Annotated in this window: 195 protein-coding genes, 24 pseudogenes and 2 riboswitches; of the genes and pseudogenes, 125 read left to right on the top strand and 94 right to left on the bottom strand. The window is 69.2% G+C overall.

The annotated features are described in order from the left end of the window. Positions 1-73: 73 nt before the first annotated feature. The 3 genes from OHB13_RS01105 to OHB13_RS01095 all read left to right on the top strand — a co-directional run bounded on the left by OHB13_RS01105 (position 74) and on the right by OHB13_RS01095 (position 3,817). The gene (locus OHB13_RS01105) at positions 74-907 is read left to right on the top strand and encodes a VOC family protein (RefSeq protein ID WP_401605640.1); all 834 of its coding nucleotides are present in this window, start codon (positions 74-76) and stop codon (positions 905-907) included. Between the two features lie 583 nt (positions 908-1,490). Next, positions 1,491-2,678: a S53 family peptidase gene (locus tag OHB13_RS01100; RefSeq protein ID WP_266861300.1), complete on the top strand. Its 1,188-nt coding sequence runs from the start codon at positions 1,491-1,493 to the stop codon at positions 2,676-2,678. Positions 2,679-2,983: 305 nt separating this feature from the next. After that, positions 2,984-3,817 carry a PIG-L family deacetylase gene (locus tag OHB13_RS01095; RefSeq protein ID WP_328374864.1) on the top strand — a complete coding sequence of 278 codons (834 nt, stop codon included), beginning with the start codon at positions 2,984-2,986 and terminating at the stop codon, positions 3,815-3,817. A gap of 132 nt (positions 3,818-3,949) precedes the next feature. Here OHB13_RS01095 and OHB13_RS01090 read toward each other — a convergent pair whose 3' ends face one another. Next, positions 3,950-4,546 (bottom strand): TetR/AcrR family transcriptional regulator, encoded by a 597-nt coding sequence (locus OHB13_RS01090; protein WP_266860259.1) that lies wholly within the window; start codon positions 4,544-4,546, stop codon positions 3,950-3,952. Between the two features lie 113 nt (positions 4,547-4,659). On the opposite strand from OHB13_RS01090, the gene OHB13_RS01085 reads away from it, so the two are divergent. After that, entirely contained in the window at positions 4,660-5,850 is a 1,191-nt protein-coding gene (locus tag OHB13_RS01085) for a cytochrome P450 (RefSeq protein WP_328323354.1), read from the top strand. Positions 5,851-5,854: 4 nt separating this feature from the next. After that, positions 5,855-6,070: a ferredoxin gene (locus OHB13_RS01080; protein WP_266860263.1), complete on the top strand. Its 216-nt coding sequence runs from the start codon at positions 5,855-5,857 to the stop codon at positions 6,068-6,070. Positions 6,071-6,195: 125 nt separating this feature from the next. Here OHB13_RS01080 and OHB13_RS01075 read toward each other — a convergent pair whose 3' ends face one another. Genes OHB13_RS01075 through OHB13_RS01065 form a run of 3 tightly spaced genes read right to left on the bottom strand, consistent with a single transcriptional unit; the run spans position 6,196 to position 9,028 of the window. Beyond that, positions 6,196-7,131 (bottom strand): alpha/beta hydrolase, encoded by a 936-nt coding sequence (locus tag OHB13_RS01075; RefSeq protein WP_328374862.1) that lies wholly within the window; start codon positions 7,129-7,131, stop codon positions 6,196-6,198. After that, positions 7,128-7,904: an SDR family NAD(P)-dependent oxidoreductase gene (locus OHB13_RS01070; protein WP_266860267.1), complete on the bottom strand. Its 777-nt coding sequence runs from the start codon at positions 7,902-7,904 to the stop codon at positions 7,128-7,130. Before OHB13_RS01070 ends, OHB13_RS01075 begins: the two co-directional genes overlap by 4 nt. Continuing rightward, positions 7,901-9,028, bottom strand: a complete 1,128-nt coding sequence (locus OHB13_RS01065; RefSeq protein ID WP_266860269.1) for an LLM class flavin-dependent oxidoreductase — start codon at positions 9,026-9,028, stop codon at positions 7,901-7,903. The genes OHB13_RS01070 and OHB13_RS01065 overlap by 4 nt, the downstream gene beginning before the upstream one ends. 246 nt (positions 9,029-9,274) lie before the next feature. On the opposite strand from OHB13_RS01065, the gene OHB13_RS01060 reads away from it, so the two are divergent. Next, complete coding sequence (locus OHB13_RS01060) at positions 9,275-9,805, top strand: PadR family transcriptional regulator (RefSeq protein ID WP_266861302.1); 531 nt, start codon at positions 9,275-9,277, stop codon at positions 9,803-9,805. Here the strand turns inward: OHB13_RS01060 and OHB13_RS01055 are convergent. Beyond that, positions 9,733-10,287: a flavin reductase family protein gene (locus tag OHB13_RS01055; RefSeq protein WP_328374860.1), complete on the bottom strand. Its 555-nt coding sequence runs from the start codon at positions 10,285-10,287 to the stop codon at positions 9,733-9,735. The genes OHB13_RS01060 and OHB13_RS01055 overlap by 73 nt on opposite strands. A 108-nt stretch (positions 10,288-10,395) precedes the next feature. Here OHB13_RS01055 and OHB13_RS01050 point away from each other — a divergent pair, with 108 nt between their 5' ends. The 3 genes from OHB13_RS01050 to OHB13_RS01040 all read left to right on the top strand — a co-directional run bounded on the left by OHB13_RS01050 (position 10,396) and on the right by OHB13_RS01040 (position 14,351). Continuing rightward, positions 10,396-12,012 carry a FadD3 family acyl-CoA ligase gene (locus OHB13_RS01050; RefSeq protein ID WP_328374858.1) on the top strand — a complete coding sequence of 539 codons (1,617 nt, stop codon included), beginning with the start codon at positions 10,396-10,398 and terminating at the stop codon, positions 12,010-12,012. Then, positions 12,009-13,088 carry an acyl-CoA dehydrogenase family protein gene (locus OHB13_RS01045; RefSeq protein WP_328374857.1) on the top strand — a complete coding sequence of 360 codons (1,080 nt, stop codon included), beginning with the start codon at positions 12,009-12,011 and terminating at the stop codon, positions 13,086-13,088. The genes OHB13_RS01050 and OHB13_RS01045 overlap by 4 nt, the downstream gene beginning before the upstream one ends. 96 nt (positions 13,089-13,184) lie before the next feature. Continuing rightward, entirely contained in the window at positions 13,185-14,351 is a 1,167-nt protein-coding gene (locus OHB13_RS01040; RefSeq protein WP_328374856.1) for an acyl-CoA dehydrogenase family protein, read from the top strand. A gap of 42 nt (positions 14,352-14,393) precedes the next feature. Here the strand turns inward: OHB13_RS01040 and OHB13_RS01035 are convergent, their stop codons facing one another. Continuing rightward, entirely contained in the window at positions 14,394-15,353 is a 960-nt protein-coding gene (locus OHB13_RS01035; protein ID WP_328374855.1) for a tyrosine-protein phosphatase, read from the bottom strand. A 747-nt stretch (positions 15,354-16,100) separates the two neighbouring features. Here OHB13_RS01035 and OHB13_RS01030 point away from each other — a divergent pair. The 6 genes from OHB13_RS01030 to OHB13_RS01005 are packed head-to-tail and all read left to right on the top strand — an operon-like array spanning position 16,101 to position 21,275. Then, positions 16,101-16,883, top strand: coding sequence for a 2-keto-4-pentenoate hydratase (locus OHB13_RS01030; protein WP_266860276.1), 783 nt, complete (start codon positions 16,101-16,103; stop codon positions 16,881-16,883). Positions 16,884-16,890: 7 nt separating this feature from the next. Then, positions 16,891-17,802, top strand: a complete 912-nt coding sequence (locus OHB13_RS01025; protein ID WP_266861303.1) for an acetaldehyde dehydrogenase (acetylating) — start codon at positions 16,891-16,893, stop codon at positions 17,800-17,802. Positions 17,803-17,812: 10 nt separating this feature from the next. After that, the gene (gene dmpG, locus OHB13_RS01020) at positions 17,813-18,835 is read left to right on the top strand and encodes a 4-hydroxy-2-oxovalerate aldolase (protein ID WP_328374850.1); all 1,023 of its coding nucleotides are present in this window, start codon (positions 17,813-17,815) and stop codon (positions 18,833-18,835) included. A 56-nt stretch (positions 18,836-18,891) separates the two neighbouring features. After that, positions 18,892-20,028, top strand: coding sequence for a Rieske 2Fe-2S domain-containing protein (locus tag OHB13_RS01015; RefSeq protein ID WP_266860280.1), 1,137 nt, complete (start codon positions 18,892-18,894; stop codon positions 20,026-20,028). Between the two features lie 58 nt (positions 20,029-20,086). After that, complete coding sequence (locus OHB13_RS01010; RefSeq protein ID WP_328374847.1) at positions 20,087-20,230, top strand: hypothetical protein; 144 nt, start codon at positions 20,087-20,089, stop codon at positions 20,228-20,230. After that, positions 20,223-21,275, top strand: coding sequence for a ferredoxin--NADP reductase (locus tag OHB13_RS01005; protein ID WP_328374845.1), 1,053 nt, complete (start codon positions 20,223-20,225; stop codon positions 21,273-21,275). The genes OHB13_RS01010 and OHB13_RS01005 overlap by 8 nt, the downstream gene beginning before the upstream one ends. Positions 21,276-21,369: 94 nt before the next feature. On the opposite strand, the gene OHB13_RS01000 is transcribed toward OHB13_RS01005, so the two are convergent. Beyond that, positions 21,370-22,233, bottom strand: a complete 864-nt coding sequence (locus OHB13_RS01000) for an IclR family transcriptional regulator (RefSeq protein ID WP_266860283.1) — start codon at positions 22,231-22,233, stop codon at positions 21,370-21,372. A 103-nt stretch (positions 22,234-22,336) separates the two neighbouring features. Here OHB13_RS01000 and hsaA point away from each other — a divergent pair, with 103 nt between their 5' ends. The 11 genes from hsaA (at position 22,337) to OHB13_RS00945 (ending at position 37,347) form a co-directional block, all read left to right on the top strand. Continuing rightward, positions 22,337-23,518: a 3-hydroxy-9,10-secoandrosta-1,3,5(10)-triene-9,17-dione monooxygenase oxygenase subunit gene (gene hsaA / locus OHB13_RS00995; RefSeq protein ID WP_328374843.1), complete on the top strand. Its 1,182-nt coding sequence runs from the start codon at positions 22,337-22,339 to the stop codon at positions 23,516-23,518. Then, positions 23,515-24,375, top strand: coding sequence for a 4,5:9,10-diseco-3-hydroxy-5,9,17-trioxoandrosta-1(10),2-diene-4-oate hydrolase (hsaD, locus tag OHB13_RS00990; protein WP_328374841.1), 861 nt, complete (start codon positions 23,515-23,517; stop codon positions 24,373-24,375). The genes hsaA and hsaD overlap by 4 nt, the downstream gene beginning before the upstream one ends. A 14-nt stretch (positions 24,376-24,389) precedes the next feature. Further along, positions 24,390-25,283 (top strand): VOC family protein, encoded by an 894-nt coding sequence (locus tag OHB13_RS00985; protein WP_266860288.1) that lies wholly within the window; start codon positions 24,390-24,392, stop codon positions 25,281-25,283. Beyond that, a complete protein-coding gene (locus OHB13_RS00980; protein WP_266860290.1) occupies positions 25,271-25,771 on the top strand; it encodes a flavin reductase family protein in 501 nt (166 codons plus the stop codon). The genes OHB13_RS00985 and OHB13_RS00980 overlap by 13 nt, the downstream gene beginning before the upstream one ends. Before the next feature lie 124 nt (positions 25,772-25,895). Then, positions 25,896-27,581, top strand: coding sequence for an FAD-dependent oxidoreductase (locus tag OHB13_RS00975; RefSeq protein ID WP_328374839.1), 1,686 nt, complete (start codon positions 25,896-25,898; stop codon positions 27,579-27,581). 259 nt (positions 27,582-27,840) lie between these two features. Continuing rightward, the gene (locus OHB13_RS00970) at positions 27,841-30,717 is read left to right on the top strand and encodes a PDZ domain-containing protein (protein WP_328374837.1); all 2,877 of its coding nucleotides are present in this window, start codon (positions 27,841-27,843) and stop codon (positions 30,715-30,717) included. 296 nt (positions 30,718-31,013) lie between these two features. After that, positions 31,014-33,236 carry a LamG domain-containing protein gene (locus tag OHB13_RS00965; protein ID WP_328374836.1) on the top strand — a complete coding sequence of 741 codons (2,223 nt, stop codon included), beginning with the start codon at positions 31,014-31,016 and terminating at the stop codon, positions 33,234-33,236. A 28-nt stretch (positions 33,237-33,264) separates the two neighbouring features. After that, positions 33,265-33,540: a DUF6332 family protein gene (locus OHB13_RS00960; RefSeq protein WP_328374835.1), complete on the top strand. Its 276-nt coding sequence runs from the start codon at positions 33,265-33,267 to the stop codon at positions 33,538-33,540. A 238-nt stretch (positions 33,541-33,778) separates the two neighbouring features. Beyond that, on the top strand, positions 33,779-35,062 hold the full coding sequence (gene cbiE / locus OHB13_RS00955; RefSeq protein WP_328374833.1) for a precorrin-6y C5,15-methyltransferase (decarboxylating) subunit CbiE: 1,284 nt from the start codon (positions 33,779-33,781) through the stop codon (positions 35,060-35,062). Beyond that, positions 35,059-35,811: a precorrin-4 C(11)-methyltransferase gene (gene cobM / locus OHB13_RS00950; protein WP_266860301.1), complete on the top strand. Its 753-nt coding sequence runs from the start codon at positions 35,059-35,061 to the stop codon at positions 35,809-35,811. Before cbiE ends, cobM begins: the two co-directional genes overlap by 4 nt. Positions 35,812-35,910: 99 nt before the next feature. Beyond that, the gene (locus OHB13_RS00945; RefSeq protein ID WP_328374829.1) at positions 35,911-37,347 is read left to right on the top strand and encodes a lipase maturation factor family protein; all 1,437 of its coding nucleotides are present in this window, start codon (positions 35,911-35,913) and stop codon (positions 37,345-37,347) included. A gap of 17 nt (positions 37,348-37,364) precedes the next feature. On the opposite strand, the gene OHB13_RS00940 is transcribed toward OHB13_RS00945, so the two are convergent. After that, positions 37,365-37,799: a MarR family winged helix-turn-helix transcriptional regulator gene (locus OHB13_RS00940; RefSeq protein ID WP_328374827.1), complete on the bottom strand. Its 435-nt coding sequence runs from the start codon at positions 37,797-37,799 to the stop codon at positions 37,365-37,367. Between the two features lie 118 nt (positions 37,800-37,917). Between OHB13_RS00940 and OHB13_RS00935 the strand changes: the two genes are divergently transcribed. The 3 genes and pseudogenes from OHB13_RS00935 to OHB13_RS00925 all read left to right on the top strand — a co-directional run. Continuing rightward, a complete protein-coding gene (locus OHB13_RS00935; protein WP_328374826.1) occupies positions 37,918-38,475 on the top strand; it encodes a quercetin 2,3-dioxygenase in 558 nt (185 codons plus the stop codon). Continuing rightward, positions 38,472-39,350 (top strand): alpha/beta hydrolase, encoded by an 879-nt coding sequence (locus OHB13_RS00930; RefSeq protein ID WP_328374825.1) that lies wholly within the window; start codon positions 38,472-38,474, stop codon positions 39,348-39,350. The genes OHB13_RS00935 and OHB13_RS00930 overlap by 4 nt, the downstream gene beginning before the upstream one ends. A 52-nt stretch (positions 39,351-39,402) precedes the next feature. Further along, positions 39,403-39,767 (top strand): annotated as a pseudogene (locus OHB13_RS00925) (transposase); the annotation flags it as partial. Positions 39,768-40,108: 341 nt separating this feature from the next. Here the strand turns inward: OHB13_RS00925 and OHB13_RS00920 are convergent. After that, a complete protein-coding gene (locus OHB13_RS00920) occupies positions 40,109-40,687 on the bottom strand; it encodes a TetR/AcrR family transcriptional regulator (protein ID WP_266860311.1) in 579 nt (192 codons plus the stop codon). Between the two features lie 114 nt (positions 40,688-40,801). Here OHB13_RS00920 and OHB13_RS00915 point away from each other — a divergent pair, with 114 nt between their 5' ends. From OHB13_RS00915 to OHB13_RS00900, 4 genes and pseudogenes are all read left to right on the top strand, one after another. Beyond that, on the top strand, positions 40,802-42,388 hold the full coding sequence (locus OHB13_RS00915) for an FAD-dependent monooxygenase (RefSeq protein ID WP_328374822.1): 1,587 nt from the start codon (positions 40,802-40,804) through the stop codon (positions 42,386-42,388). Between the two features lie 60 nt (positions 42,389-42,448). Further along, positions 42,449-42,670 (top strand): annotated as a pseudogene (locus tag OHB13_RS00910) (CatB-related O-acetyltransferase); the annotation flags it as partial. Positions 42,671-42,809: 139 nt separating this feature from the next. Continuing rightward, positions 42,810-44,087 (top strand): erythromycin esterase family protein, encoded by a 1,278-nt coding sequence (locus OHB13_RS00905; protein WP_328374820.1) that lies wholly within the window; start codon positions 42,810-42,812, stop codon positions 44,085-44,087. After that, a complete protein-coding gene (locus tag OHB13_RS00900; RefSeq protein ID WP_266860317.1) occupies positions 44,084-44,545 on the top strand; it encodes a VOC family protein in 462 nt (153 codons plus the stop codon). The genes OHB13_RS00905 and OHB13_RS00900 overlap by 4 nt, the downstream gene beginning before the upstream one ends. A 227-nt stretch (positions 44,546-44,772) precedes the next feature. Here OHB13_RS00900 and OHB13_RS00895 read toward each other — a convergent pair whose 3' ends face one another. Both OHB13_RS00895 and OHB13_RS00890 read right to left on the bottom strand, forming a co-directional pair. Further along, positions 44,773-44,928 (bottom strand): hypothetical protein, encoded by a 156-nt coding sequence (locus tag OHB13_RS00895; protein WP_266860319.1) that lies wholly within the window; start codon positions 44,926-44,928, stop codon positions 44,773-44,775. A 33-nt stretch (positions 44,929-44,961) separates the two neighbouring features. After that, positions 44,962-46,086 carry a cobalt-precorrin-5B (C(1))-methyltransferase gene (locus OHB13_RS00890; protein WP_328374817.1) on the bottom strand — a complete coding sequence of 375 codons (1,125 nt, stop codon included), beginning with the start codon at positions 46,084-46,086 and terminating at the stop codon, positions 44,962-44,964. 11 nt (positions 46,087-46,097) lie between these two features. Between OHB13_RS00890 and OHB13_RS00885 the strand changes: the two genes are divergently transcribed. Further along, a complete protein-coding gene (locus OHB13_RS00885; RefSeq protein ID WP_328374816.1) occupies positions 46,098-46,838 on the top strand; it encodes a cobalt-precorrin-6A reductase in 741 nt (246 codons plus the stop codon). Between the two features lie 27 nt (positions 46,839-46,865). On the opposite strand, the gene OHB13_RS00880 is transcribed toward OHB13_RS00885, so the two are convergent. Genes OHB13_RS00880 through cobG form a run of 3 tightly spaced genes read right to left on the bottom strand, consistent with a single transcriptional unit; the run spans position 46,866 to position 50,339 of the window. Further along, positions 46,866-48,365, bottom strand: coding sequence for a precorrin-2 C(20)-methyltransferase (locus OHB13_RS00880; RefSeq protein ID WP_328374815.1), 1,500 nt, complete (start codon positions 48,363-48,365; stop codon positions 46,866-46,868). A gap of 8 nt (positions 48,366-48,373) precedes the next feature. Beyond that, positions 48,374-49,000 carry a precorrin-8X methylmutase gene (locus OHB13_RS00875; protein ID WP_266861305.1) on the bottom strand — a complete coding sequence of 209 codons (627 nt, stop codon included), beginning with the start codon at positions 48,998-49,000 and terminating at the stop codon, positions 48,374-48,376. Positions 49,001-49,019: 19 nt separating this feature from the next. Beyond that, on the bottom strand, positions 49,020-50,339 hold the full coding sequence (gene cobG, locus OHB13_RS00870) for a precorrin-3B synthase (protein ID WP_328374813.1): 1,320 nt from the start codon (positions 50,337-50,339) through the stop codon (positions 49,020-49,022). A gap of 144 nt (positions 50,340-50,483) precedes the next feature. After that, a riboswitch (cobalamin riboswitch) is annotated at positions 50,484-50,580 on the top strand. Between the two features lie 92 nt (positions 50,581-50,672). On the opposite strand from cobG, the gene cobN reads away from it, so the two are divergent. The 3 genes from cobN (at position 50,673) to OHB13_RS00855 (ending at position 56,827) form a co-directional block, all read left to right on the top strand. After that, the gene (gene cobN / locus OHB13_RS00865) at positions 50,673-54,269 is read left to right on the top strand and encodes a cobaltochelatase subunit CobN (protein WP_328374811.1); all 3,597 of its coding nucleotides are present in this window, start codon (positions 50,673-50,675) and stop codon (positions 54,267-54,269) included. A gap of 159 nt (positions 54,270-54,428) precedes the next feature. After that, positions 54,429-54,630: riboswitch (cobalamin riboswitch) on the top strand. Between the two features lie 28 nt (positions 54,631-54,658). Next, complete coding sequence (locus OHB13_RS00860; RefSeq protein WP_266860328.1) at positions 54,659-55,747, top strand: HoxN/HupN/NixA family nickel/cobalt transporter; 1,089 nt, start codon at positions 54,659-54,661, stop codon at positions 55,745-55,747. 456 nt (positions 55,748-56,203) lie between these two features. Beyond that, positions 56,204-56,827, top strand: a complete 624-nt coding sequence (locus OHB13_RS00855; protein ID WP_266860329.1) for a polysaccharide deacetylase family protein — start codon at positions 56,204-56,206, stop codon at positions 56,825-56,827. Positions 56,828-56,906: 79 nt separating this feature from the next. Here OHB13_RS00855 and OHB13_RS00850 read toward each other — a convergent pair whose 3' ends face one another. Further along, the gene (locus OHB13_RS00850; RefSeq protein WP_328374806.1) at positions 56,907-57,392 is read right to left on the bottom strand and encodes a hypothetical protein; all 486 of its coding nucleotides are present in this window, start codon (positions 57,390-57,392) and stop codon (positions 56,907-56,909) included. A gap of 223 nt (positions 57,393-57,615) precedes the next feature. On the opposite strand from OHB13_RS00850, the gene OHB13_RS00845 reads away from it, so the two are divergent. The 4 genes from OHB13_RS00845 (at position 57,616) to OHB13_RS00830 (ending at position 61,551) form a co-directional block, all read left to right on the top strand. Further along, positions 57,616-58,473, top strand: a complete 858-nt coding sequence (locus OHB13_RS00845; RefSeq protein ID WP_328374804.1) for a helix-turn-helix transcriptional regulator — start codon at positions 57,616-57,618, stop codon at positions 58,471-58,473. A gap of 99 nt (positions 58,474-58,572) precedes the next feature. Continuing rightward, entirely contained in the window at positions 58,573-59,484 is a 912-nt protein-coding gene (locus OHB13_RS00840) for a TIGR03619 family F420-dependent LLM class oxidoreductase (protein ID WP_328374802.1), read from the top strand. 211 nt (positions 59,485-59,695) lie between these two features. Continuing rightward, positions 59,696-60,589 (top strand): hypothetical protein, encoded by an 894-nt coding sequence (locus tag OHB13_RS00835; RefSeq protein ID WP_328374800.1) that lies wholly within the window; start codon positions 59,696-59,698, stop codon positions 60,587-60,589. Between the two features lie 92 nt (positions 60,590-60,681). Then, the gene (locus tag OHB13_RS00830; protein WP_266860338.1) at positions 60,682-61,551 is read left to right on the top strand and encodes an LLM class flavin-dependent oxidoreductase; all 870 of its coding nucleotides are present in this window, start codon (positions 60,682-60,684) and stop codon (positions 61,549-61,551) included. Between the two features lie 37 nt (positions 61,552-61,588). Here OHB13_RS00830 and OHB13_RS00825 read toward each other — a convergent pair whose 3' ends face one another. Both OHB13_RS00825 and OHB13_RS00820 read right to left on the bottom strand, forming a co-directional pair. Continuing rightward, positions 61,589-62,776, bottom strand: a complete 1,188-nt coding sequence (locus tag OHB13_RS00825) for a hypothetical protein (RefSeq protein ID WP_328374799.1) — start codon at positions 62,774-62,776, stop codon at positions 61,589-61,591. 164 nt (positions 62,777-62,940) lie between these two features. Beyond that, positions 62,941-63,651 (bottom strand): esterase/lipase family protein, encoded by a 711-nt coding sequence (locus OHB13_RS00820; protein ID WP_328374798.1) that lies wholly within the window; start codon positions 63,649-63,651, stop codon positions 62,941-62,943. A 342-nt stretch (positions 63,652-63,993) separates the two neighbouring features. On the opposite strand from OHB13_RS00820, the gene OHB13_RS00815 reads away from it, so the two are divergent. After that, the gene (locus tag OHB13_RS00815; protein WP_328374796.1) at positions 63,994-66,033 is read left to right on the top strand and encodes a phosphocholine-specific phospholipase C; all 2,040 of its coding nucleotides are present in this window, start codon (positions 63,994-63,996) and stop codon (positions 66,031-66,033) included. 158 nt (positions 66,034-66,191) lie between these two features. On the opposite strand, the gene OHB13_RS00810 is transcribed toward OHB13_RS00815, so the two are convergent. Beyond that, positions 66,192-66,761: a TetR/AcrR family transcriptional regulator gene (locus OHB13_RS00810; RefSeq protein ID WP_266860345.1), complete on the bottom strand. Its 570-nt coding sequence runs from the start codon at positions 66,759-66,761 to the stop codon at positions 66,192-66,194. 76 nt (positions 66,762-66,837) lie between these two features. Between OHB13_RS00810 and OHB13_RS00805 the strand changes: the two genes are divergently transcribed. From OHB13_RS00805 to OHB13_RS00795, 3 genes are all read left to right on the top strand, one after another. After that, entirely contained in the window at positions 66,838-67,335 is a 498-nt protein-coding gene (locus tag OHB13_RS00805; protein WP_328374794.1) for an FBP domain-containing protein, read from the top strand. 51 nt (positions 67,336-67,386) lie between these two features. Further along, positions 67,387-67,926 carry a mycothiol transferase gene (locus OHB13_RS00800; protein ID WP_328374792.1) on the top strand — a complete coding sequence of 180 codons (540 nt, stop codon included), beginning with the start codon at positions 67,387-67,389 and terminating at the stop codon, positions 67,924-67,926. A 992-nt stretch (positions 67,927-68,918) separates the two neighbouring features. After that, positions 68,919-70,208, top strand: coding sequence for an amidohydrolase family protein (locus OHB13_RS00795; RefSeq protein ID WP_328380189.1), 1,290 nt, complete (start codon positions 68,919-68,921; stop codon positions 70,206-70,208). Positions 70,209-70,305: 97 nt separating this feature from the next. Here the strand turns inward: OHB13_RS00795 and OHB13_RS00790 are convergent, their stop codons facing one another. Further along, positions 70,306-71,226: a TetR/AcrR family transcriptional regulator gene (locus OHB13_RS00790; protein ID WP_328374790.1), complete on the bottom strand. Its 921-nt coding sequence runs from the start codon at positions 71,224-71,226 to the stop codon at positions 70,306-70,308. A 55-nt stretch (positions 71,227-71,281) separates the two neighbouring features. Continuing rightward, positions 71,282-72,835 carry a flavin monoamine oxidase family protein gene (locus OHB13_RS00785; protein ID WP_328374788.1) on the bottom strand — a complete coding sequence of 518 codons (1,554 nt, stop codon included), beginning with the start codon at positions 72,833-72,835 and terminating at the stop codon, positions 71,282-71,284. 260 nt (positions 72,836-73,095) lie between these two features. Between OHB13_RS00785 and OHB13_RS00780 the strand changes: the two genes are divergently transcribed. The 4 genes from OHB13_RS00780 (at position 73,096) to OHB13_RS00765 (ending at position 78,957) form a co-directional block, all read left to right on the top strand. After that, positions 73,096-74,682, top strand: coding sequence for an APC family permease (locus OHB13_RS00780; protein WP_328374786.1), 1,587 nt, complete (start codon positions 73,096-73,098; stop codon positions 74,680-74,682). Positions 74,683-74,774: 92 nt separating this feature from the next. Continuing rightward, positions 74,775-75,980, top strand: coding sequence for an acyl-CoA dehydrogenase family protein (locus tag OHB13_RS00775; protein ID WP_328374784.1), 1,206 nt, complete (start codon positions 74,775-74,777; stop codon positions 75,978-75,980). After that, positions 75,977-78,118, top strand: coding sequence for an acetate--CoA ligase family protein (locus OHB13_RS00770; protein WP_328374782.1), 2,142 nt, complete (start codon positions 75,977-75,979; stop codon positions 78,116-78,118). The genes OHB13_RS00775 and OHB13_RS00770 overlap by 4 nt, the downstream gene beginning before the upstream one ends. Positions 78,119-78,144: 26 nt before the next feature. Next, a complete protein-coding gene (locus tag OHB13_RS00765) occupies positions 78,145-78,957 on the top strand; it encodes an SDR family oxidoreductase (RefSeq protein WP_328374780.1) in 813 nt (270 codons plus the stop codon). 58 nt (positions 78,958-79,015) lie between these two features. Here OHB13_RS00765 and OHB13_RS00760 read toward each other — a convergent pair whose 3' ends face one another. The 3 genes from OHB13_RS00760 to OHB13_RS00750 all read right to left on the bottom strand — a co-directional run bounded on the left by OHB13_RS00760 (position 79,016) and on the right by OHB13_RS00750 (position 81,310). Next, positions 79,016-79,588 carry a TetR/AcrR family transcriptional regulator gene (locus tag OHB13_RS00760; RefSeq protein WP_328374778.1) on the bottom strand — a complete coding sequence of 191 codons (573 nt, stop codon included), beginning with the start codon at positions 79,586-79,588 and terminating at the stop codon, positions 79,016-79,018. 128 nt (positions 79,589-79,716) lie between these two features. Then, the gene (locus OHB13_RS00755) at positions 79,717-81,114 is read right to left on the bottom strand and encodes an amidase (protein ID WP_328374777.1); all 1,398 of its coding nucleotides are present in this window, start codon (positions 81,112-81,114) and stop codon (positions 79,717-79,719) included. Continuing rightward, positions 81,101-81,310, bottom strand: a complete 210-nt coding sequence (locus OHB13_RS00750; protein ID WP_328374775.1) for a hypothetical protein — start codon at positions 81,308-81,310, stop codon at positions 81,101-81,103. The genes OHB13_RS00755 and OHB13_RS00750 overlap by 14 nt, the downstream gene beginning before the upstream one ends. A gap of 229 nt (positions 81,311-81,539) precedes the next feature. Between OHB13_RS00750 and OHB13_RS00745 the strand changes: the two genes are divergently transcribed. Beyond that, positions 81,540-82,433, top strand: coding sequence for an MBL fold metallo-hydrolase (locus tag OHB13_RS00745; RefSeq protein ID WP_328374774.1), 894 nt, complete (start codon positions 81,540-81,542; stop codon positions 82,431-82,433). Positions 82,434-82,521: 88 nt separating this feature from the next. Here the strand turns inward: OHB13_RS00745 and OHB13_RS00740 are convergent, their stop codons facing one another. Next, positions 82,522-83,301: an AraC family transcriptional regulator gene (locus OHB13_RS00740; RefSeq protein ID WP_328374773.1), complete on the bottom strand. Its 780-nt coding sequence runs from the start codon at positions 83,299-83,301 to the stop codon at positions 82,522-82,524. A gap of 125 nt (positions 83,302-83,426) precedes the next feature. Here OHB13_RS00740 and OHB13_RS00735 point away from each other — a divergent pair, with 125 nt between their 5' ends. Continuing rightward, on the top strand, positions 83,427-83,933 hold the full coding sequence (locus tag OHB13_RS00735) for a GNAT family N-acetyltransferase (RefSeq protein ID WP_328374771.1): 507 nt from the start codon (positions 83,427-83,429) through the stop codon (positions 83,931-83,933). A 128-nt stretch (positions 83,934-84,061) separates the two neighbouring features. On the opposite strand, the gene OHB13_RS00730 is transcribed toward OHB13_RS00735, so the two are convergent. Further along, positions 84,062-84,613 (bottom strand): YciI family protein, encoded by a 552-nt coding sequence (locus OHB13_RS00730; protein WP_328374769.1) that lies wholly within the window; start codon positions 84,611-84,613, stop codon positions 84,062-84,064. A gap of 153 nt (positions 84,614-84,766) precedes the next feature. On the opposite strand from OHB13_RS00730, the gene OHB13_RS00725 reads away from it, so the two are divergent. Beyond that, positions 84,767-85,462, top strand: a complete 696-nt coding sequence (locus OHB13_RS00725) for an alpha/beta hydrolase (protein WP_328374767.1) — start codon at positions 84,767-84,769, stop codon at positions 85,460-85,462. Positions 85,463-85,489: 27 nt separating this feature from the next. Here OHB13_RS00725 and OHB13_RS00720 read toward each other — a convergent pair whose 3' ends face one another. Then, positions 85,490-86,161: a TetR/AcrR family transcriptional regulator gene (locus OHB13_RS00720; RefSeq protein WP_328374765.1), complete on the bottom strand. Its 672-nt coding sequence runs from the start codon at positions 86,159-86,161 to the stop codon at positions 85,490-85,492. Between the two features lie 88 nt (positions 86,162-86,249). On the opposite strand from OHB13_RS00720, the gene OHB13_RS00715 reads away from it, so the two are divergent. Both OHB13_RS00715 and OHB13_RS00710 read left to right on the top strand, forming a co-directional pair. Then, the gene (locus tag OHB13_RS00715; RefSeq protein WP_328380188.1) at positions 86,250-87,401 is read left to right on the top strand and encodes an FAD-dependent oxidoreductase; all 1,152 of its coding nucleotides are present in this window, start codon (positions 86,250-86,252) and stop codon (positions 87,399-87,401) included. Between the two features lie 83 nt (positions 87,402-87,484). Then, complete coding sequence (locus OHB13_RS00710; protein WP_328374763.1) at positions 87,485-87,928, top strand: GNAT family N-acetyltransferase; 444 nt, start codon at positions 87,485-87,487, stop codon at positions 87,926-87,928. Here OHB13_RS00710 and OHB13_RS00705 read toward each other — a convergent pair. From OHB13_RS00705 to OHB13_RS00695, 3 genes are all read right to left on the bottom strand, one after another. Further along, on the bottom strand, positions 87,898-88,779 hold the full coding sequence (locus OHB13_RS00705) for an alpha/beta fold hydrolase (RefSeq protein WP_328374761.1): 882 nt from the start codon (positions 88,777-88,779) through the stop codon (positions 87,898-87,900). The two genes, OHB13_RS00710 and OHB13_RS00705, sit on opposite strands and share 31 nt — an antisense overlap. Positions 88,780-88,843: 64 nt before the next feature. Further along, the gene (locus OHB13_RS00700; RefSeq protein ID WP_328374759.1) at positions 88,844-89,311 is read right to left on the bottom strand and encodes a nuclear transport factor 2 family protein; all 468 of its coding nucleotides are present in this window, start codon (positions 89,309-89,311) and stop codon (positions 88,844-88,846) included. A 14-nt stretch (positions 89,312-89,325) separates the two neighbouring features. Further along, positions 89,326-90,297, bottom strand: coding sequence for a pyridoxamine 5'-phosphate oxidase family protein (locus OHB13_RS00695; protein WP_328374756.1), 972 nt, complete (start codon positions 90,295-90,297; stop codon positions 89,326-89,328). Positions 90,298-90,439: 142 nt separating this feature from the next. Between OHB13_RS00695 and OHB13_RS00690 the strand changes: the two genes are divergently transcribed. Beyond that, positions 90,440-91,060: a CGNR zinc finger domain-containing protein gene (locus OHB13_RS00690; RefSeq protein WP_328374754.1), complete on the top strand. Its 621-nt coding sequence runs from the start codon at positions 90,440-90,442 to the stop codon at positions 91,058-91,060. An 8-nt stretch (positions 91,061-91,068) separates the two neighbouring features. Further along, positions 91,069-91,230, top strand: a pseudogene (locus OHB13_RS00685) (tautomerase family protein); the annotation flags it as partial. A gap of 69 nt (positions 91,231-91,299) precedes the next feature. Here the strand turns inward: OHB13_RS00685 and OHB13_RS00680 are convergent. The 8 genes from OHB13_RS00680 to OHB13_RS00645 all read right to left on the bottom strand — a co-directional run bounded on the left by OHB13_RS00680 (position 91,300) and on the right by OHB13_RS00645 (position 100,074). Next, positions 91,300-91,929, bottom strand: coding sequence for a hypothetical protein (locus OHB13_RS00680; RefSeq protein WP_405755726.1), 630 nt, complete (start codon positions 91,927-91,929; stop codon positions 91,300-91,302). 188 nt (positions 91,930-92,117) lie between these two features. Further along, a complete protein-coding gene (locus tag OHB13_RS00675; RefSeq protein WP_328374750.1) occupies positions 92,118-93,296 on the bottom strand; it encodes an aminotransferase class V-fold PLP-dependent enzyme in 1,179 nt (392 codons plus the stop codon). Between the two features lie 210 nt (positions 93,297-93,506). Next, on the bottom strand, positions 93,507-94,079 hold the full coding sequence (locus tag OHB13_RS00670; RefSeq protein ID WP_328374748.1) for a SagB/ThcOx family dehydrogenase: 573 nt from the start codon (positions 94,077-94,079) through the stop codon (positions 93,507-93,509). Positions 94,080-94,326: 247 nt separating this feature from the next. Beyond that, complete coding sequence (locus OHB13_RS00665) at positions 94,327-96,081, bottom strand: acetyl/propionyl/methylcrotonyl-CoA carboxylase subunit alpha (RefSeq protein ID WP_328380187.1); 1,755 nt, start codon at positions 96,079-96,081, stop codon at positions 94,327-94,329. Further along, on the bottom strand, positions 96,078-96,551 hold the full coding sequence (locus OHB13_RS00660) for a cobalamin B12-binding domain-containing protein (protein ID WP_266860394.1): 474 nt from the start codon (positions 96,549-96,551) through the stop codon (positions 96,078-96,080). Before OHB13_RS00660 ends, OHB13_RS00665 begins: the two co-directional genes overlap by 4 nt. 94 nt (positions 96,552-96,645) lie before the next feature. After that, positions 96,646-96,849, bottom strand: coding sequence for an acyl-CoA carboxylase epsilon subunit (locus OHB13_RS00655; RefSeq protein WP_328374745.1), 204 nt, complete (start codon positions 96,847-96,849; stop codon positions 96,646-96,648). A 31-nt stretch (positions 96,850-96,880) separates the two neighbouring features. Further along, positions 96,881-98,461 carry an acyl-CoA carboxylase subunit beta gene (locus OHB13_RS00650; RefSeq protein ID WP_328374743.1) on the bottom strand — a complete coding sequence of 527 codons (1,581 nt, stop codon included), beginning with the start codon at positions 98,459-98,461 and terminating at the stop codon, positions 96,881-96,883. Positions 98,462-98,487: 26 nt separating this feature from the next. Next, positions 98,488-100,074: an acyl-CoA mutase large subunit family protein gene (locus OHB13_RS00645; protein WP_328374741.1), complete on the bottom strand. Its 1,587-nt coding sequence runs from the start codon at positions 100,072-100,074 to the stop codon at positions 98,488-98,490. 121 nt (positions 100,075-100,195) lie between these two features. On the opposite strand from OHB13_RS00645, the gene OHB13_RS00640 reads away from it, so the two are divergent. Next, positions 100,196-100,882 carry a TetR/AcrR family transcriptional regulator gene (locus tag OHB13_RS00640; protein ID WP_266860399.1) on the top strand — a complete coding sequence of 229 codons (687 nt, stop codon included), beginning with the start codon at positions 100,196-100,198 and terminating at the stop codon, positions 100,880-100,882. Between the two features lie 351 nt (positions 100,883-101,233). On the opposite strand, the gene OHB13_RS00635 is transcribed toward OHB13_RS00640, so the two are convergent. Next, positions 101,234-101,707: a nuclear transport factor 2 family protein gene (locus OHB13_RS00635; protein WP_266860401.1), complete on the bottom strand. Its 474-nt coding sequence runs from the start codon at positions 101,705-101,707 to the stop codon at positions 101,234-101,236. Between the two features lie 360 nt (positions 101,708-102,067). Here OHB13_RS00635 and OHB13_RS00630 point away from each other — a divergent pair. The 4 genes and pseudogenes from OHB13_RS00630 to OHB13_RS00615 all read left to right on the top strand — a co-directional run bounded on the left by OHB13_RS00630 (position 102,068) and on the right by OHB13_RS00615 (position 104,213). Then, positions 102,068-102,279: pseudogene (locus OHB13_RS00630) on the top strand (hypothetical protein). Between the two features lie 238 nt (positions 102,280-102,517). Further along, entirely contained in the window at positions 102,518-103,075 is a 558-nt protein-coding gene (locus OHB13_RS00625) for a restriction endonuclease (RefSeq protein WP_328374737.1), read from the top strand. Positions 103,076-103,102: 27 nt separating this feature from the next. Next, positions 103,103-103,453 (top strand): hypothetical protein, encoded by a 351-nt coding sequence (locus OHB13_RS00620; RefSeq protein WP_443062917.1) that lies wholly within the window; start codon positions 103,103-103,105, stop codon positions 103,451-103,453. Positions 103,454-103,862: 409 nt separating this feature from the next. Continuing rightward, a complete protein-coding gene (locus tag OHB13_RS00615; protein ID WP_328374735.1) occupies positions 103,863-104,213 on the top strand; it encodes an antibiotic biosynthesis monooxygenase family protein in 351 nt (116 codons plus the stop codon). Between the two features lie 279 nt (positions 104,214-104,492). Here OHB13_RS00615 and OHB13_RS00610 read toward each other — a convergent pair whose 3' ends face one another. Beyond that, entirely contained in the window at positions 104,493-104,696 is a 204-nt protein-coding gene (locus OHB13_RS00610) for a helix-turn-helix domain-containing protein (protein WP_328380186.1), read from the bottom strand. Positions 104,697-104,906: 210 nt separating this feature from the next. Continuing rightward, entirely contained in the window at positions 104,907-105,263 is a 357-nt protein-coding gene (locus OHB13_RS00605) for a MerR family transcriptional regulator (RefSeq protein ID WP_328374733.1), read from the bottom strand. 428 nt (positions 105,264-105,691) lie between these two features. Here OHB13_RS00605 and OHB13_RS00600 point away from each other — a divergent pair, with 428 nt between their 5' ends. Continuing rightward, positions 105,692-106,597, top strand: coding sequence for an NADP-dependent oxidoreductase (locus tag OHB13_RS00600; protein WP_328374732.1), 906 nt, complete (start codon positions 105,692-105,694; stop codon positions 106,595-106,597). Between the two features lie 379 nt (positions 106,598-106,976). Here OHB13_RS00600 and OHB13_RS00595 read toward each other — a convergent pair whose 3' ends face one another. Genes OHB13_RS00595 through OHB13_RS00585 form a run of 3 tightly spaced genes read right to left on the bottom strand, consistent with a single transcriptional unit; the run spans position 106,977 to position 109,906 of the window. Beyond that, a complete protein-coding gene (locus OHB13_RS00595) occupies positions 106,977-107,828 on the bottom strand; it encodes an aldo/keto reductase (RefSeq protein WP_328374730.1) in 852 nt (283 codons plus the stop codon). A 27-nt stretch (positions 107,829-107,855) separates the two neighbouring features. Beyond that, positions 107,856-108,884 carry a zinc-binding dehydrogenase gene (locus OHB13_RS00590; RefSeq protein WP_328374728.1) on the bottom strand — a complete coding sequence of 343 codons (1,029 nt, stop codon included), beginning with the start codon at positions 108,882-108,884 and terminating at the stop codon, positions 107,856-107,858. Positions 108,885-108,928: 44 nt separating this feature from the next. After that, complete coding sequence (locus OHB13_RS00585) at positions 108,929-109,906, bottom strand: aldo/keto reductase (protein ID WP_328374726.1); 978 nt, start codon at positions 109,904-109,906, stop codon at positions 108,929-108,931. A gap of 215 nt (positions 109,907-110,121) precedes the next feature. Here OHB13_RS00585 and OHB13_RS00580 point away from each other — a divergent pair, with 215 nt between their 5' ends. Continuing rightward, entirely contained in the window at positions 110,122-111,039 is a 918-nt protein-coding gene (locus OHB13_RS00580; RefSeq protein WP_328374724.1) for a helix-turn-helix transcriptional regulator, read from the top strand. Between the two features lie 13 nt (positions 111,040-111,052). On the opposite strand, the gene OHB13_RS00575 is transcribed toward OHB13_RS00580, so the two are convergent. Continuing rightward, the gene (locus OHB13_RS00575; protein WP_328374722.1) at positions 111,053-111,922 is read right to left on the bottom strand and encodes a helix-turn-helix domain-containing protein; all 870 of its coding nucleotides are present in this window, start codon (positions 111,920-111,922) and stop codon (positions 111,053-111,055) included. 155 nt (positions 111,923-112,077) lie between these two features. On the opposite strand from OHB13_RS00575, the gene OHB13_RS00570 reads away from it, so the two are divergent. The 5 genes from OHB13_RS00570 (at position 112,078) to OHB13_RS00550 (ending at position 115,907) form a co-directional block, all read left to right on the top strand. Then, positions 112,078-112,413 (top strand): carboxymuconolactone decarboxylase family protein, encoded by a 336-nt coding sequence (locus OHB13_RS00570; protein WP_266860424.1) that lies wholly within the window; start codon positions 112,078-112,080, stop codon positions 112,411-112,413. 31 nt (positions 112,414-112,444) lie between these two features. Then, on the top strand, positions 112,445-113,287 hold the full coding sequence (locus tag OHB13_RS00565) for an SDR family oxidoreductase (RefSeq protein WP_328374720.1): 843 nt from the start codon (positions 112,445-112,447) through the stop codon (positions 113,285-113,287). 101 nt (positions 113,288-113,388) lie between these two features. Next, positions 113,389-113,808, top strand: a complete 420-nt coding sequence (locus OHB13_RS00560) for a (R)-mandelonitrile lyase (protein WP_328374719.1) — start codon at positions 113,389-113,391, stop codon at positions 113,806-113,808. 32 nt (positions 113,809-113,840) lie between these two features. Next, positions 113,841-114,830 (top strand): quinone oxidoreductase family protein, encoded by a 990-nt coding sequence (locus tag OHB13_RS00555; protein ID WP_328374718.1) that lies wholly within the window; start codon positions 113,841-113,843, stop codon positions 114,828-114,830. Between the two features lie 366 nt (positions 114,831-115,196). Further along, positions 115,197-115,907 carry a DUF4328 domain-containing protein gene (locus OHB13_RS00550; RefSeq protein ID WP_328374717.1) on the top strand — a complete coding sequence of 237 codons (711 nt, stop codon included), beginning with the start codon at positions 115,197-115,199 and terminating at the stop codon, positions 115,905-115,907. A gap of 232 nt (positions 115,908-116,139) precedes the next feature. Here OHB13_RS00550 and OHB13_RS00545 read toward each other — a convergent pair whose 3' ends face one another. Beyond that, on the bottom strand, positions 116,140-117,381 hold the full coding sequence (locus OHB13_RS00545) for an MFS transporter (RefSeq protein ID WP_328374715.1): 1,242 nt from the start codon (positions 117,379-117,381) through the stop codon (positions 116,140-116,142). A 100-nt stretch (positions 117,382-117,481) separates the two neighbouring features. On the opposite strand from OHB13_RS00545, the gene OHB13_RS00540 reads away from it, so the two are divergent. The 3 genes from OHB13_RS00540 to OHB13_RS00530 all read left to right on the top strand — a co-directional run bounded on the left by OHB13_RS00540 (position 117,482) and on the right by OHB13_RS00530 (position 122,989). Then, entirely contained in the window at positions 117,482-118,567 is a 1,086-nt protein-coding gene (locus OHB13_RS00540) for a helix-turn-helix domain-containing protein (protein ID WP_266860434.1), read from the top strand. Between the two features lie 563 nt (positions 118,568-119,130). Then, on the top strand, positions 119,131-120,057 hold the full coding sequence (locus tag OHB13_RS00535; RefSeq protein ID WP_328374713.1) for an NADP-dependent oxidoreductase: 927 nt from the start codon (positions 119,131-119,133) through the stop codon (positions 120,055-120,057). Between the two features lie 571 nt (positions 120,058-120,628). Further along, entirely contained in the window at positions 120,629-122,989 is a 2,361-nt protein-coding gene (locus tag OHB13_RS00530; RefSeq protein ID WP_328374711.1) for a GH92 family glycosyl hydrolase, read from the top strand. Between the two features lie 654 nt (positions 122,990-123,643). On the opposite strand, the gene OHB13_RS00525 is transcribed toward OHB13_RS00530, so the two are convergent. Next, on the bottom strand, positions 123,644-123,814 hold the full coding sequence (locus OHB13_RS00525; protein ID WP_328374709.1) for a hydrophobic protein: 171 nt from the start codon (positions 123,812-123,814) through the stop codon (positions 123,644-123,646). A gap of 185 nt (positions 123,815-123,999) precedes the next feature. Between OHB13_RS00525 and OHB13_RS00520 the strand changes: the two genes are divergently transcribed. Then, entirely contained in the window at positions 124,000-124,173 is a 174-nt protein-coding gene (locus OHB13_RS00520) for a CsbD family protein (RefSeq protein WP_266860443.1), read from the top strand. Positions 124,174-124,569: 396 nt separating this feature from the next. Here the strand turns inward: OHB13_RS00520 and OHB13_RS00515 are convergent, their stop codons facing one another. Further along, a complete protein-coding gene (locus OHB13_RS00515) occupies positions 124,570-125,157 on the bottom strand; it encodes a flavodoxin family protein (protein WP_328374706.1) in 588 nt (195 codons plus the stop codon). Between the two features lie 242 nt (positions 125,158-125,399). On the opposite strand from OHB13_RS00515, the gene OHB13_RS00510 reads away from it, so the two are divergent. Further along, the gene (locus OHB13_RS00510) at positions 125,400-126,122 is read left to right on the top strand and encodes a TetR/AcrR family transcriptional regulator (RefSeq protein WP_266860447.1); all 723 of its coding nucleotides are present in this window, start codon (positions 125,400-125,402) and stop codon (positions 126,120-126,122) included. A gap of 60 nt (positions 126,123-126,182) precedes the next feature. On the opposite strand, the gene OHB13_RS00505 is transcribed toward OHB13_RS00510, so the two are convergent. Next, on the bottom strand, positions 126,183-126,764 hold the full coding sequence (locus OHB13_RS00505; protein WP_443062989.1) for a TetR/AcrR family transcriptional regulator: 582 nt from the start codon (positions 126,762-126,764) through the stop codon (positions 126,183-126,185). Positions 126,765-126,855: 91 nt separating this feature from the next. On the opposite strand from OHB13_RS00505, the gene OHB13_RS00500 reads away from it, so the two are divergent. Next, positions 126,856-127,905: a zinc-binding dehydrogenase gene (locus tag OHB13_RS00500; protein ID WP_328374700.1), complete on the top strand. Its 1,050-nt coding sequence runs from the start codon at positions 126,856-126,858 to the stop codon at positions 127,903-127,905. Positions 127,906-128,244: 339 nt separating this feature from the next. Here the strand turns inward: OHB13_RS00500 and OHB13_RS00495 are convergent, their stop codons facing one another. Then, positions 128,245-129,123 carry a helix-turn-helix transcriptional regulator gene (locus tag OHB13_RS00495; protein ID WP_328374698.1) on the bottom strand — a complete coding sequence of 293 codons (879 nt, stop codon included), beginning with the start codon at positions 129,121-129,123 and terminating at the stop codon, positions 128,245-128,247. Between the two features lie 185 nt (positions 129,124-129,308). Here OHB13_RS00495 and OHB13_RS00490 point away from each other — a divergent pair, with 185 nt between their 5' ends. Then, positions 129,309-130,070, top strand: coding sequence for an SDR family oxidoreductase (locus OHB13_RS00490; RefSeq protein WP_328374696.1), 762 nt, complete (start codon positions 129,309-129,311; stop codon positions 130,068-130,070). Between the two features lie 202 nt (positions 130,071-130,272). Beyond that, positions 130,273-130,421, top strand: a pseudogene (locus tag OHB13_RS00485) (IS5/IS1182 family transposase); the annotation flags it as partial. A 124-nt stretch (positions 130,422-130,545) separates the two neighbouring features. Here OHB13_RS00485 and OHB13_RS00480 read toward each other — a convergent pair. Both OHB13_RS00480 and OHB13_RS00475 read right to left on the bottom strand, forming a co-directional pair. Continuing rightward, positions 130,546-130,884, bottom strand: a complete 339-nt coding sequence (locus OHB13_RS00480) for a helix-turn-helix domain-containing protein (RefSeq protein ID WP_328374694.1) — start codon at positions 130,882-130,884, stop codon at positions 130,546-130,548. An 840-nt stretch (positions 130,885-131,724) separates the two neighbouring features. After that, positions 131,725-132,375, bottom strand: coding sequence for a type III effector protein (locus OHB13_RS00475; RefSeq protein ID WP_328374692.1), 651 nt, complete (start codon positions 132,373-132,375; stop codon positions 131,725-131,727). A 127-nt stretch (positions 132,376-132,502) separates the two neighbouring features. Here OHB13_RS00475 and OHB13_RS00470 point away from each other — a divergent pair, with 127 nt between their 5' ends. The 3 genes from OHB13_RS00470 (at position 132,503) to OHB13_RS00460 (ending at position 135,166) form a co-directional block, all read left to right on the top strand. Continuing rightward, positions 132,503-132,937, top strand: coding sequence for an Hsp20/alpha crystallin family protein (locus OHB13_RS00470; RefSeq protein ID WP_266860460.1), 435 nt, complete (start codon positions 132,503-132,505; stop codon positions 132,935-132,937). 292 nt (positions 132,938-133,229) lie between these two features. Beyond that, positions 133,230-133,664: a DUF2267 domain-containing protein gene (locus tag OHB13_RS00465; RefSeq protein WP_266860461.1), complete on the top strand. Its 435-nt coding sequence runs from the start codon at positions 133,230-133,232 to the stop codon at positions 133,662-133,664. Positions 133,665-134,293: 629 nt separating this feature from the next. Beyond that, positions 134,294-135,166 (top strand): RNA polymerase sigma factor SigF, encoded by an 873-nt coding sequence (locus OHB13_RS00460; RefSeq protein ID WP_328380185.1) that lies wholly within the window; start codon positions 134,294-134,296, stop codon positions 135,164-135,166. Between the two features lie 222 nt (positions 135,167-135,388). On the opposite strand, the gene OHB13_RS00455 is transcribed toward OHB13_RS00460, so the two are convergent. The 3 genes and pseudogenes from OHB13_RS00455 to OHB13_RS00445 form a co-directional block, all read right to left on the bottom strand. Next, positions 135,389-138,541 (bottom strand): discoidin domain-containing protein, encoded by a 3,153-nt coding sequence (locus tag OHB13_RS00455; protein ID WP_328374688.1) that lies wholly within the window; start codon positions 138,539-138,541, stop codon positions 135,389-135,391. 682 nt (positions 138,542-139,223) lie between these two features. Then, positions 139,224-140,127, bottom strand: a pseudogene (locus tag OHB13_RS00450) (transposase); the annotation flags it as partial. A gap of 18 nt (positions 140,128-140,145) precedes the next feature. Then, a pseudogene (locus OHB13_RS00445) lies at positions 140,146-141,059 on the bottom strand (IS982 family transposase). Between the two features lie 152 nt (positions 141,060-141,211). On the opposite strand from OHB13_RS00445, the gene OHB13_RS00440 reads away from it, so the two are divergent. Further along, positions 141,212-141,823, top strand: coding sequence for a dihydrofolate reductase family protein (locus OHB13_RS00440; RefSeq protein ID WP_328374686.1), 612 nt, complete (start codon positions 141,212-141,214; stop codon positions 141,821-141,823). Between the two features lie 73 nt (positions 141,824-141,896). Here OHB13_RS00440 and OHB13_RS00435 read toward each other — a convergent pair. After that, positions 141,897-142,288 (bottom strand): annotated as a pseudogene (locus OHB13_RS00435) (IS110 family transposase); the annotation flags it as partial. A gap of 853 nt (positions 142,289-143,141) precedes the next feature. Further along, positions 143,142-144,311 (bottom strand): alpha/beta hydrolase family protein, encoded by a 1,170-nt coding sequence (locus OHB13_RS00430; RefSeq protein ID WP_328374684.1) that lies wholly within the window; start codon positions 144,309-144,311, stop codon positions 143,142-143,144. 106 nt (positions 144,312-144,417) lie between these two features. Here OHB13_RS00430 and OHB13_RS00425 point away from each other — a divergent pair, with 106 nt between their 5' ends. Both OHB13_RS00425 and OHB13_RS00420 read left to right on the top strand, forming a co-directional pair. Then, positions 144,418-145,020: a TetR/AcrR family transcriptional regulator gene (locus OHB13_RS00425; RefSeq protein WP_328374682.1), complete on the top strand. Its 603-nt coding sequence runs from the start codon at positions 144,418-144,420 to the stop codon at positions 145,018-145,020. A 313-nt stretch (positions 145,021-145,333) separates the two neighbouring features. Next, a complete protein-coding gene (locus OHB13_RS00420; RefSeq protein WP_328374680.1) occupies positions 145,334-146,071 on the top strand; it encodes a hypothetical protein in 738 nt (245 codons plus the stop codon). Between the two features lie 440 nt (positions 146,072-146,511). Here the strand turns inward: OHB13_RS00420 and OHB13_RS00415 are convergent, their stop codons facing one another. Then, on the bottom strand, positions 146,512-147,567 hold the full coding sequence (locus OHB13_RS00415) for a hypothetical protein (RefSeq protein ID WP_328374678.1): 1,056 nt from the start codon (positions 147,565-147,567) through the stop codon (positions 146,512-146,514). A 645-nt stretch (positions 147,568-148,212) separates the two neighbouring features. Here OHB13_RS00415 and OHB13_RS00410 point away from each other — a divergent pair. Continuing rightward, positions 148,213-148,518 carry a DUF7677 family protein gene (locus OHB13_RS00410; protein WP_328374641.1) on the top strand — a complete coding sequence of 102 codons (306 nt, stop codon included), beginning with the start codon at positions 148,213-148,215 and terminating at the stop codon, positions 148,516-148,518. A gap of 25 nt (positions 148,519-148,543) precedes the next feature. Here the strand turns inward: OHB13_RS00410 and OHB13_RS00405 are convergent. Further along, a pseudogene (locus OHB13_RS00405) lies at positions 148,544-149,373 on the bottom strand (IS5 family transposase). 959 nt (positions 149,374-150,332) lie between these two features. Continuing rightward, on the bottom strand, positions 150,333-150,983 hold the full coding sequence (locus OHB13_RS00400) for a hypothetical protein (RefSeq protein WP_328374676.1): 651 nt from the start codon (positions 150,981-150,983) through the stop codon (positions 150,333-150,335). A gap of 122 nt (positions 150,984-151,105) precedes the next feature. Here OHB13_RS00400 and OHB13_RS00395 point away from each other — a divergent pair, with 122 nt between their 5' ends. Continuing rightward, positions 151,106-151,621 carry a hypothetical protein gene (locus OHB13_RS00395; RefSeq protein ID WP_328380184.1) on the top strand — a complete coding sequence of 172 codons (516 nt, stop codon included), beginning with the start codon at positions 151,106-151,108 and terminating at the stop codon, positions 151,619-151,621. On the opposite strand, the pseudogene OHB13_RS00390 reads toward OHB13_RS00395, so the two are convergent. Further along, positions 151,588-152,803: pseudogene (locus tag OHB13_RS00390) on the bottom strand (IS110 family transposase). The gene OHB13_RS00395 and the pseudogene OHB13_RS00390 overlap by 34 nt on opposite strands. A gap of 259 nt (positions 152,804-153,062) precedes the next feature. Beyond that, positions 153,063-153,707, bottom strand: a complete 645-nt coding sequence (locus tag OHB13_RS00385; protein WP_328374674.1) for a TetR/AcrR family transcriptional regulator — start codon at positions 153,705-153,707, stop codon at positions 153,063-153,065. Positions 153,708-153,857: 150 nt separating this feature from the next. On the opposite strand from OHB13_RS00385, the gene OHB13_RS00380 reads away from it, so the two are divergent. The 3 genes from OHB13_RS00380 to OHB13_RS00370 all read left to right on the top strand — a co-directional run bounded on the left by OHB13_RS00380 (position 153,858) and on the right by OHB13_RS00370 (position 156,004). Beyond that, the gene (locus OHB13_RS00380; protein WP_328374672.1) at positions 153,858-154,616 is read left to right on the top strand and encodes an SDR family NAD(P)-dependent oxidoreductase; all 759 of its coding nucleotides are present in this window, start codon (positions 153,858-153,860) and stop codon (positions 154,614-154,616) included. 260 nt (positions 154,617-154,876) lie between these two features. Continuing rightward, positions 154,877-155,164 carry a hypothetical protein gene (locus OHB13_RS00375; RefSeq protein ID WP_328374671.1) on the top strand — a complete coding sequence of 96 codons (288 nt, stop codon included), beginning with the start codon at positions 154,877-154,879 and terminating at the stop codon, positions 155,162-155,164. Between the two features lie 3 nt (positions 155,165-155,167). Beyond that, a complete protein-coding gene (locus tag OHB13_RS00370) occupies positions 155,168-156,004 on the top strand; it encodes an IS5 family transposase (RefSeq protein WP_328374669.1) in 837 nt (278 codons plus the stop codon). A 15-nt stretch (positions 156,005-156,019) separates the two neighbouring features. Here the strand turns inward: OHB13_RS00370 and OHB13_RS00365 are convergent, their stop codons facing one another. Beyond that, the gene (locus tag OHB13_RS00365; RefSeq protein ID WP_328374667.1) at positions 156,020-156,529 is read right to left on the bottom strand and encodes a hypothetical protein; all 510 of its coding nucleotides are present in this window, start codon (positions 156,527-156,529) and stop codon (positions 156,020-156,022) included. A gap of 244 nt (positions 156,530-156,773) precedes the next feature. On the opposite strand from OHB13_RS00365, the gene OHB13_RS00360 reads away from it, so the two are divergent. The 3 genes from OHB13_RS00360 (at position 156,774) to OHB13_RS00350 (ending at position 160,068) form a co-directional block, all read left to right on the top strand. Continuing rightward, complete coding sequence (locus tag OHB13_RS00360; RefSeq protein WP_328374665.1) at positions 156,774-156,968, top strand: hypothetical protein; 195 nt, start codon at positions 156,774-156,776, stop codon at positions 156,966-156,968. A 403-nt stretch (positions 156,969-157,371) separates the two neighbouring features. After that, the gene (locus OHB13_RS00355) at positions 157,372-158,373 is read left to right on the top strand and encodes a hypothetical protein (RefSeq protein WP_328374663.1); all 1,002 of its coding nucleotides are present in this window, start codon (positions 157,372-157,374) and stop codon (positions 158,371-158,373) included. Positions 158,374-158,964: 591 nt separating this feature from the next. Further along, entirely contained in the window at positions 158,965-160,068 is a 1,104-nt protein-coding gene (locus OHB13_RS00350; RefSeq protein ID WP_328374661.1) for a hypothetical protein, read from the top strand. Between the two features lie 97 nt (positions 160,069-160,165). Here the strand turns inward: OHB13_RS00350 and OHB13_RS00345 are convergent, their stop codons facing one another. Next, positions 160,166-160,354 (bottom strand): hypothetical protein, encoded by a 189-nt coding sequence (locus OHB13_RS00345; RefSeq protein ID WP_328374659.1) that lies wholly within the window; start codon positions 160,352-160,354, stop codon positions 160,166-160,168. A 62-nt stretch (positions 160,355-160,416) separates the two neighbouring features. Here OHB13_RS00345 and OHB13_RS00340 point away from each other — a divergent pair, with 62 nt between their 5' ends. Further along, positions 160,417-160,908 (top strand): hypothetical protein, encoded by a 492-nt coding sequence (locus tag OHB13_RS00340; RefSeq protein ID WP_328374657.1) that lies wholly within the window; start codon positions 160,417-160,419, stop codon positions 160,906-160,908. Positions 160,909-160,971: 63 nt separating this feature from the next. On the opposite strand, the gene OHB13_RS00335 is transcribed toward OHB13_RS00340, so the two are convergent. From OHB13_RS00335 to OHB13_RS00325, 3 genes are all read right to left on the bottom strand, one after another. Then, positions 160,972-161,361: a hypothetical protein gene (locus tag OHB13_RS00335; RefSeq protein WP_328374655.1), complete on the bottom strand. Its 390-nt coding sequence runs from the start codon at positions 161,359-161,361 to the stop codon at positions 160,972-160,974. A 221-nt stretch (positions 161,362-161,582) separates the two neighbouring features. Continuing rightward, positions 161,583-162,296: an RNA-guided endonuclease InsQ/TnpB family protein gene (locus OHB13_RS00330; protein WP_328374653.1), complete on the bottom strand. Its 714-nt coding sequence runs from the start codon at positions 162,294-162,296 to the stop codon at positions 161,583-161,585. Positions 162,297-162,716: 420 nt separating this feature from the next. Then, positions 162,717-163,733 (bottom strand): GlxA family transcriptional regulator, encoded by a 1,017-nt coding sequence (locus OHB13_RS00325; RefSeq protein WP_328374651.1) that lies wholly within the window; start codon positions 163,731-163,733, stop codon positions 162,717-162,719. A 79-nt stretch (positions 163,734-163,812) separates the two neighbouring features. On the opposite strand from OHB13_RS00325, the gene OHB13_RS00320 reads away from it, so the two are divergent. After that, positions 163,813-165,129 (top strand): APC family permease, encoded by a 1,317-nt coding sequence (locus OHB13_RS00320; RefSeq protein WP_328374649.1) that lies wholly within the window; start codon positions 163,813-163,815, stop codon positions 165,127-165,129. Positions 165,130-165,547: 418 nt separating this feature from the next. On the opposite strand, the gene OHB13_RS00315 is transcribed toward OHB13_RS00320, so the two are convergent. Then, positions 165,548-168,367, bottom strand: a complete 2,820-nt coding sequence (locus OHB13_RS00315) for a SpoIIE family protein phosphatase (RefSeq protein ID WP_328374647.1) — start codon at positions 168,365-168,367, stop codon at positions 165,548-165,550. Between the two features lie 287 nt (positions 168,368-168,654). On the opposite strand from OHB13_RS00315, the pseudogene OHB13_RS00310 reads away from it, so the two are divergent. The 3 genes and pseudogenes from OHB13_RS00310 (at position 168,655) to OHB13_RS00305 (ending at position 169,963) form a co-directional block, all read left to right on the top strand. Continuing rightward, positions 168,655-169,363, top strand: a pseudogene (locus OHB13_RS00310) (IS6 family transposase). 81 nt (positions 169,364-169,444) lie between these two features. Further along, a pseudogene (locus tag OHB13_RS38690) lies at positions 169,445-169,833 on the top strand (Tn3 family transposase); the annotation flags it as partial. A gap of 7 nt (positions 169,834-169,840) precedes the next feature. Next, the gene (locus OHB13_RS00305) at positions 169,841-169,963 is read left to right on the top strand and encodes an AraC family transcriptional regulator (RefSeq protein ID WP_443062916.1); all 123 of its coding nucleotides are present in this window, start codon (positions 169,841-169,843) and stop codon (positions 169,961-169,963) included. A 618-nt stretch (positions 169,964-170,581) separates the two neighbouring features. Here the strand turns inward: OHB13_RS00305 and OHB13_RS00300 are convergent. Next, positions 170,582-172,273 (bottom strand): alpha/beta hydrolase, encoded by a 1,692-nt coding sequence (locus OHB13_RS00300; protein WP_328374645.1) that lies wholly within the window; start codon positions 172,271-172,273, stop codon positions 170,582-170,584. 484 nt (positions 172,274-172,757) lie between these two features. On the opposite strand from OHB13_RS00300, the pseudogene OHB13_RS00295 reads away from it, so the two are divergent. Next, positions 172,758-173,587 (top strand): annotated as a pseudogene (locus OHB13_RS00295) (IS5 family transposase). 25 nt (positions 173,588-173,612) lie between these two features. On the opposite strand, the gene OHB13_RS00290 reads toward OHB13_RS00295, so the two are convergent. The 3 genes and pseudogenes from OHB13_RS00290 to OHB13_RS00280 all read right to left on the bottom strand — a co-directional run. Beyond that, a complete protein-coding gene (locus tag OHB13_RS00290) occupies positions 173,613-173,918 on the bottom strand; it encodes a DUF7677 family protein (RefSeq protein ID WP_328374641.1) in 306 nt (101 codons plus the stop codon). 934 nt (positions 173,919-174,852) lie between these two features. After that, positions 174,853-175,950 carry an FAD-dependent monooxygenase gene (locus OHB13_RS00285; RefSeq protein ID WP_328374639.1) on the bottom strand — a complete coding sequence of 366 codons (1,098 nt, stop codon included), beginning with the start codon at positions 175,948-175,950 and terminating at the stop codon, positions 174,853-174,855. Positions 175,951-176,081: 131 nt separating this feature from the next. Further along, a pseudogene (locus tag OHB13_RS00280) lies at positions 176,082-176,267 on the bottom strand (hypothetical protein); the annotation flags it as partial. Between OHB13_RS00280 and OHB13_RS00275 the strand changes: the two are divergent. Further along, positions 176,199-177,209, top strand: a complete 1,011-nt coding sequence (locus tag OHB13_RS00275; protein ID WP_328374637.1) for an oxidoreductase — start codon at positions 176,199-176,201, stop codon at positions 177,207-177,209. The pseudogene OHB13_RS00280 and the gene OHB13_RS00275 overlap by 69 nt on opposite strands. A 128-nt stretch (positions 177,210-177,337) precedes the next feature. Here OHB13_RS00275 and OHB13_RS00270 read toward each other — a convergent pair. After that, positions 177,338-177,670, bottom strand: a pseudogene (locus OHB13_RS00270) (sulfite exporter TauE/SafE family protein); the annotation flags it as partial. Between the two features lie 389 nt (positions 177,671-178,059). After that, positions 178,060-178,995, bottom strand: coding sequence for an alpha/beta hydrolase family protein (locus OHB13_RS00265; protein WP_328374635.1), 936 nt, complete (start codon positions 178,993-178,995; stop codon positions 178,060-178,062). A gap of 109 nt (positions 178,996-179,104) precedes the next feature. On the opposite strand from OHB13_RS00265, the gene OHB13_RS00260 reads away from it, so the two are divergent. Beyond that, positions 179,105-179,695 carry a helix-turn-helix domain-containing protein gene (locus OHB13_RS00260; protein WP_328374634.1) on the top strand — a complete coding sequence of 197 codons (591 nt, stop codon included), beginning with the start codon at positions 179,105-179,107 and terminating at the stop codon, positions 179,693-179,695. Between the two features lie 72 nt (positions 179,696-179,767). Here the strand turns inward: OHB13_RS00260 and OHB13_RS38685 are convergent. After that, positions 179,768-182,502, bottom strand: a pseudogene (locus OHB13_RS38685) (Tn3 family transposase). Between the two features lie 511 nt (positions 182,503-183,013). Between OHB13_RS38685 and OHB13_RS00240 the strand changes: the two are divergent. The 5 genes and pseudogenes from OHB13_RS00240 to OHB13_RS00215 all read left to right on the top strand — a co-directional run. Then, the gene (locus OHB13_RS00240; RefSeq protein ID WP_328374629.1) at positions 183,014-184,663 is read left to right on the top strand and encodes a PP2C family protein-serine/threonine phosphatase; all 1,650 of its coding nucleotides are present in this window, start codon (positions 183,014-183,016) and stop codon (positions 184,661-184,663) included. After that, positions 184,660-185,715, top strand: a complete 1,056-nt coding sequence (locus tag OHB13_RS00235) for a cobalamin B12-binding domain-containing protein (RefSeq protein ID WP_328374627.1) — start codon at positions 184,660-184,662, stop codon at positions 185,713-185,715. Before OHB13_RS00240 ends, OHB13_RS00235 begins: the two co-directional genes overlap by 4 nt. 81 nt (positions 185,716-185,796) lie before the next feature. Then, complete coding sequence (locus tag OHB13_RS00225) at positions 185,797-185,952, top strand: hypothetical protein (RefSeq protein ID WP_328380495.1); 156 nt, start codon at positions 185,797-185,799, stop codon at positions 185,950-185,952. Between the two features lie 227 nt (positions 185,953-186,179). After that, positions 186,180-187,133 (top strand): IS481 family transposase, encoded by a 954-nt coding sequence (locus tag OHB13_RS00220; protein ID WP_328374625.1) that lies wholly within the window; start codon positions 186,180-186,182, stop codon positions 187,131-187,133. A 36-nt stretch (positions 187,134-187,169) separates the two neighbouring features. Further along, positions 187,170-187,600 (top strand): annotated as a pseudogene (locus OHB13_RS00215) (IS5 family transposase); the annotation flags it as partial. 1,707 nt (positions 187,601-189,307) lie between these two features. Here the strand turns inward: OHB13_RS00215 and OHB13_RS00210 are convergent. Next, a complete protein-coding gene (locus tag OHB13_RS00210; protein ID WP_328374623.1) occupies positions 189,308-189,874 on the bottom strand; it encodes a GNAT family N-acetyltransferase in 567 nt (188 codons plus the stop codon). Between the two features lie 98 nt (positions 189,875-189,972). Here OHB13_RS00210 and OHB13_RS00205 point away from each other — a divergent pair, with 98 nt between their 5' ends. From OHB13_RS00205 to OHB13_RS00195, 3 genes and pseudogenes are all read left to right on the top strand, one after another. Next, entirely contained in the window at positions 189,973-190,194 is a 222-nt protein-coding gene (locus tag OHB13_RS00205; protein WP_328374621.1) for a hypothetical protein, read from the top strand. A gap of 281 nt (positions 190,195-190,475) precedes the next feature. Then, positions 190,476-191,865 (top strand): annotated as a pseudogene (locus OHB13_RS00200) (DNA polymerase III subunit alpha); the annotation flags it as partial. A gap of 425 nt (positions 191,866-192,290) precedes the next feature. Beyond that, positions 192,291-193,109, top strand: a complete 819-nt coding sequence (locus tag OHB13_RS00195; protein WP_328374619.1) for a hypothetical protein — start codon at positions 192,291-192,293, stop codon at positions 193,107-193,109. Positions 193,110-193,226: 117 nt separating this feature from the next. Here OHB13_RS00195 and OHB13_RS00190 read toward each other — a convergent pair whose 3' ends face one another. Next, positions 193,227-195,329 carry a hypothetical protein gene (locus OHB13_RS00190; protein WP_328374618.1) on the bottom strand — a complete coding sequence of 701 codons (2,103 nt, stop codon included), beginning with the start codon at positions 195,327-195,329 and terminating at the stop codon, positions 193,227-193,229. Between the two features lie 170 nt (positions 195,330-195,499). On the opposite strand from OHB13_RS00190, the pseudogene OHB13_RS00185 reads away from it, so the two are divergent. Together OHB13_RS00185 and OHB13_RS00180 are read left to right on the top strand one after the other, a co-directional pair. Beyond that, positions 195,500-196,492, top strand: a pseudogene (locus OHB13_RS00185) (helix-hairpin-helix domain-containing protein); the annotation flags it as partial. Between the two features lie 86 nt (positions 196,493-196,578). After that, positions 196,579-196,815, top strand: coding sequence for a hypothetical protein (locus OHB13_RS00180; protein WP_328374616.1), 237 nt, complete (start codon positions 196,579-196,581; stop codon positions 196,813-196,815). A 490-nt stretch (positions 196,816-197,305) separates the two neighbouring features. On the opposite strand, the gene OHB13_RS00175 is transcribed toward OHB13_RS00180, so the two are convergent. From OHB13_RS00175 to OHB13_RS00165, 3 genes and pseudogenes are all read right to left on the bottom strand, one after another. Beyond that, a complete protein-coding gene (locus tag OHB13_RS00175) occupies positions 197,306-197,863 on the bottom strand; it encodes a hypothetical protein (RefSeq protein WP_328374614.1) in 558 nt (185 codons plus the stop codon). Positions 197,864-197,985: 122 nt separating this feature from the next. Further along, a pseudogene (locus OHB13_RS00170) lies at positions 197,986-198,135 on the bottom strand (response regulator); the annotation flags it as partial. Between the two features lie 622 nt (positions 198,136-198,757). After that, entirely contained in the window at positions 198,758-199,345 is a 588-nt protein-coding gene (locus tag OHB13_RS00165; protein WP_328374612.1) for a TetR/AcrR family transcriptional regulator, read from the bottom strand. A gap of 226 nt (positions 199,346-199,571) precedes the next feature. Between OHB13_RS00165 and add the strand changes: the two genes are divergently transcribed. The 4 genes from add (at position 199,572) to OHB13_RS00145 (ending at position 203,332) form a co-directional block, all read left to right on the top strand. After that, positions 199,572-200,672, top strand: a complete 1,101-nt coding sequence (add, locus tag OHB13_RS00160) for an adenosine deaminase (RefSeq protein WP_328374610.1) — start codon at positions 199,572-199,574, stop codon at positions 200,670-200,672. Beyond that, entirely contained in the window at positions 200,669-202,105 is a 1,437-nt protein-coding gene (locus OHB13_RS00155) for an APC family permease (RefSeq protein ID WP_328374608.1), read from the top strand. The genes add and OHB13_RS00155 overlap by 4 nt, the downstream gene beginning before the upstream one ends. Continuing rightward, a complete protein-coding gene (locus OHB13_RS00150) occupies positions 202,102-202,545 on the top strand; it encodes a cupin domain-containing protein (protein ID WP_328374606.1) in 444 nt (147 codons plus the stop codon). The genes OHB13_RS00155 and OHB13_RS00150 overlap by 4 nt, the downstream gene beginning before the upstream one ends. Positions 202,546-202,852: 307 nt before the next feature. After that, a complete protein-coding gene (locus OHB13_RS00145; protein ID WP_328374604.1) occupies positions 202,853-203,332 on the top strand; it encodes a VOC family protein in 480 nt (159 codons plus the stop codon). Between the two features lie 58 nt (positions 203,333-203,390). Here OHB13_RS00145 and OHB13_RS00140 read toward each other — a convergent pair whose 3' ends face one another. Continuing rightward, positions 203,391-203,633 (bottom strand): hypothetical protein, encoded by a 243-nt coding sequence (locus tag OHB13_RS00140; protein ID WP_266862469.1) that lies wholly within the window; start codon positions 203,631-203,633, stop codon positions 203,391-203,393. Between the two features lie 739 nt (positions 203,634-204,372). On the opposite strand from OHB13_RS00140, the gene OHB13_RS00135 reads away from it, so the two are divergent. The 4 genes from OHB13_RS00135 (at position 204,373) to OHB13_RS00120 (ending at position 206,066) form a co-directional block, all read left to right on the top strand. Continuing rightward, entirely contained in the window at positions 204,373-204,579 is a 207-nt protein-coding gene (locus tag OHB13_RS00135) for a hypothetical protein (RefSeq protein WP_328380183.1), read from the top strand. Between the two features lie 158 nt (positions 204,580-204,737). After that, positions 204,738-205,286, top strand: a complete 549-nt coding sequence (locus OHB13_RS00130) for a hypothetical protein (RefSeq protein ID WP_328374602.1) — start codon at positions 204,738-204,740, stop codon at positions 205,284-205,286. A gap of 118 nt (positions 205,287-205,404) precedes the next feature. Continuing rightward, complete coding sequence (locus tag OHB13_RS00125; protein WP_266862472.1) at positions 205,405-205,680, top strand: hypothetical protein; 276 nt, start codon at positions 205,405-205,407, stop codon at positions 205,678-205,680. A 233-nt stretch (positions 205,681-205,913) separates the two neighbouring features. Beyond that, positions 205,914-206,066, top strand: coding sequence for a hypothetical protein (locus tag OHB13_RS00120; protein WP_328374599.1), 153 nt, complete (start codon positions 205,914-205,916; stop codon positions 206,064-206,066). A 346-nt stretch (positions 206,067-206,412) separates the two neighbouring features. On the opposite strand, the gene OHB13_RS00115 is transcribed toward OHB13_RS00120, so the two are convergent. The 4 genes from OHB13_RS00115 to OHB13_RS00100 form a co-directional block, all read right to left on the bottom strand. Then, complete coding sequence (locus tag OHB13_RS00115; protein WP_328374598.1) at positions 206,413-206,949, bottom strand: GNAT family N-acetyltransferase; 537 nt, start codon at positions 206,947-206,949, stop codon at positions 206,413-206,415. Between the two features lie 490 nt (positions 206,950-207,439). Further along, positions 207,440-208,372 (bottom strand): non-homologous end joining protein Ku, encoded by a 933-nt coding sequence (gene ku, locus OHB13_RS00110; protein ID WP_328380182.1) that lies wholly within the window; start codon positions 208,370-208,372, stop codon positions 207,440-207,442. A gap of 434 nt (positions 208,373-208,806) precedes the next feature. Next, complete coding sequence (locus OHB13_RS00105; RefSeq protein WP_328374596.1) at positions 208,807-209,058, bottom strand: hypothetical protein; 252 nt, start codon at positions 209,056-209,058, stop codon at positions 208,807-208,809. Positions 209,059-209,105: 47 nt separating this feature from the next. Continuing rightward, the gene (locus OHB13_RS00100; protein WP_328374594.1) at positions 209,106-210,074 is read right to left on the bottom strand and encodes an NADPH:quinone oxidoreductase family protein; all 969 of its coding nucleotides are present in this window, start codon (positions 210,072-210,074) and stop codon (positions 209,106-209,108) included. A gap of 149 nt (positions 210,075-210,223) precedes the next feature. Here OHB13_RS00100 and OHB13_RS00095 point away from each other — a divergent pair, with 149 nt between their 5' ends. From OHB13_RS00095 to OHB13_RS38680, 4 genes and pseudogenes are all read left to right on the top strand, one after another. After that, positions 210,224-210,616 (top strand): winged helix-turn-helix transcriptional regulator, encoded by a 393-nt coding sequence (locus OHB13_RS00095; protein ID WP_266862477.1) that lies wholly within the window; start codon positions 210,224-210,226, stop codon positions 210,614-210,616. 310 nt (positions 210,617-210,926) lie between these two features. Continuing rightward, positions 210,927-211,408: pseudogene (locus tag OHB13_RS00085) on the top strand (hypothetical protein). A gap of 130 nt (positions 211,409-211,538) precedes the next feature. Beyond that, complete coding sequence (locus OHB13_RS00080; protein ID WP_328374592.1) at positions 211,539-211,871, top strand: hypothetical protein; 333 nt, start codon at positions 211,539-211,541, stop codon at positions 211,869-211,871. 335 nt (positions 211,872-212,206) lie between these two features. Beyond that, a pseudogene (locus OHB13_RS38680) lies at positions 212,207-212,386 on the top strand (MmgE/PrpD family protein); the annotation flags it as partial. A 96-nt stretch (positions 212,387-212,482) separates the two neighbouring features. On the opposite strand, the gene OHB13_RS00075 reads toward OHB13_RS38680, so the two are convergent. Next, positions 212,483-212,719 (bottom strand): hypothetical protein, encoded by a 237-nt coding sequence (locus tag OHB13_RS00075; protein ID WP_266862480.1) that lies wholly within the window; start codon positions 212,717-212,719, stop codon positions 212,483-212,485. Positions 212,720-213,455: 736 nt separating this feature from the next. Here OHB13_RS00075 and OHB13_RS00070 point away from each other — a divergent pair. The 5 genes and pseudogenes from OHB13_RS00070 to OHB13_RS00050 all read left to right on the top strand — a co-directional run bounded on the left by OHB13_RS00070 (position 213,456) and on the right by OHB13_RS00050 (position 218,576). After that, positions 213,456-215,066 (top strand): annotated as a pseudogene (locus tag OHB13_RS00070) (Mu transposase C-terminal domain-containing protein). Beyond that, the gene (locus OHB13_RS00065) at positions 215,063-215,455 is read left to right on the top strand and encodes an ATP-binding protein (RefSeq protein ID WP_328374586.1); all 393 of its coding nucleotides are present in this window, start codon (positions 215,063-215,065) and stop codon (positions 215,453-215,455) included. Before OHB13_RS00070 ends, OHB13_RS00065 begins: the two are co-directional and overlap by 4 nt. A gap of 119 nt (positions 215,456-215,574) precedes the next feature. Then, positions 215,575-216,633: a tyrosine-type recombinase/integrase gene (locus tag OHB13_RS00060; RefSeq protein ID WP_328374584.1), complete on the top strand. Its 1,059-nt coding sequence runs from the start codon at positions 215,575-215,577 to the stop codon at positions 216,631-216,633. A gap of 90 nt (positions 216,634-216,723) precedes the next feature. Further along, entirely contained in the window at positions 216,724-217,011 is a 288-nt protein-coding gene (locus OHB13_RS00055; protein ID WP_328336003.1) for a helix-turn-helix domain-containing protein, read from the top strand. 437 nt (positions 217,012-217,448) lie between these two features. Next, positions 217,449-218,576, top strand: a complete 1,128-nt coding sequence (locus OHB13_RS00050) for a hypothetical protein (RefSeq protein ID WP_328374582.1) — start codon at positions 217,449-217,451, stop codon at positions 218,574-218,576. 141 nt (positions 218,577-218,717) lie between these two features. On the opposite strand, the pseudogene OHB13_RS00045 reads toward OHB13_RS00050, so the two are convergent. The 9 genes and pseudogenes from OHB13_RS00045 to OHB13_RS00005 all read right to left on the bottom strand — a co-directional run. After that, positions 218,718-219,044, bottom strand: a pseudogene (locus OHB13_RS00045) (helicase associated domain-containing protein); the annotation flags it as partial. Positions 219,045-219,304: 260 nt separating this feature from the next. Next, entirely contained in the window at positions 219,305-219,478 is a 174-nt protein-coding gene (locus OHB13_RS00040; RefSeq protein WP_328374580.1) for a hypothetical protein, read from the bottom strand. Positions 219,479-219,552: 74 nt separating this feature from the next. Continuing rightward, positions 219,553-220,260, bottom strand: a complete 708-nt coding sequence (locus OHB13_RS00035; protein ID WP_328374578.1) for a TniQ family protein — start codon at positions 220,258-220,260, stop codon at positions 219,553-219,555. Next, the gene (locus OHB13_RS00030; RefSeq protein WP_328374576.1) at positions 220,257-221,243 is read right to left on the bottom strand and encodes an ATP-binding protein; all 987 of its coding nucleotides are present in this window, start codon (positions 221,241-221,243) and stop codon (positions 220,257-220,259) included. The genes OHB13_RS00035 and OHB13_RS00030 overlap by 4 nt, the downstream gene beginning before the upstream one ends. A gap of 113 nt (positions 221,244-221,356) precedes the next feature. Continuing rightward, the gene (locus OHB13_RS00025; RefSeq protein ID WP_328374574.1) at positions 221,357-223,483 is read right to left on the bottom strand and encodes a transposase; all 2,127 of its coding nucleotides are present in this window, start codon (positions 223,481-223,483) and stop codon (positions 221,357-221,359) included. Positions 223,484-223,496: 13 nt separating this feature from the next. Next, positions 223,497-224,351 (bottom strand): TnsA-like heteromeric transposase endonuclease subunit, encoded by an 855-nt coding sequence (locus OHB13_RS00020; protein WP_328380181.1) that lies wholly within the window; start codon positions 224,349-224,351, stop codon positions 223,497-223,499. Positions 224,352-224,453: 102 nt separating this feature from the next. Continuing rightward, positions 224,454-226,844, bottom strand: coding sequence for a helicase associated domain-containing protein (locus OHB13_RS00015; RefSeq protein WP_328374572.1), 2,391 nt, complete (start codon positions 226,842-226,844; stop codon positions 224,454-224,456). Between the two features lie 16 nt (positions 226,845-226,860). After that, on the bottom strand, positions 226,861-229,530 hold the full coding sequence (locus OHB13_RS00010) for a DEAD/DEAH box helicase (protein ID WP_328374570.1): 2,670 nt from the start codon (positions 229,528-229,530) through the stop codon (positions 226,861-226,863). A gap of 36 nt (positions 229,531-229,566) precedes the next feature. Beyond that, positions 229,567-230,193 (bottom strand): hypothetical protein, encoded by a 627-nt coding sequence (locus tag OHB13_RS00005; RefSeq protein WP_328374568.1) that lies wholly within the window; start codon positions 230,191-230,193, stop codon positions 229,567-229,569. Positions 230,194-230,686 lie beyond the last annotated feature (493 nt).

The raw sequence follows: 230,686 nt of genomic DNA, 5'->3' as shown, positions 1-230,686 counted from the left end.
GCGCCGCCGCCGCTACGACACGCGGCCCGCGTGGTGCGGTGGAAGCGGATGGTTCCCGGCGTACGAGGAGGAGATCCCGGTGGATGCCGCAGGCGTGGAATGGAGCGACGCGGTGTCCGGGGCCCCCTGTTGGGTCAACCTGACCGCACGGGATCTGGTGGCGTCCCAGGACTTCTACGGCTCGGTGATGTCCTGGGATTTCCGGCCCGCGAAACTCGGCGAGGAATTCAGCGTCGCCCTCCTGGACGGGTCGCCGGTCGCCGGGATCGGCGCGCTCGCGCCCGCACTCCAGGTCGCCGTCGCCTGGACGCCGTTCTTCGCCGTGGCCGACGCGGATGTGGCCACCGCCCGGATCAGGGAGCGCAGCGGCACGGTGGCCATCGGGCCGGTGTCCCTGGTCTCGGGGCGCGGCGCACTGGCCGCGGACCGGGACGGGGCGGTGTTCGGGATCTGGGAGGGCCAGCTCCTGTCGGGCTGGGAGGCGTGGCGCGACAGCACACCCGCCTGGCTCCGGCTGCGGACCCGCAACGCCTTCGACGCGGCGATCTTCTACGGGGGAGTGCTGGACTGGGCCAGCGGACTTCCGGGCAGCTGCGAGGTCGAGTACGAGCAGGACGAGGTCGTCCTGCGCAGTGACGGCCATGTGGTCGCCCGCCTCAGTTCCGGGGCGCTGGAGGCGGCGAGCGACCCGGCGATCCGGCCGCACTGGCAGGTGCACTTCCCGGTGCCCGATGTACCGGCCTGTGTGGAGGCGGCGCTCGCCGGGGGCGGGACTCTGGTCGCCCGCCAGGCGACACCGTCCGGCGCGGAGGCGACACTGCGTGACCCGGACGGCGGTCTGTTCACCGTGACCCCGCTGCATCCCGGGGACGTGGGCGCCCGGCTGTCACCGGGGCCGACCGAGTAACCGGACAGGGGCCGGCGGGTACGCCCCCGGGCCGGTGCGCACTTCCCCCCTGGCGCCGGACCCGCCCTGATCGCTGGCTGCTCTGTGGCTGCCTGCTGCTCCGGCTGCCTGCTGCTCCGGCCGTCGGGTGCTGTGACCTCTGACCGCCGGCCGCCCCTGCCTCTGACTGTCAGCCGTCCTGCCTTCCGGCCGGGCGGCTGATCCGTGTGCGGTCCCGTCGGTTGACGGAACGTCAGGCGAATCCGGCCGGTGCGGGTCTTGCCGGGGGTATTCCGGGGGCTTTCCCAACACCCCAGTGCTCAGGTGTTGTTGGGCGTCACCCCCATACCGGCTCTGCTCACTCCTCCCAGCAGGCAAGCCTTTGGCCATGGGATGCCCATTGGTAGCCCTCAAGAGTAAAACGCGGGTACAGACGCTCCTGTCCGTCTTGTTGACGTGTTCCTGGCGAACGTAGGTTGTGGCCGCCCTGCCGCGTAACCCGTCGGCCCGGGCTGCAAGCGCACTCACACAGCTCCTCGTTCCCCCACAAGACGGAGGCAGAACGTTGTTGCGCAGACCCTTCTCCATCACAGCGGTGGCCGGTATGGCCGCCGCCGCGCTCGCGCTGGCTGCACCCATCGGCCAGGCGGCGCCCGCCCATTCGGGCTCATCGGCCCAGGGCGTCAAGGTGGCCCGCTCGTGTGCGGAGCCGACGAAGAAGAACGAGATGGCGTGCAACGCACTCCATGTCACGTCGGGCACACCCGCGTCGGCCAACACCGAACGCAGCATCACGGCCGCCGCCGCGCCCTCCGGCCTCGGCCCGTCCTCGCTCCAGGCGGCGTACAAACTCCCTTCCGCGACCGCGGGTTCGGGTGCGACCGTGGCGATCGTCGACGCGTATGACGACCCGAAGGCCGAGGCCGACCTCGGGACGTACCGCGCGCAGTACGGGCTCCCGGCGTGCACCACGGCCAACGGCTGCTTCAAGAAGGTCGGCCAGGCCGGCACCTCCACCCTGCCGTCGGCGGACGGCGGCTGGGCCGAGGAGATATCCCTCGACCTCGACATGGTCAGCGCGGCCTGCCCCAACTGCCACATCCTCCTGGTGGAGGCCAAGACGCCGACCATGGCCAACCTGGGCACCGCGGTGAACTCGGCCGTCAAGCTCGGCGCCAAGTACGTCTCCAACAGCTACGGCGGCGGCGAGTCCTCCTCCGACAGCTCGTACGACACCTCTTACTTCAACCACCCCGGGGTGGCCATCACCGCCAGCTCGGGTGACGGCGGCTACGGCGCCGAGTACCCGGCCGCTTCCCGCTACGTCACCGCCGTCGGCGGTACGTCGCTCAAGACCGCCTCCACCAGCCGTGGCTGGGCGGAGTCCGTGTGGAGCGGAGCCGGTTCGGGCTGCTCCGGCTATGACGCCAAGCCGTCGTGGCAGAAGGACACCGGCTGCGCCAAGCGCACGGTCGCCGATGTGTCGGCGGTCGCCGACCCCAACACCGGCGTCGCCGTGTACGACTCGTACAGCCCGGGCACCGGCTGGATGGTCTTCGGTGGCACCAGCGCGTCGTCGCCGCTGATCGCAGCGGTCTACGCACTCGCGGGCACCCCGTCGTCCGGCTCCACGCCGGCGTCGTTCCCGTACGCGCACACCGGTTCGCTCAACGACGTCACCAGCGGCTCGAACGGCAGCTGCGGCTCGTCCTACCTGTGCACCGGCAAGGCGGGCTATGACGGCCCGAGCGGTCTGGGCACCCCCAACGGAACCGCGGCCTTCACCGGCTGACATCCGTTGCGTCCACTCCTCGCGGGGCGGTTCCCTCGGGACCGCCCCGCGAGGCTGTCCGCACGCGGCATCCGACCTGCGCCCCTCGTTCGCGTTGAAACGCCGGCGCCCCGGAATACCGATCGGCCGCGCCGGGAACAACAGGACCGGCCGGCACGGTTGCACCGACCGGGGGACCGGAGCCGCACGGGCGGGGAACACGGAGGCCACAAGGGCGTCCACCCCACCAGGATCCGGTTCCCAGGATCGCGGTACGCCCGCCGCGCACTCGGACCAAGACGTATTTCTGCAGGAGACTGTTCTTCATGACTGACCGGCCCTTGACGCTCATGGCAGTACACGCCCACCCCGACGACGAGGCCACCGGAACCGGAGGGGTCCTCGCGCGGTACGCGGCGGAGGGCATCCGCACGGTTCTCGTGACATGTACCGACGGCGGTTGCGGTGACGGAGCGGGGGGTGTCAAGCCGGGCGAACCCGGGCACGACCCGGCGGCCGTCGCCTCGATGCGCCGTCGGGAACTTGAGGCGAGCTGTGACGTCCTGAAGGTCAGCGATCTGGAGATGCTGGACTATGCCGACTCCGGGATGACGGGCTGGCCGAGCAACGACGCCCCCGGATCCTTCTGGCGGACCCCCGTGGAGGAAGGCGCCGCCCGGCTTGCGGAACTCATGCGGCACTACCGGCCCGATGTGGTCGTCACCTACGACGAGAACGGCTTCTACGGCCACCCCGACCACATCCAGGCCCACCGCATCACGATGGCGGCGCTGGAGATGACCGAGCTGACGCCGAAGGTGTACTGGACGACGATGCCCCGCTCGATGATGCAGCGGTTCGGGGAGACCGTGCGCGAGTTCCAGGAGGACATGCCGGAGCCGGATCCTGCCGAGGCCGCCGCGATGGCCGAGATCGGCCTCCCCGACGACGAGATCACCACGTGGGTGGACACCACCGCGTTCAGCGGTCAGAAGTTCGATGCGCTGGCCGCGCACGCCAGTCAGGGCGAGAACATCTTCTTCCTCAAGATGGGCAAGGAGAGGTTCGGCGAGTTCATGGGCATGGAGACGTACCTACGTGTCAAGGACGCCACCGGCGCGGCCGTACCCGAGAACGATCTCTTCGCCGGACTGCGCTGACCCGGAAGGCGGCGGCCACCCAGGTCACCGGCCCGGCGGTCCGCAGTTCGACGGCCCGCCGGGTCCGGCGGGCGGCCGAGGTCGTAGGAAATGTCACTGTTCGCGGGGCTGAGCGGCTGATTTCGCCGGCCGTCAGTCCTCGGCGGGTGCCAGGTCCTCCAGCAGACTCTCCAGCGCGCCGAGCACCAGGCGGGAGATCTCTTCCGGGGCGGCGCCGGCCAGGGGTTCCTTGGCCACGACGACCCGCATCAGGCCGATCCCCAGCAGCCACGCCATGGCCAGATCCGCGCGCAGGAGGCTGTCCTCCGCGCCGGACAGGGTGGAGAGCACCGCGGAGTACTCGTCCCCCAGCGCCTTGACCATGTCGCCGACTTCCCCGCCGGTCCCGATCGACCGCAGATAGACGGCCAGCGGCAGGTCCGCCGCCTCTTTCCCGCCACCGGTGAGCATCCCGCGCAGAGCTGTGGCGAACAGCCGCTCCGGCGCCGTCGTGCGCACCTGCTCCTGGCCCCCGGACGCCATCACCTCGGTGAGCAGCGCCTGCTTCGAGCCGAAGTACCTGAACAGCAGGGCCTGGTTGACCCCCGCCAGCGCGGCGATGTCGCGCACCGTCGCGGCCTCGTACCCCCGCTCGGCGAACAGTTTCGCCGCCGCGTCGAGGAGCAGCCGCCGGGTCCCCTGGGCGTCACGGCGCCGCTCGCCGGACCCGCTGCTGGGGCGTTCCTCCATGATCCGGCTCCTCCTCGGTGAGGCGTCAGCATAACGGCCGTATACCGCCGTTGACGGTGCCCTGATGCAAGACCTACCGTTTGTAAGCAAGTGCTTACAAGGAGGAGAGCAGTGTGACCACAGCCAGCACGGAACCTCTCGCCTATCCCTTCAACACGGCCGAGGGCCTCGCCCTGGCCGAGGAGTACGAACAGGTACGGAATCGGCCGGGACTGCTTCAGGTCCGGATGGCCTACGGCGAACCGGCCTGGCTCGTCACCCGCTACGAGGAGGCCCGCCTGGTCCTCGGCGACCTGCGCTTCAGCCGGGCCGAGGGGTACAAGCACGACGAACCCCGCCAGGGCGAGGGACGCAGGGACAGCGGCATCCTGGGCATGGACCCGCCGGACCACACTCGGCTGCGCTCGCTGGTGGCCAAGGCGTTCACCGTGCGCCAGGTCGAGAAGCTCCGCCCCCAGGTACGGGAGCTGACCGCAGGGCTGCTGGACAGGATGGAGGCCGCCGGACCGCCGGTCGACCTGGTGGAGGAGTACGCGCTGCCGATCCCGGTCGCCGTGATCTGCCGGATGCTGGGCGTACCGGAGGAGGACCGGCCGAAGTTCCGGATCTGGAGCGACGCCGCGCTCTCCACGAGTTCGCTCACGGCCGAGGAGTTCGATGCCAACCGGGAGGAACTCCGCGCCTATATGGCCGGGTTGATCGCCCAGCACCGCGCCGAGCCGCGTGACGACCTGATGACGGCCCTGATCGAGGCGAGGGACGGCGGCGACCGGCTGTCCGAGCTCGAACTGGTCGACCTCTGCGTCGGCATCCTGGTCGCCGGACACGAGACCACCGCCAGCCAGATTCCCAACTTCGTCCACACCCTGCTCGACCACCCCGGGGAGTGGCAGCGGCTCGGCTCCGACCCGGGCCTCATCGACAGCGCGGTCGAGGAACTGCTCCGCTTCGTACCGCTGGGCAGCGGCGCGGGCCAGCCCCGGTACGCGAAGGAGGACATCGAGGTGGGCGGCACGCTGGTCCGCGCCGGCTCTCCGGTCCTGGTCGCGGTGGGCGCGGCGAACCGGGACGCGCTGCGTTTCTCGGCCCCGGGCAAGCTGGACCTCTCCCGCGCCACCAACCAGCACCTCGGTTTCGGCCATGGAGTCCACCACTGCCTGGGCGCCCCGCTCGCCCGGCTCGAACTCCAGGAGGCGCTCGGCGCGCTCACCGCCCGCTTCCCGGACCTCCGGCTCGCGGGCGACATCGTCTGGAAGGGCGAGATGCTGGTCCGCGGCCCCCGTGTCATGCCGGTCGGGTGGTGAGCCGATGACCTGGCATGTGGAGGTGGACCGGAGCCAGTGCATGGCATCGGGGATGTGCGCGGGCGCCGCCCCCGACCTCTTCGCCCTCGACCACGACCGTGCCCGCGCGCTCAACAGCGACATCGCCGAGGACGAACGGGCCCTGGACGCGGCGGACATCTGTCCGGCGATGGCCATCACGGTCCACGACGGGGAGAAACCCATCGGCCCACGGCCTTAGGGCCGCTGAATGGTGCAGGGGCGGGCGGCGCAGTCCGTTCCTCCCGCGGCCCCGGCCGCACCTGGACGCCGCCGCGCGCCCTCCCTCCGTGCTCCGGAGGGAGGCCGCGCGGCGGTTCCGTCCCGTCAGACCTCCAGCAGCCACCGGGCCGCCGCGCCGAGCGCCGCGTCCGCCTCCGGCAGGACACCGGCCCCGCCGAGGAAGCCGTGGAACATCCCACGCTCCACCCGCACTTCGGCCGGGACGCCCGCCTCACGCAGCCGCTCCGCGTAGACCCGGCCCTCGTCACGCAGCGGGTCGCACTCGGGCAGGATCAGCAGCGCGGGGGGCAGCCCGCCCAGGTCCGCGGCGCGCACCGGCGAGGCGTAGGGGTCGGCGCCGTCGCCTTCCGGCCCGAGGTACTGCTCCCAGTACCAGCGCATATGGGCGGTGGTGTGGAAGTACCCGGTGGCGTAATCGGCGGCGGAAGGGGTCTCCAGGCGGTCGTCGAGCACCGGGTAGACCAGGAGCTGGGCGGCGATGGCCGGCCCGTCCGCGTTCCGGGCCATCAGCGCGACGGCCGCTGCCAGATTGCCGCCGCTGGAGTCTCCGGCGACGACCACCCGGGACGGGGCGCAGCGGAGTTCACGGGCGCGCCCGGCTGCCCACTCCGTGACGGCGTACGCGTCGAGCAGCGCACAGGGGAACCGGTGCTCCGGTGCGCGCCGGTAGTCCACCGACACCACCAACGCGCCCGTGCGCGAGGCGAGTTCACGGCAGAGGCCGTCGTGCGTGTCCAGTCCGCACATCACCCAGCCGCCGCCGTGGCAGAAGACGATGAGCGGCCGGTCGCCGTCCGCGCCGTCCGGGTCGGGTTCGTAGACCCGTACGGGCACCGGCGGGGCGCCCGGCGGTCCCGGTGCGGACGCGTCGCTCACCCGCGCGACCTCCGGGAGTCCGCGCGCCGGTCCTGCCGACGAGGCTCTGCGCAGGGCTGCGACGTCCAGCGGGCCGTCCGCCGGGTCGGGGAAACCGTGGGACAGCACGTCGGCGAAGCGGCGTGCGGCGGGGGTGAGGTTCATCCGGTGGTCAGCCCCCCGTCCACGGTGAACTCCGCGCCGGTGATGTAGGAGGCGGCGTCGGAGGCCAGGAAGCGGACGAGCTCGGCGACCTCGTCCGGCCGGCCCATGCGCCGCAGTGGCACCCGCGGGTGCTCCCGCTGCCCCGCGTCCTCGCCCAGCGCCCCCGCGACCATCGGGGTGTCGACCATCCCCGGGTGCACCGAGTTGACCCGGATGCCGTCGGCCGCGAGGTCGAGGGCGACGTGCTTGCTGAGTCCGCGCAGCCCGAACTTGCTCGATCCGTAGGCCGCGTGCTGGGCGATGCCGACCAGACCCGCGGTCGACGAGATGTTGACGATGGACCCGCCGCCCGCGTTCCGCAGGGCGGGGAGTACGGCCTTGATGCCCAGGAAGGGGCCCAGCAGATTGACGCGGAACAGCAGCTCGAAATTCTCCTGCGTCTCGGTGTCGACCGGCGCCGTCCGCCACAGGGCGGCGTTGTTGACGAGGATGTCCAGCCGCCCGAAGCTCCGTACGGCCGTCGCGACCGCCGTCTCCCAGCTCGCCGCTTCCGTCACGTCGTGCGGGACGAACACCGCTGCGTCGCCCAGCCCTGCGGCGACCTCGCGGCCCTCCTCCTCCCGGACGTCGGTGATCACGACCCGTGCGCCGGATTCCGCGAACAGCCGTGCCTCGACGGCTCCCTGGCCCCGGCCGGCTCCGGTGATCAGCGCCACCTTGCCGTCCAGTCGTACGCCGCCCGCTGCCGCGTCCGCGGCCGTGGGGGCGGTCACTTCTCGCCGTCCAGCGCCCGGAAGTGCGGGATGACCGTCTCGCCCCACTGGCGGATGGTCTCCATGCACGCCTCCTGCGGCACCGTGCCCATCTGGATGAGGCACATCACCTCGTCCACCCCGATCTGGCGGAGCTTCTCGACATAGGCGATGGCTGTGTCGGCGGTGCCGTAGGCGTGGTCCGCGTTGAAGGTGCCGGTGTCGACCGGGCGGGCCGGGATGTTGGCGTCGTGCAGCCTGGCGACCAGCTCGTCGCGGTCGCGCGCCATCAGGGCCACGTGGTCCTCGTCCTCGTCGTCGCCGGTGGGCGCGGGCGAGTTCCCGTACCAGTGCGCGATGGACTCGGCGAAGAAGCGCTGGCCCCGGGTGCCGATGCGCAGCGCGCGCTCCGCGTCGTCGAGGACGATCGTCGGGCAGAGCGCCGAGAAGTGGTCGTTGATCTCGGTCGACACACAGCGCTCGCCGCTCCTGGCGGCGATGGCCTCGTCGTACACCGCGCGCATCGCGCGGACGTCGTCGGCCCCGGCGAAGCCCATCACCAGGGCGCCGATGCCCAGTTCGGCCGCGAGCTTGAGAGTGTCGTGCTTGCTGCACGCCATGAAGAGGGGCGGATGCGGGTCCTGGACCGGGCGGGGCAGGATGGCGCCGGGACCGATGTCGATCGACCCGTGCCACTCGAACTGCTCTTTGCGCCACGCGCTGGAGAAGATCCGCAGGGCCTCCTCCATCTGCGGATAGGTGTCCTCGGGGCGCACCCCGTACATGGACATCTCCTGCTTCGTCGCGCCGCGCCCGGAGCCGATGTCGACGCGCCCGCCGGAGAGCACGTCGAGCATGGCCGCGCGCTCGGCGACCCGGACCGGGTGCTGGTAGCCGAAGGGCATCGTGACGACGCCGTGGCCGATACGGATGCGGGAGGTCCGCGCGGCGACCCAGGTCAGGAAGATCTCGGACGCGCTCATGTGCGCGTACTGCGAGAGCGAGTGGTGCTCGACGGCCCAGATCCGATCGAAGCCCATCTCCTCCGCGTACACGGCCTGGTCGACGCAGTCGTTGATGACCTGGCGTTCGCGCTCTGGGGTCGGGTTCGAGAGCTGTGCCTCGAAGATCATGGAGAACTTCACGGGGTGCCTCCGGAGTATTTCGATTAGGAATACTTCTATCAGGCATAGATGTCTGACGGAAGGGGCGGGGGTGGGGTGGGGGCGCGACGGGTGCGGAGCGGGTCGCGGCGGTCCGGCCGGACGTGGCCGGACCGTAGACTGCCGGGCGTGACGGAGAAGCGGACGAGCAGTGAACAGGGCAGCGAACAGGGTGGTCAGCAGGGCACTGAGCCCGGCAGGCCGGCGCTCCCGGCGACCAGCTGGGCCGTGCTCGGGCTGCTCTCGTTCGGTGAGGAGCTGTCCGGGTACGACCTCAAGAAGTGGTCGGACTGGTCGCTGAGGTTCTTCTACTGGAGCCCGTCGTTCTCGCAGATCTACGGGGAGCTCAAGCGGCTGGAGAAGGTCGGTTATGTGACCTCCCGGATGGTCGCCCAGGAGACCGGCAGCCGGGACAAGCGCGTCTATGCGATCACCGGTGACGGGATGGACGCCGTGCGGACCTGGGCGCGCGAGGCGCCCGTCGAGCCGCCCGTGCTCAAGCACGGCGTCATGCTGCGGATCTGGCTCGGTCATCTGCTGGAGACCCAGCAGATGCGCGACGTCCTCGGCACCCACCGCGAGTACGCGGAGAAGATGCGGCAGCGCGCCGAGGTCGACATCGCCGGAGCGCGGTCGGAGGAGGCGTGGCTGTATCCCACGCTCACCCTCAAGTGGGCCGAGCGGTACTACGCCTCGGAGCGCGACCTGGCCGACTCGATGCTCGCCGACCTGGAGGAGCTGGAGCGCAGGCGCCCGTAGCCCCGCCTGAAGTACAGCAGTGGCTCGGCGTCAGCGTGCCGCTCCAGCGCGGTGACCCGGCCGAGCGCGATCAGATGGTCGCCGCCGGGGAAGGTGCCTTCGAGGTCGCACTCGACGGTGGCCAGGGCCCCGTCGAGCAGCGGTGCGCCGTTGGCGCCCGGCCGCCAGCCGGCGTCCTGGAACTTCTCCCGGCCGGTCACCGCGAACTGCCTGCACAGCGACTGCTGTTCGGCGGCCAGGATGTTCACGGCGAACCGGCCCGCCTCGCGGATGTGCGGCCAGGTCGTCGAGGTGAGGGCCGGGCAGAAGCAGATCAGTGGCGGCTCCAGTGAGACCGACGAGAAGGACTGGACCGCCATTCCGGTGGGGCGGCCGTCGGCCTGGATCGCGGTGATGACCGCGACGCCGGTGCAGAACCGGCTGAGAACCTCCCGCATGGAGTCGTCGAATCCCGGGGTGGGGTGAGGGGTGAGGGTCGGCATGTTGCCTCCAATGTTCCTACTAGGTATATGCCTAACCGAAACACTTGTGATTGGATACCGGCCACGCTCGCACGTCAAGTAGGGAGGGTCATCATCAGCGCACACCAGGTGCCACCACCCACCACCCTCGCGCAGCTGGCGGACTTCGCGGCCCGCGCGTACGGGAGTTCCGACGCCCTCGCTGACGGAGAGGTCCGCTGGAGTTTCGGACAGCTGGGCGATGCGGTCCACGCCGCGGCACGCGCCGTCATCGCCCACGGCCTGGAGCCGGGCGACCGGGTGGCGGTATGGGCCTCCAACAGCCGCGAATGGATCACGGCCGCCCTCGGCGCGCTCTCCGCCGGGGCCGTGCTCGTTCCCCTCAACACCCGCTACAAAGCAGCCGAGGCCGCCGACATCATCCGCCGCAGCGGCGCCCGCACCCTGCTCACCGAACGCGGGTTCCTCGGCATCGACTACGTGGCCATGCTGCGCGACTCCGGAGAGAACCTCGGCGCTCTCGAATCCGTCGTCGTACTCCGGGGCGGGGCGACCGGATCCGCGGTGAGCTGGGAGGACTGCCTCGCGCGCGGACAGGGCGTCTCCGAGGACCGGCGCGCGGCCCGCGCCGCGGCCGTCGGACCCGACGACCTCGCCGACATCCTCTACACCTCGGGCACCACCGGCAGCCCCAAGGGCGTCATGAGCACCCACCGGCAGGTACTCGCCGGAATCGAAGCCTGGTCCCGGGCCGTCACCCTGCGCCCCGGCGACCGCTATCTGCTGGTCAACCCCTTCTTCCACACCTTCGGCTACAAGGCCGGCTTCGTCGCCTGCCTGCTGCGCGGCGTCGCCATGGTCCCTGAGGCGGTCTACGACGTGGACCGGGTGCTGCGCCTGATCGCCGGCGAGCGGATCAGCGTGCTCCTCGCCCCGCCGACCGTCTTCCACGGGCTGGTCCGCCATCCGCACCTCGGCGATCACGACCTCGCCGCGCTGCGCCTGGCGGGCACCGGGGCCTCCGTCGTACCGGTCGCCCTCGTCGACGAGATCCGCGAACGGCTGGGCGCGCCGGGCGTGTTCACGGCCTACGGGCTCACCGAGTGCATGGGCGTCGTCGCCGTCTGCCCGGTCGACGCCGACGCGTGGAGCGTCTCGCACTCCGTCGGCCTGCCGCTGCCCGGAACCGAGATCCGTATCGTCGGCCCCGGCGGCCCGGACGGCGGCGCGCTGCCCCCGGGCAGTGCGGGGGAGATCGCCGTACGCGGCCCCCAGGTCATGCTCGGATATCTCGACGACCCGGAGGCCACCGCCCAGATCCTGGACGGCGACGGCTGGCTGTACACCGGCGACATCGGCGTACTCGACGAACGCGGCTACCTCTCGATCACCGACCGGCTCAAGGACATGTACGTCGTCGGCGGCTTCAACGCCTACCCCGCCGAGGTCGAGAACGTCCTGCGCGGCCATGAACTCATCAGTGAGGCCGCGGTGGTCGGCGCCCCCGACGAACGGCTCGGCGAGGTCGGCGTCGCCTATCTCGTCACCGAGGGCGGACAGCGCCCCGACCCTGCCGAACTGACCGCATGGACACGGGAGCGGCTGGCCAACTTCAAGGTCCCGCGCCGCTTCCACGTCCTGCCGGAGCTGCCGCGGAACGCCAGCGGCAAGATCCTCAAGGCCGAACTGCGGCGCGCCGCCAAGGAGGCCGGGGCGAAGGACCGGCCGGAAGGAGAGAGCCGATGAGATTCGGCGAAGAGCACCAGGAACTGCGCACGGCCGTACGGTCGTTGCTGGCCAAGTACGAGGGGGCCGCCGCCTGGGGGCCGCTGACCCGGCAGATCGGAGTGGCCGGGCTCGCGGTTCCGGAGGAGTACGGCGGAGCGGGGTGCGGTCCTGTCGAGGTCCATGTGGTGATGGAGGAGCTGGGCCGGACGCTCGCCCCCGTCCCGTACCTGGGCTCCGCGGTCCTCGCCACCCAGGCGCTGCTTGCCGCGGGCGACACCGGACTGCTGCCCGCGCTGGCGGAGGGCAGGACCACCGGGGCGCTCGCCTGGGCGGAGAACGGGTCATGGCGCCCGGAAGCGGTGCGGGCCCGTGCGGTGCGCGGTGCCGACGGCTGGCGGATCACCGGGGTCAAGGACCACGTCCTGGACGGGGCCGGTGACGGCGCCGATGTACTGCTGGTCGCCGCCCGTACCGAAGCCGGGCTCGCGCTGTTCCACGTCCCGTCCGGGGCCGACGGCGTCAGCCGCGAGGCGCACACCACCATGGACCTCACCCGGCCGCAGGCGACAGTGCGGTTCGACGGGGCCGAGGCCCGCGCCGTCGCCGTGGACGGCGACCGGGTCCTCGCACACGTACGGGACCTGGCCTGTACGGCTCTCGCCGCGGAACAGGTCGGCGCGGCGGAACGCTGCCTCGAACTCACCATCGCCCATGTGCAGGACCGTGTGCAGTTCGGCCGGCCCATCGGCTCGTTCCAGGCGGTGAAGCACCGGCTCGCCGACGCGTTCGTACGCGTCGAGTCCGCGCGGTCCGCCGCCCTCGGCGCCTCCTGGGCGGCGGCGAGCGGCTCACCCGACCTGTCCAGGTACGCGGCCGTCGCCAAGTCAGCCTGCTCCGAGGCGTTCTCGGCGGTGGCCGGGGACATGATCCAGCTCCACGGCGGGATCGGCATCACCTGGGAGCACGACGCCCACCGCTACTTCAAGCGGGCCCACGGCTCGTCCCAGCTCTTCGGCTCACCGGCCGGGCACCGCGACCGCATCGCCGAAGCGGTGGTCGGACCGCGCGCGGCCGGTGCGACGAGCCTTGCCTGACACCGGCGCGGCGGCCGGCCCGCCCGCGAACGGGTGCGGCACCGGCCGGCGGCGGGCCCTCTTCTCCCCAGCGATCGTTTGGCAGGTGCAGGTTTCATGAGCAGTACCGAGAAGTTCCGCTCGGAGTTCCGTACGTGGCTGCGGTCCGGGCTCACCGGAGAGTTCGCCGCGCTCAAGGGCCGCGGCGGACCCGGCCGCGAGCACGAGGCCTTCGCCGAACGGCTCGCCTGGGAACGGCACATGGCCGCCGCGGGCTGGACCTGCGTCGGCTGGCCGCAGGAGTACGGCGGACGCGGCGCGACCCTGGAGGAACAGGTCGCCTTCCACGAGGAGTACGCACTCGCCGACGCCCCGGCCCGGGTGGGGCACATCGGCGAACAGCTCCTCGGCCCCACCCTCATCGCCTTCGGTACCGACGCCCAGCGGGCCCGCTTCCTCCCCGGGATCAGGTCCGTCGACGAGCTGTGGTGCCAGGGCTACAGCGAACCCGACGCGGGTTCCGACCTGGCCAACGTACGTACCCGCGCCGAGCGGGACGCGGACGGCTGGTCGGTCACCGGGCAGAAGATCTGGACCTCGCTGGCCCATGAGTCCCAGTGGTGCTTCCTGGTCGCCCGCACCGGTCGGGGCACGCGCCGGCACGAGGGGCTCTCCTACCTGCTGGTGCCCATGGACCAGCCGGGGGTGGAGGTCCGGCCCATCGCCCAGCTGACGGGCACCAGCGAATTCAACGAGGTCTTCTTCGACGGGGCCCGCACCGGCGCGGAGAATGTCGTCGGCGTACCGGGCGACGGCTGGAAGGTGGCCATGGCCACCCTCGGCTTCGAGCGCGGCGTCTCCACCCTCGGCCAGCAGGTCGGATTCCGGCGTGAGCTGGAAGCGCTGATCGCTCTCGCGCGCCGCAACGGCGCCGCCGACGACCCTCTCGTCCGCGACCGGCTCGCCCGGGCCTGGACCGGTCTGGAGATCATCCGGTTCAACGCGCTGCGGATGCTCGACGGCGCGGCAGCCGGAGCTCCCGGGCCCGAGGCCTCCATCAGCAAGATCTACTGGGCGACCTGGCACCGGGAGCTCGGCGAGCTGGCGATGGACGTCTGCGGCGCCGGCGGGATGCTGGCGGACGGGGCGCCGTACGACCTGGACGACTGGCAGCGGCTGTTCCTCTTCTCCCGTGCCGACACGATCTATGCCGGTTCGAACGAGATCCAGCGCAACATCATCGCGGAGCGGGTCCTCGGCCTGCCGAAGGAAGCGAGGGCCTGACGGCGGCGGGGTGCCGGGCGCCGGGACCCGGCGGGGCGGTCGCTACTTCAGCAGCCTCGTACGGAGCTTGTGCAGCGTCCCGGCATCCAGGCCCAGACCCTTCGAGAGATAGGCGTCGAAACTGCCGTACCGGTGGTCCGCCTCGGTGAGCGCTGCACCGAGATAGTCCTTGCGGACCTCCTGCAGCGGAACGATCAGCTGGGGGTCCTTCATGACCCCCGATTTCTTCAGACCTTCGCGGGTCTTCTCGTCGGCGGTTTTGCGGATGTCGTTGGAGAGCAGATAGTCCGCCTCGGCCGTGCGGGCCGGCACGCCCACCGCGCGCAGCAGGACGTAACTCATCCAGCCCGTACGGTCCTTGCCGGACGTGCAGTGGAAGAGCAGCGGCAGCCTCTTGCCGTCGGCGATGGTGTCCAGCACCTTGGCGAACTGGTGGCGCGCCCCCGCTTCGGTGACGAACGTGCGGTAGATCCGCTGCATCGTCTGCGCCCCCTTGCCGTCGCCCAGCGCCTTCTGCTGCTGGGCCGGGTCGCGGCTGCCGATGGCCGCCGTCGTCCGCTCGTAGAGTCCGGTGTCGTCGATCGGCAGCGGGATGGCGGATGCCCCTTTCGGGAGCCGGTCGGCGCCGTCGGTCCTGACTTCGACGGGAAGCCGGAAGTCGACGACCGACTTCAGCCCGAGCTTCGATGTCACGGCGAGGTCCGCCGGGGTGAGCTTGCCGAGTGCGTCACCGCGGAACACGACCCCGTAGCGCAGCTGTTTGCCGTCGCTGGTCCGGTATCCGCCCAGGTCACGGACATTGACCGCGCCCTTGAGAGCGATGTGCCTGGCGTCGGGCGGCACCGGCCGCGAGCCTTCGGCGGCTTTGCCGGTGTCCTGGTGCGCGGTGTGCGACGGATGGGATGTGTGGGAACACCCGGTGAGCACGATCGCCGTGCTGAGCACGGCGCTGGCGACGCGGGCCATGGCCCGGCTTCGGGCCGGGTTTCGGGTACGGCGCATCGGAACAACTCCCAGAGGGTGTGGGCGGGGTGACGTGAGGAGTCCGGCCGGGGACCGGAGCGGTGCGGCCGCGGAGGGCAGTGCGGCCGGGCGCCCCGCTGTGGGCAGCGGCCCCCGGACGGCGCGGGGCCGTCCATGGCTCCGGCGGTCCGGGGGCCGCACCCGGTGAGCGGTGAAGTCCCGCTCGGGCGGCGGTGGCCGGCGTCCGCCCGGAGGCGGTGAACAGGCCTCTCCGCTGATCCGTCCGGTGCGGTGGACGGATGCTGGACGGGAAGGTAGCAGCGGATCCGCTCCGCGGGGGAGGTGCTGCCGGTGCGGTTGTCGCGCGGTACGCCTCCCGCCCCGCCCCGGCCGGGACGGCCGAAGCTCCCGAAGAGCCGTCACATGTGCCCCGGCCTGCATGAACACCAGCAGCCCCGCTGACACCCGCCGCCCCGCGACACCGACCGGATCGCACGGGTTTCCCACTCAGCGGGAGCCGCAGCTCGGCCGCGTCGGGGCCCGCGGCTTAGCCTCCGAGCAGTACCACCACTCGTGTGGCACTGCCCGTGGTGCACCACCTGTGCGGCACCACCCGTACCCGTGTGGGGCCGCTGTGTTGCACAACATGTGCCGCATCACCTGTGGCACCACCCGTGTGGCACCACCCGCGTGAGGGCCACGTGTTGCACCACTCTCCGAGCCGCACTACACCCCCCAGCCAGCCCCACCACCCTTCAGTCCCACCACTCTTGCGGAGGACCGCCCATGCTCACGGCCAGTGAACGGCAGACCGCCGCGGACGCGCTCGGCGCGGCCGAGCGTGACCGGCGGCCCATCGCCCCGCTGACCGAGCTGTTCCCGGGAATCGGCACCGAGGACGCCTACGAGATCCAGCTGCTCGGTATCGGCCGCAGGGTCGCCGGCGGGGCCGCCGTGCACGGTCACAAGGTCGGTCTCTCCTCGCCCGTCATGCAGCGCATGATGGGCGTCGACGAGCCCGACTACGGCCACCTCCTGGACGACATGAGGCTGTCCGAGGACCGGCCGGTCCCCGTCGGCCGCTACTGCGCGCCGCGTATCGAGGTCGAGGTCGGCTTCGTCCTGGGCGACGACCTGCCCGGCGAGGGCTGCACCACGGCGGACGTACTCGCCGCCACCGAACGCGTCGTCCCCGCGATCGAGCTGATCGACAGCCGGATCGCCGACTGGCGCATCTCCATCGCCGACACCGTCGCCGACAACGCCTCGTCCGCCGGATACGTCACCGGCGACGGCCGCGACCCGCGCGAACTGGACCTCAAGGCCATCGACGCCGTACTGCGCTGCGGCCCCGAGCAGATCGCCGCGGGCCGCAGCGACGCCGTACTCGGCGACCCCGCCGCCTCCGTCGCCTGGCTGGCCCGCACCGTGGCCCGCTTCGGCGTCCCGCTGAAGAAGGGCCATCTGGTGCTGCCGGGGTCCTGCACCAGGGCCGTCGACGTCGAGGCAGGCCAGACCTACACCGCCGATTTCACCGGGCTCGGCCCGGTCTCGCTCTCCTTCATCTGAGGTGATGATGACCAACAGGACCAAGGCGACCGCCGCCATCGTCGGCTCCGGCAACATCGGGACCGACCTGATGTACAAGCTCCAGCGGTCCCCGTACATCGAGCCCCGCTGGATGATCGGTGTCGATCCGGCCAGCGAGGGGCTCGCCCGTGCCCGCGCCGCCGGGATCGAGGCCAGCCCCGACGGAGTCGGAGCGCTGCTCGACGGGGACGAGCGGCCCGACCTCGTCTTCGAGGCGACCTCCGCCGCCGTGCACCGGGCCAACGCCCCGCGCTACGCCGAACTCGGCATCCGCGCCATCGACCTCACCCCGGCCGCGGTCGGCCCGGCCGTCGTACCGCCCGCGAACCTGCGCGCCCATCTCGACCAGCCGAACGTCAACATGATCACGTGCGGCGGCCAGGCCACCATCCCCATGGTGTACGCCGTCTCGCGGATCGTCCCCGTCCGGTACGCCGAGATCGTGGCGTCCGTGTCCTCCGTATCGGCAGGACCGGGAACCCGCGCCAACATCGACGAGTTCACCCGGACCACCGCCCGCGGAATCGAGGACATCGGCGGCGCGGACCACGGCAAGGCCATCATCATCCTGAACCCGGCCGACCCGCCCGTGATGATGCGCGACACCGTCTTCTGCGCCATCCCCGAGGACGCCGACCGCGACGCCATCGCTCTCTCCATCAAGCAGGTCGCCGAGGACGTCGCCTCGTACGTGCCGGGCTACCGGCTGCGCTCCGAGCCGCAGTTCGACGACCCCACCCCGGAGAGCGGCGGCATGGCACGCGTCGCGGTCTTCCTGGAGGTGGAGGGCGCGGGCGACTATCTCCCGCCGTACGCCGGAAACCTCGACATCATGACCGCCGCCGCCACCAAGGTCGGCGAGGAGTTCGCCAAGGCGCTCCTCGCCCCCGGCCTCTGAGGAGTACCAGATGCCCTACTCGGACACGCTCGACATCCGCGTCACCGACTCCTCCCTGCGTGACGGATCGCATGCCATGCGCCACCAGTTCACCGTGGAGCACGTACGGTCGATCGTCACCGCACTCGACGGCGCCGGGGTCCCGGTCATCGAGGTCACGCACGGCGACGGACTCGGCGGATCGTCCTTCAACTACGGCTTCTCCAACACCCCCGAACAGGACCTCATCAAGACCGCGGTGGAGACGGCGAAGCAGGCCCGCATCGCCTTCCTGATGCTTCCCGGGCTCGGCGTCAAGGACGACATCCGCGCCGCCCACGGCAACGGCGCCGCCATCTGCCGCATCGCCACGCACTGCACCGAGGCGGACATCTCCATCCAGCACTTCGGGCTGGCCCGCGAGATGGGCCTGGAGACCGTCGGGTTCCTGATGATGGCGCACTCCACCACCCCCGAGGCGCTGGCCAGGCAGGGCCGCATCATGGCCGACGCGGGCTGCCAGTGCGTGTACGTGGTCGACTCGGCCGGCGCCATGGTCATGGACGACGTGACCGCCCGGGTCGCCGCCCTCGTCGCCGAACTGGGCGACGACGCACAGGTCGGCTTCCACGGCCACGAGAACCTCGCACTCGGCACCGGCAATTCGATCGCCGCGATACAGGCCGGAGCGCTCCAGATCGACGGCTCGACACGGCGGCTCGGCGCCGGAGCGGGCAACACCGCCGTGGAGGCGCTCGTCGCCGTCTGCGCCAAGATGGGCATCCGCACCGGCATCGACGTGCTCAAGATCATCGACGCGGCCGAGGACGCCGTACGCCCCGTGATGGACGACGAGTGCCGGCTCGACCGGCTCGCCCTGCTGATGGGGCACGCGGGGGTCTACTCCAGCTTCCTCAAGCACGCCTACCGCCAGGCCGAACGGTACGGAGTGTCCGGCGCCGAGATCCTGCTGCGCGCGGGCGAGCGGAGGCTGGTCGGCGGCCAGGAGGACCAGCTCATCGACATCGCGCTCGAACTCTCGGCCGGCCGCTGACCGCAGCTCCCCGCGGAGCCCGCCCCGACGCGTCACCACCACCAAGGAGGCACAAGATGACCGCAGCAAGCGAAGAAGTCCGCGTGATCGAGGCGGCAGCGCCGCCCACCCGCTTCGCGCGGGGCTGGCACTGCCTCGGCCTCGCCGACTCCTTCAAGGACGGGGAGCCGCACGAGATAGAGGCGTTCGGCACCCGGCTCGTGGTCTTCCAGGGCCAGGACGACGGCGAGCTGCACGTCCTCAACGCGTACTGCCCGCACATGGGCGGCAACCTCGCCCAGGGCACGGTCAAGGGCGACGCCGTCGCCTGCCCCTTCCACGACTGGCGCTGGTCGGGCAACGGCCGCTGCGCGGGGATCCCCTACGCGCGGCGGGTGCCGCCGCGGGCCCGCACCCGGGCCTGGACCGCCGTCGAGGAGAACAAGCAGCTCTTCGTCTGGAACGACCCCGAGGGGAACCCGCCGCCGCCCGGCGTCACCGTCCCGCGCATCGAAGGGGCCTTCAGCGACGAGTGGAGCGACTGGAGCTGGAACGCCCTGCGGGTGGAGAACTCCAACTGCCGGGAGATCGTGGACAACGTCGTCGACATGGCGCACTTCTTCTACGTGCACTACTGCTTCCCGACGTACTTCAAGAACGTCTTCGAAGGCCACACCGCCACCCAGTACATGGAGAGTTCGCCCCGCGGCGACGTCGACCTCGGCACCCTCAGCACCGAGGGCGTGCTCCGCTCCGACGCCTCGTACCACGGCCCCTCCTACATGATCGACTACATGTGGAGCGACGTCGGCGCGGACGTGGACATGGAGAGCGTGCTGATCAACTGCCACTACCCGATCGACTCGGACAGCTTCATGCTGATGTACGGGGCGATCGTCAAGAAGATGCCCGGCATGACGGACGAGCAGGCGGCGGAGGCCGCGCGGCTCACGTCGGACGGGCTGGCCGTCGGCTTCGAGCAGGACGTCCACATCTGGAAGAACAAGACCCGTATCGACAACCCCCTCCTCTCGGAGGAGGACGGTCCGGTCTACCAACTGCGCCGCTGGTACGAGCAGTTCTATGTGAACGCCGGCGACGTCAAGGACGAGATGACACAGCGCTTCGAGTTCGAGATCGACACCGCCCGTGCCACCGAGGCATGGCAGCGCGAGGTCGACGAGAACGTGGCCCGACACCGGAGCGAGGGCTGACATGACACCGGTCGAGTGCGCGGCTTGCGGCAACCAGGTCCTGTGCGAGAAGTTCAGCATGGCCCACACCTCAGTGCAGTGGACGGCCGACGCGGCGGAGGTCTGCGACGAGTACCGGGACCCGATGCGCACCTGCGCCGCCCTGCGCGACAGCATCGACCGGGCCGTCGGCGACGGGCGGCTGGCGGTGGCCGATGCCTGAGCTGCCCCAGGTGCCGGTGGCCCGGACGCACCGGGTCCGGGTCACCGCTGTGGTGGCCGAGACGGCGGACGCGCGCTCCTTCGTACTGGACCCGGCCGACGGTGCACTCGCCTACCGGCCGGGCCAGTTCCTGACGCTGAGACTGCCGGGTCCCGACGGGGGAGTGGCCGCACGGTGCTACTCCCTCGCCAGCTCCCCGCACTCCGGCGAACCGATGAAGATCACGGTGAAGCGGGTGGCGGGCGGCCACGGCTCCAACTGGCTCTGCGACCACATCGGCGAGGGCGACGAACTGGAGGTGCTGGCCCCGGCCGGCACCTTCGGCTCGGGCCCGCTGGACGGCGATCTGCTGCTGGCGGCCGCGGGCAGCGGCATCACCCCGGTGATCTCGCTCGCCAAGGCGGCCCTGGACAGGGGTCAGGGCCGCGTCGTGCTCCTGTACGCCAACCGCGACGCGACCTCGGTGATCTTCCGGGACGAACTCCGGGAACTCGCCGAAGACTATCCGCGGCGGCTCGTCGTCCTGCACTGGCTGGAGACGCTGGACGGCCTGCCTGCCGCGGACCGGCTCACCGGACTCCTGGAGCCCTACGCCGGCCACCACGCGTACCTCTGCGGTCCCGCGCCCTTCATGGACGCGGTGGACGCAGCCCTGCGCGCGGCGGGGGCCGCCCCCGCCGCCATCCACCGGGAACGGTTCTTCTCCCTCAGCGGGGACGTCTTCGGCACGGCCCCGGCCGGGCCCGTGGAGCCCGCCGGGCCGGAGGGCGAAGGCTCCGAGGCGGTGGTCGAGCTGGACGGTGAGACCCACCGGGTGGCCTGGGGCGCCACCACCCCCCTGCTCGACGCCCTGCTCGCGGCGGGAATCGACGCCCCGTTCTCCTGCCGGGAGGGCGCCTGCGCCGCCTGCGCCTGCCGGGTCCTCGAAGGAGAGGTCTCGGTGGCCCACGACGACGTCCTGGACGACGAGGACCGCGCGGAGGGCTACATCCTGGCCTGCCAGGCGCTGCCGGTCAGCGAGCGGATCAGCATCAGCTACTCCTGACCTGCTCCCGCTGTCCCGCCACGCGGGACCGGCCGGTCCTCCGGCCAGCCCCGCGCCCCCCGCCCCTGGGCCCCCGATCGGCCGGGGCCCCGCCTCACATCCAGTCGACGAACCGCATCCACGACATCATGTTGTCCATCTCCACCGGGTCGATGGGCGAGGTCACCGCCGGGGCGGGGGCGGGGTTCCCGGGCATCCGCGTCCGGGCCTCCGCGCGCCCCGGTCCGAAGAGCGAGCGCCACACCGCGCGGGACGTGGCCAGCACCACGGGGGCCAGCCGCTCCAGCTCGCGGTGCGTGCCATTGCCGCAGATCGACACCGAGGCGATCGCCCGTCCCGAGCCCCGCAGCGGCGCCGCCACGCACGACACCCCCCGGAACGCCTCCTCGACGTCGAAGGCCACACCCCGCTCCCGGATCCGCCGCAGCTCCTCACGGAACGCCACCGGGCGGGTGATCGTGCGGGCCGTGCGCGGCCGCAGCCCCGCCCGTACCGTCTCGGCCACGAGCGCGTCCTCGCTGAACGCGAGGATCGCCTTGCCCGTCCCCGTGCAGTACGCCGGCTGCCGGCCGCCCACCCGCGAGGGCACGCTCCCGTCCTGAGCCCCGCCGATGCGCTCCAGATACACCACCTCGGGCCCGTCGAGCACGGCGAGGTGTGCCACATGCCCGGTGGACTCGTGCAGCGCGTGCAGATGCGGCAGGGCCGCTCTGCGCAGCCGGTTGTGGTGCGAGGCCAGAGCGCCGAGCTCCAGCATCCGCATCCCGAGCCGGTAGTCCCGGCCCTCCCGGTCCAGCCAGCGCAGACGTACGAGCTGATCGAGTATGCGGTGCACCGACGAGCGCGGAAGTCCCGAGCGGTGGATCACTTCGGTCAGCGTCAGCCGGGGCGCCGGGCCCTCGAAGGCACCCAGTACCAGCGCGGCTTTCTCCAACAGTGAGGGTGGCTGCTCTGCCATGTCGTGAGGCTTCCACGGTTCCCGCTCAGCGGGAAGAAGGTATTTCGTTTCGGAATAGTAAAAGCGTAGGTTCCTCGCACCCAACCAGGACGACCGAGAGGGGATGCGCATGAGTGCCGACGAGGTTCTCGCCGCCGTGCGGGCCCTTGCCCCGACCCTGCGCGAGCGCGCCGCCGAGACCGAGGCGCTGCGCCGCGTGCCGGACACTTCCATCAAGGAACTCGCCGATACCGGCTTCTTCCGGCTCCTTCAGCCCAAGGCGTACGGCGGCTTCGCCGCACACCCCGCAGTCTTCTACAGCGCCGTCAGAGAGATCGCCAGGGCCTGCGGGTCCACCGGCTGGGTCGCCTCCGTCGTCGGCGTCCACCCGTGGCACGTCGGGCTGTACGACCAGCGCGCTCAGGAGGAGGTGTGGGGCCAGGACAACCGGGTCCGCATCTGCTCCTCGTACGCCCCGACCGGCAAGGTCACCCCCACCGCCGAGGGTGACGGCTTCCGGATCTCCGGGCGCTGGCGCTTCTCATCCGGCTGCGACCACGCCGACTGGGCGCTGCTCGGCGGCATCATCAACGACGCCGACGGCAAGCCCGTCGACATGCGCACCTTCCTGGTGCCGCGCACCGACTACCGCATCGACGACGTCTGGGACACCGTCGGACTCCGCGGCAGCGGCAGCAACGACATCATCATCGAGGACGCCTTCGTCCCCGACCACCGCGCCCTCAGCTTCGGACCGGTCACCGCCCTGCAGTCCCCCGGGCAGGAGCACAACCCCGAACCGCTCTACCGCCTGCCGTACGCCTCGGTCTTCACCACCACCATCTCCACCCCGGTGATCGGCATCGCCGAAGGCGCGTACGACAGCTACGTCGCCGCCACCCGCGAGCGGATCCGCGTCTCGTACGGGCAGCAGGTCGCCGAGGACCCCTTCGCACAGGTGCGCATCGCCCGCGCCGCCAGCGACATCGACGCCTCCTGGCTACAGCTCGTCCGGAACATCTCGGACCTGTACGAGTGTGCCGAACGCGGTGAGGAGCTCCCGACCGCGCTGCGCACCCGCACCCGCCGTGACCAGGTGCTCGCCACCGAGCGCGCGGTCGCCGCCGTCGACCTGCTGATGGAGAACGCAGGCGGCAGCGCCATGCGCACCGGCGACAACGCGATCCAGCGCGCCTGGCGCGACGCCCACAACGCCCGCGGCCACGCCGCCAACGACCCCGAGCGCGCGCTCGTCCTCTTCGGCCGCGGAGCCCTCGGCCTCGAAACCCAGGACACGATGCTGTGATCGACCACGACTCCACCTCCCGCACCGTCAAGGCCGGCGGACTCACCCTGCACTACCACGAGGCGGGACCGGCCGATGCCGGCACACCCGTCGTGATCATGCTGCACGGTGGCGGCCCCGGCGCCTCCGGCTGGTCCAACTTCGGCGGCAACCTGCCGGTCTTCGCCGAGCACTTCCGTACCCTCCTCGTCGACCAGCCCTGCTTCGGAGCCTCCGACAAGCCCGAACTCGACAAGGACTTCTTCAGCTTCAGCGCGGACGCCGTGGCCGCCCTGATGGACGAACTGGGCATATCCCGGGCCCACTTCATCGGCAACTCGCTCGGCGGCGGCACCTCCACACGGATGGCGCTCAACCACCCGGACAAGGTGGACAAGCTCCTGTTGATGGGGCCCGGCGGGATCTCCCTCAACCTCTTCGCCGCCGACCCCACCGAAGGCATCAAGCGGCTCTTCGAGTTCAGCGCGGCCGCCGAGCCGACCAAGGACCAGCTGCGCACCTTCCTCACCACACTCGCCTACGACCCGGCCATCGTCACCGACGAGCTGATCGAGGAGCGCTGGGCGCAGGCCATCGATCCCAGCACCAAGGTCGGCAGCGCACGGATGGCGGCCTCCTTCGCCAACCCGGCCTGGCAGCAGGACACCATGCTGTGGCGCGAGGCCCACCGCATCACCGCACCCGTGCTGCTCACCTGGGGCCGCGAGGACCGGGCCAACCCGCTCGACGGGGCACTGGTGGCGCTCAAGGCGATCCCCGACGCCCGGCTCCATGTGTTCCCGCACTGCGGCCACTGGGCGCAGACCGAACAGGCCGACGAGTTCAACCGGCTCGCCGTCGACTTCTTCACGCACTGAGAGGCACCAGGTTCATGGATATTCGCGCACTGGGCTATCTGCGTCTGGAAACCGCCAGGTTCGATGAGTGGCGTGCCTTCACGCTCGACGTCCTCGGCATGATCGAGGCGCCGGGATCGACCGAGGACACCCTGCGGTTGCGACTCGACGACCGCGCGCACCGCATCACCGTCGTGCGCGGCGCCACCGACCGGCTCCTCGCCGCCGGCTGGGAGGTACGTGACGCCGCGGCTCTCGCCGTCGCCCGCACGGAACTCACGGCGGCCGGGGTCGAGGTCGAGGACGCCAAGCCCGACGAGCTCGCCGACCGGCGGGTGCAGGGCATGTTCCACTGCCAGGACCCGGCCGGCAACCAGCTGGAGATCTTCTGGGGCCAGGCACAGGACCACAGCCCGGCCGTCACCCCGTACGGCAACCGCTTCGTCACCGGTGACCTGGGCCTGGGCCACGTCGTGCTCCCCGCCCCCGCCATGGAGGAGGCGTACGACTTCTACGAAGGGCTCCTCGGCTTCACACTGCGCGACTCGATGCGGCTGCCCGCCGCCATCGTGCCCGGCGCCGCCGCCGACCGCGACTTCCACTGGATGCACTTCATGGGGTGCAACCCCCGCCACCACAGCCTGGGCCTGTACCCGGGCCTGATGGAGCCCGGCATCGTGCACTTCATGGTCGAGGTGGCCACGCTCGACGACGTGGGCCGCGGGCTCGACCGCATCCACGAGGCCGGCATCCCCGTCGCGTCCACCCTCGGCCGGCACACCAACGACCTGATGGTGTCCTTCTACGCGCAGGCCCCCGGCGGCTTCCAGGTCGAGTACGGCACCGAGGGCCGCCTCGTCGACGACAGCACCTGGGTCGCCAAGGAGATGACCGCCGACAGCTTCTGGGGCCACAAGTGGAACGGCTGACGGAGGCACCGGTCGCCCCGGCCGCCTTCCGGGAGGTGCTCGGCCGGTTCGCGAGCGGCATCACGGTCGTCGCGTCCGCCGACAGCGACGGCAGGCCGGTGGGCCTCGCCTGCCAGTCCTTCGCCTCGCTCTCCCTCGACCCGCCGCTGGTCATGCTCTGCGTCGGCAAGTCGTCGACCAGCTGGCCGCATGTCGCGCGCACCGGACGATTCACCGTCAGCGTCCTCGCCGAGGAACAGCGCGAGGTCTGCGCAGCGCTCGGCGGACGCGGGGGCGACAAGTTCGACGGCGTCGGCTGGACGGTGTCGGAGCACGGCACCGTACGGATCGACGGCGCCCTGGCCACCGTGGACTGCGCGCTGTACGACGTCCAGGAGGCGGGCGACCACCTCGTCGTCACCGGCCAGGTACTCGAACTCGCCGCCAGGCCGGACGGATCACCGCTGCTCTACTTCGGCAGCGCCTACGCGGCAGGCGACTTCCGATGAACCCCGGCGTGCGCTGCGGCGGCGCGGGGCGGCCCGGCAGCCGCCCCCGCCCGCCGCTGGCCACAGCCGTGAAACGTGACCGGGCGCCGGCGCCGAACGGCGCCCGGCCGGAGAGGACCGCCCCATGAACACCCGCTGGGACCACAGTTACGACGTGGTCGTCGTCGGATCCGGCGCCGCCGGATTCGCGGCGGCCATCACCGCGCGGCTGCGCGGCCTGACCGCCCTGGTGATCGAGAAGACGGAGCTGTACGGCGGCTCCACCGCCCTGTCGGGCGGCGCGATCTGGGTACCGGGCAACTTCCATCTGGACGCCGCGGGCCTCGGCGACACCCCTGCCAAGGCGCGCGCCTACCTCGACGCGACCGTCGGCGACCGGGTGCCCGCCGAACGCAAGGACGCCTACCTGGAGCACGGCCCGCGCATGGTCCGTGAGTTCCACGACCGCACCACGGTCAGATTCGCCTACACCCCCGGCTACTCCGACTACTTCCCGGAGGCGCTCGGCGGCTATCCGCAGGGCCGCTCCATCGAGCCGCTGGTCTTCGACTTCAAGAAGCTCCCGCCCGACCGCAGCGCCACCATGCGCCCGGCCGGTCTGCCCACCTACGGGCTCACCATCACCTCGTACGACTTCCGCTTCCTCAACATGGTCGCCCGCACCTGGGAGGGCCGGAAGACATCGGTGAAGGTCGGTCTGCAGGCGGTCGGGGCGCTGGCCAGGGGTGCGAAGCCGATCGCACTCGGCCAGGCGCTGATCGCCCGGATGCGCCAGTCGCTCGACGCACTCGGCGGCGTGCTGTGGCTGTCCACGCCGCTCACCGGCCTGGTGGAGGAGGACGGCCGGATCACCGGCGTACGCGCCGAGCGCAACGGCACGCCCGTCACGATCCGGGCGCACGGCGGCGTGGTCCTCGCCTCCGGCGGCTTCTCGCACGACCAGCAGCTGCGTGAGAAGTACCTGCCCGCGCCCACCTCGACGGCCTGGACCTCGGCATCGGACGGGCAGACCGGTGACGCGCTGCGGCTCGGCGTCGAGGCGGGCGCCGCGACGGACCTGCTCGACAAGGTGTGGGGCGCCCCGTCCGTCGTACCGCCGGGCCCGGACGAGAAGCCGTTCTTCCTGGTCGCCGACCGGGGCATCCCCGGCATGGTCATCGTCAACGGCGCGGGGGAGCGGTACGCCAACGAGGCTGCTCCGTACCACCAGTTCGTCGACGAGATGTACGCCAAGGACCGGCCGGACGCCTCCACCGTGCCGTCCTGGCTGATCATGGACGGCCGGGCCAAGGCGCGCTACATCTTCATGGGTCTCTTCCCGGGCCAGCCCTTCCCGAAGAAGTGGCTGGCGAGCGGCTTCGTCAAGAAGGCGCGGACACTGCCCGAACTGGCCGCCCGGATCGGCGCGGCGCCGGAGCAACTCGGCGCCACCATCGAACGGTTCAACGGCTTCGCGCGGGCGGGCCGTGACGAGGACTTCCAGCGCGGCGAGAGCGTCTACGACCGGTACTACGGCGACCCGACGCTGCTCAATCCCAACCTCGCCCCGCTGGAGAAGGCGCCGTACTACGCCATCCCCGTCCACCCCGGGGACATCGGCACCAAGGGCGGCCTGGTGGCCGACGGGTCCGCGCGGGTCCTGCGCGAGGACGGCACCGCCATCAAGGGGCTGTACGCGTCGGGCAACGTGTCCGCCGCGGTGATGGGCGAGACCTATCCCGGTCCTGGGGCGACCATCGGCCCCGCCATGGCATTCAGCTGGGCGGCCGTGGGGGACATCGCGCGGGAGCTCAAGAGCGAACGCCAGTAGTGCCTCGCTGTACGGGAAGCCACCGGAGGGGGCGGTCGACATGACCGCCCCCTCCGGCGTTCGCCCCCGCCGCTGATACATCGGACAACTGGGTCGCCGTGCATGGCTGCTGACCCTGTGTCGGACCCCTTGACACCTGGCTGAGCCAGATAGCAGAGTTCCGCCCGTTCGTTGAATTCATCGATACATCCGATGAAAGCTCGTTGGTGGCAGACATATCTGCTGGGCAGCTCGCCCCTACCGTGTCAGGGAGTCAGACGTGCACCGCAGTTCGGACGACAGACCAGGAGGCAGAGCCGCCCCGAAACGGCGGCTCGCGACGGTGGCGGTCCTCGCCGCCGTGACCGTGGGCGCGGCGCCCGCGCTCACCGCAGGCACCGCGGCTGCGGCCCACGCCCCGGCGGGCCGGAACATCTACGTATCGGCGACCGGTAGCGACCGGAACTCCGGGGACTCCACCCGCAGGCCCCTGCTGACCCTGGCGGCCGCGCAGGTCTCCGCGAGGAAGGCGTCCAGGGCGGGGCACCCGGTCCATGTGTGGGTACGCGGCGGTACCTACCACCTCGCGGCCACCCTGAAGTTCGGCGCCGCGGACTCCGGCAGCGCGTCCGCCCCGGTGACCTACTCCTCGTACCCCGGCGAGCGGGCCGTGCTCAGCGGCGGCCGCAGGGTGACGGCCGCCTGGACCACCGACCGGGACAACAGCGCGATCCGGGTGGCGGACATCGGCGCGCACCGGAAGATCGACGGGCTGTTCGTGGGCGGCACCCGGCAAGTCCTGGCCCGCTACCCGAACTTCGACCCGGACACCGCCGTACTCAACGGCTCCACCACCATGGCCACCCTCAACGCCCGGTCGGCGCGGTGGAAGAACCCGTCCACCGGCGACATCCGCGGACTGCACTCATCCGACTGGGGCGGCAACGACTACACGATCACCGGGCGCGACGACTCCGGCCTGAAGCTCAAGTGGGTCGGCGACAACAACCGGGGCGGCGACGTGGACACCGCGCACGTCGTCGCGGAGGGTGTGTTCGAGGAACTCGACGCGCCCGGCGAGTGGTTCTACGACCAGGACGCCGGCAAGCTCTACATGATCCCGCCGGCCGGCACCGATCTGTCGAAGACCACGGTGGACACCGCGGAGCTGGACGAACTCGTCCGGGTCGAGGGCACGTCGGCGTCCCGCCCCGTCCATGACCTCACGTTCGACGGGTTCACCTACACCGCCACGCACCGGACCCTCTTCGACACCCCGTACGAGCCGCTGCAGCTCGGCGACTGGGCGGTGGCGCGGGCCGGTGCCGTCCACATCAAGAACGCCAGGAACATCACCGTCTCCCGCTCCTCCTTCGCCCAGGTCGGCGGCAACGGGGTCTTCATCGACGGCTACAACAAGGACGACGCCGTCACCGGCAACACCTTCACCGGATCCGGCGCGAGCGACGTACAGGTGGTGGGCTCCACCAGGGCCGTCCGGAACCCGTCGACCTGGGCGCACATGGTCGATCCGCCCACGGACCTCACCCCCGGTCCCAGGACCGACGACTACCCGCGCGACATCGACGTCAGCGACAACAGCATGGCCGACATGGGCCGGTTCGAGAAACAGAGCGCCGGTGTAAACATCTCGATGAGCAGCCGCGTCACCGTCGCCCACAACACCATCCACGGCAGTCCACGGTCCTGTGTCAACGTCAACGACGGCACCTGGGGCGGGCACCGGATCCAGTACAACGACATCTTCGACTGCGTGAAGGAGACGTCGGACCACGGGCCGGTCAACGCCTGGGGCCGGGACCGTTACTGGCCCATCGCCGGGCCCAGCATCAACCCCAGCGCGGAGTCCGACGCCCTGCAGAAGAGCTACTCGCTGCTCGACGTCGTCCGGCCGATCACGATCAGCAACAACCGGATCTGGCACAACAGCGAATGGGCCATCGACCTGGACGACGGATCGAGCAACTACATCGTCAAGAACAACCTGCTGCTCGGCGCCGGAATCAAGCTGCTCGACGGATTCAAGCGGACGGTCACCAACAACATCGTCGTGGGCGGATCGGTCTACGAGCAGATCTCGCACCGCGACAACGGCGACGCCATCACGAAGAACATCATCCTTGCGGACTCGCCCTACTCACTCACCGGCAGCGACCCCGCCGCCGCCAAGTACGCCGCAGACAACAACCTGTTCTGGGACAACGGCCGGCCAGTCGCCCTGCCCGCCGTCTGGAGCACCAGTCATCTGGACACCCACTCGGTCACCGCGGATCCCCGCTTCGCCGGGGGCTCACCGTGGGACTCGCCCGGTATGACGGACTACACACCGGCCGCGGACTCACCCGCGAAGGCACTGGGATTCACCGACTTCCCGATGAACCGGTTCGGCACCGGAAGGCCGGGCGAAGCGACACCCCCGGCGGTCGGCTGGCCGGCCGCACCCGACCCGGACACGGTGATCGAGACCCAGCCCGAGCCGCTGATGGGCGCCACCGCCCGCCAGGTCTACGACAAGGCCACCCAGTCGGCCGTCGGACTGGGCGACTTCAACGGGCTCTACCTCCAGAGCGTCCCGGCCACCTCCTACGCCTACGGGCAGGGTCTGCGCCCCCTAGACGTGATCCGGTCCGTGAACGGGACCGGTGTGACGGACCGCGACAGCTTCTGGACCGTCTACAACAGGCTCGCCCCCGGGAGCACCGTCACCCTGAGCGTCTGGCGTGCGCAGGCCGCCACCACGGTCGGCCTCGTCAAGCCCACCGACCCTCAGCAGTACAACAACACCGCGGGCGTGACCTACACCGGAAGCGGCTGGGGCTGGCGCGGCGCCAAGGCCGGCGGCCAGGGCTCGTACCAGAACGACATCGACGCCACCACCGCCACCGGCGACTCCTTCACCTTCACCTTCAACGGCACCGGAGCCGACTTCCTCACCGAGCTGAACGCGGACGAGGGAACGATCGGCATCGCCGTCGACGGGGTCCACCGGGAGACCGTGGACGCCACCAGCGGCTCCCGCCAGTACCAGCAGAAGCTCTACTCGGTCAGCGGACTCCCGGCCGGGGTGCACACCCTCACCGGGACGATGAAGAGCGGGCAGTACATGATCGTGGACGGCTTCACCGTGCGGAGCTGACGTATCGGCCCGCTCAGCCCCGCACATCCCCGCGCCGCCGGCCGGACCGAACAGGTCCGGCCGGCGGCTCTGTGTTCCGGGTTTCCGGGTTCCGGCCACACAGGGGGAGTGGCGGGTACGACGGCCTTTCGGCAAGTACGGTGGGATACAGGGGGGTTGGGGCGGGGCGATCCGCGTGATCGAGGCGGGGTGATCCGCCTGCTCCTCTCCGAGCTGTCGTATTGCGGTCCGAGCTGTCGTATTCCGGATGTTCCGCCGTTCCGCGGACGGAGCCCGGTTCTTCTTCTGGGGGGTTCATGCAGAGATCGAGAACGCTGTCGGTCGCTCTCGCCATGTCGTTCGCCACGGCCGGTCTGGGGGTGATCGCGGCACCCGGGGCGTCCGCGATCACGCCACCGGTGGCGTTCACGGCGGACGCGCTGCCGACCTGGCAGACCAACGGGATCGTCTGGGCGCTCGCCCAGAGCAACGGCGTGGTGTTCGCGGGCGGTACGTTCTCCGCGCTGCGGCCACCGGCCGGTGTCTCCGGCAAGGCGCGGTCCGCGGTGAACTTCGCCGCGTTCAACGCCGCCACCGGCGCGCCCACCAGCTGCACACTCTCCTTCACGGTCGGCAGCGGTACCGCCACCGTGCGAGCCCTGGCGGTATCGCCCGACAAGAAGACGCTCTACGCGGGCGGATACTTCGGCGCGGTCAACGGCACCAAGGTGTCCTCGCTGGCGGCCATCGACATCGCCACCTGCAAGCCCAGGACCTCGTTCCGGCCCGCCTTCTCCGCCACCGTGCGGGCGCTGACGGTCACCAAGGACACGGTGTATGCGGGAGGCGACTTCGGCACCGTCAGCGGACAGAAGCGCCAGCGCTTCGCCGCGGTCAAGGCGTCCGACGGGGCCGTACTGCCCTTCACCGCCAACGCCGACGAGCCGGGCCGCGCCCTCGCACTGACCCCTGACGGCAAGAACGCGGTGCTCGGCGGCGACTTCTTCAAGGTCAACGGAACGACATCGCACGCCCTGGCCGTGGTGGACGCCACATCGGGCAAGGTGACGAAGGCCTACCCGGGCTTCATCGAGACCAACTCGGTGGTCAAGACGCTCGACACGGACGCCACCGGGATCTACACCGGCAACGAGGGCACCGGCTTCGGTGTGTTCGACGGCCGGATCGCCCTCAACGCGAGCAGCCTGAACCAGCGCTGGCGTGACACCTGCCTGGGCGCCACCCAGTCCGTGAAGTCGTACAAGGGCGTGCTCTACAGCGCCTCGCACGCCCACGACTGCTCCAGCGTCGGCGAGTTCCCCAACGGTCCGCGCCACCACTTCCTGGCGGAACCCACCACGGGTACCGGCAAGCTCGGCTGGTTCCCTGACACCAACGACGGCAACGGTGAGGGGATCGGCCCCCGCGCCCTGACCATCGCGGCCGCCGGCTCCACCCAGTACCTCTGGTCGGGCGGCGAGTTCACCACCGTCAACCGCGCCGCGGCACAGAGCCTCACCCGGTTCGCCTCCACCGGCGACAAGGGCGCGCCGACCGTTCCGGTGGGCGCCGCGGTCAGTGCGAAGCCGGGACAGGTGCAGGTCAGCTGGCGCGCCAGCTTCGACACGGACGACTCGAAGCTGACGTACAAGGTCTACCGCAACGGGTCCAGCACGCCCATGGCGACCGTGCAGGCCGACTCACTGATGTGGGCCCGGCCCCAGGTGTCCGTCAAGGACACCTCGGTCACCAAGGGCAAGAGCTACAGCTACCGGATCACCGCATCCGACGCCGCGGGCAACACCAGCGCCAAGTCGGCGGCGGTCACCGCCACCGCGACGGCCGCGGCGGAGCCCTACCCGACGGCGGTCATCGGCAACGGTGCCTCGCTGTACTGGCGCTACGACGACCACGCGCAGCCGTTCGTGGCGGACACGTCGAGCGGAAACCGCTCCGGCGTGGACGTCAACGCCCCCTCGCTGCGCCGGACCCCGGGAGCGGTCGGCGCCCCGTCCACCGCGATCGGGTTCAACGGCACCAACCAGTGGATATACAGCGACCGCCGGTACGCCGCACCCGCCAAGTACAGCCTGGAGACCTGGTTCAGGACCACCAGCACCGCGGGCGGCAAGCTGATCGGGTTCGGCGACAACACGACGGCCGCCAGCAAGAAGTACGACAAGCAGGTGTACATGACCAATGCGGGCAAGCTCGTGTTCGGCGTGAGCGGCAGCGGATTCAAGACGCTGGAGAGCCCCAAGGCGTACAACGACGGCACCTGGCACCAGGCCGTCGCGACACAGGGCCCGACCGGTATGCGCCTCTACGTCGACGGCCACCTCCTGAAGAGCAACACCGTGACGAAGAGCGAGAGTTCCAGCGGCTACTGGCGGGTGGGCGGCGACTCACTGGCCGGCTGGCCCTCGCGGCCCACGAGCGACTTCTTCAAGGGGGACCTGGACGAGACGGCCGTCTACCCCGGGGTGCTCAGCGCCGCGCGGGTCGCCGGTCACTACACGCTGGGAAAGAGTGCAGGCTGATGAGCGCGCCCGGAAGGAGCGCCGGCCGATGAGCGGGGGAAGCCAGGCCGACCGTGACGCCAGGACCGTCGAGATCGGCTATGCCCTGGTCAGCGCGGGCTTCCTCGGCGCGCTGGTGTTCGGCGTGATCGCCGGTCCGGCGGCCGTGTGGGATCTGCCGCACCGCGTCACGGCAGCCCTGGTGCTGACCGGGGCCGCGGCCGCCGGACTGCTCGCGGTGGTGCGTGTGGTCCATGTGCTGCGTACGTACGAACGCGGGCACCGCTCGGGGGACGGCCCAGGAGGACGTACGGACGCGGTGTGACGCTGAAGCGGCGGCGGGGCCGGCAGATCCGGCTCGCCGCCGGCCGCACGGTCGGGTGGCCCGTCGCGGCCCGAGCGGCCGGCGTTGCACCGGGTGCAGCAGCGCGCGGCGGCGGGCGCTGCCGCCGGGAATTTGTGCATGTCACAGGCGTGCGACCAGAATGCGACTCCGTACCGATCTGATCTGATCCCCACCCGATCCGATCCTGACCCGATCCCGACCCGTGAGGAACCCGGCTGTGGCCCCCGCACCGTCCCCGCGCCCCGACCCCGCCCCGGCGCCCGTCACCGTCGTCGGAATCGGCGCCGACGGCTGGGACGGCCTTCCCGCCGCATCGCAGCAGGCCCTGCTGAACGCCCAGGTCCTCGTCGGCGGCGCCCGCCAACTGGCCCTGCTCCCGCAGCGATGCCCGGGTGAGCGGGTCGAGTGGCCCTCACCGCTGCGCCCCGCAGTGCCCGGCATCCTCGCCGCACGCTCCGGCCGCCGCATCGCCGTACTGGCCAGCGGCGACCCCATGTTCTACGGCATCGGGCGGGCGCTGACCGAGGTGCTCGGCGAGGATGGGGGGCGGCTCGTCGTACTGCCGTACCCCTCGTCCGTCTCGTACGCCTGCGCCCGGCTGGGCTGGCCGGTCGAGGACACGGAGGTCGTCACCCTCGTCGGCCGCCCCACCGCCCGGCTGACCGCCGCCCTGCACGACCGCCGCCGGCTCCTGGTGCTCAGCGCGGGCGCCGCGACACCCGCCGAGGTGGCGGTGCACCTGGACGGTCACGGCTTCGGAGCGAGCCGGATACGGGTGCTCGAACAGCTCGGCGGTGAGCGCGAGAACATCACCGATGGCAACGCCGCGACCTGGCCGCATCCGCCCGGCGACCCGCTGAACGTGATCGCGGTCGACTGCCGCCGCACCCCCGGAGCCCCGAGAACCGGCGCCGTCCCCGGGCTCCCCGACGAGGCGTACGAACACGATGGTCAGCTCACCAAGCGCCATGTGCGCGCCGCCACCCTGGGCGCGCTCGCCCCCGCCCCCGGCGAACTGCTCTGGGACATCGGGGGCGGCTCGGGGTCCATCGCCATCGAGTGGATGCGCACGCACCCGTCCTGCCGCGCCATCACCGTCGAGCGCGACCCGGTACGGGGCGAGCGCATCGCCCGCAACGCCGCCCGGCTCGGTGTGCCCGCGCTGCGGGTCGTCACCGGCGCGGCCCCGGACGCACTGGCCGGACTGCCCGCGCCGGACGCGGTGTTCGTCGGGGGAGGGCTGACCGCCCCGGGCCTGCTGGACGCGTGCTGGGAGGCCCTGCCCGACGGCGGGCGGCTCGTCGCCAACACCGTGACGCTGGAGTCCGAGGCGCTCCTCGCCGACCGCTACCGCAGACACGGCGGCGACCTGGTGCGCCTCGCCGTCGCACACGCCGTGCCCGTCGGGGGCTTCACCGGCTGGCGGCAGGCCATGCCGGTCACCCAGTGGGCCGTTGAGAAGAACCCGTATCCCCTCCCTGTTCCTGGAGAAGACAGATGACCGTGTACTTCATCGGCGCCGGGCCCGGCGCCGCGGACCTCATCACGGTGCGCGGCGCCCGTCTGCTCGCGTCCTGCGGTGTCTGCCTCTACGCGGGCAGCCTGGTACCGCGTGAGCTGCTGGCCGAATGCCCGCCGGACGCCAGGCTGACCGACACCGCGCAGCTCGACCTGGATGAGATCACCGCCGAGCTGGTACGCGCCGACCGGGAGGGCCAGGACGTGGCGCGGCTGCACTCCGGGGACCCCTCGGTCTTCAGCGCGGTGGCCGAGCAGATGCGCAGGCTCGACGCGGCAGGGGTGAACTACGAGGTGGTGCCCGGCGTTCCCGCCTTCGCCGCGGCGGCAGCGGCGCTGAAGCGCGAACTGACGGTCCCCACCGTCGGCCAGACCGTGATCCTCACCCGGGTCGCCCAGCGCGCCACCGCGATGCCGGAAGGCGAGGACCTCGCCACACTCGGCCGCAGCGGCGCGCTGATCGTGCTGCACCTGGCAGTGCAGCACGCCGAGCGGGTCGTGGCGGAGCTGCTGCCGCACTACGGAGCGGACTGCCCGGCCGCTGTGGTGGCACTGGCCAGCCGGCCCGGCGAAGTGGTCCTGCGGGGCACCCTCGACACCATCGCGGGCCAGGTCGCGGAGGCCGGCATCCTGCGCACGGCGGTCATCATGGTCGGCCGCACGCTCGGCGCCGAACAGTTCGGCGACAGCCACCTCTACTCGCCGGAGCGGGAGCGGCACTCCTGCCGGTGATCCGGTCCGGCAATCCCGTACGGAGATCCGTGGCCGGGGCGCGCAGGGGTGTCGGCGCGGTGCCGGGGCGCGGGCCCGAGCGGTGCTATGCATGGGCGCGTGGAGTGGTTCTGGGCACCGGAGTACACACTGAGCCGGCTGGTCTTCCAGCGGGCGCTGGCAGTCGTCTACCTGATCGCGTTCGTGGCGGCGGCCCGGCAGTTCCGGGGCCTGATCGGGGAACGCGGCATGCTGCCGGCACCGCGGTTTCTGGCACGGGCGCCCTTCCGGCGCGCGCCGGGCGTCTTCCACCTCCACTATTCGGACCGCTTCTTCGCCGGGTGGGCGTGGCTGGGCGCGCTGCTGGCGGCGGCCGTGGCGGCGGGCGCCGCCGACGCCGTGCCGCTGTGGGCCGCCATGGTGTGGTGGGCGGCGCTGTGGGTCATGTACCTGTCGATCGTGAACGTGGGCCAGATCTGGTACGGCTTCGGCTGGGAATCGCTGCTGCTGGAGACCGGCTCCCTGGCGGTCTTCCTGGGCAATGCCCGGACGGCGCCGCCGGTGCTGGTGGTCTGGTTGTTGCGCTGGGTGCTCTTCCGGGTGGAATTCGGCGCGGGCCTGATCAAGATGCGCGGCGACCGCTGCTGGCGTGATCTGACCTGCCTCTGCTACCACCACGAGACGCAGCCGATGCCGGGGCCGCTCAGCTGGTTCTTCCACCGGCTGCCCCGGCCGCTCCACCGGGTCGAGACGGGCGCCAACCACGTGGCCCAACTGCTCGTGCCGGTACTGCTGTTCACCCCGCAGCCGGTGGCGACCTGGGCTGCGGCGGTGATCGTGGTCACTCAGCTGTGGCTGGTGCTCTCGGGCAATTTCGCCTGGCTGAACTGGCTGACGATCATCCTGGCGATTTCCGCCGTCGACGCATCCGTCCTGGGTGCCGGACACCTGGTCACACCGCGGGCCGAGGCGGGGCCGCTGTGGTTCGCGGTGCTGGTGTCGGCGATGACGGTGTTCGTTCTCCTGCGGAGCTACCGGCCGGCCCGCAACCTGGTCTCGCGGCGGCAGCTGATGAACACGTCCTTCGACCCGTTGCACCTGGTCAACGCGTACGGGGCGTTCGGCACCGTGACCCGCATCCGGTACGAAGTGGTGGTCGAGGGTACCGCGGAGGCCGCGCTCACCGACGCTGCCCGGTGGCAGGAGTACGGCTTCAAGGGCAAACCGGGCGAGGTGCGCCGGCTTTCCCGGCAGTTCGCGCCGTACCACCTGCGGCTGGACTGGTTGATGTGGTTCGCGGCCCTCTCCCCGGCCCACGCCGCCCCGTGGTTCGGACCGTTCATGGAGAGGCTGCTGGAGAACGACCGTGACACGCTGCGGCTGCTGCGGCACAACCCATTCCCTGACGCACCACCGGCACATGTCCGGGCCCGGCTGTTCCGCTACCGGTTCACCACCTGGCGGGAGCTGCGGGAGAGCGGGGCATGGTGGCACCGGGAGCCGGTGGGCCTCTTCTTCCCGCCCACACCGCCTGCACCACCCGTATCGCGCACCTGAAGGAGCCCTGGCCACGCTCACAGGACGGGCGGTGGCCCCCACGGAGTCTCCAGAGCGGCGCGCAGGGCGTCGACGGCCCGGTGGCCGATCCGCGTCGCGAGCTCGTCCTCGACCTGCTGGAGGATGAGCCCGGCCCGCCGGTGGGCTCGCTCGCCCTGAGCGGTGCGCCGGATCAGCCGCTGCCGGCCGGAGGAGGGGTCGGGCACCTGCTCCAGCAGCCCGGCGGCCACCAGACCGTGGACCGCCTGGTGAGCGGTCTGCCGGGTGACCCCCATCCGCCGGGCGAGTCCGGACACCGTGGTGCCCTGCTCGCCGAGCACGGCGAAGAGATGGACCTGCGCCGGGGACACCGGCACCTCACCGGCCTCTTCCATGGTCGCCAGCAGGGCCTCCTCGAACCAGCGCCGGGCTTCGGTCAGCAGTTGGGGGAGGGTGCGGCCGGCGGCGTGCATCTGTTCCTCACAGCGGATCGGGGTCGGGCCGGTCCGGAGTGGGACCGGCGGGTTGCCATGCGGCGAACGGTCATGTCAGGCTACCTGACATTCACTGTTCCGAGTCCGGAAGGAACCCATGACGATCGAGTACGCCACCGCCTACCGGCGGGCGTCGCGCATCCCGCCCGAGCCGGGCAAGCCCTATTTCATAGAGAAGGGCGAAGGCGACCGAGCCCACCTCTTCGGGGACCTGGTCACCATCTACGCGGGCGGCGAACAGAGCGAGAACTCCTTCAACTTCTTCACCGTCGAAGGACCCAAGGGCGACATCATCCCGGCCCATCTGCACCCCGACACCTACGAGGTCTTCTACGTGACGGCCGGAGCCGTCCGCCTGTTCGTCGAGGACACCGAGGGCATCCAGCAGGAGAAGCTCCTCACCCCCGGCGACTTCGGCTTCGTACCCAGGAACTGCCCGCACGCCTACCGCATCGAGCGCCACCACAGCCAGGTCGTCGGCGTCGCCGCAGGACCCGGGGGCACCTTCGAGCGGTTCTTCGAGAACTTCGGCGCCCCCACCGAGCAACTCGGCCTGCCGCACGAGCCCGTCGTCCCGGCGCCCGGGAAATTCGCCAGCATCCCCGAGGAGTACGACGTGCGGTTCCTCCCCGATCACCAGTGGAGCGCGCAGTGAACGCCGGGAAATTCCTGCCCGAACAGCTCGTCGCGCCGCACCCGGACGTCGCCCCGCTGCCGTATGCCGCGCCCTTCGAAACCGGCACGCGAGTGCTGCGCGGCATCCCGTACGCGCTGCGCGACGGCATGCGCCCGCTGGAGCTGGACCTGTGGCTGCCCGGCGGCGGCGGGCCGGCCCCGCTGGTGCTCTTCGCGCACGGCGGCGCCTGGCTGCGGGGCCGGCGTGACGACATGGGGTTCCGGCTGCGGGAGTGGTCCCCGGGACCGCTGGCCCGTATCGCGGCCGCGGGTTTCGCCGTGGCCTGCGTCGACTACCGGCTCAGCGGTGAGGCGGCCTTCCCCGCCCCGCTCGACGACCTGGGCTCCGCGTTGCGGTGGCTGACACTCCGCTCCGCCGAGCTCGGTATCGACACCGGCCGGACCGTGGTGTGGGGCGAGTCCGCCGGCGCGCACCTCGCCTCGCTCCTGGCCCTCACCCACACCGGCCCGCCCCTCGCCGGAGCGGTCGTCTGGTACGGACCCAGCGACCTCACCACCCCGCGCGGCGGCTTCAGCCCGGACAACCCGGCCACCCCGGAGGCGCTGCTGCTGGGCGGCGCCCCCGCGACGGTCCCCGAACGCGCCCGCGCGGCCAGCCCGCTCTCCCGCGTCCACGCCGGCGCACCACCGTTCCTCGTCGTGCACGGCGAGGACGACACCATGGTCAGCTGTTCGCACAGCAGAGATCTCGCAGCGGCGCTGGACAAGACCGGCGCGCACGTCGACCTGCGGCTGATACCGGGGGCCGACCACGGCTGGGCGGGGTTGACCGATGACCGGGTGGAGTCGATCTTCACCGGCTCACTGAGATTCGCCCACGGCCTGGTGTCATAGGTCCGGTCCGTAACCCCGCAGGCCCGACGGACCCGCCTGAGGCGAGCCGCATCTGCCGCTGCCGGGCATCGGGACGTCGGTGGTGCGACACCACCGGACGGTGATCAACGGGATCCTGTTCAGGGTCCGCAGAACCATCCTGTGGCGCGATCTGCCCGAACGCTACGGATCGTGGGGAACGGCCTATGAGCGACATCGACGCTGGTCGGCAGCCGGAACGCGGGACCGGATCCCAACGACGTCTTGGGTGGGATCCGGGTACCCCGACCGATGGGCGGAAGGCCCCGGACCCGCCCCGACCACGTCAGCGTGACAAGGCATACGGTTCCCGCAACCGCCGCTACCGGCGGCGACGCCAAACCAGGCACACCGTTTCCGGAGTCCGAAGACCAGCGCGCCTACCGCCGACGCCGGGGCAGTGCCCCTGAGGATCGCGCCGCAACCGTGGAGCGCAGGCGTCTGTCCCGTTGTCCAACAGATCGTTGCCGAACAGCAGACCCGGGCCAGTTCACCGACGATGAAGCACCTCCCCCCTTACCGTCCGCCACGCGACCCTTGAGGCCCTGACCCGCCACATGCAGGCCGCCGGACCGCACACATGGATCGCCGACCATCGACGTGATCTCGCGGCCATCGAGCAGCACCGGCAGGACGTGGCCGTCTTCCGAGTTCAGCCACCGGTCGGGCAGTTCCCCGTTCCACGCGCTGTCGGCGCGTAGCGGCTGTGGCAAATGGGCGCGCCGGCAAGCTCGTTCCTGTCACGGTCGTGGTCCCATCCCGGCGAACAGGGCGTCGAGAATTCGGTCGACGTATGCGTGGGTCAGTGGCTCCTGAGTGATCAGCAGGCGGAAGTACAGCGGGCCGGAGAGGATCGCCATTGCCAGGTCCAGGTCGAAGTCGGGCGCCAGTTGGCCCTGGTCTCGTGCCGACTTCAGGCGGGCGACGGTCTTGTTCGCCTGCGGGACGATGAAGCGCTCATTGAGCGCGGCGGCTACGCCGGGGTCGTGCTGGGCCTCGCCGACCAGGGCCCGAAAGAGGGGGCTGTGGGACGTCCCGGCCAGGACGTCAATGGCTTCATAGATCTGGTTGCGCAGGTCTGCGGCGACATCGCCCGTGTCGGGGTAGTCCAGTGCTGAATCACTGAGCGACAGCAGCGAATCGAGCAGCAGGGCGCCTTTGGAGCGCCAGCGGCGGTAGACGGTGTGTTTGCCGACACCGGCCCGGGCGGCGACCGCCTCGATGCTGAGCTTGGCGTAGCCGAGATCCTGCCCCAGGTCCAGCGTGGTTCGCATGATGGCTTTGGTCAGGTCGGGGCCGCTTCGACGGGCATTGGTCATGTTCCCACCCTAGCGGCACGGCACGTGCCGTGCTTGACAGGAATGCATGACCCCGGCACGCTTCTGCCCACGGAACGGCACGGCACGTGCCGTGCCTTTGTGAGGGGTGGATGTGTGGATGCTGACGTGATCATTGTGGGCGCGGGGCCGACGGGCCTGATGCTGGCCAACGAACTACGCACCGCGGGCGTGCGGCCCTTGCTCCTGGAGCGGCAGACGCGGCTGCGCGAGACACCGAGGGCGAACGGCCTGGGCGGGCAGATCCTGGAACTGCTGCACTATCGGGACATGCTGACCGACCTCCAGGCGGCCAGCACCGACCCTCACCCTGCTCCCAGGTTCCCGTTCGGGAACGTGCACCTGGACTTCAGTCACCTGACAGATCCGCCGATGAGCGCTGTCCAGATACCGCAGCCGCGTCTTGAGTGCCTGCTGGAGGAGCGTGCAGAACGACTCGGCAGCCGAGTCCGTCGCGGTCACGAGGTGCTCGGGGTCAGCCAGGACCAGGACGGTGTGTCCGTGGAAGTCCATTGCGCGGAGGGGCCGTACCGGGCGCGCGCCAGGTATCTGGTCGGCTGCGACGGCTCGCGCAGCGGTGTGCGGGATATGGCGGGCATCCGGTTTCCGGGGACGACACATCGCGAGGTCAACCGGCTGAGCCAGGTCACGCTGGCCGAGGGAGCGGGGCGGTGTGACAACGGCGACCTCGACGTGCCCGGGCTGGGCACACTGCGTGCGGGGTTCACGCGGACCGACCGCGGCGTGCTCGGGTTCGGCTGGCTCACGTCCGAGGTGCTGATGATCTCCACCACCGAGAACGAGGACACCGCGTACGAAGACGACGTGCCGATGACCCTGGCCGAGCTGCAGGACAGCATTCGCCGCGTTATCGGTGTCGATCTGCCTCTGGGAGAACCGCTTCGCCTGTCGCGTTACCAGTTCCAGGACCGGCAGGCTGATCGATACCGCGAGGGCCGCGTCCTGCTGGCAGGCGACGCCGCCCACCAGTGTCCGGCCACCGGCGTAGCGCTCAATGCCGGCATGCTCGACGCGGTCAACCTTGCGTGGAAGCTGGCGGCCGAGGTTCACGGCTGGGCGCCACCCGGCCTGTTGGACACCTATCAGTCCGAACGCCACGCCGCAGGGGCGCGGACGCTGCTCCACACCCGTGCCCAGATGGCATTGCGGCGCGGACACGACCCCGTCGCAGAAGCGCTCCGCGAGCTCTTCCAAGAACTGCTCGGCGACGAGGCGCCCCTGCGCCGCATCGGAGCCCTGGTCGCCGGAAGCGACTTTCGCTGCCCGCCGCCCGACGGCAACGGGCATGCTCTGACCGGTGCTTTCGTACCCGACCTCACCCTGGACATCGCCCAGGGGACGACCAGCATCGCGAAGCTCATGCACCCCGCGCGTCCCCTGTTCCTCGACCTCGCGGACCGTCCGGAACTCCGGGAGGTCGCCGATGGATGGGCACACCGCGTGGACATCCACAGGGCAGGCACCGACGACCGGCCGGCCGACGCCCTCCTGATCCGCCCGGACGCCCATATCGCCTGGGCCGCGCCCGTCGGTGGATCCTCCGACACCCTCCTACCCGCGCTGCGGCAGGCCCTGTCCACTTGGTTCGGAGACCCGCTGACCCACGAGGGACCGCACCACCAGCCGACCACCGACCGCGTATCAGCAACGCACACACGATGAGGACGCCGGCCATGCCCGTACCCGCCGACCCCACCACTCTCCACCCGATGCCGGGCCAGCCGCGGGGACACCGTCGTGGGCAACGACGTCTGGTTCGGGCACGGTGCCACCGTCATGCCCGGCGTACGCATCGGACACGGTGCGATCATCGCCGCCGGCTCCGTGATCACCAAGGACATCCCCGACTACGGCATCGTCGGCGGCAACCCTGCCCGTCTCATCCGCACCCGCTACAGCGACACGGACATCGTCCGACTACTCGCGCTGGCCTGGCGGGACTGGCCCCGGAGTACATCAGCGAGCATGTGCGGACCCTCATGTCCGGCAGCGTCGACCAGTTGCAGGATGCGGCACCCTCCCTTCCACACCCGTGACCCACCGCCCACGCGCTCACCATCACCTCCCGGAAAGAACCGCCACCATGCCCTCCGCCACCGACCGAACCCCCTTCACCGACTGGCTCGAAGGTCATGCCACCCCGCTCAGCCACCTCGACCCGACAGCTCCCCTGGACGACCTGGAACCGCTGCGTGACATCCTCGACGGTGCCCGTGTGGTCGCCCTCGGCGAACACTCCCACTTCATCAACGAGTTCGCCGCAATGCGGCAGCGCATCCTGCGGTTCCTCGTCGAACGCTGCGGCTTCACCGTCCTGGCCTTCGAGTACGGCTTCTGCGAAGCCATACCCCTCGACGCCTGGACCCACGGCACGGGAGCGGACGACGACCTCTCCGCACTCCTGGCAACCGCCGTCCCCATCGGGCTCCAGGAGCCGGTGCGCTACCTCCGCCGGCACAACCACACCGCCCCGGAACCGGTCCACTTCGCAGGAATCGACATTCCGGCGGCCGGTGGGTCGCTGCTCCCCGCCCTGGCCCCGGTCGCCGACTACCTCCGCCACATCGACCCGGAGACCCTGCCGACGGTCCAGAGCGCGACCACGATCGCTGCGTCCTTCGCCGGTGACTCGGCAGCCGTGGCCGCACCCGCATGGGCGCGCCTGACCGCCAACGAACAGGACACCCTCAGCGCGCTCCTGGCGCGGCTCCTCATCCGATTCCGTTCCCTGAAACCGCTGTACCTCTCCCGCGGAGACCGAGACAGCTACGACACCGCCCTGCGATGCCTGGAGGCCGCCTGCCACGGCGACTACACCTTCCGCGCCATGGCTGCCCTCTTCGCCGGAGACGGGCTCACAGCCGACACATCCGCCCGCGACCTCTACATGGCGGAGTCACTTCTCTGGCACCTCAACCGGCTTGAACCCACGGCCCGCGTCGTACTGATGGCGCACAACGCCCACATCCAGAGAACGCCGATCGCCTTCGACGGCCACCTCACCGGGCTCCCCATGGGGCAGCACCTGCACCACGCCCTCGGTGACGCATACTTCGCCCTCGGCCTGACCAGCGTCACCGGTCACACCGCCGACATGCATCGTGACGAGGACGCCCCCTTCGGATTCACCGTCCACAACACCCCGCTGGAACCTCCCACGCCGGGAAGCATCGAAGCGGCCTTCGCCGAGACCGGTCTCGGACTCGCTGTAGCTGATCTCCGTCAGGTTCGGGCCGAGAACCTCAGCACCCCTGACCGGATCCGTTTGCAAGGGATCTACCAGCACACGCCAGTCGTCGACGCGTTCGACGGCATCCTCAGCACACCCGCCTCCACCACCACCGACCTGGAGAAGCCATGACCAGCAGGTTCACCGAATTGGTCGTCGATTGCCACGATCCGCAACGACTCGCGGGCTTCTGGTGCGAAGTCCTGGACTTCACCGTGCTCGACCGGAGCGAGGGCAAAGTCGAGATCGGCTCCTGGGAGCCGACTGTCGAAGCCATCCGAGCCGGTCAGATGCCGCCAACACTGATGTTCATCCAGGTGCCCGAGGGAAAGACGGTGAAGAACCGGCTCCACCTCGACGTGAGCCCCATCGACGCCAGCACTGACGACGAAGTCGCCAGACTGCTCAGCCTCGGCGCCACCACAGTGGACGTGGGTCAAGGCGCCGCACGCAGCTGGACGGTCATGGCCGACCCCGAGGGCAACGAATTCGACGTCGTGCGCACCCTGGCACCCACAACCCGCGTCACCCCGACTGCACAGCCAGGATTCGGCGCAGGACCGGACCGCTCCAGGACCAGCCCCGCATAGCCTCGACGACGCGCGTCGGGCCAGGCCGGTCGTAGCGGGCCTGTCTCGAAATGGGCCTCGAACTTCGCCGCTCACACGGGTGTTCGCCGGATGTGAACACGGCCTTCGTCTGATCCTGTGCTCCGACCAAGGACACACCTGACCAGATCGCGGAGTTGCGGGCGACGTGCGTTGCCGTCACGCACGACGTCCCGGCCTCGCTCCGGGACTCGTGGTAGAGATCCGCCTCACCCTCGTCCTCCGCGCGGAACATGGGAGAAGACCTTCTTCAGGCTGCCCACCACCACGTACGGCTCCGTCACCTGTCGGAACCGTTCGGCGTCCAGAGCGACGACCTCGCCGTTCACGAACCGGAGCAGGAAAATGCTGTAACTGACGGGCACCCTCTGCCACCCCCATGATCCGCCGGACAGCCCCTAGCCAGGCCCCCCGACGGTGCTGCGGCCCACGACGTCGCCCGCGCGGTCAATGCAGATGACGTCGACCGCGACGGGCGCGCCCCGCAGCACGGCCAGCGCCTGGTCGCGGGCGGCCACAGCCACCAGGTCGCCCAGCGGGACCCCCGCCGCCCGGCACAACTGCAGGGCGGCCAGCCCCGTGTTGGCCCCGGCCACCTCAGCGGCCAGCGCTTCGCCGGCGCCGCCCTGCCGGGCCAGGCCGGCCAGGAAGCCCTTGTCCACCTGGGAGCGGCCCGAGTGCAGATCGAGGTGCCCGGCCGCCAGCTTCGACAGCTTGGCGAAACCGCCGCAGACGGTCAGCCGGTCCACCGGGTGGCGGCGCACGTACTTGAGCACGGCCCCAGCGAAGTCCCCCATGTCGAGCAGCGCGTCCTCGGGGAGCCCGTACTCGGCGACGACCGTCCGCTCCGATGTGGAGCCGGTGCACCCGGCCAGATGCGTACGTCCGGCCGCACGCGCCACATCGACGCCCCGCCGGATCGAGTCGATCCACGCAGAGCACGAGTAGGGCACCACAATGCCCGTCGTCCCCAGGATGGAGAGGCCGCCCAGGATGCCCAGCCGGGGGTTCCAGGTGGAACGGGCGATCTCCTCACCGTGGTCGACGGAGACGGTGAGCTCGGCGTCCGCCCCCGCGCCGTGGCGCTCGGCGACGCGCGCTATGTGTTCGCGCATCATCCGGCGCGGCACCGGATTGACGGCGGGCTCGCCCACCTCCAGCGGCAGCCCGGGGCGCGTGACGGTGCCGACCCCCGGCCCCGCCCTGAACACCACCCCCGAACCCGGCGGCAGCCGCCGGACGGTGACCCGGACCAGCGCGCCATGGGTGACGTCGGGATCGTCGCCCGCGTCCTTGACCACACCCGCTGTCGCCCGCCCGTCGCCCAGCTCCTCGACGGCCAGCGCGAACGACGGTGTCTGCCCCCTGGGCAGGGTGACCGTCACCGGGTCGGGGAACTCGCCGCTCAGCAGCGCGGTGTAGGCGGCCGTGGCGGCAGCCGTCGCGCAGGCGCCGGTCGTCCAGCCGGGCCGCAGCCCGGTGTGCTTGAGTTGGGCGCTGCGGCCACCATCCCCCTCAGCCACGGAAGGCTCCGATGCACGTACTGATACTCGGCGGCACCACCGAGGCCCGGCGGGTCGCCGCCGGCCTGCACCCCGGGGTCCGCGTCACCAGTTCGCTGGCCGGGCGGGTCGCACGGCCCGTGCTGCCGCCCGGAGAGATCCGTATCGGCGGATTCGGCGGAGCCGGGGGACTGGCGCAGTGGCTGCGCGAGCACGAGGTCGACGCGCTCATCGACGCGACCCATCCTTTCGCCGGAACCATCAGTTTCAACGCGGCTTCGGCCGCTGCCACCGCCCATGTTCCCCTGCTCGCTGTGCGCAGGCCCGGGTGGGTGGCGGGTGAGGGCGACGACTGGCACCCGGCGGACTCCCTGGAGCAGGCCGCCGGAATGCTCCCGGCGCTGGGGCGGCGGATCTTCCTCACCACCGGACGGATGGGCCTCGCCGCGTTCGCGGCCCTGGACGGACTCTGGTTCCTGGTGCGGTCGGTCGACGCCCCGCACCCCCCGTACCCGCTGCACATGGAGACCCTGCTCGACCGGGGGCCCTTCGCCCTGGAAGGCGAGAGGGCGCTGTTGCGCGAGCACCGGATCGACGTACTGGTCACCAAGGACAGCGGAGGACCGGCCACCGCGGCCAAGCTCACCGCGGCACGGGAGGCCGGGCTTCCGGTGGTCGTCGTCCGCCGCCCCGCCGTCCCCGGCGGCGTACAGGTCGTGGGGACCCCGGAGGAAGCGATCCTATGGATACAGGACCGGCAGGACACGGCCTGAGCCCTGTCCGCCGAGGCCCACGACCGCTTACCCCTCGGGATAGGTCCGGGGAGTCCAGACGATCTCTTCCCCGTCGCCCCGCCGCACCGTCCGCGTTTGTGAAGAGCCCACCAGCAGGATCGTGCGCATGTCGACCTCGGCCGGATCGAGCGCCCCGAGCCGCACGATCCGGACACTCTCGCCGGGGCCGCCGACGTCCCGGCCCAGCACCACGGGCGTGTCCGGTGAACGGTGCTCAAGAAGCAGGTCACGGGCCTTGCCGACCTGCCAGGTCCGGCTGCGGGAGCCCGGGTTGTACAGCGCCAGCACCAGGTCGGCCGCCGCGGCGGCGCGCAGCCGCTCCGCGATCACCTCCCACGGCTTGAGCCGGTCCGAGAGCGAGATCGTGGCGTAGTCGTGCCCGAGCGGCGCACCCGCACGGGCGGCAGCCGCGTTGGCGGCGGTCACCCCGGGCAGCACCCGCACCGGAACATCGCGGTACACGTCCTGGGCCGCGACCTCCAGTACGGCGGTGGCCATGGCGAACACACCGGGATCACCACCGGACACCACGGCGACCTTGTGCCCGCGCCTGGCCAGGTCGAGTGCGAACTCGGCGCGCTCCGACTCCACCTTGTTGTCGGAGCCGTGCCGCCGCTGCCCCGGCCGGACCGGGACCCGGTCCAGATACGTGGTGTAGCCCACCAGGTCGTCCGCGGCCGCCAGCGCGCCCCGGGTCTCCGGGGTGAGCCAGAGCGGGCCCGCGGGACCGGTGCCGACCACGACGACGTCACCGTGCTCCCGTACCGGCTCGGGCGCGCCGACGCGGCTCGGCAGCACCGCAACCGAGAAGTACGGCACCGATCCGGCCTCCACGTCGGCCAGTTCGCCGGTGCGCTCCCCTGGCATCGTGGCGCGCTCGACATAGCGGGCCTCGGCCATCCGGCCCGACCGCCCCACCGCACGGTGCACCGCGGGGAAGGTGCGGCCCAGCTTCATGACCACAGCGGAGTCCGTCGACGCCAGACGCGCCGTCAGCTCTTCCTCGGGCAGCGTGCCCGGCAGGATCGTCAGCACCTCCTCGCCCTCGACGAGTGGCACACCGAGCCGGGCGGCGGCCGCGCTCACCGAGGTCACCCCCGGGATCACCTCGGTCGGATAGCGGTCCGCCAGCCGCTTGTGCATGTGCATGTACGAGCCGTAGAAGAGCGGATCGCCCTCGGCGAGCACCGCCACGGTGCGGCCCGCGTCGAGATGTGCGGCAAGCCGGGCCGCCGCCTCGGCGTAGAACTCCTCCATCGCGCCCCGGTATCCGCCGGGGTGGTCGGTCGTCTCGGTGGTCACCGGGTAGACCAGCGCCTCCTCGACGTGGTCGGCGCGGATGTGCCCGGCCGCGATGGACCGGGCTATGGACCGGCCGTGCCGGGCGCTGTGGAACGCGATGACATCCGCCTGCGCGATGACCTCCACCGCGCGTACGGTCATCAGCGACGGGTCACCGGGGCCGAGCCCGACTCCGTACAGCCGCCCGGTGCTCTGCTCGCTCATGCTGCTGTTCATTCCTCTTCGCTCGCAATGGCGTTGACCGCGGCCGCCGCGATGGCACTGCCCCCGCGCCGTCCGCGCACCACCAGGTGGTCAAGGCCCGAGACGTCGTCGGCCAGCGCGTCCTTGGACTCGGCCGCGCCGACGAAACCGACCGGAACCCCGATGACCGCCGCGGGGCGCGGCGCGCCCTCGCGGACCATTTCGAGCAGCCGGAACAGGGCGGTCGGCGCGTTGCCCACGGCCACCACTGCGCCCTCCATACGGTCGCGCCACAGCTCCAGCGCCGCCGCGGTGCGCGTCGTGCCGAGCTCCGCCGCGAGGCCGGGCACGGACGGGTCGGACAGCGTGCAGACCACCTCGTTGCCGGCGGGCAGCCGCTTGCGGGTCACTCCGCTGGCGACCATCGCCACGTCGCACAGCACGGGGGCCCCGGCGCGCAGCGCCTCGCGGGCGCGCGCCACCACCTGCGGGGTGTAGGCGAGATCGCGCACCAGGTCGACCATGCCGCAGGCGTGGATCATCCGGACGGCGACCTGGCTGACATCGGCGGGAAGTCCCGAGAGGTCCGCCTCTGCGCGGATGGTCGCAAACGACTGGCGGTAGATCGCCGGGCCGTCCTTCTCGTAGTCGAACACTGTCTTCTCGCTCATTTCGTCACTGCGTGAGGGGCGTGGTCCGGGCTTCCGCCACGGTGGCGGCGAACTCTGAGGGGTCGTTCATGGTGTCGTGCAGCCGTTCGCCGCGTACGGAGACCTCGTAACCGGCGGCCGTGGCGACCACGTCCACCCGGTCGCCGTGGGGGTGGCCGCAGCGCCGTGCGCACCCCGACCAGTACACGGGCAGGCCGCGGCCGGTGCCGGGAGCCAGTGCGGCGTCGGCGCGCACATCGGCCAGGGACTTCGCGCAGCCGGGGCGCCCGATGCACGCCCCGACCCCGTGCCAGGGGGAATCCGGTCCGGTGATCAGTCCCGCGGCCGAGAGCCCGGCGAGCCGGGCGTCGGCGGTGTCCGGGCCGAGACCGGGGAGCACCACGCCCCGCCAGGGGGTCAGCCGCAGCTCACCGCCGCCGTCGTGCAGCGCCGTGTCCGTCAGCAGGCGCCACTGGGCGGACGTGATGAGGCCGAGGGGCGCCTCGACGGAGAGCGCCGCCCGCCCGTCCGGGGCCGTTACGGTGCCGGGCGCGGGACCCGTCCCGGACGGCAGCGGTTCTGCCCGGTCCCGGGCGGCGGCCGGAATACCGGCGGCTGCCAGCCGCTCCGCCACCGCCCGGACGAACGCGGCTGCTCCGCCGGGCAGTTCCGCCACCCGCCAGGCCCCGGTACCCGCGTCACGGGCGGCGCTCAGAAAGGTCTCGGCCGCCAGCAGGGCGCTGCGGGCCGCGTGTTCGGCCGGAACGGCCAGCATCTCCGGCGCCCCGCCGGTGCACAGCAGCGCGCCATCGCCCGGAGAAGCGATCAACGTCACATCGGCGCCGAGGCCGGCCACATCGCAGCGGCCGTCGTCGAGCGCGAACAGAAACCGTCCGGACAGCCCGGCGGCCGCTTCGCAGCCACAGAGCAGCGCGTCCAACTCCCGTGCCCAGCCCTGCACATCGGCCGTTCCCCGACCGTCGAGCCCGCACAGCGGGGAGGCCACGACATTACGGGCCCGCTCATGGCGAACGGAGGGCAGCAGCCCGGCGTCCGCGAACACTCCGGCGAGCTCCTGGCCGTGGTCCTGGGCCAGCCCGCGCAGCTGCACATTGCCGCGCGACGTCAGATGCAGCGCCCCGTCGCCCAGCCGCAGCGCGACGTCCAGCAGCGCCCTGGCCTGCGGAACCGTCAGTACGCCCGCCGGAATCCTGACCCGCGCCAGCGCGCCGTCGTCCGCCGTGTGCAGGCGCAGGCTGCCCGGACACGCGTCACCGCGGTCACGCCGGACGGCGGGCTCCGGCGGGGGCGGAGGTGCGGAGGAGTGAGGCATGGCGGCGAGCATACCGACCGGCCCACAGGGGCCATGTCCTGCACCGATGTGACTGCGCGTACAGAACGGGTGCGCCGGTGGCAGCATCCCGAGGCCCACTGCCCGCCGCCCGTCAAGGTCGTTACTATGCTTGTCGGCGGGCCGTTCGGCCCGCCATCGCCTAAGACGGCGACAGGGGAGGAAGCCCGGTGAGATTCCGGCGCGGTCCCGCCACTGTGAGCCCGGCCCCTGGAGCCGGGTGAGCCAGGAACTCCCTTCCCCCAGCTCTCGGCTCCGCTTGAGCAGGGGGGACCCGATTCCTACACAGCCCGGGGCGCGGATACCCCGAGGAAGGCCCGACGCCGCATGCTCCTGCTCCTGTCGACGTCCGACACCGACCTGCTCAGCGCCCGTGCCGCGGACGGCCCGGTGGCCTACCGCTTCGCCAACCCCTCCCGGCTCCAGCTCACCGACCTGCCCGCGCTCCTCGAAGGCGCCGACCTGGTCGTCGTACGGCTCCTCGGCGGTATCCGCGCCTGGCAGGAGGGCCTCGATCTGCTCCTGGCGGACGGGCGCCCGGTCGTCGTCCTCACCGGCGAGCAGGCGCCCGACGCCCAGTTGATGGAGGCGTCCACCGTCCCGGTCGGCATCGCCGCCGAGGCCCACGCCTATCTGGCACACGGCGGGCCCGCCAACCTCGGCCAGCTCGCCCGCTTCCTCTCCGACACCGTCCTCCTCACCGGCCACGGCTTCGAGCCCCCGGCAGCCGCGCCCAGCTGGGGCCCGCTGGAACGCACCGCCCGCACCACGGACGGGCCGACCGTCGCGGTGCTCTACTACCGGGCCCACCACATGAGCGGCAACACCGCTTTCGTGGACGCCCTCTGCGAGGCCGTCGAGGACATCGGGGGCCGGGCCCTCCCGCTCTACGTCGCCTCGCTGCGCGCCCCCGAACGGGAGCTGATCGAAACGCTGCGCGCGGCGGACGCCATCGTCACCACCGTGCTGGCCGCCGGCGGGACGAAGCCCGCCCAGGCGTCCGCCGGGGGCGACGACGAGTCGTGGGACGCGGGCGCGCTCACCGCCCTGGACGTCCCCATCCTCCAGGCACTGTGCCTCACGGGTTCACGGGCCGTCTGGGAGGAGAACGACGAGGGTGTGTCGCCGCTGGACGCGGCCAGCCAGATCGCCGTGCCGGAGTTCGACGGCCGGCTCATCACGGTGCCCTTCTCGTTCAAGGAGATCGACCAGGACGGGCTCCCCGCCTACGTCGTCGACCCCGAACGGGCCGCCCGCGTCGCCGGGATCGCCGTGCGCCACGCACGGCTGCGGCACATAGCCCCCGCCGACAAGCGGCTGGCCCTGGTGCTCTCCGCGTACCCCACCAAACACTCCAGGATCGGCAACGCCGTCGGCCTCGACACCCCCGCGAGCGCCGTCGCCCTGCTGCGCCGGCTCCGCGACCAGGGGTACGACTTCGGCCCGCAGGACGTCCCCGGACTCGCGTCGGGCGACGGCGACGAACTGATCCGCGCGCTGATCGAGGCCGGCGGCCACGACCAGGAGTGGCTCACCGACGAGCAGCTCGCCCGCAACCCCGTCCGCATCCCCGCCGCCGACTACCGGCGCTGGTACGCCACGCTCCCGGCCGCGCTGCGCACCGATGTGGAGGAGCACTGGGGCCCGCCGCCCGGTGAGATGTTCCTCGACCGCAGCCGCAACCCCGAGGGCGACATCGTCCTCGCCGCCCTGCGCCACGGCAATCTGCTGGTCCTCATCCAGCCGCCGCGCGGATTCGGCGAGAACCCGATCGCGATCTACCACGACCCCGATCTGCCGCCCTCGCACCACTACTTGGCCGCGTACCGCTGGATCGCCGCCTCCGCCGACGACGGCGGCTTCGGCGCCGACGCCATGATCCACCTCGGCAAGCACGGCAACCTGGAGTGGCTGCCCGGCAAGAACGCAGGCCTGTCCGCCGCGTGCGGTCCCGACGCCGCCCTGGGTGATCTTCCCCTCATCTATCCGTTCCTGGTGAACGACCCGGGCGAGGGCACCCAGGCGAAGCGCCGGGTCCACGCCACGCTGGTCGACCACCTGGTCCCGCCGATGGCCCGCGCCGACTCGTACGGCGACATCGCACGCCTGGAACAACTCCTCGACGAGTACGCCCAGATCGCCTCCATGGACCCGGCGAAACTCCCCGCCATCCGCGCCCAGATCTGGACGCTCATCCAGGCCGCCAAGCTCGACCACGACCTGGGTCTGGAGAACCGGCCCGACGACGAGGGCTTCGACGACTTCATCTTCCACGTCGACGGCTGGCTGTGCGAGATCAAGGACGCGCAGATCCGCGACGGACTGCATGTCCTGGGCAACCCGCCCGCCGGGGCCGACCGGGTCAACCTGGTACTCGCCATCCTGCGCGCCCGCCAGATCTGGGGCGGCACTGCCTCACTGCCGGGCCTGCGCGAGGCACTCGGCCTGGACGAGGCCAACGCCACCCGCACCGCGGCCGACGCGGCCGAGGAACAGGCACGTGTCCTCGTCGAGGCGATGGAAGCGGCGGACTGGGACCCGGAGGCCGCCGTCAAGGTGGCCGACGGCCACCCGCAGGCGGTCGCCGACATCCTCGGCTTCGCGGCCCGCGAGGTCGTCCCGCGGCTGGCCTCCACCACGGACGAGATCGACCACGCCCTGCACGCGCTGAACGGCGGATTCGTCCCGGCCGGGCCCTCCGGCTCCCCGCTGCGCGGCCTGGTCAACGTCCTGCCGACCGGCCGCAACTTCTACTCCGTCGACCCCAAGGCCATTCCGTCCAGGCTCGCCTGGGAGACCGGCCAACTGCTCGCCGACTCGCTCCTGGAGCGCTACCGCACCGACAACGGCGAGTGGCCCACCTCGGTGGGGCTCTCCCTGTGGGGCACCAGCGCGATGCGCACGTCGGGCGACGACGTGGCCGAGGCCCTCGCACTGCTCGGTATCCGCCCGGTCTGGGACGACGCCTCACGCCGGGTCACCGGCCTTGAGCCGGTGCCGCTCGACGAGCTGGGCCGCCCCCGCATCGACGTCACCCTGCGCATCTCGGGCTTCTTCCGTGACGCCTTCCCGCACACCATCGGCCTGCTGGACGACGCGGTACGGCTGGCCGCGTCCCTGGACGAGCCCGACGGGCAGAACTTCGTACGCGCCCACACCCGGGCCGACCTGGCCGAGCACGGCGACGAACGCCGGGCCACCACCCGGATCTTCGGCTCGCGCCCCGGCACCTACGGCGCGGGCATCCTCCAGCTCATCGACAGCCGCGACTGGCGCACCGACGCGGACCTCGCCGAGGTGTACACGGTGTGGGGCGGCTACGCCTACGGCCGGGAACTGGACGGCCGCCCGGCCCGCGCCGAGATGGAGACCGCGTACAAGCGGATCACGGTCGCCGCGAAGAACACGGACACCCGCGAGCACGACATCGCGGACTCCGACGACTACTTCCAGTACCACGGCGGCATGGTCGCCACCGTCCGGGCGCTGCGCGGGAGCGCCCCTGAGGCGTACATCGGCGACTCCACCCGCCCCGAGACCGTCCGCACCCGCACGCTCGTGGAGGAGACCTCACGGGTCTTCCGCGCACGGGTCGTCAACCCCCGCTGGATCGAGGCGATGCGGCGGCACGGCTACAAGGGAGCCTTCGAGCTCGCCGCCACCGTCGACTACCTCTTCGGGTACGACGCCACCACCGGTGTCGTCGCCGACTGGATGTACGACAAGCTCACCGAGACGTACGTACTCGACCCGGTGAACCGCGACTTCCTCCAGCAGGCCAACCCCTGGGCCCTGCACGGGATCGCGGAACGGCTCCTGGAGGCGGAGTCCCGCGGCATGTGGGCCGAGCCGGACCCCGCGACGCTCGAAGCGCTGCGCCAGGTCTACCTGGAGACCGAGGGGAATCTGGAGGGCGAGGACTGACCCGAGCGGTCTCCTCGCGGTGGTCCGCTGCTGCCGGTGCGGCGGTGAGAGCCGGGGCTCTCTCCGGCGTTATCGGCAGCTGACCACCCGGCGGCGGACAGGTGTGAGATCCGATACCTGCCCCAGGTGGGCGCATTTGCTGCCACCGTCGAGCAGAACCTAGGGTGAGCGAGCCGTGGTGTTCGGGAAGACCGGTGAAAGCCCCCTCGGGGCCTCAGACCGGAGCGGCCCTCGCCACTGTGATCGGGGAGTCTCCGTCCCGTCGAAGCCACTGGCCGTATCGCGGCCGGGAAGGCAGGGCCGGAGGCGAGCGTCAAGCGGACCCGTCAGCCAGGAGACCGGCCACGGCATCTCACGAAGTGATCCACGAGGTGCTGGAGCGTGACCGCATGACCCTGCCCGAATCCGCCGTGTTCGCCTGGCGGCGCGAGGACACCGTACGTACCGCCGGGCTCCTGGGGGTGATAGCAGCCCTCCACGTCGTCGCGTTCGGCGTTCTGTTCCTGCTGGTGGAGCCGGGCCACTACGAGGTCGGGTCCAAGGCGTTCGGGGTCGGACTCGGCATCACCGCGTACACGCTGGGGATGCGGCACGCCTTCGACGCCGACCACATCGCCGCCATCGACAACACCACGCGCAAACTCATGGCGGACGGGAAGCGCCCGGTATCGGTCGGCTTCTGGTTCGCGCTGGGGCACTCCAGCGTGGTGGTGGCCATGGCGGCGCTGGTCGCCGGGGGAGCCCGGCTCGCGGGAGTCCTCATGAACGAGGGCTCGGACGCCCACCAGGTGCTCGGCGTCGTCGGAACGAGCGTCTCGGGCTCGTTCCTGTACCTCATCGCGGCACTCAACCTGGTTGCTCTCGTGGGCATTCTGCGGGTGTTCAGGGAGATGCGCGCCGGACGTTACGACGAGGCCGAACTCGAAACACACCTGAACTCGCGCGGGTTCATGAACCGCATCCTCGGCCGGTTCACCAAGTCCGTCAGCAGGCCCGGCCAGATGTATCCGCTGGGCTTCCTCTTCGGCCTGGGCTTCGACACCGCGACCGAGGTCACCCTCATGGTGATGGCGGGCAGCGGCGCCGCAGCGGGTCTGCCCTGGTACGCCGTCCTCTGCCTGCCCCTGCTCTTCGCGGCCGGAATGAGTCTCTTCGACACACTCGACGGCACCTTCATGAACTTCGCGTACCAGTGGGCCTTCGCCAACCCGGTGCGCAAGGTGTTCTACAACCTCGCCATCACGGGCCTGTCCATCGCCGTCGCCTTTCTCATCGGCACGATCGAGTTGATCAGTGTGCTGCACGACAAGCTCGCCCTCCAGGACTCGGTGACCGGCTGGATAGCGGGCCTCGACCTCGGGAATGTCGGCTACCTCATCGTCGGACTCTTCGTCGTGGTGTGGGCCGCGGCGCTGGCGTACTGGCATATCGCCAGGGTGGAGGAGAAGTGGGCGGTGCGCGCCGCCGACAGCAGCTGAACGGGCGCCTCCCGCGCGCGGCGGACCGGGGCACTCGGACGCCCCGGTCCCGCCCGGACCGGGAAAACCACGGCGTGTCGCGGACGGGGCTGGCGACGGATTGGCCCGACGGAGTGGAATCGGACGCATGTCGGGCCGTGTCGGCCGGGTGATCGCCGCCGCGTATGGCAGTACGGTGCCATGCAGTCTGAAAATCACATTAATACGCAAGGGCGCCGCCGATTCGTGCGCGCCGCGGTCGGTCTGGGCGCTTTGGCTGTCGGGGGAGTGGTCTCCCGGGTGTACGGCCCCTCCGGTGGCAACGCCGGTTCAGCCGCTGCCGCACATCCTTCACAGGCACCGGCCGCCGCCCCACCCCCACACCGCGTCCAGCCCCCACCGGCCGCCGGACCACCTGCAGCGGCGGCCGCCCGTCCCCCCACCTACCGGCTACGGCCCTTCGCGGGCGAGACATCCATGGGCGCCCCCTCCCACAACCCGGCGGTCCGCACCCATGCGGTGTACTCGCTGGAGGACAGTGGCCGAAGAATCGCGCTCACCTTCGACGACGGTCCCGACCCCCAGTACACGCCCCAGGTGCTGCGCATCCTGGCCCAGTACAACGTGCAGGCGACGTTCTGCGTCATCGGTGAGAACGCCGTCCAGTACCCGCAGTTGCTGCACGACATCGCGAACGGCGGACACGCCGTCGCCAACCATTCCTGGACCCACCCCCAGCTCACCAAGTTGAAGCCGGCCGCAGCCCGGTCCGAACTCGCCCGGACCAGCGATCTGATCGAGAAGGTGCTCGGCGCTCCGCCCGACTGGGCCCGCGCACCGTACGGCGACTGGAACCCGGTCACCCTCGGGATCTGCGCCGACCTGGGCATGGAACCGCTTGGCTGGTCGGTGGACACCAACGACTGGGCGCGGCCCGGGACGCGCAGCATCACCAACTCCGTGCTGCGCGACGTCAAGGACGGCTCGATCGTGCTCTGCCACGACGGCGGCGGCAACCGGTCCCAGACGGTCGCAGCGGTCAGGAACTACCTGCCCCGGCTGCTCGACAGCGGATTCGTCCCGGTGCGGCCGGAGCTCTGACGTGCACCAGCCGCCCCGGGCCGCCCGCCGGTTCCGGGCGGCGCGGAGCGGCTGGCCGGCCCGGCGCAGGAGTTCCGGGTCAGACGACGCTGCAATGTACGTGTGTGCCGCTGTAGCACTTGGCTGTGTGCAGACCGTGGAACCGTGTGTACACCCCTGCACTGACCTTGTGGTACGGCGCCCACCGCCCGTGCGGGAGCGCCCAGCGGATGTAGTAGTAACTGCTGCTGAAGACGGTGACGGCATCCATGTCGTCCCAGGTGCCGGTGTTCGTGTGCGGTTGGACGGTCACCTTCTGGCACCGGTAGGAGCCATAGTGCGAAGTGCTGTCGTCGTTCCCGTCGTAGTTCCACACTTTGCACTTTGAGCTGCCGTGAGAGAACCGGGCACCACCGAGGTGCCGCCCGGTGTGGTTGTCGATCCAGGCCGGGACGCTTCCGGCGGTCGCCGGAGCCGCGAACGTCAGGGCCGCCATGAGGGCGAGGCCCAGGCTCACCGCGGCAGTTGCGACGGCGCGCGCCGTGCGAACCGCCCTGGGCCGTCCCGTCAGCGTTTTACGGATCACGTGGTTGAACCCCCCGTATCCACGGGACGGATGACGCCGTCCCGCATCGCGTGTCTCAGCCGGTCGGCGCCTTCCGATCGGCACCAGAGAGCTGAGTCGTAAGGTCTGGAGCTGCCTCGGGCCCACGCCTGCCGACCGCTTCCAGAACGTCATCGTGGCCGGACCAGGTCGCCCGCCGCTATGGGTACAAGTACCCATAGACAGAGGAGGGCCCATGTCCCGAGTGTCCGAGCGGGCTTACGAGGAGATGCTGGAACTGGCGGTCGCAGCCCTGCACGAACGACATCACGACAGGTTGTTACCGCTTCTTACCGGCCATCTCCTCCGCTCTCTGGGAGCCGGCCATGCGATCCGCAAAGCCGAGGAATGGAACGATGGTTCCCCGGGCCTCGACGTGTGGACACCCGGCGGGATGAGCGACCGCACCGTCGATGAGGACGCGCAGGCCTGCATCCGGACGGGTTCTCCTTTCACGGACTTCTACCGGGCAACCGGGGAGCTGGTACCCGTCACGGCCCGCAGCATTACGGGCGGACGGGTCTGGCGGAACAGTGAAGCAGCCGCCGTCGCCAGGGAGACCTTCGGCGCGAGCAGCGTTCTGGCGCTCCCGCTGGCAGGCCGGTTCGAACCCATCCACGGGTACCTGGTGTACCGGCAGGAGTCCGAGTTCACTGCGGAGCACCTCGCTTACGCACGGCGGGTACAACCGCTTCTCGCCGGTGTTGAAAAACAGTGCCGCTATCTCCGGAGGTGGGAAGAGGCGCTGCCCGTCGCTGATCGCGTCGGCGCCCATGAAACCGCCGGAAACGTGCGGCTGACGGCCAGGGAGACCACCGTTCTCCTTCTCCTGGGCGAATCGCTCACCGCTGCCTCCATCGGCAGGCGATTAGGGATGTCCGTCAGTACGGTCCACAAGCACATGGGAAGCATCTACCGGAAGCTGGGCACCAGCGACCGGCTGTCGGCTGTCTTGCGGGCGCAGCGGTACGGACTTCTGCCGAGCAGCGCCGCGGCCGACAGCGGCCACGCCGCTTCCGGCACCAACTGCCGCTGCGCACCGGCTGATCAGGACCTTCGGTGAGCGCCGGGTAGTGCCGGGAGCGAGGGTACGCGGAGGGGCGAACGGGCGTGCGCCCCGGGGGAGCGTGCCCCGGTTCAGGATGATTGTTACGCTCTCCTGATGAAATTCGGCGTCAACATACTCAATTTCGGTCCCGGTACCACCCCTGATTCCCTCGTCCAGCAGGCCCTGGACGCAAAGGAGTTGGGCTACTCCTTCGCGATGATCTCCGATCATGTCGCGGTGACCGCTGACGTGCACGAGGCGTATCCGGCCCCCTTCTTCGACCAGTTCGTGCTCGCGGCACACCTCGCGGGGCGGGTGCCGGGGCTCACGCTCGGGACGACCGTCACGGTGATCCCCTACCGCCACCCGCTGCACACCGCACGGCTGGCGGCCAACATCGACTGCCTGAACCCCGGAGGCTTCATCCTCGGCGCCGGGACCGGCTGGTCGCGGGCCGAATACGCCGCGCTGGGCGTGCCGTTCACCGAGCGCGGCCGGATCGCGGACGAGTATCTGGCGGCGATCCGCGCCGCCTGGACCGAGGACCCCACCACCTTCCGGGGCGAGTACGTCTCGTACGAGGACGTGCACACCGCCCCGGCCCCGCAGAGCCGGCCCGGCCTCCCCGTCTGGGTGGGCGGCAATTCACCTGCCGCCCTCAGGCGTGCGGCCCGGCTCGGGGAGGGCTGGCACCCCTATCTGGCGACGCTGCCCGCCATGCGTGCGGCGCTGCCGGTGCTCGCCGAAGAGGCGGAGCGTGCAGGACGGGCGGCCCCCGCTCTCGTGCCCCGGCTCCAGATCCGGGTCACCGGGACGGTGATCGACGGCGAGCACCCGGTGGGCCACGGCACACTCGACCAGATCCGCGAGGACCTTGTGGCGCTGGCGGACCTGGGCGCCACTCATCTGCTCCTGGACACGGCGCCCGACTCGCCTGCGCGGCGCGGCACCGCCGAGGAGGACCGCAGGCTCCTTGAGCTCCTCACCGAGAAGGTCCTGGACCCGGTGTCGGGGACCATCCGCTGACGGACAGCGGCGGGTCGGGCGTCGCACGGACGGTGGTCAGTGGCCGCCGGGCGCCGGTCGGGGTCAATTACCCCCGGAAGGTGACCGGTTACTACTGCGCCCGTGGGCTCTGGCCATAGTAAAAGACAGAAACATGGCGAACCCCTTGCGGTGTGATAGCAATCGCTTACATGCTGACGCCCAACCCGCACACCGGCTGTCAGGAGATGACATGCGCACGCCATTCAGCATGGGTACGTCCAGCCCGAGTTCATCGAGTACGGGTCCATCCAGTACGGGTGCATCCAGTACGGCTACATCCCGCAGAGGTTCGTCCACGGTTTCGGCCGGCAGAAAGCCGAGGCGCCGTCTCGTCAGGTCGGGCATCGTCCTCGGCGCCACCGCCCTCCTGGCCCTCGGCGCGGCGGGCCAGTCGTGGGCGTCCACCCCCACCTTGCGCTGGACCACGAACGCGCCGACCCCGGTGACCACGCTGACGCTGCCGATGTCCGTGGATTCCGCTCCGGACGCGTCCGGCATCTACTTCGCCTACTACACGACGCTGGAGAGCGGCACCCGGCCGTACGCCGGATTCCAGCCGAAGCCCGTGGACGCGAACGGGCACCACATGCTCCAGGCGGTCTTCAGCTCCTTCAACGCGGACGCCACCACGACGGACACCCACTGCAACTACGGTGCGGACGGCGGCGCCGGAGTGAGCTGCGCGGTCCAGTTCCCCTACACGCCGGGCACCATGTACTCGCTCGTCCTCAAGCGCGCCAGTGTCACCGGCGACACTCAGCTGATGTCGGGAGACGTCATCCAGACCGCGACCGGCGCTTCCGTGGCGCACATCGGGAGCTTCGGCCTCCCGTCGTCCTCGGGCCGGTTCAAGAACGCCGACCAGGGCTTCATCGAGCCCTACCTCACGGCCGGCTGCAGCCAGCAGGTCACCGTGACCTACGGGAAGCCCGTCGGCACCGAGGCGGGTACTGACTACACGGGGAGCCTCCCCACCGTCAGCGACCCGGCGTCGGGCAGCTGCCTGAGCACCACGTCGAAGACCACCGGGCAAGGCCAGCAGGTCACGGTGGAGGGCAACGCCGCCGCGGCGGCCGGCCGGTAGCGGGAACTCCGGGGGCTGCCACCGCCGGTCGGGCGATGAGCAGCCCCGGCTGTTCGATTGCCCGCTTCGTCGTCATGCAGCAGGATGCGGGAATGCGTTTCTCGGTCAACATTCCGAACTTCGGTGATTTCGCAGACCCCAGGACCGTGGCCGAAGTGGCCGCAGCCGCCGAACAGGCAGGCTGGGACGGGCTGTTCGTCTGGGACCACGTGGTGCACGACAAGCGCGAGCGGCAGGGCGTGCCCTTCGGGGACCCGTGGATGCTCCTGACCGCTGCGGCGCTGGCGACCACCACGCTCAGGCTGGGCACCCTGGTCACCCCGGTCGCCCGGCGCCGCCCGGAGCAGCTCGCCCGCCAGGTGGCCACCCTCGATGCCCTCAGCGGCGGCAGGGTGATCTTCGGCGCGGGGCTCGGCGGCCCGATCGAGGACGAGTACGGAAGTTTCGGCGAGCCGACCGACCCGCGGGTGCTCGCCGGGCGCCTGGACGAAGGCCTGGAGCTGCTGCGGCGCTACTGGTCGGGCACGCCCGTCACGTGCGAAGGACAGCACTACACGGTCCGCGATGTGACCCTGCTGCCCGCCACGGTGCAGCGCCCCCGCCCGCCGGTGTGGATCGGCGGATTCTGGCCCAACCGCCCGCCGATGCGCCGCGCTGCCCGCTGGGACGGCGCGGTTCCCCTCTTCGCATCGGCCAAGCACGGACAGATTCCGCCCGTCGACGAGGTGCGCGAACTGGTCGCCTACCTTCACCGGCTGCGCGCCGACGCCCACGACGCTCCCTTCGAGATCGTCGTGGGCGGCGCGAGCCCCACTGCCGCCGCCAGGGCACATGACGTGATCGGACCGCTCATCGAGGCCGGCGCCACCTGGTGGGACGAACGCCGGCTGCAGACCGGCGAAGGGCTCGACCGGTTCGAGCCGGTCATGCGCCGTATCGAACAGGGGCCACCCGTCTTCTGAGAGCCCGGTCCGGATGACCTGACCGGGTCGCACGTGCCTACTTCACGACGACTGCCCAGCGTGTGTCGCTCAGCCCGGTCCGGATGTGGAGCAGCGCCGTGCTGGTGGACTGCGAGGACGCGACGGCCAGCGGCAGCGACGTACGGAACGACGCCCCCGGCGCGAGGGACGGCACGTTCCAGTACTGCCAGCTGCCGCTGAATCCCGATCCGCCCGTGAACGACTGCATCTGGGTCGCCGCCGTGGTGGAACCCGAGGTGTTGGTGACGGTGACGGGAACGGCGGTGGTACTCCCGCGCGGCACCGTGCAGTTGCCGCTCGGCGGGGTCGCGGTGGCGGTCAGCGGGCCGCTGCTCGGCGTACCGGTGAGGGCACCCATCTCGTACGCGTTCTGCGCCACCCAGTTGCAGGCCGAGGCGTCGTTGGCGGACGGCTCCCAGACGACCGCGCCGTCCGTTTTCGCCTTGAGCTGGTCGATGGTGTAGCCCCAGGTGGTGCCCGACATATAGGCGCCACCCGGGCTGCCGTCCCAACTCGGTGAAATATACGGATAGATGGGCTGGCCGGGTGCGAGTGAGTGGTCGTTGGCGACCGCCGCGTCGAGCGTGCTGGTCCACGCGGCATCCGTCTGGGAGCTGCCGCGGTAGGCGCGGGGCGCGAAGAAGTCGAGCAGGCCGTTCTGGTGCAACTGCTGGGTGAGGCTGTTGTTGGTGGTCGACGAGTCGTACCCGTACATGCCGACCGGCGCGGACGGCGCGGCCCTGTGGGTCCAGGTGATGAGCTGCTTCCAGAGGTTGAGGGCGTTGGTCGCCGCCTGCCCGGACTCCGCCGTGAGCACGATGTTCTCGAAGTCGAGTACGACCGGGGCGGTGGCGCCGCCGCCGAACTGGCTCGCGCCCATGTACTCCTTGACCTTGCTCTCGTAGGCGGCTTCGGACGGGAGTGCTCCGCCGTTCGAGTAGCACCCGTCGGTGTCGCAGGTCAGCGCGTAATAGTCGTAGACGACCGTGGACTTGACGGCGCCGTACTGCTGAAGGCCGGGTGTGTCCGCGCCGCGCTCATTGGTGAAGACGGTGAAGCCGGAGCTTGCGGAAGCCGTGGGGGCGAGGGCCGTCAGTGCGGCGACGACTACGGCGAGGGAGGCGGCCGCCCAGCCCCGCCCCCGATTCCGCGGGGCGTTCCTGACGGTAGGTGGGGCGGAGTTGTGCGTTCTTCCGAGGCGCATCCCAGGGGTCCTCTCGCTGCTGCGGGAATCCGGTGTGGATCATCGGAACGGCACTCCCCACCGCTGGAGAAAGCGCTTTCCCGAGGGGAAGGTAGGATCGGCCGGCTCCCGGGGTCAAGGGGTCCGGATGTGTGGGGAGTGTGCAGCACCGTGGCAGCCGCCGGTCAGTGACCGAGGAAGTCCCTTACCCCCTGGGACACTCCGGCGTCCCCCAGCAGGTCATTGTGTTTCAGGCAGCCCGCGCCCGTGTTGACCGCGCCGTCCAGGGCGACGCTGCTGTCCGGGTCGATGACCTCGTCGCACTCCGACCAGAAGGTCGCGTACTTCACCGCGCCCGGTGTCTCGTCGCCGGCGGCCAGCTGGTCCTGCACGTACGAGCCCGGCGACATGTCCCGGCACGCCTGATCCCAGATCACACATGCCCAGGTGAGGTACGTGCCGTGGTTCGGCCCTCCCAGGGATACCCAGTGGTCCACCGTGCCGGTGCCGCCGAGGAACTTGACGTACCAGCGGGTGGTCAGGCTGCCGAAGGAGTGCGCGACCAGATCGACCTTCGACGCTCCGGTCGTGCGCAGCACGTTGTTGACGTAGTCGGCGAACTGCCCGGCGAGGACCTCGTTGACGGACTGGTGCGTGTCATAGCCCCAGCTGAACAACTGGTCGTCGGTGTAGCCGTCGGACTTGAAGTCGCTGATCATGCTGCCCCAGACGCCCGGGTCGGCGTTGTAGCCATGCACGAAGATCACAGGGTTGTGCGCCGCCCGTACGGTGGCTCGCTCGGTGGCTCGCTGTGCGGCCAGGGAGGCGGGGGCTGTGCCCCAGATCAGAGCCAGAGCGCCGAGCAGGGCGAGCAGCACGGAGGATCCGCGTCGCATGATGAGTCTCCTACGGGGTGGGGGAGTGCGCGGGAGCGAGCGGGCAGGTGCTGGTGCTGATGTCCCGTCAGGAACATTTGGGCGGAGGGGAATCCTAGACCGCATGGCTGCGTACCACTACCGGTCCGGGCGGTTCACCGTTCCCGGGCCCGTCAGCGGACGTGGGACCCCTCCCTGTTCCGGGACCCGTCCCCGGCGCGGAGTGTGGTGTTCAGCGGATCTTCACAGAGTGCTGGTGGCATGGGTCTAGCTGTGGACGCAGTGAATCCTGCACTCTTGTGCGCGATGCGACGCAATCGCGATCACGTGTGCGCAACTGATTCCTAGGGCGAGGGCAGGCGGATGACACCGATCAGTCGAAGAGGCTTCGTGGCGCTCGGTGCGGGGGCGGTTGCCGGTGCCGTCGTTCCGATGGGTGCGGGGAACCCCGCCGAGGCCGCGAGCCGGGCGGCCGGCGCGACCGGAACGGTCAAGGACGTCAAGCACGTGGTCGTCCTGATGCAGGAGAACCGCAGTTTCGACCACTACTTCGGGCGGCTGAAGGGAGTCCGGGGCTTCGACGACCGCAGCGGTATATCGCTGTCCGGCGGGCAGTCGGTGTTCAACCAGCCGAACGGCCTCGGGCGCCAGTACCCCTGGAAGCTCAGCTCCACCCCGGCGGCCGGCGGGGTCGACGGCGAGACCCTCGCCCAGTGCAACGGCGATCTGCCGCACAGCTGGTCCTCGCAGCACTCCGCCTGGAACAAGGGCCGCCTCGACAACTGGGTTTCGGGGGTCGGCAATGTCCGTACGCTCGGCTACCTCGACCGCGACGACATGCCCTTCCACTATGCGCTGGCCGACAACTACACCGTGTGCGACGGATACTTCTCGTCCACTCTCAGCGCGACCGGCCCCAACCGCACCTACCTCTGGAGCGGCAAGGTCGACTCCTCCAGCAGCGACGGTGGCGACGAGTCCGGGCTGACCTGGGAGACCTACGCCGAGGCGCTGCAGCGCGCCGGGGTGAGCTGGAAGCTCTACCAGAACGCCGATGACAACTTCGGTGACAACGGCCTCGCGTACTTCACCAAGTTCACCGGGGCCGCTCCGGGCGACCCGCTCCACGACCGGGGCATGGCCTCCGTACCGGCCACCACCGGCTCCACCCCCGACGACATCGCAGCGGCCATCAAGGCCGACGTCGTGGCGGGCACGCTCCCGCAGGTGTCGTGGGTGGTCCCCAACCAGGGGTTCTCCGAGCACCCGTACGCCCCGCCGGGCGACGGCGCACACTTCGTCAACCTTGTCTACCAGGCACTCGCAGCCGACCAGGATGTGTTCGACTCGACGGTCCTCTTCCTCAACTACGACGAGAACGACGGCTTCTTCGACCACGTACCCCCGCCGTCACCGCCCGCCGACGAGCCGGGCGAGTTCCTGAACGGGGTCCCGTACGGGCTCGGCTTCCGCGTGCCGATGGTCGTGATGTCGCCCTGGACCCGGGGCGGCTGGGTGTCGTCGGAGGTCTTCGACCACACCTCGGTGCTCCGCTTCCTGGAGACCTGGACCACGGCTCTCGGGACCCCGGCCACCTGCCCGAACATCAGCGCCTGGCGGCGCAGGGTCACCGGCGACCTCACGGGGGTCTTCGATTTCGGCGCACCGGTGTACGGAGTGCCTTCCGGTCTCCCGTCCACCGCGAAGGTGATCGGGATCGACAGCTGTACGTCGCTGCCGAACCCGGCTCCGCAGACCAACGCCCTTCCCGCGCAGGAGAGCGGCACCCGCCCCGCCCGTGCGATTCCGTACCAGCCGAACGCCAATCTGGACCGGCTGGAATTCGATTCGGCCGGAAAGATCCTCGCCTGGTTCGGCATGTCCAACGAGGGTGCCCCGGCGAAGAGCGCCGCGCACTTCTCCATCCACCCCAACGCCTACCGGTCGACGGAACCGTGGCAGTACACCGTCGACCCGGGGGGCACGGCGACCGACTACTTCAACATCGGCGCGGGGTACGGATCAGGCAAGTACGACTTCACACTGATGGGACCGAACCGCTTCCAGCGCCGGTTCGCCGGCGACGCGTCGAAGGCCGGGAAGGCCGTGGAGGTGGCCGCCAAGTACGCAGCGGCGCCGGACACCGGCAAGCAGGCCATCTGGTTCACCTTCACCAACACGTCATCGGCGGCAGTCAAGTTCACCGTCAAGGCGGCCAATTACCGCTCGGACGGGCCGTGGACCTACACGGTGGCAGCGGGCGGCACCGCCGAGGACTACTTCAACGCGGCGGCCCTGTCGAAGGGCTGGTACGACTTCATCGTCACGGCCGACTGCGACTCCACCTGGTCCCGCCGGTACACCGGCCACATCGAGACCGGGGCGCCGAGCGTCAGCGGCTGACCGCGGTGCGGTGGCTCACGAACGGCTGCGCGGCACTGCGGTGCTGCGGCACTTCGACGCTTCGGCACTGCGGTGCTGCGGTGAAAGGGCGTTCGTGGGCTGCCGCCGGGCCGGTCCCGGTACGGCGGTACGCCGCAGCCGGTCAGCCGGTCAGCCGGTCAGCCGGTGGGCCGGTTGCGCAGGGCGAAGTCGAGGCTGTCCAGCGCATAGGCCCAGGAGGCGTCGGCGTCACGCGGGGTGTGGCTGAAGCCGCCCACCCGCTCCAGGCTCACGTACCCGTGGAATGTGCTGTGCAGGAACCGCACCGCGTCGGTCTCGTCGGGCTCCGGCAGGTTGTAGGCGCGCAGGAGTGCCCGGGTCATCTGCGACTGCCGGGGAGCCGCGCTGTTGAGGGCGGCCTCCTTGTCGAGTTCGAACTGGGCCGCGGTGTAGCGGCCGGGATGTGCCTTCGCGTAATCACGGTAGGCGTTGGCGAACGCCACCAGTGCGTCCTTGCCCGCGCGCCCGGCCAGCGCGGCGCCCGCCGCGTCGGCCAGTTCCTCCAGGGCCAGCAGCGCCACCCGCATCTTCAGCTCGCGGGCGTTGCGAATGTGCGCGTACAGGCTCGGGTCCTTGACGCCGAGCCTGCGCGCGATCGCCGAGAGGGTCAGATTGTCGAAGCCGATCTCGTCCGCGAGCTCCGCCGCCGTCCTGGTGAGGCGTTCCGGGGTGATGCCCAGTCGTGCCATGCGTCCTCCGTGAGCTTGCGAGCTAATGAAATAAAGAGTTTGCCTAAACATATTAGGCCAGCTAGCGTCGGCTGATGTGAGACACCTCAGTGAGACCGACATCCGTAACTCGTTCGTGAACTGTTCCAAAGGCGAGGCCACGCGTCTGAACATCCCCAGGGATCTGGAAGAGCTCCCGTGGGACGACCTCGACTTCCTCGGCTGGCGCGACCCCGGGGCCCCCGACCGCGCCTATCTCGTCGCCGAGGACGACGGCCGCCTGCTCGGCCTCGTGCTGCGCGCACCGACCGGGGCCAGCCGGGGCTTCACCTCCCGCAGCATGTGCTCGCTGTGTCTCACGACCCACACCAGCGGCCGTGTGGTGCTGATGACCGCACGCCGCCCCGGTGAGGCCGGCCGCCAGGGCAACACCGTCGGCCAGTACCTCTGCACCGATCTGGCCTGCTCGCTCTACGTACGGGGCAAGAAGCCGACCGGCGCCGGTTGGGCGTTCAAGGAGACCCTGTCCGTGGACGAGAAGGTCGCCCGGACCCGTAACAATGTGATGGCCTTCATCGAGAACGTGATCGCGTGAGCGGGGCAGCAACTCCCTGGCCCGGCAATGGACTTGCGATAGGCTCCGCCCGTGACTGACATCGGAGGACAGGACCGCCCGGAACCGCCGCTCGCCGGTGACGAGGCAGCTGCCCTCCTTGGTTCCCTGGAGCGCCAGCGCGCGACGCTGGCGTGGAAGTGCGGCGGGCTGGACGCGGCAGGCCTGCGGGCCACGGTCGGTGTCTCGTCCGTGACGCTGGGCGGGCTCCTCAAGCACATGGCGAACGTCGAGGACACCCATGTCGCCCGGCTCCTGCTCGCGCAGCCGGCGGGGGCCCCGTGGTCCACGGTGGACTGGGACGCCGAGCCCGACTGGGAGTGGAAGTCGGCCGCCCAGGACAGCCCCGAGGAGCTGATGGCTCTCTGGGAGAGCGCCGTAGCCCGCTCGCACTCCCTCGTGGCCGATGCCCTTACCCGCGGCGGTCCGGAACAGCTCGGCCGCTTCACCACCTCCGCGGGCGAGTCGCCCAACCTGCGGCGGATCCTGCTGGACCTGATCGAGGAGTACGCCCGCCACATCGGCCACGCCGACCTCATCAGGGAGTCGGTGGACGGCCTCGTGGGGGAGTGACTCGCCGGGGGCCGTCGCTCCGACGACCGTTGCTCTGACGACCATCGCCTTGGCGACCGCCCCGGCGACTCCGGGTTTCCGCCTGCCGCCCTGCCCCGCGGGCAAGCCGGCCCCCTTCTGACGCCGCGCACCGCGCCCGTTCCAGGCCCCGGGCGGGCTGCCGTCCCGGCGGCTGCCCGGCCGTCGCGCGCCCCCGGGCCAGGCTCTTGTCGTCCGGGTTCATGCCCGCGGTGTGCCGTGTGCGGTGGCCGGATCACCGGAGGTGTGAGGCGTGTGCTGCGGCTTCCGGGGTGCCGTGCGCCGGGGCCCGCTCATGTTTCCGTGAAGTTACGCCACCACCGGACCGTCCCGCGGCGCTCTGGCCAGGGGGTGGGCGCCGTGGCCGAGGTGTTCCGCCGCCCCCGCTCCGACCAGCCGAATCCCGTATGTCGGAAGGCTTGTTCCGCTTCTTGGCATGGTTCTAGGGTCGGGCCACCCGGCGCGGTCGACCTCGTACGCCGGTGATTTCCGGCTCCGTCACGTGCGCGGCACACCCGCTGCTGCCCGTGCGCGGATGCCTCTGGAGCAATGGGCAGTCGGATACGGACGGAAAGCAGGCGAGCGGGTTGGCGAACGACGAGCGGCGGGATCCCTCCAACGGGGACCAGCGGAATCCCTCCCATGGGGATCAGCGGAATGCCTCCGACGAGGGCGGGCGGAATCCAGTACGGGAACCGTCCGGCGGGCAGCAGCAGGGCCGGGGGCCGGTCACCGGGCGGGGCGGGGGGCAGGACGGTGTCGGGCGGCGCGGATTCCTCGCCGGGGTCGGACTGACCGGCGCGGGCGGGCTCCTCGGGGCGTCCATGGCCGCCGGTCCGAGCGCCTCCGCGGAACCTCGCGGGAACACCCCGGCCGGGGGCACGGCCCACGCGGCCCCCGCCGCGGCACACAGCACGGATTCCCGGGCAGGCGACACACGCACGTTCCGGCCCGACCAGCTCTCGGGCAAGCGCATGCTGCTCGTACCCGAACTGCTGCTCCTCGCGGACGGGCCGGTACGGGGACAGGCCGTCCTGGTGGAGTCCGGGAAATTCCGGGAGACAGGTCCGGCCGAGCGACTCATCGCCGCCCACCACGACCTGCACCCCGTCCGTCTCGACGGGCACCTTCTGATGCCGGGCTTCATCGACGCCCACCACCATCTGACCCAGAGCTTCGGCAAGGCCAAGTCGTTCGGGCAGCCTTCGGAGATCTTCAAGACGATCTGGGAACCGCTGGAGCACGCGCTGGACGAGGACACCGCCTACCTCGCGGCGAAACTGGCCGCGCTGGAAGCGCTGCGCGGCGGCTTCACCACCGTCGCCGACGCGGGGACCCGGGCTCCCGTCGATGTCGCGGCGCTGGCCAAGGGCACCGAGGAAGCCGGGATCCGCTGTGTGCTCTCCAAGATCGTCTCCGATGGGAAGGGTGGCCCCGCGCACCTCGGGCGGTGGGGCGGCCACCCGCTGATCCACCCCTCCCTGGCCATCGCAGTCCCCGAGGACGCGACGGCCGCGGTCATCAAGAAGACCGCGGACATGTGCGCGGAAGCCGGTGCGGTGTTCCAGATCCATGTCAACGAACATCTCGCCTCCGTGGAACGCTCGTTGAAGAGCGTGGGCCGGCGCCCCATCGACTATCTGCACCACATCGGCGCACTCGGCCCGCACCTCCTCGGTGCGCACGCCACACTGACCACCCCCACCGAGATGCGTCAGCTCGCGGACTCCGGATCGGCCGTCAGCTACAACCCGGTGGCCAGCGCCTGGAAGGGCAACGCTGTCGCACAGGCCACCATGATGGCCGCCATGGACGTGCGGTTCGGTACGGGAACCGACGGCACCCGTGGCGACGGGTTCCGGCTCGTCGACGCGGCGGAGTCCGCGCAGCGGCTGACGTCAGGACTGGCGACGGGAGACTCCTCGTGCGGCGCCGGACGGCTCTGGCTCGACCACGCCACCAGGCTGAGCGCCGACGCCGTCGGGCTGAGCAAGGTGACCGGTGAGATCGCCGTCGGCAAGGCAGCCGACTTCCTCGTCGTGGACGTGAACGTCCCCGAACTCACCCCGTCCTTCGACCTTCGCTGGGAATTGGTCCGCCTCTCGAACCGGGACCAGATCACCGCGGTCGTCGTGGACGGCCGGCTGCGCCTGTGGGACGGCTGGCCGCAGGACTGGGACGGCCGCGCGCTGGTGGCCAGGGCCGCCGAGGTGGGCCCCCAGGTGGTACGCCGCGCCAAGCTGCAGTGGGTCAAACCGACATAGGGGGAGAGGGGCGTGGGGCTGCGCGACGGTCTCCACCGGTCCCGGTCCCGGTCCCAGCGGTGCGTGCTGGTGGCGGGACCGGGACCTGCCAGACCGGTCAGCCGGAGTGGCGCAGCGTGATGTGCGGTTCGAAGGTGTCCAGGAGCAGTTCCCGCATACGCTCCACCGGCATCTCCGCACTGCCCGACAGCATCTGGATCGCCAGCCCGTCAACCAGGCTGGTGAAACGGCTGGTCAGAGCTTCGGGGTCGGCGTCGGGGGCCAGGCCTTCGCGCTGGCAGTGCCGGATGAGGCCGAGCACGGTCCCGCGCCAGCGCGAGTAGGCAGCCCGCTGTGCCTCGCGCAGCGAGGGCTCCAGCATGGCGGCCGTCCACGACTGGATCCACACCGACCACTCGTCGATGTCCTCCCTGCTGCTGGGCAGTTGGACCTCGACCAGCCTGCGCAGCATCTCCACCGGGTCGCCGACCTGCTCGAACTCGCTCTGCAACCGGGCGTGCAGCCGGTCGGCGCAGTAGCTCAGCGCGGCCCGCAGCGCGCCGTTCTTCGCCGGGAAGTGGTAGTGCACGGTGCCGGTACTGGTACCGCACTCCCGGGCGATGTCGGCGACCCGTACGGCGTGGATGCCCCGGCGGGCGATCAGCCGCGCGGTGGCTTCGAGGATCTGGACACGTCGTACATCGGCGTCCAGCGACTCGGCCCGCCGCCGTGCGCCCCCCGCGGCGGCACGCGCCAGGGCCGCAGGCTCGCGGCCGCTGCCCGTCGCCAGATACCGCACCGGCACCTTGCCGACCCGGGCGATGGCGGCGAGCTCGTGGTCCTGGAGCCTGCGGGTGCCGCGCAGCGCCTTCGACAGCGCTGTGGGGTCCATCCCGATGAGACCGGCGAACTCGCGCTGGCTGACGTCGGCGGCGAGCACCACCCGGCGCGCCCGGTCGGCCGCCGTCTCCGGGGGCCGGTCAGGTTCCTGGGCCCGGGAGCCGGCCGGATTCGCGGTTGTCTGAGTCTCCTTCGCCATGGCGGGCCCCATTATGCTCGACCGGCCGCACCCGGCGGAATGCCGGGCCGGGACGTCAGCCGTGCTTCTCCGCGAGGCCGGCGGTGGGAACGGCGATGGCCCCCGCGATCTCGTCGGCGGCGCGGTATCCGGACGCGATGGCCCCGTCGATGTAGCCGTTCCAGACCGTCGCGGTCTCGGTTCCGGCCCAGTGCACGGCGCCGGTCGGCTCCCGCCAGCCGTGCTCCCCGTAGCCGCTCCAGCCGCCGGGGGTCACGTACGCCGCGTAGCCGCCCCGGGCGAACTCGTCGTCCTCCCACAGGGTTTCGGTGTAGTCGACCGGCCGCTCCGCACGCTCGCCCACCACGGCGCGGAGGCTGCCGAGTACGGTCGTGCGGCGCTGCTCCTCGTCCAGCCCGGCCCAGGAACCGGCCCGGTCCCCGTAGACGAAGGCCACGAGGACACCCGCCGACCCGTCCTCGGGGGAGTTGTCGAAGACGACGCCGACCGGCAGCGAACCGTAGAGCGTCGCGATGCCGGACAGACCGTCCGCCCGCCAGAACGGTTCGGAGTACACAGCATGGATCTTGGCCACCCGCCCCATGGGGCTGTGCGCGATCCAGCCCGAGCGGGGCTCCGGAAGCGCGGGGCTGAAAGTGATCGAGCGGGCCGCCGGCGGTGGCAGGGCCACGACCGCGCGGCGGGCCTCCACGACCGCACCGGAAGCGGTACGCACCCGGACTCCGGACCCGTGCTGCTCCACACCGCACACCCGCTCGCCCAGCCGGATCCGGTCGCCGAGCAGCTCCGCGACGGCGCGCGCCGGCCCGGCGGCGCCCGTGGCGAACCGCCCGTCCTGGGCGCAGCCCCCGGTCTCCATGAGCTGCTCGTAACTCCCCGCGGCCCGGATGTAGAACAGCACGTGGAACAGTGAGATCTCGCGCGGTTCGGCACACCACACGCCCTGTACGGCGAGGGCCAGGCGGACCAGGGCGTCCGGGTCCGCGGTCTGTTCGCGGAAGAACGACTCTGCGCTCAGACCGTCCCACTCCGTGAAGTGCGGTGTCAGCCAGGGCTGTTCGGGGTCGACGGTCAGTGCCAGGTCGTCCAGCAGTGCGGTGATCCGGAGGTACTCGGCGATTCCGGGGCCCGAGGCCGGTGCGGCGCCCGCATATCCGACGCGTGACCCGTCGTGCCAGACCTCGATGTGCTGTCCGGTCTCCCAGGTGGGGAAGGTCCGGCAGCCGAAGCGTTCGGCCAGCGCCAGCAGGTGCTTCTGCGTCGGGCCCACCCACTGGCCACCGTGGTCCACCACGGGGCCCGATGGCCGCTCCTCGCTCAGCACCCGGCCGCCGACGCGGGAGGAGGCTTCGAGTACGACGACGCCGAGGCCCTGCTCGTGCAGTCGGAGCGCGGCGCTGAGCCCCGCGTAGCCGGCGCCGATGACGACGGCGTCCGTCATCACGGGCCGGGCCACGCCCGGGGCGTCCGGGGAGCGTTCGTCCGGGGCGCGGTGCGCCGGGGTGGGTGGGGCCGACGCAGGGGCCGGCATGGGGGCCGACGTGGGATCGGTCCGTGCGGGCTCGGTCTGCGCGGGTTCGGTCTGCTCGGTTTCGGTCTGTGACCTCATGGGGGAGAGCGTGGAGCAAGACTGAACTGTCAGTCAACCATTGCGATCAACTTTGTCCGCACCCCTTGACGGAGGTTCCGGCATCAGCAATGGTGACGCACCAATCAGTATTGCGACTCCGTACTCAGCGACCCTGCACCCCACGACCCCGCACCCCACAACACCCCACGACTCCACCACTGCCGCGAAGGCCGCCCCGGGTGCTCCTGCGCGCTGTACATCCCGGCCGGTCCTCCACTCCGTGAGCAAGAGGAGCATCCATGGCAACCACCGAGCAGACCGAGCCGACCGGCTCGGCCGAAGTCCAGTCCAAGGGGCTGCGGCCCGGGGCACTGGGCATGGTCACCAGCCTGATCCTGGCGACGGCATCGGCCGCCCCCGCCTACAGTCTTGCCGCTACGCTGGCCTTCGTCGTCGCGGCCGTCGGCTTCCAGGCGCCGGCGGTCGTGGTGCTGGCCTTCGTACCGATCCTGTTCGTGTCCTTCGGCTACGCGGCGCTCAACCGCTCCGACCCCGACTGCGGAACGATCTTCACCTGGGCCAGCCGCTCGCTGGGCCCGCGCACCGGCTTCATGGGCGGCTGGGCGATCATCGCCTCGTTCGTCCTGGTCATGGGAAGCCTCGCGCAGGTGGCCGGCCAGTACGTGTTCCTGCTGTTCGGTGCGCACGGCATCGGCGAGGACCCGTCGAGCCCCTGGGTGCTGGCCGTCGGTCTGGGCTGGATCGCCCTGATGACCGCAGTCTGCTACCGCGGCATCGAGGTCGCGGCCGCCGTCCAGCGGGCGCTGCTCTTCCTGGAGTTCGCCATGCTGGTGGTGTTCTCCGTCGTCGCGCTCGTCCGTGTCTACACCGGCCACGCGGGCGCCGGCGCCCGGCATCCGCAGCTGTCGTGGCTCGACCCGTTCGCGATCTCCTCACCGAGCGCCTTCGCCAGTGGCCTGGTGCTGATGCTGTTCATCTACTGGGGCTGGGAGACCGCTCTCACGGTCAACGAGGAGACGGCCGACCGCCGTCGGACGCCGGGCCGGGCCGCCACCCTGTCGACCCTGCTGCTGCTGGCGCTCTACCTCGGGGCCACGTACGCGACCGTCTCGTTCGCCGGTATCGGCACGACCGGCAACGGCCTGGCCAATCCCGACCACTCGGGCGACGTCTTCTCCGCCCTCGGCGGCGCCGTGTTCGGCACCACCGGCTTCGGCTCGGTGATGTGGCACCTCATGGTCCTGATGGTGCTGTCCTCGGCTGCCGCGTCGACCGAGACGACCGTACTCACCCTCGGGCGCACCATGCTGGCCATGGCGAGGCACCGGGCGCTGCCCGGCTCACTCGGCACCGTGCACCCCCGCTTCTCCGTCCCGAAGGCCGGGACGATCGCCACCGGTGTGGCCGGCGGAGTGGTCTACCTGGCGATGAACTTCCTGGCCCACGGGCATGTGATCGGCGACGCCGTCTCCTCCTGCGGGCTGATGATCGCCCTCTACTACGGCCTCACCGGGATCACCTCCGCCTGGGCCCACCGGCGTGCGGTCCGCCGGAGCGCCGGCGAACTGTGGCTGCGGGTGGTCCTGCCGGCCATCGGCGGGCTGACCCTCGTGGCAGCCGGGGTCTGGAGCCTGCGCAATGACTGGAACCCGGACTCCGGCGGCACCTCCTGGACGCTTCCGTTCGCACCGCACTGGCATATCGGCGGTGTCTTCCTCATCGGTGTCGGCGCACTGGCGGTGGGCCTCGTGGTGATGCTCGTCCAGCAGCGCCGCGCGCCGTCCTTCTTCGCCGCCAAGTTGTCGGCTCCCACGCTGACGGAGGCCATGGACGAGCCCTCGCCGGCCGCCGCCGGACGCAGCTGACCGCCCGTCCCTTCCGACCCACCGCCGACCGCTGCCCCGGCAGCGGCCTGCCGGCCCACCACGTACCCGTACCCGTACCGCAGGGAGCCTTCATGCCTTTCGAGATCCGCGACGTCCTGGAACTCAGCACCGAGCAGCGGCAGATCCTCCAGCTCAGCCGCGAATTCGCGGCGAAGGAGATCCGGCCCCGGGCCCGCGAGGTCGACGACGCCCAGACCGAGTCGCCGCTCGACCTGTGGGCCAAGGCGGCCGAGATCGGCCTCGCCTCCTTCATGATCCCCGCCCAGCACGGCGGCGGCGGCATCACCGACATGCTCACCCAGGTCCTGGTGCAGGAGGAGCTGTGCCACGGCGACATCGCCATCGGCAACCTGCTGACCTCCAGCGGGTTCTTCGCCGACCCGATCCTGGAACTGGGCACCGACGAGCAGAAGCAGCGCTGGCTGAGCCCGCTGTGCGGCGACACCCCGCCGCTGACGGCGCTGGCCGTCACCGAACCGGGCCACGGCTCCGACGCCGCCGGCATCCGCGCCCGTGCGGTGCGCGCGGGCACCGGAGCGGACGAGCACTACGTGCTCAACGGGCAGAAGGCGTGGATCTCCAACGCCCCCTACGCCCAGCGCTTCGTCGTCTTCGCCACCGTCGATCCCTCGCTGGGCGCCAAGGGCGTGACCGCGTTCGTGGTCGAACGGGACACCCCCGGCCTGACCGTCGGCAAGCCGATGCGCAAGATGGGCCAGCGGGCGATCGTCAACGCCGAGGTGTTCCTGGAGGACGTACGGGTCCCGGTCGCGGACCGGCTGGGTGACGAGGGCCAGGGCTTCTTCGGCCTGATGCGGACCTTCGACGCCTCCCGCATCCTCATCGCCGCCTCCTGCGCGGGACTGTGCCGAGCCGCCCTCGACTACGCCACCGACTACGCCCGCGACCGGGTGCAGTTCGGCGTACCGATCATCAAGCACCAGGCGGTGGCCTTCCGGCTCGCCGACATGGCCGTACGTACAGATGCGGCGCATCTCTTCGCGGTCAGGGCGGCCCGGCTGTTCGACCGGGGCGAGCGGGTCACCGCCGAGGCCGCCATGGCGAAACTCGTAGGTTCGGAGAACGCGATGGCCAACACCTGGTCCGCGGTGCAGACCCTCGGCGGCTGGGGCTACTCGCAGGAGTACCTCGTCGAGAAGTGGATGCGCGACGCCAAGCTCGAAGAGATCGAGGAAGGCACATCCGACATCCAGCGGCTGGTCGTCTCCCGCTCGCTGGCGAAGGCGGACGGACCGGGACAGCGGGCAGACCGATGACCGGTCTCGACGCCTTCCACGACCCGGCGTCCATCGCCGTGGTCGGTGCCAGCGGTACGCCGACGAAGTGGGGCTACTGGCTCGCCAGGGGTGCCCTGACCGGAACCGCGCGGCGCACCGTGCACCTGGTGAACGCCCGGGGAGGCGCAGTCCTCGGACAGGAAACGGCGCGTTCGCTGCGAGAGTTGCCCGACGCTCCCGAACTCGTCGCCTTCGCCGTACCGGGCCCCGCACTCGGCGCCGCCGTGGACGAGGCACTGGCGCTGGGCGCACGCGGCCTGCTGGCCATCACCGCCGGAGTCGAGGACGAGCGCGGGCTCGCCGCCCGGGTCCGCGCGGCCGGTGCCCGGCTGATCGGGCCCAACTGCCTCGGCATCTACGACGCGTCCGCCGAACTCGACCTGGTCTGGGGGCAGTTCAGGCCGGGCTCGCTGGCGATCGTCTCACAGAGCGGCCAGCTCGGACTGGAGCTCGCGGGCCTCGCCGCCGACGCCGGACTGGGGATCTCCCGGTTCGTCTCCGTGGGCAGCCAGGCGGACGTCACGGCCCACGAAGTCCTCACCGACCTCGCAGGCCACGATGCCACCCGGCTCGTCGCTCTCTATCTGGAGAGCTTCGGCGACGGACGCGCACTGATCGCCGCCCTCACCGCACTGCGCCGGGCCGGAAAACCCGTACTGCTGCTGACCGTCGGCGCCAGCGACGCCGGCCGGCAGGCCGCCCGGTCGCACACCGGGGCGATGACCACCGCCACGGACATCGTGGACGCCGCCTGCGAGACAGCAGGCGCGGTGCGGGCCGAGACGCCCGCGCGTCTGATCGCCGCCGCTCAGCTCCTCGTCCGGGCACCGCGCCCCACCGGGCGGCGCGTCGTCGTCGTGACCGACAGCGGCGGACAGGGCGCACTCGCCGTCGACCTCGCCTCGCGCGCCGGACTGCTGGTGGAGCCACTGCCGCCCCCGACCCGGAACGCCATCGCGGCCGGCCTGCCACCGCAGGCCGCCACCGCCAACCCGGTCGACCTGGCCGGCGGCGGCGAACAGGACCTGCGTACGTACGGCCGGGTCGTGGACCTGGTGGCCGCGTCGGGCGGCGCCGACGCCGTCCTGATGAGCGGATACTTCGGCAGTTACGGCCGCGACATCCCGGCGCACCAGGAACGGGAGACCGAAGTCGCCCTGGAGCTGGCCCGTTCGGCCGTCCGGCACGGGCTGCCGGTGCTGGTGCACTCGATGGCCCGGTCCACCACGACCACCGAGGCCCTGCGTGCGGCGGGTGTGCCCACCTACGAGGACATCGAGACGGCCGTCGGCGCACTGGGCACGGCGGCCCGCCTCGCCGAACGGGGCCTGGCGGATGTACGTACGTCCTCCGGCGCGGAAGTACGTACCCCCCAGGCCGCGGGCGGGCGCCCGGGCGGTCGACCTGGCGGGCTCCCCACCGCCGCGCCGACCGCCTTCGGCTACCTCGCGGCCCGCGATCTGCTCGCCGGTGCCGGCATCGCGTTCCCACCCGCCCTCGCCGTCACCGACCTGGCCGAACTGCGGCATGCGGCAACCCGGTTGACTGCTCCGTACGTCCTCAAGGCGGACTGGCTTGAGCACAAGAGCGAGCACGGTGGTGTGGCGGTCGGTCTCGGTGACGCCATCGCGCTGGAATCCTCCTACATGGAGATGTCCCTGCGCCTGGGCCCCGGCCGGTACGTCGTCGAAGAGCTGGACCGCCGCCCGCACGTCGTCGAAATGGTGGTCGCCACCCGCCGCGATCCGTCGTTCGGGCCGGTGGTCGTCGTCGGCGCGGGCGGAACCGAGACGGAACTCTGGCGCGACAGCGTTCTCGCTCTCGCACCCTGCACCCACGAGGACGCGCTGAGTCTGATCGCGCGGCTGCGCTGCGCGCCGCTGCTGAACGGCTGGCGTGGCCGCCCCCCGGCCGACACCGGGGCGCTCGCCGACACGGTCGTCCGGCTCTCCCGGCTGGCCGCCACGCGGCCCGACCTGCTGGAGATCGAACTCAATCCCGTCCGCGTCGCCCCTGCCGGCCTGCTGGCCGTCGACGCACTGATCACCCTCACCGCTGCCGCCCCTGCCGGCGAGATCGCCGCCGGCGACAGCTCCACCGGTGAAACCCTCCGGTGAAACCCGCACCCAAGGAGCACTGCCCCGTGAGCCCTTCCCCCGTGAACACTCCCGCCACGAAGAATTCCCCCGCTGAACTCGCGGGCCGGGTCGCCGTCGTCACCGGCGGCGGTTCCGGAATCGGCCGCGCCATCGCCCTGCGCTATGCCGCGGCGGGCGGAACCGTCGCGGTAATCGGCCGGCGCCCCGAGGCACTGGAGGAGACCGCGCGCCTCGCACGGGAGTCCGGCGGCACAGTGGAAACAGCCCCGGTCGACGTCCGCGACGCCGACGCGCTGACGTCCGCGATCGACGCGGTCGCCGCCCGGCACGGGCGCCTGGACGCGCTGGTCAACAACGCCGCAGGGAACTTCGTCGTACCCGCGGAGGACCTGTCCCCGAACGGCTGGCGCGCCGTGGTCGACATCGTCCTCAACGGCACCTTCTTCGCCACCCGGGCCGCCGCGCAGCACATGCTCGGTGCGGGGGACGGGGCGATCGTCAACGTGATCGCCAGCTATGCCTGGCACGGCCACCCCGGCACCGTCCACAGCGCGGCGGCCAAGGGCGGGGTGCTGGCGATGACCCGCACCCTCGCCGCCGAGTGGGGCGCGCGCGGTGTGCGGGTCAACTGCATCGCGCCCGGCCCGACGGAGACGGAGGGCGCGGGCGCCGCGCTGTGGCCCACGCCGGAGGCCCGTGCCCGGGTGCTCGACAGCGTTCCGGCCGGGCGCTTCACCACACCGGATGAGGTCGCCGAGGCCGCACTCTTCCTGCTGGAGGAACGCTCGCGCTACATCACCGGTACGACGATGGTGATCGACGGCGGCCAGTGGCTGGGCCGCCAGGTCTACGGCTGACGTGGGCTGCTCCACGGCTGACGTGGTCTGCGGCTGATGTCGTCCGAGGCGGCAGATCTCACACGCGGTCCGACGGCCGGTCGAGGGCGTTGTCCACGAGGATCCGTGCCCATGCGGAGTCCAGCGGGCCGGGGCGGAACAGGATCCGGTACATCATCGGGGCGACGACGCGGTCGACGACCTGCTCCGTGTCCGGTACGGCCTCGCCGCGTTCCGATGCCCGGCCGAGCATGATGTCGATCTGATCCGCCGCGTAGGCCGAGCACTGCCCCGCATTGCTGCCGTCCGGATCCCCCAGGAGCGCGTCCCGGATGTACGCCCGCCCCGGCGGGGAAGCCATCTCCTCCAGGAACTGCTCGGCCCATGTGCCCAGGTCCGCGCGCAGGGTGCCGAGATCGGACGGGGGCGCCTCGGGGCGCAATCGCTCGACAGCGACGTCGGAGAGGAGTTCCTGCAGGTCGCCCCATCTGCGGTACACGGTCGACGGTGTCACGCCGGCACGGGCCGCCACGAGGGGGACGGTGAGTGCGTCCCGCCCCTGCTCGGCTTCCAGTTCACGGACGGCCGCGTGGACGGACTCCTGTACGCGGGCGCTGCGCCCTCCGGGGCGAACCATGGGCTTGGGGCTCATGGCATCCACCTTAATGCAAAATTATTGCTTCAAGGGCGGTCTCTCACGTCTCTCCACCGGGCCCCTCCGGCAGCCCGTGGACTCCGCAGAACAGGGGGCGCGCCCCGTCGCCAGCGAGAGCGGGGCGTTCAGCCGGCGACCGGGGCGAGCGATCGCGTTCCGGTCTGCGCCCGTTCGTAGGCTCGTCCGGCGCGCAGCACGGTGGCCTCGCCCAGCGGACGTCCCATCAGCTGCATGCCGATCGGCAGGCCCGTGCGGTCGAGGCCGACGGGCAGGGTCAGCGCCGGGACCCCGGTGATGTTGGCCGGCGCGGAGAGGCGGACGTAACTGTCGGAGACGGCCTCGACCGTGCCGTCCGCCCACTCGACACTGTCCTGGCCCGCCCTGGCGGCCGTCATCGGCACGGCCGGAGCCGCTATCAGGTCGACCGTGCCAAGCATCCGCGCCCACGCGTCGCGCATCAGGGTCCGTGCACGCTGGGCGCGCAGATAGTCGCCGGCCGGGACGAACTCCCCGGCCTCCAGCAGAACGCGGACGTCCGGCCCGTACCGCTCGGGCATGGACCGCAGTGTGCGCTCGTGGTAGGCGGTTGCCTCGGGAACCATCAGGCCCCACTGGATCGCCTGGACGTATCGCGCCATCGGGATCTCGACCTCGACGAGTTCCGCGCCCAGTTCCTGAAGCTGCCCGATGGCGCGCCGTACCGCCACGTCGATCTCGGGGGAGACCCGGTCGAAGTAGTAGTTGCTCGGTACGCCCACCCGCAGCCCCGACAAGTCCCCTTCCTCTTCGGGCAGTTCACCGATCGGAGCGGCGGTCAGGCTCGCCGGGTCACGCGGGTCGTGTCCCGCCAACGCGGACAGGACCAGCGCCGCGTCCCGCACCGTGCGGGTGATGGGGCCGACGTGGTCGAGGGACCAGGACAGTGAGGTCACGCCGTGCCGGGAGACCAGGCCGTACGTGGGCTTCAGTCCGACCACGCCGTTCAGTGCCGCGGGAACCCGGATCGAACCGCCGGTGTCGGTACCGAGGGCGAAGGTGGCCTCGCCGGCAGCGACGGCCACGGCCGAGCCGCCGCTCGACCCGCCGGCGACGCGGTCGTGGTCCCAGGCGTTCTTGGTCTGGGGTGTCGTCAGTCCGTAGGCGAATTCATGTGTGTGGGTCTTGCCCAGCAGGATCGCGCCCGCCGCGGCCAGACGCGATGCGACGGCGCTGTCTCCGTCCGCCACGTGGCCCGACCTGACCCGGGAGCTTGCTGTTGTCGCCATTCCCTTGGTGTCGATCATGTCCTTGAGCCCCATGGGGATGCCGTGCAGCGGGCCGAGCGGCTGCCCTGCCGTGATCTCCCGCTCCGCCTGGGCGGCCGCTCGGCGCGCGGCATCGGCGGTGACCGTGACGTAGGCCTGGAGCCGTTCCTCGACAGCGCCGATACGGTCGAGGACCGACTCGGTCAGCTCGACCGGGGACAGCTCGCGCGTGCGTACTGCGCGAGCCGCTTCAGTGAGTGACAGCTCAAAGGGCCGCATGGAGGTCCTCCTGAACAACGGCCTTGTAGGAAGTCGCGGGAGGCGTGTCCTCGAAGTCGAGCTCGCGCAGTGTGGCGACAACGGCCTGGATGTGGTGGGCGGTCGCGGCCACTTCCGCAGGACGTTCGCCCTCCAGGGCGCGCCCCGCGCGGCGCGCCCCACGGGCCGCCTCCCGCGGGTCGAGTTCGGTGTTCATGTGGGCTCTCCCAGGCGTTCGTGTCACGCATGCCGGACCTGCGGGCCGATACCGCGACCAATCAAAAAGCTAATGGTTTGCTTTAGGGGACGGTAGGGCCTACGGTGAGTTAACGCAAATCCGTTGCTTTTAGTGCGGAGGTGACAACGGGCGCCGGCCGAGTGCCCTCTTCCCATGGCTGCCCGAGCACCACTCATGCCGTGACTCACCACAAGTAAAGGAACACCTCATGCCCACCCCCTCGAAGTCCGGCGCCACCGGTACCCCGTCATGGAGCGTGGGTGACCTCACCGTCCGGCGCATCGACGAAGTGCGCCTTCCCGCACCGACCGGCCCCTGGCTGCTCCCCGGGGCGACGCCCGAAGTGGTGGCCCAAGCCCCCTGGTTGCAGCCGGACTTTGCCGACCACGACGGCATCCTGCGGCTGGCGAGCCACAGCTTCGCGTTCGAGGTGAACGGGATGCGGGTGCTCGTCGACACCGGCATCGGCAATGGCAAGCAGCGGGCCAATCCGGCCTGGGACAACCTGGACACCCGCTATCTGGAGCGTCTTACGGGCGCCGGATTCGCCCCGGAGACGGTGGACCTCGTCATCCTCACCCATCTCCACACCGACCACGTCGGCTGGAACACCCGCTCTGATGGGGCCAGTTGGGTTCCGACCTTCCCCCACGCCCGTTACGTCAGCGCTCGCGCGGAGTGGGACTACTGGGCAGGTGCCGACATGGAGGAGGCCCGGCGCCAGATGTTCCGGGACTCGGTGGATCCCGTCGAGGAGGCAGGGCTGCTGGATCTCGTACACGTCCCGTACGAGGGCGCGGTCATCGCGCCGGGCGTCCGGCTGCTGCCCACCCCCGGCCACACGCCGGGCCAGGTGGCGGTCGAGCTGCGCAGCCAGGGGGAGGCCGCGCTCATCACCGGAGACTGCATCCATCACCCCGTGCAGATGCTCGACCCCAACCTGGGCAGCTGTGTCGATATCGATCCCGAGCTCGCGGTCAGGACGCGTCAGCGGATCCTCGGCTCACTGGCCGGTACCCGGACCTTGCTCCTCGGCAGCCACTTCCCGCCGCCCACAGCCGGCCATGTGGTCGCCCAGGGCGACTCCTACCGGTTGGTCTGATCGCGGCCCCTGCGTCGGGCGGCGGCTGGGTGTTTGCCGTGAACTACCACGGCCTCGGCCGCACCGGCCCTACCCCCGCCGACCTGCGTCAACGCTGCCCGCTTCCGGTGGGCTGTCCGTGGTGGGCAGGACCATGGTGTGCTCCGGGGGTGTGTCCGAAGGTCCGGTGGAAGACATCGATGAACGCACTGGCGGATGACCAGCCGCACTGATGGGCCGTTGTGGTGACCGGGGTGTTGTCGGCGAGGAGGACCAGGGCGTGATGGAGACGCAGTTGGGTGCGCCACTGGGGGAAGGTCATGTCGAGATCTGCCCGGAACAGCCGGGACAGCGTGCGGCTGCTGGCACCGATGTGCCGGCCGAGCTGGGTGAGCGAGCGGTTGTCGCCGGGATTGGCCTTCAACAGGCCGCACAAGTCCTGGAGTTGCGGGGCTGTGGGCGTCGGCAGATGAAGTGGCTGATGGGGTGAGACACACAGCTGATCCAGTAGCACGGCGCGCAGCCGGGCACGCTGGGGACTGTCGTCGAGGGGGGTTTCGGTGTACGCGAGGATGAGTTCACGCAGGAGGGGCCCGACGGCGAGCACGGTCGGCTTCTCAAGCCCGATCGGATCGTCGCCCGTCTCCAGGCCGACGAGGTGCATCTCCAGGTTCCCGTGGGCCTGGTGGGCGTGGACCGTCCCGGCGGGAATCCAGATGGCACGGGTGGCAGGCGCGACCCAGGTCCCCGTACTGGCCGTCACGCTCAGCACACCCCGGCTCGCGTACACGATCTGATGGTCGTCGTGCCGGTGCGCGTCGATCTCCGACCCGGTCGCCAGTCTCTGGGTCCGGGTGGGTGCGATGGGCTCATGGCGGATTTCCAGCACAAGTCAGGACTCTATGGGAAGTGCGACAGGTGTGCGGTGGCCGGGCATCAGCGCGCAGTGCCGGTGGCCATGCCGTCCGAGGAGGCACGTACTCCCGGGGGAGGGCTGCCGGGGACAATGGGCCAGTGACGATCCGAACTGCTCATGCCGCCGAACTGCCGGTCCTCCAGGACATCGAGAGGGCGGCGGGGCGATGCTTCCGCGACATCGGCATGCCGGAAATCGCCGATGACGAACCGCTGTCCCTGGACGAACTGGCGAGCTACCAGCGGGCCCAGCTGGCCTGGGTCGCGGTCGACGAGACCGACGTCCCGGTGGCGTATCTCATCGCCGACCGTGTCGACGGCAACTTTCACATCGAGCAGGTGTCGGTGCACCCGGACAGTGCACGCCGTGGCATCGGACGCTCGCTGCTGGACCATCTGGCGGACCGGGCGGCGTCGGACGGGATCCCCGCCCTGACGCTCACCACCTTCGCCGGGGTTCCGTGGAACGCGCCGTACTACGCACGCTGCGGCTTCCGGCCTCTTGACGAGAGGGAGCTCGGCCGTGGCCTACGGGAAATCCGAGCACGGGAGGCGGCTCACGGCCTCGACCGGTGGCCGCGGTTGTGCATGATCCGCGCCCTCTGACGCACGACGCGCCGGCACCGCGCCCCAGATGCGCGCGGTGCCGGCCGCTGTCACTGCCCGATGCGCGAACGGCGAGCCCTCCGCTGAGCGGTGCTGTGCGGCGGAGCGCCCGGCCGGACGCCCTCGGGTCACGACGGGCGCCCGCCGAACTGCCAGTTGTGCACCTCGACTTCGGCGTACCGGTCCGGGTTCAGGACGGCGCGTGCCGTGTCCGGGTCCGGCGCCCGGACCAACGCCGCCGTGCCCAGCCAGGCGGCACCGTTGTCGGACAGCAGTGGCCCGTAGGCGATCAACTCGTCCCGGTCGGGCGGCAGCGCGAGGTCCGCGGCCTGCCGTGTGCCCAGGCCGAGCACCAGGTACCGGTTGCCGCCGGTCCGGCCGCCGGGGAAGTCCCACATGGTGCGCCCCAGTACGTTGCGCCACCGCCGCAGCAGCACGTCGCGGTACACGCCGGCCTGGTAGTTCGGCTCGTCGAAGGCGAACGCGCGGGCGGCGGCGGGATCGGGCAGGTCGACGATGTGCACGCTTCCGGTGGGTGTGTCGCCGTCGTCGGCGAGGGTCGGCCCCCGGGCGATCAGCTCTTTCGCGTACCGGTCCATGTAGGACCAGTGCTCTTCCGACAACTCGTCGCGCAGCGTTGCAGAGCCGAGCCGGTCGCGGTGATAACAGAGGAACTCCATACCCGAAGGATCTCTTCAAAGAGGTACCGCGTCGAGCGGATTCCCCTGGGACGGCTGCTTGGCAGCATCCTCCCTGAACTTCTCGGAGGCAAGGCGTTCTGCTGTCGGCCGAGGCTGCCGCGGCTCCGGTGGTACGGACGGCAGGGTCGTCACATGAAACCGGTCTTCGTTCTCGTACACAGTCCGTCGGTAGGCCCCTCGACCTGGCACCCTGTGGCCGGACATCTCACATCCGCGGGATACCTGGTACGGGTGCCGTCCCTGCTGCGTATCGGCGTCGGCGCTCCGCCCTTCTGGCCCCGCATCGTCCATGCGGTCCAGGACGACCTCCGGCAGGTCTCGGTCGGCAGGCCCGTCGTCCTGGTGGCACACAGCAACGCAGGTTTGTTTCTCCCGGCGATTCGCGAGGGTCTCGGCCATCGGGTGGCCGGCTCGATCTTCGTCGATGCCGTGCTGCCGGCCCGGACCGGATCCACCCCTGTTGCCACACCCGGGTTGCTGGAGTTCCTCAGACCGATGGCTGTGAACGGCAGGCTGCCGCGCTGGACGGATTGGTGGGACGAGGCAGACGTCGCGCCCATGTTCTCCGACCCGACGGTGCGGCGAACAGTCACTGAGGAACAGCCCACGTTGCCGCTGTCCTATTACGAGCAGAGCATCCCGGTCACCGACGGATGGGACGACCACCCCTGCTCCTACGTACTGTTCGGCCCTGCGTACGACGATGCGGCCGCCGAGGCGCGCGAACGTGGCTGGCGGGTGGCACACCTGCCCGGCGCACACCTCCATCAGACCATCGATCCCGCCGGCACGGCCCGGCTCCTCGCCGAACTGGCCAATACGACGTGATCCGTCTCCAGTTACGTGCCGTGCGGCCTATCGGACGGTCCCGATACCGGCGAGGAAGAGGTCGATGCCGGCGAGGAACTGCTCGCGGTCGTCATGCTCGGACAGCTGCGCCGCCACCTGATGTACGAACGGGTACTCCGCGGGGTCGAGCTGCGTCCACTGTGCGGCGACCGACCCGAGGAATTCCGCCCGGTCAGTAACGTGCGCGTGCAGGCGGGCGTTCGCGGCATTCTGTCCTGCGACGCCGAGGACGTAGTTCAGGAGCGCGGACGCGGAGTCGAACTGCGCCTGTTCTGGGACGCCGAGGGCCTGGAGGCGGCCGCCGATACCTTCGAAGATCTGCGGCATCGCAGACTGCCACGGCTCGCGGGAGAGCTGGGTGCCCACCCAGGGGTGCGCGTCGATCGCGTCGAACACCCCGAGGGCAATGGCCCGGACCGACTCCCGGGGCTCCGCATCACTGACCACGTCGGACATCACCCGGGCGATGACGTCGTTGGTGGTCGCCGCCAGCAGCTCGTTCTTGTTGGCGATGTGCCAGTAGATGGCCCCGGCCCCGGTGGAAAGGCGCGCCGTGAGCGCGCGGAAGGTCAGTGCGCCTTCACCGTCGGCGTCGAGGATCTCGATCGCGGCCTCGATGATGCGCTCTTTCGAGAGCGCGTCCGTGCGCCTTTCGGTCCGCTGAGCCCTGGTCGCCATGGACGCTATTTTGACACATCTGGAATGCTGTTCCAAACTGTCTCTATGGAATAGCGTTCCAGTAGCGTTTCGGATGGAAGGGATCATGATGCCGACACCAGTCACGATCATCGGTGCGGGCTTGGGCGGCCTCGCCCTCGCGCGCGTTCTCCACGTACACGGCATTCCCGCGAGGATCTACGAGGCGGACCCCTCGGCAGAGGCCCGCACACAGGGCGGCCAGCTCGACATTCATGAGCACGACGGGCAACTCGCCCTCGAAGCGGCCGGCCTCACCGACGAGTTCCGGGCGATCATCCATGAAGGCGGCGAGGCTTCGCGCGCGCTCGACCAGCACGGAAAGGTGCTCCTCGACGAACCCGACGACGGCAACGGCGGACGGCCCGAAGTGCTCCGCGGAGACCTGCGTCGCATCCTTCTCGAATCCTTGCCCGCGGAGACGATCCAGTGGGGGAAGAAGCTCACCGGCGTCGCGGCACTGGGCGACGGCCGGCACAGGCTGACGTTCGCGGACGGATCCACCGTCAGCGCCGAGCTCCTCGTCGGCGCGGACGGCGCCTGGTCGAAGGTCAGGCCGCTGCTCTCCGACGCCGTGCCCGAATACGTCGGCACGACGTTCATCGAGACCTACCTGTACGACGTCGACGAACGGCACTCCGCGACGGCCGAGGCAGTCGGCGGCGGCGCAATGTACGCGCTCACCCCGGGGAAGGGGATCACCGCACACCGCGAGGCGGGGAACATCCTTCACACGTACGTCCAGCTGAAGCGCCCCGCCGAGTGGATCGCCGGCATCGACTTCACCGACGCCGCCGCGACTGCGCGACTCGCGGCCGAGTTCGACGGGTGGGCGCCGGAACTCACCGCGCTGATCACCGATGGCGAAACCGCACCGGTCCCACGGATGATCTACGCACTCCCCGACGGGCACCGCTGGGGCCGTACGCCCGGGGTGACGCTCCTCGGGGATGCCGCGCACCTGATGCCGCCGTCCGGGGACGGTGCGAACCTGGCGATGTTCGACGGGGCCGAGCTCGGCAAGGCGATCGCCGCGCACCCCGACCACATCGAGACGGCACTCACCGCATACGAAGAGGAGCTGTTCTCGCGCAGCGAGTCGGCCGCCGCGCAGGCGCACCTGGTCCTGGAGCTCTGCCTCGGTGACGGCGCACCTTTCGGACTCATCGACCTCATCACCGGCGCCCCCGAAGGAGCGCGTGAAGGGGCCGTGCAGTCCTGACCCGCACTGCCGACGACACGGACCCGCGCTCCGGGGCCCGGGGGAGCGCGGCGCTTCGGTGCTTGTCGGTAGGGTTCACGATCATGAGCGTCGAGGTGGAGGTCGTCCGCGAGGCGACTGATGAGGTAGTCGAAGCAGTCACGCGCCTGCTACCCCAACTGTCGAGTACTGCAAGGGCACTTGACCATGAGTCAGTGGTCCGGCTGCTGAGCAGTGATGCCAACACTCTGCTGCTGGCCCGGACCGAGGGCCGAGCGGTCGGCATGCTGACCCTGATCACGTTTCCGTTGCCGTCAGGGCTGCGGGGCCGCATCGAAGATGTCGTGGTCGACGATGCGGCCCGGGGACACGGTGTTGGAGCGGCGTTGACCAGGGAGGCACTGCGCCTGGCCGAAGCAGCTGGGGCGCGGACCGTCGACCTCACCTCGCGGCCGTCTCGACCGGGAGCGAATCGGCTGTACGAACGTCTGGGCTTCCGGAGCCGCGATTCCCGGGTCTACCGGTTCGTTGTGCGGCCACAGGCGTAGTACTCGGAGTGGAAGCGGGCGATGTTGTCGGCGATGTAGTCGACGTGGTCCTCCACAGCGAAGTGGCCTGATTCGAGGCGGTGCATCTCCGCGTTGGGCAGGTCGCGGAGGTAGGCGTCGCCGCCTTCGGGTGTGAAGAAGACATCGCCCTGCCCCCAGAAGATGATGGTCCTGGGCTGGTGTTCGCGCATGGACGCCTGCCAGGTCTCGTACAGCGGCGGATTGGTCCTGTAGTCCTCCAGCAGGTCGAGCTGGATGGCCCTGCGGCCGGGCCGGTCGAGGAAGGTGACGTCCACCGTCCAGTTGTCCGGAGAGATGAGCTCGGGGTTCTTGTGCCCGCTGAGGTAGATCGACTTGACGCCGTCCGTGTGCAGGAACGGCAGCAGCGCGGCCTCGGTCTCCGGAGTGCGCTCCTGCCAGAGCTTGAACCGGATGTCGTCCCACACCTTGGTGAAGCCCTCTTCGTAGGCGTTGGAGTTCTGCACGACCTGCCACTGCAGCCAGTCGGGGTGGCGGCCGATGATCCGGTTGCCGATCGGGCCGCCGAAGTCCTGGTGGTAGAGGCCGAAGGACGTGAAGCCGATCCCGGTCAGCCACTGTTCGACTACCTCGGAGAGGTGGTCGAAGGTGTACGTGAAGTCGTCGGGGGCCTCGGTGTAGCCGGAACCGGGGTAGTCCGGTGCGACGACGTGGAAGCCGCGGTCCGCCAGCGCGGGCAGGAGGTTGCGCCACTGGTGCGAGGAGGACGGGAAGCCGCCCAGGAGGACCAACTTCGGTGCGCCTGGTTCACCGGCCTCGCGGTAGAACACCCGGCACCCGGCCACGTCGATGGTGCGGAAGCTGACGGTCATGGCACTTCACTCCTTGCGGTGTCGTACTCGGCGGGGCCACGTGGCCCGGGGCCGACAGGTGGTTTCAGGCGAGGGGGATGTCGTGTCCGGGGCCGCGCCCGCTTTCGGGGCGGGGGCCGAAGTAACGGCGGTCGGCCTCGTCGATGGGCAGGTCATTGATGCTGGCCTCACGGCGGCGCATCAGCCCGTTGTCGGCGAACTCCCACAACTCGTTGCCGTAGGAACGGAACCACTGGCCTTCGGTGTCGTGCCACTCGTACTGGAAACGGACGGCCACGCGGTTCTCGTGGAAGCTCCACAGGCTCTTGCGCAGTACGTAGTCGAGTTCGCGGTCCCACTTGGCGGTGAGGAACTCGACGATCTCGTCACGGCCGGTAAGGAACGTGTCCCGGTTACGCCAGGCGGAGTCCTCGGTGTAGGCGAGAGCGACCCGGTGCGGATCGCGGGTGTTCCAGGCGTCTTCGGCTGCCTGGACCTTGGCAAGGGCGCCGTCCAGGTCGAAGGGCGGGAAGGGCGGGCGTGCGTCGGTCATGGCAGGGCTGTCCTTCACTGTGCGGTGGGTGGGTCGGTCAGCGGCGGGTTGTCGGGCGCGGCGGTGACGGAGTCGGCTTGCAGCGTCAGTAGCCGGCCGGCGATCAGGTGGTGAGGGGTGAAGTGGACGCGGCGGCCGGTGCGGTCGTCGTCGCCGGGGGTGCCCGGGTCGGTCCACTCCAGGGCGGCCCGGCCGGACAGATGGAGGGTACGGCCGGTGGTGAAGTCGCAGAAGAGCAGTGCGGCGCTGGGGTCGGCCTGGAGATTGCCGAGGGTGTTGAACATGTTGTTGCCCCAGTAGTCGGGCCACCACAGCCGCCCGTCCTCGACCCGGACGAATCCCGGCGGCCCGCCGCGATGCGATGTGTCGTTGCCACGAGCGGGGTGGGAGGTGCCGATCAGGAAGGTGTCGGACCTGCGGATCAGCTCGGCGTCCTCCCGGGTCAGCGCGCTTCCGTGCCGGTCAGGTCCCGCGCTGGTGGCCGGGGCGGGTGCGGTGTGAAGGCGTCGGCTCTGGATGTACTGGGGGCAGTTGCCGTACGCCTGCTCCACAACGATGCGCAGCCCGTCGCTGTCGGTACGGGACAGGGTGCCGTTGACACGCAGGCGTCTGCGGGTGGCGAACTCGACGGTGATCAGCCCCACCGGCCGGCTGTTCAGCAGGTGTTGGAGTGGGTCGCCCTCGGCGGGCAGGGACCGCACGTCGAGCGCAGTCGGTGAGGCGACGTGGAGGAATCCGGGCGGGCCGGTGAGCGGGGAGGTCCACAGTGTGCCGTCGGCGTCGCGTGCGGTGATCGCCGCGAAGGTCTGCTCCGCCAGGAACCGGGTCACGCCGCTGCGCAGTCGGGCGGGGGCCAGCATGCCCGTGAGCCGGGCCGCGTCCCTGCTTACGCCTGCCTGGCGCTGCACCGCCAGCTCACCCTCATGGAAGCCCGAGGTGGTGTTGCCGGTCGCGGTGCCGGGCTCGACGGGGACGGAACCGTTCATGAGAGCAGGCCTCCTTCGACGACTCGGATTTCCAACGCTTGAGCGCGCTAGTAACCGTTAGGAAAACGATGACACTGACAACCCCCCATGTCAAACGGATGGGGCACGCTTCAACCGTTAGAAGTGCGGTAGCCTCGACGTCATGGATACGAAGGCACCGCTGCTGGGCGAGCCGCTTCCCGTGGAGTTGATGAACACGATCTGGGCGGACCGGGACGGCGTGCACGACGCGCTGCGGGATCCCGGCGGCACCCGGGCCTGGCTGCACGCCGTCGCTTCCCGGACGGATCTGATGGCCCCGGGGGATCTCGACACCCTCGCCACGTCCGACCTCGACCGCCTCGGCGACCGACTGATCAGCCTGCGAGGCGCGCTGCGCAGGCTGGCCGCTGAGGCCACCGGGGATCCACGCCCGACGGCCGTGTCCGACCCCCGCGAGTTGCAGGCGGCCGTCACCGTGCTCAACGGGGCCGCCGGCGATACACCTCACTGGTCCGCATTGTCCTGGACGCCTGGCCAGGAGCCCTCGCGCCATACCCGCACCGGCGGGCAGACGGCCTCTGCCGCCGTCTCCGCCATCGCCGAGGAAGCCGTCGCGCTCTTCGGCCGGGATTCCCGCCATCAACTGCGCGCGTGCCTGGCGCCGGGGTGCGTCCTGTACTTCCTCAAGAACCACCCCCGCCGGGAGTGGTGCTCCGCAGGCTGCGGCAACCGCGCCCGCTCCGCCCGCCATTACCAGCGCCACCGCAAGACCACCGACTGAGAGTCGGGGCAGGTCGGCCTGCCGAGCAGAAGCAGGCGCTGTACCGTCGTATCGCCGAACTCGCCCAGGAATACGCAGAGACGGAACCCCGCAACGTGTTCATCGTACTGACCGAGAACACCGATGCAGATTGGTCGCTCGGCAACGGGGAGGCCCAGTATCTCGACTGACTGATCGTTTCAAGACGAACTGCTGACGGGCTTGGCGTCGGAATCCGGCGTAGGCGAGGGCCACACTGGTCACCGGCCGGCGGATGACCGCCCCACCGTGTTCTGCGCGTTGGCTGCTTCGAGCACCGTGTCAGCCAGCTCTGTAATGGACCGTCCGCCACTCGCGTCGATGCGATCCAGGCCCAACCTGTCGATGGCATCGATCATGAGTGCCTGGTAGCGCTCCGTGCGGGACAGGAACTTGTCCATCAGGTGCCGTTCCTCGTATGTAGCTGCTTCATAGCGGCCCGCTACGTGAACACGGGTGCGTAATACGGCGTCGTCCGCGGTGAGCCACACGGCGGCCGTGTACGGGACCTGGAGCCTCGCGACGCGGACGGGCCAGAGTGCCGACCCCTCCAGGACAAGGCCCGTGTTGCTGCGACCTTCAGTCGTGTGGGCGGCGATCAGCTCTTCGATGCGGGGCCACAGCCGGTCGTAGTGGCTCAGAACGGACGTGATCAGTTGGTCGACTGTGAGTGATCCGTAGTGCTCGGCGACGTGTGCCGGCACCTCCCACTCCGGGGTCCTCCAGGGCCGCCCGGGGTGCCGGGCCAACCCGTCGGTGGTCAGGCACTCGAACCCGAGCTTCCCCGCCACCGCTTCGGCAATGGTGGACTTCCCGACGTTCGACGTCCCGCCGATCAATACCACTCGCACATCGTGCACACCGTCGACCCTACTGATCCTTTCGGGACGGTGCCTGCTCGGTGGAGACAGATGAGGCGGCACGCCAAGTGCAGGAACACGTGGTGGAGGTCGGCGCGGCTGCCGGTATGGCGCGCGTCCGGAACCAGCTGCGGCGCCTCGGACGGGGTCGTCCGACCCGACCCGCCGTGCGCAAGTGGTTAGCAACCTGAGGTGAGTTCGGTGAGGACTTCGACGGCGCGGTCGATCTCGGCCTCGGTGTTGTAGTAGTGCGGCGAGAGGCGTACCAGCGGGTGGACATCCCGGTCCTCGGCGTCGAACTGGGTCTGCACCGGATCGGTGGTGCTGACGTTGATGCCGTGCCCGGCCAGGGCGGCCGCGACATCGGCCGTCGTCATGTTCTCGGCCTTGCAGGTCACGATCGCGCACCGCCGCCGGCCGAGGTCGTAGGTGGTGACGGCGGGTACGGCGTCCAACTTGTCGCGCAGGTAGGTGCCGAGGGCGAGAGTGCGCCGGCCGATCTCGTCCATGCCGATGTCCAGGCACTGCTGGACGGCGGCGCTCAGCCCCAGGACGTTGGCGTAGCTGACCTCCCAGGTCTCGAAACGCCGCGCGCCGTCGTTCCAGGTGAAGCTGCGCTTGCCGTCCCAGGTGGCAGCGGCGATCTCGATCACGCGCGGCTCCAGGTAGGCGAGTGCCTCGGGGCGCACCCACAGGAAGCCCGTGCCGCGCGGGCCGCGCAGGAACTTGCGGCCGGTGGCGGTGAGCATGTCGCAGCCGAGCTCGGCGACGTCCACGGGGAACTGGCCCACGGACTGGGTGGCGTCGAGGAGGAAGGGCACGCCGGCCGCGCGGGTGATGCGTCCGATCTCGGCAGCCGGGTTGACCAGGCCGCCGCTGGTGGGGACATGGGTGATGCCCACCAGCTTGGTGCGGTCGTCGATCAGGTTCGCCAGGGCGGTGGTGTCGAGCTGGCCGGACTCGTCGTTGGGAACGACGACGACCTCGGCTCCGGTGCGCCGGGCCGTCTGAAGATAGGCGAGGACATTGCTGCCGTACTCGGCCCGGCCCGTCAGTATGCGGTCACCCGGCTTGAACGTCATGGAGTAGAACGCGGTGTTCCAGGCATGGGTGGAGTTGTCGGAGAGCGCGATCTCGTCCGCCCGGCCGCCCACCAGCCGGGCAATGTGCCCATAGGTGGAGTCGATGCGGTCCCGTTCCTGTCCCGCGGCCTCGTAGCCGCCGATCGCCGCTTCCAGCTCCAGGTGGGAGGTGACGGCCCTGAGCGTCTGCCGCGACAGCAGACCCGCGCCCGCGTTGTTGAGGTGGATCCGGTTCGCGGTGCCCGGGGTGTCCTGGCGGAGCGTTTCGACGTCCATGCCCTTTGCTTCCCATCTCTGCGGTGCCGCACTGGCCTTCACCGTCCCAAAGCGCCTCACTTCAGTAAAGGCAACGTTTCCGGTCAGGACAGGTCACAGGAATCGGCGGATGGAGCAAGGGGCGTGGGGTGCGCCGCACCTCGTACCCCGCCCGCAGGGCTCGGACCCGGGCTTGATGGCGCCGGCGTCGCCGTCCGCCGGGGAGGCGATTCAGCTCTGCAGATCGGCTGGATGGCCGACGCCGAGCAGTGCCAGTGGGTGCTGACCGGACGGGACGATCGCAGGGGTGAGGCCGAGGAGCCGGTCGTCGTCGAACCCGGCGACGAGCACAGCCCCCAGGCCGGCCTCGGCGGCCTGGAGGTAGATGTTCTGGCCGGCGTGCCCGGCCTCCAGCCATACGTACCGCGCGCCCCGCCGTCCCACCGGCGGCTGATCGGCGAAATGCTGCGCAGCCGCCTCCAGGTCACCGCTGAGCAGGAGCAGTGCCGCCGCCCGCCGTAGCCAGGCGTGGTCGGCGAGCGTGGTGCCGGCCACCCGGTCACGGTGGTCGCCGTCGGCGATCAGAGTCAGCACATCGCGCTCGGCGTCGTACCGGTAAGCCCCGGCGGCGAGACCGTCGACGTTGCCCGCGACCACGGTCAGTGTCAGTGGATACAACGCGTGCGCCGACGGGCATGAGCGGCGCTCACCGGTGGTCTGCCCCTGCGCCGCCCACACCATGAGGGCGACCTGAGCGATGCTCAGGGGCCGGGCCGCGAAGCTGCGTGTGCTGCGTCGCTGCATCAGCAAGGATCCGAGACCGTCAATCGGAGGCGTAACCCGAACAGGCTTCAGAGGCACTTCCCGCTGTGTCATCAGCCCAGACAAGCACACGCCGGCCCGGACAAGCACACGCAGGCCCAGACAAGCACAGGCCGGAGAGGGCGGCGTTTGAGGGGCGTCCAGGGGTGTGTCCTCAACCTGACCGGAGGCACCGCTGCCTGCGAGCAGGTTGAGGACAGCGTTTGTCGACGAACCCGAACTCCGCCGGTCAGTCCTTGATTTCGCAGATCGTGGCGCCGGAGGAGACGGAGGCGCCGATCTCGGCGGTGAGGCTCTTGATGGTGCCGGAGCGGTGGGCGTTGAGGGGCTGTTCCATCTTCATCGCTTCGAGGACGACGACGAGGTCGCCTTCCTTGACTTCCTGGCCCTCTTCGACGGCGACCTTGACGATGGTGCCCTGCATGGGGGAGGCGAGGGAGTCGCCGGAAGCGGCGGAGCCGGCTTTCTTCGCGGCCCTGCGCTTGGGCTTGGCGCCCGCGGCCAGACCGGTGCGGGCCAGGGTCATGCCCAGCGAGGAGGGCAGGGAGACTTCCAGGCGTTTGCCGCCGACCTCGACGACGATCGTCTCGCGTCCTGCTTCGTCCTCGTCCGTGTCGCCGCCGGCGGGGGCGAAGGGCGGGATCTCGTTGACGAACTCGGTCTCGATCCACCGGGTGTGGATGCGGAACGGGTCGGAGGTGAAGGCGGGGTCGGCGACGACGGCGCGGTGGAAGGGGATGGCGGTGGCCATGCCCTCGACGGTGAACTCCTCCAGGGCGCGGGCGGCGCGCTGGAGGGCCTGCTGGCGGGTGGCGCCGGTGACGATGAGCTTGGCGAGGAGGGAGTCCCAGGCGGGGCCGATCACCGAGCCGGACTCGACGCCCGCGTCGAGGCGGACACCGGGGCCGGTCGGCGGGGCGAAGGTGGTGACGGTGCCGGGGGCGGGCAGGAACCCGCGGCCGGGGTCTTCGCCGTTGATACGGAACTCGAAGGAGTGACCGCGCAGCTTCGGGTCGTCGTAGCCGAGTTCCTCGCCGTCGGCGATACGGAACATCTCACGGACCAGGTCGATACCGGAGACCTCTTCGGTGACGGGGTGCTCGACCTGGAGGCGGGTGTTGACCTCCAGGAAGGAGATCGTGCCGTCGACGCCGACCAGGAACTCCACGGTGCCCGCGCCGACGTAACCGGCCTCCTTGAGGATCGCCTTGGACGCCGCGTACAGCTCGGCGTTCTGCGCCTGGCTCAGGAACGGGGCGGGGGCTTCCTCGACGAGTTTCTGGTGGCGGCGCTGGAGGGAGCAGTCACGGGTGGAGACGACGACGACGTTGCCGTGCTGGTCGGCCAGGCACTGGGTCTCCACGTGCCGGGGCTTGTCGAGGTAGCGCTCGACGAAACACTCACCGCGCCCGAACGCGGCGACGGCCTCGCGTACGGCGGAGTCGTAGAGCTCGGGGATCTCTTCGAGGGTGCGGGCGACCTTCAGGCCGCGCCCGCCGCCGCCGAAGGCCGCCTTGATCGCGATCGGCAGCCCGTTCTCCTGGGCGAACGCCACGACTTCGGCGGAGCCTTCGACCGGGTCCGGGGTGCCGGCGACCAGCGGTGCGCCGGCGCGTTGTGCGATGTGGCGGGCGGCGACCTTGTCGCCGAGGTCGCGGATGGCCTGGGGCGGGGGGCCGATCCAGGTGAGGTCCGCGTCGAGGACGGCCTGGGCGAATTCGGCGTTCTCGGAGAGGAAGCCGTATCCGGGGTGGATGGCGTCGGCGCCCGAGTCCTTCGCGGCCTGCAGGACCTTGCCCATGTCCAGGTAGCTGGTGCCCGGGGTGTCACCGCCCAGGGCGAACGCCTCGTCGGCCGCGCGTACGTGCGGTGCGTCCCGGTCCGGCTCGGCGTAGACGGCTACGCTCGTGATCCCGGCGTCCCGGCAGGCCCGTGCGACACGGACAGCGATCTCGCCACGGTTGGCGATGAGTACTTTCTTCAACATGCCGGCTCCAGCGCAGGGTCCGTGGTGTGGGTGGTGCTGAGGAGGCGGTCGACGGTCTCGACGATTCCGCCGATGCCCGCGCCGGGGGTGAAGACCGCGTCGACTCCCAGTGCCTCCAGGGCGGCGATGTCGGCGGCGGGAATGATGCCGCCGACAAGGATACGGACGTCGTCGGCATCCTCTTCGGCGAGAAGCCGGATCAGTTTCCGCATGATCGTCAGGTGGGCGCCCGAGAGTACGGAGAGCCCGAGTACGGGGGCGTCCTCGGCGATCACGGTCGCGGCGATCTGTTCCGGCGTCTGGTGCAGGCCGGTGTAGATCACCTCGTAGCCCGCGTCACGCAGGGCCCTGGCGATGACCTTGGCGCCACGGTCGTGGCCGTCGAGGCCGGGCTTGGCGATCACCACGCGAGCACGCGGGGGCGGCGCGTGGCCGGCACGGTGCGCCCCCTCTTGCACGGTGTTCATGACTTCTCCGATCGGGTGGTCAGTGGGGTGGGAGGAGGGGCGACGGCCTGTGACGACACGGTGAGTTGTCCTGTCGACGAGCTGGTGGAGCTGTTCAGCGCGGCCAGTAGGTACGTGCCCAGGCCGAGGGCCCTTGCTGGGGCAGGGAGTTGATGCGCGCGGGGTCGGCCCAGGCGTCGCGGGCGCGCGGCGGTGTGCCGGGTGTGGCGACTGCCGCCGCGGCGCGGGCCCGGACCACCGCCAGTGCGGCGGCCAGTTCCTCCGGGGTCGGGTTTCCCCGTACGACCTTGATCATCATGGGTCGGTCCTTTCACCGGCTGAGTCCCGGGCTACAGCGGGATGTTGCCGTGCTTCTTGGGCGGCAGGGACTCGCGCTTGGTACGGAGCTGACGCAGGCCCCGCACGATGTGGGCGCGGGTGTCCGACGGCATGATCACCGCGTCGATGTAGCCGCGCTCGGCCGCCGTGTAGGGGTTGAGGAGGGTCTCCTCGTACTCCTGGATCAGGCGGCTGCGGGTGGCTTCCAGCTCTGCGTCGGGGGTGGCCGCGATGGTGCGCCGGTGCAGGATGTTCACCGCGCCCTGCGCGCCCATCACCGCGATCTGTGCGGTGGGCCAGGCCAGGTTCAGGTCGGCGCCCAGGTGCTTGGAGCCCATGACGTCGTACGCGCCGCCGAACGCCTTGCGGGTGATCACCGTGATGAGCGGGACCGTGGCCTCGGCGTACGCGTAGATCAGCTTGGCGCCGCGCCGGATGATGCCGCCGTACTCCTGGTCGACACCCGGGAGGAAGCCGGGCACGTCCACGAAGGTCAGGACCGGGACGTTGAACGCGTCGCAGGTGCGCACGAAGCGTGCGGCTTTTTCGGAGGCGTCGATGTTCAGACAGCCCGCGAACTGCATCGGCTGGTTCCCCACGATGCCCACCGGGTGTCCCTCGACGCGGCCGAAACCGGTGAGGACGTTCGGCGCGAACAGCGGCTGCGTCTCGAAGAACTCCGCATCGTCCAGGACGTGCTCGATCACCGTGTGCATGTTGTACGGCTGGTTCGCGCTGTCGGGGATCAGGCTGTCCAGCTCCTCGTCCTCCGAGGTGCGGGCCAGGTCCGCCTCCTCGGGGAACGCGGGGGGCTCGCTCAGATTGTTCGAGGGGAGGTAGGAGAGCAGGGTCTTGACGTACTCGATGGCGTCCTTCTCGTCGCCCGCCATGTAGTGCGCCACACCGGAGTCCGTGTTGTGGGTGCGCGCTCCGCCCAGCTCCTCGAAGTCGACGTCCTCACCGGTGACGGTCTTGATGACGTCGGGTCCGGTGATGAACATGTGCGAGGTCCGGTCGACCATGACCGTGAAGTCGGTGATCGCGGGGGAGTACACCGCGCCTCCCGCGCAGGGCCCCACGACGAGGCTGATCTGCGGGATGACCCCGGAGGCATGCGTATTGCGGCGGAAGATCTCGCCGTACATACCGAGCGCGGCCACGCCCTCCTGGATGCGGGCGCCTCCGGAGTCGTTGATCCCGATGACCGGGCAGCCCGTCCTGAGGGCGAAGTCCATCACCTTGACGATCTTCTGGCCGTAGACCTCGCCGAGGGCTCCGCCGAAGACCGTGAAGTCCTGCGAGAACACCGCGACAGGGCGGCCCTCCACGGTGCCGTAACCGGTCACCACTCCGTCTCCGTACGGCTTGTTCTTCTCCAGGCCGAACGCGGTGGAGCGGTGCCGTGCGAACTCGTCCAGCTCCACGAAGGAGCCTTCGTCCAGGAGCAGTTCGATGCGCTCACGCGCCGTCAGTTTGCCCTTCGCGTGCTGCTTCTCCACCGCCCGCGAGGAGCCGGCGTGCGACGCCTCGTCGATCCGGCGTCGCAGGTCCGCGAGCTTTCCTGCCGTCGTGTGCGTGTTGATGTCGTTCACTGGTTGCTCCACCTGGGGCTCACTGGTCAGAAGGTGTCGTGCGGGACGTGGACGCCCCAGACGTCGCGCAGGGCGTGGGAGACCTCACCCACCGTGGCGCGCAGGCGCAGGGCCTCACGCATCGGGGGCAGGACGTTGTCGGTGCCGCGTGCAGCGGCGCGCAGCGCTTCCAGGGCCCGCTCGACGGCGTCGTTGTCGCGTTCCTTGCGCAGGGCCGCGAGGCGTTCGCACTGGTCGCTCTCGATCTGGGGGTCGACCCGTAGCGGCTCGTAGGGCTCCTCCTCGTCGAGGACGTACTTGTTGACCCCGACCACCGTGCGTTCCTGGTTGTCGATCTCCAGCGCGATCCGGTACGCGGACTTCTCGATCTCGGACTTCTGGAAGCCCTGCTCGATCGCCGCCACCGCGCCTCCGCGGTCCTCGACGGCTTGGATCAGTTCAAGGGCCGCCGCCTCGACGTCGTCCGTCATCGACTCCATGACGTAGGAACCGGCGAAGGGGTCGACGGTCTTGGCCACATCGGTCTCGTAGGCGATGACCTGCTGGGTGCGCAGGGCGAGCCGCGCCGCCTTCTGCGTGGGCAGGGCGATGGCCTCGTCGTAGGAGTTGGTGTGCAGGGACTGCGTGCCGCCGAGGACCGCGCCGAGGCCCTGAAGGGCGACCCGTACGAGGTTGGTCTCGGGTTGCTGTGCGGTCAGCTGCACCCCCGCGGTCTGCGTGTGGAAACGCAGCATCTGCGACTTGGGGTTCTTGGCCTTGAACTCCTCGCGCATGATGCGGGCCCAGATGCGGCGTGCGGCACGGAACTTCGCGATCTCTTCGAGCAGAGTGGTCCTGGCGACGAAGAAGAACGACAGACGTGGTGCGAAGTCGTCGACGTCCAGCCCCGCGGCGAGCGCGGCGCGCACGTACTCCTTCGCGTTGGCGAGCGTGAAGGCGATCTCCTGCGCGGGCGTGGCTCCGGCCTCGGCCATGTGGTAGCCCGAGATGGAGATCGTGTTCCAGCGGGGCAGCTCCTTGTGGCAGTAGGCGAAGATGTCGCTGATCAGACGCAGGGACTGCTGCGGCGGGAAGATGTACGTGCCGCGTGCGATGTACTCCTTGAGTACGTCGTTCTGGATGGTGCCGGTCAGCTGGTCACCGGTGATGCCCTGCTCGGCCGCCACCAGTTGGTAGAGCAGGAGCAGTGTCGAGGCGGGGGCGTTGATCGTCATCGACGTGGACACCTTGTCCAGCGGCAGCCCCTGGAACAGGGTGCGCATGTCCTCGATCGAATCGATGGCCACGCCGACCTTGCCCACCTCGCCACGGGCGATCGACTCGTCGGAGTCGTATCCCATCTGCGTCGGCAGGTCGAAGGCGACGCTCAGGCCGCCCGTTCCGGCGCCGACGAGTTGGTGGTAGCGCTCGTTGGACTCCTTCGCCGTGCCGAATCCGGCGTACTGCCGCATCGTCCACGGACGGCCGGTGTACATCGACGGGTACACACCACGTGTGTACGGGAACTTTCCCGGGGCGCCCAGCTTGGCGTCCGCGTCGAAACCCGTCAGCGCCCAACCGTCGTAGAGCGGCTGGATGGGCAGACCGGACTCGCTCTGTGCAACGGAACCCACGCCGGACCTCCTTCGGTACTCGATGTCTGATAGACGGTACTCAGTACCGTTCGCCGGGGCAAGTGGCTTCCGGGCACCGAGACAGGGAAGGATGGGCGGTCATGAGTGAGGATGGGTGGTCATGAGTAAGCCAGCCGCGCGGATCCGACTCGCGGATGCCGCCTTCGCGCTCTTCGACGAGCGCGGATACGAGCAGACCACCGTCGACGACATCGCCGAACGGGCCGGAGCAGGGCGCACGACGTTCTTCCGGCACTACAAGTCGAAGGAAGACGTGATCTTCCCCGACCATGACCGGCTGCTCGCACTGATCAAGGACCGGCTGGCCAGCTCCAGCCACAGCACCGCCCTGATCGCCGTGTCCGACGCGGTCCGCCTGGTTCTGCTGCACTACATCGACGAGGGCGACCTCGCGCACCGTCGGTACGCGCTGACCAGCAAGGTCCCCGTGCTGCGGGACCGGGAAATCGCCAGTGTGGCGCGGTACCAGCGACTGTTCCGTGAGTTCATCGCGGAGTGGATGGGGGACCCCACGGAGTCGGCGTCGCTGCGGGCCGAACTCATGGCGGCGTCCGTGGTCTCGGCCCACAATCATGTGCTGCGCCGCTGGCTCCGGGGCGAGTCCTCCGATCCCGTGGCCGAAATGGACGAGGCGATGCGCGAAGTACTCGCGCTCTTCCCCGCGCCCTCCGGCCCGGAGGACTCCGGCAACGGCGGCACGACGCTGGTGGCCTTCCGCACCGGCCAGGACCTGGACGCGCTGCTTCCCTCGCTGAGGCGTCTCGTCGAGGGCGGATCGGTGCGCTGAGGGCCCCGTCCGGAGCAGTCCTGCCCCGGATCGCCTCGCGGTGATCCCGCCAGCGGTCACCCGGCTCCGTGGCTCCGTGGTGAACCGGACGACGACGACCACTGTCGGCACTTGGCGTTCCGTCCCACCGCAGGGCGGGCCGCGGTGACGCACCCGCGCCGGCGGACGCCATGGCTCGCCTACGTGTTCCCCAGCTGCGAGGACGATCCCGGACCGGGCTGGAGTCCGGTCGCCGGCCGGTGTGTGCTGTTGAGCGGGGCGGTCGGGCCCGCCCTTGTTGCCGGGCGGGACGCGGACGAACACACGACGTTTCTCCTTACGGCCTTGCCTGCCCTGTCAGTTGGAGCGTGATCACGGCTTGTCAGTGGGTTCGAGGCGTTCGGTTGGGCCGGCGAAGGCCAGGAACAAGGAACGAGAGCTGAGAAGCCACTGGCCGTCGACCTTGAGGAATGTGTCTTCGTAGTGGCCCACTTGTGTGGGGGCCCGTGGGGGTGCGTAGCCGTCGGTATGCCCATCGACACGGTAGGTCGTGAAGTAGGTGGTTGCCGTGGCTGTTGCCTCGGATGTGACAGTGACCAGGATGTTCGTGCATATCCGGCGCGAGAGCCTGTCCGCGGGTCGGCCGGCGAAATAGGACCGGAGTGCGTCACGTCCCTGGACGCGGCGGTCTCCTTCCGTCCACTCCCAGACCCCGGTATCCGTGAACAGGCCGGCCACCTCGCCCGGGTTGCCGAGGTCGAGCTGGTGGACGAACTCGACGATGAGGCGCTCGCAAGCGCGCTCGGCAAACAGACGGTCCGTTGGATCAAGGACTTCAGTACTCATCCCCATGTCGTATCAGCGCGTCCAAGGGCGCCGCGACGGCTTTTTTTTGGCGCCGTCTGCATTCAGCTGCAGGACTATCCGGTCGACCTCGTCGAGCCCGTACAGGTATCAGGCGAACACCAATGAACGAGTTCACCGGCAAGGTCGCGCTCGTGACGGAAGCCTGGCGGGGTCCGTTCTCCGTGGCCACCAGGTCGGGGGTCGGCCGACACACGGCATTCAGCCAGGCCCGATGGCTTTATGCCATTCGTTCGCAACTTGCCTCCAGCGCCGCCCGGGCCCGGATACACAGGAAGCCTGGGGTGGCGCGTTGCTGCCCGTACGGATGTGGTGGCGGGTCGTTTCGGGGGGTCAGGGCGGTTGTTGACGATCAATGGGGGTGTGCTGCTCGTGGTGATCGTCTTGTTCCGGCTGCGCAGGCGTACGGAGTCCCGGAGCCGGTTGGACGAGAAGTGCACACCGTGACCATCGTTCTGGCGCTGGGCGTACTCATCGCCCCGACCCCGGCGGGGCAGGGAATCCTCAATTTCCTGGGTCAGCTCGCAAGTGGCGTCACGCAGTCCGTGCACTGACGGCGACGCAGGTTCCGGCATGGTTCCCGGGCGGTAGGGCGAAGCCCATGAGCCGACCGAGTACGCCTCCGTATTGCGGTTCACGGTTTTGGAAAGCGGGGGAGTGATGGCGTCACGGCGACGGCGTTGGCGATTGAGGAAGCGGACGCGCCGACAGGTGCAAGGCTGGGGTGCGGTGGTGGCGGCGGCGGTCGTGGTGTGGGTAGCCGGGCACTGGACGATGGTGTGGCCCGTCTTCATGGCTGTGCTTGCTGCGGTCGTAGCGGCCGGGGCCGGCTGGATACTGCTGCGCTCGCACCGCCGGGCGGTAGACCAGGACCGGAGGTGGCGGGCGCAGGAGGAGGCCCGGGCACGGGAGCTGTCGATGGCCGATGTCGACGCCCTGTCGTGGCAGGACTTCGAGACGTACATCGCCGGTCTGTGCCGGCGGGACGGCTGCACGAAGGTCGTCGTCAGCGGCAAGAGCGGCGATCTGGGCGCGGACGTCATCGGCTACCTCGCCGACGGCCGCAAACTGGTCATCCAGTGTAAAAAGTACGCCCCCGCCCGGGGGGTGGGTTCGCAGGACATGCAGAGGTTCGTCGGCACTGCCCGTCCTGAACACGGCGCAGACGTCGCACTGTTCGTCACCACCGGCCGCACGTTCACATCGGCCGCACTCGGCCTGGCCCTGCGTCAGGACGTGGTGGCCATGCACCGTGACCTGCTGGGCTCCTGGGTCAAAGGCGCGCACCTGGAATCCCTGATCCCGTTGAACGGAAGCGGCGGTGGCACTCGGCGGCGCCCACCTGCCTGACCGCATCGTCTCCCGTTAAGTCCCGTTGTGGTGGTCCTGTCGGCCAGCGCGCACGACAACGAGGCCGGCATCGCCTTGCTGGACCAGGCGGCCGAACAGTGCGGGATGCGCCTGGAGAAGGTCCTGGTCGACCAGGGCTTCGAGGACGCCGGGATCGTCCACGGCGCGGTAAACGACACCACCGTCGAGGTGGTCCGGCGCAGCCCCGCCGACGAGGGCAAAGGCTTCGTCCCGCAACCGAAACGGTGGGTGGCCGAGCAGGTCAACGGCACCCTCATGCTGCACCGGCGCCTCGCCCGCGACCACCGGCCCGACAACGCCACCTCCCCGCGTCACCCCCTCCCGCCGGGGACGGCTCGTCCGCCAGGGACTCCTTGAGCAACCCGGACGCGGGCCAATGCCAGAAACGGACCTAACGCCCTCTGAAGGTGCATCAGCCCACGACGCTGGCTGTCCGCACTTGTCGGGGGCTCTTCCCCATGCGGGGCGCAGCTCCTGCGGATTGACGCGATCTCACCTCCGCCCGTGTCGGCCGCGAGACCGCGCCCCTCAGGGTCCGGTATCAGCCCCAGGTACGACACGGCTTCGCGCGGTCCGACCGCGGTCGCCCCTCGGAACGGGAACTGCGGCTGACTTCACGGCCCGCTTACCCCGGGACGATGGAACGGTCCCCGGAAAGCAGTACCCGTAGGGACAAGCGAGCGTCGTGAGCGTCGCCGGATCCAGCACGGCGGCGTGGCCGGCCTCGGTGCCGTGGGACCACCGATAGCGAGAGGAAGTACCGAAGATGGCCGAGCTGCAGAGCCTTGATCCGATTACGCCGATGTTCGCGCAGTTCAAGGAGAAGACCGGGCCCATCGTCCTGGCCAACACCTTCTTCGTTCCGAAGGAGAGGACTGAATCGTTCCTGGCCCTCTTTCGGAGGCAGGCGGAGTTCATGAAGGCTCAGCCGGGATTCGTCTCCTTGCAGATGCACAAGGGAACGGCGGACAGCCAGCTTCTGATGAACGTCGCGGTCTGGGAGTCGACCGAGGCGCTCGCCACGGCGTTCGGCAACCCGGAGTTCCAGCGCATGGCGGCCGAGTTCCCCGACGACATCGTGTCGTACCCGCACATCTTCGAGCAGGTCGACGTATGACCCAGCAACGGTAGAGGCGTGACCGTGCTCGGCAGCGACTCCGCCCTGCACGGCACCGTCCCCTTCCATGGTCGACGGTTTCCTCGCCCCCGCTCTCGTGCACCGCGGCATTTCACGTCCGCCGACTTCGAGGTGGAGGGCAAGATCCTCGTCCACGACGGCGAAGTCCGCCCGCTACCGTGAGGGGCGAGCCGATGGCTGGTGCCCTGCCGTATGGGTTCGCCGGGGTGAAGCCCGTGGGCCCTTGGGGCGGTTGGATGTCGGCTTCTGCTGCGGAGCTCAGAAGGCAGTTGTGCGAGAACCGGTGCGAGTGCGCCGGTAGCGCGCGGGTGTGGTGCCGACGTTGCGTGTGAAGTGCCGGTTTGGATGGGCTTGGTCGTGCAGGCCAATGGTTGTGGCGACCTCGGCGGGTCGGCGGCCGTCGAGGAGAAGGCGACGTGCGTGTTCGATGGGCTTGCCGGTGAGGTAGGCGTGTGGGGGCAGGCCGTATGTCTGCTTGAAGCAGCGGATCAGGTGTGTGGGGTGGGCATGCAGGATGGCTGCGGCCTCGTGCAGGGAGAGGCCGGCGTGGGTTCGTGAGTCCAGTAGTTCTCGCAGCTCGACGGCGAGCCGGTTTGTCTCACGTCGCAGGTGGCCGACTCTTTCCCGGTAGATGCCGGACAGGTCGGCGCCCCACCCCTCGCGACGCGTTGATCAGTCCTGCGCCACGTTCGCCGCGGTCACATTCTCGATCACGCGGCCGAGTTTGGACTTGGCCCGGGTCAGGTCCTGGATGCGTGCGGCCATGCGGTCGCGTTCGATGATGAGCTGGTCGAGCATGGCGGGGGTCGCGACGCCGGTGCTCACACACGGCAGGAGTTCGACGACGGTACGGCTGGAGAGGCCGGCCGCGAAGAGGTCCTGGATGAGCTGGACCCGCTCCAGGGCTTCGTCGGAATAGTCACGCTGCCCACCGGGCGTCCGCGCCGATTCCAGGAGCCGCTGTTCCTCGTAGTAGCGCAGGGCCCGCACGCTGACCCCTGACCGCCTGGCGAGCTGTCCGATGCGCATGACGCAGGTCACTCCCTTCCCGCCCTTACCTCACGTCGACGTCAGGTTGAGGCTAGCAATACCGGCTCCGGGGCCAGCCCTGCGGGCCGATCGAACCGTTGCCGGCGCCGAGATTGATCGTGACCCGGTGGCGGAACCGAGCGCGTCCACGCGGTTCATGTACGCGCGGCTGCCCTCGCGTCGTGCCGGGATCGCCGAGCCCGCCCGCGGCACATGGGTGTCGACCGTGACGGGCGGCGTGATCCCTCGTAGTGGCGCAGGCCCCCACGCTCGCCCCGGCCCGCTCGGCAACCTCACCCATCCGCGCCTGCCTCCTCCAGCCGGGCGGCAGTTGCGGCTTGCACCTCACGTCAACGTCAGGTTCTAGAGTGACGAGCGTCGGATGAACACGTCATTCCGGCCCGCCCGTCAAAGTAAGGCAGACCAATATGCGCGCAGCCCGGTTCCACGAATACGGCGGAGCGGAGAGCCTGGTGATCGAGCAGGCCCCCGACCCCCACCCCGGAGTTGGTGAGATCCGTGTCCGCGTCGCGGCGGCCGGCGTCAATCCCATCGACTGGAAGCTGCGCGCCGGCGCCCTGCACCAGCTGATTCCCCTGGAGCTGCCCGCCATTCCCGGGCGCGACGCCGCCGGTGTGGTCGACGAGATCGGCGACGGGGTACAGGGGGTGAGCATCGGCGACCGCGTCTTCGGACTGGGCGGTGTCACCGGGGCGACCGCAGAGCTGCTCATCCTCTCGGCCTGGGCGCACACCCCTGCCACGTGGAACGACGAGCAGGCCGCGGGCGCCGGTCTCGCGTCCGTGACCGCGATGCGTGGGCTCGACGCGCTCGGCTCCCTCGCGGGGCGCACCCTTCTCGTCGAGGGCGCCGCCGGAGGCGTGGGCAGCGCGGCGGTCGAGATCGCGGTAGCGCAAGGTGCCACTGTGATCGGGACAGCCAGTGAACGCAATCACGAGTTCCTCACCGAACTCGGCGCCGTTCCCACCACCTACGGCCCCGGCCTCGCGCAGCGTCTGTCCGCTCTCGCCCCGCACGGAGTCGACATCGTGCTCGACACCGCGGCCTCCGGATCGCTGAACGACCTCGTCGCGATCGCGGGCGACCCGAAGCGCGTCGCGACGGTCGCCGACCATGCGGGCGGGCAGCGCCTGGGCACCCATGTGGTCAACGCGGAGAACGACTCCACTCTCCTGTCCGCGGCGGCGGAACTGGGCGGGCAAGGCCGCTACACACCCCGTATCGAACAGGCCTACCCCCTGGAGCGGATCGCCGCCGCCCACGCGCACGCCGAGCGCGGACGCACCCGAGGAAAGATCGTGATCTGCATCTGAACAGGCCGCTCTGTATCTGAACAGGCCCACGAGGTAGGTAACTCCCAACGCGCGGGCCTGCGTGGCGAGCGTGCCCTCGATCGGTACCGGTGAGCGGCGCTGACATCAGCAAAGGCGTGGGCCCGTCAAGCAGGCTTCACCGAAGGGCTGTTCAGCGGCCTGGTGCAGCGGCGCCTGTGCGGAGTCCGTGTAGCGCTTCGCGTCTTCTCATCGAGCCCGCACACCTCGGCGAGGCGAGGCGAGGCGAGGCGAAGCGGGTCGGGTCGGGCCCGTGCCTGAGTGCTTCACAGAGTTGCAGGTCGACGCGGAGCCGCTCCAGTGTTGGGGCGAGCAGCGGCCGGCAGCGCGGCCTGCCGCTCGCCCCTCGGACGGACCCGAGTCAGTCGTCCAGGCGGCGCTCGGCGAGCCAGGCGACGATCTCGGGGTCGTGGTGGTCGAAGAACAGCGAGACACCGGTGTCGAGCGTGCCGATCCGAGCCATCTGCTCGTCGGTGAGCTGGAAGTCGAAGACGTCGATGTTCTCCGCCATGCGCTCGGCACGCACGGACTTGGGGATGGCGATGACACCGCGCTGGTTCAGCCAGCGCAGCACGACCTGCGCGACCGACTTGCCGTACTCCTTGCCGATCCCGGCCAGCAGAGCGTTGCTGAACAGGTCGTTCTTGCCTTCGGCGAAGCCGCCCCACGACTGGGTCTGCACGCCGTGCTCGCTCATCAGGTCCTGGTAGTCGGCGCGCTGGAAGAAGGGGTGGGTCTCGATCTGGTTCACCGCGGGAGTGATGTCGTTGTTGACGATCAGGTCGAGCAGCCGGTCGGGGTAGAAGTTGGCGACACCTATCGCCCTGGCCGTCCCCTCGCGGTTGAACGCCTCCATGGCGCGCCACTGGCCGTAGACGTCGCCGAAGGGCTGGTGCATCAGGTACAGGTCGAGGTAGTCCAGTCCCAGCTTGTCGAGGGACGTCTCGAAGGCACGCTTGGTGTTGTCCTCGGCGGGGGCGTCCTGAACCCACAGCTTGGTGGTGACGAACAGGTCGTTGCGGTCGATGTTGCTGGACCTGATGGCGCGGCCCACGGCTTCTTCGTTGCCGTAGGCGGCGGCGGTGTCCAGCAGGCGGTAGCCGGCGGCCAGCGCCTCGGATACGGCGCGCTCGGTGTCCTCGGCGGGGATCTGGTAGACGCCGAAGCCGAGGATCGGCATCTCTACGCCGTTGTTGAGGGTTACGGATTGCATGGGTCGTCCTTGGCTGAGGGGGCGGGGTCAGGGGGTGACGAGGGCCTTGAGGACCTGGCGGTCGGCCATGGCCCGGTAGGCGTCCGGTGTCCGGCCGAGGGCGAAGGTCTGGTCGAAGATGCGGCCGGGAGCGATGGTGCCGTCCAGGACGTCGGGCAGCAGCTGCTCGATGTAGGCGCGGGCCGGGCTGGCGCCACCGGTCAGCGTGATGTTGCGCATGAAGGCGGCCGGGCCGATGGGACCCTCCTCGTACTGCGGGACGCCCAGGCGGCTGATGGTGCCGCCGTCCAGGACCGCGCCGAGCGCGGTGTCGAGGGCCTGGCGGGTGCCGACGGCCTCGATCACCTTGTCCACGCCGCCGGTCAGCTCGCGGATGCGCGCGATGCCTTCCTCGCCGCGTTCGGCCACCACGTCGGTGGCACCGAATTCGCGGCCCAGGCCGGTGCGGGCTGCATGGCGGCCGGCGAGCACGATCCGCTCGGCACCGAGCCGCTTCGCGGCGATCACCGCGCACAGGCCGACCGCGCCGTCGCCGACGACCAGCACCGCGTCGCCGCGGCCGACGCCGGCGGTGACGGCGCCGTGGTGGCCGGTGGTCATCACGTCCGACAGGGCCAGCAGTGACGGCAGCAGCGCGGAGTCGGCGGCCACCGGCAGCTGCACCAGGGTGCCGTCCGCGTACGGGACGCGGACGGCTTCGCCCTGCCCGCCGTCGACGCCGTCGAAGCCGTAGCGGCCGCCGTTGCGGCACGAGATGTGCAGGCCGTTGGCGCAGTAGTCGCAGGTGTTGTCGCTGTACGTGAACGGGGCGACAACCAGATCACCGGCCTTCAGGCCGGACACGTCCGCGCCGGTCTCCTCGATGACGCCGAGGAACTCGTGCCCCATGGGACGGCCTGTCTCGGTGGCAGGCATCGACCGGTAGGGCCACAGATCGCTGCCGCACACGCAGGCGGCTACGACGCGGACGAGGGCGTCGGTCGGCTTCACGATCTTCGGGTCGGGCCGGTCCTCGACGCGGACGTCACCGGCCCCGTACATCAGGGCTGCACGCATAAGAGGTACTACTCCAAACGGGGGGTTCTGGGAGGTGCGGAAGGTCAGCGTTCGAGCATCTGCGCCTGGGCCTCGGTGTGGGTGTCGCCGGCGGCGGGCGGCAGGCTGCTGAGCTGTGCGAGCTGCTCGGTGGTCAGGGTGACGGTGTCGGCGGCGGTGTTCTCCTCGACCCGGCTGACGCGCTTGGTGCCGGGGATAGGGGCGATGTCGTCGCCCTGGGCGAGCAGCCAGGCCAGCGCGACCTGCGCGGGCGTGGCGCCGACCTCGTCGGCCAGCCCCTTGACCTCGTCGGCGAGGGCGAGGTTGTGCTGGAAGTTCTCACCGGTGAAGCGCGGGTTGTCGCGGCGGAAGTCACCCTCGTCGAACTGGTCGGTGGAGCGGACCGTGCCCGTCAAAACCCCGCGCCCGAGCGGGGAGAACGGCACCAGACCGATGTTCAGCTCCCGCAGCACCGGCAGGACGCGCTCCTCGATGCCGCGGGTGAACAGGGAGTACTCGGACTGCACCGCGGTGACCGGCTGCACGGCGTGCGCCCGCCGGATGGTGTCCGGGCCGGCCTCCGAGAGACCGAAGGCGCGTACCTTGCCCTCGGCGATCAGCTCACCGACGGCGCCGGCGGTCTCCTCGATCGGGGTGTTCGGGTCGACGCGGTGCTGGTAATACAGGTCGATGTGGTCGGTGCCCAGCCGCTTCAGTGAACCCTCCACGGCGGTACGGATGTTCGCCCGGCTGGAATCCAGGTTCCAGGCACCTTCTCCGCCGTGGGACACGAGACCGAACTTGGTGGCCAGTACGACCTGGTCCCGGCGCCCCTTGAGCGCCCTCCCGAGCAGCTCCTCGTTGGTGTACGGGCCGTAGATCTCGGCGGTGTCGATGAGTGTGACGCCGAGCTCCAGCGCCCGGTGCACGGTCCTGATCGACTCGGCGTCGTCCGTGCCGGAGCCGGTGTAGCCGTGGGACATCCCCATCGCGCCCAGACCGATCCGGGAAACCTCCAGGTCACGCAGCTTGTTGTAACGCATGTCGTCCTCTCCGCATCGTGGCGTCGCCCGGTGCACCTTCGCTCTCGCCCGGCCCGGCAGACCGTGCCTGCGAGGGCCACCGGTGGGATCCGGGGTTGGTTGCTCATTCAGCTTCGCCCGGATTGCGTCGATGTGGCAGGGCGGGCTCTTCGGGGGTAATGACAGGGCCCCCCTGGCACCTGCGGACCAGGTCGGGCGCGAGTGAGACTGGAGTCATGGCAACAGACAGTGCGCACAGTGAAGGCGCCGAGCTGGGCCGCTACCTGCGCGCCCGCCGCACCCAGACCAGCCCCGAACACGTCGGCCTCACCGTCGGCTCCGGTGTCCGCCGGACCCCGGGCCTGCGTCGCGAGGAGCTGGCCACGCTCTCCGGCATCAGCATCGACTACTACGTGCGCCTGGAACGCGGCAAGGAGACCCGCCCCAGCCCCGCCGTCCTCGACTCGCTCGCCCGCGCCCTGCACATGGACGACCAGGAGCACCAGCATCTGCGTGAGCTCGCCGCCCGTGCCGCCCGCTACGCCCCGGAACCGCCGCCCGCGCCCAGCCGAACCGTGCGCCCCCACCTCAAGCTGCTGCTCGAATCACTGCGCCCGAACCCGGCCTACGTCATCAGCCGCAGCATGGACATGCTCGCCTGGAACCCCGGCGGCCTCGCCCTGTACGCGGGCCTTGAGGATTGGCCGGCCAAGCATCGCAACCTCGCCCGCTACCTCTTCCTGCACCCCGCGGCCCGCGACCTGTTCCCCGACTGGGACCGGCAGATCACCGCGTGCGTGGCCCGCCTGCGCGCCGTCGCCGGCACCGCCCCGGACGCACCGGACCTCACCAACCTCGTCGGCGAACTCCTTCTGAAAAGTCCTGACTTCGCGGGCCTGTGGGAACGCTACGAAGTCACCGGACGCAAACCCGCCCACAAGACCTTCCAACACCCGCAGGTCGGCACGGTGACCCTCACCTCGCAATCCCTCCAGGTGGAAGGCACTCCCGGCCAGCGCATCGGTGTCTACACCGCCGACCCCGGAACCCCCGACCATGACGCCCTGCTCCTGCTGGACATGAGCGCGCCGCAGCCGGCGGAACGCCCCGCGCCGGCCTCGGAATCCACTGGTCAGCAGACCCGCAGGGACTGACCGCACGGGAGGCTCATTCGGCGGGTTCTGCGGTGGTGCGGTGCTGGTCGGCCGCCCAGGAGGCAAGGATCCGCAGGCCGTCGTGGGTGGGAGAACCGGCCTCGGCGGTCCATACGACGAGCTGCTGGTCGGGGTCGGTGCTGGCCGTCAGAGTGTCCCAGTCCAGGGAGAGTTCACCGGCGATCGGGTGGTTGAGAACCTTCGTGCCCACGCTGAGCGTGGCGACATGGTGCGCTGCCCACCACTGACGGAAGTCCTCGTCCTGAACGCACAACTCGCCGACCAGAGCGGTCAGTCGGGGGTCGTCCGGATACTTCGCCGCTTCCATACGCAATTGCGCAACCGCAGTGCGGGCGACGCCTTTCCAGTCGGCGTACAGGGTGCGCATCGCCGGGTCGGTGAAAAGAATACGTACGTAATTACGGTGCTTTTCCGGGACCGCGCCGAAGTCGGTCACGAGCGCCGCCGCCAGAGGGTTCCAGGCGATGACGTCCATCCGGCGGCCCATCACGACGGCGGGTGTGGCGGTGAGGTCGTCCAGGACCCTGCGCAGCTGCGGCTGCACCTTCTGCCGGGCCCTGCGGCGAGGGCGTGCGGTCTCTTTACCCGCCAGGCCGAACACGTAGCGCCGCTGGTCATCATCGAGATGCAGGGCCTGGGCCACCGCCTCCAGCACCGGTGCCGACGGGGGCAATCTGCCCTGCTCCAGGCGCGTGTAGTAGTCGGTGGAGATCGCCGCGAGCTGGGCGACCTCTTCCCTGCGCAGCCCGGTGACCCGGCGCTGCCCGCCGCTGTCGGGCAAGCCCACTCCTCGCGGGCTCAGCTCGGAGCGGCGGGCCTTGAGGAACTCGCCCAGCTCGTTCAGATGCGGTGTCGGACTCATACCCCCAGTGTGGCAGCGGAAGGGCTTGGTGTGAGGGGGAAGAATTCTTCCCAGGATGCTTCTTTCCCAGGAACAAACCCTCCTCTGCACGTGCGCCCGCAGAAGTGTCAGCCTGAATTGCACGAGACAGAGGACGAGGGAAGGAAAAGAGCGTCGTGCCGGAAAAGGAATCCGCAGCGCAGCAGGCCATCGGCGATATCACCCCCAAGCTCGCCGGCCTCACCGACCAGGTGCTGTTCGGCGACGTGTGGGAGCGAGAAGGGCTCTCCCCGCGGGATCGCAGCCTGGTCACCGTCACCGCGCTGATCGCCCTGTACCGCTCCGACCAGCTCGGCTTCCACCTCAAGCTCGCCCTGGAAAACGGACTGACCGAGGCGGAGCTGAGCGAAGCCATCACCCATCTGGCGTTCTACGCCGGCTGGCCCAACGCCATGGGCGCCGCCGGTCAGCTGAAGGCCGTCCTGGCGTCCGCCGACGCCGCCCACCACTGAACCCCGACGACGCAGGAGCGTTCCCGTTCTCATGAGCAAGGTCATCTTCGTTACCGGTGCGGGCCGCGGCCTGGGCACCGACATCGCCCGCCAGGCCCTGGCCGCCGGCCACCAGGTCGTCGCCACCGGCCGCCGCCCCGAAATCGTGCTCAATGCGCTCGGCGGCGAGCAGAACAACCTGCTGGTCACCGCGCTGGACATCACCAGCACCGCCGCCGCCCGGGCGGCCGTCGATGCTGCCGTGGCCCGCTTCGGCCGCATCGACGTGCTGATCAACAACGCCGCGACCTTCCAGGCCGGCTACTTCGAGGAGATCTCCGAGGCGCAGATGCGGGCGCAGATCGAGACGAACCTGTTCGGCCCGATGAACGTCACCCGCGCCGTACTGCCCGTCATGCGCAAACAGCGTGCCGGTCACGTCGTCACGATCTCCTCGCTGGCCGGTGTGATCGGCCAGGAGTTCTGCGTCGCCTACGCCGCATCCAAGTTCGGTGTCGAGGGCTGGATGGAATCCCTGCACTTCGACCTGGAGCCCTACGGCATCAGGACGACGATCGTCGAGCCCGGCTTCTTCCGCACCGAACTGCTCGTGGACGCCTCCACCAGCTGGGCGGAGGGCTCGATCGAGGACTACGCCGAGCGCACCGCAGAGACCAAGAAGATGTGGCAGTCGATGAACGGCCGGCAGGCCGGCGACCCTGCCAAGCTCGCCGACGCCTTGTTGAAGGTCGTCGGCCTGGAGGAGCCACCGCTGCGGTTCGTCGCCGGCGATGACGCCGTACCCGCCATCGAGGCCAAGGGCAAGGAGATCGCCGACCAGGCCGTCGCGTCACGCGCCCTGGGCACCGGCCTCTCCCGCGACGACGCGGCCTGATGGCGTCGGCCCCGGTATCCCGGGGCTGGAGCAGACGCACCGTTCTTAACTCGCGGCGCCATCCCGGCCACTGACACTTGCCCAAATCAAGGAGACCCCCCATGGAATTCGTCAAGGCCCAGCCCACCGGCAAGGGACCCGCGGAATGGTTCAACGGAGACGTCTGGTTCGACGTCATCCACGCCGGAAAGGAGCCGTCCCGTATTCGGGCCAACATGGTGCGCTTCGCTCCCGGCGCCCGCACCGCGTGGCACCACCACGCTGTCGGTCAGACGCTGCACATCGTCGCCGGTACCGCCCTGATCGGCACCCGTGACGGCACCGTCTACGAGGCCCGCCCAGACGAGACGGTGACCTGCCCGCCCGGCGAGGAGCACTGGCACGGAGCGACCGAAGACCGCTTCATGGAGCACCTCGCCCTGTGGGATGCCGTCGCCCCCGGCGACGACCGGCCCGAGACCACCTGGCTGGAGCACATCACCGACGCGCAGTACAACGCCGGGCGCACCAGCAGCCACTGACCCCAGCGCCGCCCGTGAAAGGAGCCCCGCCCATGGCCGAGACGACGATGACCGCGCTGTTCGGCGGCACCGGACCTGACTGGACCGCCCGGCAGGTTCCCGTACCCGAACCCGGTCCCGGGCAGATCGTGGTGCGCGCCCGTGCGACGGCCCTGAACAACGCCGACGCCTCCATGCTCGCCGACGCCGACCCCACCTCCGGCGGCACCGGCAAGGAGTACCGGGCCGGCTACGAGTTCGCCGGCGAGGTCACCGCCATCGGTGAGGGCGTCGACACACCCGCCGTGGGCGAGCGGGTGATGGGTACCACGCCGGGCAGCTTCGCCCAGTACGTCCTGGCCGACCACCGCCACGTCCTGCTGGTCCCCGAGCAACTCGGCTACGCGGAGGCGTGCGCGCTGCCCACCGGGCTGCTCACCGAGCACGGCGCCCTCATGGCCGCCGGGTTCCAGGCCGGGCAGTCGGTGCTGATCACCGGAGCCACCTCCAGCATCGGCCTGATCGGCGTACAGATCGCCAAGGCACTCGGCGCGGGACACGTCATCGCCACCACCCGCAGCGCAGCGAAGCGCTCCCTGCTCAGCAGGGCGGGGGCCGACACCGTCGTGGTCACCGGCGAACAGGACCTTGCCCAGGCGGTGCTGGACGTAACCGACGGCGAGGGCGCCGACGTTGCCCTCGATCACGTCGGCGGCCCTGCCTTCGCCGCCTGCCTGCCGGCCACCCGCACCGACGGCGCCGTGGTCAACATCGGCCGCCTCGACACGGCCGAGTCCACGATCGACCTCGATGCCCTCTCCTACCGCCACCTGCGCGTCGCGGGCGTCTCCTTCGGCTTCACCCGGCCCGCCGAACTGGGCCACGTCATCGCCGCTGCGGGAAAGCACCTGCTGGAGGCCGTGGCCGACGAACGAGTCCGGCCACTGATCGACACCACGCTGTCCTTCGCCACCGCCGCCAAGGCCGCAGAGCGCCTGCGCTCCCACGAGGCTCACGGAAAGATCATCCTCACTGTCCCCTGATGCCGGCCCATGCTGCGGGGAGTGCGACGCACCACCACGGAACCCGTACGGGACACCGCTATGGACCACGGTGTCCCGTACGGGTTCCGTGCCGTTCCGGGCTGGGTTCGCCGCCTCAGCCGCCCCCTCGGCCCCGACCGCATCGTCGACGGCGTTCTGCCACCGTGCGTACCGGCACCTGCCACGCCGTCAGCAGCAGACTTGCCTTCCCGATGCCCCTGGCCGACGTGCAGAGCGGCAGCGAGGACGAGTGTGTGGAACTGCCAAGCGGTAACGGGCTGGACGGGGATATAAGCGGAACATAAGCTTCGGGGCCGGTCGTCCTTCGACGGCCGGTTTTCGTACCCGTGGGGGGTTCTCTCAGTCATGTCGCATACGCCTGCCTTCACACCACCGCGCAATCTGTACGTCGGACCGCGGTTGAAGCCGACCAAAGGACTGTCCCTGGCCGTCACCATGTTGCTCGCGTTGTGCGCCGCGACGGACGTCTTCTCGGTCGTCGCCCACGTCAACATGTACCGCCTGCTGGGGGGCGTCTCGGACGGCGGGTTCGCCTCCTACGCAGTGGAGGACGGGGAGCGGGCCGACCGGCTGGTCGGCTTGGGCAGCAACGTTTACATGGTGGCGCTGGCCGCGACCGCGGTCGTGTTCATCGTCTGGTTCCACCGGTCCCGCAAGAACGCCGAGGTCTTTGCCCCGGACATCCAGGGCCGACGCGCGGGCTGGGCGATCGGAGGCTGGTTCATCCCCCTCGGAAGCCTCTGGATACCGCACGGCATCGCCTCCGCGTCCTGGGACGCCAGCTCCCCGGCCGCAGCCGACGGCTCCCGGCGCGCAGCGCCGCGGACGCTGCTGACCGCGTGGTGGGCCGCATGGGTCATCTCGCTGGTCCTCGGCAAGCTCGGATCGGCACTGAGCAGGTCGGACGACCTCGACGCGTACCGGCAGTCGGTGGGCGTCATGCTCGCCGGTGACGCCGTTGACATCGTGGCCGCCGTCCTCGCGATCTTCTTCGTACGGAAGCTGACACACATGCAGCGCACCAAGGCAGCGGCGGGACCGTACGCGACCGTTTGATCCGGTGCCGTGCTCAGGGGTAGCGACGCGTACTCGCTACGACTGGGCGCGGCGACAGCGGACGGCCAGGCAGGAACTCCCTCCCGCACCCGGCACGAGCACCGGCATTCCGCCCTGACCTGCCTCGGTGAACAGGGCGCCTCGCCATTGATGCTGACGGCGAAGTCCCGGCACAAGGAGCCGGATGGTGTACGCCTCTGCTTCGAACCGTCTCCCGCATCGATCGCCGGGCTCAGGCGCCGGCTCGCGCCGGAAGGCGGTAATCGCTGGGCCGCGTTCCTTGATCCTTCTCGGCGGCGACGGCGGAGGCGGAAAGGAGGGTCGCGGCGGCGAGGCTGCCCCAGAGGGCGGCCGAGCCGCGGGAGGCGAGAGCGGTGACGATCGCCGGGGAGACGGCGAGGCCGAAGCCCGTGGAGAGCTGGAAACGGGTGAGGGCGTGCCCCAGGACATGGGCCGGGGCGAGGGCAGTGACGAGCGCGGTGGCGCTGCCGGCGTAGATGATCTCGCCGATGGTGCAGACCACGGACACCACGGCGACGGCCGGGGCACCCCAGCCGTGTCCCAGTGAGGTGGCCGCGAAGAAGCCGAGGTAGGACGCGGCCAGCACCACGCCGGCAAGAGCCAGCACGGTCCGCCGGGCGAAGCGGGACATGAAGACGGTGACCGGAACCTGCAGCGTGACCACCAGCAACGTGTTCGCCACGAAAATGGCCCCCGACCACACCGGGGAAGCGTGTAACTGCGTCACCAGGACCAGGGGAAGCGCGATTTCGGGGATGTTGAGACAGAAGACGTAGATCACGTTGGCGGCCAGCAGCACGCGCATCCGGGGTGCGGGCTCGTCGTCCCGGTCCGTGGCCGCGGCAGCGCCCGGATACGCACGCAGATGGACCGACCATGCCAAGGCCGCCGCGGCGAGGTAGGCGAGGCCGGTGACGGCCGCCAGCGCCTGCAACGCGGTGGTGCCACCCGCCAGACACGCGGTGGCCAGGAGTCCACCGGCGCCCAGGCCGGCGTTGCGCAGCGCACGGCCCCCTGCGAGAGCGGCGTCGCGTTCGCGGCCGTGGGCGACCGTGGCCACCAGGGCCGCATGGGCAGCCGGCCACGCCTGGTTGCCGATGCCGAGGAAGAGCGCCGCCGCCGTGAACAGCCACGGGTGCCCCGCCGGGGCGGCCAGCAGCAGCGCCACACCCAGCACCCGCACCAGCATCGACGCCGCCACGACCGTGCTGCGCGCGCCCCGGTCCAGCCATCGCCCCACCGCGGGCATGCACACCAGAGCCACGACGCTGCCTGCCGTCATGGCGATGCCGGTGGCCGACACGGACAGCTTCAGCACCGCCACCCCGTAGAGCAGCAGAAAGGGACGCAGGAAGCCGGTGCCGAGCGCGTCCACGGCCAGGGCGACGGCATAGCGGGGGCCTCCGGAGGCACGGACGAGAGCACGCGGCTGGATATACGTTTTCGTTGCCATGGCGTCAACGGTGCGTTCGGCAGCCCGGGCCGGGCGCGTCGGTTGACGGACACCGTCAACCGACGCGGTCGTCGGCCATGCGACCGGCGATGATGAAGAGATGACGTTGAGAATCGACATCGGCGGTCCGCCGTCGGGGCAACTGCGGTTCACCGCCTCCCCGCTGGCCGAGCTGACCGCGATGCTTCACGTGCTGGCCGAACCCGCACATCACCCGCAACTCGCCGGCTGGGCCGGGGACGTCTGGGCCGGGCTGCGGCCGGAACTGGCCGAGCGGCTCAGGGAAGCGGAGTTCCTCTGGCGTTCCTCACGAGCCGACTTCCTGGTTCCCGCCCGTCCCCGGCCGACCCTCGCCGAGGAGCTGGACGACGTGGACCGGATCGACGACGAAACCTATGTGACCGCAGCGCTCATCACTACGTGCGGCAGCAACCGGGTCCACTTCGCCGGACCGTCGCCGCTCGCCGACGCGACGGCGCGCGAGCGCGCCCTGGACCTGGCCCAGGCCCGCGGCGCACTCCAAGAGGCCTTCGCGGAACGGCTGCTCGCGGACCCGGCCGCTGTGCGGGCACGGGTGCGTCACACCCTCGAACAGTGCGCCGACGCATTCTTCGACACCGCCTGGACGGGCGTCGCCGTGCAACTCGCCACCGATCTGCGCCTGAAGAACGACCTGTTGAAGCGCCAGGGCGTCGGGGCGGCGCTCGCATCGGTCTCCGGCGCCGTCACCCTGGCACCGGACGGCAACTGCATCATCGTGGACAAGCTCCAGGACAGAGCGACCACCGCCCACGGCACCGGGGTCACGTTCGTCCCCAGCGTCTTCGGCCGCCCGCACCTGGTAGCGGTCCACGCGCCCGGGTGGCACCCGGTGGTGCAGTACCCCGTGACCGAGCCGAGCCCCTCGGCGCCGGTGCCGCTGGAAACAGTCACGCTACGGCTGGAAGCACTCGCGCATCCGGTACGGCTGCGGCTGCTGCGCACCCTGGCCCGCGGCCCGCACACCACCGGTGAACTGGCGCACGCCTGGGAACTCTCGCCCCCGGAGGTCTCCCGCCACCTCGCTGTCCTGCGCCGCGCGGGCCTGCTCACGACCCGGCGACACGGGCGCTACGTCCAGTACACCCTCAACCTGCCCGAGATGACGACGCTGGGCACGGACCTGCTGGCGGCCGTCCTGCGCTGAGCAGTTTCGTTCTGCCGAAACGCGAGCGACCGCCGCTTTCGCGACATCGTCCTACTCGGCAGGGCGCCGGGCCGCCCGTCGCGACCGCAGGCCGCCCCCGGGCAGTCGGGCAGCGCACCGGCTGCATCCGCCCCGGCCGTATCGCGCCGGGCCATGGCTCACGGCCCTGCCCGCCGCTGAACTTCGCGGCCTTCTCGGTGCTCGGCTTCTTGGTGCCCGGCACGGACACCTTGCGGCCGGCCCGATGTGCCGTGGGACGGTGGACCGCGCCTCGCTGCCGCCGATCCGCAGCGTGACGCCCTCGGCCCCGGTACAGCCGGACACGTCGGCCAGGGCGACCATGGGTCGGCCAAGTCAGCGATCAACCCGAGCTTCTCGTGCGGCTGTTCGTGTCCTGGCATCAGGGCGCCGGGTCGCGCGTGAACCATGACCGACGCGACCGGCTCAAGAGACGACTGGCTTCTCATGCCGCCCCGGCGGAATATGAAACCAGTCGTCAGGGTTCCAGGGACAGTTCGCCGGGGCCTGCCCGGTCAGGACACCTTCAGAGAGAAGATGTGACGATGCGTGCTGTCATCCTGTCCGAATACGGTGGCTCCGACGTGCTCCGCATCAGCGAGGTCCCGACCCCTGAGCCGGGCGACGGTCAGATCCGTATCCGGGTCTCGGCGGCCGCGTTGAACCCCGCCGACGCCTTGATTCGTGCCGGCGCACTGGCCTCGCGTGTCCCCGTGCGGGACCACTACATTCCCGGTCTCGACGTCGCGGGAATCGTCGATGCCCTCGGCGGCGGCGTCCACAGCTTCGAGGTCGGCGACGCCGTGATCGGCATGTCCGACTGGCCGGACACCCAAGCCGGCACGCACGCCGAGTACGTCGTCCTGCCCGCCACGGCCGTCGCTGCCGCACCCCGGCACGCGAGCCCGGTGCAGGCAGCGACGCTTCCGCTGAACGGACTCACCGCCCGGCAGGCGCTGGACCTGCTCGCCGCGGCCGACGGTGCGACCGTGGCGATCACCGGTGCCGCAGGCGCCGTAGGCGGCTATCTCGTCGAGCTGGCGGCCGCGCGTGGCCTGCACGTCGTCGCCGTCGCCGGATCCCAGGACGAGGAACTGGTACGCAAGTTGGGTGCCAGCCTCTTCGTACCGCGCTCTGACAACCCTGCCGCTGCGATCCGCGCGGCAGTTCCCGGCGGAGTCGCCGGGCTGATCGACGCCGCGGCCCTGGGCGAATCAGTGATAGGTGCGCTAGGAGACGGCGGCACGTTCGTCAGTGTTCTCGGCGCCGGCCCAGCGGCGGAACGCGGGATCCGTGTCTCCCAGGTCCAGGTACACAGCGACGCGGTGCAACTCGCCGAGCTGGCTACCCTCGCGGACGCCGGCCTCGTCACCCTACGGGTGGACCGGACGATGCCGTTCTCGGAAGCCGCTGCGGCCCACGACACGCTGGCCTCGCGCGGCCTGCGCGGGCGCATCGTGCTCGTACCCTGATGAGCTGACCGCCGACCACGCACCGGCCCGAACACAACTGACTGGCCGACCACTTGGCGTCGATCCGGTCACCGCCGCCCCGCGGTGGGACCGGACGGCCCAGACCGGCGCCGCCTGGGCCGACGCCTGCCTTGTCCTCGTTCGGGACGAGGGATACGTCTACGCCCAGGCGGAGATCGACACAGGGGGGCGTCTGTCCGAGGAGACCCTCGCCACCTGGCCCTCGCCTCGCGCATGCTGAGTCAGCAGACCTCCGGCACCTCTCTGTCAGCCTTGGGTGGGACGGCCCGCCCACGGGGACGGCGGACGGGCCGTGAAGCGGCTGAGCGGGAGGAATCAGGACTTCGGTCGTCCCCCGTACCGACTCCAGAACATGACAGACGCCGGTCGGTAAACCCGATCCAGGCCGCAGTTGAGCTCCCGCTCTTCCTGCTCCTCGCTGACGGCCCGTTGTCCGGCCGCCCGTTGAGGCCGGGGCAATTCAACCCTGGCGGTCAACCGGATTGACGGAGCAGTACTTGAAAGGCAAAGATCTCAGGGAATTGACAACGTTGTCACAGGAAGGATCGCGATGAGAGCATGGAAACGCGCGTTCGCCGCCTTGTTGCTCGCCACCACTGTGGTCGCGGCATCCGCCACCCCAGGCGTCGCAGATGCCAAGGAGCGGGGACCGAAGTTCGCCGATGACCCCACCACACTGGTCGACACGTCGATCGGCAACAACGGCGACGGGACCACATTCCCGGGCGCCACCGTCCCGTTCGGCATGGTGCAGCTGAGCCCGGACACGCAGCTCAACCAGTACGCCTCCTATGACTACAAGCAGGACACGATCCTCGGCTTCAGCCACACCCACCTCTCGGGCGTCGGCTGCCAGACGATGGGCAACTTCCGTTTCATGCCGACCACCGGGGCGGTCACGTCGTCCGACCCGGCGCAGTACGGTGCGAAGTTCAGCCACGACAACGAGACCCGCGCGCCGGGTTACTACGGAGTGAAGTTCAACAACGGTATCCAGGCCGAGCTCTCCGCGACGCAGCGAACCGGCCAGCACCGCTACACGTACCCCGCCGGATCCGGCCCCGAGAACGTGCTGATCGAGACCGGCGAGAGCAATGGCAGCACCTATGCCGGTGACGTCCACGTCGTCGGCAATGACACCGTCGAGGGCTGGCTCCAGGGCGGCAACTTCTGCGGTGAGACCGGGAAGGAGCGCTACCGGATCTATTTCAGCGCCAAGTTCGACCGGAAGTTCTCAAGCTTCGGCACCTGGACCGACGGCACCATCACCCCGAACCAGCGCGACGCGTCGCGTGGCACCAAGCGCGCCGGCGCCTATGCGACCTTCGACCCGGCCAAGGGCAACCAGGTCGGCACTTCGGTGGGCCTGTCCTACACGTCGATCGACGGCGCACGCCTCAACCGCAAGGCCGAGCAGCCGAAGTCGTTCGACAAGGCCCGTGCCGCCGCGCACAACACCTGGCAGGAAGAGCTGAACCGGATGCGCGTGGCCGGTGGCAGCACCGCCGACCAGCGCACGTACTACAGCGCGCTCTACCACTCGCTGCTGCACCCGTCGATCGGGTCCGATGTGGACAACCGCTACCGCGGCTTCGACGACAAAGTGCACCGCGCGGATTCCACGTACTACCAGATGTTCTCGCTCTGGGACACCTACCGCTCGCAGAACCAACTGGTGGACCTGCTGAACCCGGACAAGGCCACTGATATGGCCAAGTCCGTACTGCACATCTACCAGGACGGTGGCTGGCTGCCGCGCTGGGCGCTCGGCAACAGCGAGACCAACGTGATGAGCGGCGACCCCGTCACTCCGTGGATCGTCGACATCTACAACCGCGGCCTGCTCGACAAACGCACCGCCCGCCAGCTCTTCGGCGCGCTGTGGAAGAACGCCAACGAAGTCCCCGCGGACCAGTCGATCTTCCGTGGCCGTGACGGTAACCCCACGTACGTCAAGAACGGCTGGGTCGGCTACCAGAACCTGCCCGGGTACAAGTACGGCGACAGCCGCCAGTCGGGCTCGGCCACACTTGAGTACTCGCTCGCCGACTGCGCGCTGTCCACGATGGCCAGGGGCCTCGGCTACCGGGGCAGGGCCACGACGCTCGCCTCTCGCTGCGACAACTTCACCAAGCTGTGGGACCCCACCGTCACCTCGCAGGGTTTCTCCGGGTTCCCGGTGGCCAAGAACGCGGACGGCACCATTGCCGGCGACCCCGATCCCGCCCAGGCCGGCGCGTTCCACGAGGGCACCGCGTGGCAGTACGAATGGCTCGCGCAGCAGGACCCGAAGACGCTCTTCGGGCTCATGGGCGGCCCTTCGCAGGCCGAGCAGCGGCTCGACAAGTTCTTCGACATGCCGACCGTGCTCACCGACCCGGCGAAGGCGGCTTCGGACTCGTGGGTGACCGGCGCGTACGACTACCACAACAACTTCGCGTTCAACCCCAACAACGAGCCCGACTTCCACGCGCCGTGGATGTACACGTGGACGGACGCGCCATGGAAGACCTCCGCCGTGCTGCGTGCGATGCGGACGCTCTTCACCGACGACGTGTACGGAATGCCCGGCAATGACGACCTCGGCGCCACTTCCTCGTTGCTCGTCTTCGCCATGGCAGGAATCTTCGAGCCCCAGCCCGGCTCCGCCACCTACGTGATCACAGCGCCCATGTTCGAGAAGGTCGAGATCCGGCCCGAACACGGACGCACGATCAGCATCGATGCCCCGGGCGCCAACGCGTCGAAGCTCCAGTACGTGTCCTCCGTGGACACCGGCAAGGGGAAGTTGCGCCAGAGCTGGCTGTCCCACAAGGACCTGCTCCGCTCCGGCACGATCAGGATCAACCTCTCGGACAGGCCGACGAGTTGGGGCGCCAACGCCGCCCCGCCCGCCATGGCCCGGCCCTGAGGCTCGGGGTGCGGTCCCTCCCACGAGGGGCCGCACCCCCGGGATTTCACCGGTTGGTGCGCACGTCGCGGCGGCCACGCTCGGCGAAGCGGGCTCGCGGCCGGGCGCAGAACTCCGTCACCGCCGCGGAGCAGTCTCGTCCCGGTGCGCGCGGTGGCGCAGGTCCACGGGGACCGCGGCCGCATGATCGCCCTTCACTGCGCGCTGCGAGCCAGTCGCGCAGGAGGGCGATCGGCTGGACTCATGCCCCCGCGTGCAGCCTCGATCTCCTGGACTGGACGCCAGGTCGGCGTACCTGGCCGCGCCATGACGATGACCGCTCCGGCATCGTGCGCCCATGTGTGTCGAACGAGGTCCAGCGCCGGGTCCACGCTGGCGGCCACGTCTCCGAGAGCGCCCGAACGCAGCCACGCGCGCAATCCGTAGTTGTGGGCAGCTACGACGCTGGCGGCCACGGTGTAAGCGCGTGCTCCTGCGTCGGGCAGGGTTGCGAAACGTCTTTCTGTCGCGGGCGCTTCGCCTCAGTAGGCGGCGTGACGTTCACGGCGAAGTCGGTCCGGGCCTTGGTAGGGGACAAGAACGCAGGCGAAAGTGGGTGGGCCCCGACGCGGTAGTCGCGTCGGGGCCCACCCACATCAGCCTCCTGAGCGCCGTCTACCAGCGGTACCAACGGCCACGCTTCCCTCCGCTCGCTGCGGGGCGGACGAGGAACCCCAGCAGCCACACGACCAGCACGATGGCGGCGATCCACCACAGGGCCTTGAGTGCGAAACCCACACCGAAAAGGATCAGGGCGAGCAGAAGAACGAGAATGACAGGAACCATCGTTATCAACCTCCAAGCTGACGACTGCCCTGGTGCGAACCGTTCACTCCTGCCGCCCTCATGTCACCTTCATGCCGCCCGGCGGGAGATGGTTTCCGTGCAGCAGCTGTCGGGGTTTGAACGGAAGGCTTTCGGGCCAGATGTGGCATATCGCGTTCCTCTAGTAAGGCAGGGAGTGAGTGATTGTGGCTGCGGATGAGAAGGCTCAGGCCAAGGGCGAGCAGGTCAAGGGCAAAGTCAAAAAGGCCGCCGGAGGCGCTGTCGGTAACGAGTCCATGGAGGCCGAAGGGCGCGCCGAAGAAGCCAAGGGAGACCTGCGGCAGGCCAAGGAGAAGGCCAAGGACGCTTTCAAGAAGTAGAGCCGCTACACGCTGATCCCGGCAGCCGTGCCTTGGCTGCCGGGATCAGCGTTGCCCTGAGTCGTCGTCCCGGGGCTGATGCGCTGTGGCCGTGTTTCGCGGGGCTCCGTCAGGCCCGTCGCGCCGTAGCCGATCGCCGCGACCTCGGGGCCCTGGCTTCCCCGTGTCCGGTGCTGCATGACGCACTCTTTTGAACAGGCTGAAAGATGGTGATGAACGAAAGACGCATTGTGGGTGATGAGCCTCGCTTGGCCGCCCGCCAAACCGAACGATTCTGCCGGGTACGCTCGCCGGCGTAACCCCTCGGCCGGGGTGGACTCCAGCGGCCTCCTGGTCCGGAGTTGCTGTTCGCTGGTGCAGGGCGGGGGCTGCCGGGCCGGTTCACGGACCGTTGTGTCAGTGCGTTGCGGCGGTCAGTCCGGCGCGGTGGATGCGGGCGTGCCCGGCGACGCGTCGGCCGAGGTGGCGGGCGGTGTTCAGGTCTGCGTCGTGGACCGCGGGGGTGTCGTTGAAGCTTTGTGCGCCGGCGCCGAGGTAGAAGCCGAGGCGGTTGTCGTCCTGGGGGCTGGATGTGGTGGTGTTCCAGCCCGGCAGAAGGTTCAGGCTCACCCAGAGCATTCCGTGCTGGGCCGCAAGGAGCGAGAGGTACTGCAGGGTGTGCAGCTTGTCGCCGCTCATGGAGCCGGAGTTGGTGAACCCCGCCGCGAGCTTGTCGCTCCAGGCGCGGGTCATCCACCGCTTGCTGCTGGCCTCGGCGAAGGCGTGGAACGCCCCCGACGCAGTGCCCATGTAGGTGGGAGTGCCGAAGATGATGGCGTCCGCGGCGTCCATCAGCTCCCAGTCCGCGTCGCTGAGGGAGGCGACGTCCACGTCGTGGACCTGCGTCCCGGCGAGGGAGCGTGCGCCGTCCGCGACGGCCGTGGCGATCTGCGCGGTGTGGCCGTAGCCGGAATGCGACGCGATCACGATCGAGATATCGGACATGGGTGTTCCTCTCCTGCCGCGATGGCGGCGTGTTCGGTGGTGGTGCCGGCGGACGGCGAGCTGCCCGCTGCGGCGGTCGGCCGCACTGCTCCACGAGTGGGGAACCGACCGCCCCGGCGGGGGTGTGCGCATGCCCAGCTCTCGCGGGCCGACGCCGACCGCATCAGCGCACGGATCGACGATCCGCTTAAAACCGTAGCACCGATAATACGGTGCTACGCAAAATGCGATATCGTTGTTCCATGAATGAGGGACGACTCGCCGCGCGGCGCCAGGTACTGCAGGTGGCCGCCAAGCTTTTGGAGGAGGGCGGCAGCGAGGCGGTCTCCACGCGCGCTGTCGCCGCAGCTGCGGGCATCACGGCCCCCGCGCTCTACCGGATGTTCGACGACAAGGACGGACTCCTGTCGGAGCTGGCCGCCTACGGATTCGACATGTACCTGGCCGAGAAACGGGAGGCGCTGGCGCTGACCCCCGACGACCCGGTGGCCGACCTGTACCGCGGCTGGGACCTGCACGTCGACTTCGGAGTGCAGCACCCCGCGTTCTACATGCTCATGTATGGCACTGTGCAGCCCGGACGTCGGCCCCCGGCCGCGGACGAGGCGCACGCCCTGCTGGTGACACTGCTGGGCCGGGCGGCTGACGCCGGGCGCCTTCGGGTTCCGGTGGAGCAGGCGACCCGGGTCATCCACGCGGCGACGACGGGTGCCACGCTGGCGCAGATCGGCGAAGAGTCCTCGGAGCGGGACCTGACCACTTCGGCACGGCTGCGGGACACCATCATCGCCTCGATCACCACGGACCCGCCCGCCTCATCCGGGTCGGACCTGGCCTCGCGCGCACTCGCCCTCGATGCCGCACTTCAAACCGCGCTCACCACCGGGCCCCCGGCTGCTGGGGTACCTCTGCGAGACACGGAGACGGCTCTGCTGCGCGAATGGCTGCAGCAGCTGGCAGGCTGAACCCACCGTCTGATCTGCAGGCGTGGGCGCAGTCGGTTATGCCAGCCGCACGGAGGGCGTTCAGTCGCAGGGGCCGACTGCAAGGCCCTGACGGGGCGATGCGCTGGCTTGAACCAGGGCTCGTGCCAGGTCGGTGCTTTCCGGAAGGGTGTCGAGGGGGAGTGGCTGCGTGGCGAGAGCGCCTTCATGCAGTACGAGGAGTTGGGTGGCGAGGGTGGCGGGGTGTGAGCAGCCCGCTGCGGTGGCGAGTTCCTTGAAGAGGTTTCGGAGCCAGAGTTTCTGGTTCGCGGCGATGCGGTGTGCGGGGTGTGAGGGGTCCGGGAGTTCGGCGAGTGCGTTGATGAAGGCGCATCCGCGGGTGTTGGTTTCGCTCCAGGTCCGCAGTGCTTCGAAGGGTGCGGTGACGGCCTGGGTGGGAGTGTCGCTGGTGTCGACGGTGGTACGGACATGTGTCCGCCAGCGCTGGTCGCGGCCTGTGAGGTAGGCCGCTACGAGGTGGTCTTTCGAGCCGAACTGGTTGTACAGGGTCCGCTTGGTCACCCCTGAGCGCTCGGCAATCAGATCCACGCCGACCGCTGTGATGCCGCGGTTGTAGAACAGCTCCTCTGCGGCTGCCACGACGCGGCGCCCGGCGGGTGTTATGGGCCGTGCTTCCTGCACTGTGGGACCTTTCGCCGGGCGGTGTACGGTGGGGCATGTTCACAGATCAGTATACCTGAGGGAGGTTCAAGCGATGAGTACATCCCAGTTCATGCGAGCGGTGCGGATCACCGGGCACGGAGGGCCGGAGGTTCTTGAGCCGGCGGAGGTCGCGGTCCCTGTTCCGGGGGCTGAGGAGGTGCTGGTCCAGGTCAGTGCGGTAGCCCTGAACAACACCGACTTGTGGACTCGGGAGGGCGCTTACGGGAGTCCGGGGGACCCGGACGCGAGGTCGGGCTGGCGCGGCCCGGTCGGCTTTCCGCGTATCCAGGGTGCAGATGTGTGCGGCCGCGTCGTGGCTGTCGGGACCGGAGCGGAGGGGAGCCTTGTCGGGCGCCGGGTGGTCGTCGATCCCGCGATCTACGAGACCGAAGGGCCGCACGCCAACCCGGTGGGCCTGATGGGGAGTGAACGCGACGGTGGATACGCGGAGTATGTGACAGCGGCGGTGGAGCGTGTGCATGACGTGACGGATTCCCCGCTCACGGATGACCAGTTGGCGGCGTTGCCGACCGCCTACGGTACGGCGCTGGGCATGATCGAGCGGGGCCGGCTGCAGCGAGGAGAGACCGTCCTGGTTTCGGGGGCTTCCGGCGGCGTTGGCCTGGCCCTGGTGCAGATCGCCCGTGCGCGCGGCGCGAGGGTGCTCGCTATCAGTAGTGGAACCAAGATCGGTGCGGTGCGTGAAGCGGGTGCGCACGAGGTCATCGACCGAGCGGGCGACGTCGCGGAGCAGATCCGTACCGCCGCTCCGGAGGGCATCGATGTCGCACTGGACGTCGTGGCCGGCGAACTGGTGAGTGAGGGGCTGCCGTTGCTGCGCGAAGGGGGCCGATGGGTCATCGCGGGCGCACTGGGGGGCTACGGCGTGGCTTTCGATGTGCGCCGTCTCTATCTGCACAACGCCCAGGTCATCGGGTCCGCAATGCATACGCCCGCACACTTCGATCTCCTTATGGGCCTGGCTCGTCGGGCCGAGGTCCAGCCCGTCATCGCCGCTACCTTCCCACTGGACCAGGCCGCTCAGGCGCAGGAGGAACTCTCCCGCAGGGGACACGTGGGAAAGATCGTCATGCACCCCTGAGTTCAATCCAGCGTGTGGTGGGGGAAACTCGGCTTCGGTGACGTACGCGGACAGGGCACTCACCATGTCCTCGGCCCTCCAACGCATCCGCCGGATCCAGTGGAACTCCCTGGGGTCGGCATGCCGGCTCCCGAGCCGGAGAAGACCGGGCATCACTCGCTCGTAGACTTCGTCACCGGGAATTCGCAGAAGAGCGAATTCAGCAGCCCGCAGATGGCGCTTGGCTCGTTACTCCCACGACTGTTCCCGCGGCATGCCGGGCGAAGGCGTGGTCGTCTCAAGGAGGTCGTGGGGCTTGAGCGACTCCGACAGAGCCGTATCCGAGCGGACCGTCCCAGCTCAAGCCGGCGGACCCTCGCCTCGGTTGACCTGCTGTGCTGTGTCGGTGGGTTCGGTGGGTTCGGTGTGTGAGAGTGCGGCGAGGAGTTGCAGTTTCTCGTCGCTGTCGCTGTCCTTGTCGGGGTAGTAGACGACGAGGATGACGTCGTCGATGGGGAGTTTGTCGCGGTGGAGGCGTAGTTCACCGACGACGGGGTGGTGGACCGTGGTCGTGCCTCCGTCGAGACTGCGGACGTCATGGCGGGCCCACAGGGTGCGGAACCGCTGACTGGACAGTGCGAGTTCTCCGACGAGCTCGACGAACCGGGGGTTGTCGGTGTCGTCCCCGATGGTCGTGCGAAGGGCGGCGATGAAATCGGCGGTGGCTTTGGTCCAGTCCTGGTGGAAGGCTTGTTCCTCAGGGTCGAGGAGGAGGGAACGAAGCCGGTTCAGGCCGGGCCGCAGCCGGGGGGAGAGCGCGATGGCCATGGAGTTGGAGGCCAGGACATCGAACGCGCGCCCTTCGATGAACGCGGGGATCTGAAGGTGGGCGAGGAGTTCGTGCACCCGCGGCGGCACGTGTTCGGGCCGCTTGCGGCGCGGTGCCCTGGGGCGTGCTGCCGCCAGGCCGAGGAGATACGTCCGTTCGATGTCGTCGAGCTGCAGGACGCGCGCGAGTGATTCGAGGACCTGAGGTGAGGGGTTCTTGTCGCGGCCGCGTTCCAGGCGCAGGTAGTAGTCGGGGCTGATTCCGGCGAGCAGGGCGACTTCCTCACGGCGCAGGCCGGGCACGCGGCGGTTGCCGCCGCCGGGCGGGAGTCCTGCCTGCGCCGGGGAGACCAGCTCACGTCGGGCGCGAAGGTAGCTGCCGAGCCGGTTGCCGGATTCCTCATCCTTCATACCGACACCGTAACGCGGTGTGCGTGACTCAGAGGGGCCCTGGTGGGACCAGGGAAGACGGGGGCACTGTCACATCCAGCGGATGTCGCCAGACTGCGATTGCACTGTTCACGAAGGACAGAGCACACCACTGAATGCGCCGCGGGCCTGAACGCCGTCGGCACCTGGACTGAAGGGAAGATCTCATGGATCTCTCCAACCGCACCGTTCTCATCGTCGGCGGGACCTCGGGTATCGGGCGAGAGCTGGCCCGCCGGTTCGCCGCAGCGGGCAGCACCGTGGCCGTTGGCGGCCGCAGTGAGGAGGCGCTCTCAGAACTTGCCGGAGAGGGCTTGGGCACGATCAGCATCGATGTCACCGACGGCGCCTCCGTCACATCAGCTCGTGACACCGTGCTCGCCCGGTACCCCGAGCTGGACACCGTGGTGACGATGCCGGGCGTCATGCTCCTGGAGGACCTGCGCGACCCCGCGCACTTCGGGACGGCCGAGACGACGATCGACACCAACCTGATGGGCACCATCCGGGTCATCGACGCCTTCACCGCGCACATGGTCCGGCGGGGCGCCGGCACCTTCATCACCGTCACCTCCGGAATCGCCTTCCTGCCGTTCCCGCCCATGCCCACCTACGCCGCCTCGAAGGCGGCAGTGCACGCCTACACAGAGGCGCTGCGCGCGCAGCTCGACGGCACCGGCATCGGTGTCGTGGAGCTCGTCCCTCCGGCCGTCGCCACAGCGGGCCAGGAAAAGGTGAACCCGCACGCGCTGCCGCTCGACGACTTCGCCACCGAGGTCATGCAACTGCTCTCAGCGGACCCCACCCCCCGCGAAATCGTCGTGCAGGCGGCCCTCGTGCACCGCTGGGCCGAGCGCGACGGCACCTACGACGACCTCGTCGCACAGCGCTCGCAAGCCCTGACCATGCTCCCCAGCCGCGAAGGCTGACGCCCCTTCTCCCCATCGGGGGCCGCATGGCTCATCGCCCCCGGGCGCCAGCGAGCAGAGCCACGCGTCCTGTCCACGTGGCCCCGCCACCCGCACGGCCCCCACCTCGCCGGGGCGGGCAGGCTGGTGAGTTCGGCGATCGCCTTTCCTCCTCGCCAGTCACCAAATCCCGGTTCGGCTCGATCACGATGTCGACGCCCAGCTGTTGACGCCGGAGCCGGCCTGGATAGCGCGTTGACCGGGCGGAGCCCGTGTCGGTTCAGAAAGCTGGTGACCGTGCTGCGGCGGGAGGGTGTGGACGCGGTCCGCAATGGCCGTCCGTGGAGCCTTCCACTGGAGGGCCGGGCCCTGCGGGAGCCTTGATGACCCATACGCTCGTCGTCCGCCGACAGCGCGATCCCGGTGACGTACGAGGCGCTGAGGGTCCGACCGATGGGTGCTGGCCGGACCGTCACTCCCCGATCGGCGGCCCACTTCAGCCTGAGGGCGGCGGGTTCTGCGATTCGGCGGCGCGGTGGTGTTCGGCGTTGATGCGCTGGGCTTCTGCGAGTTGGTCTTCGAGGATGACGATGCGGCAGGCGGCCTCGATGGGGGTGCCCTGGTCGACGAGTTCCCGGGCGCGTGCGGCGATGCGCAGTTGGTAGCGGGAGTAGCGGCGATGGCCGCCCTCGGAGCGCAGCGGGGTGATGAGGCGGGCTTCGCCGATGGCGCGGAGGAAGCCCTGGGTGGTGCCGAGCATTTCGGCGGCCCGGCCCATGGTGTAGGCGGGGTAGTCGTCGTCGTCGAGACGGCCGAACGAGTCGTCTGCTGTCATTGCACCTCTCTATGGAACATGTTGGAGGGCCCGGGTGCTGTGTGGCACCCGGGCCCCGAAGGAACTGCTACACCATCTGCCGACCCTGGTACTGCGCCGGCCTTCTGTTTCCGCATGCCCGCCCGGGAGAGGGCGTGGGATGCGGGGATCGCGGTTGCTTGACCGGAGACCACCTCACTATCGATGTCCTGCGGTACCCGGGCTCGAAAATTCCGCCCGGGCGATCCTGATGATGCTTGGCTCCTCCGTTCTTCCCTCTGGGATCACTCACTTACCTACTGCTGGTACTACTGTCCTGCGGCCTGTGACAGCGCCACTCTTCGACAGCCAGCCCCGTCGCCCGTCCCGCGTCTGCTCTGGCTTAGAACCCCGCTGCCGAACTTCCCGATGCGCGCGTCCGCAGCCGACGCCTTCACCAAGGTGCTGCTCGCTTAACTCCACTGCTGGGTACTGCACTTGCGGGTCCTGCAGTACTGCTCTCGGTGGCCCCTGATCACTGCGGGCTACCCGGTCCGGTCGTCAGTCCCGTCGCCGTCCTGCGACAACCCTGGCTTCGAAACTCCACCACCGCACCGTCCTGCTACCTGTAACTGCGATTACTGCTGCCCGGCAGTTCGTCTCTGCCGGACCCTGCGGTCTCTCTGGCTACGAGAGAAACCATAACCACACCACCATCCAATGTCTACTCCGGCGAGAATAGATTTCCGTGTGCGTCATGGGTAGATAGTCGGCCTCGATGGACGAGGGCGTGCGAGGCGCATCGCCCCGGCAGGGCGTACCAGGTCCGGCGCGCTTCCTCGATCGGCTCGGCTGTGTACGGGCTTGAGGAACTCTGCTGATTCAGCGTCCGCCCCTGCCGGCCTGGCGGAGCCGGTCGGCGTTGTGGGTGATGATGTCGATGCGGGCGGCGAGGTCGGGGTGGCCGGCTGCGAGGTACGTGTGGGTGTCGGCGAGCGGCTTGATGAGGTTGGCGGCGTCGTTGTCGGCGAGTGCCTCGGCAAGGTTCTCCCGGGGCGTGTGCGCCGGCGCGGGGAGGTCGGTGAGTGCGGTGATCTGTCCGGCGAGTTGTCGCAGATCGGCGGCATTGTCCCGGGCCCAGGCGGTGACGCTGCGGTCGGCGGCACGGTCGTCGCGGGTGGCTTGGACGCGTTGTTCGCCGGTGGTGCCGGGGGCTCCTGGACGTACGCGGAGATAGCGCCGCTCGGCGGCTTGCCGACTGGCGACGCCCAGGGGGTGGGCCAGGTCTGCCCAGCTGGTGCCCGCGTCGCGGGCCGCTTCGATGAGTCCCGGTTCCCATTCGGCGAGTTGCTCGCGCAGTTCGCGCAGCATGAGCAGGGCGGCCAGGGCCTCTTCCGAACTTGCCTGAGTGCCTTCTGGGTGGGTTGGAGGCTGGGCGTTTTGGGCGGTGCGGACGGCTTCGTCGATCGTGTCCAGCGCTTCTGCGGCGGCGAGGAAGGAAGCGGGGTTGCTGGAGGACTGGGATGCGTTCACGGGACCCTCTTCTCAGTCGTCACCCTCTGGGTGACACTGAACTTGTCATCGTCTGGATGACATGTTACAACGGTGGTACACGAAGCGCATTGGCAGTTTCTGCCAGACCTGTGGAGGTGTTTTCGCGATGTTGATGCGCACTGACCCGTTCCGCGAACTCGACCGGCTCGCCCAGCAGTTGACGGGCGTGACGGGTACCTGGTCCAGGCCCTCGGCGATGCCGATGGACGCCTACCGGGAGGGCGAGGAGTACGTGATCGCCCTGGACCTGCCCGGGGTCGCGCAGGACGCGATCGACATTGATGTCGAGCGCAACATGCTCACCGTCAAGGCCGAGCGCCGGCCGGCGGTGAAGGCGGACGATGTGCAGATGGAGCTCTCCGAGCGGCCACTGGGTGTCTTCTCCCGTCAGCTGGTGCTGGCCGACACCCTGGATACCGAGCGCATCACGGCCGACTACGACGCCGGGGTGCTGACCCTGCGTATCCCGATCGCCGAGCGCGCCAAGCCCCGCAGGATCTCGGTCGGCGGGCGACCCGCGCACACGGAGATCCGCAGCTGAGAAGCCGGCTGTCCGGCCACGCCGACGTCGGAGGACGGGCATCGATCCCTGTCCCCTTCTGATCCCGTCCTCCGCGTTCCGCTTTCGTGCGCACCATGTCGCGCACCATGTGCAGAACCCGCCCGCCGCATCCCGCTCAAGCCCCCGGGCCACGGCCTCCTCTGCGGCCGCCCGTCAGCACACCCGAGCCCAGACGCAACAGCCCAACCGGCACCAGCCGGGTCGGCTGACACTCATGCAAGTAGCCCTTCCTGCCAGCAAAAACGCCCTTGAATGAGAAAGGCGATCCCCGATGTTCCCGCTGAGTGAACCGGCCTCCGCCCGGACGGACATGACGTTTCACCAGATGCTGGAAAGAATCCGCTACGAAGGCGCGTATCCCACCCGAGAACATGCCGAGGACGTCACGCGCGCCGTGCTGGCCGCCCTGGGCCGCCAGCTGACCGGCGACGATCGCGTCGACCTCGCCGCCTGTCTCCCCATCGAGGCCGCCCTCGTCTTCACCGCCCAGATCCCCGACAGGCAGCCGCTCACGGGCTGGGGCTTCGTCAAGGACCTGGCCGCCCGCACAGGCGGCACGCCGGCAACCACCCGCTGGGACACCGGAGCCGTCCTCTCTGCCGTCGCTCACCTGGCCGGCCCCGGCCTCATGGACCGTATCCTCACCCAGCTCCCGTCCGGATGGGCTCTGCTCTTCGGCCGCGCAGAACTCATCCAGGCCGCATGACCGCTTCGGCCGGGAACCCGTAGCAGCAGCTGTTGGGGCGGATGTGAACGGTAGGGGGGCTCCGGCGGGACGCCGGAGCCCTGCCCGCGGGCGACCACCCTCGAACCCAGCTCAACCCGCACATTCGCAGGGTGCGTGCCAAGTTCGGGCAGCGGGGTCACTGGCCGAAAGGAGCACCGCCCTCTGGTGACTCTCACTGGATCACGGTCCTGTACATGGCGGGATCCGTGCAGCCGGCGAGCGCCAGCGCAGACGGAGCAGACCCTTGCCCGCGTAGCACCCGCTCCACCCACCGCACACACGCAAGGCGTCACCCGCTCCACCCACCGCACACACGCAAGGCGTCACTGTCGGCACTGTTTGAGGCACCGGAACATCCCGCGGGTTGGTCGGGGGGAGTCGGCGTCATAGTGCCGGAGCTTCTCGTGAACCTCTTTTTCGCCCACCCCTGGGTGCATCGCGCCCGACCAAGATCGGGAAGTCACTCGCGAACCGTACAACCGGGCAACCGGGTGTCGCGAGGATCATTGAAATCGGTAGGTATGCCTGCGTACGAGCTGGTCAAGTGCGCTCTACCTGGCATCGTTTAGGGAGTGATTGTCGTGACGTCCTCGCTGACCGCAGCGTCGTTGCCCGTACCGCCGGCCAAGGCCGCCGCCTCCATTGCCGAAAGCCCTACGGTCGGCGAACTACCGCCAGTCGAGAACCCGTTGAAGGTTGCACCGAAGGATGCGCGGGCCCTGAGCAAGGTGTTCTTCGACCGGCTGCAGGTGCTGGAAGAAGGCACGCACGAGTACCAGTACGCACGGAACACACTCATCGAGATGAACCTTTCCCTGGTCCACTACGCGGCCTCCCGCTTCCGTAACCGGGGCAGCGGCACCATGGAGGACATCGTCCAGGTCGGCACCATCGGCCTGATCAAGGCCATCGACCGCTTCGACCTATCCCGAGAAGTCGAGTTCACCTCCTTCGCCATCCCCTACATCGTCGGCGAGATCAAGCGGTTCTTCCGCGACACCAGCTGGTCCGTCCACGTCCCACGCCGCCTGCAGGAGCTGCGCGTCGAACTGGCCAAAGCGCAGGACACCCTCTCGGTTGACCTGAACCGCCGGCCGACCGTGGCGGAACTCGCCACACACCTGAAGCTGAGCGAAGAAGAGGTCATCGAGGGACTGATCGCGTCCAACGGCTATACCGCCGGGTCGCTGAACCTGCCCCAGGACAACAACGACCAGCACCAGAGGCCCTCGGGAGGTACACGGAGCCTGGCCGATGTCGTCGGCGCGTGCGACCCAGCGATGGAACTGATCGAGGACTTCCAGGCACTTGCCCCTCTCCTGACCACTCTCGACGAACGAGACCGGACCATCCTTACCCTGCGCTTCGGCCAGGAAATGACCCAAGCCGAGATCGCCGCGGAACTGGGACTTTCCCAGATGCACGTCTCCCGCCTGCTGACCCGAACGCTGACCAAACTCCGCAAGGGAATGCTCGCCTAGTCTTCCGAGTCGGGAATTCCGTTCAGATGTATAGGCTTGCTCTATCAACGACCTGCTGGCCGTCGGCGTGATCCGGGCCTTTCACGAAGCCGGTCTCACGCCCCGCACCGGCTGGAGGTCGGCGAGTCCACGACCGGCGTGCGGCGGCCGGTGGCCGACTGAGCGACGGTACGTCCACGGGTGAGCCCCCGGCCGGCGCCGGCCGGGGGCTCCCGCGACCCGTCAGCGCACCGTGAGTGCCACCAGGTGGGCCGTCCCCGCACCGGACGTGTCGGTCGCCAGAGCGACGTAACGAGCGGTGGCCCTGGTGGTGAGCTGCCGCAGAGCGCCGGAGCCGGTTGTCGTGCCCGCGTTCCGGTAGGTCAGGCCGTCGTCGCTGACCTCCACCCGGCCGGTGGGCACGCGGCCCCCCGCCCACTCGGCGCGGACGGTGCTGAACGCCACCGAGGAGCCCAGGTCGACCACCATCCGCCCGTTCGGGCCGGGTGTCCACGCCGTGTGAGGGTCACCGTCGACGGCAGCCCGTGGGTCGGACATACCGGGCGGCAGGGGATTGGTCGGGAAGACGGTCCGGCCCAGCGCCAGATCGTCCACCGGGAACGCGGTGGCTCCGGACAGCCGGACGGTGACGGTGCCCCGGACGGTCGCGACCGAGCTGCGGCCCTGGCCGGTCACCAGCACCCGGCAGGACGGGCCGGACAGCCGTACGGTGGCGCCGTCCAGCACCTCGGCGACCAGACCGGCAGGGAGCCGCCCACCGGTCAGCGGGCGCAGGGTGAAGCGCGGAGCGAGCAGGACCGCCGAAGCCGCATCGAGACCGGCCACCAGCGAAAGCCCGTCCGGTGTGACCGTCTGGCGGCCCTCGAACAGCGCGAGGCCGGTACCGGAGGCCGGCACCTCGACGGTGGTGGACACAGCGGAACCCGTCAGATTGAACAGGCTGAGGTGGCCCTCGGTCAGAGCCGCCCGCACTCCGTCCGTGTCCGGCTTCGGCACCGGCCGCCCGGCCAGCTCGCGCAAGCTGCTCGCCGAGGCGCCGGGTATGCCCTCCACCAGCAGTGGCCCTGACGGCCCGTCCGCCAGGACAACGGTGTCGCCGTAGACCGACAGAGGCAGCTTCGAGCCGCGTACGACCAGCCCGGCGCGGCCGTCGACGTCGAGCCAGCCGCCGTTGCTCGATGCGTCCGGAGCGGGCCAGGAGACAAGATCGGTCCAGGTCTGCCCGTCGGTGGAGCCCTGCAGGAGGTACTTCCGTCCGGCGGCAGCCTCCCAGCGGACGGTGACCCGGTCCACGGCCTCAGCGTGCCCGAGGTCCACCGCCAGCCAGCTGTCGGCCCGGGTCCTGTCCCCCTTGGAGACCGCCCACCGGGTGGTGGTGCTGCCGTCCACAGCGAGCGAGGGACCCATGCCGGTGTCGGAGGAGGACGCGGTGGCAGCCGTGCCCCGCGCGAGGTCGCCACCGTCGCCGCCGTCCCGGACCTCGAACTCGTAGATCGAGTAGCCGTAGGTGGGGTCGCCCTGGATTCCCTGTACACGCAGATACCGGACCTGGGTACGGGTGAACGTCAGCGAGTCCACCCGTACGCCGCCGGTGGCCCCGCCGGAACTGTCGGCGGCGGCCACGGCGTGACTGCCCTCTGCGTACCGGTAGGTGCGCGACCCGGTGAGACCGGCCACGCCCGGCATGGTGAGGTTGTAGACCTCCAGGTGCCCTTCACCCTCTCCGGTGCCGGTGGTGGCGTACACGACCGCACCCGAGGGCAGGGTGGTGAGGCCGGCATAGGCCGCGGAACCGAGGTCCAGGACGGTCGCGCTGCCGTCGAAGCCGTCACGTACCGCGTGGTAGGTGCGCACCTGGCGGCCTGCGACCTTGCCGGTGGTGGCCGGCAGGAACATCGGAGTGGCGGCGCTGAGCTTGAACAGCCAGTCGTCGTGGGCGGGTTGCCAGGTGAACTTCACGAACCCAGGCTTGCTGACGGCCGCCGACCAGGCGGCCGGCGACTGGTGCGACAACAGGCCCGGGACCTCGCCGAAGTCCATGACACCGGACGCCTGCTCGAAGAACCCCTTCTCCGACAGTGCTTGGACCTGCCGTCCCGACTTCGCCGCCCACAGATGGAGCAGGTAGCTGATGGCGACCTCGGCGCGGGCCTCCGGCTCGTACTTGGGCTCGCCGGAGAACTTCGCCAGCCGGTACTCCGGCGGATATGCCTGATAGGCCTCCAGCCGTTCCGCCATGGCCTGTTCGGCCCACGCGGCGGCTCGGTCGCCGATCACCTGGGCCTGGAACGCCAGCGGGATGACGTCTCGGCCGTACAGGTGCTCCCGGTCATTGATCATCGGCATGAACGGCTCACCCGCGTCACTCATCACGTTGAGGATGCTGCGCCAGAGCGGGCCGGTGTTGGGCTGGTCGGTGACCACCTGCGGCAGGGCGCGACCGGCGGTCAGGTAGTGGATCGCGGTGCGGGCGGAGGTGCGCCACACCTCCTCCTGGTAGTGCGGCTCGAAGGAGCCGTGGTTCTCGACGAGGAAGGTGTCCCACAGGTTGTGCCCGGTGTTGTCGCTGACCGCAGTCCCGTCCACGGTGACCGGGTTGGCCAGGTCCGCAGCCGGAAGACCCGTCTCGTTCCGTGCCCAGGCGCGGTAGGCAGCCAGCCAGTCCTCATAACGCGGGTCGTCCTGCGCCCAGACCAGCGCCGGCACCAGCGACTGGGCGTAGACGCCCATTTCGTCGACCTTGGTGTCGCTCTGCCAGCCGCCCTTCAGCCCGTTGGGGGTCCACGGGGAGGACAGCGGGTCGTCGCCGGCGCCGAGCGAGGTGGTGTAGGCGGCCTGGTTACGGATCAGTGAGTCGACGCTCTTCTGCGTGGCGGCGTCGAGGTCGTCCCAGAGCAGCCGGGCGGCCAGTGCGAAGTACAGCTGGAAGGTGGTGTCGAAGAAGAGCGTCTTGCCCCACTCGGTGCCGCCGTTGTTCCGGTTGGACCCCGCGAAGTGACGGATCGAGGCGATCGTCCGGTCCTTCAGCGTGGCGGCGTCGACGCCGGCCTTGTCGGCGTCGTAAGTGCCGTGGGTGAGAAGGACCGCATTGCCGAGAACGACGGCGAAGCCGAAGTCGGTGGCCGTGTAGTGGCCCTTGGCGGAGTCCCACCGGGTCTCCGACCAGTTGGTGTGGGAGAGCAGGACCCGGTAGTAGGTCTCAGCCACCGGGTCCGGGGCGGGTGTGTGTCCCGTGCCGGCACCGGCGCCCGGTTGCCCGGCGGCGGACGCGGCGCCCTCGCTGAGGGCCGTGGGGAGCGCGGCCAGGGCGGCCGAGGCCCCCAGGAGCTGGACGAATCGACGCCGGTTGACGGGGAGAGGGGGGAGCTGGGGCACGTTCGATGCCTCTCGGAAGCGAATAGACAACGTTGTCGGGCAGGGTCAGTTTTCGGCCGCCGTGCGGCGACGTCAAGGGGCGCGCGCCAGGTGATGGCGGCCGGCATCGACCGGAGCTGTCTGGCATGTGACGGGTCGCCGGGGGACAGGCCCGGGTGTCTGACGCCAAGGGCCTGTCGTTGGGGTCTTGCTGGGTCAGGAAGTGGGGGTCGGGGGGCCTCTATGTTCTTCGTCAAGCGTTTGGGTGGCCTCGGCCTGAGGTTCGATCTTCTCTGTGGAGCGTGAGACTGTCTGGTCATGCCAGAGATGACGAGTGGGTTGAAGGCAGCGTTGGCTGAGGCGTCGTCTCCTTCATGGGCGCAACGTGTTCGCGCCGGGCGTGATCTTGCTTCTTCCGCTGATGTTTCTGAGGTTGCGGAGGCGTTGGTGGGGCTGCTGCTGGACGTTGAGGACACGGCGGTGACCCGGCGGACTGCAGAGGCTTTGACCCAGGTGGGGACGGTGGCTGCCATCAGGCTTGTCGCTCTCGCGGTTGCCGAGGCTGACGACAATCAGTCCGACTGGCTGCAGACCGGGGTGCATGACGCTCTCGTGGGACCGGGCAGTGTGCCGGACGTCGCAGCGGCCTGCGGGAAGCTTGCCCGGGATCCGGAAGAAGCTGTCCGTCGGGGCGCCGCAGTTATCACGGCATGGGCGGACGTCTCGAGGTGTTGATCTGCATCGACGTCTCTGTGGGCTTGTTCATGCAACCGTCGCCTGGGGTGCGGGGTTCGTAGAAGGTGCCGTCCTGGAGCATCGCGAACAGGACGTCGGCTCGGCGTCTGGCGAGGCAGAGCAGGGCCTGGGTGTGGTGTTTGCCCTGGGCGATCTTCTTGTCGTAGTAGGCGCGGGATGCAGGGTCGCCCAGGGCAGCGAACGCGGAGAGGACGAAGGCCCGTTTGAGCTGCTTGTCTCCTCTGCGGAAGGGTTGTTCGCCGCGAATGGAGGTGCCCGAGCTGCGGGTTGCCGGGGCGAGACCCGCGTAGGCGGCAAGGTGGGCGGCGGAGGGGAACTTGGTGCCGTCGCCGTCGCCGTCGCCGTCGCCGACGTCGATGAGGAGGCGGGCCGCGGTCCTGACGCCGACTCCTGGCATCGACGTCAGGACCTGCGAAAGAGGGTGTGCGGCCAGCAGTTCCCCGATCCGTTTCTCCAGCAGCCCGCGCTGATCCAGCACCGCGGCGAGCGACCGGGCGAGGCTTGGAACGATCAGTGCGGCCGCGTCCGTGCCGGGAACGACGACGGTCTGCTCGTCGAGCGCGGTGAAGATCTCCTCCGTCAGGCGGGCCGCCACCCTGGGGGGCCTTCGGTTGTATCAGGGTGGTGACCCGGCGTTGGCCGGCTTGGCGGATTCCGGCCGGGGACCCGAACCGTTGGAGCAGGGTCAGGACGGCCGGGTGCTGCATGCGCGGGCCGATTACCCGTTCCAGGTGCGGGTGGACTTGCGTGAACAGCCCGCGCAGCCGGTTGGAGAGGCGGTTCGCTTCGCCGACGAGGTCGTCGTCGAACCCGACGATCATCTCCAGCTCGGCGATGGTCTCGTCGTCTAGATGATCAATTCCAAGGGGTCAGTGATCGTACGAGGTGAGCGAGCGGAGGGTGGATCGTCCGGTGCGGTCGTTGTGCCAGATGACAGCGGTCACCGCGAGGATGCGCTGCATGACGCGGACGATGACACCGCGGGGTGTGCGCCCTCGGTGCTGTTCGAGGTCTAGCTGTCCCTTGAAGGTCTCGTTGACCGACTCGATGACCTGCCGCAACGGCTTGAACAGGTATCCGCCGGGCCGCTGCCGTTCGCCCTTGCGGGTCGGCCGTAGCAACTGGATTTCCAGCTGGGCAAGTTCACGTTCGAAGTCGCGGCCGAAGTAGTTCTTGTCGCCGATCAGTGTCTGGCCGGGCCGGACGGCGGCAAGGTGCGGTTCGGCCGCGAGCAGGTCCAGCAGGGTTTCGCGTTCGTCGGCCTTGGCCCCGGTCAGAGCGAAGGCGACGGGCAGGCCCTGGAGGGTGCACACCAGGTGCAGGCGCAGGCCCCAGAAGAAGCGGCTGTGGCTGGCGCAGTAGCCGTACTCGGCCCATCCGGCCAGGTCGGAGCGTTTAACGGTCTCCCGCGAACGGCCGCATTCCACGGGCGTGGAGTCCACGATCCACACGTCGTCGGTCCATACCGAGGTGCTGGTGGCAGGATCCGGGTGACCCGGCGGAGCAGTTCGGCGGCCTTGCACAGCCGCTTGTTGTAGCCGGGTTGCTGCGGCAGGTACGGGAAGAGGTGCCGCAGGTGGGCTCGGGCGTGTCGGAGCCACCTGGCCTCGGAGGTGAAGCCGAGCATGGCCTGCATCATCGCGAGGGTGACCAGCTCGGCTTCCGTGAGCTGCGGCGCGATCCCTACAGTCGGCCGCCACGGAGCCCACTCCGGTCGCTCCTTTAGCAGATCGTCGGTCCTCACATAGAGTGCTGTCGCGAGGGTGTCCAGGTTGTTCGTCACACAACGATCTTGGACACCCTCGTCCACGTCTCCGCAGACACCCTTTGATTGTCCGAGGATGCGCTGCGGGGTGACCGATGAGTTTCCGCACGTCACGAAGTCTGAAAGGGCGGGGACGAATGTCTCCTTGCCCGAGAGAGAAGTGGTGCGCGATGAGGTTGGTACTGCAGGAGTTTCTGTCGCTGGACGGCGTCTCCCAGGGGCCCGGTTCCCCAGACGAGGACACCAGCGACGGGTTCGCCCAGGGCGGCTGGTTCGTGCCGCACTTGGACGAGGCATTCGACCGGGTGGCCGCCACCTGGCTCGGCAAGGCGGACGCGTTTCTGTTCGGCCGCCGCACGTACGAGAACTTCGCTCGAGACTGGCTGGAGATGACCGACCACCCGAACGCCCGCGTTCTGAACGGCTTGCCGAAATACGTCGCCTCCCAGAGCCTGCCCAAGGCTGGGTGGGAGCCGACCACGATCCTGTCCGGCGACATCCCCGCCCAGGTCGCCGAACTGAAGCGGCAGCCCGGCCGTGAGCTCCAGATCCACGGCAGCGCCCGGCTCGGCCAGTCCCTGCTGGCCGCCGGCCTGATCGACGAGCTGCGGCTCGCGATCGCCCCGGTGGTCGTGGGCAGCGGACGACACCTGTTTCCGGACGGCGGCACCCCGGCCGGCCTGCGCCTGCTGCACAACGAGACGACGCCGAGCGGAATTGCGGTGCACGTCTACGAGTCGACGGGCCTTCCGAAGTACGGGACGTACGGGGCCGACGCGTAGCCGCCGGACCGGACTGATCGAAACGGGTCGCCGGACGCAAAATCTCCCCCGAGCATCCGCTGACCCCTTGGAATTGATCATCTAGGTCGACTGACCGCAGCGTGTGCGGCATCGCGCGGGACGCGTCGGCGATGACGAATGCGTCGCGGGCGTCGGTCTTGGCTTCGCCGGGGTAGAGATCGGCGATCCGGCGCATAGTCAGTCCGGGGAGATAGGCGACCGAGCAGCCCATGTCCCGGGCGACGGCCAGCGGCCGGGCTCCCATGGAGGCCGGCTGGTCGACAACCACGAGGACGGTGCCGTGCTTGGCCTGCAGTTCGGCGAAGACCTCGCGGAGCCTGGGTTCGCTGTTGGGCAGGCGCCGGTCGAAGGCCTTCTTCCCGGCGGGGTGATGGCAGTGGCGTGGTGTTCGCTCTTGCCGACGTCCCGGCCGAGGAACACGTCGATGTCGCTGATGTCGATCACGTGGTGGTTCCTTCGGTGCTGTTCACCCGGCCCTGCCACGGCACTGACTGCCACATCCTCATTACAAAGAGCCTCCCGACCTGCGAAGAAGCCGGTGGTCATGCCTCTAATTAGCGGTCTGTCAGTGCCTTCGAAGCTGGTGACACCCCCCGGGCCATGCACTCGACAAGGGGAGGTAGTCATGCCAACTCCGAAGGCCGGTAGCCCCGTTGCGGGACTACGAAGACGGTAATGGGGGGCACATCCCGTATGCCCTTGTCACCTTCAACGCGCCCCATGGGCTCGGAACCGACCGTGGGTGGGCTGCCCGCGCCGTACCCGCGACAGGGCGCGGTCACCAGCCTGGGCCCCGTCGTGGGCGGGACTGCCTCCCGACCGGCGACGTTCGACCCGATTGCACTGGATGGGCCGTACTGCCCCCGGCGTGCAGGGCGCCGGGGGTAGTACGGCCCTTGACGTCGCTCCTGGTCCTCAGAGTGGAGTCCCGACGGCCGAACCGCGAACCGTGAACTGCGCATTGTCACCTGCGAATGCCTCGTCATGACAGAGCCCCGTCCACTCGGGTGACCAACCGAGCGGGAAGCGCAGAGTGTTCGGTTGATGGAAGAAGAAGTCAGTGACCTTGCCCGGCCTGTTGAGAGCGAACAGCGGCCCCGGGTGCTCCTGCCGCGGGGCTTCGCTTGTCACGGACGGGGATTTCAGACCTCTTCTCCGTCCTTTCTCCGTCCTCTTCGGCGGTGTCGGTGCGGCGTGTCGGGCACGGATTCGATGTCGTGGCCATCGGTGCGGAGCCGGGTTACGGCGTCGAGGACCAGGCGCGGCCCGACCGGCTGATCTTCTTGGCCCTCAGGGCTCACACGGTGAACACGGTGTCCAGCCAGTCGAATGTGCGCTGGTGCCACAGGGCGACCGCGCCTTCGTGGCAGTGCTCGCCGCCGCCCTCCTCCTCACGGAAAGAGATCAGTTCCTTCGGGCAGGTCAGCGCGTCGAGGACGCGTTGCGGCTGGCCGGCGAAGAACTGGTCGTTCTCCGCTTCCAGAACGAGCGTCGGACAGGCGATTCGCTCTGCGACTCCCTCCAACGTGTAGGCGCGGAAAGCCTCGACCAGTTCGTCCATGTCGGAAACCCCGAGGGTCCACAGGCCGTTGCGGACCAGCCAGCGCGCCGAAACGCTCTGCGCCATCACGGTGTCCAGGCCGCCGGGGACTTCCGCCGCGGCCCGGGCGACCGCCTCGAACGTGGCGTGGACGTCGTAGACCCCGTCGTGCAGGACGCAGGCAGCGATGCGACGCTCGAAAGCGACTGCCCGTGCAGCGAGATACCCGCCGAGGCTGGTGCCGATGAGCGCGATCCGGTCCGGGTCCACCTCCTGCAGGGTGAGCGCGAACTCGACGGCAGGGGTGACCACGGCCTCCCAGTCCGGCCGGAAGTGCAGGCCTTGCTCGCGCACGGTGCTTCCCTGGCCGGGCCCGTCGAAGACGAGGACGTGGTAGCCGCGCCGCAACGCCCCCGCGGCCAATGCGAGATAGCCCTCTTCGAGGGTGGAGTCGTAACCGCCGTGATAGAGCACGGTCGGGCGTCGCCCGCCCGACTCGTCGGCGAGGAACAGGTAGCCCGGCAGGGTGGTCCCCTCGTACGGGATGCGCACGGCGCGAGCGGGGACGTCGAGCAGCGCGACGGCGTCCGCGAAGGTCAGCTGGGACGCCTTCGCCAGCCGCGCGGACTCGATGTCGTTCGCCGGATCCGCCCGCCGGTAGAAGTCGGCGGTCCGGTAGTAGTTCGAGGCCCGCAGCAACGCCTCCCGCGCACTCACCCGGTGTCCGGCGGCCAGCGCGTCCCGGCCGATGCGCTCGACCCGCGCCGCCGTCGCGGCCCACTGGTCCGACCACGCCTCTTCGTCCCCCTCGGGAACCTGACGGCAGGTCACCAGGACCTCGCCGAGCTCGGCGCCACCGTAAGTGGCGTAACCGGCGGCCCGCAGCGCCTCGAAGGAGAAGGACTCGTCGTCGTAAAGAAATTTCACGCCAGCACCTCCACTTGGAACGGAACGGTTCCGTTCCGTCTAGTTGAGCCAACGCTAACCCATCACCGAACGGAACGCACCCGTTCCACTCCTTTATGCTTGCCGGATGGCGACAGAACGCAGGGCAACCGGCGGCGCGGCCTTGCGGCAGCAAGTGACCGAGGCCATCACCGAGGCGACCTTCGACGAGCTGGCCGAGACCGGCTACGAGCGCATGTCCATGGAGGCGGTCGCACGGCGGGCCGGTGTGGGCAAAGCCGCGCTCTACCGACGCTGGGCATCCAAAGAGGAAATGCTGACCGAACTCGTCCGAGAGGCAGTGGAGTACGCACTGCCGCCCACTCCGGCCACCGGAGCCCTGGGCACCGACCTGCGCGAGTTCCTCGACGGCCTCCGCAGTCAACTGGCCAACCCGGTGGTCAGCGGCATCGGCCCCGGACTGCTCGCCGAGAGCCGCCGCATGAGCGCGCTCGCGGACGTGGTGCACACCAGCGTGGCGGCACCGCGCCGCGCCGCGGTGCACGCCATGTTGCAGACGGCGATCGATCGGGGCGAGCTCCCGGCCTCGCTGGACTTGGAACTGGCCGCAGACCTGCTGATCGCGCCGCTGGGCTTCCGCATGCTGATCATGGACGGCGACAGCGATGACGCGTACCTGGACACACTCACCCGTGTGATCGAAGCCGGGCTGAAAGCGGCCGTCCGCTAGGCAGGCGTTCGGGAGCTGGAAGAGCATGAACGGCGATGAGTGGGACTGCGCACGCCATGGCGCGTGGTCCGCTGTTGGGGAGCGGTCCGGTCCGGTCCGGTCACACGGTGTTCAGCGCCCGCCGTCGGTTGCTGCGACCCGGTGAGGAGTATCGCGAGCCCACCGCGCAGGAGTGGCAGGACTTCCTGGCCCACTTCGAGCTGCGGAAGGTTGCCCTCTGCACCTGCGCACGCGAGGTAGGCACCCCTGCGTCCACGAGCACGCGTGCATTCGCTGCCCTGTCCTGCGGCCCGATCCCGAGCAGATGCCCCGTTTGAAGGAGATCCACGCGAACCTGCTAGACCGGCTCCAGGAGGCCAAGGAACAGGGCCGGCTCGGCGAGTTCGCCGCGATCGAAGCCAGCCTCGCAGCCGCCGAGCAGAAGTTCGCCGCCATGCGCGACCTCGCAGCCCGCCACACCACCGTCAACCTGGGCAAGCCCAATTCCGTGGCGTCGTCGCGCATAGCGACTCCGAGCAGCGAAACGAGGATGCGAAACACCAGTCCTGAGCACTACAACGAGGGGATGACTGTCTTCCTCTGTTCCAAGTGCGGCACCGCGATCACGCCGGAGCTGGCCGAGCTTGCCGCCATCCCTGACGTCTCCGACGACGAGCGCAACCGGGACAAGGAGACACGCCAGGCACCTTCCACCGTTCCGCGGGGCCACTACGCGATCGATGCAGAGCCCTGGGGACCCCCCTACGTCGTGCAGGACGATCAAGAGGACCCGAAGCCGACTCAGTCGCGTGGCCCTGCAGTCTGCCGCGAAGAGGGCTTCGTCATCTCGGCCGGCACGCGACACACAGCGCTGTTGCATCCCGACGACGCCGCCGGCCTCCAGCCCCTGCCCAACTGGGAAAACAGCACTGGGTGCTGCGGACCGATAGGCGACGAGGGACTCAACCGGGCCTGCCCCTGCGGCGCTCCGGTCGCGACCCTCGCGGCCGACTGCTTCGGGCCCAACGAACTGCACCTCGACCCCGACCGGACCTACGCGTTCTCACAGTAGGACCGCGAAGCGCACGGGGACGACGCGATCGACACGCCCGACGGAACGCGTCCCCCTCCAAATTCTTCACGACTACTCGCCGTCGTGAACTTCAGATCGCAGGCGGACCCGCCACCGAGCTGGGCCAGTTCGGATAGGACCAGCTCGGCGCCCTCGGACTCGCCCTGAACGTGGTCGTCCTGTGGGACAGCCTCTACCTCTCTACCTCTACCAAGCCGCCAAGCAGCTCGCCGCCGACGGGTTCCCTGTCACCGACGACCTCCTCGCCCGCCTCTCACCCCTGCAGTTCGACCACATCAACTTCCGGGCCGCTATGCCTTCTTCCGCCGCAGATCCCCGACCCGCGCCCGCTGCGGGACCCGGACGGCGCCGAGCGCCCGCAGGAGTAGCCGGGATGGAGAGCACGGCGGCACCTGGCGGTCACGCATGAGGCTTTGGAGTTACCGATCCTCAACAACGGCGTCGGACTCCGTATTACCTGTTCGCCTGCCAAGAGCTACTTCGCTCCCGCCGGCAGAGACACCGGGCGAGGTTTCCACGGCTGTTGAGGCCAGACCCTCGGTTGAGATGCCGGCTCGCTGGATCATGGCGTTCGCATCGATACGAAACCATTGCGCCTGACCTTGGAGTACTTTGACGGCCTTCCAGAAGCGTCTACGTCCTCCCTCGTCCGCCCCTCGGAAGAGGACCTGCAGACTGACTTCTCGCTCGTGCTGTGCACACCACCGCATGATCAGCATCAGGTCTTGGATAGACCTGTGACGTCCGGCAGCGGCAAAGACGTGGTCGGCGCTGACCCCTCGCCCTGTGCTTCTCAGCGCCTCAGTAAGCGTGAGCAGAGCGTTCACACTGGTGTGCCTTGCCACGATGTCCAGCACAGTGTGCACCTCTGCGTACCGGGTAGCCGGTCCAAGTTCATTCACGAACTGGGCGACTTGTTCAGACGTCCATTCCCGAGCGATGCGATCCAGGATCCATTGAATCTGAGGAGTTCGGTCTGCAATGTCGAGAAGGTCGATCAGTTCGCGTATTTCGGCGTGGGATCGTTCACTGACTGTGGCGTTGAGCGCCATTCGCGTCTCATCCCCATAGCCCCGGCCTTCGAGCATCGCGAGCAGCTCGTCGAGGAGCAGAACGGGACGCTGTGCGCCGGCGCCGGCCAGGACGGCGCGCACATCCTGTCGACGTCCCGAGGCGCGTAGGCGTTCCACAAGCGCCAAGGGCACCTCCGTGGGGCGCCGAATCCCGGCCGCCCTGAGCACAACGGTTGCGTCGTGTAATTGCCCACTTTCCGCGAGGCGCTCCGTGAGCATGGCGATTTCGGCGATGGGCCTCAACTGGCCGGCCGCCGTTAGTAACTTGAGGGCATAGCTCTCGCACTGCATGGAACGCAGGTAGGTGACGGCCTCACCCACCTCTTCAAGATCCCACGCGGTTCCCGCCCTGCTGAGCTCCACGTGGATGTCACCGGCTCTGGCCTGGCCTTCCAATGTCATGACGTGCCGCAGGAGGCGTTCCGGCCTAGTGAGACTGGCGGGGGTATTTGACGTGTGCCCAGAAGGGCCTGGTCCAGGCAGTCCGTCCGCGGAGAGTGCTATTGGTGTGAATTCGAAGGATTCCACTGCCGCATGGGGGATTCCTGGTTTCGGTTGTTCTGAAGTAACGGGTTTGGGGTGGCCGGCAGCGGAAAACCAAAGAGCCTGTAAACGCCCGGCCTCGATGTCGGGATCTCGACGGGGATGGCACCAACCTGCCAGGACTCGCACCGAGGGTTCTAGATTTATCCACCGCGGCAACCCTCCGCGACCTTGCAAGATGGCGCGCAGACGCTCATGGCTGAGCGTGCTTGCGAAGTCGCCGAGCTTGATCGTTTCGCTTACCTTGCGGAGGCCTGGCCATCCCGCGGAACGGTGAAGCTCCTGAAGGGCCATTACGAGATCACGGTGGGCGCCTTCGGGTAGTTTGTCCACGCTGAGTATCGAGATCTCTGGCAACCCGTCCCCCGTAAAGTTCGTCAACCTCCGTCAAGTCTTGTGGAGTTGACCGATCACTGCAAGCGGAACTGCCGTCAACTTCAGGGGCCTAGGCAGTGTCTTCAAAGATCTTGCCAAGATGGCGCGGTAGCTGAGCATGATGCCTTGGTGGAACATCTTTCTGTCGACGTGCGCGCTTCGCTCCGGCTCTTCGCTTTCTACTTGGCGAACGGCACCCTCGACCTGGACCTGCTCGAAGGGTTTGACTATCGCTCGACCGTTTTTCACTCCGGCTCCTCGTTGGAACAGGTCTTCGCGATCTATAGCAATGTGCTGCAAATCGACACCGACGGCATGGTGCTGAACGACGGAGACGCGCAGTACCGGGTCGCGCAGTGGGTCCGAGTGTGCTGCGACCCGAGCTATCGGGTCGAGCCGCCCTTCGATGCCTGGGAGACGGAGCTCCATCTCTGATGACCCGGCGTTCACCGTCAGAACATCACGCCCACATCAGGAGCGACGCGAGAGTGACGGCTGCATGGAAGGACTCCGCGGTCTTGTCGTAGCGAGTGGCGATGCCGCGCCACTGCTTCAGCCGATTGAAGCAGCGTTCCACCACGTTTCGCTGCTTGTAGCGCTGCTTGTCGAAGGCCGGTGGGCGCCCGCCGCGACTGCCGCGCCGGAGCCGGTTTTGGACCTGGTCGGCCCGCTCGGGGATGGTGTGACCGATGCTGCGTCGTCGCAGCCAGGTGCGGATGGCCCGGGAACTGTAGCCCTTGTCGCCCAGCACGTGGGAGGGTCGTACTCGGGGCCGCCCCGGGCCGATGCGAGGCACTCGTATCGCTTCAATCACCGCAGTGAACTGGGTGCAGTCATTGGTGTTGCCGCCCGTGAGCGTGAAAGCGAGCGGACGGCCGGCACCGTCGCAGGCCAGATGGATTTTGCTGGTCAGGCCACCTCGGGAACGTCCGAGTGCGGGGCTGCGGAGCCCCCTTTTCGTGCCCCGGCGGCGTGCTGGTGGGCGCGGACGACGGTGGAGTCGACCGACACGAGCCAGTCGACGTCCCCGTCCGCGTCCGCCCCGGCCTGGGCGGCCTGCAGCATTCGCTCGAACGTTCCGTCCAGAGCCCACCGCCGGAACCGGGTGTGCAGTGTGGCCCACGGACCGTACCGGTCGGGCACATCCCGCCAGGCCACCCCCGTCCGGAACTTCCACACGATCCCGTTGAGCACCATGCGATCGTCCAGCCGCTTCCTACCCCGCAGCGGCCTGGGCAGCAGGGGCCGGACGAACTCCCACTCGGCATCCGACAGTTCATGGCGACGTATCACGACACCATGATCCACCAGCGGTGATCATTTGAAGACACTGCCTAGCGCCATTCAATGTCTCCCACTGTTGGGCATCCGGCAGTGTTCTCGGTAGGGCAGATCGCGAGGAGACGCCTCATGAGGCGCCACCGGCGGAAGCCCGCGCACGGTCACGTCCGGTTGCGGACAGAAGGCCGGCCCAACGGTGAGACGTTCGTGCCCGGCATACGGTCGGTCACAGGGACCTGGAGGCATCTTGAATCGGCAATACCATCGGGGTTCAGCAGTACCCCTTCAGGTCGAGTGCACACCGCTGCGCGCTGCTGGTGGAGGCAATCCGTTCACCGGTAGCGCCCTGAAATTGGCCCTGTGCGGCGCGAGGAGGACACAGTGAACGGCCTCACCGTGCTGTCAGGGCTCCCTGACTCGGCAGGCGCCATCACGGTGGTCATCGCTGCCATCAGCGCCGTACGAGGCACTCTCCGCCCACTGGCGATGACCCTCTGCCTCTGTGTGCTGGCAGTGTCCCGCGACGCTTCCCGCCGCTCGGATGTGTTGGTCTATATGTCGCTGCTGAGGGAGGAATCAACCACCAAAGGCCGAAGGGTGCTTCGGAGGCGGCGCCGGCGAGAAGAGTAGAGACCGGGCGTCGTGAATCCACAGGGGATCACCGGTTCGCTCCTTGCCCGGACTCGACAGCCCGGAACTGACATGAAGTTGAACGCATCCTGAGAGCTCGTAACGCACCTCGGCGGACGTCGCCCGGTCCCACTCGACCTGGACCACCCGGAGCCGGCGCCACCAACGCAGTAGGGCAAAGCTGTAGCTGCGGACACTGCCCGGCCGGTTGTCCCGAGCGACGAAGCCGACCAGGAACCTCCGGATCGGCTTCACTGCCTCCCCCGTGACGCTCCGCGACCGCTCCCCAAGATCTGTGCCAGAACCCCTTTGGGCTCTGGCACAGATTTCGTAATCGGTTACGTTGCGTGTTGGCCGCTGGTATCTGGCAGTGGTGCGCTGATGGCCAGATCTTCGTCGAGTCTGGCTGCCAGGTCTTCGGCGAGAGTCGGAACGTGGCAAGTGGCCCACTGCTTGGTGAGATAGAGAAAGCCTTGCAGTCCCTCTTGCACGGTCTGCAGGATTCCCGGTAGGTCACCCATCATGATCTCGATGGGCAGCCCGGAAGGATTTTCTTGAGCGTCTGCTCCGTCCGGCCACAGGCGCACGACTTTGTCGGCGTGCTCAAGCCTTGGTGAAGGGTTATGGCCGAGCCACAGGGTCTCTCCGTTTGCGACGTCGAGCCACTCGCGCCAGTCCTCCAGGCCGCAACAACATCCTGGCCGGACGGTGACGGTGGTTCGTGTGTCGTGGATGCGCAAGCCTCCTGGTGCGATGACCTTGTCTGTCTCCAGCAGGTGGCGAATCGCCTCGCCGGCGTCCGTCAGGGGGCGATCGTCGCCATTTGCCAGCCAGTTGTAGCCAGCCAGCATGGCCAGCGCGGTGCCGACTTCGAGCGGGGACATACTGCCCGACAGAGCCATGAACTGGTACGGAGGCAGGTCAACCACCGGCCAGAAAGAGAAGTCAACGGTGTCCGGGGTCTCCAGGACGGCATTCACGATCAGCACCGCGTCATTCTCACCTCGGGCGGTCCGGCCTGCCCAGCAATTTTTTTCCGGGGGGTGCCTCTATGGGGTTCGCCAAGGAAATCGGGCTGCGGTCGGGTGGCCCCGGCAGGCAGCATGGCGGCATGCCGGATCTGCTGTGGGACAACGTCAAGGAGTTCTTCGACCCTGACCTGATGGGCGCTCTGCCGGACGTCTGCGTGGAGGGAGCCTCGGTCGAGGACTGGCAGTCGGTGTTTGACCTGGTCCGGTCGTGCGGGTGGGTGTGGGAGTACTGGGAAGACGATGTCCTGGTGCCGTTGCCCTCGGCGGAGGCGGTGTTGTCGCGTCCTGCCGACGCGGACACAGCCATGGTCCGGGTGTGGCCTGTTGCGGGCGTGCTGGCGAACTTTTGGCCGATGTCGTCAGGTGAGATCGATTTCGATGTCGACCTTCGGGAACTGCAGGGCCAGGAGGGGGTGGACATCCTGTGTGGCTTCCTGGGATCGATCGGACGCCGGCTGGGCAAGCCCGTGCGGATGACTGCGGAGGGCGACTGGGGAAACCTGGTGCTCGGGTTCGATCCAGCGGCGGACCGTGTGGTGCTGCTGGCAGATCCCCGTGGAGTTCAACTGTCGGCCGCTGCGGGCCGGGACTCGTAGAAGGTGCCGTCGCGGAGCATGGCGAACAGGACGTCGACTCGGCGTCTGGCCAGGCAGAGGAGTGCTTGGGTGTGGCACTTTGGTGTGGCACTTTCCCTGGTTGATCTTCTTGTCGTAGTAGGTCCGGGAGGCGGGGTCGTTGAGTGAGGCGAACGCGGCTAGGAAGGACGCCCGTTTCAGCTGCTTGTTGCCGCGGCGGGAGGGTTGCTCGCCGCGTATGGAGGAGCCGGAACAGCGGGTCGCGGGGGCGAGTCTGGCGTATGAGGCGAGGCGGGCGGCGGTCAGGAACGCGCTCGCGTCGCCGACGTCGATCAGGACCCGGGCCCCGGTCCTGGTCCCGATGCCGGGCATGGAGGTCAGGATCTTGGACAGCGGATGCTCGTCCAGCAGTTCCTCGATCCGTTTCTCCAGCAGCCCGCGCTGATCCAGGACCGCTCGCAGGGAGCCGGCCAGGCTCGGCACGATCAGCGCGGCCGCCTCGGTGCCCGGGACGATCACGGTCTGCTCGTCGAGCGCGGTGAGGATGTCCTCGACCAGGCGCTCGAACATGCGCGGGGCCAACGGCTGGGCGATGTTCAGCAGGCGACGGCGTCCGGCCTTGCGCAGGGCCGCCGGGGAACCGAACTGTTCCAGCAGGGCGAGGACCGCCGGGTGGTCGCGCCGCGGCCCCAGCACACGCTCCAGGTGCGGGTGGATCTGGTTGAGCAGTTCGCGCAGCCGGTTGGCGATGCGGGTCGCCTCGCCGGCCAGGTCGTCGTCGAAGCCGACGATCATCTCCAGCTCGGCGATGGTCTCGTCGGTGAGCTCGATGCCGCGCAGGGTGTGCGGCATGGTGCGGGCGGCGTCGGCGATAACGAACGCGTCGCGGGCGTCGGTCTTGGCCTCGCCGGGGTAGAGGTCGGCGATCCGGCGCATCGTGAGGCCGGGCAGGTAGGCGACGCGGCATCCGGCGTCCCGGGCGACCGCGAGCGGTAGGGCGCCGGTGGAGGCGGGCTGGTCGACCACGACCAGGACCGTGTCGTGCTTGGCGGTGAGCTTGTCCAGCACGGCCCGCATCTTGGGCTCGCTGTTCGGCAACCGCTTGTCGAAGATCCGCTTGCCGCCCCTCATCAGAGCGGTTCCGTGGTGCTCGCCCTTGCCGACGTCCAGGCCGAGGAAGGCGTCCACATCTCCGGTGTCGATCACGCTGATCCCTTACGAGGTCGTGCTTTCCCGGCCTCGTTGGCGTGGCACCAGTCGCCGGCATCCACGTTACGAAGAGCCTCCCAGCGAGCTGGTGGTCCTGCCTCTATCAGCGGTCTACCGGTGCCTCCGGCCCGGTGACACCCCCCGGATCATGCGAACTACAGGGGGAACAGTCATGCCGAGCCGGAGACCGGGAGCCCCGTTGTGGGGCCACCAAAAAGGTAACGGGGGGGCGTCCGCACCCGCGTCGGCGCCCTCAGCGCTGCGGGTCGCCGGTGCTGCGGCCGTAGCGGGCGAGCATCGTCGTGACCGCCTCATCGACGGCGTGGCCGACGTCGGCAGGTGCGGGGCTCCAGTCGGCGAGCAGCATCTGCGGCCATAGGACGTAGTTGGCGATCATTCCGAGGAACTGGTTGGTGGTGCTCTCCGTGTCGGGTACCACCGCAGTGCCCGCGGCATGCTCGGCCTCCAGGTAGTGCTGGACGGAGATGAAGTAGGGCAGTTTTCCCAGCTCGAACTGAGCCCGTCCCAGTTCCGGGAAGCGCGGCAGTTCGGCGATGACGATGCGGAAGAGGGCCGCCATCGCGGGCTGGCCGATCAGGTCGGCGTACTGGCGGCCGATCGCGCTCAGGCCGGCGCGCAGGTCCCCGGGCTGCGTTGCGGGCGCCGCCTGGTCCGGCCCACCCTTCCAGTACTCGGTGACGATGGCTTCGAAGAGCGCTGCCTTGGTGGGGAACTGCTTGAACAGCGTGGACTTCGAGACGACCGCTTCCTGAGCGATCTTCGCCAGCGAGGTCCCGTCATATCCCCGGTCCAGGAACAGCTTCGTGGCCGCGGCGGTGATCGCCTCGCGCTTGCGCTGGGCGAGTCGTTGATGGTGCGCGGAGAGTCCTGCGGTCATGGGCCCAGTATGACCCATCACGAGGCGAGTCACTTGACTCGCCACTGTGCAGGTGTTTACGTGGACAGAGAGGCGAGTCGTCCGACTCGCCTTCGGTTGGCGGGAGTACTCCCCGCCGGCGTCGTTCCGTCACCGCATGGAGAAGCACTCATGGAGTCAGGCAAGATCGCATTGGTGACCGGCGGCAATCGCGGGCTGGGCAGGGCCACGGCCCAGTCGCTGGCCCGGCACGGGCTGCGCGTCATCGTCACCCACCGCGGCGACGCGCAGGAGGCCGAGGAGACGGTCAAGAGCATTCAGGACACCGGCGCCATGGCCGCCGCATTGCGGCTGGACATCAGCGACGTGGCCTCCTTCCCCGCCTTCGTCTCACACCTGGCCGCGCAGCTGGAGCGCTGGGAGGCGACCCGGCTGGACATCCTGGTCAACAATGCCGGGATCGGGCTGTTCGGACCGCTGGAAGCGGTCACGGTCGACGACTACGACGCGGTGATGGACACCAACGTGCGCGGCACGTTCTTCCTCATCCAGGCGCTTGCGCCCGTGCTGGCCGACGGGGGGCGGATCATCAACGTCTCCTCCTCCCTGAGCCGCCACACCAGTGCCGGCACCTCGGTCTACTCGGCCTCCAAGGCGGCGGTCGAGGTCCTCAGCCGGACATTGGCCGTGGAGCTGGGGGCGCGCAAGATCCGCATCAACACCATCGCACCGGGTCCGACCGCCACCGACTTCAACGGCGGCGCCATGCGGGACGACGCGCAGATGCGCGAGGGCTTGAGCGCGCAGACTGCGCTCGGCCGCGTCGGCGAACCGCAGGAGATCGGCGACGCCATCGCCGCGCTCGCCTCCGAGGACCTGCGATGGGTCACCGCCCAGCGCCTCGAAGTGTCCGGCGGCGCCCTGCTGTAAGCGCCCCCGGCCCACACCGTGTGCCCCGCCCCTTGCCTGGCAGAACCAAGAGATGCATAAGACGCGGTCCGCCCCGCGGGCCCGGTGGGCGGCATAGCGGGCCTCGCCGCGGCCGCTCTCGGCCATCCAGTTCGCGGCGGTCTGCTCGCCGCCCAGCTCCCGGCCCACTACACGGTGTGGGGCCTCCTGGCCCACCCGGAAACCTCGGAGATATCCGGCTGAGCCGCCCGTACGCGGAGAGACGCCGGCTCCTTCTCACCGTGCTGGAGGGGATAGGGCCGCCGATCCAGCCGGTGCCGGCGACCGGAGACCGCACGATCGCGCTGCTCTGGTACGAGCAGCACGATCGCCAAGACATTGAGGGCATCGTCGCGAAGAGAGACAGCGGCGTGTACCGGCCGGGCCGAATCTGGTCGAAGGTGCGGCACACCGAGCCGGTCGATGCGACGGTGATCGGATACACCGGGCCACCATCGAGACCCAAGGCACTCGCCGTCCGGCCCCCGGACGGGCGACAGCGCTTAGGCCGATTCTTTCGAATCATCTGATCGTTGGCTGACGCCCAGTGGGAACGCATTGAGCCGTTACTGCCGGATCGGACTCCGCAGCGGGGAGGGCGGTGGCGTGATCACCGGCAGGTGATCGACGCGAGCGCGTTCAAGTACCGCACCGGGACGCCATGGATGGACCTGCCCGAGCGCTTCGGGTCGTGGGAGGGCGCCCACAACCGTCTACGGAAGTGGGCAGCCGACGGCACCTGGGAGGGTCTTTACCGCTCTGCTCACCCAGGCCGACGCCGAAGGCGATCTCGGCTGGGTCGTCGCGGTCGAGTCCACCGTCGTGCGTGCTCACCAGCACGCCGCCGGGGCCCGTCAAAACGGGCCCCGGCCGGCGAGCCCGCCGACCATGCCCTCGGACGCTCCCGCGGCGGGCTGACCACCAAGATTCACCTCGCCGCCGACGGCCTCTGCCGTCCGCTGGCCTTCGTCATCACGCCCGGGCAGGCAGGTGACGCGCCTGCGTTCCCTCAGGTAATGGCCCGCTTACGGGTGCTCCGGCAGACCGGCCGTCCCAGAATCACACCGGACATGGTCCTGGGCGACAAGGCCTACTCGTCCCGCGCGATTCGTTCTCACCTTCGCCGACGCGGGATCCGGGCGGTGATCCCGCAGCCCGCCGACCAGGCCGCCAACCGTAAACGTCTCGGCAGCCGCGGCGGCAGACCATCAGCCTTCGACCGCGACGCGTACAAGCAACGCAACACGGTCGAGCGCTGCATCAACAAGCTCAAGCAGTGGCGCGGCCTGGCCACCCGCTACGACAAGACCGCCACCATCTACCTCGCAGGACTCCACCTCGCCGCCATGTTCATCTGGTCAGCAAGGTGATCCGAAAGAAACGGCCTAGCGGCTGCGGCGCTTGGTCTCAGCAGAACGGCCAGCTCTATCGCTGCCGCCGACAGCGCGGGACCAATGTTCCTGGATGAGGACCAGCTTCCGATCGAGCTCCGCGTCCCAAATCCGATTGGTCATGGTCCCGGGAACCGTGAGTGACCGCCCTCGAACCCGGACGAGCCGCAGGTCCGACCAGATTCCGCTCCGCGATCCTCGCTGCCGCACTTTGACACCGGCAATCTCGCACCAGGGAAGCGAGCGCCTACTGACAAAGGTGCGGAACTCCATCCCGGCCGCAGTCAAGACTGCTCGGCCATAGATGCGGTTGATCATGTCGAAGAGTGTGAGCAAACCGAAAGCGCCGAAGCCAGCGCCCCACCACCAACGGTCCGGTGCCGACACAGTCACGCCGACTGCCACTGGCCCGCCGACAAGCACCAACATCAGGACGCCGGTCCGCCACCAGTATCTTCGCCGAGCGGCAGCGCTGAAACTGATCAACACCTCGGGCATATCCATGATGCTACAGACACCTTGAAGTCAGAACGCCTGCGGTTGCCCGGGGAGCCTGCTGACCGGCAGCAACCCTCCGTCACCGAACCGATCGTCAATCGGCCCTCGGCAAAACCGCAGATCAGAAACAGCTTCGCAACTACGTACGCACACCTGCGGATCGCGTCTGCGCCCGCCACCGGATCAGCGCCGGGAGCGTGGCGGAAGATTTCAGTCCAGGAGGGGCTGACCGGCCCGCCAAGCTCACCCGATGAGCCAGTACAGACAGTCGGGGCCCTGGGACGGACCCGTCTACCGGGTCCGTACAGACCACTTCGAGGACTCTTTCGTGCCGCACGCGGGTGAGGATCTGGAGTCCGTGGACAACGTCGATGTCTTTGTCGACCTCCCGGACGGCTCTCGGTGGAGGGCGACCATCATGACTGCGGCCCAGGTCGATCCGTGATGAAGAGGTGGGAAGGAAACGGAGAGGCCAACGGGGGGCCGCTACTTCTGGGTCGTGGACGCCCTCATCGTCCGCGACGCCAGCATCTGCAACGACCCGGGTTCTCGTCGACCTGGCCGAGAACGGTGAACTGACTCCAGCGGCTCGACTGAAACGATCAGTCGAGGGGCATGCCCACGAACGGGTGACGGGAGCTTCACGCGCGGCCTGGGTATCGCTATGGTTCCTCCAACGGCCGTGGTTGGGCCGGGTTCCCTGGACTGCTGTCGGCCCCATACGAGCGTCCTCCGGGGGAACAAAGGAGGTCGGCTTCACACCACAGCACTGCACGTGCACCACAACCGGTAGCGGCTCCGTCTCGCCGTACCGAAGGGCCGACGGTACGGGAGAACAGGACTCTCCGATGCGTCGTGACCGGATCAGTAAGCGCGCCCAGCTCCGTACCCACTACACGAATGAGAACTACACCCAGGCCCGCTCCCTCCTGCGCCCCGGGCAACCGCCGGTCCCACCCGCAGAATCCACGGATCAGCGAACTTTCGAAGCAGAACTCTTTCATGAGGTCATCGACTCTCACATCGACTTCACCGAGTTCCCTTTCGGGATCCGGCGCGTTCGGCCGCACCCAGACACCATCGAGTTGGTGGTGGAGAACGAAAAGCGCGCAGGCAGGCTCCTTGACCGGATCCTGCCTGCGTACGAACCCGACGGCGAAGTGCATGGCATGCCCGGCCTGCGGATCCGACAGCGAAACGAGCGCGGTATCGAGGTTCACATCATGGGTCGTCGAACCTCGGCTTGGCTGACGGGCATTCCGTCACCGGTCTGGACACGGTGTGAACAGACTGCCTTGGAGCAGGTGGCGGACATCGGGTGGCACGCGTTGTGGGGTGGTCCCCGGGAGTGGTCAGATGCGGAGTTGGTGTTCGAGCAACGCTGGAATACGGGGGAGTGGGCGCGGCACGTCCAGGCTGGAGCCTGGTGCAGCAGCGGTCTGCTGCGGCGGCTTGGAATCTTCCACACCATCACGTCGGCCGACGCGGTCACCGGCTACAAAGGCCTCGGCATCAACGGGTACGAGGGCGTCGGCCCTGTGCGTTGGTGCATCGACGTCATTCACCGAAGGGGAGTCCCGTATCGCAAGGAGAGGTTGGTCGCGGCACTCACTGACCCTGAGTTCGGGCTGCCAGTCGCTGCGGCGCGACACCTCGACGCGATCTACCCGCCCGGCCGTAACGAGAGCTGCATCCGTCTGGACGACGACGACCGATCCGGTCTGATCGAGCTGCGGTTCCAGACGTTCAACTACCCATCCCTCCATCTCGGCTCGTGCGAGCCCGAGTATCGGGTGATCGCAGAGGGCGTTGAACGCCGTATCGCTCGGGTCCTGTCAGCGGGACAATGACCCTAGCCCGCTAACCAGATCCGCTCCCAGACGGCAGGCTGACCCGGACAATAGCTCGGTCCGCGAGCCCCCCAACGGTCCCGCGAGCTGGCTCGATCCTGCCGAACGCACTCCCGTTCCTCCAACGGCCGCTGCATACAAACCACGCAGAGGTTCAAGGCCCGTCGGAGGAGAGATACGCCCGGCCAGCGCCTTCCGCGTAATGCAGGAGACACATCGGTGCACATCGGTGGGTTTTCAACACGTGGGATTCGTTGGCCGGGCCCGGGTGAACGGAGGTCGACGCGACGAGATCAACGTCGACCGAGACCATCGGGGGAGGGGACCCCGGTGCCGTCACTCGGACAGGTGAATTGGCCTCCGGGCGCCCCATCATGCCTACTACCGAGATGTCCTGCTGACACAATAGCCAGCGGCCCTCTCGGTGGGCCAGCATCCGCAGGGCGCTCGCCGGCCAGAGGCGCCCGACATTCTGCTGACGGATGCGAAGGAGCTAGGCCCCGACCCCCGTAAAACACCGTCACACAACAAGTCGTGCTCACACCTACCTGTGCGCACCGGGGCCGGACGGTACGCAGTTCAGGAACGCTGATGAGCCACGGAGAAATGCTCACACAGAAGGCTCGCTACCACTCCCGCTGTACCGGCATCGGGCATCAGGCCAGCATCGAGCAGTTCAAGGCCTCCCACATGCAGGACCCTGTACCGGCCGCGAGCCGTGATCAGGCCCGCCTGGAGGCCGCAGTGTTCGAGCGGTTGGGCGGAACTATCGACTACTGCGCCCACCCCGCCGGCATCGCTCACGTTCGTCCGAGCGCCGATCATCTTGCCGTGGAGTTGGACCCCAAGCTCGGCCCCGAGCACTCACTGCCCGAGCACTGTCTTGGAGCCCTCCTGCCCACCCAGTACACAGGCCCTGTTGAGGATGAAGAACTTGCACCAGGGGGAATCGCCGGGATCAGGATCCTGGAGGTCGACTCGATCGGTCTCCACCTCGGGCTGGCCGGAACTGACGGACGCGTCATTCTCACCGGCCTGGAGCCCAAGCAGTGGTGGTCCCTCCTCGGTAAACATCGGGCATTTTGCGCGGACAATGACCTCGTACCCCTATGGGACCGGCCCGTGCTGACGACCTTCGAAGCCACCTACCTGGCCGGGGATTCATCCTGGTTGGAGGAGCGAGCAGACAGGGCATGGATCGCGAGCGGCCTGCTACGGCGGATCGCCCTCCTCCACACAGTGACCAAGCCGTACGGCGTCAGGTACTGGCAGCACGGGCTGGGATGGAAGTTCGAGCTGACCTACGAACACGGTGTCCCGGTACAGCACGACGTGCTTCTCGCGCACCTGACGCATCCGGGATGGGGCCTGGCGCTTCAGCCCACGCGTGAGCACTGCGCGTGCAAGCCGTGCGATTGCGACGGGGGAGCGGAGCGCAACTGCTGGTACAAGCTCGACGCGGGAGGAGAGCACCGCGATGAGATCATGTTCCATTTCAGGCGCACCCGCGCTGGCTACGAGAGTGCCCGCGCGTACGGGCGGCTGGTCGCGGCAGGCGCTGAGCCCGACTGGCTCGCGCAAGCGCTACCGGCCCGCCACCAGCCCGCGGTGCCCCAGCCTGTGTCCCTCACCAACGGGGGCCCTGCGAAGGCTCTGGGGCTCATGTCCCGAACGGAACGGAAGAGTTCAGGTTAAGGGCCGGTCAAGATGATGCGGGCACCGATCCGATGCCAGATAGCGTGCTGGGGAGCGGCTCCTCGCCGTACGACCACGTCTCGCGTCCGTCCGGTGTTCAGGTGAGCTCGTAGACGCCGGGGGCGATATGTACGCCCTTGATGCGTAAGCCGGGACGGAACTGGCAGCCGGTGCGCAGATCGGGCTCGAAGGCGTCCAGGACGACACGGCGGAAGCCCTGACGCTGGGCGGGGTGAGGCGCCGGAGGTCGGCGGTGAAGCGGGGGAAGGGTCTCGAAGATGGGCACGGTGGTCTCCTCCGGGCAGCACGACGAAGCTTCCGGCGGGTGCCGGGGCTGCTGACTGGTCGGTGCCGGCAGGTTCGCTGGAATGGAGCTGCTGGACGACGGCCGCCCATATCGCCCATGACCTGCTGGCCTACGCCGGGCAGATCGCCGCACGCCAGACGGACGCCTACCTGCCTTTCGACCTCGCCGTCCGCTCGGACAGTTCCCCACGCGAGGTGCTCCAGGTGGTCACCGCCTGCGCAGGGCTACTCGGCAGTGCGCTGGCTACGGCCAGCCTGGAGGCTCGGGCCTGGCACTGGGGTCCTTGCGACCCGCCAGGCTTCGCGGCGATGGGCGTAACCGAAGTTCTCCTGCACACCCACGACATCGCCCAGGGGCTGGGCGTGCTGTGGCTGCCCCCGGCGCCGCTCTGCGAAGCGGCGCTCCACCGGCTCTTCCCCGACGCCCCACCCGGGGACCCGGCTCGTGTCCTCCTCTGGTGCACCGGCCGGGGAGACCTGGACGACCGCCCCCGCCGCACCTCATGGACCTGGTGCGCGGCAGTGGCCGAGTGATCAGACCTCTCGTAGGAAGACTGAGAGGCCCGCGCAACACGGTGAACGATCCCGGTCACAGCACTAGAAGTGAATGGTCTTGGTCGCTCCGCAGCCGAAGGGGCCTTCCAGCCGGCAGGCGTGGGCGGAGTATCCCGTCTCGTAGGAGAGGAAGTAGTTGTCGTCCCGGACGGTGCTTCCGTTACCGTCCCGGTTGGCGATGAAGTAGTCGTCGCCGTGGGTCCCGTACCAGATGGTCATCGATGCGCCGTGACCGTCAGCCCTGTCGTCCTTGATCCCGGCGTTGTTCAAGGTGACGCGGCCGGTGCCGTCCTGATCCAGATCACCCCATCCGTGCGAGACCAGGTGCCCGGAGGCGTCATACGCGTAGACGTCGAAGTGATGGTGGTAGCTATGGCTTGCCATGGCGGGCCCTGGGCTGCCGAGCAAGGACACCCCGGCGAACAGAGCCATAGCTCCAAAGCGTGCGAACCATCTGTGTGCAGCGTTCACGAGCGCTCCCCCGTCCTGGACACTTACGGTCGCTCACAACCTGGCATAACCCGGTGTCGCCCCGTGAGGACCATGCCAGCCAAAACAGGCACCCAGACGCGCGATGGCCCGGCGGAGCAGGCTCAGCCGGGCCATCGCGGGTCTGGAACCGCGCGACCACCCGTCAGCTCAACCGCGCCCTGTCAGGCTCCCGCCCGCCCTGTCAGGCCCCTTTCCTGGTTGGTAGTGGTGTCGAGTGCGCGGTGTTTGATGTTGTGGGCGGCGCCGATGTCGGCGTGGGTGGCATGTCCGCACCGCGTGCACTCGAAGACGGAGCGGGTGCGCCGGCTCTTGCGGTCGACGTGCCCGCACCGGTGGCACGTCTGCGAGGTGTAGGCGGGGTTGACCGCGGTGACCTGGACGCCGTGCCGTTCGGCTTTGTACTCGATCTGTCGGCGGATCTCACCGAAGCCGACATCGAGGATGGCCCGGTTCAGCCCGGCCTTGGCCGCCACGTTCCGGCCGGGCGCGTCCTGGGTGCCGCGCGCGGAGCGCGTCATGTTCTTCACCCGCAAGTCCTCCAACGCGACGTGCGCGAACTGAGTCACGAGCTGCTTCGTCAGCAGATGCTGAGACGAAGCGCGCCGCTGCGCCACCAGCCCGCTCAGGCGCGCGACCTGGTCCCGGGCTCCCCGCCATCCTGCGCTCTGGCAGTGCGCGGGCAGACCGCGCGCGTTACCGTTCGCGGTGATCACCGGCTCGGAGGTCGCCGCGATGACGGCCACACCGAGGTCGACCCCGACCATCCCGGCGTCCTGCTGTCTGCGGGTGGGCCGGGCCGCCGCCGGGACGGCGATGCGGACGTTGAACGACGCCCACCACTGATGGCCATCCCGGGCGATCGTCACCATCTTCACTACACCCCCGGCGGCCACTACCCGCGCTAGCCGGCGCGCGGGCCGGTGCAGCCGCACGAGGAAGCCTGCTGCCCGCCCGGATACTTCTCCCCGCCGATCCGGATGTGCCGCAGATCCGTCGAGACAAGCCGCACGCTGCTAACGGTTCGTGGTACCAGTGCGAGCTGCGGATGTTCAGTGAGTACCTGACCGATGGCCGCTACGGGTGGGCGGAAGTCTGCGAGGCGGAGTTCGGTACGTACCCGGTGGCGATCTGCCACCGGGTGAGGAACTCGTCGTTGACTGGCCGGAGAGGCCGCGGTGACATCGGGAGCCGTACGTCTCCGACACGCTTGCGATTCGAATCCGGTCGCCTCTACTGGGTCACGCGTGACGCATGGGGGAGCCTTGCGACGGCCGGGACGGAGCTGAACCGGGCGATCAGCTATGCCGACGCAACGGCATACGGGTCTCGGATGGTCCGTCGCCGGGACCATGACTGCCGAGGAAGGCGAAGCGGTACGCCTGCGGCGCGAGGCCCACGTCGCGGACGAAGTGACGGCGTAGATTCGTCGCACTGCCGAGCCCGCTGGCGGCGGACACCTGTTCCACGGGCAGCGTGCTGGTTTCCAGCAGGTGTTGCGCACGGCGGATGCGCTCCTGCTGGAGCCAGCGCATGGGGGGCACCCCGATGGTCTCCTCGAAGCGGCGGGCCAGGGTCCGGCGGCTGATGCCGGCCTGCCGTGCGAGGTCGGTGAGGGTGAGGGGGCCGTCGAGCCGTCCCCGGGCCCATTCCAAGAGGGGCCCGAGCGTGGTGTCGTCGCGGGCCACCGCGGGCAGTTCGACGTACTGGGCCTGGCCGCCCGTGCGGTGCGGAGGTGTCACCAGGCGTCGGGCGAGCGCGTTGGCCACGGCGGCTCCGTGGTCGACGCGGACCAGTTCCAGGCACAGGTCGAGACCGGCTGCGGTACCGGCGGAGGTGTAGATACCGCCGTCCTCGACGTAGAGCACCTTCGGGTCCAGGCAGACCTCGGGATGGCGGCGGGCGAGTTCATGGGTGTGCATCCAGTGGGTGGTGGCCCGGCGGCCGTCCAGGAGGCCGGCTGCCGCCAGGACGAAGGCGCCGGAACAGATGGCCGCGATGCGTGCCCCCGCCGTATGTGCCGCACGGACCGCCTCGACCAGCTCGGGCGACGGCGCGCGGTGCACATTCGCGCAGGCGGGCACCACCACCGTGTCCGCACGGACCAGGTCGTCCATGTCGCCCGCACCGTGGGCGACGAAGCCGTGCGCGACCGTCGTACCGGGGTCGACCGTGCACACCTGCAGGTCGTACCACGGGTCGGCCAGGTCGGGGCGGTCGATGCCGAACACCTCACAGGGCACCGCCAGTTCGAAGATCGGCGCCTGGTCCGTCACGGCGAGGGCCACGCGGTGCGCGGCAAGATCCGTTCGCATGTCGGCAAGCTTGCCACTGGTCCGCAGGCAGCGGAATACCGAATCTGGGGGGAGACCGCCACGAGAGAGAAGGACCGGGATGAGCGCCACCGGACACCCCCCGAACACGCACGACAGCAGTTCCGCGGAGACCTCCCCACTGCAAGGCACGATCGGCTACGGGCAGGCCGTGGCTCTGTACGTCGGGGCCGTCCTTGGCGCCGGAGTCCTGGTGCTGCCCGGCCAGGTCGCGTCGGCAGCCGGGCCGGCCTCGCTGGTGTCATGGCTCTTCATGGGGCTGCTCGGCCTGCCACTGGCGATGACGTTCGCCGCCCTGGCCACGCGTTTCCCCGACCCCGGAGGCATCTCCACCTATGCCACCCGCGCCTTCGGGCCGACGGCAGGGGGGCTCGCCGGGTGGTTCTACTTCGTTGCCGGGTCGGTCGGGCAGACCATCGTCCCGCTGACCGGGGGCTACTACATCGCTGCTGCGCTCCGCGTGGACCAGGACTACGCCTTCCTCTTCGCAGCGGGCATCCTCGCGCTGGCGGTCGCGGCCAACCTGGTGGGGCTGCGGCTGAGCGGCCGTGTACAGCTCGCCCTCTCGGGCGGTGTGGCGCTGTTGCTCCTGGCCGCCACGCTCACCGCCCTCGCACATGTCCACGCGTCCGCGTTCTCCTCCTTCGCGCCGAACGGCCTGTCCGGAATCGCTGACGGGGCTGTCGTACTGTTCTTCGCCTTCGCGGGCTGGGAGGCGGTCGCCCATCTGGCCGGTGAGTTCCGCGACGTACACCGCGACCTGACCCGGGCTACGGTGACGACCGTCGCCGTGGTCGTCGTGCTGTACCTGGGTGTCTCCTTCGCCGTCGTCGGCACCGGGACCTACGGCAACGCCCGGCTGGACCGGATCGCCGTCGGCCAAGTGCTGGGCGCGGGGCTCGGCTTCAGCGCCACCGTCGCTGCCGCGGTCCTGGCCACCGTGATCAGCCTCGGCACCACCAACGCCTTCATCGCGGCCGTCTCCCGGCTCGGCTACGGGCTCGGACGGGACGGCTGGCTCCCAACCCCTCTGGGGCGCCGCAACGCCGACGGGGTCCCGGTGGCCGGTGTGCTGACCGTGGGCGGGATCGGAGCGGCCGGTCTGGTGGCAACCCGGCTCGGCGGCTGGGGTACGGAGGACATCGTCGGCCTCCCGGCCTCGCTCGTGCTGGTGACCTACCTCATCGGCACGGCGGCCGGGGCCCGGCTGCTGACCGGCCGGGCCCGCGGTTACGCCGTGACCGCCTTGGCCTTCACGATCGTGATCGCGCCCTTCGCAGCGGGATACATCGCCGTCCCCGTGATCGTCGCGGCCGTCGCCCTCGGCTATCGGTGGAGCCGACACCGCTTTCCGCGCCGACCCGGCGGGGCGGAGTGAGGCCAGGGCGAGTTACCGGCGGGCCACGCCCCCGCGCACGCCTTCACAGACTGAGAGTCGATGACCGCGGCCGTCGGCTCCGCTTCCCGCCCGGCCTGCTCGCGGACCCCGGCTCCAGCTGCTGGCACTCCCCCCCTCGCGGAGCGCCTGGGTGCTGGTCGGGCTGGCCCTGGGCGTCGTACGGGCTCTGCTGTTGGGGCGCCTGGTTCACCTGCCGCTGCTGAAGATAACCATCGGGGACCGGCGGCCCCTCCTCAAGCCGGGGTCCCCCTGCCGCCTCCGCACCGCAGCCTCTTCTCGGACACCACGAATGGGCCGAGGCGCTCTGAGCCGCCACTCACCGCACGCCGCCGCCCGCGCTTCCGCCGACCAGACGAAGGCCCACCTCCACAACGCTGATCGATATGTTCCCGTGGGTTCAGAGGGTGGGATCGTCGAATTGGTCAAGGAGGGCTTCCACGGATGTGTCGCTCGTCGCAGCAGGGGCGCCGTTGTGCAGCGGTTGTTCGGTCCAGATGACCTTGCCGCCCGGGGTGTACCGTGTGCCCCACCGTTGGGCGGACTGCGCCACCAGGAACAGTCCACGTCCGCCCTCGTCCGTGGTCGCTGCTCTGCGTACCCGTGGTGAGGTGCTGGAGCCGTCCGACACCTCGCAGATCAGGCTGCTGTCGTGCAGCAGCCGCACCCTGATCGGCGGCGAGCCATACCGGATGGCGTTGGTGATCAGCTCACTGAGGATGAGTTCCGTGGTGAACGCGATGTCCTCAAGTCCCCACGCCTGCAGTTGCACCCCGCACTCCGCACGGACCGGGGCCACCGCCGCCGGATCGGGCTGCACCTCCCACTGCGCCACCCTGGAGGGCTCGAGCAACCGGGTGCGTGCGACCAGCAGTGCGATGTCATCGGCCGGGTGCGCCGGCAGCATCGCGTCGATCGCCGCCTGACACGTCTCCTCCGGAGTACGCCCCGCCCCCTCCAGCGCCCGGTGCAGCAGGTTTAGCCCGGCGCCGATGTCCCGGTTGCGGTTCTCGATCAGCCCGTCGGTGAACAGCACAAACCGAGAGCCTTCGGGCAAGCGCAATTCAACGGTTTCGAAGGGGTGGCTGCTGCCCAGGCCGAGAGGCGGCGAAGCAGGCACTTCCGGAGAGGTGACGGTCCCGTCGGGATGCACCACCGCCGGTCCCGGGTGTCCTGCTCGCGCAGTCACGCATACTCCCGTGACCGGGTCGTAGATCGCGTACAGGCAGGTCGCCCCCGTGACCGCTTCGCTTTCGTGGCCGTGCGGCCCGTCGTCAACGCTCTCGTCGCTGTCGATGCGGGTGACCAGGTCGTCCAGGCGTCCGAGCAACTCGTCCGGCGGCAGATCCAGGGCGGAGAAGTTCTGTACCGCTGTGCGCAGCCGCCCCATCGTCGCCGCCGCATGCAATCCGTGTCCCACGACGTCGCCGACCACCAGCGCCACCCGGGCACCCGACAGCGGGATGACGTCGAACCAGTCCCCGCCCACGCCGGCTTCTGCCGGCAGATACCGCCAGGCCACCTCCAGCCCGTCCTGTTCCGGTACCCCTCGCGGCAGCAGACTCCGCTGCAGAGTCACCGCCATCGCGTGCTCCCGGGTGAAGCGGCGGGCGTTGTCGATGGCCACCGCCGCCCTCGCCACCAGCTCCTCCGCGAAGGAGAGGTCCTCTTCCTTGAACGGGGGCGAATCCCCCGTGCGCCAGAAGTTCGTCGTCCCCAGCACCACACCACGCGCCTGGAGCGACACCGTCACCAGCGAATGCACTCCGCGTTCCAGGGCCATACCGGCCCCGTCAGGGTCCTCTTCCCACCACCCCCGGGCCTGCCGCAGGTCGTCCTCCAGCACTGCCCGCCCTGTCTCCAGGGCCCGAGCCTGCGGAGCCGCCGGCGAGTAGGTGATCAGCTCTCCGACCGGGTAGAGCCCCTGCCGCTCCTGATACCCCCCACTGACTACCGTTCGGCGCATATCCGCCGCCCTGGCCGGCTCCTCGCCGCGCTCCACCAACTCCAGCAGATCGACCGTGACGATGTCGGCGAACCGCGGGGTCGCCACATCCGCCAGCTCCTGTGCGGTGCGCACCACGTCCAGCGTGGTGCCGATCCGCTCGCCCGCGTCGTACAGGAGCTTCAGCCTCTCCCGCGCCACCTCCGCCCGTCCGGTGACCGACGCCAGCTCTGTGGTGTCGCGCAACGTCACCACCCAGCCCGCCTGACCGCCGTGCGGGGCGGTAGGGCGCATGTTGACCGCCAGCAATCGGTCCCCTGCGAGATGCACCTCATCCGTGGCCGGCTCACCCGACGCCAGCAGCTGTGCTGTCTCCGTATCCAGCTGCAGCTCCCCCAGCTGTCGCTGCTCCGCGTCCACGGGTAGCTCAAGCAGCCGCCGCGCCTCGTCATTGGCCAGCATCAGCTGTCCGTCGGCACCGATGATCAGTACTCCCTCCCGGACTGCATGCAGCACCGCGTCATGGTGCTCGTACATGCGCGTCATCTCCGCCGGCCCCAGACCGTGCGTCTGCCGACGCAACCGCCTGGCCACCAGCGCCGCCCCGGAGGTGGACAGGGCCAGCGCGGCCGCCCCGGCGCCGAGGATGATCGGCAGTTCCCGTCCGGACAGGTTGCTCACATACCGGACCTTGATCCCGGCGGACACCAGGCCGACGACCGAGCCGCGGTCATCGGTCACCGGGACCACCGCCTGGATGACCGGCCCTCTGTCCGCCGGCAGAGGAAGCCCGCTGGCCCGCTCGATGGTGGTGTGGCCTTCCAGCGATGGTTTGATGGTGCCGACGAACTTCTTCCCGATTTGATTCGGGTCGGGGTGCGTATAGCGAATTCCCTTAGTGTTCATGACAACGATGTCGCTGACGCCTGCCCGCTTCCGGGCTGCTTCGGCACGCGGCTGAAGCACTGCCGTCGGATTCCCGCTGCGCAATGCCTGGACCGTGCCCGGGGCGTTCGCGAACGTCTCCGCCGCCGTCAGTGCCTGAACCTCGGCTTCCCGCGTGCTGTCACGCCTCGACTGGAGCACGAGGGCCGTCACCGCGGCCGCAACCAGCAGCGCCACGATCACGACCTGCAAAACGAACACCTGCCCGGCGGCGCTGCGCAGATTCAGCAGAGAGCGCAGCCCCGGGCCCGCGGACTCACCCCGATCAGACGCAGGGCCGGGGAAGAGACGGTGTCGGATATGCCTTTTTGGGCTAGAAAGTCCCTTCATGGCTACTTCCTAGCACTGTCTTCTGCCCCGCAGCGTGCACGGTACGGTCGCGACACATTTGCAGAGGAGCTGTCCTGTCCAATTGTCCCGAGCTCGACGCGCTCACCGGACACGTCCGGCCCTTTGCCCAGATGCTCACCGGGCGCCAGGGCGAACGGCTCCCGCAGTGGCTCGATGCCGTACGCAAGGACGACTTGCCCGGCCTGCACTCTGGCGCTGTCACGTTGGCTGACAGGGTGGGAGGATCCTCGGGCTGGTCACGGTGGAGGGGGTCGTCCGTGGAGGGTATGTCGTCGTCGTACAAGGGGCACCGGTATCCGGTCGAGGTGATCTCGCACTGCGTGTGGCTGTACTTCCGGTTCCCGCTCAGTTTCCGCGAGGTCGAGGAGCTGTTGCTGGAACGCGGCGTGATCGTCTCGTACGAGACGATCACGCCGCTGGTGCCTGAAGTTCGGTCAGCAGTACGCCAACGGACTGCGCCGCCGGCGGCCCCAGCCCGGCGGCAAGTGGCATCTGGACGAGGTCTTCCTCAAGATCATCGGTGAGCAGAAGTACCTGTGGCGGGCTGTCGACCAGGACGGCAACGTGCTGGACATCCTGGTGCAGAGCCGCCGGGACGCGGCTGCGGCCAGGCGCTTCTTCCGTACGCTGCTGACCAAGACGGGCGGGGTGCCGCGGGTGATCGTCACGGACAAGCTCCGCTCCTACGGCGCGGCCCACCGCGAGGTCATGCCCTCCGTCGAGCACCGTTCCCACGGCCTGAACAACCGGGCCGAGAACAGTCATCAGCCCACCCGGCAACGCGAACGGGCGATGAAATGCTTCCGCAGCGTGGGCGCCGCGCAGCGTTTCCTGTCCGCGTTCAGCGGCATCTCACCCCACTTCGGGCCCCGCCGCCACCTGATGACCGGCACCCAACACCGCGCCGAAATGACCCTCCGCTTCACCATCTGGGAGCAGGTCACCGGTGTCACCGGCCGGCCTGCCGCCGCCTGAGCCCAGGGCCGGCACCCGGCCTCACCACACCTCGACACACCGTCAGACACCCGCACACCCAACAACGTGACAACGCCCACCGCCGCCTTCCAGCTGGGGCGGGTGAAGCTGGACAATATCCCGCCGAACCGGCTGTCCTCGCTGGCCCGTTACGGGCTGGGCACGAAGGCGGCGAAGCCGGAGAGGTCCTCGGAGCCCAAGCGCACGGCGATGCTCACCGCGGTGATGCGTCATCTGGAGACGAAGGCGATCGACGATGCCCTGGGCCTGTTCGAGATCCTGGTGGCCACCCGGTTGATCAGCGCTGCGAAGCGGTCCACGCACAAGCAGCGCCTGTCGACCCTGCCGCAGTTGGAGAAGGCATCGCGGCTGGTGGCGAGGGCGGCGGTATTCATCGAGGAGCTGGAGCTCATCGGGCAGACCGGTTGCGATGTGGATGTGGCGTGTGGGCGGCGCTGGAGGAGGTCGCCCGCCCCCGTGGCCCGGATTGCCCGCGAGGTGGGCTATCCGGGCCCCGCCTACTTCACCCGGGTCTTCACCCGGCACGTCGGAACCACCCCGACCGCCTTCCGGCGCCAGCAGCAACAGCGGACAGCCTGACGCTCGGGGCCAAGGCTCAGGCTCGGGATGGGGTTTGCGGAGCGGGGGTTGCGACTGCCACCCATGCCGACGTGCTCCCGGGCACGGGGCCGATCCCCATGCTCACCCCATTTTCTTCGGCGTCGTCGTACTCACGTTTGTCGCCGACTTCGGATACGCCTGCTGGCAGGCGGTTCGGTGTCCTGAAAAGTACGGGCGCATCGGGCGGGAAACGACGAACTGGTCGGTGCGCTCCCGGTTACTTGTGGCCGGGGCTTCGACGTCTTGGGTGCGGGCTCGTCAGTGGTCTGAGCGATCCGCTTCCCGGTGCGGTCCGCTGCGGCGAACCGTCGCTGGCGAACCGGAAGAAGGCCCAGGGAAGTGGTGGGCTGGAGTGCGGGATCGCGATCCGCATGCCGAGTGGCAATGTCCGGGTGACCGGTCTGGAGGGCGTTCTCCAGGACAGTGTGGCGTCTGGGAAATGCGTGGTCAACCGGGCTCATGTCGGGCACCGGATCCCACTGTGCACGCCCACGGCGCACAACGGGGGGACCCCTCCGGCGGGGCCGGGGGCGAACGAAGGAGGTGGTCCGGCCCCGTCTTCAACGGGTCACGCGGCAACGGGCGATGCGACCGGGCTCAGAAACGGTCCGGTGCACGCTCCGGGAGCGGAGACCCGGGAAGCAGGTCCCGCTTCTGTTTCTTGCGCCCCTCCGGGACCGAGCCAGCCGTCGCCTCGCAGGTCACGTCCTTCGCCGGGAGCTTGCCCGTGCGCAGATAGTCGGCGACCGCGTTGTCCGTGCACGCGTTGCCGTTCGGGTAGACGCCGTGGCCCTCGCCGCCGAGGACGGTGACCATTTTCGAGCCCTTCAGGTCGGCGTGCATGGCCCGGCCACTGGGCAGCGGGGTCTGCGGGTCCCACTCGTTCTGGACGATCAGGGAACCGACGCTGTTGTTCACCTTGGTCGCCGGTTCCACGGACTCGCCCCAGAACGCACAGGGCTTGACGCTGGACGCGAAGTCCCCGAATAGCGGGTAACGGCCCTTGTCCTGCACGGCGTCGCGCCGGTAGCTGTCAGGGTCGCGGGACCAGGCGGCCGAGTTGTCGCCGCACACGATGGCCAGAAGGCTCGCCGTATCATTGTCGGACGGCGCCTCGGCGGCACCAGCGGCGGCGCCTCCCGTACCAGCGGCGTCGGCGGCGGCGCCTGCCGGACCTGCCCCTTCGGCTCCGGCGAACGCCGCGAGCTTCTTCGTGGAGGCGGACTTGCCGGCTGCTGCCTTCTTCAGCTCCACGACCCCCTCAGTGGCGTACTCCGGGGTGAAGACCGCCGAGCGGATACCGCTCCGGAGGTCATCACCGGTGTTCGGCTGCCCGTCCACCACGATGGGCTTCTCGTCGGCCTGCGCGACCAGGTCCCAGAAGGTCCGGTCGACCTTCTTCGGGGTGTCACCGAGGCCGTACTTCTCCGAACGGTCGGCGGCCCACTCGGTCCACCGGTCGAACGCCGGCTCGGCGCCCTTCGCCCACCACTGGATCATCCCCCGCCAGGCGCGCGCCGGATCGACCGCGCTGTCCAGCACGAAACGGTCGGCCCGGCCCGGGAAGAGCTGGGTGTAGACGGCGCCCAGGTAGGTGCCGTACGAAGTGCCCATATACGAGATCTTCTTCTCGCCGAGGACAGCCCGGAGCAGATCCATGTCGCGCGCGGTATTGCGCGTGGTGATGTACGGGAGCGTGTCGCCCGCCTTTTCCCCGCACTTGTTCGCGACGTCACGTGCCCAGGCGACGTCCTTGTCGAACTTCTCCTCCTTGTACGGTCGCAGCCAGTCCTCCTCCTCCGGCTTCAGGTCACAGGAGACCGGGCTGCTCTCTCCCACACCGCGCGGGTCGAAGCCGATGAGGTCGTACTTCTGCCGCACGGACTCGGGCAGCCTGTCCTGCAACCCCATCGGCATGTAGCGCCCCTGCATTCCCGGGCCGCCGGGGTTGGAGAACAGGACACCGTGCCGCTTGCCGGGCGCGGTGCTCTTGATCCGGGATATGGCCAAGTCGATCCGCTTGCCCCCGGGAGCCCGGTAGTCCAGCGGAACCTTGATCGTGGCGCACTCGAACTCCGCCGGAGAGTCGGCGTCGCACCGCTTCCACTGCGGCTTCTGCTTCGCATAGCGGCCCAGCGCGCCTCTGGCGGCGGACGGCTCGGAGGCCGGGGCAGCGGTCGACGAAGCGGCGGTGGCCGGAGCAGCGGTGGCCGTCGAGGTGGCGAACGCGGGGGCCAGCATCGCCGTGACACCGACAGCCAACAGGGGCACGAGACATCTTCTACGCATGTAATCGATCCTTCCGGTCGCATGTTCGGACAGGAATGATCATTCAGGTGGAGTACGCCGGAATCGTCAGCCGAGCGGCCCCAACTCCCCTCCGACCTGGGCGTGACGCACCGCGGCACCTGGTCCCTGGGTCGTAGTACCGGATATGGAGCACACCCGGCACGCGGCGGCCGTCGGGAACCAGGCGGGGGTGAGGTACCACTGCCGTGCGTCGTTCATGTTGTCGCGCAGTGGCGGCCCTTGATTACGTCCTGGTTGTGCGTACAACGTTGCCCCACAGGACGCGCTGGTCGCCATTGGCCACCTTCAGCGGCGCTCGGCGAGCGGCTCTGCAACGTCCCGGCGTGACCCCGAGGTGGCTGCGGGCCCGCACCTGGAGCGGCAGGGAACTCGGCGTCACCGCCTGCCGGCTGTGCCCATGTCACGAACGCTCCTCCTAGGCAGTGTCTTCAAATGATCACCGCTGGTGGATCATGGTGTCGTGATACGTCGCCATGAACTGTCGGATGCCGAGTGGGAGTTCGTCCGGCCCCTGCTGCCCAGGCCGCTGCGGGGTAGGAAGCGGCTGGACGATCGCATGGTGCTCAACGGGATCGTGTGGAAGTTCCGGACGGGGGTGGCCTGGCGGGATGTGCCCGACCGGTACGGTCCGTGGGCCACACTGCACACCCGGTTCCGGCGGTGGGCTCTGGACGGAACGTTCGAGCGAATGCTGCAGGCCGCCCAGGCCGGGGCGGACGCGGACGGGGACGTCGACTGGCTCGTGTCGGTCGACTCCACCGTCGTCCGCGCCCACCAGCACGCCGCCGGGGCACGAAAAGGGGGCTCCGCAGCCCCGCACTCGGACGTTCCCGAGGTGGCCTGACCAGCAAAATCCATCTGGCCTGCGACGGTGCCGGCCGTCCGCTCGCTTTCACGCTCACGGGCGGCAACACCAATGACTGCACCCAGTTCACTGCGGTGATTGAAGCGATACGAGTGCCTCGCATCGGCCCGGGGCGGCCCCGAGTACGACCCTCCCACGTGCTGGGCGACAAGGGCTACAGTTCCCGGGCCATCCGCACCTGGCTGCGACGACGCAGCATCGGTCACACCATCCCCGAGCGGGCCGACCAGGTCCAAAACCGGCTCCGGCGCGGCAGTCGCGGCGGGCGCCCACCGGCCTTCGACAAGCAGCGCTACAAGCAGCGAAACGTGGTGGAACGCTGCTTCAATCGGCTGAAGCAGTGGCGCGGCATCGCCACTCGCTACGACAAGACCGCGGAGTCCTTCCATGCAGCCGTCACTCTCGCGTCGCTCCTGATGTGGGCGTGATGTTCTGACGGTGAACGCCGGGTCATCAGAGATGGAGCTCCGTCTCCCAGGCATCGAAGGGCGGCTCGACCCGATAGCTCGGGTCGCAGCACACTCGGACCCACTGCGCGACCCGGTACTGCGCGTCTCCGTCGTTCAGCACCATGCCGTCGGTGTCGATTTGCAGCACATTGCTATAGATCGCGAAGACCTGTTCCAACGAGGAGCCGGAGTGAAAAACGGTCGAGCGATAGTCAAACCCTTCGAGCAGGTCCAGGTCGAGGGTGCCGTTCGCCAAGTAGAAAGCGAAGAGCCGGAGCGAAGCGCGCACGTCGACAGAAAGATGTTCCACCAAGGCATCATGCTCAGCTACCGCGCCATCTTGGCAAGATCTTTGAAGACACTGCCTAGAGGATCCGATTTCAGGTCGAGCCACTCGTAGGTCCTATAGGTGCGGAATCCCACGACTTCCCCCGCGCCTCACCTGTGCTCTACGGCACACGTGAAAAGGCGGGGGGTCCGGGGGGCACCGGCACCTACACGGTGAGTAGTGGTCGACACCGGTCGGCCCCGTCACAAGCAGCAGCGCGTGCCCGACCCGTCTTCAACCCCGAGCCCCGTTGGCTCGCGCACTGCTCACCGCGCACGCGGCCATCGTCATGCTGACGGCCGCTCTCGTGGGGGCAGTCGCTGGAGTACTCACCGGCTACAGCACTGATAGCACCGCCAGCGCTGTTCTTGCGGGGCTTGACGCCGCGGGATTGAGCGTGCCCATCCTGCACCACCTGATCGGAGGCTGAGCCCGGGCGCCACGGGCGGCACAGGGACCCGCCGCGCGCACGGCCCCAAGGGGCAGTGGGGTACTGGACTCTGGTCGTGCGCGACCGCAACAGTCAGGCCAGGGGGAGAGTGACTGAGTGATGATGCCGCCCAGTTCGCGGGGTGGATCCGTCTCACCTGGTTACCCTCGGCGAGAGAGGTAGCGTCACGAGTCCGAGGCCTTGTGCCCTTCCGTAAGGCCGCAAGAGCATCCCCAGAAATGGGCATGCGCTCACTCACCCGCCTCACCACATAGGACACGGTCTTCGACCAGCACCTGAACTGATCCTGTTCGAGCGAGACTTGAGCGAGGCCCGAGTCAGGAGGACTCCTGGCGGTACGCCCCCGGCCTGCGCTCCTGGTCTCCCACCCCTCTTTCCCGACGTGAAGAAACCCGACACCTGCTCCGCGCCGAAACGGCTCATCCAGCCGAAAAACTCATCTCAGCGCCAGGTCTTGAGCCGGGATCAGGCAGAGGGCGCGGTGTTGATCATCCAGTGGGTGAAGGCGGCGTAGCGCTCGGCGGACTCGGCGGCTCCATCGGCGTGCTCGATCGCGGCGGAGTGCTGACGCACCTCTTCGAACCGGGACCGGCGTATGCTCTCGTAACGGCCGAGGGCGGTAGCCGTGGCGCATCCCTTCGCCAACTCGGCACGCAGCACTCCGGCGTCCTCCATGCCCAGGGTGCCGCCCGCCGCGATGTGCGGGGACAGGCCATGGGCGGCGTCCCCGATCAGGGCGACCCGGTCCGTGGTCCAGCGCCGCAGCTCGGGGACGAGCATGATCTGGTTCTCCAGGATGGATTGCTCCGGCGTCGCGGCGATCATTTCCAGGAGCTCGTCGTGCCAGCCGGACTCGGCCACGTTGCCGGCCCGAAGAAGTGCCCGGTCCCTCTTGCTACCGACCAGTTCACCAGCATCGAACTGGCCCACCCACCACATGGTTTGGCCCGGCGCGACCCGGGTGTAGCCGCCTCGGGTCCGCGCGTGCCCGATGGTGACAAACGTGCCGTCCGGCCGCTCGTCCCCGGATGGCAGCACTGCCCGCCAGGCGAAGTTGCCGGCCTGTGCGACTGCCGCGCTGCCGGGCTCGAGAGCGGTGCGCACGTCGGAGTACACACCGTCCGCACCGATCAGCAGATCCGCCCGCAGCGGCGCACCGTCGGCGAGGTGCACTTCCACGTGTGTGTCGTGCTCGGTGAAGCCGGTGACGTGTGTTCCCAGTCGGATCCGGTCCCTGCCGACGGTGTCGGCGAGGAGGTTGTTCAGGTCCGGCCTCGGCACCATGAGGAACTGGTGGGCGGCAGGATCGTAGCCGGCCGCGCGCATCGGGTGTCCGGCGGCGTCAAGGAAACGGGCCTCAACGGTCTCACTTATGCTCCGGACGTCGTCGCCGACGCCCAGGGTGTCCAACTCCCGCAGCGCGTTGGGCCACAGGGCAATACCGGCCCCGGCGGCCCGTACCCGCGGCGCGTGCTCCAGCACGATGACCTCATGCCCGATCAGCCGCAGCGAAGCCGCGGTGGTGAGCCCGACCAGGCCCGCTCCCACGATCACAGTGCGCATAGTTCCTCCCCTTGCCATCCAGTACTGCCGTGGCGAGATCGGCCGACGACTGGGAGGACGGGCAACCAGGCACCCGCCGGCCGGAAGCGGCAAAGCTCATTCTCTTCACCCAGGGAACGTAACACTAACGGTTAGCTTTTCCTAACGATTACGCTTATGTGTGACGGACGCCGTTGATCGGCCGGGCCGAGCCCCCGTAGGGCTCTCGTTTGCTCGACGGTGGCCATGAGTTCCCAGACCAGCCGCTCATGCAGAACTGCCGTGGCGGTGCCGGAGACCACGACGTCGAGCACCGGTTGCAGGCCACGCCCTTGAGCTACCGGCCCCGCAGGGTCCCGGTTCGGCCGGGAAACGGCCCTCGTGACTCAGCGGGCGAGGGAGCGGGCTACATGAACTCACCCGGCCTGCACACGCCCGCCCAGATCGCCGCCTGGCGCACCGTCGCCGACGCCGTCCACCAAAACGGCGGACGCATCGTCGCGCAGATCATGCACGCCGGACGCATCTCCCACCCCGACAACAAGCACCACGCCGAAACCGTCGCCCCCAGCGCCATCGCCGCCCCCGGCGAGATGTTCACCCCCACCGGTCCCCAGCCCCACCCCACCCCCCGCGCCCTGGACACCGACGAAATCCCCTCCGTCATCGACGAATACGCCCACGCCGCACGGGCCGCCCTCGACGCCGGACTCGACGGCATCGAACTCCACGCCGCCAACGGCTACCTGCTCCACCAGTTCCTCGCCCCCAACACCAATCAGCGCACCGACCCCTACGGCGGCACCCCCCAAGCACGCGCCCGCTTCGTCATCGAGGTTGCCCAGGCCGTCTGCGACGCCATCGGCAGCGAACGCGTCGGCATCCGCATCTCACCCGCCATCAACCTCCACGGCGCCATCGAAGACGACCCGGACGACACCGCCATCACCTACCGCACGCTCATCGACGCCCTGTCCGCCATGGGACTGGCCTACCTGCACACCATCGGAGACCCCACCACACCCCTCATTGAGGACCTCTCCCGCCGCTTCGCCGGCCCCCGCACCGTCAGCAACGGATGGGACCCCGTCACCGACGCCACCATCGCCCAGGCCCTCCTCGACAACGACCAGGCAGACCTCGTCGCCGTCGGACGCGCCTTCATCGCCAACCCCGACCTCGTCCACCGCTGGCAGACCCAGGCGTCCCTGAACCAGCCCGACATGAACACTTTCTACGGCGGCGATCACCGCGGCTACACCGACTACCCGACTCTGTAACAAGGCCACACCGGCACCCCCGAGACCGCAGCATCTCGTTCAAGTAGTCGAAAGCAGAGCGACTTGGGGGTGCTCAGTCGCCGCAGCGATCGCGCCCTGTCAGCGCCATCGGCCGACAGCTCGACCGGTCGGCTCCGGGCGGGGCGCAGGGTGCGCAAGCACAGCCAGGTGCCGATCGGCAGCAGGAAGGCGGAGACGCCGGGGCCGGGGAGGGCAAACACGCGAACGGCGGCGCCGACGATGACGCCGGGCAGCGTCCAGGCGACGAGGCGCCGGGCCAGTGAACCGCGCAGAGCGCCGTCGCGGCGGTACAGCCTCAGTGCGCCCGGCCCGGCCACCACATTGAACAGCAGGTTCATCGGCGTGACCGCCGGACTCGGCACACCGAGGACGCTGAGCTGAACGGGGAGGAGAACGGGGAGGAGAAGGATCGCCCCGGACACGCTGACCGAAGCGGTCATCGTCGAGATCAGCAGGCCGGCCGCGAACCCCTGCCCAGATCGCCCACTCCACCGCTGCCCAGGCCGCTCCTTGGTCGCCCGGTCAGTATCGACGGACCAAGCTGCTGAGCCGCAGGTCGGCAACAAGGTGTTCACGAATGGCAGGTGCAGCCTGGCTCGCAGCCGCACGCGTCCGCCCCGACCGCGCCGACCGCGCCGGACCCGCCAAGGGCCGGTGGGCTGTGGGCAGTGGGGGCGTACCAGCCCTTGCCCTGCCAGGCGTCACGGCCTTCCTTGACCGTGATGCCGGTAATGACCAGGGCGGCGATTCCCTCGGTGCGCGGGGTCGGCAGTGTGCTGGTGCCCCGCCTGGAGGCTGCTGACCGCTGGCTCACAGGCGGCGCGAACGCTCATCCCTGGCCGTGGCTCAGCCAATGGGCGATGTCGGCGATGACGGCAGGGTCGACATGCTGCGGGGTTCCGTATTCGGCGGGGGTGGATGGTCCTGCGCCGGGGAAGAACAGGTGGTTGTCGGCTTCGTAGACACGGATATCGGCTTCCGGGCGGCCGGCCAGGCCCGTCCGCCATCGAACCAGGTCGTTGGCGACGGTGACCTGGTAGTCGCGTCCTCCTTGGAGGATGAGCATCGGCTTGCCGAGTCCGGCCGCGATCGCGACCGGGGCGTATTCACGCAGTTCGAGCCAATACGGCGCGGACAGGCCGAACGGCAGATCCGCTGCGGGGGTCGAGGGCGTGAGCTCCGCGCTGTCGACCAGGGCGGCCTGCCGCTTGAAGGTCTCGATGACCGCGGGTGGGACCTGGTCGGGAAGCATGGCGGCGAGGTAGCTGACGACGCGGACAGCGGCGTGGTGCATCGGCTGCGTGTCACCGGCCATGATCACCAGGCCCGCCACCGTGGGTGCGGCGACGGCGACGGCAGGGGCGACCTTGCCGCCCATGCTGTGGCCGAGGACGAAGACCCGCTCGGGGTCCACCGAGCGGTGGCTACGGAGCAGGCCAACCGCGTCGACGGCGTGCGGCACGTATTCCTGCGTCATCGTCAGGTCCGATGCCGCGGCCACATCGCGGTGGGCGTAGGTCGCCTTGTCGAAGCGCAGCACTGTCGTCCCGCGGCTGGCGAGCCCCCAGGCCAGGTCCTTGAGCGGTTTGTTCGGCCCGCTGGTCTCGTCGCGGTCGAACGGCCCACCACCGGCGAGCAGCACCACGCCGGGGCCGGGAGCCTGCCCGCGGGGGACGCTCACCGTGCCCGACACCGCGAGCGGGCCGGTGCCGACGGTGACCTCGTGCTCGCTGAAGCGGCCGGGCTCGGCATAGGGCGGTGGCATCCAAGCGAGTTCTGAGCCGGTCATGGACTCTGTCGCAGTGCCGTCAGGCATCCCATCACAACCTTTCTCAATGAATGCGAACGGTAGCACGGCGTGAGATCATTACGAGATGGATGCCTTCGAACTCTTGGCCCACCCGGTGCGGTTGCGAGTGGTTCATGCGATGCGCGGAGGCAGGGAGCTGACCACCGCCGAGCTGTGCGACCGCATTCGGGACGTCTCGAAGGCCACGGTCTACCGGCACGTCGACCTGCTCGCAGCCGGTGGGGTCCTGGAAGTCGCCCTGGAGCGACGCGTGCGCGGTGCGGTCGAGCGCCGTTACCGGCTGCGCCGCGACCGCGCGGGGATCAATACGGACACGGCCAATTCGCTCTCGCTCGACGACCATCGCAGCGCATTCGCCGCCGCTCTGGCGGTCCTGACTGCTGAATTCACCGCGTATCTCGACCGCGACACGGCCGACCCGGTAGCCGACCTGGTCGGCTACCGGCAGCATGCCGTCTGGCTCAGCCCTGGGGAACTGCACGGGATGATCGACGGGATGCGGGAGGCGATCGCCCCCCACCTGGCCAACGAGCCATCACCCGACCGCACGCAGTACCTGATCAGCCCGATCCTCTTCCCCGTCGAAGCGCCGCCGACCGGGACCGGCACCGATAACACCGCCACGGGCGGCCAGAGCCCGGGACCCTGTAGCTGAACCCGTGCCCGGTTTGCCCCGAATTCCAAGTCGCACGGCCAATTCCGCCACCGAGAATGCTGATGCACCTCCCTACGCATCATCGGTGGTATCCGGGGCCCGCAGCGGGCGCAGGCCGCCAGGCAGGTCGGGCAGCTGGAACGAGTACCGGCCGAGCATGTTGACGTGATGCCGCGCGAACGGGGACAGGCGGGCCACGTCCTCGTCGCGGACGTCGAACCCGTCCTCGCGTAGCTGCTGTACGGCGGCGTCCATGTACCTCGTGTTGAACAGCACGAGGGCGTTGAGGACCAGGCCGAGGGCGCCGATCTGGTCTTCCATACCGTCCTGGTAGCGCTGGTAGAGCTGTCCGGCCTTGCCGTGGAAGATCTTCCGAGCGAGCGCGTGGCGGCCCTCCTGGAGGTTGGCCCGCGTAGGTGAATCCCGCCAAGGTGAGGAGTCCGAAGACAATGTCGGAGTACGAGGCGGTATCGGTAACGATCATGTCGGGGCGTTTGCCGCCGTCGCGGTCGTAGAGGACGTCCAGCACGTACAGCGAGTCGCGCGGGGTGCCGGCCACGACCTTCCCGCCGAGCCCGGCCGCCTGGTCATTGATCATGTTGAGCCAGGTGGCGCCGCCCCGGCGTCCGAAGAATTTCGGGTTCGGCCGGGCGTACACCGACGGCACCGGCACCACGAACCGCATTCCGTCGACCGAGGCGACCAGCCCGCCGCCCCGCGCACTGGCAAGCGGAATCGCGGCCTGGGCGGCGATCAGCGTGGCGTTGGCGGCCCGGTAGGTCGCCAGCCGCAGATACGTCTCATCCACGTGGGACAGCCGCCCGTACTTCAGCGCGTCGGTGCCGCTGATCACCGGGGTATAGCCGACGTTGCAGCCGTGCGCCACCAACAGCGCCGCGATGGTGACGGGCAGGTCTTTCAGCCGGGCCTCGCCGCCGGTGACCGAAGTGAACGCTTGGTCCGCGCCCGTCCAGGAGAACACCTCCAGCAGCACCTCCGGCAGGTCCACGCGGGGCAGCATCGCGTTCACCGCCGTCCGCAGGTCCAGAAGGGAAGCCGGTTCGGGCTCCGGCTCCAGCGCAGCGAAGTGCAGGTGGCCGTCATCGTCGAAGGCGATGCGCGTTCTCAGGTAGCCGGCCCGCCACCTCCCGGCAGGTGCCGTCCAGTAGCGCGGGCCGCGCCGCCAGGTGCTCACTCGGCCCATCGGGGAGGCCGAGTGACGCCAGCACGGTGGGCTTGGCCTGCTCCCATGCCTCGCCGGCCAGCAGCTTCGCCCGCGGGTCGCCCCACTTGGAGGAGTTCTTCGCGAAGATCTCCCGTCTGCGCAGCATGCGGTGGAAGTGCTCCAGCACGCAGAACACGTACCCCTTCCAGTCCACCGTCCCCGGCTCCAGGTTCGGCGCGGCCAGTACCAGCCGCCGCCACGACCCCGCCAGCAGCTCGGTGTCGATCTCGCCAGGCCCCACCTTCTTGCGGCCCATCAACTCTGGCAGTGACTTCAGCGCGGCCAGCACCGGGGCGCCCTCCGGAGTCGCGTCGAAGTCCACGACCTTGACCAGGAGTTTCAGGAACGGCCGCACGGTGCCGAACCGGGTGATCAGCATCGCCCGCCATGCCTGGTCCGCATCGGAGTCCAGCGGCGGCGTCAGCTCGAACAGTGCGGCGATCGCGGCGGCCAGCTCGCTGCGTGGCACCACCGCCTCAATCTGCTCCCACATCGCCGCCAACGTTTCCACCTTCGGGGCGCTGATCTCGCCGGTGTTGGGGTCGACCTGCTCGGAGGTGGTGTCGAAGACGGCCTGGAACGCGGTCGCCAGTTTCGCCCCGGCCCGCTCGACCTTCGGCAGGGTCTTCATCTTTTCCTTGGCCGTCTCCCTCTCTGCCCTGGCCAGCAGCTTGGTGGCGATCAACACCTCCAGGAGGTCCAGGGCGTCATCGACCGCCCTCGTCGTCAGGTGCACCGCGGTGGCCAGCAGGGTCGCCAGGCGCCGCGCGTCGTTGTGGCGCTTGAACAGCGTCGCCTCGCCGTCCACCCCGTACCGCGACAGCTCCGCCAGCCGGCGCGGCGGTATCCCCGACACGTCCAGCTCCATGCCCAGTTCGGCGATCTCCTCCGCCCGATCCAGCGACCACTTCATCTGCGGACCCGACACCCGCACCGGCCCGCGCCGCAGCCGGTCCAGCTCCGAGACCCGCGAACCGGCCGGCACCGTCAGCAGCGAGTCCAGCACCGTCCGCTGCCCGGTGTTCAGCAGCCCGTAGAGGGTGTCCCACAGGTGCTGGTTCGCCGCCTCCCGGACATTGCCCACCATCCGTGACAGACGGCTCGCCCCGGGAAGAAGCACCCGCCGCTCGCGCAGCCAACCGGCCGCCGCGTCGAACGACGCCTTCGGCCCGTCCCCAGTCGTCCAGGCCCGCGCATCGAGCCACTCACCCAGCTCAGCCGAGACCTCAGCGAAGTCCTTCCAGCCCCCGGCCTCCTGGACCTCCCCGGCGTGACTGCGGGCCGTCCCGTCCCGCTCGCCGTACTCCCTCAGACACGACGGGCCCTCGATCTCCAGTTGCTCGGCCAGGTACTCGGCCACCTCCTCCGGCACCTGCCGCGGGTCCGGCAGGAACCGGCCCAAGTAGCGCACGCTCGTGAGCTGGACCGCGTACCCGAGCCGGTTGTGCGCGCGCCGCTTGGCTTGCGCCCCCTCCCTGTCCGTGTCGTCCAGGAAGAAGTACCGCTCCAACTCGGTTCGGGACGGCGCCCCGACAAACGCCCCGTACCCAGCCTGCTCACCTGACAGAAACTCGACTGCCACAACAACTCGCCGAAGATCGGCAACAGCGACCCACGAAGGCTCCGACACGCAATCACCCCAGGTGAAAGCGCCAATCAACGCCGAGATGGCTTAGCGCACGATCTGACATGTATGTTCCCCAACCCCCTTCCTCACTTCCGGCCGCCCCCGCCCCCTCCGGGTGACAGACCAGACACAGGGTGACGTCGCATTGCTAGCTGAAGCCGTTCGTGCGGTAGTCCGCGGCTCGGAGGGAAACGGCGCAGGCGAATCGCCGTGCCGCCTCTTGAAGGTCGTCCTCCATACCGATCAGCTCGTCATCGACCGGCTCACGCCAGCGCGGTTGGCGATGCCCCACCCGGTAGAGGTGCGTACGGTGGAAGCGGGAGCCGAGAAAAAGGACATACGACATTATGTGGCGACGTGGCAGCCGGCCGGTCGGCAAAGGCGGTGGCCGGGCAAAGGCGTCGTCTCCGGTGCCTACGGCCGCCCGCCGCCTTGGTCGGCCCGTGACACCCTACGATGCGGACCGATGCCGATGACGGACGGCGAACCCACCGACGCAACCTCGGGCACTTCCGTGAGCAGCGATCGCGCGTCGTCGCGGACGGTGGCAGGACGGTGGCCCGGCGCCGAGCCACCGCAGGGACTGCTCGATCTGGTGGATCAGGCGGTGGTGATGTGCGACGAGGACGGCGTCGTACGCGGGTTCAACGGTCCCGCAGCAGAGTTGTTCCCGCGGCTGGGGACGGGGCAGGAGCTGGTCGGGCCGATGGCGACGGCCACCGCCAGGCTGGCGGAGAGGTTCGAGTGCGATGTCGCCGGGCGCACGCTTTCTGGTTACCGACGGCCGTGGAACGGCGGTGTGGTCTGGCTGGTACGCGATGTCAGCGGTGCCCGGGACCGCGAGCGGGATCTGCTGGCGGCGCGGGAACGCTCTTCGTTTCTCCACGAGACAGCCGTTCGGCTGGGAGGCTCACTGCATCATGGCCGCACGGTACGCGCCCTGGTTCAGGCCGCCCTGCCGGTGCTGGCAGACACCGCAATCGCTGTCCTTCCGGTACTCGGGCGGCGGTCCACCTGGTACCTGGCAGGGCCCGGCGGGACCGCCAGATCGGGGGACATGCTGGCGGAGACGCTGCTGCGGGTGTCACGGGTCGCGCACGCACTGACCGGGCTCCAGCGCCGGGCGGTTGTCTGCCGTCGGGACGAGCTGGGCGAGGTGGGCGCCCTCATGCTGCAAGGCCAGGACGCAGTCGGCGAGGCGCTGGTGATCCCGCTCTCCGGCAACGGGGTTTCGGCAGGTGCACTCGTTCTGGTGCGGGGACCTGAGCGGCCGCGCTTCGGCGAACAGGACATCGAGCTCGCCGAACAGTTCGCAGCACGGGCCGGTCTTGCGCTCGCCACTGCCTCTCTCTACTCGCAGCAGACACGCATCACCGCCGTGATGCAGGCCGATCTGGCCCCTCGTGCGCTGCCCGATGTCGATGGCATCGCACTCGGCGCGGCCTACCGGCCGGCTGCGGAGGCACTGCTCATCAGCGGGGACTTCTATCACGTCGCCCCCGAGGACGGCGGAGGCGTCAAGTTCTTCTTCGGCGACGTGCGCGGCAAGGGCGCTGAGGCCGCGTTGCTCGCAGGCCAGGTACGGCAGAGCCTGCGGACGCTGGCGCTGGTGGAACGTGATCCGCTCGGTACCCTGCGTCTGCTCAACCGGGCTCTGCTCGATGCTGGAAGCCGTTTCACCACACTGGTGATGGGTTCCGCCCACCGGGCCCCGAACGGCGGGCTTACCGTGACGACGGCCGGTGGTGGCCACCTTCCGCCGCTGGTGCTGCGCCGGGACGGCCGGGTGGAGGCGATGGCGGTCGGTGGCACTCTGCTCGGCATCCTGCCCGACGCGGAATTCGCACTGACGCAATCCCGTCTGGAGCCCGGTGAACTGATGCTGCTCTACAGCGACGGGGTGACCGAGGCGCGCGGCGGCCCGACCGGGGACGCACTGTTCGGCGATGAGCGGCTCATCCGCGATCTCGCCGGCTGCCTGGGGATGCAGGCAGGAGCCGTCACCGAACGCGTGGAGCTTCTCACCACACGGTGGCTGGCCGGGCGCCCCCACGACGACATCGCCGTACTGGCGATCCAGGCCCCGCACGGCCGGGAAGGAGGGGGCCCCCGATGACGGATGCCGTAACGGGGATCACCGACGAGGTACGGGCCGCCTTCGACCACCATCTGACCGAAGCGGACGACGAGGCCGCCGTCGCACTGACCGTCCGCCTCGTGGAGGAAGGCCTGAGTGAGGAGGAGGTACTGCTCGATCTGGTGGCCCCCGCCCAGATCGCGGTGGGCTCCCGGTGGGCGGCCGGCGAGTGGACCGTGGCCCAGGAACACTCCGCCACCCACGTCAGCCAGCAGGTGGTCACCGCCATCGCCGCGGTCCGCCCTCCGGACGGCAACGCCCCCACGGGTGACATCGCCGTCGCCTGCAGCGACGGCGAGTGGCACACCCTCGCTCCGCGCATCCTTTCCGAGGTCCTGCGGTTGCGCGGCTTCCAGGTGCGCTTCCTCGGCGGTCATGTGCCTCCCGCTCGGCTGATCTCCGATCTGCACTCGAACGGACCGGACGTGGTGGCCCTCTCCTGCACCCTGCCGGTCCGCCTGCCGCTCGCGGACCGTCTCTTCGAGGTGTGCAGGACGGCAGGTGTACCCGTTCTGGCCGGCGGGCCCGGCTTCGGTCCTGCCGGTATGTGGGCCCGCACCCTGGGTGCGGACCTATACGCCCCCGACGCCCGGTGCGCAGCGGAGCTGCTGCGCACCGGGTGGCCACCTCGGCGGACGGGCAGGCCCTCGGTGGACGACCGGTCCGCCGAGACCTACGCGTGGCTCGTCCAGCAGCGCCCGGCACTGCTGCGGGGCCTGCTGGAGCGTCTGCCCCACGGACTCGCCCTCGCGGCCGACCCGGCGGATCCGCAGCTCGATGCCACTGTCGAGCAGCTGGGGTACCTGACGGATTCACTCGCTGCCGGGGTCTTCGTCGATGATCCGCGGATCTTCACCGACTGTCTCGGTTTCATCCGCGGTTACTGCTCGGCACGTTGCTCGTCGCCCGATCATCTAGACACGGTGGTGGCTGCCTATGCTTCCCTGCTGCACGACTCGCCCCGGACGCTCGCGCACGTCGTCGCCGGCCAGAAGTGGCTGGCCGGCCCGCTCGGCGACGGCTCGGGCTGAGGTCTCAGGATCCCGCGCCGTCCAGCTCGGCCAGAGTGTCCCGCGTCGAGCACCAGCCCGGCCGCCGCCACGTTCTCCTCGATGTGTGCCACCGACGAGGCACCCGGGATGGCCAGCAGCGCCGGTGACAGGGCCAGCAGCCAGGCCCTCCTCGGACTCGCCGCTGAATGTCCGTCCACCACGGTCGTCTACGAGCCCGCCGCCCAGTCCACTTCCCCGGGCGACAGGCGGGAGTAGCGTGGGGGAGTTACGGGTGGATGGCGCTCATCCCTCGGCTCTTCCTGATGCCGACCCGCACCGCGACGATCTCGTCCCGCTCGGACGCCCTGCCGGGCGGGCCCTAGGTGTTCTGTCCACGGAGGTTGGGTGCGGTGACAGTGATCACCGTCTGGGGATCTTGAACGAGTGAGGGCCTTCCGGGTTCGGTGTGGATTGCGACGTCTACACCAGCCCGAAAGGCCCTCATGCCTCACCGTAATGCACCTCTGACCGAGACCGGACGCCTGCGGCTGGCCCGCTGTGTGGTTGATGACGGATGGCCTCTGCGCCGGGCAGCGGAGCGGTTCCAGGTATCACCGACCACAGCCCAGCGGTGGGCCGGGCGCTATCGCCGGCTCGGCGAAGCGGGGATGAGCGACCGTTCCAGCCGCCCCCACCACAGCCCTCGACGCACGCCGACCCGGACCGAACGCCGGATCATCAAAGTCCGCCTCGCGAGGCGGTGGGGACCGGCCCGCATCGCACACCTGCTGGGCCTGGTGCCATCCACCGTGCACCGGGTGCTGGTTCGCTTTGGCTTGGCCCGGCTCAGCCATCTCGATCGGGTCACCGGCCGTGTCATACGCCGCTACGAACGCGACCGGCCCGGCGAACTCGTGCACGTGGACATCAAGAAGCTTGGCAACATTCCCGACGGGGGCGGTCACAAGGCCCTGGGCCGCCAGGCAGGCCGCAAGACCCGCTCCGGGGCCGGTTACAGCTATATCCATACCGCCGTCGACGACCACTCCCGTCTGGCTTACAGCGAGATCCACACGGACGAGAAGAAAGAGACCGCCACCGCGTTCTGGCAGCGGGCCCAGACCTTCTTCACCCACTGCGGGATCACCGTCGAACGGGTCCTGACCGACAACGGGGCGTGCTACAAGTCCTACCTCTGGCGCGAGACCCTGGCAAAGGCCGGGATCACCCACAAGCGCACCCGGCCCTACCGACCGCAGACCAACGGCAAGGTCGAACGACTCAACCGCACCCTGCTCGACGAGTGGGCCTACGCAAAGCCCTACCGCTCAGAGCAGGAACGACGTGACGCATTCCCCCGCTGGCTGCACTCCTACAATCACCACCGCGGACACACCGCGCTTAAGGGCCAACCACCCGCCAGCCGCGTCCCCAACCTCACGGGTGAATACACCTAGGGCGTGTCCGCAAAGTGGGTTGTTCGTTGGTAAGTCGTGGTGCGTCGGCATGAGTTGACTGATGAGCCGTGGGCTGTCGTAGAGCCGTTGCTGCCTCGATCGCGAATGGGGCGGCCGGTCCGTGACCGTCGGCAGGTGATGAACGGGATCCTGTGGAAACTCTCGACAGGGGCCGCCTGGCGATCTCTCCCGGAACGGTACGGGCCGTGGAAGACGGTCTATGAACGGTTCCGCCGCTGGTCGGCGGACGGGACATGGGACAGGCTCCTGGCTTATGTCCAGCAGCACTCCGATGCGGCCGGCGAGGTCGACTGGTGCCTCGTCTGCGTCGCCTCCACGACCGTGCGCGCTCACCAGCACGCGGCGGGGGCCCGAAAAGGGGGCTCTGGACGGGTGAAGCCCTCGGCCGGTCCCGCGGCGGGCTGACCACGAAGATCCACCTGGCCTGCGACGGACAGGGCCGGCCCCCCGGCAAGAAGCAGGGCTCCGCGCCCGACACCTGGGCACAGGAACTGATCCGCAAACTGCTCTACGCCCGCCGGACCGCATCCATCTCCCTGGCTGAGTCGGTGTGCACCGAGAGTGCGGCCCTCATCGGGGTGAGCCCACATATGGAGGAAAAGCTGGATGCCGCGGTACGCCGCGGCCGTCTGTGGATGGAAAAGCAGACCGCGGAGCGCGAGCGGCTGTTCGCCAACCTGAAGCGGGCGGTGGCCGACCGGCGTCACAGAAGGGTCCGCGCGCTCCTGAAGCAGGCCAAGACGGTCACCAAGGCCGACACTTCCGAGCTCGAGAATCACGCGATCTCGGTGGCCACCGACTACCTCACTGCCGTAACCACGGCCAACACCAAGCACCTCAATGCTCTCCTGGACGGCCTCAATCGCCTTCCCCGATACGTGGACCCGGACGTCTTCTACGCGAAGGTTCACGAACTCGCCCAAGCGGCCCATGAGGTGGACAACATCAGCCCGCAGCGCCAGGCGCAGGTCGGCACCTGGAGGAAGCGCGCCGGCCTTCCCGATGAGGACAGCCGGGGCCGGCCGCGACGTGCGTCACGATCACGGAAGGGCCGGCTCTACCGGCAGGTCGCCGAGGAGGACCAGCTGATGAAGAGCTGCCCTCGCTGTGGTGCCGGCATCGGGCTGCCGTGCCTCGCGGACACGAAAGCCAATGAGGCACAGGGCGTACCCCACGACGAGCGAATACAGCCGGTCATCGACCAGCGCCAAGAGGAGCAGCGCACCCTGCGGCCGTGGCGGGTGTACGAGGTGGGGTGCCCAGACTGCGGCCGAGGCGTCGACGCCCGGTGCGCCACATCGGGGGGCCCTCACCGCTCCCGCGTCGAGCTGGCCAAAGACCTCACCCGGCGCCGCGAGCCGCACCCTGATTCCCACGGCAAGCGGTAAGCGCCTCGGTGATATCGCCGGTGATGACACCGACGTCGTCGGTTATGACGCCGCCCACGTCTGCGACGACCTGGTCGTCGCAGACCGTCGGTTCGGGGGCCGACATCAGCGGCCGCAGGTGTCGAGCATCTCGCCGACCGCGGTCTTCTCCGCCTCGGTGACGTTGAGTTGGTAAACATGCAGCAGCTGGCCTGCGGCGGGTTGTCAGACCCGCGGCCTAAGATCCCGGCGTGGTGACTGATGACCTTCCCGATGACCTTGATCGCGCTGGAGCGCGCAACCTGGACTGAGATCCAGGAAAACCGGCTAACTGTGGAGACCGCGGAGCGGTGCGGGCCCGGACTTTCGAGCTGGCTGACGGCAATCCGCAGCGTCGCCTGGAGATCGAGGAAGCCGTGAAGAAGAAGGTCCGCCACCCAGAGCCGGACAACGGGTAGGCCAAGTGCCGACTTGGTCCGACCAGGTATCGGCATCTGTGCGCCACGAAATGTGGCCTCGACCAGAGTGCTCGGGCCGTGGTTGCATTCCGCGGCCGCCTGGTACACACCCGGGCACCGGTCCGCCGACGGGCGCCCGTACGGCAGCTTAACGGTGCGGGCTCGAACTCGACGTTCGTCTGTCCGCAGCCGGACGCGATGTGCTCCAGCGCCGTGTGCTCGGCGCTGTCGATGCTCAGTCTCTGTCTGAGATCCCAGATCGTCGCCGTGGATCTTTTGGTAGGACGAACGAGAACTTCGGGCGGCTGAGATGAGGGTTCTGTGTAGGTCAGCGCAATGATGGGAGTTCGTGCGTGGCCCAGTAATCGGCGGCGGTGATGCCTAGCAGCACCGCGTCGTGGTAGGTGCCGGCGAAGAATTCGTGCTGGCGTAGCCGCCCCTCTTCAACGAAGCCCAGACGGTGATAGAGAGCGAGGGAAGCCTCGTTGAATGCGTAGACTTCCACCTCACATTTGTTGCATCGCTGCTCGGCGAACATGTAGGTGAGGATCAGCTCAGTGGCTTCAGCCGCGTAGCCCTTGCGGCGGTGATCACGGGTGATCTCGATCCCGGTCTTGAATCGTCCTGCACGGCTGTCGGTTTCTCCGATGGTCACGGAGCCTGCGAACGCGCGATCGGCCAGCGTCTCAATGACCAGCCGGAAGGCTTCTCCTCCTGGTGGGCGCCCAGCACGCTCAGCAGTCCAGGCACGAAAGCTCTCTTCTGAGCGAGGAGGGGCGACCAGGTCAGCGTTGCGGACATCGACCGTGTGCTTGGCCAGATCGCGGAACCTCTCCCAGTCTTCCGGCTCGACACCTCGCAGACGTATCTTTTCGCCGGTCCACATGTCACTCATGGCGTCCACCCATCGTCAGTGCAGGCGCTGTCAGCCGTGCGCATCAAAAGGCAGATGATATCGACTGCATTCCGTTCCCCGTTGGCAGAGTCCCTCCTGTGATCATTGAGCTGAGGGATGAGGGCCGCGATGCGGAAGCCGATGAACACCTGGCGGAGGTCTGCCGCACCTTCCCGGCCCACGGTGTTGTCGAGCTGTGGCAGCTCTTTCGGAAGGGCAGCCGCAAGCTCGATGCCCACCGCCTGCTGGTTCTGTCGGCTCGGCTACGCACCGGAGTGAGCCTGTGCTATCTGTACAGGACCGGGGCGGTTTCGTCGTGAAGAGCTCTCCCTACCGTTCGTGGGTTGGAGCCCTCCTACGAAGTGCAGGACGTCCTGCTCGAGGTGATGGCCGATGAGACCCCTCTGCCGGAACTCGTGCAGTTCGTCCAGGCCTGCGGGGAACGCGATGACCAAGAGACACTGGACCTGCTGGCCCCGGCTCTCACGTCGCACCCGGCGGCATTCCGTGAGGCCCTTCGGCGGGCGCTTGAGGCACTGGTGCGGGGTCGCTGCGGCTGGCGGCGCGCACCGTGCAGCTCGGTGACCAGCTCAAGGTTCCCGTGGTGCTCACGAACGCGGTCCGCTACGCCGACCCGGCGCAGCACCGCCTGGCCGACGTGCTTGACGCGGCACGCCTGCTGCGCCCGATCGACCACCGTGCCCTGGACGGTGGCGAGCGCTGGCTGAAGGGGCCGGCCGAGATGACAGTGGTGGCCGCGCGGGTCTCGGAGGCCGCCGGGTGCGGGCCCGGGCGGGCGGCGGCGCTGCTGACCGAGACCGATGCCACCGCGACATCGTGCGAAGTGGACCCTGTCCGGGACCTGGGGCTGGGCAGCGCGCACTTTCCCGAGCCCCACGTGGTCGGCGCGGATCCGGCCCGGGGCGGGGCGATGCGACTGCTGCGCCAGCGCTGTGAGGCCGGCCTGCATGCCCGCAGTCTTGAGGGCGACCGTGCTGCGGTGGAGCAGCTGGAGTTCGAGCTCGGCGTCATCGGCCGGCTTGGCTATGAGGGGTATTTCCTTGCGGTCGCCCAGGTCGTCGCGGACGTGCGGGCCATGGGGATCCGCGTGGCCGCGCGCGGCTCCGGGGCAGGGTCGATGGTCAATCACGCGCTGATGGTGGCCACGGCGAATCCGCTGGAGCACCCGGCTGCTCTTTGAGCGGTTCCTCAGTGAGCGGCGGACGTCGCTGCCGGACATCGACATCGACGTGGAGTCCGCACGCCGCCTGGAGGTGTACGACCGCATCTTCAAGCGGTTCGGCCCGGAGCGGGTGGCGGTCACCGGGATGCCCGAGACCTACCGCGCCCGCCACGCGCTGCGCGACACGGGACGGGCGTTGGGTGTCGCACCGCAGAGCATCGACATGATCGCCAAGAGCTTCCCGCATATCCGGGCCTGCGACATCCGCTCCGCGCTCGCCGAACTGCCCGAGCTGTTGCAACTGTCGTCCCGGGCCGGTGAGTTCGGGCCGCTGTTCGAGCTGGCGGAGGGCCTGGACGCGCTCGTGCGCGGCTACGCGATGCACCCGTGCGGCGTGATCCTGTCCAACGCATCCTTGCTGGACCGGCTGCCGGTGCAGCCGACCCCGGGTGGCGACTACCGGATGGTCCAGGCCGACAAGGAAGACGTCGAAGACCTCGGCCTGCTGAAGCTGGATGTGCTCGGGGTGCGGATGCAGTCCGCGATGGCCCACGCGGTAGGGGAGGTGCAGCGGACGACCGGCCGGCTCCTCGACCTGGACAACCCCGACCACGTCCCCCTCGACGACGAAGCGACGTTCGAGATGATCCGCCGCTCCGACACCCTCGGCTGCTTCCAGATCGAATCACCGGGCCAGATGGACCTCGTGGGCCGGCTCCAGCCGCGGCACATGCAGGACGTCGTCGCCGACATCAGCCTCTTCCGACCCGGCCCCGTCAGGTTCGGCATGCCTGCGAGAGTCGCTGCATTGGCTGTGTCCCCCGCAGCCCTGTCGCATCACGAGCGGACTGCAACCTCTACTTGCGGGGGCCAGGTACAAGGGATCGCGTGTCGCTTTCAGAACGCCGACGTGTGACGGAGGTCACCACTCAAAGAGTCGCGGGTCACCGTCCAGACGAGGACCAGGGTCTCAGAGCCGAAACACAGTCGCCAGAACCCACGGGGTATCGGTGCCGCGATGCCTTCCAACGCGGTGGGGCAAGTGCCATTCAGGGCCGGTGAATGATCAGGCCTACCAACACGCGGAACCCGGCAGGCATGGGGGAGCCGGATGATCACACCAGGTGCGGCAGCAGCACGTGGTTTGGTGGTGGTTACTGTGAGCGGGCCTCCCGGGTGGATCGCCCGGGAGCCAGCGAATCGTGACCGATTGAGTGACGTGGGGAGCGGGGCGTGGGTCAACTGCCCTCAAACAAGTACGCGGCGGTGTGCGCGGCCGGGCACTGCGAGGTGTACGTACAAGCAGGCGCCGGTGTCCGCGTCCGCCGGGAGGACCGGTGGCAGGTGTACTGCCCGGCCGATGCTCCGCGCGAAGGCGGGGCCGCCGCCGTGCAGCCAGCCGACGCTGGAACGGACAGGTTCGCAGCCAATCGCTTTGCGGGCCCGTGTATGGAGTGCTCGGTTCAGGTGGGGGCCGGTGCCGGTGTTCTCGTTCCCGACGACAACGGCAAGCGGGCCGTCCAGTGCCCGGTGTGCCAGGCCGTCGCGTTTCGGTGTGAACGCTGGGATGATAGCGACCAGTTCGGCACGGACCCCTGGATTACGGATACGGTGCCGCCAGGATGCGCTGCAACTATTTCCCTGCGGATTCTGGCGCTGAACCGGGAGTGCTGGAAGTGCAAGGCGAGCACGGTATGTGTGGTGGGGCTGTACCCGTCGCGTCCTGCCCGGACTGACCGCTGGGCCCGTTGGGTGGACGAGGACACGCGGGCCTGGGTGAAGCCGCTGCTGGACGGCGCACGGCTCGAAGAGATCGCCGAGTCGATCAAGCCGCGGTGGAGCTCGACTGCGAACGGGCGCTATCTGAGCAATGGGTGCCAGCGCTGCGACGCTCTACAGGGAGACTTCCCCGTGGAGGAGGAAGCGTCCGATCTGGTCCGTGAGGATGGTGTGGACGCGCTGGACACTCTCCTGTCGGTACAGGTGCCCGCGCCGGTGTGGCAGCGTGTGGTCCACGGCGAGCGCGGATCCGGCAGTTCTCTACTGATGTAGAGCGATGGCCCTCGTGTGGCCTTGCTGCGATGGGCTGAGGGAGACCCATACCAGGATGAGTCCGGGGTCGACGGCGGAGACTACCCGGGACTTCCGGGCGGGCTGGTCAACTTCACACTATGAGAAATCGCTTGGAGTAAAGCGGTTCCCGGTGACGATGCCTGCGACGACTGCGCGTTCCACCGTGGCGCTTGGGGGCCGGTGCGAGGTCACCCAGGCGAGCTCGTCCACGCGAAGGCTGCCGTCCTTTGTCTTCTCCGTCAGGTCGAGCACCAGCAGCTGTCCGAACGGGACGTTGGTGTTGCTGTACTCGGCTGCCTGCGCCAGGTACTTCCCTTCCAGATAGTCCCGATCACTGCTCGTGGGGTTCTTCTTGATCTCTGTCAGATATCGGAGAGGTCCGAAGCTGACGAGGACATCGGCTCGGCCGAGTGCCTGGTTGATGGGCTCGACCTGGGCCAAAGAACCCAGCTGTCCGGAGAGCAGCCACTGGAAGAAGTGATGCTGGAGGTCGCTTTCCACGGGGACCGCATCCCCGTCGGCTTTGTTGAAGCGCCGCCGGTAGTCCCGAATCCGGACCTTCCTGTTGTTGGTGTCGAAGCGGCCCTCGCCGAACGCGGTAGCGGTATCGAGATCGGCTGCCGCTTTGAGGAACAGCAAGGTCTGCTCGACCAGAAGGGAGAAGGTGCGCCGTGTCTCCCCAGTAAAGTCGGGGAAGGCGCTCAGCTCTGTCAGGAATCTGTTAAGCAAGGGCACCACGACGGGGTCGGAGTTACGTAGCCGGGCGAGGTCCTCGGTGTGAGTGAGGCCGTCGACCGTCACCAGGTCCTCGTCGCTGATGTTGCGTGCAAGGGCGGAGGTGAAGTCGATTCCGAGCTTTCTGACCGTGGTGGGCGCAAACCGGTAGGCGCGGTCCACGTCGTTCTCCGAGGGGCTGCTCTCATCCGTGTCGTCCCCGGCAGGTGTATGGGCTTCGCGCCCAGCCTGCACCGCCGTGGAGGCAATACGGCGATCAATGTTGGACACCAGGGCCACGGCAGTGGAGTGGTCGAAGCCGGTCCCGGGGTGCCGTTCGGGTGCTGTAGCGGCTCGACGCAGCTGAGCCAGCATCGCCTGGCGCCGCAGGAAGGAGTCTTCCACTGCGGGCTCGACCAGCAGGGCGAGCCCTGAACCATCTCTGCTCCCCAACGGGCGCACCGTGCGGGCCGCACTGTAGGCACTCAGGACGTCGTCCAGTGCCGTCCACGGCTCCATCCAGACGTCGTCCTGCAAGAGTTCCGCAGCACGGTGCAGGCGCAGAACGAGCCGCCCCCAAGCCACTTCCGCAGCGAGTTGGGGCTGCAGCCATGCGGGTTGATGCATACCCCAGTGCCCTGCGTCCCTGCGGTGAAGCGCCGCTTCCAGCCGTGTCGCCGCCGCGGCGACTGCCGTCGCGTCCCCGGCGGTGAAGGCGAGGACTGCGTCGCAGACGGCGGCATAGGCCTGCGCGTCGTGGCGGGCTTCCTCCGCAGCCTCGGCCGCGTTGAACCATTGACGGGCGGTGGTGACGTATTCACTGACCTTGTCCAACGACCGCGCGGACAGAGCGGATCGCAGGTGGTCGCAGCCGAGTTCTACGAAGGCATCCACGTCGCTGGCTTCGTCGCCGGCGAGCTGCGTGAGCAGAGTGCGTACGGTCTCGGTGATGACCTGTTCGTCCTGGGACCAGCAGTCCAGGGCGAGACCGAGAATGCGCGGAAGACGCTCGAGGAAGTCCTCCGAGCCGTGCGTGTCCAGTTCTTCGAGGGTGCCCCACACCTTTATGGGGCTCACCATCTTGGAAACGGCGAGCCGGACTGCTCCCTCCAGCCGCGCGGCCGCCAGGAGCGGCACAGACTGGACTGCCTCGAAAAGGCCGGTCAGGAGAGCTCCGTTGAGGGGCTTGGCCAGGGCCTTCGCTGTGTTCGTACTACCGAGCAGTGTCTCCAGAGCCGAGGTCAGGTGCAGGACGCTGAGCTGCCTGGCAAAGCCAACGGAGAACTGTGCCGCCGCCTGGTCCCATACACGATCGTCGTCGTCGAAGGCATGGGTGATGGCCTCGGCGAGCAGTGGCGCGTAGGGGCCGGACGCGACCTCTTCGACTTCACCGTGTACCACGGTTTCGGGCAGGCCCACCGCTTCGAAGGTGATCATCCGGCCGGAGCCCGCCAGATCGCTCAATCGCCCGGCGAGCTGCGTCATGGCTGGCCTCCCTCCGGCGGCGTGTTCACCGTCACCACAACGGTTTGCCTACTGCGGCTTCCCGGATGTGATCGTCTCGGAGCACATCGTGGGCCAACGCCGAGTCTGCCGTAGTGATCAGCACCTGGAGATCGGATTCCGCCGCCAGGATGAACAGCTCCCGCAGCAGGGTGTGTCCCGTCCTGCCCGTCGACATCAACTCCTCCCAGGTCCAGCACGGCGTCGAGCCCACCGACCACGGGTGGGGCGTACGTCTGTCCCTGCCCGCGGTGAAGGGAATGGACGAGGCACAGGCGGAGCGGATCGCCGAGCACCGGCCCTACGCGTCCTTGCAGGACTTCTGGCAGCGGGCACGCCCCGCGCTGCCGGTCGCCGAGCGCCTCATCCGCATCGGTGCCCTCGACGAGATCAAGGGCACCCTCACCCGCCGAGACCTTCTGCTCCAGGCCGGCGAGCTCCACTGCCACGCCCGCAACCGCACCACCACCGAAGGACAGCTCGCCCTCGACGGAGACCTGGTCACGTCCGAGCCCAGCGGCCTGCGGGAGCTCTCCAGCAGGGAGCGGATGAGCGCCGAGCTCGATGTCCTGTCCATCGACGCCTTCCAGCACCTGATGGACCACCACCGGCTGCTGCGCGAACTCGGCGCCACCGACGCAGCCCACCTGTAGCGCATGATCCCGGGGCAGAAGGTTCTGGTGGCAGGTGTACGGGCTTCCACGCAGACCCCGCCCAGCCCTTCGGGGAAGCGGGTCATCTTCGTCACCCTCGAAGACGGCTCCGGTCTCGTCGACCTCGCCTTCTTCGACAACTCCCACCCGGCCTGCGCGCACACGATCTTCCACTCGGGGCTGCTCCTGGCCAGGGGCACCGTCGAAGCACGCGGCCCCCGCCGCACCGTGGTCGGCGATATGGTCCGGGACCTCGACGCCGTCGCAGCCGCCCGCCGCGACCACGGCCCGCAAGCCGCCCTTGACCTCCTCGGCCACACCACCACAGCCACCACCCCCGCCACCCAGACCTCAACCGGGCCTGCCTCGCGGGTACTCAGCGACGGAACCGCCGGCGTTGAGCTCGCCGCGTGGGCGGATCTTCAGCCCGCCGGCAGCCGCTCCGCCGACCTGCGCCGCCTCGGCCACCGATCACCCGGAAGCGCCGGCTGATCCCGGGGAGTGGCGGTTGTCCACAGGGTCGCGATGGCGGAGCGGGGCTCGTAACGTTCCGCTCTGTCGACCACGGGGGGTGCGGGATGAGGAACGCTGTGGACCTGGACTGGCTGGCAGCGCATCAGGTGCTGGACCAGTTGCCGGGAGTGGCAGCGCGCGGTGAAGTACTGAAGCTGACCAGCACGGTTCTCGCGGACCGGGACGCATGGCCGGCCCCGGGTGGTGAGGAAGTCGCGGACTTCTACGGTGCGCGCTGCTGGGCGTCCGTGGTGGCGTACGACGACGGGATCGAGGTCAGGGATATCGGATGGTACGGGTAGCGCCCAGGCCGTTGGTCTTGGGAAGGTTACGGAGAGTCAGCTGAGCAATCAGTTCAAGGTCTCTCTGGCCGAGCAGCAACGGCATCGATCCCAGACGCGCGCAGTTTGCGCGCCAGGAACTCCATCTCGGGCATCGTGCCTGAGTGGGTTCCCGCCACGACCCTGCTCAGCATGGACTTGACGTCGGCCAGACCGATACCGAGTTCTGCTCGTAAAACGCGCATGATCGCAGCGTTCCTTGCCGAGGGATCTACCTGCAGGTGCGCTGGTCCGCACTCGGTGAGCAGCTGGTTCCGCAGGGCGGCCGGCAGGTCGTCACCGCACGAAGCTGTCGCGAACCCGCAGGCTGGACACCTTGACTCCGTGTCCCAGCGCAGGGAGCCGCTTACAAGGGCTTGGACACCCCAGCACTCCAACTCGGCGCCACAGCCCTGGCACCCAGCCGAGTACCTGATGGACTCCATGACGTTCTGCTCCACCCTCTGCCCCTTCAAGGAGATGAGGGTAAACGAGTAGCCCAGGGACGGATCTGGACGCAGCGGGCCGGGGGCGGTGTGTTGGCGGAAACGGCAAAGCTGGTGGCGAGTCCCTCTCCTGTGTCGGCGAACTCCCAGGAGGCCAGAACTCTTCTGCCGGCCGGCCATTCGGAGCGGACAACGGGGCGGCGCAGCACGCCCTCGAACCAGTCGGCGCAGCGGAGCGCGAGTTCGTCGGGCGTTCCGGAGGCGGAGAAGAAGCCTCGTTCGGGAGTTTGGTGCAGGTTGAAGAGGTCGTCCGAGGTTTTTCCTGCCTGGAGGTAGGTGCCGTAGAAGTGCACAGCCCACTCGCCGAGCACCAGCGGGCGCTGCTCGTCGTGCAGGGCTATCCAGACGAGGAGTGAGGAGTCGTCCTCCGGCCGTGAGACGCCACTGGGTGCCCAGGGAACCCGCCAAGTGGCTGCCCGCGCGCGCAGGGCTGCGAGGAAGCCGAGCTCCGTCTCGGTGAACTCGAAAGGGTCGTCGTCGCACTCCTGGAGGGTTTCGTGATCGAACCAGGTGTTGTCATGCATGGCGCGAGTCTAGAAGGCCCTGTGACACCGACAGAGCTGTCAGTGTGCCTTGATGTGAGGGCCGACCGGCTGGCACGGGTCGCCGGATTCCGTGATCCGGGCTTTCGCGGAGTGCGGCGACCTCACTGCTGGGTGCGCCGCTCAGGGTGGATGGAGGTGAACACGGCGACCTTGGCGTGCAGGGCCCAGGGGGCGAACGGCTTGCTGATGTAGTCGACGGCGCCGGCTGCGTACCCGCGGGCGGAGTGTTCGGAGTCCACGCCCATCGCGGTCGAGGCTGCGGGCCTGAATCTGCTCATGTGCTGCCCGCGGTGAAAGGCTGACGGAGGGGCTGGGCTGCTCAGCAGCCGTACAGGAGGAGTATTTCGTGGAGGACTTCTTCGAAGAGGTCGAATCGCGGAAGCAGGCGTGGCCGGCGGGGCGCGCTGATCTGCACTGGCACATCCGTTTCGACCCGGCTGTCCTTCAGGAGCAGTTGGCCGGGCCGTACCGGGAGATCACCCACCGGCCCGGTCTTGCACCGGTGGATGCACACCACCCTAGTGTTCGTTCCCACGGGGGCCGACCGGTCTGGGTGCCTCGGCGGTCCGCATCCTTCGCCGCCCGGCCGTCACCACGGTGCACCGCCCGGACGCCGGGCCTGCGGGCGGTGAACACATCCCGTTCCATTTTGGGTTCAGGAACGGTTCCTCGGCCTGCGGTCCGAGCCATGCTTCGCCTCCGTTCGCCGCGCCGTGGAGACCTGACCGTGGAGGGGTAGGCGGGCACAGCACCCCCGGCGTGGGACTGTCACGGCGACTGTGACTGAGCTGGCTACTTGACCATGGTGGCCAAGTAGCGCATCGCCCCCGAGACACGGGAATGCAGCTGGCCGACGTGGCGCCTACCCGGGGCTCACCCACGAGCCAGAGTACGGATGTGGTGGTCGACGATGGCGGTCATCTCAGCAGGCGTCATGGGCTCGAACAGGGCCTGCAGGGCGACTCCGTCGATGAGGCCGGTCAGGATGTTGGCCTCGGCGGCGACGTCGATGTCGGCGCGGACGCTCCCGTCGGTGATGCCCTCGGTGAGCAGGTCGCGCCAGTGCCGGCGGACTCGGGTGTAGTACTCGCAGTGGGCCGTGGCCATGTTCTGGTCGTTGACGGCCCGGGCGGCGAAGGCGAGCCAGACCAGGACGTCCTGTCGGCGTTCCTCATCCAAAGGCAGGACCGCCGCCGCGGTGGTGGACAGTGCCTGGAGTGCGGTGGAGGTCCGTGATGTGCGGGCCATGCGCTCGTCGGTGCGCTGCCAGGTGAGGTCCATCGCGAAGAGGATCAACTCGTCCTTGTTGGCGAAGTAGTGGTGGACCGCCCCCGTGGAGTGGCCGGCCTCGCCCGCGATCATGCGGATCGTCGCGCCTTCGAGGCCGACCTTGGCGATGACCCGCCAGGTAGCCTCGGCCACCTGCTCGCGGCGTTCGTCGTGGTTGATGATCTTCGGCATGTTGCGGACTGTCCCCCCGTACTCGTGAATGCCCTGATGGGCCGCCTGGGCCAGGTACACGATGCCAGGCGCGGTGACCCCCGCCCAAGTGAACGGGAACTTGCAGTCCGGGGAGGAACCGGCGACCGGAAACCCTTGACGGGCTCCTCCACGGACTGTTTTTATACCAGACGTTCAATATAAAACACTTGCGGTCGCACCACTCGGCCCCGATGAAGGGGACCCCATGTCCCGACTGGCCCACCTCACCTCCGAAGAGAGCGACGAGTTCACCCGTCGCCTGCCCAAGGTTGAGCTCCACTGCCACCTCGCCGGAATGCTGCGCCCCGGCACGCTGATCGAGCTGGCCGCCAAGTACGGCATCCCGCTGCCCGACACCACCCCCGAGGGGGTCTACGACCCCTGTCACCAGCCGCACGCGGTGGCCTCGCTGAACCTTCTTGACGCGGTCATCTCCTGTATCAAGGACCGGGACGACTTCGCCCGTGTCGCTCACGAGGCCCTGGTGGACAGCTCACGGGCCTCCAATCTCAAGTACATGGAGATCTTCTTCAACCCCGCGCAGCACGCGGCCTTCTGGGCCACCCCCTACGCAGACATGGCGGACGGCCTGATCGAGGGGATGCGCGAGGCGGAACGCGAGACCGGCGTCAAGGGCCGCTTCATCGCCTCCATCAACCGCGAGCAGTCACCCGCGGTGGCCACCCAGCTCGTCCGCGACGTGATCGACAACCCACGCGACGAGATCGTCGGCATCGGCATGGACGCCAACGAAGCACTCGGGCCGCCCGAGGCATTCCAGGAGGCATACGAACTCGCGGGCCGGCACAGACTGCGGCGCACCGCGCACGCGGGCGAGTGGGCCTTCCCCCGCAACGTCGCCACCAGCATCGAGACCCTGGGTTGCGACCGCATCGACCACGGTTACTTCATCGCCGCCGAGCCTGTCCTGCTGCAGCGCGCCAAGGACAGCGGACTGCACTTCACCTGCTGCTGGTCCACCAGCCTCTACCACGGCTGGCCCGCCGGACCCCAGAACCCGATCGTCGAGATGTGGCGCCAGGGCCTCAGCATCTCCCTCAACAGCGACGACCCCCAGCTGGACGGATCCTCGGTGAACCGGGACTACGTCGCCTTCCGGCACGCGGCCGGAGCGGACACCGAACAGATGAAGCGACTGGCTCTGGACCCCATCGACCACCTCTGGGCCGACGAGGGCGAACGGCGCGACCTGCGCCGGCAGTTCAACACCGAGATCCAGGCCCTGGAATCCGAGTTCGCCACGCCCGGGGCAGCGCTGACCGCCCCGCAAGGAGTGCACAGGTGACAGCATCCACCGGCACCGGCACCGCTGCAGAAACCAGCTCCGGCCAGGGCCTGCGTGCCAACGCGATCTCGACCAGGGATCTGGTCTTCTTCGTCGTCGCAGCAGCCGCGCCCCTGACCGTGCTCGCCGGTTTCCTGCCCATGGTCTTCCTCCTGAGCGGGAACATCGCCCCGGTCGGCTACCTGATCGCCGGCATCACCTACGCCCTGTTCGCCGTCGGATTCACCGCGATGAGCCGCCACGTCCAGGACGCCGGAGCCTTCTACGCCTACATCCGGCTGGGCCTGGGCGAGATCATCGGCTCCGGCGCCGCCCTGGTCGCCTACGTCGGCTACACCCTGGGCCAGATCGGCTTCTGCGCCGCAGCGGGCCTCTTCGCCTCCAACGCCCTGGACACCTTCCTCGGCCTGCACGTCCCCTGGGGCGTCAGCGCAGTGGTCCTGGGCATCACAGTCGGCGTGCTGTCCTACTGCAAGGTCGACATCGGCGCACGCGTCCTGGCAGTGCTCCTGCTGGCCGAGGTCGGGATCCTGTTCGTGCTGGCCGTCGCGATCATCGCCACCGGCACGCCCGAAGGCTACTCCCTGACCTCATTCAACCCCACCCACTGGCACATGTCCGCGCTCGGACCACTTCTCGTACTCACCTTCATCGTCTACATCGGGTTCGAGCAGACCGCGATCTACAGCGAGGAAGCCAAGGATGCGCGCCGCACCGTACCCCGCGCCACCTACATCGCGGTCGGCCTGCTGACCGTCGTCTACGCCTTCATGTCCTGGATCATCCTCATGGGCATCGGCCCCACCCGCCTGGCATCCGGCGTCAGCAGCGACCCCACCAATGTGATCTTCAACGTCAACCGCGACTTCGTGGGCAGCCTCAGCACCGACGTCATGCAGATCCTCGTGGTCACCAGCTTCTTCGCCGGAGTCCTCGCCCTGCAGAACGCCGGCACCCGCTACCTCTACACCATGGCCCGAGAGGGCCTCGTCCTGCAGAAGTTCACCCGCACCTCACCCACCTCGGGCAGCCCCACCACCGCCGCCATCGCCCAGGCCGCGATCTCCGTGATCGCCATCGCCGTCTTCGCCCTGCTGCGGTTCGACCCCTACACGCAGGTCGTCATCTGGACCAACACACCCACCCTGCTCGCCGTCCTGCTCCTGCAGATCGGCACCTCAGTGGCCGCCGTCCTCTTCTTCCGCAAGCACGTCACCGGCGAGAGCCTGTGGCACCGCTGGATCGCCCCCGGCCTGTCCGCCCTGCTGCTCAGCGGGGTCCTGGTCCTGGTCACCGTCCGGCTCGACCTGCTCACCGGACTGGGCATCGCCGGCAACACCCTCATCTGCATCCCCCTGATCCTCGCGTTCATCTTCGGCGCGGCCCGAGGACGACACGTACGCCGACTGCGCCGCTCAGGAGAACCGAGTTGAACACCAACATGAACACAGCCATGGACACGAACGTGAACGCCGCGGACATTCGCGAGATCACCGTCGGAGCAGGCGAGGAGGTCCGCCCGCAGTGGCCCGCCGGCGACGCCAGCGAGAACTGGTCCGAGACCGAGTGGCGCGTCTTCGGCGACGAGGCCCAGGGCCGGTTCTTCGGAGGCGCCTGGCAGGGCGCCCCCGGAACCCTGCGCCTGGACTACCCCTACGACGAGGTGTGCGTCATGCTCACCGGCCGCATCGCTCTGGTCGACAACGCAGGCGGGCGCCGCGAATTCGGCGCCGGACAGGCATTCTTCGTACCCCGCGGATTCAGCGGCTCCTGGATCACGATCGAAGAGTCACAGAAGGTCTTCATCGCCCTCGGCCCCTTCTCCAACACCAACACCGCACAGAACCCCACCGGGAATGCCCTCCAGCCATGAGCCGCACGCCCCGCGAACCGGTCGACGCAACCGTGGCCCCCGACTTCGCCGACCGGCGACCCTCGCCCGACCCCTGCGCTGCCCTGGAGCGGGCCGAGCCGGACGCGCCAGCCGAACTACGAGCACGCCACCCTCCCACTAAGCCGCCACGCATGCACGGTCGCCCCCAACACCCGCCACACCCAAGCCCCTCGACGACAAGAAACGGGCGGCCAGGAGCACTACCGAGTCTGAGCAACCACAGTCCCTGGACTGTTGTGTATGCCCGATTCGGTCATCTCCACCGTTCCGCAGGTACCGTGGTGGCATGGGTCTAGCAATGCGTGTGGTCGAAATCGAGTGCTCTGATCCTCTGGAACTGGGGAAGTTTTGGAGCGGCGTACTGCAAGCTCCGATCGGCCCTGGCACAGACGGCGTTCATATCGCGTCTCCCGGGGACGAACATCCGATGTCGCTCTACCTTGTTGAAGAGCGGGGCTCTGATCGCCCGCGAAGCCGGACGAGTCTGTGGCTGAATCCCATGCAGGGGTCGCTCGCAGACGAGGTTTCCAGGCTGACGGGCCTTGGGGCTGTTGTCATCGAAAAGCGCTGGACCATGGAGACCTTCGGGCTTGGCGTTGTCGTCATGGCCGACCCTGAAGGTAACGAATTTTGCGTTGAGTCCAGTGACCGTGAAGTTGCCGAAGCAGTGGAGAAGCTCGAAGACGATTCCGACGATGCGGATGAATCGGCGACCGAGGTGACCGGCGACTGGGTTTCAGTATCGTTCTCCGGGATTAAGCGGTAAACGAGTACGCGGGTGCCGGCTCCTCTGGTGAGAGGAGCCGGCACCCGCGTTGCTGCGGCTAACCGCAGTACACGGTCTCCTTCTTGCTGTGCAGGATTTTCGAGGCGTGCTGGCCCTTGTACTCAACCTGAAGTATGGATTCGGTGTAGTACACGACCTTGGACACCAGGTTTGAGCACTTGTGCGTGGGTCCAAGGGTCTTCTTGCAGGCCCCCACCCGCCGTCCTTGTGGGCTATGGTGCTGACGCCCTTCATGATGCTCACTTGAAGGCGGCACGAGCCGGGCTTCGGCGTCGTACATGTCTTGGTCCTTCCGGCGCCGACCATTGTGCTCGTGGTCAGCTTCCCGGGGGCCTCCGCAGTAAAAGTACAGCCGACAACTTCCTTCAGCTTTGCTTCTACGGCAGCTCGGGAAGTGGCCGTGCCGCTCTGCGCTGCAGCGGGCGCGGTCGATGCACCTAGCGTGATCAGGGCGGCAGCTAATCCTGCCGCGGAGATCTTCATTCCGTTTTTCACAGTTCCCCCTTGAATTATTTTACTCTGGGCTGGTCAACCCACGACCCAACCCTTGGGTAATAGCGGATGCTCAACAAGCACATTCGCGCTAAATGATTAATTAACCAATCAACGAAAATCGCGACACGGCGCAGCTTAATTACAATTAACGGCAATTCGCCAATTCGCGCGCATGTGAGGTAAGGCGCCCTGGATACGGGCGTCGAGCGTCTCCCTCACCGCCCTGAACCGGCACGGGGAGCCGTGCTACTGATCCCCCTCTGTGCCTTTTGCGTGAGATGGCCGGAAGCCAGAAGCGCTGCCTCGTAACCCGCCGGAACCATTCAGGTCGTGGTGTCGTTGATCCGTGCGTGGGTGGGTACACCTGTGCGCTCCCCGGCGATGAATGGGTGGACCGACGGCCAACTCGTGACGGACACCGGACGGATGGTCCAGCGCCGCATCGTCGGGGCCGTGCTCCGTAGGACCCGATCACCGAACCCACCGTGTGCCAGGACCAGGTCACCGCAGGGCCCGGCGGTGCGATGACGGATGAGGTGGGCGTCATCACCGGCGACCTCACCGTCCACACTGCCCGCCTCGCCAGTGTCATGCTCCAGTACACCGGCGCCGAAGAGTGGTACACCCTCACCGGCAGTCCCGCCACGGTCCCCGACAAGGGCCTGGACAGCTTCCATGCAGCCGTGCTGGCTTCCGTCGCACTGGGCGGCGAGGCCACAGTCCCGCAATGATCCAGTCGGCCTCGCGGGTCCCTCTGCAAGGAGGGGCACCGCTCCGTGCGGATACCAAGTCCGTATGGTTTGCGGTCGAGTTGCTGCGGGCAGTCCTGATTCGCCCATCGCACTGGGGCAAGTTGGCGCCCCGCGTTGACGGACGGCATCATGGCGGCATGTCTCCCACCGATCCTTCCGCCGAGTGGGCGACCGACCCGCTTCCCGTTCCACGGACCCTCCTGGCGACGGCGTGGCGGTGCGCCGGCGCTCTTCTCTTCGCCCTGGTTTCGCTGGGTGCTGCCGCCTGGCTGGACGCGCGGTTCCACATCGACGGGGCGACTGCGTCATTGCCGACGTCCGTCGTGAGCCTGGTCATCGGCGGCCTGACGGTCGGATGGCTGCGAGTGAGCCAGACATGGATCCTTTCCATGGTCTTGAGCGCCGACGTCGCGGGGCTCACGGCGGCCGCCCTGCTCAGCAGAGGCGTATTGGACGGCGGTCGGCTGAACCGCGCGGAGCTGACCGACGGCTCGGTGTCCGAGGTGCTGTTCGGTCTGACAGCGCTGGGGGTGGTGGTCCTGGTGGTGTCCGTCGTATGGGCCGCGGTGCACGGGCACCGGCACCCGGTCGTGCACACTGCCGCGAAAGACGCATCGGCCGCCACTCCCAGCGAAGCCGGGCTCGATGGGTCCAGTCCTCCGCCGGAGTCTCCGCCAGCCCGGTGACGTCATCGCAAAACCTCCGCGTCGGAGCGACCGTCAAGGCCTTCCTCGACGCCCCGGAGGGCGTGTTCCGCATGCCACCGTCGGGGGCACGACAGCGGCCAGCGCACCGAGGAGAACGATGAACGGAAACGACCCCCTCGTGCAGACGCTGACCAAGCTCCTCATCGAGCTCACACGGTTCATCGACAGCACTATCGACGAGGACGGCGAACCCCGCGCGGCCGCCAAGCAACTCGACTTCGTAGCCGGCACCTTCGACCAGCTCACGCCTGATCAGCGAGGCTCGCTCGCCGAGATCGTCCAGCAGCTGGCGGCAACCGAGCCGTCCGCAGAGCGGCGAGAGTTCTTGGACGCCTTCACCGAGGACTTCGGCCTCATTGACGACACAGAGTGATCTGGTCAATTCGGCGCCAGGAACTCAGGTCACTCGATCACAGACTCCTACCAATCTCCGAGGCTGGTAACCGGCAGCACGAGTGTGTGACGACCGACCGCTTCTCGGTCGTCACGTGGAGCCCCGCCGCCCTGGAGGCTGAGGCTGCGGGTCTACGGGCCGACTGCTGGTGTCCGGAGTGGGCAAGTCAGCAGTGTCGTCAATCACCCTCCGCATGAAAGCGAGTCCCGGTCATGGGTAATCACGAACCGATGGAGGACAAGGCGCAGAAGTCGGCCGATCGTGCCGAGTCCACGGAGGACGAGGCACCTCAGCAAGTATCCGAGGAGGCGGGGGGCATCCCTGACGGAAGCCAGCAGGGCTCGGCCGACAATGAGCTCGACTGACAGACGCGCACCCCACTGTGCGTCGCAGGGCGTGCACCAGCCCCTCGGGTCGGTGCACGCCCTTATTTCCGTAATCGGCCCGACCAGCTCGGCGATTGGGGCCAATCCCAGGCGGCCATAGACGAAGTGGCTTTATCGAGCAGTAGTGAAGTCAGTTGTCGATGGGTTTGGGAGGCGCCCCGATCCACGGGCGGGTGATGTTGGGAGGCATGGCGGCTCTTGCCAGGGCAGCATCAGGATGCTCTTAACTGCCTCGACGGCCAGCCGCCCTGACGGGCGGCTGGCCGTCCCGTGCCGGCTGCGAGTCAACGAGCACAGCCGTCCGCAAGGCCAAACGTCGGGTGCGTCAGAGCCGTCTCGTGGTGAACAGGGTGGTCCCGTACACCGCGTCCGTTTCCTTCCGATCGGTCTCGGCGAACTCGACCTTGGCCAGCACACGGCGAGAAGCAGTGTTCCAGTCCCAGACCGTGGCCCACAGACGTTCGTACCCAGACGATCTCGCCCATTCCAGAACCGCCAACGAGGCCTCGGTCGCATATCCCTGACGCCACACTCGGCGCAGCAGCTCGAACGCCAGTTCCGGTTCCCCTACCGCGATGCGCTCGTTGTCCACCAGCCCGCAGTATCCGATGACGTCACGAGAGGCCTTCCGTTCGACCGCCAGCAACCCGATCGACCACAACCGGTTGGTGCGGATCGACTCCTCAAGCTCCGCGACCGTGGGGTGTCCGTCCGCGTCGATTCGGCGGTGCGGCGGCACCCGTGGATCACGTTCGGTCCACAGCTCACGCTGAACGACAGCCTCGGCTACCCGCCAAGGTCTGAGCAGCAGTCGACTCGTCTCGAGTACAACCTCGCTGCCCGGAGTCGCGCCAACTGTCATGACAGCAATTGTCTCACGGGCGGGCGCGCTGTTGTGCCACGGGGCGCCGTCCGCTCTGCCGATCACGGGCGCTCGAACTGCGGGACAACCGAGACCCCATCCCTGAGCGTCGTCTTGGACTTGTGCACGTTCGGCTGTACCCGGTGGGACATTGATCTGTAAGCCGACATCCCGCTTCGCGGACACGGCAGTGCCGTCATTTGTCCTCGACATCTCCGAGTTCGTTGATCACTAACTGGCTTCGGAAACCGTCGACAAACGCTGTCCCTAGACATCAACGAAGCCAACGAAGCGATGTGTCCTTGCCGGTGTCGTACGCGTGGTGCGTGGTGATGCTTCTGGCCGGTCCTGGGTGAAGAGCTGCGGGGGGGGGGCTTCACGCGGCCGGGCGTTCACGGCCCGCCCACATCGAATCGTGCGGCGGACCTGTGGGCAAGACGCCACAGCTGGCGGTGACTTTCGAGAGGGGGAGTCGCCTGGGCTTACCGCTCTATGCGCTCTTCGGCTTTCGGCCAGCTGCCTTCTTCCCGGTGGTCTTCTTGGCTGTGGTCTTCTTCGCGGCGGACTTCTTCTTCGTGCCCGTGGTCTTCTTAGCCGCGTGGTCGGACAGATCGTGGACGGTCGCGTGTCCACCGTCCGAGCGGCCCGCGGCGGCGGCTTCAACGCTCGCGTTGAGAGCAGCCATGAGGTCTACGACCCGGCCCTTGGTCTCCTCGCCCTCTCCGCTGTCCAGGGGCTTCGGCTCGCGGTGAGCTGCCTTCGCGGCGAGGAGTTCTTCGACGGCTTCGCGGTAGTGGTCGGTGTATCCGCTGACGTCGTCCTGCCCCATCGACTCCATCAGCTCGACCGCCTGGTCGATCTCCTCATCGTCCACCTCCACCTCGGGTGGGGCGGCCGCTGCGACGTCGCGGATCTCGTCGGGCCATTTCAGGGACTGCAGGACGATGACGTCGTCTTTCACCCGGAGCATGCCCAGGCGTTCGCGGCCGTGCCACGCGAACTTGGCGATGGCCACTTTGCTGGAGCGCTCCAGTGCTTTGCGCAGCAGGACGTAGGGCTTCGTGGCGACGGCTCCGTCGCCTTCGAGGTAGTAGCCGGCGGACATCCGCACGGGGTCGATGCCGTCGGCCGGTGTGAACGCGACTATCTCGATCGCCTTCGCCGTCGGCAGCGGCATCTCGTCCAGCTCGTCATCGCTGACCGGTACGACCTGGTCTTTCGCGACCTCGTAGCCCTTGCCGATTTCGTCTTGCGACAGGACCTGGCCATCGATCTCGCAGGTCTTCTGGTTCCGGACCCGGCCCTCGTCCTCCAGGTGGTACTGGTGGAAGTGGATGTTGTGGTCCTCGGTCGCGGGCAGCACCCTAATAGGGATTGTGACCAGGCCAAACGAGATCGCTCCGGACCACACAGGGCGGGGCAGGAGACCTCCCGAAGAGAAGGACACGCCGCAGTCGGCCGGGCCGACGGGCGACAGGGCGTCCGTGCCTTCATCCTCGCCCGGGTCGCGGCGGGTGCCGACCAGGTCTCGCCAGCGCTGGCGGGCGACTTGCTCTCCGTTGAGCCACCGTGCGGCTGACGGGGCGTCGAGGGGGCGGTCGGCCGTGAGGTGGGCGATGTCGACGTAGCAGGCGTAATCGCCGCCGTGAGTGAGGTCGCGTAGCCGGGAGATCGCTGTGATGACTTGGTCGTCGCCCCGGGGATCCTGGCACGCACCCCCGGACGCCGCCTCGCCCGCTGCAGATAGCTCTCGCGGCAGCCGTCCTCATCCTCCGGCAACCCGATGCCCAGAACCAACCTGTCCCAGCAACGTCATCCCGCTCCGCCCGTCCTGCGATTAATGAAGAGAGCAGGCCGTCACGCGGCGACTCCGAGCTCCTTGCGGGTCAGGTGGAAGCGGCAGACCACCTGGCAAGCCGGGCACGCTCCGCGAACGAACACGGCTTCGCCAACCTCAAGGCCTGGCAGATCCTGACCAAGCTCCGCATGAACGCCCGGCACGCGACCACCCTCCTGCGGGCCCTGCTCGTCCTTGCGACCAACGTAGTCCAGCGATGACAGACGACCAGCGTCAACGATCACGCTCCCAATCAGCACGAGCACCGCCACCCGAACATCACACCAACCCCCGCTGACCAGCAAAGAACACGGGTCTCTCACTGGACGTCCAGCAGCACCTTCCCTTGCGCTCGGCGCTCGTCGAGTTCGAGCAGAGCTTGCGATGCCTGCTCAAGCGGGAAGCGCCGCCCAATCACGGGCTGAAGTTTGCCGGCCCGTAGGAGAGGCAGTAGCGCGGCCCACTGCTCCTGCAGATAGGAAGGCTGCTCCACCCAGAACGCGCCCCAGCCGACTCCTGAGACGTTGAGGTTGTTACGCATAAGGCTGTCGACCTTGGTCTGGGCAACGTCGCCGCCCGTTGAGCCGACGACCAGAAGGCGGCCCTCGCGCGCGAGAATGCGCAGCGAGCCAGAGACCCGGCCGGCTCCGACCGGGTCCACTACGATGTCAACGCCGCGACTTCCGGTCAGTTCCAGCACCGCGTCCTCGAAGGCGTCGGCCAAGACGACCTCATCGGCGCCAGCAGCCTTCGCCGTATCGACTTTTCCCGGTGCGGACACGACCGCGATCACCCTGGCATCCAGTGCGGCGGCCAACTGCACCGCGGCGGTGCCGACGCCGCCGGCTGCTCCGTGCACCAAAACCGTCTCACCCGGCTTCATCTGCGCCCGGCGCAACAGAGCGAAGTGCATGGTCAGATAGTTCATGGGCAGGGCCGCGCCCGCGTCGAAGGACACATTGTCGGGGAGCGGGAAGACCGCCGTCGGCGGGGCGGTCACGGTCTCGGCGTATCCGCCGACCCCGGGGAAGGCCGCGACCCGCTGCCCTGCCCCCAGGCCGCTGTCCGAGGGGGCGGACCTGACGACTCCGGCGACCTCGGTGCCCGGGATGAAGGGAAGGGTCCGCCGCAGGTGGTACTCACCGCGGCTCTGCGAAACCTCCGGAAAGGTCACGCCGGCGACGTGCACGTCGATGACGACCGATTCGGCATCGACTGTCGGTTCATCGACTTCGACGAGCTCTATGGCGTCGGGACCCTTGAGGGTGGTGATGTGCATAGCACGCATGGGGGGCTCCTGAGATGGGGCAACAGGATGGAACGGCACAATTACTTTTCGCGCCTCGGTACTCTTTAAGAACCGTGACCAGCATGGTGTACCAGCCACATCCCGATCAATAAGGCACTTTTTGGTGTCCCGGTTCTCTGGAGGTAACGATGCCCCCGACTGATAGCCAGTCGCAGCAGGACGCGGGCCGGGCCCGCGTCGTCCTCGGCATGGTCGGGGACAAGTGGTCGCTCCTGGTCGTGTGCCGCCTCGATCTGGGGCCGCGCCGTTTCACCGAACTGAAGCGAACTGTCGACGGAATCAGCCAGCGCATGCTCACCGTGACCCTGCGGAGCCTGGAACGAGACGGCATCCTGATCCGCACCGTCCACAACGTCATGCCGCCTCACGTCACCTACGAGCTCACCCCGATGGGCAGAATGCTCTACGAAGCCACCGCGCCTCTCCGGAAGTGGACCATCGAGCACCTGGCGCATATCGACGACGCCCGCGCGGAATACGACGCCCGCGCCAACGTCCAGCCCGCCGAGAGCCACAGCTGATCGTTCCCGACCCAACCGCGCATCTCGCGGGTGAACTGGGAGCCCTCGCGTTCAAGCGAGGCTACGCCCAGTGGTCGGAAGGCCATCGTGATGACGCGGAAGGGCTCGCACCACACGCACTGGCAGCCTTGGACGTGCGCTTCTGCGGGTCTGACTCGTTGTCCCGGACGTGCACCCCGTGTTCCATTCGTGCACCACCTGGACGCGCTGAGTGCCGAAGCGGTCCTCGCAGGTCGTGGACCAGCTCTGCTCCTTCGCCAGCGAGTGCGCTGAACTCTTCGCCTCGCTGGAAAGCAGACAGTGATTCTTGATGCCTGACTTGCTGTGGGATGACGTCAAGAACTTCTTCGACCCCAATTTGATGGGCACCCTGCCGGACGTGAGCATCGCTGATGCCTCCGTCGATGACTGGCAGGCGGTGCTCGACCTGGTGCGATCGCGGGGTTGGGCGTGCGAGTACTCCGAAGACGGCGCCGTGCTGCGGCTTCCACGGGCCGAGAAGATGCTGGCTGGGGCGTCGAGGCCAGTGTGATGCTGAGGATCTGGCCGGTTCCGGGAGTATTGGCGATCTTTCGCCCCTATGCGGCCGACTCGATCGACTTCGACGCTGACCTTCGTGAGCTCCAGGGCCAGGCGCGACTGAACGTGCTGTGCGGCTTCCTGCGGGCGATCGGACGTGCCATGGGCAAACCTGTGCTGTTCGCCCCGGAAATCGACTCCGGTCACTCGGTGCTCGGCTTCGATGTCGAGGCGGACCGGGTAGTGCTGTTGGCTGACCCACACTTCACCTGACCGCCCCGGTCCATGTCGTGCTGCACGTGTCGTCGTCCGCAGGCTGGGAGCCGGCGCACCGGGCACTGCGTAGGCTGCAGCGGTGATCGTCCGATGCACCAAAATCATCCGGTCCGGGACCTCGGCGGTTGTGAGCGAGCACCCGGGTGTGCGGATCGGCGAGGAGTACCCGGTCCTCGAAGTGCTCGCCGCCCAACACCGGACCCTGTTCCGCCTTCCTGACCGCAGTGCGAGGCGAGACGAGATCGAGTCCCCTGGGCTGTGGGACGCGGCCAAGTTCGAGGTGGTGTCCGGTCGGATGCCGACCTGCTGGGTCGCGGGGCTGAACGACGGCAGGCTGACCCTGGCGCCCCAAGAGTCGCAGCGACCCGGTTTCTGGGAGGACTTCTTCGACCACCTGCAAGCGGGGCAAGCGGACGGTCGGTTCCGCGGCAACGTCCGGCCGGTTCACGCCCTTACGTAGCACGTGGGCAATGCCCCGACGGGCCGGGCCCTCCGACTGCGGTGAGCAGCACCGCCATTGATCGGTTTCCGGAGATGCTCCTCCGACGTCGGCTGCTCACTCGCTGAACTGGGCCGCGAACACCCCGACAGCCGTCCCCTTCAGGCTCCTTCGGGCACGCAGAGGGCGGGGAGCCTTGAGAGAACTCCAGACAACAAATAAGGCCCCGGTCGATGACCTGGGCCTTTGTCATGGAGCGAGTGACGGGAATCGAACCCGCGCCGCTGGCGGGACAAGGGCCTGGTTAACGAGTTCCACGACCGGCTGCGCGGGAAGACCCGTGCACGTTCGCGGCGGCGGCCGTTGCCGGGAAACTGCGTGGCCTGGACGCTTCGGCGATCACCTCGGCACTCGACATCTGCGGCACCCAGGCCGCAGGCACTCTGGAACTCGCCGGATCCTCACTCAAGCGCCTCCATCCGGGCTGGGCCGCTCACTTCGGCATCACCGCCGCCACACTCGCCGGGGCCGGCTTCACCGGACCCGCCGGCGCACGCTCACGAACGGCGGCCCCACCGTCCCGGCGAACGGAGCGGCGGGGCCGTGCGCGTCCATCGGGCGCTGCTACGCCATCAGTACAGCACCCAGAGGGAGATGCGCCCCTTGTTGTCGACACAGGTGGCGTCCTGGTACTGCTTCTTCGCCCGGGGGATGTCCGCCTTGCACGCGGCCATGTTGGGGTACATCTCGGGACCACCGGCGATGTCGTGCCAGCTCGCGGCCGAGGCGGAACCGGCCGCCAGCGGAATCGCGACCAGAGCGGCAGCAACAGCGGCACCGTAGGTCATTCGCTTACGCCACGACTTCATACATCTCTCCTCAAGCAAGGGGCCGGACCGGGACCGGCCAACCGCGTCAGGTCAACGTTGCGCCCGAAGACCTTCGGACATTCGTCAGTTGAACACACAGGCACTGCGCGCCCCAAAGCCCCCAGGACCCTTGTTACAAGCCCCTGACACGGGAGGATAGGCAGACGCTTGCGAAACAGGACTTGGCAGCCCTTCACCCCTTCGGGGCGAAAAGTCAGAAATTGTCAGTGGTTAAGGCATGGACTTCTTGACCCGCTCAAGGGCGTTCAACGGATCGTGCCGACTTCGCCACGCGGCAAGTCGCGGACCGGGTCGGGGGTGCTGACGTCGAGGAGACAGCCGTGCCGGTTGCGGAGAACGCTGCGCTGACGCCGACGGGCGGGAGGATGCCGGGGTCAGTGGTGCCGGTCAGGAGTGCAGGTGCGTTCTCTCGGTTTTGTGGCAGTGGAGTGAGAGACAGCGGGGCTTGAGGGTGTTGATGCTGGTCGTGGGTTGTTTCGGGGCTGAGAGGTCGCTGTCCTGGAGGTGAGAGATCCACGGGGCATCGCTGTCGTGGAGCGTTATCGCGTGAGGGTGACGCTGTGTCAGTTTCGTGAGTTCTGATCCGCTGGCCGGCGGGCGTTGGTGTGATCGTGGGGTGGATCAGGAAGGCTGGCTCCAGCTGCCGAAGGGGTCGGGCGGCTGCGTGGGCGCTGCTTTGCCGACTGAATCGGTTCGGGCCTTGCGCGGGCCGGCGGTGCGCCGGCTGCTGACTCTGCGCCAGAAGGGCAAGCTCACCACCGGGCATGTGAGGTCAGTGGCGGATGCGTTGGGAGTGCGGGAGCGGGCGGTTTGGCGGTGGCTGGCCGCTGCTGAGAAGGACGAGACCGCGGCTGCAGCGCCGGGGAGCGGGCCCGGTACTACGGGAGGTTCACTGTCACTGAGGAGGTCCGTGCCCTGCTCGGGCTGTGGAGGGGGAACGTTGCCGCCGTTCATCGCGAGCTGACTGCTCGCGCGGCCAGGGGCGAGGGGGAGCCGCCTCCGTCGGTCCCGACCTTGCACCGGGCGATCCGTCGGGATCTGACGCCGGGGGAGCGGGCCCGGGCTCGCTGGCGGTGAACGCGAGGCACGTAAGCATGATGTGTTCCTGGCCCGACCGCGGGGCTGGCGCAACCACGTGTGGGAGACCGACCACATGCAGGCGCCGGTGCTGGTCGATGTCGACGGCAAGCCCCGCAGGCCGTGGATCACGTGGTCCACCGACTGCGCCACCAACGCGATCACGGGGGTGGCGGTCACGCCGGTGCATCCGTCGCGGGAGTCGGTCCTCGCGGCGCTGCGTTCCGCGGTGCTGCGCGAGGACCCCTACGGTCCGTTCGGCGGCGTGCCCGAGAAGGTACGGGTGGACCGCGGCAAGGACTTCCTGTCCCGGACGGTGACCGCCGCGTTCGATCTCCTGGACGTCACCGTGGAGGACCTGCCCGCCTACACCCCCCACCTCAAGGGCACCGTGGAGGGCCTGAACCGTGCGGTGGAGAGCATGTTCCTGGCCGCGCTGCCCGGCTACGCCCGCCAGCCGCGCCCCGGTAAACGCCCCACCCGCCCGAAGAGCGAGGTACTGCTCAGCTTCGAGGACTTCACCGCCCGGCTGCTGGACTGGACACGGTGGTGGAACACCGAACATCAGCCCGCACCTTTGCGGGGCAGGACCCCGCTTGAAGCGTGGCAGGACGATCCCACCCCGCTGCGGGACGTGCCCGCGACAGATCTGTGGACGTTCACCCTGGAGGACGCCGGTACCCGCTCGCTGACCACCCGCGGCATCCGCTTCAGGAGACGCGACTATGTGGGGTCGTGGATGACTGGCCAGGCTGGCATCCAGGTCCGGGTCCGTTTCATGCCCCACCACGACCACCGCATCGAGGTCTACCACGCAACCACCGGACGCTACCTCGGCCCAGCGGACCTGGCCGACCAGGCCACCGAGGAGCAGATCAGCGCCGTACGAAGAACCCGGGCCGCCCGCGCCCGCCGCCTGAAGAAGGACCTGGAAGCCTCCCAGCATGAGCGCTACGCCGCCGCCACCCAGGCCGAAGCCCCACAGCGGCTCGGCGCCCTGACCACCGCCCAGGCAGAGGCCGAACTCGCCCACGCCACCGACACCGACCTGTCGCAGCTGTCGCTGCCGGACCTCATCCCGCCGGCCGCGCCGCCGGCCGGGTGGCGCACTCCTGCTTCCCTGACCGCGCTGACCACACCAGGCCAGCCCGTCCCGCTCCCGTCCGGCAGCGATGAAGAAACCGCCCCGGACCGCCGCGACGGGCCGGCCGCACGTCCCACCACTGATGAAGACGGAGACGCCTCGTGACCGCGGCCACCTACCAGTACGTCGACCTGCCAGACGCCTCCGTGGTTACCACCCGCGCCCTGCTCACCGCCCGGGAGAACATCACCGATACCGTCGCCGCCCGCGCCATGATGTGTATCCACGGCGGCGCCGGCTTCGGCAAGACTCTCGCGGTCAACACCTGCCTGCGCGAACTCGAGCCGGACGAGGATGTCCGCCGGGTCACCTTCCGGGCCCGGCCCACCGCCCGTGCGGTGCGCTACGAACTGTTCACCGCACTCGACCTGGCCGGCGAACCACCGCGCCACCCCAGCGAGTTCGACCGCCTGCTGAAAACGGCTCTGGCCGAACGCCCCCGTACCTTCCTCGTCGACGAGGCCCAGTGGCTTAACGGGGAGGCGTGTGGATGACCGGGTTATTCGTGAGGTGGGGGTTGCTTTTCTGCAGCTGTCTCGTTGATGGATTCGGTGGCACAGGGGTTGTTCAGGTGCCGCCTTAACCAAGAGTCATTGCTGGTTGGCGGTGGAGTGTGGCGGGGAAGCCGTTTCTTCGGCTGGTCGAGGGCGGGCTCTGCGGCCCTGCTCCCGAGGCCGGGCAGGTACCCGATGTGTGGGCGTTCCAGGCCCGCTGCGTGCAGGCATTCGCCTCGACATGGACAGCGAGAGGCTTCGCTCCCACCACGATCGGCTGCTATACGTCGCTGCTGGAACGGGTGCTGGACCACTATGACCGGCCGGTGTGGCAGATCGAGCCGGCCGACGTGGACGCGATGCTCCACTCCCTGGTGGTGGCGGGGCGGGCGGCGGGGACCAGACGCCAGTACCTGCAGATGCTCCGCACGTTCCTCACCTTCGTCCAGGCCCGCTACGCCACCGAGATCCGCACCCTGTACGGCACCCCGGTGGCCAACCCGCTGGACCGGTTCAACCGGCTGCGCCATGTCTTCGACGACACCCCGCGCACCCTGCCGCCCACCGCCGAGCGCCTCACCGCGTTCTTCGCCTTCGCCCGCCAGCGCCTGACCACTACGTCCGACTACCCGGCCGCGGCAAGGGACTACGCACTGCTGCGCACCCTCTACCACTCCGCTCCCAGAGTGAGCGAAGCCATTCGCTTCGACCAATGCGACGTCCATCCCGCACTCGGCCCGACAGGCAAGCTCCACGTCCGATTCGGCAAGGCGGCCAACACCTCGGGACCCCGCCCGAGATGGGCACCCATGCTCGACGGACTGGACCAGATCCTCGCCTGGTACCTGGGAGACGTACGCCCCTTCTTCCCCGACACCACCCCGCTGTTCTGCGACGCCCACGGCCAGCCGCTGAAGCCGGACACCGTACGCGACCGCCTCTCCCACCTCCTGGACCTGGAAGGCCGCCCCGCAGACGACCGGTTCACCCCGCACGATCTGCGCCGGGCCTGCGCGACCCACCACTACGAGAAGGGCATGGACCTGCTCGCAGTCCAGCAGCTCCTCGGTCACTGGCACATCGCCTCGACGATGGCCTACGTGCGGCCCTCGCTCACCTTCGTCGAAGACGCCTGGCGCCGCGCCACGTCGACCGCCGTCACTAGCCTGGCCGGCTGACCCCAGGGCAGGACACCCATGACCACACCACCCCCTCTGCACGCCGTCGAGCCCGTGACCCCGCCACCGCAGGTGGAGTGGAGACTTCGGATGACCGCGGCACAGCGCGGTATCTGGACCGGCACCGAACTGCGCCGCCTGCTCGCCGAGCGGGCCGGCCTCGAGCTGTCTGCGGCATCGGTGTCCGCCCTGTTCACCAAACAGCCCTCCCAGGTGAAGCTCTCCACCCTGGCCGCCCTGTGCGCCGCCCTGGACTGCACCCCAGGCGACCTGCTTACCGTCGGCGAGCCCGCCATACCCCCACCACCTACACCACGCACCACCCCACCACCTCGACAGCAGCCCGTGCCCAGCCACCGATCCCTGCCACCGCTGTGACCGCACCCCGCCCCGCACACCCCGCGACGGACCCGCCCACGACCACCCGTGCCACACCCTCTCGTGTCAAAGACAACTGCCCGGCCTGCCACCGACTGCGCTGGCTGCACCCCGACACCGGCCGCTGCCCCTGGTGCTCACGCACCTGCACCCTCTGCGGCGCACCACGGCGCTCCGCCCAGGACCTGTGCGCGGCATGCCGACGCCGATCCGCAGGACAACGAGCTCGGGGCCCCTGCCAGCACTGCGGACGCCGACGTGCCCTCGACGCGGCGACCCAGCACTGCCGAGCCTGTACCGACCCCGCTGCCGCCCCGCCCCCGGCCCACTGCGAGCAATGCGGAACCAGCGGCCAGTGGGCCAAAGGCCTCTGCAAGCGCTGCTACGAGCATTCACCCCACACCGTCCTGACCCGCGCGGCCGGCTGGGCCAAGCGCATGCCCGCCCCGCCCTCCTGGTGGAGCGGCCTCGCCGCACACCTCGCAGCGCACCGACACCCGATCTACGCGGCCGACCTCATCGCCACCACCGCGCGCCTGCTCCTCCACGCCGAGTCCTGCGACCCCCGCAGCCTCCTCGCCCGCGCCAAAAGCGATGCCCCCGAACTCGTCGGAGCGCTCACCGACTTCTTCCGCACCCACGGCCACCTCGACCCACCCCCACCCCCACGCCTCGCCGACAGACGAGCAACAGAACGCCGATCCCGCCGCATCGAGTCCACACCCGCCCCTCTGCGCTCCCAGACCGAGAAGTTCGCCGCCTTCCTCCTGCTCCAGCGCGAGCAAGCCGAACACCTGGGGCTACGGCCCAACCAGCTGAAAACCATCGAGATCCGACTCGCAGCCGTCCGCGACCTGGCCCTCCACCTCCACACCGAGGGCCACACGAACTGGGCCAGTGTCACCACCGCCCACATGGAATCCTTCCTGGCCCTCAACCCGGCCCTCCGCGCATCCCGACTCGCGGGACTGCGTCAGTTCTTCGCGTACGCCCACCACGCCAAAGTCATCCTCCACAACCCGACCGACCCCATAACCGCCGTACAGCACAGGGGGTTTCACGGCCCCACCCTCACTCTGACCCAACAGCGCACCCTGTACCAGCGGTGGACCACCCACCACGACATCCACCCGCACGAGGCATTCATCGGCCTCGCCGCCCTGCTCCACGCAGCAACCATCACCGAGCTGCGCCAGCTCACTGACACCGGGATCAACCCCCATCACCACAGCGTCCACTTCCCCGGCAGATCCCTGGCCATCCCGCTCGACGACGCGACCTGGACCGCACTCCAACGCTGCCAAGAACACCGACACCAACTCGGCTCGGACAACCCCCACCTGCTCGTCACCCGGCTCACCCGCACCCACCACGGCCCCGCCGGCGCCGCTCACATCCGCGACACCCTCGCCCCTACCGGCCTCCGGCCCCGCATCCTGCGCTCTACTCGCCTGCTCACCCTCGCCGATGAACTCGACGCTAAGATCCTCACCACCTCACTGGGGATGTCCTACGCAGGAGTCGCCCACTACCGGCCCAGCCCGAACCTCACCAAGCCAATATGACGGTCCGAGCCCGGCGAACCGCTTGAGCTGCTCCTCGCAATGTCTATGTCCACCCAGGCATGGTGCCTTAGCGGTCTCTGGATCACCCCACGCCGTAGAGGGTTGCCTCCCGGCACACGGCAGGCAACCCTCCGCCGGAACTCATGCCCAGTCCACGCCCAGCTCCCGCAGTGCGTCCCGCTGCTCCTGGGCGAGCTTCTCCCGCCTCGATTTGGTGTTGGAGACCCACACACCGAGCCGGACGGCCACGGGTTCCGTCTCACCGGCGACTGTGATTTCTTCGCTGTGCCCCCTTGGTACTGGCCGGTGGGCGCCTTCCCGATCGACCCACTGCGCGAGAGCCGTCAGGCCGCGCTGGAATGCCTGCTGCGCCTTGCCCTGGCTCTTCGCCGTGGGCGCGGCCGCCGGGGCGGGAGAAGGGGCCTCAGCGCCCTTGATGCCCAGCGCGGTCAGCCGCTCGCGCTGCTCTGTGACGGAGTAGTGATCTTCAGGGGGTTGGGCTGTTCTGGTCTGGTGTTCCGTCTTTTGGGGTGGGATTCGGGACGGCTGAAGCGGTTGGGTTCGGGCGTGATGGGCCGGGGCTGGTGAGTGTGTTCGGTTTGGTTGTTCGGGCTCTTGGCCTGTGGTCCGGTAGTTGTGTGGGATTGATCTTGGTTTTCTTGTAGGTGTGGTGGCACGCCCGTAGGTGGCCGTACCAATGCGCCGGGGTGGATGGGGACTTGTGCTGGTCAGTGGCGTGTGTGGGTGAGGAAGGCCCGGAGGGGATCGTTCGCGTTGCTGGCCAGGCGGGGCAGTCCGAGTCGGTGGGCGATGAGGTTGAGGGCCTTGCCGGTGTCGCGGTGTGGCCGGTTCGGGAGGGCGGCGAGTGCGCGGGCGAGGGTGACGGTTTCCGGGTAGGTCACCAGGTCGCGGGTCAGCAGGGCGGGGGAGGCGTTGCCTGTGGTGGTCAGGTGGGGGTTGGCCTTGCAGAGCCGGGTCAGGCGGGTGTGCCAGCGGTGGGTGAGGTGTTGCTGGTGGTCGTACCAGCGGGTGGTGATGGCGCGTGCTGCGGTCCAGGCGGTGGCAGCTCGGGGGTGTCGTAGCAGGCGCTGGTGGGGGCGCGATGTGCGGCGGCGAGTTCGGGCACGCCCTGGATACGGACGCTGGTGGCGAGTCGTGGGTCGGGGGCGGCTTGGTGGTGGCGTGGGCACACCAGCCGGTGCGGCGGCCGATGAACCCAGGCGGTGTCGGTGGTGCCGTGGCTGCGGTGGCGGGTGCACAGGGCGCAGGCGCGGACGGGCTGCTGCTCGGCATCGAGCCGCTTCCAGCGCGCGGCGGCAGCGATGTGGTGGGCGTCGTCGGTGGGTACGAGGCGGGGCAGGGCGCGCGTCAGGTGGGGGAGTGGCGTGCGGGTCAGGACGGCGAGGTGCTGGGTCGCGGTGTGGTTGAGGTGGAGTTCGGCTGCGGGTGGCGTGCCGTGGCGATGGAGGGTGATGTTGGCGCCGTCGAGGAGCTGGGGCAAGGTCAGCTGGTAGGTGTCGGCGAGGCGTTGGGTGTAGGAGGCGGTTGCTTCGCCGGGCAGTGGCCGTACACGGGAGACGCCCGGTGCGGCTGACGGGATCCGCAGCCATGTCCCTGCGGCGACGATGCGCTGTGCAGCAGCGGCCCCTGCCGCGGCGCGGGTTGTGACGTCTGTCCGGCTCACGACGTGCTGGTGTTCCGGCTTCGCGGCCGGGTGCGGGGTTGGTGGTGCTGTTCGGCGAGGTGGTCGAGGCGGATGGCGTCGAGGGTGGTTTTGGTGATGCGTTCGGTGCCGTCGATGAGGGCGGTGATGGCTGCTTGGCGGATGAGGCGGGCGAGGCTGCCGATGCGGCCGGCGGTGCGCTCGTGCAGGTACGGGGCCAGCCGGGGGAGGGTTCCGGGCCGGTGATGGCGCAGATCCAGTGCGGTTTCCATGGCGGTGATGAGGTCGCGGAAGGGTTCTTCGTCGCCGAGGCGGGCGGGGAAGGGGTCGCAGTCGATGAGGGAGGCGCGTCCGGCGAGCTGGGCGCCGCGTACGCCGGTGAACAGGGGCGTGGTGGTGACGTCGATGCCGGCATAGACGAAGGTGGCGCCGATGCGTTCAGTGAGATCTTTGATCAGGTCGGCGCTCTGGGCGCCGGTGGTGGTGCGGGGGTTGAGCCGGTGGATCTCGTCGATCATCACCAGCTGGACTTTGGCGGCGGTGTAGGTGTGGCAGACAGCGTTCGTGATCTGGGTCTGGGACATGCCTGTGGTGACGGGGATGCCGAGGTAGCGGGCGAATTCGATGGCGAGGGTCTTGGCGCTGGCGGCGGGCGGGACCAGGACGTAGGCGACGGGGGCTTGTCCGGCTGCTGCCGTGGCGCCGTGGCGGCGGATGTGGGCGAGGTGGCAGGCGCGGCCGACCTGGAGCAGGGCGGTGGTTTTCCCGGCGCCGGCGGGACCGGTGACGATGAGGGAGGGCCGGGCAGTGACGGTCTGGTGGCGGCCGAGGATCATCAGGGTGCGCACGTTCTTGGCGAGGGCGTCGATGGCGGGGGTGCGCACGGTGACGAACCGCGAGTGGTAGGCCAGGCGTTCCTCGAGGCTGCGGTGCGGTGTGCCGGGTGGGGGAGGAGCTGCCACGGGTGTGGTGGCGAAGGCCTGGAAGCCGTCCCAGGTGGTCACCGCCTGTGGCTGCGGATCAGGGGCGCCGCCGGCACTTGCCGCGGTGCCGGGATTCCGGTGCGCTGTCGACGGGCATGGGCCGGCCGGTGCACCGCTCGTGCTCGACGAGGCGTTCACCACTGCTCGGCTTCCGCTTCGGCGTCCCACAGCCCGTACCCGCCTGCCTCGGGCGGCAGCACGCTCGCGCCCTCCGGCTCGCTAACGTCGGTCTCGTCGGCCGCGGTATCGACACTGATGAGGTCGTCCAGGCTCTCGCTCCAGTCCGGTGCCGGGGCCGGTGCGGTCTCTGCGTCGAGTGGGCGCCGTTGGCCTGGAAGATCGGGCAACTGTGCTGCCGTACCGGCGCGGGAGGCTCTCCGACGGCGGGTTTTCTGCTCGGTCTCGGCGGGGTGGCGGGTGCGGCGCAGGAGCTGGTCGAGGGCGTCGGCGAGGTCGGCCTCATGCTGCTCCCGGTCCCCGCGTTGTTCGACCTCGGCCTGGACGTGGCGCCAGATGGCGTCGTTGAAGGGCTGGTGGACGTGGTCGCGGTGGATCCAGGGGATTTCGTGGAGGTGTCCGTCGGTGAGGCGGACGAAGATCTGGCGGGCGTCGTGGGGGTTGTGGTGGACCTCCCACTTGCCGTCCTTGCTGGTGATGGGGGAGCGCTCGCTGCGGTGGGGGTCGAGGATGTCGTGGTTGTAGGTGCGGTAGTCGAGGCGGATGCCGCGTTCGGTGATGGGCTGCCAGCGCACGGGCAGCAGTTCGAGGTAGTCGGCCCCGGTCAGCGGCACAGGCACGTAGCCGCTGATGGTGATCAGTGCGGCCCACATTTGGTTCGGGGTGAGGGCGGTTTTGGGCAGGACGGGGTGGCGCAGTCCGTCGTGGGGACGGTTCTGCCAGCCGCAGGTGATCCACTCGTCGAGGAAGTCCTGCAGCTGCCCAATCGTCCAGCGGGCCTCGGCCGCGGTCTTGGAGCCGCGGCGCTGGGGGTTGGATCCGGTGTGGCCGGCGACGTGCTGGCAGAACAGGTCGTTGATCGAGCCGAAGGTCCGCTCCACCACGGCCTTGGCCTGCGGCCGTCTCGGTGGAGCGGGCTGCACGTTTACCCCGAGCGTCTCGCAGGCGGCGACGAAGCCCTGCGAGAGGTAGATCTTGCCGCGGTCGACGACAATCGTCTCGGGCACGATCACCGGCCGCGCGGCCGCGCCCTCCAGGCGCTTGTCCAGCGACAGCATCCGCTCAAAGGGCACTTCGGCCCGCGACAGGTGAAGCGAGGTGGGCCAGGTCGGCCGAGCAGGGTGGGGAACAGCCATTTCCGCCAGGAGGAGGGCGGCGTCGACGGCTTTGGTGCTGTGCGGGCGCAGGATGGCGGCCAGGATGGAGCGGGTGGCGACGTCGACGGCGATCGTCAGCTCCGGCCGGCCCAGGCTGCCGCCCTCGAGGACGGCCATGATGTCCAGACGGGTGGTGTCGATCTGCACCTGCTCCCCGGGCCGCAGCACCACCGGCGCTGCCGACGAGGCGCGGGCGGGTGCGGTGGCGGTACGCGCGGGCCGACCCGGACGATCGGCCGGGTCGGCCAGCACACTCACCAGCCGGTAGAACGACGACCGCGACGGCATCTCCACCACCCCGCGCCCGTGCGTATCCTCCAGGATCTGCCCGACCAGTACCTGCAGTCCCTTCACCGTTCCCTTCGACCGGCCCCGCTGGCGCCGCAGCGCCTCCAGCACAGCAGCCACGACCCGCTCGTCGGCATACCCCGTCGGATGACGCCCACGGGCCGGCACCGCACGCTTGTCGACCAGCCCCCACAAACCCTGCTTGCGGTAGGCGTGCCGCATCCGCTGCACCGTCGTAGGCGTCACCCGGGCGAAGCCGAGCGCTGCCAGTTCCTTCGCCTTGGCCGCGTCCCGCTGCGCCAGCGTCCACCGCTCGGGGTCGTACTCCGGCCGCATCGTCTGGGCGTCACGGCTGCCCGGGGCATGCGGCAGCCCGGTCTCCACTTCCCGGATATGGGGCAGCCAGGCCAGCGCCCGCTGCTGGGCCGCCACCGGAACGGTCTCGAACAGTCCCCACTGCGGCACCGCGTCCGGCGCCCGCGCGCCCACTACTTCGAAGCCCGGGTCGGCGAACAACCGCCCCAGCAGCAGGCTCGTTTCGGTGCCGTCCTCCTGCAGCAGGTAGACCTGCTGGCCCTGCAAGGCGGCGACCTGCCAGGTCTGTCCCCGGTAGGCGACGTGCGCGCCGACCTCCACCACCGGCCGCGGGCTCCTACCGAGTGTGCTGCCCACTGCGCTCGCCCCTTCCTTGGCTGCCGCCGGCGCCCAGCTGCTTTTCGACGCCCCCACCAATGCGTTCTGCGTCAGAGCAGACCAGCGCCTCCTCGTGCAGCGGCTCATCAAGAGGCGTCGTCAGATGCCCGCACCACAGCGCGTGATAGACAGCCGGCAGCACTTGCAGCGGATCGCCTACTGCGGCTGCGCCGCCGGCCAGCGGCCGGGGCCCGGCGAACGCTTCGGCCAGCGTGGCCCGCAGCCCGGGCGGGCCCTGATTACGTGGGTGGCGGTAGCCGGCCAGCCACCGCAAGTTCGCCGCCACCACCGCTGGAGGTGGCTCAAGGCGCCGGTAAGCCCAGCCCACGCGGGCACACGCCGCCTCCAGGACCATCCGCGCCCGCTGCGCCCTGTCTGCCCCGGTGGTCGGGCTGGAGGGGCAGTCGGCGAGCAGGCCGGTGCCTTCGGTGTACCGGGCGAACAACTGAGGCACCCACGAGCGCACCCGCCCGTCGGGATCCCGCCACAGCAGCCGTACCGGACGTGCGGACAGGCCGGTCACGTCCGGATTCCGGTCCAGGACCATCAGCTGGGTGCGCATTGCTGCCGAACCGTGTACGACGTGCCGTCCGGTGGTCGCCGACCACCACCAGCCCGGCCCCCACCGGCGGCCCGGAACGACCGGAAACGCGGATACCGGCGCGAGGTCCTCGAACCGCACCGATGCCGTCGCCTGATCCCACGGCAACTGCGTCAACTGCCCGGCGGCCGTGACGAACGCGGCCTCGATTCCCGCACCGCCGCCCCCTGCGGTAGCCTGCTGCACCCGCCTGCCGTGCTCGTGCCCCTCCACACTCAACAGCCAAGTGCATGGGTGGCTGCTGAACGCCGTGATCTGGATCCGCCACCCGAACGGGTGAACGGCGGCCGCGACGCCGAGCTCCTGCACCCGTGGTCAGACCAGGGAGGTTCTCAGTTCCTGCAGGAGCCGCTGTTGGCCGGGCAACAAGGCGTGGCGTTGAGCGAGTTGCTCGCTGAACCAGGAGCGCAGCTTGGGCGGTGGTTCGAGGCCGGCGATGAGCAGGAGACGCAGATGGTGGTAGTCGCGCTGCCAGGCGAACGCCCACGGAGGGAACCACCACGGATCCAGAGCAGCGAGGGCCTGCATGCCCGGCCACGGAGCCGGTGTGCGGCGCGCGTGGGCTCCGGCCTCTCCGCGTTTGCTGGTGAGCCACCTTCCCAGCGGGAACCCGTTGTGCTGAACGGGGTGCGGCAGCGCCAGGTGGCCGTGAACGCCGACGTAGTCCCGGGCATGGGCCAAGCCCACGGCGAAGTCGATCCGGGCGCCGGTGGGGTGGTACCACGCGGTCTGCCTCGCTTGTGCGGCCTCGGCGGTGACGCCCATCTCCCGCAGTAGATCTTGCTGGCGGGGGTGGAGCTCTTCGAACAGGGCGCACTGCGCGTACAGCCATGATCTGGCAGACGCCCCCACCCCGGCGAAGCCATCCCCCGGCACCAGCAGCTGATTGCTGCCGCACTGCTTGCGGGCGTGGTGGTAGGCGCGTTGCCATGCCATGGGCCACGGCGGGTTCCACCACGGGTCGATGGCGGACAGTGCACGGCTCCGGTCGGTTTCCTTCTCCGCCATACGGGCCCGGCTGCGTTGGCTCATCAGCCACTGCCCAAGAGGAAAACCGTCCTGCCGCGTGCTCTTGGACGTGGCGAGGTGGCCGTGGACGGCGGCAAAGGCTCGGGCGTAGTCCAGGCCGGCCGCGAAGGCCTGAGCAAGGCTGTTACGGCGAGGGCGTGCTGAGCGGGCGTGCGCGGGCCGGATTCCGAGATCTGCGAGCAGGCGTTGCTGGCCCACGTGGAGGTCGTCGTACCGGGAACACTGCTCATGGAGCCACTCGCCCAAGGCGAGGCTGGTGCCGGGGAATCCTGCCGTGGCGTCAACGAGGCCATGCTTTTGAACGTGTACCAGGGCGCGGTGGTACGTCCGTCGCCAGGAGATGGGCCAGGGACCATTCCACCAGGGATCGATGCGATGCAACGCCTGCGCCCGCTCGATGGGGAGCGCTGCTACTCCGGTTCTCTGATTGGCCAGCCACGGCCCCAGAGCAAAACCCTCGTGACGGCCGTACTTGGGAACAGCGAGATGCCCGTGACGCGCCGCGTAGGAACGGGCGTGTGCCAAGCCGACCTGATACGCCTGCTCTGCACGGGACTGCCTTCCTCCTACCGGAGCACTGCCGACGTGCTGGAGGCGCAACTCCCGCAGCTGCGCCGCAAGCCCACGAGGCCGGTGCGCGACCGGAACCGCCCACACCTCTTCCTCGGACACTGCTCCGCGCTCCCGCCGCACACACGCCCGCACCCAGGCGAACAAGGCTCCTGCACTGGAGGAGGCAAGCTGTTCCACCAGCCACGGGCGGCCCAGACGGCGAGCCAGCTCGGTCAGCAGACGGGGAACCTCGGCCAACGTGTGCGGCATCTGACCGTGCGTGTCCTCTAATACGCGTTGTCGCCACAACCGGTCACATAGAACCGTCGTGACCGCGACAGCCTCGGGATACGTCACCACGTCCCGGGCGAGCACCGCCACCTCACCCTCGGGGAGATCGGCACAGACACGACCAAGACGCGCCGGCCAGATCACTTCGTCCCGCCGGCCCGCGTCCCACCAGGAGGCAACGACCGCCTGGGCCACGGCAAAAGCGCTCTCGCACGAGCCCCTACGGCGCAGCATCGGCAGAAGGCGCTCGTGCGCACGTATCACCTCCGGTAGCCCGGAGAGGCTCACCTGGCCTTCGACCAGCGTGGCTCTGTCCAGCGCCAGTGAGTCGAGGGACCAGCACTGGTGCCTGATGCAGATCCTTGAACGCAGGTCGCAGTACAGACGGACAGACCAGGGAGCGCCTGTCCGGGCCGCCGTACACAGACGGCATCCCAGCATGACGGCAGGAACTGTGCTGCCGGAGGCGAAGCGCACGTTCGGCTGGTCACCGTTCGCCTTCGCGTCAGCGCCCCCATCCCAGGAAGGCAGCGCGCGGGACAGATGCGACTCCGGCACCTGGCAGAAGGAAGCCAGCCGGCGCCGCACCGCGGACGCCAGGAACAACTCGCCGACGAGACAGCCCTCTCCCCAGACACCACGCACGCCAGGGCCCGCCATCGCAGACAACAGGCCCGTCACAGTGACGTTGTAGCGAGAGGCCAGCCGATTCACGAATGACATCGTCGTTTCACCTGCCACCGGGGCCAGCCGGACGACACCGGACACAGGCCACGAGGAAAACGAATCCGTCACTTGACACTCCACAGCTTCACCGGCGTGCGCGACCGGCATAGGGCTCCCACTGCCTCTACGCCGCCCATTCCATGCCGAGCCCCCGTAGCGCGTCCAGCTGCTCCGGGGTGAGCTTGTCGCGCCTCGCGCGGGTGTTCGATACCCACACGCCTAGCTTGACGACCACCGGCTCCGTCTCGCCGTCAACCGCGATCTCCTCAGCGTGGCTGCGGGGTACCGGCCGGTGGGCACCCTCCCGCTCTACCCACTGGGTGAGGGCTGCCAGTCCACGCTGGAACGCCTGCTGCGCTTTGCCCGGCCCCTTCGCCGCAGGCGTTGCCGCCGGGGCAGGAGACGGGGTCTCAGTGGGCTGCACCCCCAGCGTTGTCAGCCGTTCCTGCTGTTCGGCGGAGAACTGTGTCCAGGTGCTCGCTTCTCTTTGCCGCATGAGCCATCGTCCGATGTCGTCGCCCTCGAAGAGCACGCCGGGTTGGATGTCGGGCAGGTGGCCGTCGGCGTCGGCGAGGTCGGAGAGGACGCGGTAGTGCCGCTGCCAGTCGAGCGGCCAGGGGCAGTTCCAGTCCGGGTCGATCGCCGCCAGCTGCGCGGCACGCACCGCCGCTCGCTCCGGGTCCTTGCCCAGGCCGTTCTTCTGCCCCTTCCGCCGGAGGTTCGCCAGGTGCTGCCCGATGGGCACCATCGCCTCGCCCTCGCCCCAGACGGCGTCCTGCCGGGGTGCGAGGTGTCCGGTGGCTCGCCGGTAGGACCGGAACGCGGCGAGTTTGTTCTCCCACGCTTCGTCGCCGGGTTCCCACACCATCCCGGCGTCGTCGAGGAGCTCCTTGCGGTGGGGGTCGAGTTCGCCTGTGCGCTGGGCGCGGCGTTGCTGGTGCACCCACCGGCCCAGGGGGTAGTCCTTCGTCACGCCGACTGCGGTCTCGGTGTCGTACGGCACGGCGTACAGGCCGGTGATCTCGTTCTCGGTACGCCAGCGGATGAGGGCTTGGTAGCCCTCCAGCCAGACGAGGGATTCGGGCCGGATGACGCGGCAGCGGGTCAGAGCAGCGATGTTGGCGGCGTCCCGGGGAGAAGCAAAGTTGACCACGACCGAGGTGACCCGGTCGACCTCCTGCTGCGCCTCGTCGCTCGCCTCTTGCCCGTCTCCGTTCTGCGCCCCGGTCGCGGGGGTGGGGCGGACGTGGATGCGCCGCCGCTCGGCGCCGCGGGTCAGGGCGTGGGAGGCGAGCTGGTCGACCATGCGTTCCGAGTGCGAGCGCAGGGCTTGGAGGATGTCGACCAGGGGTTGGTAGCTGGCCGAGGCGATCATGTCCTTCGGGTCCTCCTCGGGCTGGAGGAAGACAGGGATGATGATCCGGGCGGTCTTGGTCGTGCCGTCCGGGTTGGGGCGCAGGGCGCGTCCGATGTTCTGAACGACGTCGACCTGGGAGCTGCGCGAGCCGACGATGCACACGGCCTCGACCCCGCGCAGTCCGGTGATATCGACCCCGACCCCGAGCGCCCGTACCGAGGAGAGGAACGCCCGGTGTACGCGTCGGTTCTGGGCGTTGATGCCGTTGGCGAACCGGTGGATCACCGCACGCCGGTGCGCGATGGGATGGTCCCCGCACAGCCAGTCCGCCCATACCCGGTCCGGAGGCACGTGACGGGCCTCCTCCAGCTCGTACAGCTCAGCATCGATCGACGACGCGGGCAGTTCCTCCGCCCCGGCCAGCGCCGCCGCGGAGGCCTCGGCGGTATACAGTTCGGCGGCCGTGCGCGGCATCTGCTCGGCGAACGCGGCCGCCTCCTCCACCCGCTGGTGGAACACCATGGTGGTGTGCAGATTCTGCTGCGCCGCGTGCTCCAGCAGCGCCGCTTGGAGCAGGGCCATGCGCCGGCCACGCAGGGTGTCCCCGGACAGGCCCAGGACCGGGTCCGGGTCGCGGATCTCCAGCACGTCGATCTCGAACCCCGCAAGGATCGAGCGTTCCACTGCCTCCGCCAGACCGAGATCAAAAATCCGGGTGCCGTAGGTGCTGGAGTCATCCTCCATCGACGCGATCACCACCTCCCGGCCGTCCCGCCCGCGCTGCGGCCGGGGCGCGGCGAGGATCCGCGGGGTGGCGGTCAGGTAGAGCCGGAAGTCGACAGGGATCCGACTGTTGTCGTGGATCGCCGCCCACGGCCGCCCCATGTCTCCGGCCGTCATGTGCCCCTCGTCCAGAATGGCCAGGTCAAACGGAGCCATCCGCTGCCCGTACAGCCGCTCCCCGCCGGCCAGAGCCGATTCCAACGGCCCAGGGACAGTCCGGCGACCAGTGACGTCGGCGGGGTCCTCGCGGTCCACGAGGGAGGCGTAGGTGGCGAACACGACCACCGGCCCGGTCCCGGCCCACAGGGCGAGCTGGATCGGGTTGGTGGTGGTGCGCACTCCGAGCTGCTCCAGGACCTCGTCCTTGTCCACCGAGCAGACTGCGACCATCGGCGCCCGGTGCCCGACCCGCCGCCAGGACTGGGCACTCTGCACGATCAGGTCCAGCGTGGGCACCATCACCAGAATCCGCCCGCCCGGGAAGTACTCCAGAGCGCATGCAGCGGTGGTGATCGTCTTGCCGGACCCGGTCGCAGACACCCCCATCGCACGCGCCCCTTCCGGAGGAACAGGCGATCTTGCAGGAAATCCAACCCAGTTACGAAAACTCAACTTCTGGTCGACCTGGTGTTCCTTGAGCGGAACCAAAAGCATTTTCAAGCCCTCCCTAATACTTGTCCCTGATGTCTTTCAGAGGGCCGCGTGCGGAGTGCAGGCCGCGCCCGAGTCATTCCAGATCGACGCATCCGCCTTGTGCCAGCCGCCGGGCTTTCCGTCTTTGAAGGGAGGCTTGTCGTCCGGGTCGTAGTGGCCGGCATTGAGTGTGCAGACGACGTAGTCCCCGTCGCTGTTCACGGTTCGCGCGGTGCACAGAGCGCCGGCCTCGCCCAGCGCCGCCAGCACCCGGCGCCACTGCGTGGTGTTCGGATGCGTGCGCGGCAGCACAGTCCCCCGGACGAACCTCTCCAGCCGAACAAGGTCCGACCGCTCACGCCGCCTCACGCCCGCCAGATGCACGGCCAGCTCAGCGGCCCCGGCCGACCTGCCGGCACGCCGGGACCAGTCACGGTCCGCGATGCCCACCAGGGCCTCGCTCACGGCCGTTACGCCTTCGTCCCAGCCGTTCTCGAAGACCGGGCCCCGGCAGGCCGGCGCCATGCCGTCCAACTCGACCACCTCGCCGGCGGCCCCGGCGACCGCTCCGGCCTCCAGGGAGGCCAGCAGGTCGTCCGCCTCAGCCGCGGGCACGCCCTGCGCCTCCAGGAGCGCGAACAGCTTCAACCGGGCGTTGGTGCCCGCCGTCTGATACTGGCTCACCCTGCGCACAGAATCGCTGCTCAGCGCGGGGCCCGTTCCGATAGATTCGCTGTGACCAGTCATCGACGGGCCGTTCCTCTCGAATATTAAGGGGTCTCTGGGCGACTGTTGGGTGTCCTATATTTTCGCCAACGGTACATGCTGCATCAATTTGATGCAGCGATACACTAGAACCCACACGAACGAGCGACCCCTCCTCCTTGCAGCCAGCCCGGCCCGCGTCAGCGGGCCTTGAGGCCCTGGAGGCGAAGCCGGAGGGGCCGTTGGGCGGGGGAGCGCAGCGGACCCGCTTGGCCAGGTTGGAGCGCAGCGGAAACCTGGCCACTTGGGCGCAGCCCAAGGAGGCTCGGGAGCGCAGCGGACGGGCCGTCAACCATCCCGCGCAGCGGGATGGTTGCACGAGTGGCGCAGCCACTCGTTGGCGCTCACGCGGAGCGTGAGCGCAACACCCGGGCGCAGCCCGGGTGTTCGCTTGCACATCGCGCAGCGATGT

It is taken from the genome of Streptomyces sp. NBC_00440 (assembly GCF_036014215.1).
Lineage (GTDB): Bacteria > Actinomycetota > Actinomycetes > Streptomycetales > Streptomycetaceae > Streptomyces.
The sequence above is the reverse complement of the archived record's forward strand: the minus strand, read 5'-3'. Positions and strand labels throughout refer to the sequence as shown.

Coding starts and splice junctions, on each gene's coding strand:
- OHB13_RS00235 (WP_328374627.1), top strand. CDS start 184,660: ATGACGGATGCCGTAACGGGGATCACCGACGAGGTACGGGCCGCCTTC.
- OHB13_RS00535 (WP_328374713.1), top strand. CDS start 119,131: ATGCGTGCTGTCATCCTGTCCGAATACGGTGGCTCCGACGTGCTCCGC.
- OHB13_RS00380 (WP_328374672.1), top strand. CDS start 153,858: ATGGAGTCAGGCAAGATCGCATTGGTGACCGGCGGCAATCGCGGGCTG.
- OHB13_RS00335 (WP_328374655.1), bottom strand. CDS start 161,361: ATGGCTCTGTTCGCCGGGGTGTCCTTGCTCGGCAGCCCAGGGCCCGCC.
- OHB13_RS00725 (WP_328374767.1), top strand. CDS start 84,767: ATGAAACCGGTCTTCGTTCTCGTACACAGTCCGTCGGTAGGCCCCTCG.
- OHB13_RS00560 (WP_328374719.1), top strand. CDS start 113,389: ATGGAATTCGTCAAGGCCCAGCCCACCGGCAAGGGACCCGCGGAATGG.
- OHB13_RS00585 (WP_328374726.1), bottom strand. CDS start 109,906: ATGCGTTACAACAAGCTGCGTGACCTGGAGGTTTCCCGGATCGGTCTG.
- OHB13_RS00705 (WP_328374761.1), bottom strand. CDS start 88,779: ATGACCGTCAGCTTCCGCACCATCGACGTGGCCGGGTGCCGGGTGTTC.
- OHB13_RS00775 (WP_328374784.1), top strand. CDS start 74,775: ATGCCTTTCGAGATCCGCGACGTCCTGGAACTCAGCACCGAGCAGCGG.
- OHB13_RS01010 (WP_328374847.1), top strand. CDS start 20,087: ATGGCCCACACCTCAGTGCAGTGGACGGCCGACGCGGCGGAGGTCTGC.
- OHB13_RS00825 (WP_328374799.1), bottom strand. CDS start 62,776: ATGCGCCTCGGAAGAACGCACAACTCCGCCCCACCTACCGTCAGGAAC.
- OHB13_RS00490 (WP_328374696.1), top strand. CDS start 129,309: ATGGATCTCTCCAACCGCACCGTTCTCATCGTCGGCGGGACCTCGGGT.
- OHB13_RS00745 (WP_328374774.1), top strand. CDS start 81,540: ATGCCCACCCCCTCGAAGTCCGGCGCCACCGGTACCCCGTCATGGAGC.
- OHB13_RS00425 (WP_328374682.1), top strand. CDS start 144,418: ATGGCGACAGAACGCAGGGCAACCGGCGGCGCGGCCTTGCGGCAGCAA.
- OHB13_RS00600 (WP_328374732.1), top strand. CDS start 105,692: ATGCGCGCAGCCCGGTTCCACGAATACGGCGGAGCGGAGAGCCTGGTG.
- OHB13_RS00275 (WP_328374637.1), top strand. CDS start 176,199: ATGCAGAACTGCCGTGGCGGTGCCGGAGACCACGACGTCGAGCACCGG.
- OHB13_RS00315 (WP_328374647.1), bottom strand. CDS start 168,367: ATGAAGGGACTTTCTAGCCCAAAAAGGCATATCCGACACCGTCTCTTC.
- OHB13_RS00855 (WP_266860329.1), top strand. CDS start 56,204: ATGGGCGCCCCCTCCCACAACCCGGCGGTCCGCACCCATGCGGTGTAC.
- OHB13_RS00440 (WP_328374686.1), top strand. CDS start 141,212: ATGAGGTTGGTACTGCAGGAGTTTCTGTCGCTGGACGGCGTCTCCCAG.
- OHB13_RS00545 (WP_328374715.1), bottom strand. CDS start 117,381: ATGGCAACGAAAACGTATATCCAGCCGCGTGCTCTCGTCCGTGCCTCC.
- OHB13_RS01100 (WP_266861300.1), top strand. CDS start 1,491: ATGGCCGCCGCCGCGCTCGCGCTGGCTGCACCCATCGGCCAGGCGGCG.
- OHB13_RS01030 (WP_266860276.1), top strand. CDS start 16,101: ATGCTCACGGCCAGTGAACGGCAGACCGCCGCGGACGCGCTCGGCGCG.
- OHB13_RS00350 (WP_328374661.1), top strand. CDS start 158,965: ATGAGCCACGGAGAAATGCTCACACAGAAGGCTCGCTACCACTCCCGC.
- OHB13_RS01075 (WP_328374862.1), bottom strand. CDS start 7,131: ATGAACCTCACCCCCGCCGCACGCCGCTTCGCCGACGTGCTGTCCCAC.
- OHB13_RS00985 (WP_266860288.1), top strand. CDS start 24,390: ATGGATATTCGCGCACTGGGCTATCTGCGTCTGGAAACCGCCAGGTTC.
- OHB13_RS00755 (WP_328374777.1), bottom strand. CDS start 81,114: ATGCGGCCCTTTGAGCTGTCACTCACTGAAGCGGCTCGCGCAGTACGC.
- hsaA (WP_328374843.1), top strand. CDS start 22,337: ATGCGCATGAGTGCCGACGAGGTTCTCGCCGCCGTGCGGGCCCTTGCC.
- OHB13_RS00595 (WP_328374730.1), bottom strand. CDS start 107,828: ATGCAATCCGTAACCCTCAACAACGGCGTAGAGATGCCGATCCTCGGC.
- OHB13_RS00140 (WP_266862469.1), bottom strand. CDS start 203,633: ATGTACGACGCCGAAGCCCGGCTCGTGCCGCCTTCAAGTGAGCATCAT.
- OHB13_RS00780 (WP_328374786.1), top strand. CDS start 73,096: ATGGCAACCACCGAGCAGACCGAGCCGACCGGCTCGGCCGAAGTCCAG.
- OHB13_RS00360 (WP_328374665.1), top strand. CDS start 156,774: ATGAGCCAGTACAGACAGTCGGGGCCCTGGGACGGACCCGTCTACCGG.
- OHB13_RS00660 (WP_266860394.1), bottom strand. CDS start 96,551: ATGAACACCGTGCAAGAGGGGGCGCACCGTGCCGGCCACGCGCCGCCC.
- OHB13_RS00285 (WP_328374639.1), bottom strand. CDS start 175,950: ATGCGCACTGTGATCGTGGGAGCGGGCCTGGTCGGGCTCACCACCGCG.
- OHB13_RS00465 (WP_266860461.1), top strand. CDS start 133,230: ATGTTCCCGCTGAGTGAACCGGCCTCCGCCCGGACGGACATGACGTTT.
- OHB13_RS00115 (WP_328374598.1), bottom strand. CDS start 206,949: ATGACAGTTGGCGCGACTCCGGGCAGCGAGGTTGTACTCGAGACGAGT.
- OHB13_RS00640 (WP_266860399.1), top strand. CDS start 100,196: ATGAGTAAGCCAGCCGCGCGGATCCGACTCGCGGATGCCGCCTTCGCG.
- OHB13_RS00260 (WP_328374634.1), top strand. CDS start 179,105: ATGGATGCCTTCGAACTCTTGGCCCACCCGGTGCGGTTGCGAGTGGTT.
- OHB13_RS00580 (WP_328374724.1), top strand. CDS start 110,122: ATGGCAACAGACAGTGCGCACAGTGAAGGCGCCGAGCTGGGCCGCTAC.
- OHB13_RS00515 (WP_328374706.1), bottom strand. CDS start 125,157: ATGTCCGATATCTCGATCGTGATCGCGTCGCATTCCGGCTACGGCCAC.
- OHB13_RS00920 (WP_266860311.1), bottom strand. CDS start 40,687: ATGACCAATGCCCGTCGAAGCGGCCCCGACCTGACCAAAGCCATCATG.
- OHB13_RS00125 (WP_266862472.1), top strand. CDS start 205,405: ATGAACGGAAACGACCCCCTCGTGCAGACGCTGACCAAGCTCCTCATC.
- OHB13_RS00905 (WP_328374820.1), top strand. CDS start 42,810: ATGCCCTCCGCCACCGACCGAACCCCCTTCACCGACTGGCTCGAAGGT.
- OHB13_RS00395 (WP_328380184.1), top strand. CDS start 151,106: ATGCCGGATCTGCTGTGGGACAACGTCAAGGAGTTCTTCGACCCTGAC.
- OHB13_RS00365 (WP_328374667.1), bottom strand. CDS start 156,529: ATGGATATGCCCGAGGTGTTGATCAGTTTCAGCGCTGCCGCTCGGCGA.
- OHB13_RS00860 (WP_266860328.1), top strand. CDS start 54,659: ATGACCCTGCCCGAATCCGCCGTGTTCGCCTGGCGGCGCGAGGACACC.
- OHB13_RS00300 (WP_328374645.1), bottom strand. CDS start 172,273: ATGCGTAGAAGATGTCTCGTGCCCCTGTTGGCTGTCGGTGTCACGGCG.
- OHB13_RS00100 (WP_328374594.1), bottom strand. CDS start 210,074: ATGCGTGCTATGCACATCACCACCCTCAAGGGTCCCGACGCCATAGAG.
- OHB13_RS01055 (WP_328374860.1), bottom strand. CDS start 10,287: ATGCCGACCCTCACCCCTCACCCCACCCCGGGATTCGACGACTCCATG.
- OHB13_RS00840 (WP_328374802.1), top strand. CDS start 58,573: ATGAAATTCGGCGTCAACATACTCAATTTCGGTCCCGGTACCACCCCT.
- OHB13_RS00130 (WP_328374602.1), top strand. CDS start 204,738: ATGTCTCCCACCGATCCTTCCGCCGAGTGGGCGACCGACCCGCTTCCC.
- OHB13_RS00165 (WP_328374612.1), bottom strand. CDS start 199,345: ATGCCGAAGATCATCAACCACGACGAACGCCGCGAGCAGGTGGCCGAG.
- OHB13_RS00510 (WP_266860447.1), top strand. CDS start 125,400: ATGAATGAGGGACGACTCGCCGCGCGGCGCCAGGTACTGCAGGTGGCC.
- OHB13_RS01045 (WP_328374857.1), top strand. CDS start 12,009: ATGAGATTCGGCGAAGAGCACCAGGAACTGCGCACGGCCGTACGGTCG.
- OHB13_RS00720 (WP_328374765.1), bottom strand. CDS start 86,161: ATGGCGACCAGGGCTCAGCGGACCGAAAGGCGCACGGACGCGCTCTCG.
- OHB13_RS00540 (WP_266860434.1), top strand. CDS start 117,482: ATGACGTTGAGAATCGACATCGGCGGTCCGCCGTCGGGGCAACTGCGG.
- OHB13_RS00175 (WP_328374614.1), bottom strand. CDS start 197,863: ATGCATGACAACACCTGGTTCGATCACGAAACCCTCCAGGAGTGCGAC.
- OHB13_RS00575 (WP_328374722.1), bottom strand. CDS start 111,922: ATGAGTCCGACACCGCATCTGAACGAGCTGGGCGAGTTCCTCAAGGCC.
- OHB13_RS00190 (WP_328374618.1), bottom strand. CDS start 195,329: ATGACGCAGCTCGCCGGGCGATTGAGCGATCTGGCGGGCTCCGGCCGG.
- OHB13_RS00355 (WP_328374663.1), top strand. CDS start 157,372: ATGCGTCGTGACCGGATCAGTAAGCGCGCCCAGCTCCGTACCCACTAC.
- OHB13_RS00730 (WP_328374769.1), bottom strand. CDS start 84,613: ATGGAGTTCCTCTGTTATCACCGCGACCGGCTCGGCTCTGCAACGCTG.
- OHB13_RS00900 (WP_266860317.1), top strand. CDS start 44,084: ATGACCAGCAGGTTCACCGAATTGGTCGTCGATTGCCACGATCCGCAA.
- OHB13_RS01035 (WP_328374855.1), bottom strand. CDS start 15,353: ATGCGCCGTACCCGAAACCCGGCCCGAAGCCGGGCCATGGCCCGCGTC.
- OHB13_RS00320 (WP_328374649.1), top strand. CDS start 163,813: ATGAGCGCCACCGGACACCCCCCGAACACGCACGACAGCAGTTCCGCG.
- OHB13_RS00480 (WP_328374694.1), bottom strand. CDS start 130,884: ATGACAGCAGACGACTCGTTCGGCCGTCTCGACGACGACGACTACCCC.
- OHB13_RS00180 (WP_328374616.1), top strand. CDS start 196,579: ATGAGGAACGCTGTGGACCTGGACTGGCTGGCAGCGCATCAGGTGCTG.
- OHB13_RS00615 (WP_328374735.1), top strand. CDS start 103,863: ATGGCCGAGCTGCAGAGCCTTGATCCGATTACGCCGATGTTCGCGCAG.
- OHB13_RS00655 (WP_328374745.1), bottom strand. CDS start 96,849: ATGATGATCAAGGTCGTACGGGGAAACCCGACCCCGGAGGAACTGGCC.
- OHB13_RS00240 (WP_328374629.1), top strand. CDS start 183,014: ATGCCGATGACGGACGGCGAACCCACCGACGCAACCTCGGGCACTTCC.
- OHB13_RS00790 (WP_328374790.1), bottom strand. CDS start 71,226: ATGGCGAAGGAGACTCAGACAACCGCGAATCCGGCCGGCTCCCGGGCC.
- OHB13_RS00550 (WP_328374717.1), top strand. CDS start 115,197: ATGTCGCATACGCCTGCCTTCACACCACCGCGCAATCTGTACGTCGGA.
- cobG (WP_328374813.1), bottom strand. CDS start 50,339: ATGCTCGCCGCCATGCCTCACTCCTCCGCACCTCCGCCCCCGCCGGAG.
- OHB13_RS01005 (WP_328374845.1), top strand. CDS start 20,223: ATGCCTGAGCTGCCCCAGGTGCCGGTGGCCCGGACGCACCGGGTCCGG.
- OHB13_RS00635 (WP_266860401.1), bottom strand. CDS start 101,707: ATGAGTACTGAAGTCCTTGATCCAACGGACCGTCTGTTTGCCGAGCGC.
- OHB13_RS00710 (WP_328374763.1), top strand. CDS start 87,485: ATGAGCGTCGAGGTGGAGGTCGTCCGCGAGGCGACTGATGAGGTAGTC.
- OHB13_RS00960 (WP_328374835.1), top strand. CDS start 33,265: ATGAGCGGGGGAAGCCAGGCCGACCGTGACGCCAGGACCGTCGAGATC.
- OHB13_RS00415 (WP_328374678.1), bottom strand. CDS start 147,567: ATGACATTGGAAGGCCAGGCCAGAGCCGGTGACATCCACGTGGAGCTC.
- OHB13_RS00770 (WP_328374782.1), top strand. CDS start 75,977: ATGACCGGTCTCGACGCCTTCCACGACCCGGCGTCCATCGCCGTGGTC.
- OHB13_RS00135 (WP_328380183.1), top strand. CDS start 204,373: ATGACGGATGAGGTGGGCGTCATCACCGGCGACCTCACCGTCCACACT.
- OHB13_RS00760 (WP_328374778.1), bottom strand. CDS start 79,588: ATGAGCCCCAAGCCCATGGTTCGCCCCGGAGGGCGCAGCGCCCGCGTA.
- add (WP_328374610.1), top strand. CDS start 199,572: ATGTCCCGACTGGCCCACCTCACCTCCGAAGAGAGCGACGAGTTCACC.
- OHB13_RS00810 (WP_266860345.1), bottom strand. CDS start 66,761: ATGGCACGACTGGGCATCACCCCGGAACGCCTCACCAGGACGGCGGCG.
- OHB13_RS00785 (WP_328374788.1), bottom strand. CDS start 72,835: ATGAGGTCACAGACCGAAACCGAGCAGACCGAACCCGCGCAGACCGAG.
- OHB13_RS00015 (WP_328374572.1), bottom strand. CDS start 226,844: ATGCCGGTCGCGCACGCCGGTGAAGCTGTGGAGTGTCAAGTGACGGAT.
- OHB13_RS00495 (WP_328374698.1), bottom strand. CDS start 129,123: ATGAAGGATGAGGAATCCGGCAACCGGCTCGGCAGCTACCTTCGCGCC.
- OHB13_RS00225 (WP_328380495.1), top strand. CDS start 185,797: ATGTGTGCCACCGACGAGGCACCCGGGATGGCCAGCAGCGCCGGTGAC.
- OHB13_RS00835 (WP_328374800.1), top strand. CDS start 59,696: ATGCGCACGCCATTCAGCATGGGTACGTCCAGCCCGAGTTCATCGAGT.
- OHB13_RS00885 (WP_328374816.1), top strand. CDS start 46,098: ATGCACGTACTGATACTCGGCGGCACCACCGAGGCCCGGCGGGTCGCC.
- OHB13_RS00940 (WP_328374827.1), bottom strand. CDS start 37,799: ATGCACGCCGCCGGCCGCACCCTCCCCCAACTGCTGACCGAAGCCCGG.
- OHB13_RS00675 (WP_328374750.1), bottom strand. CDS start 93,296: ATGGACGTCGAAACGCTCCGCCAGGACACCCCGGGCACCGCGAACCGG.
- OHB13_RS01000 (WP_266860283.1), bottom strand. CDS start 22,233: ATGGCAGAGCAGCCACCCTCACTGTTGGAGAAAGCCGCGCTGGTACTG.
- OHB13_RS01090 (WP_266860259.1), bottom strand. CDS start 4,546: ATGGAGGAACGCCCCAGCAGCGGGTCCGGCGAGCGGCGCCGTGACGCC.
- OHB13_RS00625 (WP_328374737.1), top strand. CDS start 102,518: ATGGCTGTGCTTGCTGCGGTCGTAGCGGCCGGGGCCGGCTGGATACTG.
- OHB13_RS00750 (WP_328374775.1), bottom strand. CDS start 81,310: ATGAACACCGAACTCGACCCGCGGGAGGCGGCCCGTGGGGCGCGCCGC.
- OHB13_RS00010 (WP_328374570.1), bottom strand. CDS start 229,530: ATGCTTTTGGTTCCGCTCAAGGAACACCAGGTCGACCAGAAGTTGAGT.
- OHB13_RS00145 (WP_328374604.1), top strand. CDS start 202,853: ATGGGTCTAGCAATGCGTGTGGTCGAAATCGAGTGCTCTGATCCTCTG.
- OHB13_RS00120 (WP_328374599.1), top strand. CDS start 205,914: ATGGGTAATCACGAACCGATGGAGGACAAGGCGCAGAAGTCGGCCGAT.
- OHB13_RS00820 (WP_328374798.1), bottom strand. CDS start 63,651: ATGCGACGCGGATCCTCCGTGCTGCTCGCCCTGCTCGGCGCTCTGGCT.
- OHB13_RS01025 (WP_266861303.1), top strand. CDS start 16,891: ATGACCAACAGGACCAAGGCGACCGCCGCCATCGTCGGCTCCGGCAAC.
- OHB13_RS00095 (WP_266862477.1), top strand. CDS start 210,224: ATGCCCCCGACTGATAGCCAGTCGCAGCAGGACGCGGGCCGGGCCCGC.
- OHB13_RS01080 (WP_266860263.1), top strand. CDS start 5,855: ATGACCTGGCATGTGGAGGTGGACCGGAGCCAGTGCATGGCATCGGGG.
- OHB13_RS00590 (WP_328374728.1), bottom strand. CDS start 108,884: ATGCGTGCAGCCCTGATGTACGGGGCCGGTGACGTCCGCGTCGAGGAC.
- OHB13_RS00700 (WP_328374759.1), bottom strand. CDS start 89,311: ATGACCGACGCACGCCCGCCCTTCCCGCCCTTCGACCTGGACGGCGCC.
- OHB13_RS00050 (WP_328374582.1), top strand. CDS start 217,449: ATGCCCGCCCCGCCCTCCTGGTGGAGCGGCCTCGCCGCACACCTCGCA.
- OHB13_RS00715 (WP_328380188.1), top strand. CDS start 86,250: ATGCCGACACCAGTCACGATCATCGGTGCGGGCTTGGGCGGCCTCGCC.
- OHB13_RS00695 (WP_328374756.1), bottom strand. CDS start 90,297: ATGAACGGTTCCGTCCCCGTCGAGCCCGGCACCGCGACCGGCAACACC.
- OHB13_RS00795 (WP_328380189.1), top strand. CDS start 68,919: ATGCTGCTCGTACCCGAACTGCTGCTCCTCGCGGACGGGCCGGTACGG.
- OHB13_RS00880 (WP_328374815.1), bottom strand. CDS start 48,365: ATGAGCGAGCAGAGCACCGGGCGGCTGTACGGAGTCGGGCTCGGCCCC.
- OHB13_RS00690 (WP_328374754.1), top strand. CDS start 90,440: ATGGATACGAAGGCACCGCTGCTGGGCGAGCCGCTTCCCGTGGAGTTG.
- OHB13_RS00670 (WP_328374748.1), bottom strand. CDS start 94,079: ATGCAGCGACGCAGCACACGCAGCTTCGCGGCCCGGCCCCTGAGCATC.
- OHB13_RS00555 (WP_328374718.1), top strand. CDS start 113,841: ATGGCCGAGACGACGATGACCGCGCTGTTCGGCGGCACCGGACCTGAC.
- OHB13_RS01040 (WP_328374856.1), top strand. CDS start 13,185: ATGAGCAGTACCGAGAAGTTCCGCTCGGAGTTCCGTACGTGGCTGCGG.
- OHB13_RS01095 (WP_328374864.1), top strand. CDS start 2,984: ATGACTGACCGGCCCTTGACGCTCATGGCAGTACACGCCCACCCCGAC.
- OHB13_RS00075 (WP_266862480.1), bottom strand. CDS start 212,719: ATGAAGTCGTGGCGTAAGCGAATGACCTACGGTGCCGCTGTTGCTGCC.
- OHB13_RS00815 (WP_328374796.1), top strand. CDS start 63,994: ATGACACCGATCAGTCGAAGAGGCTTCGTGGCGCTCGGTGCGGGGGCG.
- OHB13_RS00055 (WP_328336003.1), top strand. CDS start 216,724: ATGACCGCGGCACAGCGCGGTATCTGGACCGGCACCGAACTGCGCCGC.
- OHB13_RS00830 (WP_266860338.1), top strand. CDS start 60,682: ATGCGTTTCTCGGTCAACATTCCGAACTTCGGTGATTTCGCAGACCCC.
- OHB13_RS00605 (WP_328374733.1), bottom strand. CDS start 105,263: ATGCGCATCGGACAGCTCGCCAGGCGGTCAGGGGTCAGCGTGCGGGCC.
- OHB13_RS01015 (WP_266860280.1), top strand. CDS start 18,892: ATGACCGCAGCAAGCGAAGAAGTCCGCGTGATCGAGGCGGCAGCGCCG.
- OHB13_RS00565 (WP_328374720.1), top strand. CDS start 112,445: ATGAGCAAGGTCATCTTCGTTACCGGTGCGGGCCGCGGCCTGGGCACC.
- OHB13_RS00325 (WP_328374651.1), bottom strand. CDS start 163,733: ATGCGAACGGATCTTGCCGCGCACCGCGTGGCCCTCGCCGTGACGGAC.
- OHB13_RS00525 (WP_328374709.1), bottom strand. CDS start 123,814: ATGGTTCCTGTCATTCTCGTTCTTCTGCTCGCCCTGATCCTTTTCGGT.
- OHB13_RS00530 (WP_328374711.1), top strand. CDS start 120,629: ATGAGAGCATGGAAACGCGCGTTCGCCGCCTTGTTGCTCGCCACCACT.
- OHB13_RS00385 (WP_328374674.1), bottom strand. CDS start 153,707: ATGACCGCAGGACTCTCCGCGCACCATCAACGACTCGCCCAGCGCAAG.
- OHB13_RS00500 (WP_328374700.1), top strand. CDS start 126,856: ATGAGTACATCCCAGTTCATGCGAGCGGTGCGGATCACCGGGCACGGA.
- OHB13_RS00470 (WP_266860460.1), top strand. CDS start 132,503: ATGTTGATGCGCACTGACCCGTTCCGCGAACTCGACCGGCTCGCCCAG.
- OHB13_RS00220 (WP_328374625.1), top strand. CDS start 186,180: ATGCCTCACCGTAATGCACCTCTGACCGAGACCGGACGCCTGCGGCTG.
- cobN (WP_328374811.1), top strand. CDS start 50,673: ATGCTCCTGCTCCTGTCGACGTCCGACACCGACCTGCTCAGCGCCCGT.
- cobM (WP_266860301.1), top strand. CDS start 35,059: ATGACCGTGTACTTCATCGGCGCCGGGCCCGGCGCCGCGGACCTCATC.
- OHB13_RS00265 (WP_328374635.1), bottom strand. CDS start 178,995: ATGCCACCGCCCTATGCCGAGCCCGGCCGCTTCAGCGAGCACGAGGTC.
- OHB13_RS00210 (WP_328374623.1), bottom strand. CDS start 189,874: ATGAGTGACATGTGGACCGGCGAAAAGATACGTCTGCGAGGTGTCGAG.
- OHB13_RS00965 (WP_328374836.1), top strand. CDS start 31,014: ATGCAGAGATCGAGAACGCTGTCGGTCGCTCTCGCCATGTCGTTCGCC.
- OHB13_RS00975 (WP_328374839.1), top strand. CDS start 25,896: ATGAACACCCGCTGGGACCACAGTTACGACGTGGTCGTCGTCGGATCC.
- OHB13_RS00935 (WP_328374826.1), top strand. CDS start 37,918: ATGACGATCGAGTACGCCACCGCCTACCGGCGGGCGTCGCGCATCCCG.
- dmpG (WP_328374850.1), top strand. CDS start 17,813: ATGCCCTACTCGGACACGCTCGACATCCGCGTCACCGACTCCTCCCTG.